Here is a 230686-nt window from a genome sequence, read left to right on the forward strand (position 1 = left end):
TTTTGGCGCATGCCCGGATGAGTTGAGTTTTTCCTCAACGTTGGCAAGAGCGCCGTTCATCATGTATTCGCTGACAGCCTCGGCCATCATGGCACCACTGGCTGCTCCCATGATGCGTTTTCTGCGGTCGGCGCCTTTGACATGATCTAGGCGAGCCGTGGCGGCAGAGGTTGCGGCTGCCAAAGCACCATGCATGATCTTGTGGCTGACATAATCAAAGACGTTGCCGTCAAGAATCGTCCCTTTGCGCCACCCTCCGATTTGTTTTGCACCAAAGCGAGCGGCGGTGCTGGTCACAAGCTCAAGGCCGATACGGCGGGCATTGACGCGCCAGTCCCCGTCGATGATACCGCGGCCTAGATAGTCACTTAAGGTGGTATTGAGCGATTCCATAAAGGCACTTTGTAAGGTCGCAACCCAGGTTGCCCCCTCAGCAACACCCCAATCGCCATCCAATAAGAGTTTTCCGACATAGGAACGGCCGATTGATTTTAGACCTTCCTTACTGAAGGTTTTTTTCATACCTTGGACAGGATCACCGCGGGCTTCGATTGTATTGATGGTAAGATTCGTTAGGATGGTCGTCAAAATACTGAGTGTGCCACCCGAGATACAGCTCATGATAATACTAACGACAATCTTAGCAACGGCGGACATGCCTTCTTGGTGCATGTACATGGTGTCGTGGCGTTCGTCCACATAAATGCGGATGATATCGTCACGCTTGTCCATTTCGTGCAGCCATTCGTAACCCGATGCCGTCGGCAAATCCTTGAGGCGACTGCGTTCCGTTGTTTTAGGTTTTTTACCGCCGGTTGCTTCGGTATGGGAATATTTCTCGACTACGAACTCAACGCAGATTCCATCGGCCGCTTTGATGATCAGGCCTTCTTCTTCATCGGTCTGAAAGCGACAGAACTGACGGTTTTCATGGTAAGCAACAGACTGAGATGTGGATTGCCAGGCTGCATCTTCCGATTGCTTTTTCATGGACTCGTAATCATAGCCCAAGGCTGTCAGGAGATTAATGCGACCTTGTTTGGATGTAAGGTTAATCGTTTTCCCTTCCATCTCACTGGCATAAAGGCTGAGACCTTCGTCGCCTTCTTTGACAATGGCATCACCAGCTGTGGTTTTAGAGACGTTAGGGGTGCCCGTTGATCGTTTGGTTTCTTTCTTTTTCTTTCCGCCACACCGTCTTGATTTCTTAGTATCGGTAACTGTATGGGTAGACGTTGCTGCAGCTTCGACAGCTTGCCCGTGAGTTCGGCACGTTGATTTATTTTTTGCTTTTTTAATCAACGCATAATCAACAGAGTTACCATCGGTTTCGAGGTCGATATCACCAACTTCAGGTGAATCGGCGAAGATATCCTCCGGATTGAATGTTGGCTCTGGTTCTGCAAAACTAACCGTTTTTTTCTGGCGTTGTTGAAGCTTTGCCCGACGCGGGTTTTTCAACGCACTTTTGAGTTCAGGGACGGCCTTATAGGCAGCCTCGTCCCATGTGTAACCAGATGGTTCCGTTGTGCGAATGAATTCCGGGTGTGGGTGATAGGGCTTGCGCGCTGGCGGCGCATCCTCTGCGGGGTCAACATCTTCGACAGTGACACCGCCTTCGTATTCCTTGCGGTTTGGATTAAAGGGGGTTGGTCCTTGTGGTTTAGTCTTGGTTTGAGCTGTGGGCTTTGCCTGAGTTTGCTCATTGCCGGATGGGGTATCAGCAGCGGGACGGGTATTGCCATGGGCATGCAAATGGGTTGCATGCTGATCGGTGCGTTCCTCATGGATTGTGTGTTTTTTCCGATAGGTTGTGTTTTCTGAATGCAATTCAGTTGTGCCAAACTCGCGGTAGCCACCGACCTTTACACCAATGCTGGCGGCAGAAACAAAGGTTCCGTTCAAAACTAGATTGGCAAAGCTAACGAGTAATGCCGGGCCATATTTACTGGTAAAGCGCATGTCATCTTTAACGATATCCGTATAACCATTCGCATGGTAAATACGATGGGCAAGGGTTTCTGCTTTAATGTTTTTGCCTTTGGCGGCAACACCATCATCGCCCGAAATATCCGTGTTGGATGCTTTAATATCGCTTTCTGACTCAAGAATAGTCGTTGTCTCGGCATGGACAGATCCACCTGAATAGGTTTGGTCCCCCTTTGTTTTGATGTGTATTTTTTCCCCAGTGACATCACCGGATCCTTGTTTTTTGTTTATGGCATCCGGGGAGATATAGAGCTTAAGGCGGGGTTGCAATCGCTTGTTAATTTCAATGTGTTCCCAAACAAGAGCGGTGATTTGCTCTCTGAGGCCTTCGGCAATTTTACGGCCATTTTTCTGAAGAAATTTGATCAGATCTGTTCCGGATACAGTGCGACCGTCTTCCAGTCTAAGATAAGACTGGCCAATGGCGTGACTAAGAAGTCTGTAGACGAAATAGTCGGGGTTTAATCCACCAAGCGCCTCTTTGACTTCATCGCCTTCAAGACAGGTCTCACCCATAAATGCAGCCGCGGCTGGATCACTCTTGGCATCTTCGATCATTTGACTGATGTCAAATTGCAAGGTGCCGAACTTATGGCCTGTGCTGCGTCCGCCCAAACAACGAGAGGCAAAGGAATCCAGATCAAGGTTGATTGTCCGGGCATTGATGGCACCAGAGTTATCAACACTGCCACCGACAACGACCAAGTCTTCGCCGACTTTCATCGTTGCAAGGGTGACGGGGGTGCGGTTGGGAGTCTGTAGCTTATTGAATAATTTACACAATTGATTGCGAGAAAAATTTTGTAAACCAGGAACTCCTTTTAGAGGGATCTCTGTGTTGTTCCATAAAAGACTTTTAGCTACCAAAACATTGCTATATTGGTTTTCAAAACCATCAAGGAAAAGAAAAAGAGAACCCATTGTACTTAAATCAGCAGCATCTGCTTGTTCTAAATAATAAGACATATCGGCTGTCGCCTTAAATTTAATAAGGTCAGGTCTCGTTTGTAGATAACGTTTACCGCGTAAAGTTATATCACCATAGGACATAATGACGCCGGATAGGTTTTTAATTAGGTCTTTGACAACAAATTCAATGCCGCCAACTGATAAGATTTGACCATAATGAATCAAAACATCGGATTCGGGAGTTTCTAGTTTTAATTTGCCGTGGGATTTGACATACGATCCGTTTAGGTGTTTTTTTAAATAATTTGGATAACGAAGTCTATGTCCATATACCTGAGCCTTCACATCCGCCTTGGCGCCTTCTTCCCCAACCAGGATCGTTCCTGTTTTAGATTTGATACGCCCGTCTTGACGCATTTCGATTTTACCGAATCGAATGTCGACATCTTGATCAATCTCGAGGTCCATCCCCCCTTCGGCAATTTTAAGGTCTCCGAGGTAATCATTACTCTTCCCCATCGAATATGTGCGGATATTGCGACCAGACATGGATCCTTTGGCAATATTGAAAAGGGCTTGGATATGCAAGGACTGGATGTTAATAAATTGAGGATTATTGATTGTCAGACTGGATCTAAAGAACCAGAGACGCTCAAAATTCTGAAAAATAATATGATCCGCAAAGGTCCAATCTTGGGTTCGAGCGATGTCAGAAAATTGCCCGCCTTGCCCATCAATGATCAGGTTATTGACAGCAAAATTCGTAAACAACTTTGGATCCATGGCTTGCGTTGTTCCGGGCAGAATCATCGTATCTTCGACGATAACTTTACCGTTCCATGTGCCGATTTTATATAAGTCTTGCTCTGGTACGCGATATGTTCCTTGGAGTCGTAATGTCCCTTTTGTATTTTTCAGGCGTAAACCTAACCATCGGTGAATTTCAGAACCAACTTCCGGCGCATCAACACTGGTGATTAATTCTCCTTGATTGTTCAATGCATAAATCGGAGATTCGTAGTCCAGAGATTTTAGGATTAAACGCATTGTCCCCCTGTTCAGGATTTCGCTTGATTGTATCGTGACTGGCCCCAGATCAACCTTGCCTTTGGATATCAATTCAGCATGGTCTAGATGTGTCTGGTCTGATTTCAAGATGCCATTATCCTGAACTGTAATTTTACAATTTACCGGTGCTAAATGTTCTGTTTCAACGATCCCGGTCACATCCAAATGACGGTGACTCTGCAAGGATTGCATCGACCATTCCCCAGACTGAAGGATCGTTCCTTCTGCAGCTTCAAAAGCTAAGGTTTTGACCTCAATTTTTGTTTTTGGACATGTTTTAAAGCTTTTGACTGCTCGGCCAATAACTAAATTATCACCTGATAATGTTCCTCCCATTTCCGAGAAATAATGAACCGTGATCAGGTCAGCAATACACACACCACTTGACGAAAGATGGCCGCCCCCCATGATATGTCGCGCGGCCATCATTCCTTTGTTTTTGTAATCTTCAAGGATAAGAATGAAATCTCGTTCATCGCGAATGGAACCATGATTTTCGCCATTCTCGAGAATCATGCCGTCAGCAGAGGTGATTGCCCCATAGTTCTTAACACCTGATAATAAGACTGTTTTTGCATTGATATCACCATCGTTCACAAATTTATCTGTGCCGGCATCAATATTAATGTCGCCTTTACTGTTAAGTTTGCCGGAGTTAACCCCCTCACCCTTGACATCAAGATCTAACGATTGATCTGTTTCAATGGTTCTGATGTTGGCAAAGTTACCTGAGACCTTGGCACCCATTTCTTGTGTTCGGATAGCACCATCGTTAATTAGATCTTTTGTTTCAATATGCAGGTTACCCCCGGAAATATTAGCTTTATTTTCAACAAGATTTGCCCGCAAAATATCATGGCGACCCTGTAAATTTAGGGTTCCGAGGTTATTTAGATCACCGCCGCCTAAGTCCCAAACCGCGCCATCCATAATTGTTGGTTGTGCTGCGTTAACTAGGCAGCCTTGGTTTAGCGTCATATGTCCAACAGTATCTTTTTCGCCCCCGTCATGGATCAAAACACCGCTTTTGGGGTTTGTTAAGGTTGCGACTAAATTGTTGACGGTATTGCCGCCCATTAACATAACACCCTCAGATTTTGTAATCAGGTGGTAATAAGAGCAGTTATGTAATAACACGGCATTAGCACCGCTGATCTTAACAGCTCGTGTTGGATCTATCTGTTTTGCCGAATCTAAAATGACGTTGCCGTGAAAATCAACCCGAACGATTCCAAGGTCTTTGAGATCCCATTTAAAGCCAACAACGGTGTTATTTTCACAAACCCAACCCATATATAAATCCGGCAGTTGTCTGGGTTCGGGCAAAAGGCTTGGATTATAAACGGTTTTTTCCTCAATAATTTTGCGTGTGCCAGCAGAGCGATCTTTTTCAATAAGATTGAGCGTAACTCTGTCAAGTGTTCCGTCATGGCGAAATACCGGTGCCACTTTCAGCTTTGTTGTGAGTGTCGGAAGAACAACGGAATCCATCGCAAAGGATGAGACGATTGTCATTTTGACATAGGAGATCAGCACCAAGATATTGATAATTTTACGAAAACTAAACATAGTTACCTCAAAATAAGATCCCCTTGAGCCATAACCCAAGGGGATGCGGAAGAACAACAAAACTGCCTACAGGATTGACGGTCAAAATTTAGCGGTTGCTAAAATTTTATTTATCAGTCAATTCAAAAACTTAGTGATTTTTTTAACAACTTGTTAACTATTTTTCAAGAGCTAAAATCGTGTTTTTTTGTGTTTTTGACACTTTTTTGTACTTTTTTTAAAAAAGCCCAAAAATTCCATAATAAATTTTATAAGGAATAATTTTTGCCCCTAAAAGTCATTACGTCCGTTGTGATAAATATTTGTAAAACTTTAGTTTTTTAAGGCAAATAGCACACGATTTTAAAGAAGATATTTTTGAGAATTTTCTTTATTAGGGTTATAGAAAAAAATCCGTGCTCCCTACTTAAGAAGTTCGGAGCATAGTTTGTTAAAAACTCTTCCTTCTAAACCAAGGATACGGACTTTTTTAGGCTTTAGATTATCTGACCTCAGACATCCAGAGTAACTTCAGGAACTGAAGATCGTTTCTTAGGTTTTGTTTCAGATATAACTGGCTCAGGTTTTTTACCTTCTTCAAGCAGCACTTTAATGTCATCACCACTCAAGGTTTCATGATCCAAGAGTGTTTTGGCTAAAAGCTCAAGTTTTGCCTTTTTCTGAGTCAACAACTTGGTCGCCGCTTTATAACATGTATCCAAAACAGCCTGAACTTCCTCATCAATAATTTGTGCTGTCCGTTCTGAAATTTGCTTACGCTGCGTTAATGCCTGCCCCAAGAATACTTCTTGCTGCTGCTCGCCATATGCTTGGAAGCCAAGCTTTTCACTCATCCCCCATTCGGTAATCATGCGACGGGCAAACTCAGATGCCATCTTAATATCACTGGATGCCCCAGTCGTTACTTTGTCTTCACCAAAAATCATTTCTTCAGCAATTCGACCACCCATAGCCACCTTAATATCCGCTAAGATTTTTGCACGCGACATAGAAATGCGATCCCCTTCGGGCAGACGCATCACCATACCCAAGGCTCGACCACGCGGGATAATTGTTGCTTTGTGAATCGGATCTGAATCTTTTTCGTAAAAAGCAATGACCGCATGCCCCGCCTCATGATAAGCTGTCAACCGCTTTTCATCATCGGTCATGGCCAAAGTACGACGTTCAGCACCCATCATAATTTTGTCTTTGGCTTGTTCAAAATCACTCATATCCACAGCCAATTTTCCACGACGTGCTGCCATCAATGCGGCTTCGTTGACAAGATTCATCAAATCAGCCCCGGAAAACCCTGGGGTGCCGCGCGCAATAACGCGAACATCAACATCATTGGAAATTGGTGTTTTGCGCATATGGACTTTTAGAATTTTTTCACGACCGTTAATATCCGGGTTGGGCACCACAACCTGACGGTCAAAACGACCAGGACGCAACAAGGCCGGATCCAAAACATCCGGACGGTTTGTTGCAGCGACGATAATAACACCTTCGTTTTCCTCAAATCCATCCATTTCAACTAATAACTGATTTAAGGTTTGCTCACGTTCATCGTTACCCCCACCAAGGCCAGCACCACGATGGCGACCAACGGCATCAATTTCGTCAATAAAGACGATACATGGTGCATTTTTCTTGGCTTGTTCAAACATATCGCGAACACGGCTAGCACCAACACCAACAAACATCTCAACGAAATCGGAACCCGAAATACTAAAGAACGGGACGTTGGCTTCGCCCGCAATAGATCGAGCCAACAGCGTTTTACCTGTACCGGGAGGCCCCACCAATAAGACACCACGTGGGATGCGCCCGCCAAGGCGTTGGAATTTTTGAGGGTCCTTGAGAAAATCAACAATTTCTTCCAGATCAGCTTTGGCTTCGTCAATCCCAGCCACATCATCAAAGGTAACCCGAACAGCTTTCTCGCCCATCAGACGTGCCCGTGACTTACCAAACCCCATAGCCTTATTCCCACCCGACTGAATTTGACGGAATGAAAAAAAGGAAAACGCAATCAATAATAGAATCGGCAACCAAGACAAGAAATAATGAATAAAAGAGATATCTTCTTCAGGTTTGTCATATTTAACTTTAACCCCCTTGTCGATCATCTTATTGGTCACAGCAGAATCATAAGGGGCATATGTCATGAATTGATGATTATCAGTCATTGTTCCAATAATTGTATTCCCACGAATGACAACATCTTTAACTTTGCCATCATCAACATTCTTAACCATCTCGGAATAAGCGATTGGCATAGCCTGTGAATGAGTCCCCGCCCCCGGGATCATTTGAAAGATAGAAAACACCAGCATTGCAACCAGTGCCCAGACAATCATATTTCTGGAATTATTGTTCATTGGTAACCTCCAGCACAGTCAAAACGACCCAAAAATCTTACTTACCCCCAGTTTACACCAATTCCAATAAAAAAGGGCGGTTTTTTTCATCCGCCCTTCTTCGTTTAAAATGAGTTAATCAAAATCTAATTTAGCGTATCATTAACAGACGCAGATCGTTCACGCCTATGTTTTTTCTTTTTCTTCTTAGGCTCAGTACCAATTTCCACAATCTCATCGGATGATGATGAGGATGCTACAGTTGAGCTGCTCGCAATGTCACTTCCTAATTTCTGAGGAACATCATTCGTTCCTAATCGAATATGGTTCAACGTTCTTTGTTTACGTAATAAAGACCGCCTTTCTTGCTGTTGTGGTGTTAACTCTGTCACTAACTTCTTTTGAATATACTCAATTGTGAAATTATAAGGGAATGGGGCTTGCTGAGTTCCATTAACATCAACTGTACTAATTAACTGATATTTCAAAATAGCTGATGATTCAGTTTTCTGATACCCCATATAAAGAATAGCAACAGAACCTGAACTAACAACGTCGGCTAATTTCGCATTTAAACGACGAGCTGCATACAGGTAAAAACACTTATCATTATTTGACGTTATTGGAGAGGTATAATAACTGTAACCTTTACCATTATTTTTTTCAGCATCATAGGTTGGTTTATAGCGAGCATCAAACTTACTTTTCTCGACAAAAACCCTAAGTGTTGCTAGGCTTAATGATTCAGGATTATCCAATAATAATGGAGGAATCTCTTCTTGAGAAACATCTAGCTTGAGTTTTTTAACAACACCATGATAAGGGCTTATCATATCATCTGCAGAAAAAACTGAACCACAGAAGATAATAGCAACAAATAAAGACAAAATATTTTTATTCATAATAATCAAAATTCTCAAATTAATACTTAACGATAATTGGGTATGAATGAGAAAAAAATCAAGATTATTATTGGGAAGTCACTCAACAGTCACTGACTTAGCCAAATTTCTTGGCTGATCAACATCTGTTCCCCGCAATAATGCCGTATAGTACGACAGTAGTTGCATTGGCACTGCATACAAAATCGGTGCGGTGATCAAATGTGTCACTGGCATTTCAACAATCTGAGTTGGAATTTGATCTTTTTGAATATGCTCCCGGCCAATTCGATCTGTAAAACAAATAGCAATCCCGCCCCGAGCGATAACTTCTTGCAAATTCGATAAGGTTTTTACCATCCACTTATCAAATGGCGCCAGAACAATCACCGGCATCAACGCATCAATCAATGCAATCGGGCCATGCTTCATCTCACCGGCAGCATATCCTTCAGCGTGAATATAGGAGATCTCCTTAAGTTTTAAGGCGCCTTCCATGGCAATGGGGAAACTCGTTCCACGCCCCAAATATAAAGCATCCCGAGCAGGTTTCAGCATTTCAGCAACTTGTTGATAGTCAGATTCTTTTTGTAGAATCCCGTATAGTTCATTCGGCAAATTCAAAAGTTGCTGAGTATGCTCTTTTGCTTCAACTTCACTCAAGACACCGCGTTTAATTGCAGCATCTAGACAAAGGGTTGCAAGGACAGCCAACTGACAGGTAAATGCTTTGGTTGACGCGACACCAATTTCAGGACCTGCTTTGGTATGGAACGAATAATCAGCCAAACGATCCATACTACTTTCAGGAACATTAACGACAACTATTGTTGTTTGTTCCATTTCTTTAGCTTGTTTCATCGCTTCCAAAGTATCGATTGTCTCGCCTGACTGAGAAATAAACAAGGCTGCCCCACCCTTTGGCAACGGCGACTCTCGGTAACGGAATTCAGATGCGATATCAACTTCAACAGGCAGTTTCGCGATCATTTCAAACCAATACTTAGCAACCGCTGTGGAAAAATAGGATGTACCGCAAGCAATCATCGTAATTTTTGTGATCGCATTCCAATCCACATCAACCGGAAGTTTTAACTTTTCACTTGTCGGATCAATCAATGATTCTAAAGTTTCTTTAACAGCTGTTGGTTGCTCAAAAATTTCCTTTAACATAAAATGGTCATAGCCACCTTTAGTAACTGCATCCGCATTTATGGATATTGTTTTAGCAAGACGTTCAACAGCTCGATCCTTTTCATCAAAAATTTGAGTTTCCGCAGATGTGATCACAGCATAATCACCTTCTTCAAGGTAACACAATTGTTTCGTCCAAGGCGCTAAAACTAAAGCATCAGAACCAATGAATGTCTCGCCATCACCAAAACCAATGACCAGGGGACTGCCACGACGGGCAACATAAAGTGTATTCGGTGTGTCTTTAACCAAAACAGCAAGAGCATAGGCCCCATGAAAATCTTTAAGAGATGCTCTAAATGCTTCTAAAGGCGACATTCCTTGAGATAAATAGTCTGTAATCGTGTGGGTAATAACTTCTGTATCGGTTTGGCTCGCAAACTTATGCCCTTTTTTAATCAAAGCATCCTTTAAATGGGCATAATTTTCAATGATCCCATTATGAACAACAGCAACCTTATCAGAAACATGAGGATGAGCGTTAACTTCACTTGGCACACCGTGAGTTGCCCAACGCGTATGCCCAATCCCTAAATTTCCGGAAATTGGAGACGCATCAAAGATAGACTGCAAAGCAACCAGTTTCCCCTGAGCTCGACGCACACATAGCTCACCAGATTCCAAGGTTGCAATCCCAGCTGAATCATAACCACGATATTCTAGACGCTTTAGACCATCGATCAAGCGTTGCGCTACAGGTTCTTTACCTAATATTCCTACAATCCCACACATTTATTTTTCCTGTTTCCGGTCCGTATCTATAACGACATATCGGCCATTTTTTAAGGCACCTTCATATCGAATATAGTTACGTTCCTGTAAATCTTTTATATCACGACGCGCTGTTTTTTCTGTTACATTCCAGTATGTCGCAATATCACGCGCACTTATCTTTTTTACCTTCCAAAATACAGTTTACAAACCATCTTTGTCTATCATTTAATTCTTCATTTATAGGGACATTTGGCACTAAGAATGTCTCATGTCGTCTAAATATAACTCTAATAACCGACCCTAATTCCCGCCACTCTGGTGTCGGATACCCCTTATCAAAACAGTATGAGACAACCCGATTGTAGCAGCTTCCCCACTTGTAAGTCCCCCATCCCCAACATAGCTATCCTTTTGTTTTTTTCAACTCAGCTGCTGTGGTTCTAAAATTCTTTGCCCAAACAGGTTTATTGGTTTGTTGTTGACGGGCAATTCCCAAAGAATGTTCCGGCACATTATCCGTGATCACACTACCAGCCGCGACAATTGCCCCTTCTCCGATGTGAACAGGCGCCACCAAGGATGTGTTGCTTCCAACAAAAGCATCATCACCAACAAATGTGGCAGATTTATTAAACCCATCATAGTTACACGTAATCGTACCAGCACCAATATTAGCACGCGCCCCGATTTGCGCATTCCCCAAGTAACTCAAATGCTTAACTTTAGCCTTTGCGCCTAAAGTCGTATCTTTAATTTCAACGAAGTTACCAACCGCCGCTTGCTCCCCAATGACTGCCCCAACACGCAAGTGAGCAAAAGGCCCAACACTCGCCCCTGCATTTACCGCGCAACGTTCCATGTGGCAAAATGGCAAAACCGTCACTTCATTGCCAACAATAACCCCAGGTCCAAATGTTACATGCGGATGAATAATCGTATCCTTACCCACAATCGTATCGTGGGAAAAATAGACCGTATCCGGATCTAATAAAGTAACACCACTCAACATCATCCGTTGACGCCAACGTTTTTGCATGATTTGTTCTGCTTGTGCTAATTCTACTCGGTTATTAACACCATTAAGGGTTTCGGGTGCCGGTGTTTCAACATAACGCGCCGTAAACCCATTTTTCTGACTCAAGCTGATACAATCCGTCAAATACAACTCACCAGCCGCATTATCCGCAGATAATTGCGGGATCAACTGACTTAAAATTTTAACCGGTGCTAAATAAACACCCGCATTACATAGATTGATCTCGCGTTGTTCCTGTGTCGCATCTTTGTACTCCACTATCTGACTAACCACATCATCTTGAGTGATGAGTCGACCATATTGACGCGGGTCGTCCACGCGCATGGCCAAAACAAGCAAGTCATCCGGACAATTCTGACGTTTCTCAAAAAGAGGTTGTAATGTCTCAAACTCAATTAAGGGAACGTCGCCACTCAAGATCAATACATCTTGAGAATCATCCGTAATAGCCCTTAGAGCAACGCGCACAGCATCACCCGTTCCTTGCGGATTTTCTTGGACAACAACATCAATTGCGCGACCTGATTTTAGTTTTTCTTGATCCAAATAAGGAGAGGCAACCACGACAACTTTATCCATCTGCATGGTTTGCGCCAAATCAATCACATGATGAACCATGGCCTTGCCCCCCAGTGGGTGCAAAACTTTCGGCAAACTAGAGTTCATCCGGGTTCCCATACCCGCTGCAAGAATAATCGCTGTTGTCATATTAATCCCAATGTTTTGTGACTTAATTTATATATAGCATATAGGTATACCTATCGCATCTGTCAAAATGTTACGATTCTTTTCAAAAAAAATATCCATGCAAATCGTGATATCAAGTCATGATTAACATGGATAAAATCAATCAAACCAAGAAGAACAAAGCACGGACCCGTTTTACGTCAGCACCAGTTCCCCATCCTTTTCAGTGAAAGCAACCGTTTGTCCGTCCTTAATGTCACCGTTTAAAATCTTAAGAGCAAGCGGGTCTTGAAGGTTACGTTGGATCACACGCTTAAGAGGGCGCGCCCCATAAACAGGATCATATCCGGCCTCAGCCAACCATGCTAAGGCTTTGGCATCGAGGACTAACTCAATCTTACGATCCGCCAAGCGTTTAGCCAGCTGAGCAATCTGAATTGTGACAATGTGTGTCATATTCGCTCGGCTCAGGCGATGAAAAATAAGGATCTCATCAAGGCGATTAAGGAACTCTGGCCTAAAGGCATTGCGGACAACCCCCATGACTTGATCGCGCATCAGCGGTGTCACGTCAGACCCCGAATCCGCCGCCAAAAATTCAGCTCCCAAATTTGATGTCAGGATAATAACCGTATTGCGAAAATCGACGGTACGTCCTTGGCTGTCAGTTAATCGTCCTTCATCCAAGACTTGAAGCAGCACATTAAACACATCCGGGTGCGCTTTTTCAACTTCATCAAACAAGACCACCTGATACGGGCGACGACGAACTGCCTCAGTCAGTGCACCACCTTGCTCATACCCAACATATCCGGGAGGTGCGCCAATCAATCGTGCAACCGAATGTTTTTCCATATATTCAGACATATCGATACGCACCATATGGGTTTCATCATCGAATAAGAACTCAGCCAAAGCCTTTGTCAGCTCAGTCTTACCGACACCCGTCGGACCTAGGAACAAGAACGATCCAAGCGGACGATTCGGATCTTGCAAACCAGCCCGCGAACGTCGAACAGACTGGGCAACCGCTTTCACAGCTTCATCTTGCCCAATGACACGCTTGCCCAAATTTTCTTCCATATGAACCAACTTGTCATTTTCGCCCGTCAGCATTTTCTCAACAGGAATCCCCGTCCACCGTTCAACGACTGCTGCAATATCTTGATCACTCACTTCTTCGCGCAAGGATTTTTTACCCCCTTCTTTAGCCAAATCAGCCAATTCCTTTTCAAGATTTGGGATTAAGCCATAGGTAATTTCACCAGCCCGAGTCAAATCTCCTCGGCGTTGTGCCACCTCTAGTTCCGAGCGCAAAGTATCTAATTGTTCCTTCAGTTTATGCGCATCATTAATCTTGCTCTTTTCAGCGCGCCATTTCCGAGTCAGTTCATCAGATCGCTCTTCTAAATCTGCGAGCTCTTTCTCAAGCTTTAAAAGACGATCTTTAGAGCCCTCATCATCTTCTTTTTTCAGGGCTTCACGTTCAATCTTAAGTTGAATAATTCGGCGATCAAGCTCATCAATATCTTCAGGTTTTGAATCCACAGCCATACGAACACGGCTAGCAGCTTCGTCCATCAAGTCGATTGCTTTATCCGGCAAGAATCGATCACTAATATAGCGATTCGATAAGGTACAAGCCGCAACAATCGCATTATCACTAATCCGGACGCCGTGGTGGATCTCATATTTTTCTTTCAAGCCCCGTAAAATCGAAATTGTGTCTTCAACTGTCGGTTCTTCAACAAACACAGGTTGAAAACGCCGCGCCAGAGCTGCATCTTTTTCAATATATTGGCGATATTCATCGAGCGTTGTCGCCCCAACACAATGCAGTTCCCCGCGTGCCAAAGCAGGCTTAAGCATATTGGACGCATCCATGGCGCCATCGGCCTTTCCCGCCCCAACAAGGGTATGCAATTCATCGATAAACAGAACAATATCGCCGGAAGCATGAGCAATTTCATTTAAAACAGCCTTCAAGCGTTCTTCAAATTCACCGCGATATTTAGCCCCTGCAATCAACGCTCCCAAATCCAACGACATCAGACGCGTATCTTTCAAGGCCTCGGGCACATCGCCATTAACAATACGAAGAGCCAACCCTTCGGCAATAGCAGTTTTTCCAACACCAGGCTCACCAATCAAAACAGGATTGTTTTTAGTACGACGCGATAGGACTTGAATCGTACGGCGAATTTCTTCATCCCGACCAATGACCGGATCTAATTTACCTTCACGTGCCACGGCTGTTAAGTCTTTGGCATAGCGATTTAGAGCATCAAATGTATCTTCGGCATTCTGCGAATCCGCCGTTCGGCCTTTGCGGACAAAAGCAATTGCTTCACTCAATTTTGCTGCCGTTAGTCCTGCTGATTCTGCAAGTTTTTTAGTCGGATCAACCGAACAAAGCCCAAGAAACAGCATTTCTGCCGTCACAAATTGGTCCTTCATTTTAGTCGCCGCTTGCTCAGCTACATCCATAACTTTGGCAAACTCTTGACTCAGGTAAACACCACCCGCACCTGAACCGGAAACTTTTGCAATTTTGGCAAGTTCAGCTTCAGTTACAGCATGAAGTTTCTTTGCATCTCCACCAGCTTGGGCGGTTAGTTTTGCAGCCACCCCTTCTGGATCATCCAATAAAATTTTCAGTAAATGAAACGGGGTGAGTTGTTGGTGCCCTTCGCGAACTGCCAGCATTTGTGCCGACTGAATCATCCCTTGGGCTCGTTGAGTTAAGCGATCTTGATTCATCATATAACCTCCGGGTTTTATTGGTTACATTATAACAGATTTTTAAACCAGACAGAGAAAGATATTTTACTCAAAAATTCTCGCGGATCCAACCAACAACACGTTGAACCATATTGTCTGCTGGCGCAGGCTTAGCCAAGACGGCATGGTCTTCACTGAGAAAATCGCGCATGGCAAATTTAAGTAACCCACCACATACAGCAAAAGACGGCGTTGAGACAAAATCACCACCACCATTAAATCCGATAGGCGATCCAACACGAATTTGCTTTTGCCACTTTTGCGCAGCAAGCTCGCGGATACCGGGCAATTGACTGGCCCCACCCGTCAGGACAATGCGTTGCCCCACGATACGATCCATCCCTGAATGTTGTAATCGTTTCCAAACAAGATCAAGGGTTTCCTCGGCACGAGCTTTAATAATATACACCAACAAAGACTTAGGGACCTGATGAGTTGCTGTTATATTACCCTCACCCAATTGTGGGACAATAATACTCTCGCGCTCATCGGATGAAGATGTAATCGTCGTGCCATATAATGTCTTTAGACGTTCAGCCTGTGATAACGGCGTTGATAATCCACGGGCAATATCGCTCGTGATATGCCCCCCACCAACAGGAATACTATCCACATGAACCAATGCACCGTCTAAAAACGAAGCAATTGTACTGCTAGCACCGCCAAGATCAATCACAGTTACGCCTAAGGCTTGCTCATCGTCGTCAAGAGTAGACAATCCAGCAGCATAAGGAGCGACGACAAATCCAGCAACACCTAAATGACATCGTTCAATACAATTTGTAATATTCTGCATAACTCCATTAGCAATGGATACGATATGCAGACTTGCTATAAGTTTCTTACCCAATAGGCCCCGCGGATCCCGAATTCCGAACTCATTATCCAACGCATAGGTTACAGGTAAAACATGGATAATCTGGGCGTTTTCTTTAACAAAGGCTTGGCGCCCCATGGCCAGCAATTGACGAATATGGTTATCATCAACTGGCGAATTCCCAAGAGCCAACTCGACATCCAAAGTATGAGAACGCGCACTCGCTGCAGAAATACTGACATAAACTTCATCGATGGTCTCACGGGCCATTTGCTCAGCCGTGTGAACCGCATTCAGGATCGAATCCTCCAAAGACTCAAGATCCGTCACAACACCATTTCGTATACCTTGTGATAACTGATGCCCAACACCAACGACACGCAAACCATCACCGCTAGCACGCTCATCAACGCGCGCAATAGCACAGCATATTTTATTACTCCCTAAATCCAGAGAAGCAAAAACATCCCGTCGTCGTTTATGTGTTTTTTTAAAAAAAAGTGTCATAGTTATATTCTACACAAAATGACAAACTTTACACAGAAGAAAGTGATTAAGGAATTCATCAAAATCCACATAATTATTTGACACCCTAGTGACCTCATGCTTGAATTTTTATAGAGCTCAATCCAAGATAACATATTTGTTATGTCCATGCCTTACCTGCCGTCAGAGGATAATGACAGAATTGTCATAGAAGCCATGATCCACCACGATTGCGCCCATCTTATCTTTCAAAGCTTGATTGATGGCACACCGCTCACTAAAATTAAATCACCGGAAACATACCATATAACCCTAGGGTTTATCCACTCTATTCACAAGTCCGAAACGTCAGAGCTAAAAAGTTTCCTACAGATGTTTATCGATCAATATATTAACCCTGTCGACTTACAACAAACGATTTGTCGTGCCGGTCAATTTCAGGATAACAATGCCGTTGTTTTGTTTTTTCAAAACCCGATAAGCCTAAGACTCCTATCGAAAACAATTCACAAACATCTTTTAAAATTCAATGGTATTAATCCCTATGACTTTAGTCGTCATAGTCAACCTCAGAACTACAGGCCGCACATGACAATTGGGGACGGGAACCGGCGCAGCGTCATCATAATCAATGATCGGATCCGAACATCAAATACCCCACACATCATCATGTCAAGCGAAATTCAAGCCCGCATTATTCCGCGCTAGAGTCCCCTTGCACAGGAGCAGCATCCACTTTATTAACACGAGGTTTACGATTTTGTCGACGTGGCGGTGTTTTAACAACTTCTGGCTCAGATGCACTTTCAATAATAACTTCAGATACCTGTTGATCAGAGACTCGGTCAACACCTGTTGATTCACTGATAGCAGTTTCTTTTTCAGCCTGAGATTCCTGTTGCTGAATCTGCTGCGCTCGTTGTTGTTCTTTATACTCATTGAGAATGCGCAAATAATGGTCAGCATGCTGATAAAAAAATTCCGCCTGAACACGATCCCCGGACGACAAAGCATCCTTAGCTTGATTCATATAACGTTCATAATTCTGCGAAGCAACGCCATACCTTGGCCTAGATTCGGGGCGTTCATAAACACCAGAGCCGTGAGATCGACTATTATTAGAATGACCATTGTTATTATTACGACGTGGTGCCGATCCACGAGATCGATTTCTTCTTAACATTAAAAATACCTAATTAATTTGAAAACATTACGCCGAGAGACGAGCATCATAACCCGAGAACTGATCTCAATCGGCCATAGCTTTACATAAGCTTATGATTATCGTAGCAAGACTTATCCATAATTGCCAAGTATTATTTATACCTCTCAAAAAAATAACAAAACACAAAAAAAGATCTCTAAACCAAAAATTAACCTTTAATCAATTAGTTCACAGAGCAGCAAAAAAAATTCAATAATTAAGAATGGTTCATTTAAAATTATAGTGATTAGTTTATGCAGAACAATACATCAAAAACACATCCACCCAGCAACAAGCTATTATATAAACTCACGGTTATTGCTATGCTTGCGTTATCAAATCAGGCCTATTCATCACAAAGCTGGCCCCCGAGTCCGAACCCTTATAATCTCGAAGCAGTTTTTAATGAGGGTGACATTGCAACAATTACACCAGGTGTTGATCTTCAGCTACAAGGCGGTAACCTTATGTTTAATGCCGGATCAAAATTGATCTTCCAAGCAAATGGCACAAACTTTGGAACAATAGATGCTACCACTCCGCCAGCAATGGTCACCCTCTCTGATGGAGCAGAAGTCATTTTTGATGTTATCGGTACCCTTCCTGCTAATGGTGAATACACTTTGGTCAGAGGTTATTTTGGTTCAGAATCTACTCCTCAAGTTATCTTAAGGAATGGCACTGGTCTGTCAATATCAACGTTATCTAGTTTGAGTGAAACTGGATTTTTGAAAATTATCATCACAGGCGGGAAAAGCATACCCTTACCCGACATTCTTCTCAGTAATGCCAATGGCATTAGCTCTACCGTGTTTACAACGACTATTCAAAATAATATCGTCCAATCCTCATGCGAGTCAGGCAGATCAGGGGCAAACTTTAACTCAAGTACACCTCAAGAATTTCTAAAAGATATGCAACGCTTCATTGCACATACGAAAAGATTTCAGTCAAAGTTTATGCCTTTTAAATCAATGCCCGGCGCCAAGTCTTACTCTATTGACATGATGCGGGTCCTTGGTGAAGGCCAACTCCCGCAAAGTCAATTTGAACTCAAGGATATTGGCACAAGAATATGGATGACAGGCCTGTATAATTACGCTAGCAATAACCTTGACAACCGCAAATTCACAACAGATTCCCGCGGTTTTCAATTTGGTATCGACTCAATCAATACGTCTATTCCTATCGGAGTTTCTTTTGCTTACCTTGCTACAAAACCACGTTTAAACCGTATGCGCGCTGGACTAAGCCGTTCAACACAATTTGGATTATATGGTGGCAACCTATTTAAGAATATAATGCTTTTTGGATCTGTTTCTTATGAACGTTCTCACAACAAACTCCAGCACCTAACCAACAAACAACACTATTCAACAAACAGTTTTGGTTTGTATGGTATGGCATCATATTTATATTATGTGGCAAAACGCAACTTACTCGAAACATTGGTGAACTTTAACTTTGGTCACACCTGGACCCCAAGAATCAATACATTTACCAATGATGTGCAAGTCAATACGATCAAAGCACGCGAAACAAATAACTTTATAACTCAACTGGGATGGCGTTTTAGTCATTTTCTTTTATCGAAAGATCCAAACGTAAACCCAGTAAAACTATTCGCCCAAATTCTATGGTCTCATAATTACAAAAACAAACTTAAACAGAGTCGAGTACAGCTCAGTCAGGGACAGATTGTATCAGCCGGACAAGGGCAACGACAGCCAAAAAATACGGCGGATATCGGAGCAGGAATCATTGTTCGCAAATGTGATCTGGACTTTTCATTCACAATTGGCAGCAGCTTTGCTCGCAAGGCACGAAATCATTCAGGAATAATTGGCATTCGCATGCCCCTATAAGAATTTTATATTAAGGAGAATACTTATGAATCAATCAAAAATAACTGTTCTAATCATAATGACCTTAGGGATCACTATCTTTTCCGCATGCACGGAAATACAGAAAGACCTAGAACAAATTGGACAACCTGAACAGTGTGCAAGCATGTAACACAAGGGGATGCAGAATCCCCTATCTTTTATTCTTAAAAACTAAACAGCGATCATGACCTGCCAAATCCTGATGCAGAGAGACAAGATCAAACTCAAAAAATTGAGCTATCTCTATAACAGCTGTTGCTTGGCGATAGCCAATTTCAAAAACAATAAACCCACTCGGCGTTAAAAACCTTGATGCAGACTCTAGCATTCTTCGATAATCCGCAAGGCCCCCGTCATCAGCAAACAAAGCATTCTCCGGATCATGCAGTGTTTCATTTGATAAAACTTCATCTCGCGCAATGTAAGGGGGATTTGATATAATAACGTCAAAAACTCCCTCAACATTCTGAAACCAATCCGACTGAACAAACATAACTCTTTTTGAAAGGTTCAAATTTTCTGCATTTTCCTGAGCAACAGCCAAAGCCGCTTGACTAAAATCAACTCCAACGCCCGTCCAGTTTGGTCGCTCTGCCAATAAAGTTAGGATCAAACAGCCAGACCCGGTTCCCAAATCAAGAACCCGTAATGGCTTATTATTAGATGCAAGATTCAGGATAACATCAATAACAGTCTCAGTATCCGGTCGCGGATCAAGCGTATCCTTTGTCACAAAAAAATCTCGACCCCAAAATTCTTTTTTCCCGATTATTTTTGCTAAAGGCTCTCGCTTGCATCGACGACACACCCAATCCTCAAGCTGATTCATCTGTTCTGACGTTAGAATCTGTGGCGGATTAAAAAGAATCTGCTCATGCGTTGTATTTAAAATGGCAGCCAGCATTAAGCGGACTTCACGCACAGGATTGTCAACCCCAGAATTTTTTAGCTGAGTAACACTCTCTTTAAGCAGCTGGTCTATCATACTGAGAATTGTTCACTTAATATGCGATCTTCTAAATCATGATCACGTGTAAACAGAACTCGGAACGGATTGTCCCGATTTTGCTCAACAACAACCTGCTTGACATGATCAACCATTTGATAATCGGCAGAAGCACTAACTGGGCGATCCTGAGCATCGCAAATAGTAAAACAAATCTTGGCAGAACTGGGTAACAATGCCCCCCGCCAACGCCTTGGACGAAATGGGCTGATCGGTGTCAATGCCAGTAAATTTGCACTCAAGGGAACAATAGGCCCATGAGCCGATAGATTATAGGCCGTACTTCCAGCTGGTGTTGATACCAAAACACCATCACTAACAAGTTCTGGCATTCGCTCAATTCCATCCACAGATATTTTAATCTTCCCAGCTTGGGGAGACTGACGCATCAAAGAGACCTCGTTAATCGCATTATGCGCATGTTCATGTCCATGAATATCGATTGCGGTCATACGTAACGGATAAAGTTCATTCACTTCTGCTTCTTGGATTTTATCAATCAAGTGAGCAGATTCAACGTCATTCATTAAAAAACCAACCGTTCCGGCATGAATACCAAAAAATGGAATATCCAGATGTTTTAGATTATGCAAAGCATGTAACATGAACCCATCGCCACCGATCACAACAATACAATCCGCCTCCTCCAATGAGGCAACACTCAATTGTTTTTTAACCTCATCAGCAAAAGCTTGCGCCTTAGGATTACGCGATGGGAATAATGCAATTTTATTATAGTTCATAAGTCAGAATCTCGACGTCTTCACTTCATTTTGGTATACTATCTGGTTACAACAGGTGAGTCAATTCAGCAAAAAACAACTCTTACTTAAATAAGTATCGATTTAAAAAGCTTCACTAACCTTTTTCCGAAAACAACCCTTTTAATCGCTCAGTAAATGTAGAAACTTGTTGAATTGATTGCAACTGCGTTAAGCTAACCTTGGCATCTGATACAGTTAACAATTCAAAAGCTTGACTTCCTGGTTTTCCTTTCATGAATTCTGAAAATTCGGTATTCGCTGCTTTAAGTTTCGCCAGATGCTTATCCATATATAGACATAAGACGTAATTAACAATGGCATGGGCTTTATCAGAATCAGAAAGTTTATAGTGACCAGAGAGTAAATGGTGGTAAACATCCTGAGCTTGCTTCCATTTCCGATCCCCTAGAAAAATTTCAGCTTTATGAATCAGCTGTGCAACCGTATTTCCTAATCCCCCCAAAGCCTTATCTTCTTTTCCTGATTGCAGGTAGATCTCTGACCTCAAAATGGCAGTATCATCAATCAAATCCTTAGGCGTTTCTTTGATTTCATCAAGCGTTTTAAGGGCTTCTTGGAACTTTCTATCAAGATGATAAGCGACAGCCATCCGATACAAAATATGATCACGACGATCCTGAGCATCAGCCCCCTCTTTAACTTTTTGGTTTAAGTATTCACGCAAAAGGTTAACGACAACATCATATAATTCCAGATTTGCCAATATGTTTGTTGCCCGAATCATAATCATATCCCCCTGGTCATTATCCGGTGCAATACTTGTATATTCTTGGAAAATAGAGAGCATCTCAAGAACAGGCAAATGATCTTGCTGAAAATACTTGACCAAGGCTTCTTGCATGAGTTGGGGCAAACCATCTTCATGAGACCGTTTTAAAAAGTATTTAATCGTCTTACGCGCAACAGAAAGTAATTTTGCATATTGCTTTTCTTCCATATATCGGTCAATCAAATATTTGGCAATAACATACTCCAGTTGATCCCCTCGCCATTGAAATCTAAGTTTTTCTAATTCCTTTAATTCTTGATCGGGCGTGATTTTTTTGACTTTATGTAAAAATTTAAGTCTCTCAAACGCAGCAAACACCCCCACCTTTGTATTTGGTGCCTCTTGCCATATGTCAAACAAAGCATTAACAGTGCTCGGATTTTTAGGATCCAATTGCAGATAAGCCGAAACCAATCGGTACATAGGAAGAGCAATCCGTGTGGTTGGGCTATCGCCCTTTAACGTATATTCCTCAAGAAGCTTTTGTTGGTTGCGGAGCAAACCAAATTCCAAAACCCGAACCCATAATTTATCTCGGACAACAGGGGGCAATTTTAATAGGTATTTTTTACCGGCTAAAACACGAGATACCTCAAAAGGATCAATCTTATGATTGCCACAACATAGCGCTATACTTCTCCATAAAGTCACATCTGGCTCATCTTGAATTTCCATAAGATTTTTTTCAGCAGCATCATATTGACCACGCATAAGAGCAGCCAACCCAGCCATCGTTTTCCATAGATTATTCAACTCTAGGTCCGCGTTCTTAGCAAGAATCCCGCGCATAACCCCTTGTGATTCAAGGGCGAGCCCTTGGTAGACATAGTTCCATACCAAATCAACAGCATCTTCAAGCGTTGGGCTTCCTGAATAAACCTTAGCGATCAATTGTCGAACATTTGCTTGTGGGTCGTCTGGGGCAAAATCATCAAAAATCGTTCTTGATGTCACCGTTGAAACATCCATCGTTGCGATAGAATTACCGATACCACCAAGTTTATTAATATAAATTGTTTTGCGCAAATACGTACACTCTAAATCTTCTGACTTCAAATCAAAAGCAACACCTTGATAAGATTCAAGCCTCGTAAAATCCGGATAATCATAAGCGGGGATGATCTTATTCGTTTGATCGGCACAAACAATAAACAAAACATCGCCATCAACCCCAAGGTCAACCGTGATATCGGTCTGGGCGTTTTTTAGCTTTGCCGTAAAAGGTTCTCCTTGATGTCGGGGTTGGAATGTTTCCAGAGCAAACCCATCTGTATCCGGCTTTTCTGACAAAAACTCAATGATGAACTGATTCTGTTTACTATCAATCCTAAGTTGCGGATAGACATGGTCAATTTTCCATCGAACAAGAGTCGCATCATCCGCAGGCAAGATTTCTAAAGCGCTAATTTCTGGCGCCACTGTATCCGACCATTTTTTTTGACTGATATCTGTTGGAAACGATATCGCCAAATAAATGTAGTCCCCCCGTTTGAACAACGCCGGATAAGGTAACCCATTCTCAAATTGTACAATAATTGATGTTTTATTCTCTTTTTGTTCAGACCAAATTTCAGCAGATAGTTTCTTAACCTCTTGTTGATCGGATTGCTTCTTTTGATGATTCGCAACCTGATTTAATTTACGCTCTGCCTTAAGATCTTTTTCAGGCATTTGCTCAAGAAGTTTTAATTGATTTTGGATTGATTCCGTTATCTTTGCTTTATCAAGAGCGTCAGCATACCCCACACCCCAGCTAAGTCCAAGGTAAACAAGACCTTGAAGGATCATCCGGCAAATTGTGTTTTTATTACCCACGGTCAACAATTCATGATATAAAAAAGGGGTTAACTATTTAAATTATCAACGATATTAAACAACACTGCAATGGCTTTGGATTTAGTTACTTTTCAAGAAACCTTTTCTTCTTTGATGACAATACCGTCCTCAAGCCGTATTGCCGTTGCGGTTTCTGGTGGCCCTGACAGCATGGTTTTGTGCCATCTCTTAGGCCAGATGTTCCCCGACATTACAGCTCTTATTGTTGATCATAGGTTAAGGCCAGAATCAACAATCGAAGCTCACCTAACTCAAAATCGTCTGAACGAATTTAATATTCCATCACAAATATTAACATGGTCAGGCAATAAACCATCATCGCGCATTCAAGAGTCAGCGAGGCAAGCTCGGCATTCCCTACTCCAAGACTGGTGCCATCAACACGGCGTCCTGTATTTATTCACTGCCCATCATTTAGATGATCAATGGGAAACCTTATACATGCGCCATCGCCAATCATCAGGTCATCGCGGCATGCAAGGCATTCTTCCTCTTTCATTTAGGGTTTTTGGCGCTCTGATTCGCCCGCTCCTGTCTTATCGCAAAAGTGAAATATTAGATTATGCTCGGGTTCATGATATTTCATATGTCAATGATCCCAGCAACCTAAAGCCAACCTATGAACGGGGATACATCAGACTCAATCGCATAGAAATTGACCAGCATTTTCCCCAAAACAATATTGAAAAAATTATAGCGTCGGCTATAAACAACCGGCGTCTGGTTAACCGGGAAGTATCCCGCTTTATTCGACTTCACGTCAACATCCACCCTTATGGGTTTATGATTATGAGTCATGATGCCTTTTGTCAATTACCCCATCCCGCAAAGGTTGATTTGATCCAACGCATCTGTCAAAGCACCACGGATTATCCTTACCCCATGCCAAAAACCAAAATTGATCACTTAACAGCAGAGCTCAACCTGAAAAAACGAAGCACCTTGGGAGGCTGGCTTTTCTCACCCCGACAAAAAACTATCCTGATCAGCCGAGAGCAACGATCCCAAAAAGATTTAATCTATGTTGACCATAAACCGGTTGATCCCATTAACCTGCCAAGTTATGTTGATTGCCCGAAACTTAATCATTGGGTAAAATTTAAACACGCCCTAACATAAAGGACTTGAGATGCCCTCTTACACTGCTGTTACAGAATCAGAATTAAACAAAATTGCGATATCCCTAAGCCAGAACATCTCTGCCCCGTGCGTCATTTGCCTGTGGGGTGATCTTGGTGCCGGCAAAACAACCTTTAGCCGCGCCTTCATCCAAGCTCTTGCCCCATGCGTTACAGAGGTACCAAGCCCAACATTTACCATCATTCAGGAATACGATACTCCGCTTGGCAACCTATGGCATTGCGATCTCTATCGCCTAAAATCAGAATATGACGCCGAGGAATTGGGGTTATTAGAAGCTTTTCACGATAAAATCTGCTTGATTGAATGGCCAGAACGCCTTAGTCATTACTTACCCCAAAAACGCATCGATATCCGCATCAGCATCAATCCTGACCAAACGCGTCATATTGAGATTGCCCCTCAAGCTGCAAAATGACATTTGCAGTTAGCACACGCGCAACACAGTGACAAAGTCGGGAAGTCAAATGGAATGAGCTAAGCGGCTTGACTAAGTTGATAGTCGCGGTACACGCGCACAAGAGCATTGATCAATTGATCAATATGATCATTGGTATGGGCGGGTGTGATTGTGATTCGCAAGCGTTCTTGCCCGACAGGAACCGTCGGATAATTAATCGGTTGAATATAGATTTTATCTTCGTATAAAAGGCGATCACAAATTTCTTTGCACAAGGCCGCATTGCCAACAACTACAGGCACAATATGTCCCTGCGTTTCGCGATACGGTAAATTTGTCTTGGCAATTTGTTGCTTAAAATAATAGACACGTTGCCAAAATTGATTACGTAATTCCGTCCCTTCACGGATCAATTCCATAGATTTCATGATTGCGGCTGCCGTGGCAGGCGGCATTGATGTGGTAAAGATAAAACCAGAGGCAGCACTACGCACATAATCAATTAGATTACGTTTCCCTGTAATATACCCCCCCACAACACCAAATCCCTTGGCAAAATTACCTTGGATAATATCAATGTCATGCTGAAGCCCTAGTAACTCGGAAACCCCAGCCCCCGACTTTCCGTACATACCAACAGCATGAACTTCATCAATAAAAGTCAATGCATTATACTTTTTGGCAAGAGCTACAATCTCAGCGGCCGGCGCCATATCACCATCCATAGAATAAACGGCCGTGAAAACAATCAGTTTTGGTGTATCTAAAGGAACTTGCTTAAGCTTAGACTCAAGATCAGTCATATCATTATGCTTAAACACATATTTTTCACAACGACTATTGCGAATTCCCTGAATCATCGACGCGTGGTTTTTTTCATCACTAAAGACAACACAGCCCGGTAAATTACCCGCCAACGTACAAATCGTTGCCTCATTAGCGACATACCCGGATGAAAAGACAAGCCCTGCTCCCTTGCCATGAAAATCAGCAATTGCTTGCTCTAACATAACGTGGGGATGCGCTGTTCCTGAAATATTGCGCGTTCCGCCCGAACCTGCACCATAGTTCTTTGCCGCTGAAACCAGCGCATCAACAACATCAGGGTTTTGACTCAAAGCCAAATAATCATTACTGCACCAAACCACAACTTCATCAACTATATCATCATGGTGCCATAAAGCATAAGGAGCACGTCCAACAACACGCTCTAGGTTAATAAACACACGGTAACGCCCTTCTTTTTTAAGGGTCGTCAGGTAATTATCAAAAAAGTTATCGTAATTCATTTTTTCTTGGCCAAAAACTGGTATGATACCACTATAAAACATAATTTTAATTTTATACAATGACAAGGTGACGCGGGTGTCAGAATTACCAATCCTTTCCGAATCAACCTCTCTTATCCCTATTTTATCTGTTAGCGATTTATCAAACACCCTAAAACGGGCCGTTGAAGACCAGTTTGGCTTTGTGCGCATTAAAGGGGAAGTTTCTGGGTTAAAGCGCCACACATCTGGTCATATTTATTACGCCCTTAAAGATGAAAATGCCGTAATGGATGCCGTATCTTGGCGCGGTTCTTATTCAAAAAATCCTGTCCAACTCGAAGACGGCCTTGAAATTATTGCAACGGGACGCATCACGACTTACCCAGCACGATCCAAGTATCAAATGGTTGTGGAAAGTTACGAAGCATCGGGTCAAGGCGCCCTATTAAAACTCTTAGAAGAACGCAAGCGTATGCTAGCAGCCGAAGGACTCTTTGCAGCTGATCGCAAAAAGCAAATTCCTAAACTCCCCAAAACCATTGGTGTTGTCACGTCGCCAACCGGTGCTGTGATTCGGGACATTCTCCATCGCATCAAAGATCGCTTTCCTTGTCATGTGATTGTTTGGCCCGTTGCCGTCCAAGGAACGGGTGCTGCCGAACAAGTTGCAGCAGCCATCAACGGATTTAATGCCTTACAGAACAGACCCGACGTCCTGATTGTTGCTCGCGGTGGCGGGAGCCTCGAAGATTTATGGGCTTTTAACGAAGAAATTGTCGTCCGTGCAGCAGCCAACAGCAGAATCCCTTTGATCTCTGCTATCGGCCATGAAACAGACACAACACTGATTGATTATGCCGCAGATTTACGAGCCCCAACCCCAACGGGAGCGGCTGAATTTGCGGTTCCTGTCTTAGCTGAACTGATTACTTATATTGATGATCGAGCCCGTCGCCATAATGACGTGATGCGTCAAATACTCGAACACAGAACCTTACAACTCACCAGCCTTGAGCGCGGACTCGTTAACCCTCAACGGTTGATTGAAGAAGGTATGCAACGCCTTGATGATTGGTCTGACCGGTTAATACGGGCCCTACCTCAACTCTGTCAAACCCATCAAGACCGACTGATTCATACTTTTGCTCGCCTACGCCACCCAAAAGATCAATTGGACTTATGCTTTGAACGATTTAACCAACTATCCACACGCCTCGACCAAGCTAGTTTTCAAAAAGTTTTAGATCGTGGATTTGCTATGGTGACAACGGGGTCAGGAGAATCCATTACTTGTGCTAAGAAATTCCCGAATACACCGGTTAATTTAACATTTGGCGATGGAAAAGTTGAGGTTATTAAAACGGGCAGTACGGCACCTCGTAAAAAGAGCCCCCCTAAAGAAAACAATCAGCAACCTAGCCTATTCTAGCACCAAACAACGCTGTGCCGAGACGAATGCGGGTACTGCCACAGGCAATGGCTTGTTCATAATCCGATGACATCCCCATGCTCACAACAGGAATATTAACAGCCTGTGCTATAGCCTTTAGCTGATTAAAAAAGGGGACAGGATCCTGACCTGCCGGGGGAATACACATTACCCCTGAAATTGGAAGGTCTTGGGCTATACAATATGAATAAAGATCGTTGAAAGCTTCGGGCATCACACCGGATTTTTGTGGCTCTTTTCCAATATTAACTTGAATCAAAAACTCAGTCGTTTTAGTTTTCTCATGCGCCCGACATTTGATAATTTCATCAACCAGTCGATGCCGATCAATGGATTCGATCCCATCAAACAGCTGTAAAGCTTGTCGCACCTTGTTGGTCTGCAGTGATCCAATCAAATTCAAACGACACTGGGGATTCTCTTCTAATAGCTTAGGCCATTTTAAAACCGCTTCTTGCACACGATTTTCACCAAAGAGCGCATATCCCTGACTAATCAGGGGCAAAATATTCTCAATGGGCTGGAATTTACTCACAGCCATAACATCAACAGGAAGAGAAAGATAATCAATCATTAAAATTATTTTACTGAACTTCAACGCTTTTTTAAAGGGATGTGTTTTATTTTTGACACAACAGTCTTAACAGGTCTAACCTGAATCTATACATAATTTTAGTAAAATTATAGGTGATTCATGCAAATTCTTTTGATTTTGATATCCATCGTTTGTGGTCAGGAATTATCTCCCACTTCACCAACGCCCCCCAGCATGTATCAACTTCTTGCACAATTCCACACACAACAAAAATCTCCTCTATCAGAGCAATATCCAGTATTAACATTTGACGATGGGCTACAAGAACCATCAGCCCCTTATTTCTCGGATGATGAAGATAGTCCGGGAAGGACAAGCTATCCTCAACAAATACAAGCCTTAACGCCAGTCCAACCCGAAAGCCCGAGCACTCCCGAAGATTTATTAACGGCAACATGGCGTCTAAAACAGGAAAACAAAACACTTTCAGAGCGTGTCGCTAGTATGGAATTTCTATTGGCTGAAAATAATAGGATGCTAAGAGCACTTCTTGAAGCAACCCAACAAACAGGGGTTGAATTAGAGACTGTTGAAAAGCATCAAGAGCAAATCACAAATGATATTATGGGGCTTGCAGGCAAAATGCGCCAATGGAAGGATGAGGTTATGCGATCTCAGGAACATCCGCTTTATAAAGTTTTGCGTTATTTACGACTTGGGTTTAATGTATCCGCTAGCACAGGAACTGCCCTATCCACCTACTATACATTCGCTTGGGTTGCCAGCGTCCTTCCGGCTGTTATGACACCGCCCGGATGGATTTTAATCACGACATCAGCAACAGCAGGTGCTTTATATTATGTTTTGTATTCAGTATAAAACTAGACAATTATTTCATTAATTACTTTTTATTAACTTAGAGTTGATAGTAAAATTGATATATAAAACTAGTTTTATGAGGAATAAGCATGAGATTATTCTTATCTTTTGTTGTTGTTTTATCTCTGGCCTCTGCCCACGATGACTCAAGGAACTATATTGACGCAGGTCGCTTCGAGGACCTGCAAGAAGTAACCTACGACAATGATGGCAATATGCTACTCCTTGTCCAGACAGATCCCAGCTCTGCCACATCCAGCGTTGATTTACAAATCATCGAGGAAACAAATAATGAAGTCAAAAAAATTGAACAAGAATTGGCTGACCTCTTAGAAATTCAAAAAATGCTTCACGAGCAGATCAATCTTGATGGCGAAAAATTAAGCTTAGCAGAACAACACGTTGAAACAACACAAGTCCAAGCTATTGATGCTGCAGAGCAACTTAAACAAGCAGACGAATTAAATGAAAAAAACATGTTCTTATCGCTTTTTCTAAAAGGGGGTGTTCCTTTAAGCGTGGGAGCTGGAGTCGGTGCTGCCGGATTTTTTTCCACCAAAGCCATTGTCCTTGCTGCAGCCCCTGCCTTAGCAACAACCGCAGCCCCCATTATTATTCCGACGGCACTCGCTCTGGCTGCTGGTGGTGCAACGTTGACCGCAAGCAATTTCCTTATGAAAAAATTGTGTGACAAAGCCCGATAGCTAAAATATGATTGATTAAATGATTCTTCAATACTAAATATTTTATGTCTTGCAAAAAACTAACTCTGATCGTCCTGACATTTATTTTAAACGCGTGTTCTGAAATGCAATTTGATACAACCAGTTACAAACCCTATAACCTCGCCCTACCAGCCCAAGAAAATATTGACATTGCTTTCGTATTAGGCGGTGGTGGTGCCAAGGGTATTGCCCATGTCGGCGTCATGGAAGAACTAATTAAACAAGGCATCGAGCCCGACTTGATTGTTGGCTGTAGCGCAGGATCGATTGTCGGATCATTATATGCTGACTCCCTAGATATCCAACGCGTCAAAGAAATTTTATTGCCTCAAGAACGTGAACACCTCCTTAATATTTCGCTGAATTTCCTCCCCTTTGGCATTACTGATGGGAGCAGCCTGAACCTTTTTTTGGAAAATAATCTAAAATCTCGCTGCTTTGAAGAGTTAAAAATCCCCTTTATCTCGGTTGCAACAAATTTGCAATATGGGGACATGACCCCCATAGGACGCGGCCTTCTGATCCCTGCTGTCAGAGCATCCGCAGCATTCCCTGGCGTTTTTACGCCTATTGAAATTGGCGGGCAATACTTTGTGGATGGCGGCGTTGCCAACAACGTTCCTGTTGAAACAGCTCACCAAATGAAAGCAAAATTTATTATAGCCATTGAATTAGACGCCGGGTTACCTGATAGCGCCCCAACAAATGCCTTAGGAATTTTACGGCGCTGCCTACAAATCAGCCTCCACCATCAATCTCGTCTTGCCTTGAGCGAAGCAGACTACGTCATCCGCGTTGCCCTTCCTGAAATTGGAACTTTTGACAGCGGCCTTAACCAATTGGTTTATGAACGTGGGCTCGATGTAGGGCGCCGCGAGGCTGCAAAAATAAAACTCTTAATCCAAGAAAAGTTAAACCTCAAAAAAAGTGCTTAGTCACGATGATACGGGTGGCCCGATAAAATCTGTTGAGCCCTATAAAGTTGCTCAGCCAAAAGGACACGAACCAACATATGGGGCCACGTTAGACGTCCAAAACTGATAACTGACTGCGCTTTTTCTCGCACGGACTCATGCAGTCCATCGGCACCACCAATACAAATCGCCACCTGAGAGCATCCGGTATTCTGCATATCTTGAAAAATCTGAGCAAATTGGCGGCTTGATGGCACATCCCCCCGCTCATCCAAGGCCATCAATGGAAGATTTTGAACCTGATCAAGAATAGCGCGTGCCTCAGCCTCTTTCAAAGAATCACCAGATAAGTCAGAGCGACTGGGCAATTCTTTAAACTCAATCTTCCACTTTGATCGTTTTAGATATTCCTGTATGAGATCCAACTCAGGTGACTTTTTTAACGATCCAATACAAATAATTTTGATTTTCATTCAGGAAGCTGGGTCGTCTGGGGAATTTCAACGCCCCACATTTTTTCAAGATTATAGAATGATCGCACTTCCGGGCGGAATAGATGAATCACTACATCTCCGGCATCGACAATTACCCAATCACATTGAGGAACACCTTCAATCCTGGATTTAATTCCATGATCTTTTAAATCACGATACAAGATATCCGCTAAAGCCCCCACTTGACGGGAAGAATTACCGCTCGCAATAAGCAAATAATCAGCAATTGACGTTTTCCCTTTTAAATCGATCGTGACGATTTGCTCAGCTTTTTTATCATCCAAAATTCTTAAAAGATGATCTTTTAATTCAGTTATAGTTTCAAATTTATCAGACATTTAGTTGCTTGCACATTCAAAGTTATTTTATGACATGATATCAGATATTTAAGGATAAGTATAGATTTGATACAACGAGATTCGTTTTTTGGGCTATACGATTCCTATTGAATCTTACAAATCTTAGTTTCCCTGACAGGAACTGTCTCTGGTTGTTGCTGTTTACGCTTGACTTTGATCTTTGCCCAAGCCCCAAAAACACGTGCTTTATAGGGCTCATTCGCATAAGCATCCGGTGAGTGGTATAGCTTAACAGCACCCTCATTAGACCCTGTCTTTTTCTTCAAGCGTTTAAACAATTTTGCACTATAGGCGACATTATGCTCAATTTCACACATCTGCTCAAGGGATTTAAAGTTCCGACGATGAGAGGGCACATGAAGCTGCATTGGACCAACACTAATATTGCGATAGCCTTCCTCTTGCTTTTTCTTCACAAATTGGGCAACTTCTTTGGCTGACGAGAAATGAAATGCTCGACCACAAGCATTAACCACATAAGGGTTCATTTTGGATTCAACATGAGCAATCGCTTCAAGCAAGCCCGGTTCAATCCCCTTATCTTTTTCAACCTTGCGGATTTCATTGATACACTTTTGGCGCAATGTAATCGCATGGCTTTTAACAAGTGTAATCCCCGACAAAATTGCCAAGGATGTGACAACTGTTCTAATCATAGACATTCCCCCTAGACAGCTCTTCAGAACGGGAAAATGTTCTGGTGCAGTTTTCTAGTTGAGTTTAATACAAGGAACTAGTCGCGACGCCTACAATAGTAGGTGAGCGACGCAGTGACAATGTAGTATGCTCAACTAGAAAACTGCATAAACCCGGGTCAGGCCGCTGTCTATTCCACCGCTCTTACTTCCTCTACTTCCGGAACGTAATAGCGGAGCATGTTTTCAATTCCCGACTTCAGCGTTGCCGTTGAACTCGGGCACCCAGCGCAGGCTCCCTGCATCTTTAAATAAACTATACCATCTTCGAAGGAATGGAACAAGATGTCCCCCCCGTCTTGCGCTACAGCTGGACGCACACGGGTATCGATTAATTCCTTGATTTGTGCGACAAGCGGGTCATCTTCTGATGATACTGGCGTCTCTGCCGCATTAACATCAATTAACACCGGCAGATTAGCGACAAACTGCTCCATAATAATACCGATGATAGACGGCTTAAGCACATACCAATCCAAGTCAGCAGCTTTACTGATGGTAATAAAATCATTTCCAAAGAAAACCCCTGTCACACCGTCAATTGCCAACAACCGTCTGGCAAAAGGTGACCGACCGCATTCTTCCAACGCATTGAAAGAGGCTGTTCCCATTTCCATAACAACACGGCCTGGCAAAAATTTCAGGCTATCTGGATTTGGTGTTTCTTCGGTCTGTATAAACATAGCTTTTCCTTTTCTTATATTCATTCATACGTTAATAAATATACAACGACAAGGACTTTTGTCAAAATCTTAGTAATTTAGTAAGAATTAAATTTTAGGTTTTTCACAGATAAAAAAGAAACTTGATACCATCAACTCGTCAGAGGGGACATCCTGAAAGCACGAAGCAAATTTATGTCGAACCTGTTCGATGGCATGGATTCCAGACAGACGAATATCAGAGGGAATCCGATCAAGTGGAACAGCTTCACTCAATGGCTCATCCCGACCATGAATTGCAGCAACAAGCAGCTTAGTCGAATCAGGACAAATATCTTGTAGTACTCGTTTATAGTCGTGAAACAAAAAGCGATTCGGATAACCAGACCGCCATGTCATTAATCGATAGACCCACCGCGGTATTCTTAAAAAAGCTGTTGATTCGCGATACGGTGTAAACATACCATGATCCCGTAAATCAACTTTGTGAATTAAAACGCCACCCGGCTTCAAAGCATCATAGATAGATCTCAGCACAAGTTCTGGATTATCCACATGTTCTAAGACAGAGCGTGAAACGACAACACTATAGTCTTTATGCTCCTTAAAAAACAGCTCTCCTGATGCTTTTTCACCATAGAAACGTTTTATCTTTGGCAAAGCCGAGTCATCTGATAAATCAACCGACGTCAGCATTTGTCTTAACACAGGATATTTTTCTGATAGCATTTGATATACATCAGCATTATGGCTATTTGAGCGGCGAGAATAAAAACGATCGGCTAAATCAACCTGATCTGCACCATGGGCAACAAACAATAAGGCAACACCCGCACTATCCCCCGGACCAATTTCAGCGATTCTACCAGAAAATTGCTCTATTCCAGATACACGCTGATAGTCTTTGAAAACACCTTCAATATAGTCAACAGATTCAGAGACACTCAATTGAGCATGGGTAGAACCAGAATCCGTGGATATATCAAATAAATATATTATACGTAACTTTATGTTCCTAATGATATATACAAGTGATGTCAAAAATACATTTTGCTTAATGACCCGCTTCAAGAATTGCATCTGTTTCACCCTAAAAAATCATAGAAACCCCTCACACTAAACAGAATTAATGCAAGAGGTTTCTTAGATGGTTTCATTAAGTGTGAGTGTAGACAACTTACTCACTATAATAAATAGTTTTTTTATTTATGCTTTCTTTTGAGAATCGTCCTTAACTTCCTCAAATTCAGCATCAACCACGTTGTCTTGGTTTTGGGCTTCCCCTTCCGGAGATCCTCCGGCAGCGGCAGCTTCTTGTTGAGCTTTGTACAAAGCCTCACCCAATTTCATAGAGGACTGCATCAACGCATCGGTTTTTGCCTTGATATCCTCGGCATTATCACCCTGCACAGCTTGCTTTAAGGCTTCCAAATCAGACTCAATCGCAGACTTTTCTTCTGCCGTGATCTTGTCGCCATTTTCCGACAAGGTCTTTTCAGTTGCATGAATTAGGCCTTCAGCATGATTTTTCGCTTCTACAGATTCGCGACGCGTTTTGTCAGCTTCAGCATTCGCTTCGGCATCCTTAACCATTTTGTCAATTTCCGCATCACTCAAACCACCAGAGGCTTGGATACGGATTTGTTGTTCTTTGTTTGTCGCTTTATCTTTTGCAGATACGTTAACAATGCCGTTCGCATCAATATCAAATGTTACTTCGATTTGCGGAACACCACGCGGTGCTGATGGCAAACCAACCAGATCAAATTGACCCAACATTTTATTGTCTGCAGCCATTTCACGCTCCCCTTGGAAAACACGAATAGTTACAGCTGTTTGATTATCCTCAGCGGTTGAAAACACCTGACTTTTACGGGTTGGAATGGTTGTGTTACGATCGATCAAACGTGTAAACACACCGCCCAACGTTTCGATACCTAAAGATAGCGGAGTTACATCAAGCAAAAGAACGTCTTTAACATCACCCTTTAGGACTGCACCTTGGATAGCCGCACCAGCAGCTACAACTTCATCCGGGTTAACCCCACGATGAGGCTCTTTACCAAAGAAATTCTTTACGGTTTCAATGATTTTCGGCATACGGGTCATACCACCGACCAAGATCACTTCATCAATGTCACCAGCCTTAAGCCCTGCATCTTTCAACGCTGCTTGACATGGTGCAATTGTCCGCTTAACCAAATCGTCAACCAAAGATTCCAACTTAGCGCGCGTCAACTTAACATTCAAATGCTTTGGCCCTGACGCATCGGCTGTGATGAATGGTAAATTAACATCGGTTTGCATCGACGATGACAATTCGATTTTTGCCTTTTCAGCCGCCTCTTTCAAGCGTTGTAATGCCATTGTGTCATTACGAAGGTCGATACCGGATTCCTTTTTGAACTCATCCGCTAGATATTCAATAATACGGCTATCAAAGTCTTCACCACCCAAGAATGTATCACCATTGGTCGATTTAACTTCAAAAACACCATCACCGATCTCAAGAATGGATACGTCAAAAGTACCACCACCCAAGTCATACACAGCGATCACACCGGATTCTTTTTTCTCAAGACCATAGGCCAAAGCCGCTGCAGTTGGCTCGTTGATAATACGCAAAACTTCCAGCCCTGCAATCTGCCCCGCATCCTTAGTTGCTTGACGTTGCGAGTCATTAAAATATGCCGGAACTGTAATAACAGCCTGCGTAACCGGCTCACCCAAATAAGCCTCGGCTGTTTCTTTCATTTTCTTGAGAATCATGGCACTGATTTGGCTCGGGCTCATCTTTTCGCCTTCAGCCTCCACCCACGCATCACCATTATCGGCCTTTACAATGCTATAGGGCACAAGATCAATGTCTTTTTGCGTCATCGGATCCTCAAAGCGGCGACCAATCAAACGTTTGATCGCAAACATGGTGTCCTTTGGATTAGTTACAGCCTGACGTTTTGCTGATTGCCCAACCAAACGTTCACCATTCCCGGCAAATGCAACCATAGATGGTGTTGTGCGCGCCCCTTCGGTATTCTCAATAATCCGTGGCTTGTCGCCGTCCATAACAGCAACACAAGAGTTTGTTGTACCAAGATCGATACCAATTACCTTCGCCATGATATTTCTCCCTAAATTTGTTTTTCCCAGTGTTTTTGCTAGTATTAGCAGCCACACCTCTACTCTGCTAACAATATAGAATTAATTCGCTATTTTGTCAAGGCCTGCACGGCGTTGCTTGAAAAATCTCTCCCATCTGAGAGAGGAGATTATTTGTAGCACTAACTTTTCTTCGATACGCCAACCAATGCCGGACGCAACAACCGATCATGGAGCGTAAAACCAACCTGCATCACTTGAACAACTTGTCCTGGCTCAACATCTGATGTTGGCACTTCAAACATGGCTTGATGGAAATTCGGATCAAACGCTTGGTTTTCCGGGTTTATAATCTGAATACCATAACGACCAAAAACATTATTAAGTTCAGAAAGCGTCAAATTAACGCCATCAAGAAATCCTTTCATTTCATCAGAAATACCTGTCACAGTAGCCGCCATTTCCGACGCCTTGGATAAACTATCGTATACGCTTAAAATATCGCGGGAAAAGTTAGAAACAGCATATTTTAACGCATCTTCACGATCCTTTTGGGCGCGACGACGGGTATTATCCAATTCCGCAACGGCACGCAACCACTGATCTTTCATCTTATCCAATTCAGCTTGAAGATCAGGTTCAACAGACTCAGTAGTTTCTTCTGTTTCTAGAATTTCATCTTGTTCTTTTTCTGACATTGTCATGCTCCTTGATTATCTTTCCTCAATAACTTACCATAATTCTGATATAAAATACAAAAATATAGCCACAATGCAAAAACCAAAAACGATAGCTGCCGTCATTCATGTCGCCTCAAAAACTGTCACCTACGATTTAGAGGCTGCTCTAGACGAAGCTATTGGCCTCGCTCTCGCTATTGACCTTAATGTTTTATATTCACAAATTATCCAACTGAAAAAAGCAACCCCTGCCACCATGATTGGTCAGGGAAACGTTGAGCTTTTGGCTGATATTATCCGACAGGATGAAATTGAGTTGGTCATTTTTGACGGATCCCTAACGCCAGTTCAGCAACGCAACCTTGAGAAAGCTTGGTCCTGCAAAGTGATCGACAGAACCAGCCTCATCTTGGAAATATTTGGGGAACGCGCCCGCACCGCTGAGGGCCGCCTTCAGGTTGAACTTGCAGCCCTGACCTATCAACGCAGCCGTCTTGTCCGGAGCTGGACTCACCTTGAACGTCAACGCGGTGGATTTGGTTTTACAGGCGGACCCGGTGAAACTCAGCTTGAACTTGACCGCCGTATGATTGATGACCGTATTATTCGGATCAAAGCTGACCTTGAAAAAACCAAAACCACACGCGGCCTCCATCGGTCAGCCCGTGCTGATGTGCCCTATCCGACTGTTGCTCTCGTAGGGTATACGAACGCCGGAAAATCAACCCTCTTTAACAAGCTGACTCAGGCCGATGTGCTTGCTAAAGACATGTTGTTTGCAACCCTTGACCCAACCATGCGGCAGGTTAAACTCCCCAGCGGTCGCACCGTAATTCTGTCAGATACAGTTGGTTTTATCTCGCACCTTCCCACCCAACTTGTTGCAGCGTTCCGCGCCACCCTAGAAGAAGTCTGTGCTGCAGATCTAATTTTACACGTCCAAGATATCGCTCATCCCAACGCTGCCATGCAAGAAGAAGAAGTCAACAAGGTTTTAACCGAATTAGGGCTTGAAAAAGAACTTCAGGATGGAACAACCATTCGCGTCCTGAATAAAATTGATTTAATGGAAGAAACCACGTTAAAACCTCTTAAAAAACGCCTCAAGAAATGTGATGTGTTAATTTCCGCTGTGACAAGAGAGGGGTTTAACAAACTATTAAGCCTAATCGATAAGCAACTCAACCGTCATAACAAACTCGTAGAACTCGATATCTCTTATGAAGATGGCGAATCACTGGCTTGGCTCTATCGTCAAGGTGTCATCATAGACAGAGTGGACGGCGAGACTGCCATCCACTTAAAACTTCAGATTAGCCCGACTGTGTTAGAAAAATTTAAGGCCAGATAGGGTCTTGATTTTTCATCGAGTGCAAATTATTATCACAGTCACGTTGATTTTGTTCCAATAGGTCAAATTGATCTTTTTCTTCTTGTGTCATTGGTTGTCCTGCAACTCTGTAGCGCATAAAGTCACGTAACTTTGCCCGTGCTGCATCACAACGCAGCTGCGCTGCTTGGATATGAGGTGCCACGGGTTCAGGTTCTTTAAAACTATCCAAGGCAGGGTTGCGCGGGACTACCTTCACAGGCTTTGCCAAAGATTGAGCTTGCGCCCATAAATCAATTAATTGCGGGCGCCCATTTATTTCTGACTCTATTTCTTTTTTCATTTCATTAGCAGATCTTTTAACCAGCATAATCGCATCAGGTGATACCTTATTTTCACGCATATTCTGGACATCTTGTTCATATTTAAGCCAAAGATACATTTTTTCCCTTACATCACTAATCTTTTTGGCGTGATCCCAATAGGCTTGCATCCCAACCTGTGTTTTTAATCTTTCTAATATTTTTGACTCTAAATCCTTCAGTTGCGATTCATCGATGTATCGACCTGAACCGTCAAACGCAGATCGCTGTGCTGATAGTTGTTTCCATGAATCTATAAGGTCTTTTATGTTTCCTTGAGCTGGTGACTCGACAGACGGTACTGTTACTAGTTCTTCTGGTGTTTTTTTTGCCCAGGGGAACCATCCTTTAGAAGCAGTCGTCAGGTTAGGATCCGCCATAACGCTGCCCATCATTAACGCCGTCATCAATATTGCTCTGTTCACCATAAATCTCCGTGGGTTTAATGTGCTGAGATAACAATAAAGCAATAAAGTTAAGATTTAGTTAATCTAAGTTATTCTGATTTTGTGGTAAGCAAAACCTCAACCCGTGAAACAAAATATTCGGGATCGGTCAATGCAATTAATGTCCGAACAGGAACGATATGCCCCGAGGTAATGAGGTCATCCCGCGTTCCCTGATCGGGAGCAATAATATGTTTGACCTTAGCATTATCATCAAAGACGATTGCAACTCCGTTTTCAGGCTGCATAAATGGTTTGGCATAAGCTTCAGTTTCACCATTTTCATGCCAACGTTTATGGTTATCATGAACCGCATTAAATAGATCTTGCCACATTTGGGAAGGGGCAACTTCAGTTTCGCCTGACATCAAGCATCCCTCAAGGTCATAGGCAAGGATATTGGTCATGACATATCCCTTAAGGTTCAGGATCTCACGAATATCAGAAATATCATGGCCAAAGGTTCGAAAGACAAAACGCACATTGGGTTTGTCCTTTGCCCACTCAACCAATCGCCAAAAGCTTGGGAATAAAGAGTTGTCCATAGATTCGGCAATCCGGACATATTCTTTATACTTAGTTGTTAACTCAGCATATTCTGGGTGGTTTTGAAGGTATGATGATGTCACAAAATTTTTGTAGTTGTTGTTGCGAGCATCTTTTATATCTCGAATCGCACCATTTCCAGGAATTACATGATTTTCAACAAACTCACGATAAGTCATTTCAGGTAGATCAGGCCGCCAAACCCCTCGAACGTGTTTGGCAAACTCAATTTTCACATAATCCTGAGTGGTTTTGTTTTGTGCCTTATCTGCTGCCATAATCGTACCGTTCACATCCAAGTGAACAACAATTAAATCTTGCGCCTTTGGTCTCATGATCAGTCCGCCATCAAAATTAATTTGGCGATCAAGACTCCTGCCCCTCAAACGGTTTCAACTCAGGCTCACCATTTGGTTTTAGCATAATTTGATCAACTTTCAGTTTGGCTGCCTGTAATTTAGCCTGACAATGAGCTTTTAAAGCCACCCCTTTTTCATAAGATGATATTGCTTCCTCAAGTGGCAAACGCCCCTCTTCCAAACGACGCACTAAGATCTCAAGCTCTTGAATAGCTTGCTCAAATGTCATACTTTCGATTTTTTCTTGCATTTGTTTTTCCTTAAGAAAAAGTTATTTCTATATGGAATCATCCCCATCATCAGAAATAGTTCTTATTTATCATAACAATAGAATCCGCGGCCAGATTTGCGTCCCACCCATCCTGCTGCGACATAATTTTTCAACAACGAGCACGGGCGGTATTTACTATCATTAAAACCATCATAAAGCACCTGCATAATTGAAAGACAGGTATCCAACCCAATTAAATCAGCCAACGCCAACGGCCCCATTGGTTGGTTCGTCCCTAATTTCATAGCCGTATCAATATCCTCAGCTGTGGCAATCCCTTCGTGCAGTACGAAAACCGCCTCATTGATCATAGGCATCAAAATTCGATTCACAATAAAACCTGGTGCATCCTGTGAAACCACCATAGTTTTACCGATTGTCTCAATAACCCCAGCAATTGCAGAAAAAGTCTCATCACTGGTTGTTAAAGATCGAATGACTTCAACAAGTTTCATTAAGGGGACCGGATTCATAAAGTGCATCCCAATCACTTTATCCGGACGGTTCGTATGAACCGCCAACTGAGTCAGTGAAATCGATGAGGTGTTGCTGGCGATAATAGCTTCGGGTTTAAGTGTAGCTGAGGCCTCTGTCAACAACTTACTCTTAAGCTCAACATTTTCCGTTACAGCCTCAATCAGCAAATCAAAGTCGCCACTCGGAAGAGTTTCAGCAAAGGATAATCGAGCAAGCGTTGCCCTTTGATCCTCTGCACTCACTAAACTTTTTGAGACAAGTTTATCCAAGCTTTTGGTAATGTTATTTAATGACTTATCCCTTTGATTTGAAGAGATATCAATGACAGTAACAGTGTATCCAGCCTGAGCACAGACCTGAGCAATTCCACTGCCCATTTGTCCTGCACCCAAAACAGCTATTGATTTAATCATGTAAAGGCACCTCGCTCCTCAAGAAAACCTTAGTTCTTTAAGGCTGATGTCAACTGTGGAACTACGTCAAACAAATCACCGACGAGACCATAATCCGCAATCTGGAAAATCGGCGCATCTTCATCCTTGTTGATGGCAATGATCGTTTTACTATCTTTCATTCCTGCCAAATGCTGAATTGCCCCGGAAATACCAATCGCAATATAAAGCTCCGGCGCCACAACTTTACCTGTTTGACCGACCTGATAGTCATTCGGAACATAGCCAGCATCTACAGCTGCCCGAGACGCCCCAATAGCCGCATTCAACGTGTCTGCTAAATCTTCAATGATCTTAAAATTTTCTTTTGAAGCCAAAGCCCGGCCACCCGAGACGACAATCCGCGCTGAAGTTAACTCCGGACGATCTGATTTAGATGCCTCAAGAGAAACAAATTTACTTGGATTTGCCTCATTAAAAGCGACCGTTTCAACAGCAGCCGATCCACCCGTTGCACATTTATCAAAAGTCGTTGGGCGAATTGTAATCACTTTAATCGCATCCTGACTTTTGACAGTCGTAATTGCATTCCCTGCATAAATAGGGCGATCAAATGTATCTGCTGAGTGAACTTTAATGACGTCAGACAATTGCATCACATCCAATAAAGCCGCCACCCGTGGCAAGATATTTTTACCATAGGTCGAAGCTGGTGCTAAAATATGGGAATAGTTTTTGGCAATTGTCATCAAGGCTTTAGAAGATGCCTCAGCCAAACCATGCTCTAGAGAAGCGCCATCCATCAAAGTCACTTTGGAAACACCCGCCAGAGTTGCTGCTTCTTTTGCAGCACCCTCTGCTTTATGGCCTAAAACAGCGACATGAATATCGCCACCAATCTGGGTTGCTGCTGTCACTGCATTATACGTTGATGCTTTTAATGAGGCACCATCATGCTCTGCAAGAATAAGGACTGTCATGTTAAATCACCTTTTTAATTTGATCGATAAGTTCCTGAACATTGGCAACTTTTTTCCCACCTTGGCGAACAGGCGGTTCCATCGTCTTGAGTGTTTCAAGACGACGTGCTGTCTCAATTCCCATAGAGCTTAAGTCGATGGTTGCAAGCGGTTTTGTTTTTGCCTTCATAATATTAGGCAATGCAGCAAATCGCGGTGTATTTAAACGTAAATCAGTTGTGACAACGGCCGGCAACGAAATCTGAATTTTTTCTAACCCGCCATCAACTTCACGGGTGATATTTGCCGTACTACCCTCAAGTCCAAGTTCAGAAATGAAGGTTCCTTGTGGCCAATCAAGTAACGCTGAAAGCATTTGGCCGACCTGATTGCAATCATCATCAATCGCTTGTTTACCAAGAATAACAAGGTTCGGTGATTCGTCTTGACAGATTTTAGCTAGAACTTTAGCAACAACCAAAGATTCAAGGGAGTCTTCACCCTCCACGTGAATGGCTCGGTCAGCCCCAAGGGCGAGGGCAAAACGGAGTGTTTCTTGGCAAGCTTTTGAGCCAATAGAACAGACAACAACTTCTGTTGCGATACCCTTTTCTTTCAGACGCACAGCTTCTTCCACCGCAATTTCATCAAACGGATTAATCGACATCTTGACGTTGTTGAGATCCACACCTGATCCATCTGGTTTCACACGAATTTTAACGTTATAATCAACGACACGCTTTATAGCGACAAGTATTTTCATTATTCCTCCTCCGGTATCAGATCAGCGGTTGGCGCCCGGCACCCACAAGACATCGTTTTGACCGTTAGCATTAGCAACCCGAGACAAAACAAACAATAAATCTGATAGTCGGTTCATATACTTTACTACTTCTAAATTTAACTGAGTTTCTTGGCTTAAGGCAACAATTACTCGCTCAGCACGACGAACAATTGTTCGCGCTAAATGCAAGGATGCAGCGAGAACCGTCCCTCCCGGCAAGATAAACGATGTTAAAGGATTTAAGGATTCGTTAAAAGCATCAATCTGATTCTCCAACCAAACAACCTGAGTTTCAACTATTCTCAACGCAGATTGTGCCAAATCCGGCATACACAGATCGGCACCCACATCAAATAGGTCATTTTGCACCCGATACAGGATCTGTGCTAACATGTCATTTGCATGAACACATGCGACACCAATAGCAGCATTAGCTTCGTCAACCGAACCAATAGCCTCAAATCTTAAGTCTGATTTTAATAATCGAGTACCACAACCCAAGGATGATTTGCCTTTATCCCCGCCTTTTGTGTAAATCCGAGTAAGCTGAACCACGTTGATTATCCTTTTGCACATTTATTCTGCATATAACAAGTCTAATATACTCATAACTTATAGCGCAACCTAAGGCTTTAACGATCTAACCAAAGAATGACAGCAAAAATTAATAAAGCAACCCCTTGAAGCAAAACACGCCAACGCATAGCCTCGTTAGAATATTTACGACTGAACTCTCCCCCACGCAGCAAGGTCACCAGGCCAAAACCCAAAACACTAACCACGCTCACGAGAGCAATCCCAAGTAAAATAGTCAAGAATGTATTCATGAATTCACTCTAGCAAATTCCATTCCTCCTGACGCTTGTCATTTTGTCGCGGGGACAGGTATTCAAACCCGAACCAATTGTCCAGTTGTGGTCCACAGGACAAAACACTCAATAGGGCGATTAGGGTAAAGAGATTTTAAACACTGTTTATAGGTTTCAAGTTGGTCTCGAATGTCCTGTGGGATTTTATCAGGGGGCATAGGACTTGATTTATAGTCCAAGATTTTAATGGTATCACCTAAAACAATCCGATCCAGACGGTAAAGCTGTCCGTCTGACGTCATCACTTCGAATTCAGCAATTGAATCCCCACCAAAAAATACCTGTAAATCTGAACGATTGAGAGTTTTCAGAGCGGTTTGACAACAATCTTCAATCAAAGATTGATTTTGGATTAGTGTCTGACACAGACGTTGTGCCGCGGTTGGCCATTGGATTAATGGTAAATCAGGTAGAACCTCGAGAAGCTTGTGGATAATGATCCCGCGATGAGCAAACGCTGTTTTCAGCTCTTTTTCGACGGATGATTTGAGGGTAGCACTTAAATCAACTGGCTGTAAGAGATAGTCAGGCAAGTCAATCACCTTAGATTGTTCTGACTTTAAAACTGTCGCCGTTTGCCAAGGCAGAAACTCAACACCATTACCCGCAAGAAGATTATACCAGGATGACTCCTTCTCTTTTGCACCATACCCACACACATATAAATGGTCTTGAGGACGCGTTAAGGCTACATAAAGTAGGCGCTTGTCTTCAGCATTATCTGCATGGACTTGGTTTTGCTTAAGGGCGCGTGTTAGATCAGTGTCGTCCTCTTTTGGCGGGCAAGCAAGAAGCAATGGTACATCACGATCGAGAGACCATAAAACAGGGTCACAAGGACTGGTAGCTGAAAACTTTTCCACCAGAATTACAACAGGCGCTTGTAATCCTTTGGATCCGTGAATTGTCATCATCCGGACCTCATTGTGCAGGCTGTCTGCGCTATCGCGTTTAAGCTCGTAATCTTGCGCCATCAATTCGCCAATGACTAACTCAAGGCTTGGGGGAAGGGTGCGATCAAAATTAGCCAAGACCTCCATAAAAGATGAGAGAACATCTTCAGCTTCATGCCCAAGGCGGCCAAGAATATTTTTCTTTCCATTCTGTTGATATAGAACAAAAGAATAAAGATCAAACGGGGTTAAATAATCCGTTTGATCCATAATAGTTTTGAGCCAGTGATAGGCTGGTCCATAAATGGGGGTATGTCCTTGATGAATGAGAGCTGACCACAGATTTTCTTGGCGTCCCACACTGAGAGTCATCAACTGCTCCTGAGTTAACCCAATAAGGGGGCTGGTTAAGACAGAAGCTAAAGACAAATCATCTTGAGGCTGAAGTAGAAATTGCCCGAGACTTAATAGGTCTTGAATAGCAAGATGATCTGTTAAAATCAATCGATCTGCCCCTGCAACGGGGACATTAAGTTTTTTCAGATGACGAATCAAGTGTTTCAAAAATACGGAGCGTTGTCGCACAAGGACTAAAATATCGCGAGGTTGGATTGGTTTTTTCGTTGAGGGTAAAATTTCTTGAGCAGCGAGCATTGCTGCAATCTGGTGGGCCAGTTTTTCAGCACAGTCTTGATCAACACTGTTAGGTTGGCGGCGTTCCGTTGGCAGAGTCCAAGGCTCTAGATTCGGATTCTCATGGGATTCATCCTTTAGAATAGATGGCAGGAGATGGATTTTTCCTTGATGGTTATGTCGAAATGGTGTGTGAACGAGATTATCTTCGGCCAATACCTGATGTTTTAGGGCATCGCTAGTAAAAATACGATCAACAATAGCAAGAACTTCGGGGGTGGATCGGAATGAAACGTTCAAGTCAACGTTGCGCCACGTTTGTCCAATGGCTTGGCTCTGCTCAGCAAAATAATGACGCAGCTCAATAAAATCTTTGGGGTTGGCGCCTTGAAAGCTATAGATCGATTGCTTAGAATCCCCCACCACAAAGAGGGTACGATCAGGGCGATCTGGTCGGAAAAAATCTTGTGTTAAGGTTTGGACCACACGCCACTGTGCTGGGTTCGTATCCTGTGCTTCATCAATCAGGATATGATCAATTCCGCCATCCAGTTTATAGAGCACCCAAGCTGCCAAGTCAGGATCCGTCAAAAGGTTGATGGTTGTATCAATTAAATCATCATAATCAAGAGCGCCTGCCGCTAATTTATGGTATTGATAGGCTGAATAAATACTGGTTGCAAGAATATAAAGAATTAAGGATTTTTGAGCAATCTCAAGGCGTTTTCGGGTATCAACTAATCGCCATAATCTCTCAGCTTCTAGGTCATTTTTGACTTTTGGTCGTTTGGAAATAGCACCCTCTTTTGTCAGAAAAAGAGATGTGTAATCCTTTAGTTGTGCAACGCGATTTTCTGGGGTTGAGGCTAACCATTGTTCCAAAATCTCATTGGGTTTTTCCTGAAGACAAGATAAGAGAGCTCTACGGTCAAAGGCTGATTCTTGACAAGCTCGTAGAGTCAAGTCAAAGTCAGCATTTTTTTTCGAGAGATCAACTGAGGTAAGCTCAAAAACTTGCTGTAATTGGTTGACGTAATCAGCCATGGAGACACAACTGATTTGTCTGAGACCATCGCGATTCGACAAAATACTGCTCAAAGCAGAGGTAAATGATTGGTCTTTGTAGTGCGTAGCCATAAGCTCAAACAACTCACCATGTTCGGATGCTTTTTCGTTCAAAGTTTTTGCTGTTGTTCGACGCAAAATTTGGCTCGCCTGAGTATCGTCAATAATTGAGAATTGGGCCGGAATCTTGGCTTCGAGTGGGAATCGTCCTAAGACAGATTGGCAGAATCCGTGAATCGTTTGAATTTTAATGCCACCGGGCAGATCCAGTAATTCCGTGAACAAAGATTGCGCTCGATTCATGAGGACAGGTGTGATATCTCCTTCCCACAGGTCAGAAAGACTAGTCCGTAGCTCATCCTCTGTCATCTGAATCCATGCCCCTAACCGCTGAAAGAGGCGTGTTTGCATTTCAGCAGCAGCAGCTTTCGTAAAGGTGAGACACAGAATCTTGCCAGGATCATAACCGGATAACATCAAGTTCAATAATCGATCTGTTAAAACTTTGGTTTTTCCTGTCCCGGCTGAGGCACTCACCCATGCGCTAACGGTTGGTGAGGCTGCAAGTTTTTGAGGATAACTAGGATTGGCACAAGCTGCTGTCATGAATTCCATTCCTCATACCGAGATAGCTGTAGATAATCGCGATTTTTTATTTTTTTCTCGCCCCAAGGGCCACACAAATAGGGTGAGGTTTTTGTTATAAAATGAGTCAAAAGGGCATGAAGACCTTCTTGAGCTTCCTCAATTTTGGTGCGCAGATCTTTGATCTGCTCGATATTGCCGCCAGCCTCATTCCCCGTTAAATGCCAATATTCAAGCTCTTGGGTTTCTTTTGCTCCAATGGATTGAAAAGCACCGCCTTCAAGGAGAATAGATTCCACTGTTAATTGAGGCGACAACCCAGCTGATATATCTGCTTTTGATGGTAAAGCACTTCCTGTTTTGTAATCCAATATAATCGCTGCCGATCCTGTGTAATCGATACGATCAGCAATGGATTTTATGGTCGCAAGTTGTCCGATCTCAAGGATACCCTCGATTTCTGTAACGCTCTGCCACATTGAGCGGGATTGCCATTGGTCAATCAACCAACCTGCAATTCGGACAAACCTTGGCCACCAAAAATGTTGGACATGGGCATCCTGAAGATAAGGGGAAAATACTTCGTGACCACAGACAATTAACTGATCGTAGTTAATCGTGTCAGGATGACGTCTATGATATAGATCTAAACTTTCGTGAATCAAATTTCCCAGATCTCGTGGGCTTAGCTCTTCATCAGGACGATCAAGCTTACGCAAGTTCAAAATACGTCGAGCATAATACCCATACGGATCGCGCATTAATTGCTCGATGTCTGTTGTTGACAGATGTGTTGGTCTGACATCCAGAGGCGGTGTTGGGGTAGGCTCTGGTGCAGCCGTATAAGTAGTTGGTTGATCAATAGTGCGCGCCCAATCTAAAAGATGTTGATCTTTGGTCAGGTCCAGCTTATGACTATCAAGCATAGTCTGTAGACGCAACCACCAACGACTAGGGATAGTTGCTGATCCGGATTGTTTTTGGGCGCGTGTTATCATGACGTCAGGGGCTGAAAACCCAAGACAAAAGTCATGGGCGGCAAGACCCAGTCGACGCAAGGGATCAGGAAGCCCCCAATCCAAACGCATTTGGCGATTCAACCACGGGTCATTGGATGGTGGCTGAGGCCAGGTGCCTTCATTCAATCCCCCTAAAATCATCAAGGGAGCATACGCTTGACGTGCTTCAAGAGCGCCCAAGATTCTGACAGGGCTTCCAATTCCTTGTTGATTGTGAACTTGGGATTGAGCCATAAGTTTTGTAATAAGATCTGCAAAATCTCGCTTAGACAGATTTGGGTAAAAATCTGTATAAGGTTCAAGCTTTGTCAAAAAATCTTCGGCGGCTTGACCATCGGCTTTTGACCATAACTGTTCTGGAGAGCACAAATTTTCTGCGGTTTGGACCAGATGGATCAGGTGAGCTTTAAATGTCGCAGGCATTGCCTTCAGATTCACGTGCTGCAAAAACTCATCATACCAAAGTTGCTGATCTTCTTTTAAAAAGGAACTACTATACAGATTTGGTTGTCGTAGTCGTCGCAATCTTAAGTCAAGAGCGCGAACGTGAGTAAGGTGGTCTGAGCGGAATTCTCCGCGATAGCATAAAGGATGCTTTAATAAGGCCAAGAGTGTTCGTGGCTCAGGCGATGCTACAAAGCGTGCTAATAAAGATAGAAATCGTCCAACAACAGTTTGATTTAAGGGGGTACCTTGCGATGTGTTGGCGATAATATTCCAGCGTTTCAAATGGACTTGAAGTCGACGCGTTAAACCCATGTCAGGAGTGATAACAACAATAGACTCAAGGCCGTCAGCCAAAGATTGTCTAATTTTAAGAGCAATAACTAACGCTTCTTGATCTGTGTCTCTGCACTCAATCATCGCAGTCAATGATAAAATTTGTTGCCGCTCCTCTTGTGATAGGGGAGGTGGTGGTGAGAAAGAGGGTTCCATTGCTTGCATCAGGAGTTTGCCACGTCCTGTGACCGCTGACATTTTAACCCATGGTTGAATTTGGGGGCTACCTAAATACCTGACAAAACTTTGTAAGGTATAAAGTGGGTGCGTTGAGGGGACATCATCTTCGCGTGGATCATAGCCCGGCAAGACAATTAATCCCATCTCAAAATTATAGATTGCTTTGGCAAGATCCCGTGTTGCCGGACGGGTTGCAGTGGTTCCGGCTAAAATGACAGGATAAGTGGGGCGCCACTGGTTTGCTAAGAGCCGAAGGTTATCGCGTTTGCGTCGGGCGCTATCAATCATACCATGATCAGTCAAGATTCTCGGCCAAAATTCCGTAATGATTTTCAGAAAATCAAGAGTCTGTTGCCAGTGTTGGGCATAGCGATCTGACACAAGGTTCTGGAGTTGATCTAAGGGAACGTCTGAGGTATGGATTTCATCAATTAAACTCAACAATTCTTGCGATAAATTAAGAGCAGAATTGAGCGACGGTTTATGTTGATGGGTTGACAAATAATTAAGAACTAACTGCGTCAATAACCCCAGTTGTTGCGTTGATGGCATGCTGGGGGGAAGTGGTTCTGCAACAAATCCGGGGAGTATCGGATCTTGTTCAAGATCAGCCAAGGCTATAATTCGAGGTAAAGCTTGTGAGATTTTTCTGGATTGGAATGCCTCTTTGAGCCCTAAGCAACCCCGTCGTGTCGGAAGGATGATTACTGATTTAGCAAGCAATAAGGGATCGTGGCCAAATCGTTCAACAATACCGTCAGCAAGCTTTTCAAGAAAAGATTCGCCAAATGGAATGGTAAAGACGGCATGCTTCATTTTTCCTCCTCGAGAAAATAATGAGACAAATCCATTTCTTGTAATTTTTCCAATGCTTGAGGTGTTCCAATGTCAGACCACTTACCATTTAGGATAATTGCTTTTAATCGATTTTGTTTAGCTGCTTTTTTGTAAATTTCCACCAAAGAAAAAGCTCTAAATTTTTCATCTAAAAAGGCGCGTGGATGGAGTATTTGAATACCCGTATAAACATAGGGGGCTGTATCATTTTCTCTGAATGCCGGCGTTAATGTTTTGCCATCCCACGTAAAATCACCGAGCCCCGCAAAATTTAGGGTATTTTCCTTTTGAACTAAAACCAACAGGACATCCATGAAGGCATCATCCCAAGTCGACATTAATTCTTCTAGAATATTACCTTGATTTTCTTGCCACCATATGTCGGAATTTAGGCATAGAATTGGATCTTGCCTGAAATGGTGTAGAGCATTTAAAACGCCCCCTCCTGTTTCTAGGAGAGAGTTTTCGTGGGAGATAATAACGTTTTTATTCGCTAGATATGTATGAATTTGATCAGCCAAATAGTGCGTATTGACAACGATCTTAGTCATTGATTTAAGGCGATCTAAGGCATATTGGATTAAGGGTTTTCCTTTTAGCTTAATTAATGGTTTTGGAGTCGTTAATGTAAGGGGCTGCAGTCGCTTTCCCATCCCGGCTGCAAGAATCATTGCTTGATTTACACACCTTTCCCCTTGAGAGGAAGTGATGTTTGACGCAAACCATCCTTTAATATCTACCAAATCAGGATTTTGGAAGTTACGTTCCATAATTTTCCATATTCGAGGAATATGATTTAGATAATGAGGTTTTCCGTCTCGTTTAGCAAGACGAACAAATACACCAAGGATTCGTGTCAAACGACTCACACTTAATTTTTGGGCTAAGGATTTATTAAGTGTTGGAAACGCCCTTAGATAGTGTGCCCAACATTGATCAATCAATAGATCAGGTAAATCGAGACGAACGTCGTCAACCAGAGAGAGAAAGTCATAGACAGCAGGACCCCAACAGGCATCTTGAAAATCTAAGAGACCACAGGCTTGGGTATCAGGGCGGTTTTCTAAATAAATCAGATTATCGACATGAAAATCCCGTAACATGATACCTTGTGGGAGTGCCTGAAACTCGTGGTATAGATGGGTCCATAATTCTAAGAATGATTGTCTGGCAGACTGGGAGGCTTGGTGCCCTTGAGTTTCCGGATAATACCAATCGAGAAAAGTTGTCACGCCCTCCAAGAATTTTTCAAGCGTATAAAAAGGAACAGATTGCGGTTGATCTGTAAGTTTTGTACTTAGTTCAAGGGTTGTTTGTGTTGCCAAACGATAAAGGTCATCCCGTTGTTCAGGGTGATGCTTAAGCATGAACGTAAACGTACAATCCCCCAGATCCTCAAGGAGCAACAACTCACTGGTTCGGAAGAGAACTTTAGGGGCGGAAAATCCTGCTGTATTCAACGTCTCAGAGATTGCTGTAAAATGGTCATTGCTCTCAAGAAGAGGACTATCCATCAGGACATAGGTATTATTGGAAGTTGCAATCCGATAGTATTTTCGAGGTGAGGCATCGCCAGCCAAAAAAGTAACAGTATAATTGCGCAAACCCGCTTGGTCTAAGAATGAAGTAAAATTGTTGAGCACGATGATCTCCGGATTGATGTTCCCAGTATCGCGCAGGTTCATCATACAGATCAAGCGGATTCCCAACAATTTTTTGGCCGTTTGAACCTAGCAGGAACAAAGTCAAATCAAATGACTACTCCAATCCCTGATCTTTGACATAATCACCCGGTGCCTCGGCAATAATGTCCTTTTTTGCAATTTTAGGAGCAGGTACTTTTTTGCCAGCATATTGTTCCATCCATGATTTCCATGTTGGCCACCAAGATCCTGTGTGTTTTTCAGCATGTTCCAGCCATTCTTCGGCTGTTTTATAAAATTTGTCAGCTTCCATAAAATAATATTTGTTTTTTGCCGGGTGGTTAAAGACCCCAGCCACATGGCCAGATCCCGATAAAACAAATTTCTCAGCATGTTTGACTGCTTGGGTCAAGGGGTAGACGGCTTTCCATGGAGCAATATGATCATCGAGAGCTGCCATGACAAACATAGGTAAATCGATGGTTGTCAGATCAACAGGAACATCTTTAACTTTGATGCCACCCGGTTGAATCAGTTTGTTGTCCAAATACATGTCCCGTAAAAATTGGGTGTGCATAGTAGCCGGCATACGGACAGCATCGCCATTCCAATGCAACATGTCAAAGGGCATAGGCTCTTTACCCATCAGGTAATTGTTCACATAAAAAGACCAAATGAGGTCATTGGATCGTAGCAAATTAAAGGATTGTACCATGGCGTTGCCTTCTAGGTATCCCTTTTTCTTTACGTGAGCTTCGAGTTTTTTAAGTTGCTGTTCACAAACGTAAACCAGCAGATCGCCCGCTTCTTTGAAATCGATGGGGGCTGCAATAATGGTTGCCGCATCAAAGGGCTTTTTACCTTTAGCCTTTAAGTAGGTCAAAAGACTGTTTAGTAAAACACCACCTGTACAATATCCGATGGCATTGATTGTATCGCGTTTTGTGTACTTTAGAAGAAAGTTCAAAGCTTCATTAACACCATCTAAGACATAATTCGATAAGGTCTTATCAGCATGCCATTTGTCTGGATTCGCCCAAGAAACCATGAACAAGGTGAATCCTTGATCAACTGCCCATTTGATAAACGAATTTTCAGGTTTTAAATCAAAAACGTAAAACTTATTGATCCATGGGGGAATAATGAAAATAGGTTTTTCATAAACAGTTTTTGTGGTTGGTGCGTATTGAATCAGCTCTAAATAACGATTGCGATAGATAACTTTTCCGGGAGACGTTGCGATATCACGGCCAAGCTGTAAGGCTTCCATATCCGTCATTTTAATATTAAATGAACCTGTCGCTGTATCTTTGAGAAAATTTTTGAATCCTTGGATCAGGTTTTCACCTTTGGATTCATAGGTTTCTTGGATCACATCCGGATTGGTCAGCGGAAAGTTAGTCGGTGACATCGCATCAATGATTTGACGTGTGTAAAACTCAAGCTTTCCATAAGTTTGCGGGTCAAGTCCATCGATTTGCTCGATGACATTACGCAGAAGTTTCGCGTTAATTAGATAGAGTTGCTGCATGAAAAAGAAAGCTGGATTTTTCTGCCAAATTTCATTTTTAAACCGTTTGTCGCGTGGGTCTACTTCGATAATCGGATGGGCTTCTTGTCCGCGGAGTTGTTGGGATACTTCATTTACAATTGCCATAACGTCACGCAAATGTTCTTTTTGAAGTTCGATGATCTGATCCGGTCGTTCCGATAGCTTCTTGGCAGCCTTTGCCATGGTGTCTTGAACAACTTCAGGATCGAAAATCGTAACAATTCCTTTAGATGTTTTTTTTTGATCTTGTTGCCAAAAATCCATCCAACTTTGTTGATTCTTTTCAAGAATTTTGGACCAGATTTCTTGCCACTCACGATTCATTTCTTGATAAAGTTCTAAAGGTGATTCATTCTTTTGCGCTGACATGGTACACTTACTTCTAAAGGGTCATATTTCTACTGTAACGACAGATGCTTAATAATATATTAACACATTTTACTAAAATTTTACCAATAACATTGCTCGGTTTTGTTTTACAAAGTTGCAGTGATCCGTTGGACGATGAAAAATACACTACAATTGAAGGCGGATTTCCAAAGCTTATTGATGTACCTGACCGACCAAAAACGATGAGTTCTAGGGACATTGATCAAAAAAAGCATCAACTCGATGCAGACCGTTTAGAAGCAGAAAAATTAGCTGAACAAAACTATAAAATGGCAACGAAATGACAGCTATACGCAAACAAGAGCCGAAAGCAGAAACTCTGTTTGAGGAGCAAAAATCAATTTCGGGCCGTCGTTGGGTTCACGATGAGGTTGATCCAAGGTTAGCTTTGCAATTAGCGCAAAACCATGGGATTGGAACTTTATCTGCCTCAATTTTGCTGCGCCGTGGCCTAACATTTGAGACGGCCGGACAGTTTTTGCAGCCGACTCTACGGGATTTAATGCCGGACCCCTCCCATTTAAAGGATTTAGATGCTGGGGTGAACCGTGTTATTACAGCCTTAAAATCCAAAGAAACAATTGCTGTGTTTGGTGACTATGATGTAGACGGTGCCACTGCAACGGCAATATTACGTCGCTATTTCGATGATATTGGGGCATCACTACGGGTTTACATTCCTCAGCGAATCGAAGAAGGATACGGCCCAACCATTCCGGCTATGGAACAATTAGCCAAAGAAGGCACCACAACGTTGCTGATGGTAGATTGCGGAACGACTGCCTTTGAGCCATTGCAAGAAGCGAAGAACTTAGGAATGGATGTGATTGTCATTGACCATCATATGTCTCAGGCATCGTTGCCTGTAGCAACGGCTGTGATTAATCCTAATCGATTAGACGAAAATAGTCCTTTGACGCATTTATGTGCTGCGGGCTTAAGTTTTGTCTTTATGGTGGCGTTGCATCGCCGTCTTCGCCAAGAAGGATGGTTTGAAGGACAAACTGAGCCTGATTTGCGTCAATACTTGGATCTTGTAGCCTTAGGAACTGTTTGTGATGTAATGCAGCTGACAGGCCTCAATCGCGCCTTTGTTTCCCAAGGCCTTAAGGTTATGGCGCGACGCGGAAATCCCGGGTTGCGCGCTTTGAGTGATGTGGCCGGTCTCGATGATACGCCGTCTGCCTATCATTTAGGGTTTTTAATTGGACCGCGTATTAATGCGGGCGGTCGTGTTGGCTGTGCTGAGTATGGATCACGCTTGTTATCAACAAATGATGTATTAGAAGCTCAGCAATTAGCACGGGATTTGGATCTTTATAATAAAGAACGTCAAGCGATCGAAAGTTTAGTGTTAGAAGAAGCGATGACTCAAGTTGAATCGCGTGGACTCGATCGACATCCTGTAATTCTGGTTGGACAAGATGGTTGGCATCCGGGAGTAATTGGCATTGTGGCAGGACGCCTTAAAGAACGGTACAACAAACCAACCTGTGTCGTCGGATTTGATGGTGATATTGGCAAAGGTTCCGGACGCTCCATTACAGGTGTTAATTTAGGCACTGCGATGCACGTTGCAACCCATCAAGGTATATTGGCAGCCGGTGGTGGTCATGCTATGGCAGCCGGATTTACTGTCATGAGGAATCAGTTCGATGCCTTTTACACGTTCCTGTGTGACCAGTTGCGTCTACAAGTCGCAAATGTGGATCCTGTTCTTGAGGTTGATGGTATTTTAACGCCATCCGGGGCAACACTTGAGTTAATTCGTGAACTTAAAATGTTAGAACCGTTTGGCAATGGTAACCCAACACCCAAATTCTGTATCCATAAAGCACGCGTAACATATGCCGAACCTGTAGGGATTAATCATATTCGCTGCTCCTTAGAAGGGGAAGATGGAACGCGCCTTAAGGCGATGGCATTTCGGGCTTTAGGAACACCACTCGGCGATGCAATCTTATCGCGCAATAATAAATCGATTCAAGTGGCCGGAACACTTAAGGCTGATACATGGAATGGGCGTACAACTGTGACCTGTTTTATTGATGATGTCATGCACTAGCCAGTTCCTTTTGACCCTGTTACAGCTAAACTCGTCGCTGCCTAGAATTTCAGACTTTTCTTCTGAGAAATTAGGGCATTGCCCTAAGATGAAAAAAATTATTTTCATGGATAAGCCATGAGCAGCCCTCCCTAACATTTTTTTTGACAAGCCCCCTGTTTATCGTTATATTGTCTTTACAACCAGATTGTAAGAATCAGCGTTAAGTGGCGAAGTAGCTCAGTTGGTTAGAGCAGCGGAATCATAATCCGCGTGTCGGGGGTTCAAGTCCCTCCTTCGCTACCAAATCTCCCTTGTTTTATTGAAAAATTTTATGCTTTAATGGGTCTAGGATTAATATTGCCATTAGGTCTCATCATGCGCTGGATCGTTTCTCTCGTTTTCTTTGTAGCCACGATTGTCCAATCCCTTTCAGCATCTCAGGCAACATTGGAACATACTCAAGTTGAATTGATGAGTGAAGTTGAAACCATCAAGCCTGAAGTTCCGTTCTGGGTTGTCTTTAAAATTACCATGAAACCAGGCTGGCACACTTATTGGAAAAATCCCGGCGATTCAGGTATGGAAACCATATTAACGTGGGATCTTCCCGAAGGGTTTTCCGCATCCCCTATCCAATGGTTACCGCCGGAAACATTGACGCTTGGTCCTGTTGTGTCCTTTGGTTATTCCAATGAATCCTTTCATTTAGTCCAAATTACCCCACCCAAAGATTTAACCGGGGAAACCTATGCTATAAAGGTGAAAGCTGATTGGCTTGTTTGTGAAGAAACATGTATCCCGGAAAATGCGTCGCTTGCTATCACCGTTGCCAAATCAACAGAAAATGACCTCCTCTACACAAGCCACAAAGCCCTTGTTGATGAACTTGTGGCAGAACTTCCCAACAAACCCAATCAATTTGGTGAATACCGACTCAATGGTGAAAATATTGAATTTTACTTACCAGACGGATTGTTAGTAGACAAAAAAATCAGCGATGTATCGTTTTATCCTGAAGGAAAAGGTACAATCAAAAATGGGTCAAAACAACATTGGGTCATAAAAGATAATCGCCTGATCATTTCCATGCTCAAAGATTTTTCAGCCCCGGACCGAATTACAGGCCTTGTCAAAATTACCGATGCGGATAGCAAAGAAATCAAAGCCTACCAATTATACTTTGGGAAAGTTCACGTCGCACCGATTGATGAAGGGCTAGCAGGAACGTTGTGGGGAATCCTTTTATTTGCCTTTTTAGGAGGGCTGGTCCTCAATGCGATGCCGTGCGTCTTTCCTGTCTTGTCCTTGAAGGCTGTATCCATTGCCAGCAAAGCTAAGAGTCACCGTGGCTTTATCCGCAAACAAGGGTTGCTGTATACTCTTGGTGTCCTTGGATCTTTTGTGTCCATGGCCAGCATTTTGATTACATTGAAAGCATCCGGCGAAAGTGTTGGCTGGGGATTTCAAATGCAAAATCCGTATTTCATAGCATTCATGGCTTACCTTCTATTTTTTGTTGGTCTCATTCTATCAGGTCTTACTTATTTACCCGCTTTATTTGGATCATCCCAAGCCACAATTGATGACGGTAAAAACCCATGGTCCAGTTTCTGGATCGGTGTATTAGCAGTTTTAGTCGCCACACCTTGTACAGCCCCCTTTATGGGTGTCGCAATCGGCTATGCTTTGGGACAATCCACCTTAATTATCATTCTTGTCTTTTTAGCTCTAGGGTTAGGATTTGCCACCCCCTATTTATTGATCAGCCTGATCCCGGTAACGCTACGCCTCCTGCCGAAACCAGGGCGTTGGATGGAAACGTTTAAGGAGTTCATGGCTTTTCCGATGTACTTAACTGTCGCATGGTTGCTATGGGTTCTAGTACAACAATCAGGATCTCGAGGTCTAATTGCATGTCTTATTGGACTTGTCTTCATGGCCTTTAGCCTCTGGTTCTGGGGACGATTTAGACAACGACTCCTGCCTGTCAAAATCCTATTAGGTCTGTTTCTAACCACCCTAACCCTCAGCCCAATGGCCTATGTCAAACCACCCGTTGAATTAATTCAAATAGAAAAATTCTCACGCCAACGCTTGCAAGAATTGCGCGCACAAGGCCGTCCCGTCTTTGTCTATGCAACTGCAGCGTGGTGTATTACCTGTAAAGCCAATGAGTTTGCCTTGAAATCACCAGCCATGCAGTTGACTTTCCAAAATCAAGACATAACCTTGTTAGAAGCAGATTGGACAAACCAAGACCCGGAGATTACGGATTACCTAAAGAGCTTTAGTCGTAGTGGTGTTCCGCTCTATGTTTATTACCCACCTCAAGGGGACGCCGTTATCTTACCACAACTACTGACAGAAAGTATTATTGTTCATGCACTTACAAAGGGAGGGAAATGATGAAAACATACATTTTAGCAGCCTTAATTGCCTTTGGTTTTAGCTCAGCCGATGCGGCAAAAAGCACAAAAACACCCGACATCAATAGTACCATCAAAATTGGCGAGACTGCTCCCGGTTTTGATGCAAAAGATACCAATGGTAAAGACGTCAAACTCCAAGACCTAAAGGGTAAGCTTGTTGTTCTGGAATGGACAAATTTTGATTGCCCATTTGTCAAAAAGCACTATACATCAAAAAATATGCAAGACCTTCAAAAGAAGTACACAGACAAAGGTGTTGTCTGGATCTCAGTCAACTCGTCTGCCCCAGGACAACAAGGACATCTAACGAATGAGACAGCGAATACAACCATGAAAGAAAAGGGATCTGCTGCAACGCATATGCTTTTAGATCCTGATGGCGCCATGGGACGTGCTTACGGCGCCAAAACAACTCCACATATGTTTGTCATTAATAAAGAGGGAAAACTTGCTTATATGGGGGCAATTGATAATCAGCCAACAGTCCTCGTTGATGATATCCAAGCAGCCAAGAACTATGTATCCGAAGCTTTAGATGAGCTTTTAGCCGACAAACCTGTGACAGAGAGTCAAACACAATCCTATGGATGTTCCGTTAAATATTCGAGTTAAGAAAATACTCCTTGACGATTAAAGTCACGCTCGATACCTTCAAGTCAAGGAGTGCCCCATGTCCAATAATCCCAACCCCAACGAAACATACCCGATTAATGGCATCAAGCGGACTTGTTTTTTAAAAAACATTATTAATCACCCACAAATTCAAATTGGGGACTTCACCTATTACGATGACCCGGATGGCGTGGAAAACTTTGAAAAAAATATTCTTTATTTCTTTGATTTCATCAACGACAACTTAATTATTGGCAAGTTTTGTCAAATTGCCACAGGTGTGCGCTTTATTATGAATGGATCTAATCATGCCATGAACGGCATTTCATGCTATCCGTTCAAAGTCTTTGGTCATGACTGGACCCAAGCATCTATGGATCCCCCTTTCAAAGGGGATACGGTGATCGGCAATGATGTTTGGATTGGCAATTCAGCAACATTTATGCAGGGTATTAAAGTGGGAGATGGGGCAATCATTGCAACCAATGCTGTTGTCACAAAGGACGTTTCCCCTTATGCCATTGTCGGTGGGAATCCGGCTCAGATTATACGCTATCGCTTTGCCCCAGAAACGATTGAAAAATTACTGGAAATCAAATGGTGGGATTGGCCTATCGATAAAATTACAGCAAATATAAAAGCCCTCAGTTCCGGCACTATACACGATCTATAACGGCAGCAAAGACGATTATAAATTAACTAATCATTACGCCATTTGTGCTTGATAAGAAATAAGCATAGACAGCCATAAACAGCTGATAGCATAGATCCAATAATCACACCAACTCGCATGGCATAATTAGGTTCAAAAGCCTCAAATGTTAAGTCGCCAATAAATAAACTTAAGGTAAAACCGATTCCCCCTAAAACAGAAATCGCATAAAGCAAAGACCAGTTAATTTGATTTGGTAAACGTCCCAACTTCAGTTTAACCGCAATCCATGAAAACCCAAATAATCCCAAAGGCTTGCCGATTACCAATCCCCCAATAATTCCCAATGAAATAGGTGTTGCAAGCACCCTCATTGAGATTGCGTCAAGGTCTATCCCCGAGTTAATAAAAACAAAGCAGGGCAGAACAACAAAACAAACCAGTGGGCGCAAAATTTTTTCAAGCCGATGAAATGAGGGACTAACTTTATCCCCTGTCATAACAGGCAAGATTAAGGCTAAAATAGCACCACTTAACGTTCCATGGCATCCGGACTCTACCATGAATAACCACAAGAATCCCCCCAAAATAAGATAAACCGAGTTACGTTGAACGCCCTGGAAATTCAAAAACAATAAAACAAGAACGATTCCCATAGACAGAAATAAAGCTGCAAAATTAATATTTGTCGTATAGAATACAGCCAAAATAAGAAGAGCCAGCGCATCATCAATCAGAGAAAAACTAAGGATAAAGGCTCTCACTCTGCTTGATATCGCCGTTCCAAATAAGGAAACAAGCCCCAACATAAAGGCTGTATCCGTTGCAATCGGAATCGCCCATCCTTTAGCAGAATCTTGCCCGCCATTGAAAAATAAATAGACTAAGGCCGGCATAACAATCCCGCCAATAGCCGCAAAAGCAGGGATGATCAGTGCTTTTCTGTCACGATAGTCACCGCAGACTAACTGATACTTTAATTCCATTCCAATAAACAGAAAGAAAAGCGTCATTAACCCATCATTGACAATCTGAAGAATCGTTGCCTCAAAACTAAAACGCCCAAACTGTACCGTCACAGGCAAGAAGATAATATCTTGATAAAAGTCAGATGTAACGCGGATATTCGCCATAATAAGAGCGACCATAAAAGTCAAAATAATTGCTAAGCCCGAGGCAACTTCAGACTCAATCAACGTTGAGAGTTTAATCCTTTTTTGTTTCATACGAATTCTTTAAGCTCTTTTTTTCTGTCCTTGTTCAGGGCGTTCCTTCAACAAAACTTCAATATCTTGAAAGCATTGATCAAAGTCTGTTTCAATAATGGGACAGTCTGCAACAATTGCAGCCCCCTCTTGGCTCGTCGGAAAAAGATTTTCTGAATCCTGAATCTTGGGTTTAATCTTCTTAATCGATGCGCTTATTTTTGATGCAATCTCCTCTAGGCTATCTGATGCTTGAATCTCACGCTGAAGTGTGACTTTTTTAAATTCGCATACATGCGTCAAAGCCCAAACAGCACCAAAATGCGAAGGATTTTCTTGGAACTGAGACATCATTGTCAAAATCGTTTTTGATACATCTAATGTTGGCGACAATAAAAGATTAGATTTATCATACCCCCAAAAATGGGACATCAAATTAGGGATGATTTCTAAACCATCAGCCGGAGCGCGATGACGCAAAACTAGGACACGCGTTTTTTCTGAGTCTAATCGCTGAGCATAACATTCAAGAACAGATTGCGCTGTTTCTAAGGCTTCATCATCGTACAAAGGAACCGCTGATAACGATACAATGAATTTAGCTTTACTCGCCACACCTTGGTCAATCAATAGTCTAGGAAAGGTCAAATTTCTTAAGAGAAAACTTTTCTGTCCACCCTGTAAATGAGAAAACGTATAGCACCGATCCACATCAAAAACATACTTTATAGCATATGTTTTAAAGAAACTTTTTAAGTCTTCAGCAGCTAAACTTGAGCTTAAGGCGAAAACAACCTGACTTTTAGGCATAAACCGTTTAACCCAAGCCTGCATCATTGCAATATTAGATTCAGATGAGTCAATCAAAACCAATTTCTTGGGGGGATTACTAACCATTACCCCTAATAACCGCTGTCCAACGGGAGTCCCCGCCCCCGAAATCAACACGGCATCAAATTTATCAGGCAAGGGAATGATGTCCTGAGCATTGGGCTTAACCTCTGGCCATTTCGGACGAATCTGCTGCCACAACTGATAATAATTAACAGCCGTTGGACGTTGGATTCTAAGGTTACGTAGTTTGTTGCGCTTTGCCCATATTAGCATAGCTATAGTTGAATAAACGGGCGTCAACCAATGCACCATTTCCCGTTGTCCACCTAATAACATGAGCGGGAAAAAAACAATAAAAGTCCCCATAATTTTCCAAAACTCGATGTCAGCATAAGCCTCAAGAATAAGAACAACATGGTTTTTAGTGTGAAGGAATAAACTAACCCCAACGGCCACTAAACCCAAAATTAGAAATGTTTTTGATAAGTAGCTCGAAGAAAAGCCGGTCAAATCAAAATCATAAAAAACCAAACACGATAAAATAAAAACAAAAACCGTTTTAATTGAAAAACTAAGTGGTGAAAGAACTGCCGCAAATTGATCGGCTATATCACGCCATTTAACTAGAAGTGACTGAATTTGGTTTTTCATCCGAAACCCTAAGTGAAAACATTACTGTTATCATTATTATGACGGATAACCACCAAATTTGCCAGATCCCAAAACTAACAGACACAATAAAAAGCAACGAAGTGACGTATCCGTGCATCAGTGCCAAAGAACGATTATCGGGAATACGCTGAAACCCTTGTCGTACAGTAAAGAAAAAAAACAAGCCCAACAATAAAGATCCGACAACGCCAAGTTCCAACAAGATTTGTAATAACCCGTTATGAAGATGCTGAACACCGCTCTTAAAAATGGTTATTGATTGAAACTCACCGTCCCTAGTCACATAATTATGGATTGGAGAGATAATACTTAATTCGGGTGTTTGGCCAATACCAAAACCAAAGACAGGCGTTTTTATAAATTTCTTAGAAGCCCAATCTATCATTTCTAAACGTTGTTGCGAAGAGCTTGATTCAGGGTGCACAGCAATTTTTTGCCAGTGGTCCGATGTCATCAAGAATCCGATCAGAAACGCCAGACAAGTAGGAGCAAGACCAACAACCATTGACAAAAAGCGATTTGTCAGTTTTGGCAGCATCATTGTCAAAATAACAACAAGACACCCCAAGACAAGCGCAACGGGCCCCGCATCAAAATCATAAGACCACATAACCCAGGCTGACGTTACAATCGACAACAGAATGAAAACAACAGGATATTTAGGATAACGTTGCGTTAATTCAAACAACCAAATCCCAAGACACACGGTTGTCATAAATCTGGAATAGGTTGCGGATCGATTCGTATGGATTATATCAATAAGGGGATAATCCATAAAATAGTCGAGGACTAGTATTCCGACACAAACCCACATTCCCCTAAAAAAACAACTGAGGTGACGATCCAACTCAAGATGACTTAAAGACTTTAAATATAGGAAAAACAAAGGTGCACAAGCCAGAATCGGAATAACTTTCTTCAAAGTTAACAAGGAAATACGTGGATTTATTGACCACATGCAAGACAACCCCATCCACAGAACAAGACCAAAAAAACTCAACCAAAGTGGCGTTACAAGGTGGCGAATTTCCTTAAATTTATGGTCAAAAACCCCTAAACCCGAAACAATCACTAACGGGATATACATCCCTTTTGGCATAAACAAAGCAATAGGCCCAACCCCTGCTAAAACCCATCTTGCAATAGTCTGAATCATTGTTTATAGCTACCCATGTCACATAACAAGTTCCAAGCCCCCTCATCAATGGGCATAACCGACAACCGCGACTGGCGAATCAAAGCTAAATCTGATAACTCAGGAACAAGTTTAATTTGTTCAAGAGAAATTGGAATCGGCATATCCGCATAGTATTCCACATCCACCATCCCAAAACGACCTGTCTCATCTGTATGATCTGGATAATATTCCCGACATACCCGAACAATCCCAACAATTCGACGTTCACTCACGGAATGATAGAAAAAACACAGGTCTCCAACCTTCATAGCTTTCATGTTATTAGACGCCTGATAATTACGAACACCATCCCAATGCGTCACTTTTTTTTCTTTTTGATCTTGCCATGACCATGTTGACGGCTCTGTTTTAACCAACCAATATGCCATTAAAATTCCCTTTCAGACTGACGCGACAGAACATCAACAATGACAGATTCAATTGTCTCATGTTCATGCAAAACTCTATAGACTGCTTGCGTTAACGGTGCATAAACGTTTAATTTTTTCGCAATATCATAAATAGCAGCTGTTGTCACAACCCCTTCGGTAACCGAGTGCCTACGGGATAAAATCTCATCCATAGATTGTCCCCGTCCCAATTGCAAACCAAATGAGTAATTACGCGACTTCTCACTGGTTGCCGTCAAAAATAAGTCACCTACCCCAGCCAAACCTAGGAACGTTTCTTTATCTCCCCCCAAAGCAATCCCTAATCGCGTCATTTCCGCAAGCCCGCGTGACAACAAGGCCGCCCGAGCATTACACCCCATACCGAGCCCGTCTACAATGCCGCTAGAAATGGCAATCACGTTTTTACAAGCGCCAGCTGCTTGAACCCCAATAATATCAGAGCTTGCGTAACAGCGCAGCGTTCCATGGCGCAACGTTTTTGCGATAGATTCAGCCTCCTCAATATCTTGACTCGCAATCATCACTGCTGTCGGCATGCCTCTAGCTAACTCATCGGCAAAAGAAGGGCCCGACAACACAGCGACAGGATTAGCCACACGCCGCCGCACAATCCCGGATAATAAAGATTTTTCCCCGCGATGAATTCCCTTCGCGCAAATAACAATTGGTGTTGACGATTTTAAAAATGGCTTTAAATCCTCAATAATTTGATCTGTTTGCTGGGCTGGCGTGACCAGCAATAGGATATCAGCCGTTTTTAGAACAGATAAATCTGCGGTTATATTTAATGTTTCCGGCAATGGTATATCTGGTAAGTAACGATCATTAAACCGCTTAAGTTTGAGGGTATCAACTTGTTCTTGGCGACGGGCATAGAGGGTAACTTTTTGTCCTGCCTTCAGCGCACTCAATGCCAAAGCACTCCCAAAAGCACCTGCTCCGACGACAACAACGTGTTTTTTTTCAAGCATCGAACTAACCCTTTAAATCCGCCAATGGCCATCGTGGTCGAGGTTGGAAATTTAAGTCAGACTTTTGCCCCAAATTAAGACGTTCTATCCCTGCCCACGCAATCATAACAGCATTATCTGTACACAATTTCAAGGGGGGCGCAATAAATTCCTTGCCATTCTCATGGCAAAGAGCTGTCAAGGCTGCCCTTAAATACTCATTCGCAGCAACCCCACCAGCAAGAACAACAGCCTTAAAATCAATATCAACCATATCAAGCGCATGCTTAAGACGATCAACTAGGCAATCTTTAACAGCCTCTTGGAATCCAGCACACAAGTCAGATTTATCCTGATCATTTTCTATCTCGCCTGCCAATATAATATTTCGCGCAGCCGTTTTTAACCCTGCAAAAGAAAAATCACATCCCTCTCGCCCTTTCAAAGGGCGAGGCAAGACAAACCGCTTTGCATTTCCTGTCTTTGCGAACAACTCAACCTGTGGTCCACCAGGATAATCAAGATCCAAGGATTTTGCGACCTTATCAAAAGCTTCACCAGCTGCATCATCAATAGTTTTACCTAAAACAGTATAATCCCCGAGTCCCTTGACCACCAAAATTTGACAATGCCCACCAGACATCAACATAAGCAAAAACGGGAATGCCACATCATTCGTTAATCGCGCTGTCAGAGCATGCCCCTCTAGATGATTCACAGCGACAAATGGTTTGCCCAGAGATGCAGCCATAGCTTTAGCAGCCATAACACCGACCATGACCCCCCCAATTAATCCCGGGCCTGCCGTGACAGCAATCGCATCGACATCAAGCAGTGTTAAGTTAGCATCATCCAAAGCTTTTGTTACAACCAAGTTAAGATGAGCTAAATGATTCCTTGCTGCAATTTCAGGAACAACCCCCCCATACGGTTGATGGGCATCTATTTGAGCATGAATAACATTGGATAAAATTCGTTTATCGTCACTCACAAGGGCGGCGGCGGTTTCATCACAACTGGTCTCAATTCCTAAAACGATCATGGTTAACTAATTAAAATAATGATATAAGTGGTATTATAAGTGTGATGAGTCAAAAATACCATGAAAAACCTTAGGCATATCCTTGCAAAAATAACAACCCCCTTAGCTCAAAAACAGGGGTTTATTCGCGCGTCTATTCTGTTGGACTGGAACCTTATTGTCGGTGAAAAATTCGCCGAGTTCTGTCAGCCTGAGAAAATAATCTTTCCCCATGAACGCCGGACCGGGGGGCGCCTAACCCTTAAAACATCCAGCGCTTTTGCCCTAGAATTATCGCACTTAGAACCTTTGATCGTTGAAAAAATTAATCAGTATTTCGGCTACAAAGCCGTCGACAAACTCCTGATCAAAAATGGCAAAGTTACCCCTCGACAAAAGAAAAAACAACCCATACCAATAGTTGACGCAGCAACCCTAGCTCAACTTGAATCCATGACCAGCGATATTCATGATCCAAAGCTACGCCAAACGCTGATTGAACTGGGTAAGGGAGTATTATCGGAAAGTAACCCTCCCGAAAAAAGAGGTGATTTCGAGTAGACTTTTATTGATACCCTTAACCCTATGTTGACCAATTATCCCTATACTAACTGATATGGATTCTTCTCTGCGGGATTTCTTATGAACAAGATCACATCGACATTACTTATCTTACTTGCCATGGGGGGATCATCAATGGCAATGCAAGGCGCTGGTTCTGCGGCTGACCCTGCTGCTATGGATATTGAACGACCAACCTATGTTGAGCTAAGTTCTGAAGAAAAAAACAAGCTTATAGATGAGCTGCAGCAGTTATTGGGGAATGGAGTTCCATTGGATAGACAGAAGATATTAGACCGGGATGATCTAAATTTACAAGATAAGTTTAAACAAAAATCTGCAGATGAAAAAAATAGGATTCTCCTAAAAATAAGTGAAATGAGATGGTTAAAAACACTCTATCTATCCAATAACCATCTTAGACAAGTACCCGATTCGATCGGCAACCTCACACGGCTCCAATGGCTCACTCTCTCCGACAATCATCTAAGACAAGTGCCGGAGTGGATCAGCAACCTCACACAATTGCGAACGCTCGCCCTCTCCCGCAACCAACTGACGAGTATGCCTCCTGAGATTGCCAACCTCACACGGTTACACACACTAACTCTCATCAGCAATCCATTGACAAGCGTACCTGCAACCCTGAGTGATATACACACCTTAACTGAACTATACATGGAAAATCTCCCCAACCTCCTCCTCACTGGCCCAAGTCCGGATCAATGGGGGCGTCAGGAAATTTTGCGGCATTTTGGTGATCGAGTGCGGGGATTATCTACCCCAAAGGCTCTTCAGGTCATGCCATCGACCACAACCGAGACTGAAGTTTATACAGCCTTGGACCAACAGCCTATCCGTATCAATCGTGATACATTCACCCAAAATCGTCTGCCCGATATTACAGTAGATCATGTCTTTGACATCCATGAGATTCTGCAAAAACTTACTCTAATCCTGACCAGCCTTAACTTTACCGATCCGACTAAGCCCGCCTACATGGAATATGAAACCTTGGCCAATGACTATGCCAGTGATACCAGAAATGCTCAATCTATGAAATAAAGTCTGGAAATTCATCGTTCCCCGGCTCACCGGATATTTGCGCACCCTATACGGCGTTCCCTTAGAGCAAGACGATGTGTCCGGTTGGCCGATGTATGAGGATAAGATTGGCCAGACTAAGGTTGCCTTAACCTATATCTTTGATCATATCGAAAAATCGACTGATCCGGATACGAAAATGGCTCTGTTCTATCAATTGGTCAACGGATTATTCCATTGTCCAACAGGGCAAAGTGAGGGGATCAACGCGGTGGCCTTTGCTTTGGCTCAAGGACATCTGGTTGCCTCTGATTTTGCAAGTGCCGTCAAAAACATCCTGGCGACCAATAAAAATCATTGGTTTTCAATTGCGATCCTGGCTAGGGCCGCAGAAAACACACAGAATGTTCACTTGATCAGTTCCTATCGAGACCAACTCAAAGACAAACTCGGGTTATTATCTGTCATTGATTATACAGAACGTATAGGAACTTTTGGAAGAGATCCGTTTGACAGGAATCCCACCAATGTATTGAAGGTTTATTATGATTTAGTGACACCGGATATGCTGGTGAATTGGGTTATGGACAAGATCCAGATAGCCGATGATTTAAGGTATGTGCAAGCACAAAGACAGCTTGAGGCCAGAAAACAAATCATAAAATTATCAGAACAACAACTCCAACGTATTCAAGAATCAGGGCAAAGGTTTACTCAACTTCGTGCAGACAGGCCTATTAATGGGAAATTCTGGGGACATTTTGTGATCAACGAGGGTCTTGTCAAGCCAGAGGCGATCATGGGAGAGGAAACCGTAGGGCGTCGTCAAGTGCCGGTTCATTTGGCCGACAAACAATTGCTAGACGGATGGTGGCAACCTTGGTTCACGGCCAATCCATTGCGATCAGATAAGATAAACTTTACACAAGAAGGCTGGGGCAAATTGTTGCAGTTTGTCAAAGCCAAAATCAGGTCAAATCAACAGTTCAGACCGTTTAATGCAGGACTATTGGTACAGTATCTTCATGGTAATGGGATGATTGATCAAAATAATGAAAACTGGTGGAAAGATTACTTTACGGCTAATCCAACGCGGGATGAAAATGCCCGGATCATACGTGATGGGGTTAAAAAGGTATTGATCCATATGGGGTTTATTATTGAGGATAAGCCGGCAGATAGTGCAGTTATGAATGTGGAGTGATGCGTGTATGATATTATAGTGAGGGCGGCCTCATTATACTCATCTTAGTTGACACTAAAAAATTCTCTGAACATCTTTAGTGCAATCAAGCATAACCGTCGACAACACACCCGTAAGTGCGTATAGTGAAACAAAGCTCACTTTGACGTACAAATCATTATGATTCAGAACTTTTTTGGATTTCAAGCAACCACACCAGAGGATCGCACGCGACGCGTTCAAGATGTATTTACAAGCGTTGCCCAAAAATATGATATCATGAATGACCTCATGAGTTTGGGGATTCATCGCTATTGGAAGAATAATTTTGTCTCAAACTTACCGATTAAACCTTGCGATAAAATCCTGGATGTTGCAGGCGGAACAGGGGATATCGCATTTAAAATTCTAGAAGCATACCCGCATCTAGCTCCACACGTCACTATTTGTGACTTAACCCCGAATATGCTGCATGTGGGCCAAGAACGTGCCCTAAATCGGGGCATTATCAATAACCTTGACTGGGTGTGTGGAAACGCTGAAGATTTGCCGTTCCCCGATGAAAGTTTTGATATTTACACCATATCCTTTGGCATGCGGAATGTAACAAATTTAGAAAAAGCTTTACATGAAGCTTTTCGAGTTTTAAGACCTAACGGGCGTTTTATTTGTCTTGAGTTCAGTAAAGTGGACAATCCAATGCTTGAAAAAATATATGATCGCTATTCATTTGATATCTTACCCCAACTTGGTCAATGGGTTGCCAATGACCGCGCTTCATACCAATACCTTGTCGAGAGTATTCGTAAATTCCCGGATCAGCTGACATTTTCAGATCTATTAAACAATACAGGTTTTATTAACGTCGGTTGGAAAAATTTCATAAATGGGGTATCCTGTATTCATAGTGCCCACAAACCATAAAATTATAATGTCTGCCACAGCTTTAACTTTAACAACAAATGATATAACTGTTGACCTGCAACAGCTTCCCCATGGTCGCGACCTACCGTTGCCATCATACGGCACGGAACAAAGCGCAGGCCTCGATCTTTATGCTGCCACTGACGAAGACATCACCTTAAATCCGGGTGAGATCAAATTGATCCCATCCGGCATTGCAATTGCTCTTCCCACAGGATATGAGGCTCAAGTTCGCTCTCGCTCAGGTCTTGCCCTTAAGAATGGCGTCATTGTCTTGAACGCACCCGGCACCATCGACGCCGATTATCGAGGGGAAATCATGGGCATTATGATTAATCTATCCCAAACTCCCTTTACCATCAGTCGTGGTACGCGATTTGCTCAAATGGTCATTGCTCAACACGAACGCGTCATATGGAACAAAGTTGACGGACTTGAGGCAACAGTCCGCGGATCAGGTGGTTTTGGCTCTACAGGAATTACGGAATAAGCATGATCAAAGCTTTTTTGTTTGGAATTACTCTCCTAAACTGTGCTCAGGCGGCGACAGAAAAGCTCCCGTTACCAAGATTTGCCTCAATTCGATCCAACAAAGTCAACGTTCATGTGGGACCCGGCAAAACTTATCCCATTGAGTGGACCTATACACGTCAAGGACTCCCTGTTGAAATTATTGCTGAATTTGATACATGGCGACAAATCAAAGACAAAGATGGCGCCACAAGTTGGGTTCACAAGAGCCTCCTCTCCGGCAAACGAACAGCGATGATTAAAGAACGTCGCCATCGGATTCGCTCAAAGCCGAAACAAGATGCACGGGTTGTTGCCTTTCTAGAACCTGACGTTATCGTCAAAGTAAAAAAATGTGATGCGGAATGGTGCCAAGTTGACGTTAATGGTCATACAGGGTGGCTCAGGAAAATTAAATTGTGGGGCGTTTATCCTCACGAAGAAAAAATGTAATTTTAGTCATGGACAGCCCATCTGTTACCTTAATCAACTTAGGATACCAAGATATTCTGACGGATATCAGCCTCAGGATTACAAAAGGAAAAATCACGACCATTATTGGGCCAAATGGGGCAGGGAAAACAACTTTGCTCAAATTAATTCTAGGGCTCATCAAGCCTTCATCTGGACAAATCCAATATGACAAAGATATTATCTTTGGTTACTTGCCCCAAAAACTAAAACTCAATCCGCTCATGCCATTGACCGTTGAGAGATTCCTACAACTAGCAACCCCTCAGCAGAATACTGAGTTAAAAGAAAAAATTGCAAAAATACTCCACCGGGTTGGTGCTTGCCACCTTAAATCAAGATCACTACACGTCCTCTCTGGCGGTGAAATGCAACGAATCCTCTTAGCACATGCTCTGATGCAAACTCCGGATGTCTTGGTACTGGACGAACCTGCCCAAGGCATCGATGTAATGGGACAGGCTGAGTTATACTCTGTGATTGCCTCCATCCGCGATGAATTAGGATGCGCTGTTATCTTGGTTTCCCATGACCTCCATCTTGTCATGGCAGCCTCAGACGAAGTGATTTGTCTGAATCAACACGTTTGTTGTTCTGGCACCCCGTCAGATGTGGCTCAACATCCAAGCTATGCTCAACTGTTTGGATCAAAGTCTGAAGCCTCTAGCTTAGCCGTTTACACCCATCATCACACTCATCGTCACGACGAGCCTTGTTCAGGGGGTAAAAATCATGATTGATCTCCTTGGGCAAAACTTCGTTCAACTTGCTCTGATAGCCGGATGTCTCCTTGCCATTCCACTTGGTATATTAGGATGCTTTACCCTTTGGCAACGCATGACTTTTTTCGGAGATGCTATGGGACATGCTGCAATTTCAGGCGTCGCCTTAGGCTTGTTGTTGAATCTTAGCCCAGAGATCGGTGTGCTTGCATCTTCATTAGTTGCTGTTTTGATTTTATCTCAACATCAAGAATCATCAAAACTTCCTCTGGATACATGGCTAGGCATGGTATCTTATGGGGGGCTCGCCTTAGGTTTAATTGTCTTATCGAAAAACCCAACCCTACAGATTAACCCCGAGACAATTTTATTCGGAGAGATTTTTGCAACCACATCGCGGGATATCACCCTTATTTTAGGGTGTACTCTCATGACAACTGTAATTTGCGTGGTATTCTGGAGATCCTTACTAACCCTCAGCATCAACGAAGATCTCGCCAAGACACAAACTATTAACGTTCGATTGATGAAAGCAGTCCTCTTTACCTTAATGGCTATTACTACTGCCGTTGCCATCAAAATCATAGGGGGACTGATGTTGCCTGCACTCCTTATATTTCCAGCATCCAGTTCAACCTCTGCCACCACACCTGAACGCATGGTCGTTCGATCTATCGTTATGGCAATCATTATCTTCCTTTTAGGTTTTCTTGCCTCCTTATTCTTTGACCTGCCCTGTGGACCAAGTATCGTCTTAGTTGGGGTCGCTGTCCTGATCACATCAAAATTAACCTCTTTCAAATAGTTAAAATTGTATTTACACTATAGGTAAAGCGATACGAATTTCGAAAGGGACATTATGATCAGAACATCATTTCTTGCACTTTTATTAACAACGGCGTCTTTTGCTGAGACAAAAGCAGAACCAAAGAAAATGGAATTGCTCCCGCTATCAACGACAGATAATAAAGCAGCAGCAGCCCCTCAAGCAAAACCTGAAGAGATAAAAGCTGATGACACAAAAAAAGAAACGACAGCAGAAACAAAAGAGCCAGCCAAAGTTGAATCTATCGCGGCTGATGGCACAGTAAAACTAGCCGAAGCCCAGCCAATTGAAACAAAGACGGACGACACAAAAAAAGATCATGATGATGACAAAGCTTTTGAAGCTAAAGCAATTGACCCCAATGAAAGTCATACAACTGATGGTAAAGTGATCGAAGCAGCTACACCATCGTCTTTCTCACCAACGCAACAAGCTGACATTCAAAAGCTTGTTTTGGAGTTTATTGAGAAAAACCCGGACATTTTAGTCAAAGCAATCCAAAATTACGGTGAGACACAGCAAAAAGAAGCACTGAAAAAAGAAGCTGAAAAAATGACGAAGTTTAAGGATGATCTCCTCAATGATAAAACTGCTGTTGTTGGCGGCAATCCAAACGGCAATGTGAAACTGGTTGTTTTCGCTGATCCGAATTGTCCCCATTGCCGTCACTTCGAAGCAAACTTAAACGAGGTTAAAGGATTATATAGCAACCTAAAAGTCTATATGCGTCCATGGCCAATTATGGGCAATGAATCAGCTGACACTGTCACAGGATTGATGGCCGCAGCAAAGCAAGGATATGATAAATACGAATCCCTAATCATGCGCATTGCAACCAGCAATGAAAAGGTCGACAAAGTTAAATTCCTAAAAATGGCAAAAGAATTAGGTCTTGATATGAAAAAACTACAAAAAACCATGGATAGTGATGAAGTCCGCAAGGAAATCAAATCCAACCATGAACTGGCTGTCAAAATTGGCCTTGATGCAACCCCAACCATCATTATGTTTGATGGCGAAGACACACAAATCCTTATGCCTGGGGATAAAGAATCCCTCAAAAAATCGTTGAACGATGCCAAGGCCTAAGGATGCAGATTGGGCTTTATCCGGGAAGCTTTGACCCCATAACTTGGGGACATCTCGAGATTATTCAACGAGCCTCAAGGCTCGTTGATTTTCTTTATATTTGCATTGCCCATAATGAGACAAAATCACCCTTATTTGCAGTAGAGCAACGCTTTGACTGGGTTAACCAATCCCTAAATCAGGCTCAGCTTAATTGTCAATATGATGTTATATTATTTAATGGGTTACTGCTTAACCTAGTTAATCGCGTTGGCGCACACACCATAATTCGCGGAGTGCGAAATACCAACGATTATGATTTTGAGGCTCAACTATCTCATGCTCATAAAAAAATGGCTCCCGAAGTGGAAACCATTCTTTTGTCTGCTCAAGATTATCCGTTTATATCCTCAACCATTGTAAAATCTATTTACACTCATGACGGTGATATATCAGAATTTGTACCACCGTGTGTGAGTGATTCTCTTAGAAAATAGTCAACACCCCAATAAGAAACTCAGCCACCAAATCAGCAAAAAAATAAATCCACGCCCAAAGACGTTGTGTCGGATTGTTTTTAACGGCAACAGTTCTTGCGGATTGCGATGAATCCTTCCAGTATACCCAAAACATCACAAGCACAAACAAAGCAAGAAAACAAAACGTAAAAATCATTTAGATTCCTTTAGTTTTTGAATTTCATAGAGGATATAGTGATCTTTCCCTCGTTTATCAACTGGTGATAGCGTTAGAATTTGCCCTGTTTGTGCATGAACAAAAAGAGATTTGACACCAAAATAACCATCTTTCTGTAATCGCTGTAACTTATCAACCGTTTTATTTCTCAGTTTTGATAAATCATCACCAAAGGCTGAAACAGGGCAAATTTTCTCTGAAGAGCACAATTCAGAATCTCTTGAATCAAACAACATAACAGCGTCTTCAATATCGAGGCTAATATCTCGATAGTTCCGTTCCTGCAACGCCTTAAGAGTTTCAGATAACACACGTGTTTTATAAGCCGAGACTAGGGTTACCTTTGCTTCTTGCCGTTGAGAACAATCAACTCGATCTAATAACCGCCCCAGTTTACCATTGACAATACTTACAATATCCATATGAGAGAAATAAGTTGCTGTTGGTGTCCAAATACTAATACCAACACAGTCAATAAGACTATGAGTTGCAAAATAATGCGTCGCTTGTGGCTTACTTCTGATCTTAGCTTCCCCCTGTTTCACAAAGGTAATATCGGCAGATTGGAAAATCACCGCCGCTTCCATCGGACTCAATTGTTGATAATCAACTTTTTTTTCAGGAAGACTATCACATCCAGTTTCTTTGAGAAAGTCTACATAACGTTCTTGTGAACAAATAATGAGATCCTGACGACATTGTGTATCGATGGCGCCAACATCAGAAGAACTAGAAGGTAATGTCCAGCGAATATGATCTTGGGCTGCTACTGCTCCAACAAACAATAAACTTAGAAAAAACTTTTTAATCATTAAGATTGTCCCCACTAATAATGGTTTTATTAAGAAAATACTGCAACGTATTTTTGAGGTCACTGTGATCTTGAACAACACTACAGACAAAAAAATCAAGTCTAAATACTGTATACATAAGGAACCTTCTAAAATACAATTAACTTACCTTATATAAGAATCGTTAAGAAAATTATCCAGTTATTTTACTTATTTGTTTATACAGTTCATCCTATCTTTACCTCTGAGATTACCCTAGTACGCACCGATCAAATTATGGCTGGCCAGGAAACTGTCAGTTTTGCTGTTTGTAAAAATGTTAAGAATAACACCTTTGAACGACCTGTCGGTTGTTCTATCAGCCCAAATAGCATGGAATTTATTGGTTACAATCATCAATCTCCCTTCCTAAAACCGTTCTCCGTTATTCAAACCTCAGCCAATAGGGAAAAAAGAAATCATCACCCTGTCAAGACATTATGATAGTAGCGAATAATGAGCTTCGGGCTTTTTTTAGATGCTACTGTTATCTCCTTTAGCCCTAACAAATCTATTATTTATGCACGTTCTGATCACCATTAGTGGATTAGAATTAGGAGAAACCATACTGAATCATCGATTCTTTTCATCGAATATGATATGGCAGAAAATCTTGAAGATGCTTTTTTTACTTACGATTCGTCAATACCTCTCACAACTGAATTAGTAAAGCAAGCAAGAGCGGTTTTGGAGAAATCTAAGAACGGAAACCTAATGAAGTTATTTGACCCCAATAACCGTGTCCTGAATTCAGGATTAACAATCGAAGACGAGTATCAAGCATTTACAGATTGATTTTAATAGCCTGAAGCAGTGAATCATAAAAGAATCCTGTCTAAAGCTATAGATCTCCTTAGATTATTTCTAATAAGAGGTTGCTAATTATTTTACTAGCCTTTTCCCCCTAAAATCAGCTAAAAATAAAGTAATGAGTAAAATTATCAAGAAAATCATGTCGGATGGCCCAACACGTCGTTTGGCTGCCCGTCTTTTTAATGAACACGTGATGCCCTATCGCGTGCGATTTTTATTTGCTATTGTTTTTATGATTTTAGCAGCCACCGCTAATGGCGCAATTCCTTTTATTTTACAACCTGTTTTTGACGATGTTTTTTACAAAGGAAATCCTGACCTTTTATTTGTAATCAGTGGTTCGGTATTTGTGGCGTTTGCTGTACGCGGCTTTGCCTCATATGGCGAGGCTATTACCATGTCTGTCATAGGACAGCGGATTATTTGTGATCTGCAAAACAGGCTATTCTCTCACCTGATGAAATTGGACCTAAATTTTTATCACCGCAACTCAAGTGGTGAGTTAATTTCCAGGTTTACCAATGACATTATGTTGATGCGTTATTCTGTTAGTAACGTCATTGTCGGATTAGGTAAAGATTTGACGTCGCTTATTGTCTTAATCGGGATTATGTTCTACCGGGATTGGATGCTAGCATCGATTGCTTTTTTCTTATTACCATCAATTGTCTTGCCCATATCAAAAATATCACGACGGATGCGCAAAGTAACGTATAATACCCAAGATGAATTTGGGAAAATCACGTCCCAACTGTCACAAATTTTCCAAGGCATGCGCGTTGTGAAAACCTATGGCATGGAGCCCTATGAAATTGGCAGGGTAGAATCGGCCACAGAACGCGTATATCAGCTTATTACAAAAGCAACGCGCATTCGCGCAACAACTTCCCCCATTATTGAGGTTTTAGGTGGCCTGACCACAACTTTGATCATTGCTTATGGCGGCTGGCAAGTCCTAAAAGGCACAAGAACAGCAGGTGAATTCATTTCATTTACCGGGGCTTTGTTGTTATGTTATGACCCGTTAAAGCGATTAGGCAACCTCAACACAAGTTTACAAGAAGGGCTTAGTGCCGCACAGCGTGTTTTTGAAACCATTGACACTCAACCGCTTATTGTTAATAAAAACACAGCCAAACCGATTACGGATATTCAAGGGCGCTTGACCTTTAAAAATGTCAGTTTCACCTATCCTAACGGAACATCCGCGCTATCTGATATTAACTTAAGTGTTAGTCAGGGAAAAAGCATCGCTCTTGTCGGATCCAGCGGATCCGGGAAATCAACGTTCATCAACCTCATCCCTCGGTTTTATGACATTACTGACGGCGAGATTTTAATTGATGATGTCTCAATCCAGGATATTACCGTGGCTTCATTGCGCAGTCATATTGCCCTTGTCAGCCAAGAAATCACCCTATTTGATGATACAATTCGCAACAACATCGCCTATGGTCGTTTTGGCGCCAGTGATCAGGATATCACTGATGCAGCAACGTCAGCCGCAGCTCATGATTTTATCATGAAACTACCTAAAGGGTACGACACAATTGTCGGTGAAAATGGTGTTATGCTATCAGGCGGACAACGCCAACGGATTGCAATTGCAAGAGCGATGCTAAAAAATGCGCCTATCTTATTACTTGATGAAGCAACAAGTGCCCTCGACACCCATTCGGAACGTCACGTTCAAGGAGCATTAGAAGCGCTCATGCAAGGCAAAACGACAATTATTGTTGCCCACCGTTTATCGACAATTATTAACGTTGATACCATTTACGTGATGGATCAAGGACGCATCGTTGAAGTCGGCAACCATGAAACACTAATCAAAAAGAATGGTCATTATGCAGAACTCTGGCAAGCACAGTCTCGATCGCAAGATGAGGACGGTCAATGAAACGCTGGCTAAAGCAGTTCACGAAAAGCCCCGGCTTTCAGAACTTTTTGTCTTGGATCATCAGTCTGTACTTAAAACTCGTGTTTTATACGACAAAATGGACATGGATTGGCAAAGATAAAGCAGACTCTTACTTTAATGCGGGGTCTTTGATTGTTTGTTTCTGGCACGGTAATCTGGCTATGATACCTTTTATGAATTTCTGGCCTCATAAACGGATCCTCTCAATGGTATCCGGTCACGGAGATGGTATGATGGTTGCACGTACGTTTAAGCGGCTTGGAATTGACTATACAACAGGATCAACCAACCGTGGCGGTGCACGCGCTTTCTTGGCGTTACTCGAAGCTCTGCGATCTAAAGAAATTGCAGCAATTATTCCCGACGGCCCTCGAGGGCCAGCCCGAGAACTCAACGTTGGCATTATTCAACTTTCTCGGCATGGACAAGCCCCTATCATGCCCATGGCATATGCAACGTCTCGATTCATTCAATTTAAGAGTTGGGATAAATTTAAACTCCCTCTCCCGTTTTCAAAAGGGATATTTATCTATGGTGATCCCGTACCGTTTCAACCCACAACAAATGATAATGAAATTGAAAGCTGGCGAAAATTAGTACAAACTACTATTTCACAAGTACAAGACCAAGCTGATAGTTTTTTTAATAAGGAAAAAAAATGACAAATGAACCCCAAGCTGTTCTCAAAGGCCGTTCAGCTGCACGACTTGGCGCAGTGCAAGCTCTGTATCAATTGGAAATGGAACCATCAGATCCGCGTGTTGCCATCAGTCAGTTCATCAATACTCGTTTTAAAAATCCAGATCAGTATCATATGAAAAATCCCGATCTAAACTTGTTTGAAGCCCTAGTCACAGGCTGGCACTCAAAATCAGACCACATCGATGGATTGATTACCCAGATCTTATCAAAAGATTGGCCTTTTGAGCGAATTGAGAATGTTTTACGAGCAATTTTAAGATGTGGCACATGTGAACTTCATTCATTTCCAGAAACGCCAAAAGCAGTCATTATCAATGAATACGTTAATCTAACAAAAACATTCTATGACGGACAAGAACCGGGATTTATTAACGCTTCGTTGGACAGACTAGCGCAACTGCTAGGGCGATGATATTCTGATCATAGGTTTACCCTTCGATTCAGATTTGTATGCTCAAAACATTATACCTAACTTTATCATTACTGCTTGCCCATGACAAAGGCGACAATAGCGCTCTAAAAAACACAACGGAAACCTATATAGAACTACAGCCTTTAATCATCCCTGTGGTCAAGGGGGATCAAGTCTTTGCTTTTGTGCGTTTGTTGATTCATGTTATGACGAAAGATGCAACCTCAATCTATCCTTACAAACCCTACGAAATAATCTTCAAAGATCGTTTCTTTGCTGATGTCTATGGCGCTTTATGTGATCAATGGTTACCAGGCCAACAACCTAACCAAGATACCATTGAAAAACGCCTTCAACGAGTTGCAGACCATATTGTTGGCCCCGATAAACTTCGCATTTTTGTCGCACACTTTTATTTCTATAAACCGGATAAAAAATAACACTAAAGTGTGAGTTCAGCCGTAGGTCTAACGACTAAATCAACATATAGTGATTGTCCGGGAATAAGACCATTAGGAATATGCCCTTGGAATTGAATCAATCCACCAGGCTTAAAAGTTGGTTCAAGGTGACAACCTGACCGAGACAATGCCTGCCCCAATGATGTTTGTATCCCACTTAGTCTTTTCAATTTATTAAAATCATTCCAAGATTCAGCAAGGACATCACGATTGGACCACCATGTGTACCCCAACCCACCGGCAATACCAAGTGTCCAGATAGGGGTAGAAATCATTGTTGGTAAAATAAATGTTGCGGCATATCCTCCGATAAAAGCAAAGGGATATTTTTTTACCAAAGATATTCCTGTGAAAGAATGCTCCATCCGGAAGGATACAATAGTGGCTTTAATATAGTGATTTCTACTTGTCTGCAAGACCGTATCTGATGGTGTGCTGGCAGCATCATGCTCATAGACTAGACTAGTCGGTGGGATCGTAGCGCCGCGGAGTGATCCTTGTGAGTCATGATCAACCTGATTTAAAATAGGATATTCATTACCGATCAAACATCGTTGGGAATAATCTTGCGGACTTGTAATAGGAGTTTCACCTGACCACCAGTGCCACAATCGATCCATTGATTGACTCTCACTTAACAGTACAGTAAGTAACAGTATCGTCTTTCTCATCAATCCCTCCTGTCATTCATTTCTTGAAATTAGCACTATTTTTATAAAAAATTAATATAAATTTTTACTAAAAATTAATCCTGGAGGTATTATTGTTAACTTAAGATCGTAAAGTATTTGGAGAATAATATGACGAATATAATCCCTGGCCAAGGTGGTATGACCCACAGCAATATGCAAGATTCTGTCGGACAGATGACAGGGGCTGGTTTTGGTATTGGTATTCCACAACATTCACCGCAAATTGTTCACACATCTCATGTCTCAACACCGGAATGGATGGTAATGATTGATGATTTGCTGTCATCCACAATTGATGGGGCACCGGATGGAACCGATGCGGATTTAACTCAGTGTGTTGAATTATTAGGCTGGTATTCAGAACAAGCTCGCTTAACCAAGGGAAATACAGCAAACCAATTGTTTTCAACCTCGGCTGTTCAACACTCCAGTGTTTTGATTGCAATTCCAATCGGTGATTACGTCGCATCCCTTGAAACGAAAATGTATTCAGGCTCAAACATCGCAGCTATCAAGCTAATCCGCTTAGCCAACATTACAGATCTTAAAGTTGCGATCCAATACATCACCTATACAAACTGCCGTATTGAATCAACACAACAACAACTCGATAAATTCATCCTTTCATTCCGACCTGAAACACGTCAAAATACTATTGTACAGTATAACCAGGATGGGACTGCTAAAGGTAACAACGTTAGCTACTTCGATTATACAACAGGTAAAATCGAAGCCTAAAAGGGCTAAGATATGCGTGATATTATTAAGGAGTCTTTGGCCGAACCGAAACGGTCACAGGGGGCTCCTATTCCTTTATTTGAAAAACTCATCGATGATGATCGTGGTATAACAGAAGAAATTCCGGCAAAACGTTATTACAATCGTTTTGAGCTCATGCAATCCATCCAAGATGAACTTTCCCGAATCTTAAACACCCGAGCCGGCATCAGAAAATCAGATTACGATCAGTTAGCCAGTAACCCCAAGAACTTTGCCCTTCCCCAAATGTATGGGTTGTCAGACTTTTCACACTATGATGCCACAGCAAAAGGATCCTACCCACGCATTGCAAGATTATGTGAAAATGCTATTCGTATGTTTGAACCTAGACTCAAAAATCCTGTCATTACAATAACCGGATTTGATTCTAATAAAGCTAAACTCATGGCTGTCATTGACGCTGAGTTGAACGTCGCAGATTTTCAAGAAGAAGTTACATTTCCCCTTGAAATTGAAACATAGGTTCATGAAATTCCGAAGTTCAACTTCGAGTTTTCATAATCTTTTTTAGTGGGACAACAGAAATTGATTCCTCTATCTTATACATCTTATCTCCCGGATAGATAACTTCTAGAGAATCAAGTTTCAAAATATCTTTAACCATTATCATAGATTTTGTTAATGCCGGTGCATCTAAATATTTAAATTCAAATCCATGACGCTGCCCGTCTTTAATAATAAGCAAATCAAGCTCACCTTGCTGATGGATTGACCAAAAAAAGCATTCCTCAGGTCTGGCGCGGTACAACTGAATCGTTTGCTCTAAAGCAAACCCTTCCCATGATGCCCCGATTTTAGGGTGCCTAAAAAGTGTCGAATAGTCAGAAACACCTAATAATCTGTGAAATATCCCGGAATCACGAATATAGATTTTAGGTCGCTTGACCTGCCTTTTTTCAATATTTTCAAACCACGGGGATAATTGGCGAACCATAAAGGTTCCCACTAAAATATCAAGATAATGTCTGGCTGTATGATCACTAACGCCTAAAGAACGACCAATCTCAGAGGAGTTATAGATATTACCATGATAGTGAGCAAGCATACTCCAAAACCGCCACAATGTCTGTGCAGAAATATTAATGCCAAGTTGCGGAATATCCTGCTGAAGAAAGGTCTGAATATAATTATCTAACCACAATTGTGAGGCTGCATCCGATTTTGCTAAATAAGATCGTGGAAAACCCCCTCGTTGGTGCAACCCAACAAGATCATCAATCTCAACAATTGAAAATGGTGACACTGTTATGTAACCGATACGCCCGGCTAATGATTCAGATGATTATTGAATTAAATCCCGAGAAGCACTCCCTAAGATCAAAAATTGCTGTGCTTATCCCTGCTGATCAACTTGATACCTTAAAAATTGAAATAAGTTAGGTGACCATTGAATCTCGTCAATAATGATAAGACCAGACAAATCAGATAGTAAAAGCTGAGGGCTGTCCATTAAGATTCTATCCTGAGGATTTTCTAAATCAAAAAAATGAACATCGCCCTTGTATGAATTTGCAAACTCCCTAGCCAATGTTGTTTTCCCACATTGACGCGGGCCTAACAAGGCAACAACAGAGTGAACATCAAAGTTTTGCTCGATTTGCTCAAGATAATGATAACGATTAATCATGGTTCACCTCTTCATTAGAAGAACTCATGAAATTTCGAAGTTCAACTTCGAGTTTTCATGATTTAAGAAAGATTAAAAAAGAGAGATCCCCAATCAAATTGAAAGTGAAGCTCTATAACTCTATATCAACTGGAATTCGACAGGGATTTTCAGAGTCATTCGTTGCTTTGTTTTAGGAAAAGCCCATTGAGCAATTTGTTGTTTTGCTGCATTGGATAATAAATCATGCGGGGATTCAATGATCCTACAAGAAATAAGGTCGCCATCCTGAAAAATTACTTCAACTAAAACCTCTCCCTCGATTCCAATAATACGCGCTTCTTCCGGGTACATCGGCTTGGGGTTCCCCTTGATAAATTCAGCAACAGAAAATTCGGCACAACCATCCACCTCGGTTTTGTGATGCTCTGTTACCTGTGACACTACAGGTTGGGAGTGAACAGCCAACGTTCGATCCTTTTCAGATTTTTTATGGGCAGGGTTGCACGGTGTGACACAAGGCATGACTTCAAGACGAACATCAAACGATATAGAAGCCGATGGTGCTAAAATTTTACCATTCTGCCCCCACACCAATAATACAAAGGGAGCAACATGAATAATACTCGCAAACATAAAGCTAAGTTTATACCCTTTAAACAAACCGCATCTCCATCCCACAATAAACAGCTAGACCACTTTGTTTATACCCCATTGGTTCTTGAATTTTCCGATTTAAAACATTTTCAATACGCCCAAAGTACCTAGTCCCTGAGGTCAACTTCTTTTGAATTTTAAGATGGAGCACCGTATATGGTTTTGCCGTTATTTTTCTAAAGTTTGTTGGATGGATATCCGGTCGATGCCCTTGACGGATAATCTCAAGACTTGACAACCAGTCGTCCAACTCATACGAAACTATGCCGGCAAGTTTGGTTCGCGGGCGCCTGAGTAATCGTGTTCGATCTTGCAAATTTTCTGCCCTCATCAACGTATGATTAAACGAGACAATCCACCCCCCAAAAAACCATGAAACACCCGATTCAAGTCCTTTGATTCTTGCTCGGCCTAAGTTTGTATTAGACTGAAAGTCCACCGTCGGATAAATAAGGCGTGTTAATCGGTTCATAAAATAAGTTTCTTGCCATCGAAAACATCGCCCTAGTACCTGATCAAATCCTACATCCCATTGCTGTGAATGCTCGGTCTTTAAATCAGGGTTACCGGAATAATAAGGGGTTTTCGCATATAATTGGTAAAGAGTAGGTGCCTTGAAACCGGTGCCATAACTTGCTATTAGCTTGCCGCCAGACCATGGTTTCAAAACAAAACCTTCACGATGGGTTACAGTTGCCCCGAACGAAGCGGTTTTGTCATGCCTAAGACTTATATCCCAATCAACCCAAGACCCTTTTTTCTGCCACAAACAACCCATACCGAATGAATTTTGTAGAAAGGCAAAGGATGATCTTGCATCGTTCTGCTTGACTCGATCTTGACTACCTTCAAGCATCAACGAAAAATCACCAAACGCCCTGCTCTGATATGTCTGCGTCCAATCAAATTGGGTACGCTGTCCCATGGTTTGGGATTGGAATCGATCCCGAATTGCATTGTTCTGTCGTGACTGAAAAAAACCAACCCCAAACAGATGCGTCCAGTTCAAGGTCGGTTGAACAGATAGCTGACCACGATGCAGAAAATTTTCTCGCTCTTGAGGTGATGCCCGATCAAAAAGTTGAATCAGTGCATCTGCCTGATTATAACGACTAACGAGCATTAAATGGCTTCGATCGTTTAACTGATGATCAAGGCGCCCAACAAAACCGTTCTGCCTAAAATAAAGACGAGGGTAATGTCCAGATGGTTGGCGATACGTCACAGGTGTTTGATGATTCCCTGAACTTCGCACCCCATCCGCCCCGAGATACACCCCCAAAGTATCATAGCGATGCTGGGCACTGCCTGAAATTTTTGCGACCCGATTACTTGAGAACTCTACCTGTAAATCCTCTTGCGAAGATTCAGCTTTTGGCGTCGTGAGCAATAACACACCACCAACAGCATCCGGTCCATAGAGACTTCCCTGCCCGCCACGCAGAATAGATATTGTTGCGAGATTCTCTGTCCCTATTAAGCTTGTATCGAGTGATCCGTTGGCGGCGTCAGGTGAGTTGATACGCATGCCATCCAAACGCACCTGCAAGTGGTTTGAGTTGGTTCCTCGAACAAAAACAGAAGATGGTTGTCCTATATTTCCGGAGCGAACAATAACCGTACCGGGAAAACTATTCAACACACTATCCAAGGTCGAATATTGGCGACGTTTGATTGTCTGAGATGTCAAAACATCTTGATGAATGGATGATGGCATTTGACGGATAGCTTTAGCCTTAACATGAACAGTTGGTGCGACTTGTTCAGCCTGCACGGATGCCAGTAGGGGTAAAAGAAATTTCATACATCACTTTCAGTTGCAGTTTGTCATGACCACAACCGATGCCGGCCCAAAAAGTCACTCGCTTTTGGAAACGTGGTATTTATCAGCAGGTCTCCTGACTCGTGATTCTCACCTTATGCCGCCTTCCCGGAATCTCTCCAGTGGCTTAATGAGCATAAGACTCCCACTTACAGTTGCGAGGACAGTCACGGGATTGCACCGTATTCCCTATACGCTAATGGGGTCATTATGCGTGACTTTGGATTAAGATACAACGGTGTTTTATTGACTCAAAATAAAAACTCACCACCCTGACCTATCATCCTATAAAAACCGCTAGACAGCTGAAAATAAATCCTGTTACCCTGAAGCATAAGAGTGTGTATAAAAAGGAAATTTAGATGTCTGTCACAGCAATTCAAGAACAACTACAAAATGCACAAATCAATGGCGGAATCCTTCCGGATTCGTGGATCCGGGAGCAATCTCTTAAGCACGGAATGATTGAACCGTTTGTTGAAAAACAAGTTCGACAAGATGTCATTTCTTATGGTGTTTCATCTTATGGTTATGATGCACGGTGTGCCCCGGAATTCAAAATTTTTACCAACGTCCATAATGCAATCGTTGACCCTAAAAACTTCACAGACACAAGTTTTGTTGAAAAAGAAACAGATGTTTGCATTATCCCACCCAATAGTTTTGTTCTAGCACGAACAGTTGAATACTTCCGCATTCCCCGTGATGTATTAGTTATTTGTCTTGGCAAATCAACTTATGCTCGCTGTGGCATCATTGTGAATGTCACCCCACTAGAACCTGAATGGGAAGGTCACGTTACCTTAGAATTCTCAAATACAACCCCTTTACCTGCAAAAATTTATGCGAACGAAGGCGTCTGCCAATTCTTATTCCTAAAAGGAACGAGCGATTGCGAAGTCTCCTATGCTGACCGAAGCGGTAAATATATGGGGCAACGCGGGGTAACCTTGCCTCGCCTATAAGAGGGCACCATCAATGATTAAGTCCGTGATAATGACAATATTACTCAGCATACCTACCTATGCACAAGTAGACAGCATTGAAATTATCAAACACCGTCACGAACTTAATCTTGTCAAGGACGACAAAATTGTCAAAACATTTTCAATTGCCTTAGGACGACAGGCTCAAGGTCGAAAAGTTGATCGCAATGACAAACGAACCCCTGAAGGGATTTATAAAGTCAAACGAAAACTAGATGGAACCGAGTATCACAAAAGCCTTGTCATCAATTACCCAACCCCCGAGGAAAAGGCTGACGCCAGAGCAAGAGGCGTTGATATCGGTGACCATTTGTGTATTCATGGGATGCGGTCATATCTCTCTTACATGCCCAACTTTATGCAAAAGCTTCATCGATGGGTTGATTGGACGGCAGGATGCGTTGCTTTAACTGACTCAGAAATAGATGAAATATTTGAAGAAGTTGAAGTTGGGACACCTGTTGTGATATATGAATAAGAAATACGTTAACTTACAGTTGGATACATCATGGATCAGATTCGCATCATTGGCGGGACACCGTTACAAGGAACTATTGAAATAAGCGGCGCCAAAAATGCAGCTCTTCCGTTACTCGCAGCCTCCTTATTAAGCTCAGAGACACTGGAATTATCAAACGTTCCTGACCTTGCTGATATCCATTCTTTAGTTGAATTATTAACTCAACATGGCGTTGTTTGTCAGTGGGATTTAAAAACAAAAACCCTTAGTCTCACGGCGCAAACCATTGCCAATACCACAGCTCCCTATGACATCGTTCGCAAAATGCGCGCCTCGATTCTGGTTTTGGGTCCTCTTTTAGCGCGGTGTGGCGAAGCAAAAGTATCGCTGCCCGGCGGATGTTCCATTGGAACTCGACCTGTTGATATTCATTTAAGCGGTCTTGAAGAATTAGGCGCCCTAATCGAACTCAAAGATGGGTATATCTTCGCCTCCGCTCCCACAGGATTAAAAGGGGCAATCATTACCATGCCGTTAGTATCTGTAACAGCGACAGAAAACTTGATGATGGCAGCAACCCTTGCCTCAGGCTCAACCAAACTTATTAATGCAGCGCGTGAACCAGAAATTATTGACCTTGCCAACTGCTTACGAGCCATGGGAGCAACCATTCACGGGGATGGGACGGATACAATCACGATCGATGGGGTTAAAGCGCTTCATTCAGCACAACACAGTGTTATCGCCGATCGGATTGAAACAGGAACATTTGCCATTGCAGCACTCATCACAAAAGGTGAACTCTACCTTAAAAATACAAGCATAGACCTTTTGCCTTCGTTTATTTCCAGTCTACAAAAAGCAGGTGCACTTATTGAAAACGGACCGGATGGTTTTTGGGTTAAATCGTCAGGCCAACCGATTACGGGTGTTGATGTCATGACAGAACCATACCCCGGTTTTGCAACAGACTTGCAAGCACAAATGATGGCCCTGATGACAATATGCAGCGGGTCATCCATGATTACGGAAACTATATTTGAAAATCGTTTTATGCACGTCCCTGAACTTTGCCGCATGGGCGCAAACATCACCGTTCATGGATCAACATCCTTAGTACGGGGTGTTGACAGACTTAAAGGAGCGCCGGTCATGGCAACAGACCTACGAGCGTCAGTATCACTTGTTCTGGCAGGTCTCGCTGCGGAAGGTGAAACCGTGATTAGCCGTGTCTATCACTTGGATCGAGGATATGAACATATCGAAGAAAAACTCAGCAGATGCGGGGCTAAGATCGAGCGAGTTAAAGAAGTGTTGGCTGCATAAATAAAAAATAACACAGATGTTTTTACGAACAAGGTTGCACATGTCAGTTAGATATACAGCTTTGTTTATATTTCAAATAATTCAGCACTGGGTGTATGTTTGAGATTGGACAACAACACCAAAACATAAAAAAGCTCTATTGTATAGAGCTTTCTAACGCGGGAGTAATTACTTAAATCGCATAGTTTTTGATTATTGATTAGATTGTCTTTTGCTAACAAAAACAAATTCATTACAACCAAGCCCACCAGCACAGGTTTTAAGATAAGACAAACAAAAGCCTTTGTCTTGAAAATAGTGAAATACTTCTTCAGGCTTAGCGACTTCAAATGGATATCCTCCAACCCAATCAATCAGATTATAATAAGCAGAAATACCACGATTATTATCCTGATAATTAAACCAACTCTTTAACCGATTAACCGAAGAAAAAGTATCCTTAATAAAAGTAATAGTCCATTGCCTGAATAGAGTATAAATCTACAGAATTTTACGCATGACACAACCAGATGAATTATAGTTCTTTTTAACTCAAGCCCAACACTTTGAAGCACTCCCATTCATTATAAATTGAAATAATTCGACCTTAAGATATTTTTTTAAACTCTCCACAGCTTCTTGGATACGTGAGTTCGTCTAATTTCTTTAAGAAATTACTCTAATTCTTACCAAATTCAAGTCTTAACTCGTCAGCCATGTATTACATCTTTATATTACGCCAATTGCACCATATAACGTCATGACTTTAAACATAATATATACCAAATCATGGGCGTGATTCACATTGCCTTAAACCCCTTCTGTGTGCTAGGTTTAACCTATGCACCATGATATAAAACTCATTGAAATTACACTTGTACTCGTTGCGGCACTCGTCGGCGGCTTGGGTTTTGTACGTCTAAAACAACCACCAATCCTCGGATATATCCTTGCGGGAATTATCCTTGGTCCTTCCGGATTTGCTTATGTTGAAAGCCGGGAACTTGTTGAAACCATGGCTGAATTAGGTGTTTTACTCTTGCTTTTTGTTGTCGGGATGGAACTGAATTTACGCACATTCAAAAACGCATGGGTTCAAACGACAGTATGTACAGTTATGCAAATAATTATTAGTCTGGTTATTTCTTTTGGCCTAGCTCCTTTGTTTGGCTGGTCACTGGGCATGTCCTTACTTCTGGGATTTGTATTAGCTCTGTCATCAACAGCTGTTGTTGTCAACTTGCTAGAGCGAATCGGCGAAATGAAATCAGATTCAGGACAATTGGCCGTCGGTATTTTGATTGCACAGGACCTTGCCATTGTCCCGATGATTTTGGTTTTACGTAACCTCAATACAGGATCAATATTTGATCCGGGGTTACTAATTAAGCTGGGATCTTCTATTGCAATTATTGCAGGACTCATCGCGTATTTATCCCGAAAACAACGTGTTAGTATTCCCTTGACTCAAATTATCTCGGGTGAAAAAGATCTCACCCCATTGGCGAGCCTTGGGTTCTGCTTTGCAGCAGCAGCTATTTCGGGGCTGATGGGACTTTCAGCCGCATATGGTGCCTTTTTGGCAGGTCTTGTTCTAGGAAACACCCATGAACGTATTATTTTGCTTGAGACAACGAAACCCATTCAAAGCACTTTGTTAATGGTATTCTTCCTGTCTATTGGACTTTTGCTTGACCTCAATTTCATTAGTGAACACTGGGTTATGGTCACGGTCTTGCTGTTTGTCATCACCATTGGCAAAACAGCGATGAATATTGGCATCTTACGGTTACTGCGCCTACCGCGAACACAGTCTTTTTTAGTCGGGGTTGTTCTATCGCAATTGGGTGAATTTGCCTTTTTGCTAGCAACAGTCGGTTATCAATCAGGAATTATCGATGATCACGGTCAAAAACTTATTGTAGCGATGACAGTTCTGTCCTTAGGCTTTAGCCCGATTTGGCTTGCTTCCGCCCGACGCATCAAGGAACACGTTGATTCAAAAGCTTTAAGCTTTACAAAGCTATTAATCATGGCATTTGGTCCTGAGTTTAGTTGGGTGCAACATCGCCTTAGACGCAAACAAGCAAAACTGAATGAGATTATCGTCGATGACGAAGACGGTTAGACCAACTTTTGATCTAGAAAACACCTGTCAAGCTCGAGTTATTGCCGGACTCGATGAGGCAGGATGTGGGCCCCTTGCCGGCCCCGTCGTAGCAGGATCTCTTGTATTTTTCACACAAGAAATCCCAGATGAACTTAGCTCAATCGTTAATGACTCCAAAAAGCTGACTGAAAAAAAACGTCTGAAAGCTTATGATCTAATTCTTTCTTTAAAGGGGACTCTCTTAGATTTTGGCGTCGGGATTGCAACCATTGAAGAAATAGACTCATTAAACATTGGGCGGGCAACGCGTCTTGCTATGGAACGGGCTTTTTCTGGCTTACAAACGCAGCCGGAGTTTGCCCTTATCGACGGTATCCGCAAACCTAATCTGCCATGTCCGTCAATGACTGTCATCAAAGGGGATGCAACATCAACATCTATTGCCGCTGCATCGATTATAGCCAAGGTCACCCGAGATAAAATCATGCAAGATCTCGACAAACTTCACCCGAGTTACGGTTGGGCAAAGAATGCAGGCTATGGTACAGCTGCTCATATCAAAGCCATCCACGAATGCGGCATTACACCTCATCACCGAAAATCCTTTGAGCCAATCAAAAGCATGGTGGGTTCGCCTGTCCAAATGGATTTATTTAAAGCGTAACCCACCCACCATACTTCCATATTATTTTCGATTCCAGTACACTCATCGTATAATTGTTGTTAAAGACTATTTTTGTATGTTTACGTCTTGGGCCAAACTCATAATATTATACCTGATTGTTGGGGTTATTTGTACATTCCCCCTTAGCCAATCCCTCACCAAAATACACATCCCATTTGTTCTGATGATTTTGGGTATCATTGTTTTTATGAGCTATTTTCAAGGAACGTTCTTTGAAGATTTTCAGGATGATCATCTTGCTTGGTGCCTGGCACATAAAATGCCCCCTCTATCTTTAATCAGTCAAAAATTATGGGCAAGCTTCCTTTATTTAATCGTACCATTATGTATTGCTTATGTCTTTAATCTGCTCTTTTGGATTCCCTCAGCCCAATTACCAATCTATCTAACAGCGTTTAGCCTAACCCTATTAAGCCTAAGCGGGTGGTGTTTGTTGTTAACCCTGATTCAAGGAAAAAACCAGTCAATCTTAGCGATTTTCATCCTCCCTCTTGCAATTCCTTCACTGTTGATTGCTCAATCCTTATTCTCAGCCATTGCCCTAGGACAAGAAGCAAGTTATTATCTAGCTATGCAAGGGGGGATTGCATTGTTTTCCACGGCTATCTCTGCTCTGCTCAGTCCGTTTATTATTCGATCAATGTCGTGGTGACCATGCTTAAGTTTCTTCAGACCCCAACAAACCTCTTGGCCTGGAGCCAAAAATGGCAAAAACTCACTTTAGCCCTTGGCCTCTCATTAATCAGCATTGGTCTTTGGCTAGCCTTGTTTTGGTCTCCCATTGATTCTGTCCAAGGCGAAACTGTTCGCATTATGTACATTCATGTACCTGCCTCGTGGGGAGCCATGATGACTTATTTTGCCATGGCGATAACTTCTGGCTATGCTTTTATTAAACAAAACCCTATGGCTCATTGGGTAACTCGAGCTATGGCTCCTGTTGGTCTTGTCTTGTGTTTAATGAGTTTAATAACCGGTGCAATCTGGGGCAAACCAACTTGGGGAGATTGGTGGGTTTGGGATGCACGCCTCACATCCATGCTCATTTTATGCTTACTTTACGCATCCTATATGGTTACAGTTCACGTCATAAAGCCAGAGCAACAAGCGCTCAAAATTTCTGCAATTCTAGCAATTATAGGATCGATTAATCTTCCTATTATCAAATGGTCTGTAACTTGGTGGCACACACTTCATCAACCGGCAAGCATTCTAAGACTCTCAAAACCAGCCATACATTGGATGATGATGCTCCCACTTTTTGTCATGGCCTTCGGCCTAGCTTTTATCTGCTTTTATCTGTTTTTACAAATTTTGCAAAATGAATTACATCATCGTAAACTTGTAGCACAGCTCTTAAGGAAAAGTGAATGACTCAACTTTTTTATGTCTATCTCGCCTACACAGCTGCTTTGGTTGGTTTTATTAGCTTGACACTTTGGATAAGAATCAAAAAACACAAAATAAACAAGCAATTACAGGCATTATCAAAATGACCAAACAACAAAAGAATCGCCTTGTTTGGCTGAGTCTTGTTGCTCTTGCTATTCTAGGCGGATCCATCTTTATTTTCTCTGCCTTAAATCAATCGATGATGTATTTCGTTAACCCAACCGAACTTTTAGAGAAACCATACGGGATCTCTTTGAGATTAGGGGGGATGGTCGAAAAAGGATCAATTCTGCGTAAAAATCAGGATATGAAAATTAACTTTAATGTTACCGACTTCACAACAACAATTCCTGTGGTTTATCATGGAATTACGCCGGACTTATTTCAAGAGGGTCAGGGGGTTGTTGCTGATGGAACATGGGATGGTACTGTGTTTGTCGCCACAAAAATTTTGGCCAAGCATGATGAAAATTATATGCCGCCAACGATAACCAAATAGGACTATCATGGCATCTCCTCTTTTTTCAGCCCCTTTAAGCGACACAGAACGCCGAGAAATAGGGGTCACAGTCATCGGCCGTTCTAAATTGAGTGCTTCTTATCTTGGGATGAATGGCCTTGCCACCATCGTCGCATCCTATGGGTTGATGCAAAATAGCCCAGCAGTCATTATCGGCGCCATGTTAATTGCATCTCTGTTGGGCCCAATTATGGGTCTTGGCCTTGCAATGACCTATTCAAGTCCCTCTTTGTTAAAAACATCACTATTAAGTGAATCCATTGGTATTGTCTGGGTTTTCTTTATTGCCTATACCATCGGGAATTTACAACCAGAATTTAATATAACACCCGAAATGTATGCCCGCACAGCCCCCAATGTCATGGACCTAATTATTGCAGTCTCAGGCGGTCTTGCAGGCAGTTACGCTATCATGGACAAAAAGATTGACGCAGCCGTTGTCGGCGTTGCCATTGCCACTGCCCTTGTCCCGCCTTTGGCAACATGTGGTCTGTTGTTTGCAAAGGGTGAGTATCCCCTAGCTACAGGAAGTTTCATCCTCTTCTTCACCAACGTCATATCAATTATTGTAGGCGCTATCGTAATTTTTTGGTTTAAGGGATTTCGATATGAAAATTACGAAACAAAAACATGGATTTGGCCTGTAAGACTCTCCTTCTTTGTCATTTTCACAGGTATGACGATTTACCTGAGTCAAGTCTTCGTCAATATTGCCGACACTCAACGTTTTGAAACAAGAATCAAAAAGATTGTTCGACAAGAAATCCAATACCTTCCCCACACCTATATCTTAGATGTGAAATTCTTTCATCAGAAAAAGGGCAGAGAAAGCCAAATGTTGATTTACTCCCCCTCTTCGCCCACTCAAAAAACAATTAACCGTATAGAAGCACGGATCTTTGATGAGTTAGGCATAAAAATGAGGTTGAATTGGACCTATATTCACGCCTACGATGTCAAGTTGTCATAAAAGAGACTCTGTGTTAATCTCAAAATATCAATATGGGATCTAATTAGGACTTTATGTGAATCTCTATAAATACGCATTTTTCCAAAAACTCACCAGGATTAATACTATACAAGAGATTTGGCTTTATGGATCTTTTGCTCGTGGTGATTCAAATAGGAACTCTGATATTGACCTCGCTATAGTTGGCCAAAACTTATCTCAAGAAGACTGGCAGATCGCTTAAAGGTATGTCAATAATACAGATACACTTACAAAAATTGATTTGGTCTGGTACGATCAACTCGATACAACATCCCCACTTAAAAAAATATAGACCGCGATAAAAAACTACTTTTTAAACAAGGATCCTTTGAGATGGAAAAAGAATTCTGGATTGATTCACTGAATAAACTTGGTAAAGCAGTAGGTCGCCTCGATGAATTGGTAAATATGCCCGGCATTGATACCCTTGATTATCTCCGAGATGCGACAATACAACGTTTCGAATTCACAAGTGAACTTTACTGGAAAGTTCTTAGGAAAATTCTGGCCTATGAAGGTTTGTCGGCAGTGACACCCCGTGATGTCCTTAAAAGTTCCTATCAAGCAGGATTAATAACAGGCGATGCGATATGGCTTAAAATGCTCGATGATCGCAACAAGACATCACATGTTTACGCAGAAGAAATCATTATCGAAATTTTTAATCGGATTCGTCACGACTATATTCCGGTATTCATCTCTAACTACAAGAATCTGGCAGAAAAATACACCAATTCTAAAAGCACAGGAGTAACTGCATAACCAGATATTCACAGAATCTGTGGATAACCCTGTTAATTCATATTTCATATCTTAGTTTTATAATATAGAATCAACACGATATATAAGATGCTTAAGAATTAATCATATGTCTGATTTTATGAAACTAGCCTTAGATCAAGCTCGCCAAGCTCAGGCTCAAGATGAAGTCCCTATTGGTGCCATCATTGTTAAAGATGGACAAGTTATTGCCATGGCTCACAACCTATGTGAATGCTTAAAAGACCCAACAGCGCATGCTGAACTTCTGGCAATCCAAAAAGCTTGCTCTATTTTAGGCGAACCCCGCCTGACTGACTGTGAGCTTTACGTGACACTGGAGCCCTGCGCCATGTGTGCAGGAGCTATTAGCCATGCTCGACTCGCTAAGGTGGTCTATGCAGCCTATGACCCCAAAGGAGGGGCAGTAGACCATGGATCAACAGTCTTTCAATCCCCAACATGCCTTCATCGCCCTGAAGTGATTTCCGGCGTTATGGAAAATGAGTCTAAACAATTACTTCAAAGCTTTTTCATTGCAAAGCGATAAGTTCCATCTTATATGTAAAGAGAGTGTAAAACTCTTAACTTAAGCGAGTATTTAAATGAAAAAGATCCTTATGCTTTCAGCCGCAGTTCTTTCAGCTGCCAATTTAACAGGTTGTGCTCCTAAAATTGGTGGGAATGATTATTCAGTTGCAGGTTCAGGCGAAATCAGCGATACCAAACGCGGCATTATTATCGGAAAACGCATTGTTAATATTAATGCAAAAGATCCAGAACATCAAAATGATCCAAGTGTTGGTGCCCTTGCCGGTGGTGTGGGTGGTGCTGTTGCAGGATCTAATGTCGGCAAAGGACATGGCGCCGTTGCCGCAACCGCTATTGGTGCAATTGCTGGTGCAGTTGCTGGCCACTTTGCTGAACAAAAACTAACGGAACAACAAGGTTTCGAATACCAAGTTGAACTCGATAACGGTCAAATCTTGACTTTGGCACAGGGCGCAGACCTTGACATGCCAGTCGGACAACGTGTTCTTGTGATTACGCCAATGAAATCCGGCAACACAACGACCATTTATATGGGCGGACGCACCAACACAAGTCGTGCTCGTATTGTTCCCGATAATACCCGCCGCTAAAAGAAAGACGTGATGATTAGAACAACATTCCTAACCATCATCGGGGCCATTCTGTTGATTACACAGACAGAATCGGCCTCTTCTTCTATTAACATCCCCGATAATTCTATCAATAGAATTATCGTGTATAAATCTGATCGTAAATTAGAACTTCGATCTGACGACAATGTCATTAAAACCTATCGTATTGCCTTAGGTAAAAACCCAACTGGGCATAAACAACGCCAAGGGGATAATAAAACTCCCGAGGGGACCTATAAAATATCAGGTAAAAACCCAAATAGTAAATTTCACAAATCCCTTAGAATATCTTATCCCAATGAACAAGATATCCTTTGTGCTAAAAATAACTGTGTCAATCCGGGGAGAGACATCATGATCCATGGACTGGACAAAAAATCATCATGGATTGGTAAAGCGCATGTTGCTCGGGACTGGACCCACGGATGTATAGCTGTATCCAATGATGAAATAGATGAAATTTATCGCACAACTAAAGTAGGCGCAACTATCCAAATCCATGCCTAGCATTAATACTTTGTTAAGATTATCTCAGACTTAATTGCCAAAAAGCCAAGCATTTCGCCATTCCAGACATTCAAATTCCTAAAAAATAAATAAAATTTTAGCATTAATACTTTTTTAAGATAATACTCGCTAACGTGGAGTTATAAGGAGAAGTCTTATACGTTACTAAACTGTTGGGATATTTATCAAGAATGGCGTCCCCAACGGGATTCGAACCCGTGTTGCCGCCTTGAAAGGGCGATGTCCTAGGCCTCTAGACGATGGGGACTTGATGTATTGATTTTATAACGTGTTTGACTGGTGTTTGCAAGTGTTTTTTTTGAGGTTTCGTAAAAAAAATGATTTTTGGTGGAAAATTGGGAATTTGGAGGCCGGGACCGGAATCGAACCGACGTACAAGGATTTGCAGTCCTCTGCATAACCACTCTGCCACCCGGCCTCATAGATATTGTGATAGTAGACGGATATTGACAAAAGGTCAAGATATTCGTTGAGGAGGAATCATGAGCAAAGAAATTACAGCCCAGCAGCTTAAGCAAATGTTAGAAAAACGCGAAGAACTCACGCTGGTCGATCTTCGACCATCTTGGGAACAGCAACTTTGTGCCATCGACGGAAGTATGAATGTTCCGATGGACGACCTTCCCATGTATATGCACGAACTGCCCCAAGACAAAACGATTGTCATGGTCTGTCACCATGGTTCACGCAGCCGTCAAGCAGCCGCCTTTTTAAAAGGTTGCGGTTATAATAAAGTTGTTTGTCTTTCTGGTGGTATTGACACTTGGGCCAAAGACATAGACAAAGAAATGAAGCGTTATTAGAAAGATCCTATTATGCTGAAGAGATACGCGCTTTTAATATTCGGATTGCTCATATCTACACCGATTAGCGCAAAAGTGACGATCACTCACAAAGACCGCACATTTGTTGATGATATTCAGCGCCAAACAAAAAATGTACAAACTCTAGTCAAAAACCAAGCTCAAGGGATGTTAACTCTTGTAAGAAATTCATCAGAAAACAAAAATCGAGGACTTGACGATTCTATTTCACAAGCCATGATTGATGCTTATAAAACAAACCCCCAAATCAAAGCTCAACGTGCTGCTGTTCGGGCTTTGGATGAAGGCATGGTCCAAGCAAAAGCAGGTTGGCGCCCGACAATCAACGGAACGTTATCCGCAGGTATCGGTCGCAATAATTATTCAGGTGACACCATTGACGAAACAATCAACCGTCAACAAACAGCAACAACAGCCGCAAGAAATCAATTTCTCTCAGCAGGTGTTGAATTACGGCAAAATCTCTTTACAGGTGGCGGAACCGTTTACCAAACGCGTGAAGCGAAATCACGCGTCATGGCAGCAAGAGCAGCCCTTGCAGACGAAGAGCAAACCGTTCTTCTCCAAGCCTGTCAAGCCTACCTTGATCTAATGACCAACATTGCTGAACTGGAACTTCTTAAGCAGAACGAAGAAACACTTCGCAAAACCCTAGAAGCCACCATTCAAAAATATGATATCGGGGAAGAAACTCTAACAAGCAAAGCTCAAGCTGAAGGCCGTTATGCCGATGCAAAGGCCCGTCGCCAATCAGCTGAAGCAACTCTCGATGGAAGCCGGGCTACGTTTGAACGCATTACTTTTCGCAAACCCGGGTCATTAAGCAAACCAACCCTACCCTCCGGTATTCCCACATCACTTGATGAAGTCTTAGAACGGACACGTTTAAACTTCCCAAAGATTATTCAAGCCATGAATGACGAAATTGCTGCCCGTCACGCCGTTGACGTTCGCGAAAGTGAGTTATTACCAAAGTTAGATTTAATCGGCAACTCAAACGCCCGTCGCGATCGTAATAAAAACCGCCTGCAAGGAACGCAGTTTGAATTCAACAAGAACCCTCTAAACGATCGAACTTGGGGACATTCCCTGCAAGTTCAATTAACAGTCCCACTCTATGAAGCCGGCCTTACTCGATCCCAACGACGCCAAGCCGCGGAAACAGCAGAACAAGCCCGCATCGGCATAGAACGAATCCGGCGTGAATCAATGGAACAGGCAATCCAAGCTTGGAATCTGTACAAATCTGCCCATGCCAATCTAGAATTTTACCGCACTCAAGTCAGGGCAAACCAAGTCAGCCTTGATGGGACTCGAGAAGAATTAAATGTTGGTTCCAAGATTTTGCTGGATGTTCTCAATGCTATTAATCAGCTTGTTGAATCCCAACGAGCTCTTGTTCAAGCAGAACGTGATTATTATTTAGCAGCCTATCAACTTCTTTATTTCATGGGCGAATTAACAGCACGCGGACAAAAACTCAAAGTTGATTACTACGACCCTAAAACACACTACAACGCAACAAAAAATAGAATCTGATACTTCTTATCACCAAAAGTGTCAAAATCTGGTTATAAGCCTCTTTCTTGTCACCAGATTTGGTGATAAGGATCCCCCCTATTACCAAATTTCGCTATTTTTGGTGATAAGCAAGTTCTTGGCAGTTATTCCAAGCTATGCTAATCTTTGTGCAAGTGAAGCCCCAATCCAAATAAACAAGCAATGAATTCTTTCGATACTGTCGTTCCGTTTCAACTTGAAAACTCAGCCGTCCGTGGCCGACTTGTTCGCCTCGATGAACAAGCGTGGAAAATAATTGATCAACATGATTATCCTGAAATTGTCAACACCTACCTAGCACAAGGAACAGCCCTCGGGATTGCTCTTGCAAATTGCTTTAAATTTGACGGGCTGTTCACCCTGCAAATAACAGGCGATGGTCCTCTTCGTATCCTTGTTATCGACATTGAAGACCAAAAATTCGTTCGAGGCTGTGCCCGCTTTGATCGCGACCAAATAAACATGATCTCTGACCAAGACAGTAAGAACATTCAAAAAGTTTTTGGCCAAGGCACACTTGTCTTTACGATTGACCCAAAAACAGGTGATGACCGCTATCAAGGTGTCGTTGAATTAACAGGAACCACTCTATCCGAAACAACTCATCATTTCTTCCGGCAGTCTGAACAACTTGAAACAGGGATAGTCTTAGTACACGCTACTGAACGAGACTCTTTGGCCTGTGCAGCACTAATGATTCAAAGACTCCCACTTGCCCAAAATGTATCTCCTGAAGAAAAAGACGACGCTGATGATCAGTGGATTCATGCGTTAAGCATTGTCGGTAGCACAACACGTAAAGAATTACTGGACCCTACTCTCTCAAATAGTGATTTACTTTATCGTCTTTTCTGGGAAGGGGGCGTTCGCACTTATGACGTGCAAACAATCGAAGCGCGATGCCGCTGTTCTCAGGTTAAGATCAAAGAGATGTTAGATGGGTTCTCAGCCCTTGACCGCCAAGAAATGTTGTTCGAAGATAAAATAACGGTAACATGTGAATTCTGTGGTGTTGGTTATAGTTTTTCCGAGGATGATTTTTGAGATGAGGGATTGAGTGAAGGGATTTTTTTTAATAACATTGTGTCTGAGTTCTGCCCAAGCAGCCTTAAGCGTGTCACAAATCAAAGTCGGCGTTTTACGCAATGATGTTCGAGGCCTTGATCTACATCATCATTATGAAAAAGGTAATAACATTAATATCGAAACGCTATTCCCGGAATTATCCGGCGGTTTCTGGGATTGGATCTTCAATCCGGAACCAGCTTTTGGCCTCAATATCAATACCTATGGTGCAACAAGCCACATCTATGGGGGCATCAACTGGACAATTCATATGGGGCAATTTGTTTTGGAACCACAAATTGGTGGCGAAGTTCACAACGGAAAAACGAACCATAGTTCGACGAAAAAACATGCCCTCGGATCACGAATTTTATTCCACGAATCCCTATCTTTCGGTTATAAAATCACGAATAAATGGACAGGTTACCTAACAATTGACCATGCGTCAAACGCCCGCATAACACAACCCAATCCAGGTATCACCAGTGTTGGCCTCAGGATTGGCTATCGCTTTTAATTAAAGGAGTATAAGAATGCAAGTATTTAACAATTCATCAGCAAATCAACTAAAGCTTTTCATTGAAAAAGTGGAACGTCTTGAAGAAGAGAAATCTGAATTGATGGAAAACATCCGTGAAGTATTTTCAGAAGCAAAAGCGGTTGGGTTCGATGTTAAGGTCATGAAACAAATTGTCAAACTTCGCAAAATGAAGCACGAAGATGCGGCCGAACAAGAAGAATTGCTTGATATTTATAAGGCTGCTCTTGGCATGATTCCATCAGGTCGCATTATGGAAGATGATGCTTTGCCAGCACATACGGGCGAAGAAGAAACAGAAGAAGCCGCATAGTGCGGCTTTTTAACTTATTGCCTCTGAGCAGGGATTATGGCAGCTTAAAGAAAAAACAAACAAGATCATTATGTTAGCCCTTTATCTTCACTGGCCATTTTGCGCCTCTAAATGTCCCTATTGCGATTTTAATAGTCATGTCCGCAATACCATTGATCTTGACCAATGGCGGACAGCATTTATCAAAGAATTAAGACGTCATCACGAATTAATCGGTCCCAAAACAATCTCCAGCATATTCTTTGGGGGCGGAACTCCATCCTTGATGCCCCCTGCCCTAGTCAATGATATTCTATCAGAAATAAACAGTTTATGGGATGTCCCCGCCCATATAGAAATCACGCTCGAAGCGAATCCTAACAGTGTCGAAGTTGATAATTTTAAAGCCCTCGCCCAAGCTGGCATTAATCGTGTTTCACTGGGCATCCAATCCTTTAATCCTGATGATTTGAAATTTCTTGGCCGCCTGCATAGTGTTGATGAAGGGCGACGTGCTATAGAAACAGCTCAATCCTGTTTTAAACGTGTTTCATTCGATCTTATTTACGCTCGCCCGAATCAAACACTCGAGCAATGGGAATCAGAACTTAAGGATGCTTTGAGTTATGGCACCGAGCATCTATCCCTCTATCAATTGACAATTGAACCGGGTACCGCCTTTGCAACACGCCATGCACGCGGTGACTTTATTCTTCCGAACGAAGATCTGGCAGCTGATCTTTATGAAATGACGACAAATTTATGTGTTGAACAAGGCTTAATCAGTTATGAAGTATCAAATTACGCTAAACTTGGCTGCGAATCACAGCATAACCTTGCCTATTGGCGCTATCAAGACTACGCAGGTATCGGCCCCGGAGCCCATGGACGCCTCACATTAAATGGTCAAGGCCATGCCACAAAACAATTCCGCGCTCCTGAAACATGGCTCACCAATTGTATTGACCATAGCAATGGTTTTGACGAAGACCACCTTTTAACAGCAAGAGAACAAGCCAGCGAAATGCTCTTAATGGGACTCAGACTCAATCAGCCCTTTAATTTAAAACGCCTTCCTTGCTCAGCAAAAGAGGTCTTAGATTTTAATGCTATTGATCGTCTGGTCAAATCAGAAATGATGGTTTATGATGGAAATAACTTGATGGCAACCCCGCAAGGTCGGCTTTGCCTGAATGAGATATTAAGACTTATCCGGAGGCCTGAATGACCATTGAAGCAAAACTCCAAGAACTCAATATTACGCTACCTGATGTACCAAAAGCTGTTGCGAATTATGTTGGATACAAAATCGTCGGTAATCTTCTCATTATTTCAGGGCAATTACCATTTAAAGATGGGGCTATTCTTTACCCCGGTCACCTTGGTGATTATGTCTCCCTAGACCAAGGGATCGAAGCAGCCCGGCAATGCGCCATTAACGTCCTTGCACAACTAAAAACTGCTGTCAATGGTGATTGGTCACGGGTTCAACAATGCGTTCGTCTAGGTGGTTTTGTTGCCAGCACACCAGATTTTACAAAACACCCCCTTGTTATCAATGGCGCGTCCGATCTCATCGCGGATGTTCTGGGACAATCCGGGCGCCATGCACGTGCGGCCGTTGGTGTCGCAGCTTTACCGCTAGGTGCAAGTGTTGAAGTTGAAGCTATGTTTGAAATTGTATAAGGATACACATCCATGATTCATCGTTTAGCCCTGACAGTGATTGTCTTTATTTCATTCGCCCTTGCAAAGCCCTTTGATTATAAAAAATTTACAGACTATGCAACAAAAACAGTTTCTGAGTGGGGATTAGCAGGCCTTGCTTTCGCCATCGTTGAAGACGGAAAAATCACAGTCATCCGCCCCATCGGGCAAAAATCTGTTGAGACACAAAAACCATTAACAGAACACAGTGTTTTTCCCATTGCATCCCTCAGCAAGGCCTTTGCTAGTTTACTGATGCTAAAACTTGAGGAAGAAGGCAAAATTAATATTAATACCCCTGTTGTAGAAATTCTCCCTGACTTTAAATTGGCGAGCGATGAGGCTACAAAAGAATTTACAATTGCAAAACTCTTCCAACACCGCAGCGGCCTTCCTTCTTTTGCTTATGACACGTTAGTAGAAACAGGATGGTCTGAACCTGAGATTTATGGCGTATTAGACAAAATTAATCCTATCAACCCCTTTGATGAAAAATTTGATTACCAAAATGTTTTTCCCGGCTTATTCGGTTGGATTGCAGAAAAAGTCACAGGGAAAACCCTTAATGAGTTATTTATCAAAGAGATTTTTACGCCCATAGGGATGACCTCTGCCAGTATTGGTGAAGATGGAACAACCCCATCTGACAGTAAAGTAAGAACTTTGTGGCAAAAAGTAAAAACAAGATTCAGCGACCGTGTTGACCAACACTACTTGTTACCGTCATTTCAATCTCATCCGATCAAAGGTGGCAACCCAGCCATCTATCGTTTCCCAACATCCCGCGGAGTGAATGCTTCCATCACTGATATGGCAAAGTGGCTACAGTTTTGGCTGAATGGCGGAACAACAGTTTCCGGTTCTCATCTTGTTTCTGAAGCAGGACTGGCTAAACTTCAACAGAAACTCACCCATGTTGGTGCCCCTCAAGGTGGCCGTCTATTTCCCAAAGGGCGGGTAACAGATATTTACTATGGTATGGGATGGTATATCCATGATTATGGCACCATCAACCGTGTTCTTGCCCATATGGGGGGCATGACAGGAACGCGTTCATTAATTGCCTATGTTCCAGAAAAGAAAATTGGCCTTGTTATTCTCAGCAACGTTGGGGGTATGCGGGTTAATCTGGCACCGGAAGCTCTACGCTCAAAGTTTCTGGATATCGTCGCAGACATTGACGATGATCAAGACTGGAGCCTTGAACTAAAAAAAGAATTGATTGAGTCTCGCAATCGTCAAGCAGAGCAACGCAAAGAATACCGCCTCAAGAATCCCCAACCTGCACGTGCCCTAGAGACCTATGTCGGCACCTATGAGAACCCCCTTTATGGACAAATTGAGATTCGCCTTGAATCAGGACGCCTTGTCTTGAACTATCGTAAATTATCCGTTTCATTAACGCATTGGAATAGCGATAATTTTGATTTTATCCCCAGTGATTTTACAAAATCTTATAGTGTTACGGATACCGCCATGGGCAATATTGCTTTTGGTGCCATCAGCAATGGGAAAATGGATTTATGCGTTCTAAATGCACTCTATGAAGGAAAAGATACGCGCTTTAAGCGAGTCAAATAAAAAATCCCCCAATCGGGGGATTTTCTTTTAGGCTTTTAGCTCAATACGATCGGTGATTGAAAGAACTTCTTTCAGAGAAAAATCACCTAACTCATATGAGGTAACCACGCATTTTGGATCAATAACACCTTTGTCATTAAGATATTTAACCACCAAAAAGAGTTGTAAAATTGCAGGCATATAATGACCGCTCATAGGATCTATCTTCATAACTTTTCCGCGCTGAATGGAAATATGTCCCCCACAGGCGATTGGTTGCCCAACACCGTTAACCGTGAAAAATCGATCGTGATTTGGTGTTGTTGAACTTCCTGAGACCTGAACACACAAATTCCCCAAACGATCCACCGCGTAAATCAAATTATGAGTCATATCATCGGCAATCACAGAATTGCCTCGATACAATTGCCCCTCTCTCATTTGGATTAAGGTTTGCGGATCACCTAAATCTGCGATATTTGAGCTGTTTGATTCAGGGCTAGAGTTTTGCGCCTTAAGGATAAACTTTCCATCAGTCGAATATTGATCACCCACTACCCCAGATAGCAAAGATAATGTTTTTTTCTCATGCAATTCAACATACAAATTTGGCAACATTTCTTTTAATTCTGATTTAAAAAACGTACCAGCCCCGAGCAAGAATGCAATAGATTGATATTGCTGAGGAGCAACAGAATCTTGCATAGACATTAATTGCATATTTGTTGAATCAAGTGTCTTTAAAACGCGATGGGCTGCTGTCAGATAACGTTGTTCTGTTTTGAACTTCTTCAAGGCAGATTTCAACTCACCAACTTTTCCGGCATAATCAACACCAAAGCGTCTTGAAAAAAGGTTATAAACATCAGACAGATCAACTTTAATGGGCTGCTCACTGGATGGCGTCAGTGATGAATTATAAACATCAACAATTGGTTGGGAGGACATGTATGCTTGGGAGTTCATCATCCCATTTTCACGTTTTGCCTCGAACCACATTTCTTTAAGTGATGCAAAATTTAAAGAATGGTCTTGAGGTAGATCAGATTGCAAAACATGACCTATCAAAACTAATTCCTGACGTTTTTTACGATCCATTTTTGCTTGCTTATACAGCGACATTATATCCTGAAGAATAGAATCACCGGTATGCTGCCCACCTAACTTGACAGCAATCAATGGCGCAACATCAGCAAAATCAACAGCTAAATATTTTGTACCCCAAAGGTTCTGACGATCAACCGGCCGACTAATCCAAGGCACCAACGTCTCAATGGCATTGGGTTCAATATTATACTTAAAGACCATAACATTTCTTAAAAACTCAAGATCTTTGACTCCACGACGCAATTGCTTATCTTGCTGTACTTCACGATCAACCTGTCCAAAAAACTCTTGAGTATCGTCATGTTTTATTGAAATCCAGCTCGGTTGGCTTGGCGTTGTGTCCATACCTTGAACACCTGCAATCGTTAATAATAAAGTTGCCACTATTTTTTTCATATAAAAAATCTCGATGTTTGTTTTATCTACACAATTTATTGGTATGAATTCAAAAAAAACAATAGGATTATTTAAGACTAATCCGAGGAGCCCCTTTTGTGTACCTATGTATATTCGCTAGCATAGACTCAGCCACATGCTTATAGATTTGTAGGGATAACTCATCTTGAATGAGTTGTCCAGAATCCGCACATTGACGGATTTCTAAAGTGAGAGGGATTTCCCCCAAAAAAGCAACGCCGAGTTGATTTGCTGTTTCATGGGCACCGCCATGACTAAAAATATGGCTTTCATGGCCACAGTTCGGGCACTTAAAGAGACTCATGTTTTCAACAATCCCCAAGATCGGTACAGCTACTTTTTCAAACATAGCAAGCCCCTTACGTGCATCAATTAGGGCAATATCTTGCGGCGTCGATACAATAATAGCTCCTGATAGACTGGCTTGTTGTGCCAGTGATAATTGCACATCCCCTGTCCCCGGTGGCATATCAATCAGCAAAACATCTAATTCACCCCAAGCGACATCCTTCAAAAGTTGCATTAAGGCACCCTGAACCATAGGCCCCCGCCAAACCATGGGGGTGTCTGCCGGAATTAACAGCCCAATCGACATACAAGCAATACCATGCGCCATAGACGGGCGTAGTTTTTTGTCGGCAGTTACATCCGGTTTATCAGATAATCCCATCATTGTTGGCAAAGATGGCCCATAAATATCAGCATCTAAAATACCAACTTTGTATCCTAATTGCGTTAACGCAAAAGCTAAGTTGACAGTCGTCGTTGATTTACCAACGCCACCTTTACCCGATGCCACCGCAATAATATGCTTAATATCATGAAGGGATTCAAAAGTTTGTGTTTTATTTTTCTTCTCAGCAATCAAGGCACAAAGAATTTTATGGTTTGGACATTGTTTTTTCAACACCGTCTCACAAAATGCTCGCATCCCCTCAAGTTCTTTTAATTGGTCAGGTTTTCCTTCGAAAATAACTTGGATTGTCGTATCATTGACGTCAATTGAAGTGACATGATCCATAATAATACCGTGATCAGGCATATTAAGTGTTGTTAAAAAGTCACGGACGAATTTTGTATTAATTGTCATAGTTAGTGCGATTGTTTAGAGCCCTTGTTTGTTATATAGTCAATACAAAGGGTTATAATCAAGAGAATAGTGTATGTTAAGCTTATTTAGCGATCGTCCGCGCAATCCGTGGGGAGATCAGGAGCCTGCTCCGAAAAAAGAAAATGCGCCACACAGTGGGGATAATGTTTTTGATATTGATGAGACCATCGATCAAATCCGAAAAAAATTCAAAGACTCCCTCGGCAGTGGAAATGGAGGGGGATCCAATAATGATGGTACACCAAAAAAATTATTCTCTCTGATTGGAATTGCTGTCGTTGGTTTTTGGTTATCAACTGGGTTTTATTTTGTTCAAGAAGGCGATGAAGCCGTTGTTTTAAGATTTGGACAAATGGTTCGCATGGGACAACCCGGTCTTAACTTTCATCTACCAACACCAATTGAACAACATATCGTTAAAAGTGTAAGTGCTCAAAACACCATTGACGGATCCATTAACACAAAAACATCCAACGATGATGAGTCTCTGATTTTAACGGGTGATGAAAATGTTGTTCATACGAATTTCACTGTGTTTTGGAACATTAAAGACCTTCCTGATTATTTATTCACAGCACGAGCCCCTGATACCACGATTCGCATTGCTACAGAAAGTGTGCTCCGTGAAATTATAGGGCAAATGAATGCAAGAGATGCGTTGACCAAAAAACGTGAAGAAATTGGTGCACAAACCAAAGATTCTGTTCAAAAATTAATGGACCAATATAAACTGGGAGTCAATATTATCAACGTTCAACTTCAACGCGTTGCACCACCCAGTGAAGTTGTCGCCTCTTTTAGTGACCTGCAAGCGTCATTAACTGATGCTGAGCGTGCCCAAGCCGAAGCTCAAGGCTATCGTAATGATATTTTGCCGCGTGCTCGAGGCCAAGCAGTCCAGATTCGCCAAGATGCTGAAGCTTACCGCAACGCAAAAATTGCCGAGGCCGAAGGTGAAGCCAATCGATTTAAGCAGGTTCTTGCATCCTATGACAAAAACAAAGCCGTTGCCCAAAAACGGATGTACTTAGATACAATGCAACGCACACTCAGTAAAACCAATGTTATGGTTTTTGATGGTAAAGCGGCACAAAGTGTCCTTCCCTATCTGCCGGTTGGTGACTTATCAAAAACGAAAAAGCAAGGGGGAGAATAACCATGTCAAATCGTAGTGTTGGTTTTTTTGCGCTTCTCGCTGTTATCTTTTTAGGACTGAGCAGTTCAGTATTTATGATTAACCAAATGCAACAAGCTATTGTCTTGCAATTTGGTGAATTACGCCGTGTTATCCAAGATCCCGGACTAAAATTTAAGGTTCCGTTTATTCAAGAAGTTATTATCTATGACAAACGGGTTCTCGATTTTGACTTACCCGCCACAGATATTACACTCGGAGACCAAAAAAGGGTTCGTGTTGATACCTATACACGCTATCGGATCAGCGACCCGATTCAGTTTTTTAAATCGGTTAAACCTGCTAATGAATTAGGGACAGCTCGACGATTAGAAGCGCTTGTCGGATCTACTGTCAGAAACGTACTAGGTAAAGTTGAACTGCGTGAGTTATTATCAGAAAATCGCTCAAAAATTATGCACCAAATTAATGAGGAAGTAAAAAGCCTCACAAAATCCCTTGGTCTTGATATTATTGATCTGCGTATTGTTCGTACAGAACTACCCCCTGAAAACAGACCAGCCGTTTTTAACAGGATGAATGCAGATTTACAACGATACGCCAAAGAAAATCGTGCAACAGGGGATGAAAAGGCACAGGAAATTAAATCAACCGCTGAAAAAGAAAGAACAACATTGCTGGCCGAAGCTTCGAAAGATGCTTTGATTCTGCGTGGTGAGGGGGACTCAAAAGCAATCGCAATTATTGCAGATTCCATGGGCAAAGATCCAGAGTTCTATGGATTTTATAAATCAATGGAAACCTATGAGACCATACTAAAACCAGAGACAACACTGATCTTATCATCAGATAATGAGCTCTTTAAATATTTTAGTCATCCAGATCGCATCAGTCGTTAAAGGAAGGGAAACGAACTATGTCAAAATTAAAATTGCTGTTTTCAACATCAGTTATTGCCTCAAGCATGATTCTTGCCTCATCAACGTTTGCCCTCTCAGCTAAGGTTGATGATAAAAAAACCGAAACGATGACAGAAAAGAAAGTTGATCCTAAAAAAGAATCAACCTCGACAACGAAATATGACATCAGCAAAGGTTTTTCAGCTGTGGCTGAAAAAGCTATACCATCTGTTGTTAATGTCTCAACCACACAAGTCATCGAAGGTCGGGATAAAAATATTCCACAACTACCGCCGGGATCCCCGTTTGAAGATCTTTTTAAAGATTTTCTTGACCAAATGGACAAACCAAAACGGGTTCAGTCTCTGGGTTCAGGGTTTATCGTTAAGGTTGAACCAAAAGGGGATGATGCCTATCTTTATGTAGTGACCAATTTCCATGTAGTCAACGAGGCAAAGAAAATTAGCATTGTCCTACACGACGGAACAGAATTGGATGCAACCATTCAGGCTGTTGATGAACGAACGGACCTTGCTATGCTCAAGATAAAATTGAATAGCATTAAAGAGGAAAAACGCAAGTTTATTCCTGTTCAATGGGCCGACTCTAATAAAGTTAACGTTGGTGACTGGTGTGTTGCCATCGGTAATCCTTTCGGGCTTGGCAGTACAGTAACATCAGGAATCATCTCTAATCGTTCTCGAAATATTGGCGTCCGCGGCGCAAAAAGCCGCGTTAGTGAATATGTGGATGACTTCATGCAACATGATGCCTCCATTAACATGGGAAACTCTGGCGGACCGTTATTTGACCTTGATGGTAAAGTTATTGGTGTTAATACGGCCATTTTTTCACCGAGTGGTGGTAACGTTGGTATTGGTTTTGCAATTCCATCCAATCTTGTCAAAGAAACCGTTGACCAATTGATTGAATTTGGCCGAACAAAACGCGGTTGGCTCGGTGTTCGCATCCAAAACGTCACAGATGAAATGGCTGAAAGCCTTGGTTTTGGCAAAGCTCGTGGCGCCATTGTTGGGTCTGTCACACCAAAAGGGCCTGCGGCTGTGGCTGGTATTGAGCCCGGTGACATCATTCTCGAATTTGATGGCAAAGAAATTAATGAGAAATCCCGTTTATCCCGTGTTGTCGGTGAAACCGAAGTGGGTAAAAAAGTCAAAGTCAAACTATGGCGCAAAGGCAAAGAAGTTCCTGTTGAAGTTGCATTAGGGGAGTTTGAAACATCGACAGACGGTATTCCAACAGAATCAAAAGATAAAAAAGATACGACCTCGCCTCAAGAAACAAGTGAAGTTCTAGGACTTAAAGTTTCAAAGATAACAGGTCCTCTATCTCAACAGTTTAAGATTAAGGAAGACATGACAGGTGCTGTTGTCGTCGGCATCACAGGAGACAGTCCTGCAGCAAGCATTCTTCGCCCTGGCGACGTAATCACAGAAGTCAACCAAACAGATATTAAATCACCAGAAGAACTAATTAAAGCTGTTGAGGACGCAAAAAAACTAAAACGCAAGAATATAACATTCTTGATTAGCCGCGCAGGCGAAATGGTTTACATTACAACCAAAATCGAAGATGATTTGAAAAGTTAATGTTATAAGGCCTCTTTTCGGAGAGGCCCCCTTCACTACAAGGAGAAATACTTATCGTTGTTCAAGTTAACCTTGAACAACGCAATCAGAGGCAAAGCCTAATAACCTAAGTGAGCAACGAATTTAACGATATCAGAGTCCGATGGGATAACTTTATAAAATAACCTGAGGGGAACACCATGCTATTTATCAAGAAACTGACTTTACTGCTTTTTGTTTTGTTTTCATTCGGACATGCTTCTGATTCAGTTAATGGTTCGGATCAAGATCTATCGCAACAAAAAAATGAGCTAATCGGAACATTAACAACATTGGTTGGCAAAAAAGAAAAAGTCGTTGATAAAACAGGTGACGTCAAAGTTAAGATTAATGATCTCAAGGATGCGGTTCAGCTTTTGGAAAATAAAAATGAACGTGCTAAAATTATCAAAGCCCTCTCTGCCTTAGCCCTGTTAAAACAAGAAGCTGAGAAAAAACAAGAGACTGTTGAATATATATCCTCAAAAATAACAGGAGCCATTGAAATAACGACCGAAGCGGTTATCAATTCGATAAAACTATTGGCTCGTACTCCAGACACCATTGCAACACAAATTACATATCTGCAAGAAGATGCGGGATACAGGTCAAATAGTTATATTCTAATGATGATCATGATAACAGCGATCCTTGCCGGGTTAATGGCTGAATACCTGATTCGACGTTTTTTTGTTTGGTCAGGATCAACCCAAGAACACGAATATCATATCAAAAAACTCCACCTTCATATTGTTCGTAATGTAACGCCTGTAATTGTTTTTGGTCTCGTCGGGTACCTCACCATTCATTTCTCACAACCGGAAAGTAATATCATTACATTTCGCGGCTATAAAGCTATGAATTTCATTATGATGTTACGAACAATGTGGCTCTTGGCTAAAGTTTTATTCGAGACACGTCAAACCACGCCCAATCAATCCTCAACACCTGGTTTTCAATTTATGTTGGCCGGCATCCAAACTGTTGTCATTGGCGTGTTGTTTGCCGAAGTTGGTTATTACATGGGAATGCGGGAACTTGCTATTGATACTTGGCTTAAGATTATTGGTTTTGGCGTCATGAGCTTAACCATTATTGCAATCCACCGGAACCGCAGCATAATTCAGTCCCACTTTAAACCAGATGACGAATACTTGTCCGGTTTTTCATTGGGTGTTGCAAAACTAATCGAGATTATCTTTAGAAAAAGCCCACAGATAATTAGTCTTCTGTTTATAATCAGCTTTGTCCTGTGGCTTGTCGATATGGATTTAGTGGCAAAATTTCTGGCTGTCGCTTTAATCAAAACAATAATAGCAATGGCAATTTTTATCTTTGGTCGCGACCAACTATATTTATGGATTTTTCATCGAAAACAAGCAAAGCTAACATCAGAAATTCAGCAAAATCGCTTGGGAATAACCTATCTCAAAGATTCAAGCACTAACATCCTTCAACTCATTTGGCATGGAATGTTCATTTTAACCTTCAGCGAAATCTGGGGAGCCGATCCCATTGAAATTGCCACAGCCCCTGATGTACAACCGTACATCTCCAAAGCAATATCGATTGGCATTATTTTAGTCATTATTAGAACGCTTTGGGGCTGGTCTGACCACATTGCCCAAGCCCATATACGGGGTCGACTTGTCGGCAAGAAAATTGTTGAGTCTTCTCAGTTTGTCAAAACAGTGACCCCCATTTTAAATAGTGTTGCCCATTGGGTCTTAACCATCATGGCAATTATCCTGATTTTGATTGAGTTGGGGCAAGATGTACGCCCAATGCTCTACAGTTTGGGTGTCATTGGTATTGCGATCTCATTGGGTGCCCAAAGTTTAGTCAAAGACATCATTAATGGAATATTGACTTTGATGGAAGGAAACATTGCTGTTGGCGAAGTTGTAACCATCGGCGCGAATACAGGAACCGTTGAGTCATTATCACTGCGCAGCATTGTTCTTCGCCATTTTAGTGGTGCCTTGCAAACAATTCCTTTCTCTGAAGTCACCAACATTATTAATAAATCACGTGATTATAGCAGTTATGGCATTAACTTTTCTATTCCTCATCGTACAGACCAAACTCGCGCTATTGAAGTCTTAAATTTAGCCTTTAATGATATCAAAGCTGATACCACGTTTGGAACAATGATCCTAGCAGATATGGTTATCACCGGAGTGGATATGATTTCAGATACAGGCATTACAATCACAGGTTTTGTTCGCATTAAACCAGATCCAGGGAATAGATTTGGCCGTGCTTTTAACAGATATTTACAGCAACGAATGGATCAAGCAAACTTATATCCACCGGCATCGCAACGCGTTATTAATGAAAGTAATGTTATAACTGATTAGAGCTATGCAAAGCAAAGTAATTCTCTAATTCTAGCCTGTTTAGGATCAGGCATGGGCATCCGAAAACCAAAAATGGGCTATAATATTAAGGGAATTCGAATGAACTTAAGGATTAGATTGCATAAGCATATAATTGTTCAAGTTGAGTTTAGAAGCAGGAACAAGAAGCGACTTTACAATAAGTACACGAGCAACGATGTGACGTACATCCAAGACCAAATGGAATGATTATAGTTCACTACTCAGTAATAAAACTGATGCTTTGTAAAATTCAGTATGAGACTTCTCTGAGTCCTAACTTTAGAATTTCACACCAATTTTTAAGAACCCTTCATATGAATGTTGATGACGCCCTGTATCAGAGTTAATACTCAGCGTGATATAAACATTATTACTATAGAGTTTGGTCACACCCGCGCCAAGGCTGATCATGTTATTTGGCGTGTTGCCTGATGTAATGGTGAAATTTGAATTGCCACCGATAAAGGAACTGGTAACTTTATCAGATTGGGAATAGGTACGTCTGTATAAATAACCCATTTTCAAGAAACCATATAATTGAGACCCATCAACATTATCATAAACAAGTTTTGCTATTTGTGTACTAACTTTAGTCTGAAATGCTCGACGTGTTTGACCTTTGACTCGAAGTCCAAGAGTGCCAGCACCAGATTCTGTATATCCATTATCGCTTAGGGAAATCAGACCAAAGCTTGCCATTGGTGTAACGATATAATCAGATCCGATTCCGATATCATAACCGGATTCAAGTGTTGCGCCATATTGTTGAGCAGTATGCTTATGCTTAGCTGAAGCAGAAAATCCTGTAAAATTGATAAGTCTCTTTTCCTTGATTCGATTGAACCCATATCCAACAATTCCACTAACATACCAAGATGGTGTGATTTTATAATTCCCATAAACTCCAAGTTGATAACTGCGAATCCAACCCTTTCCGTAGTCATTGCTTAAGCTATAATTATTGCGACCAAAGCTTCCCATGACCCCGAGTAATAATTGACTTGTTACTTGATGATCGATACCAGCTTGATTGGTATATAAAGTTGAGGTGAGTTCAGGGACAAACGCTCCGGGAGCGCGATAGGATTTTTGGGTAAATTTCTTAGCACTTCCATTCATCCAAATCGTTGTCTGACCGATTTTTGTCTTCAAGGAATCTAAGATAGGCATGTTTGACTTGCCTTTGATATAGCTTATCGGTGACGATATCGGAACACGTGTTGATTTTTGAGACAGTGAAGATACTGTTTTAGCCGTAGGTTTTGTTAGATCCTCAACAAGATTAGCAAAGGGTTTGCTGTTATCAGAATGCTCTAGGGGATTATGCAGCCTATCAAGGACAGATTGTTGATTGTCAAGGGCTTCAAAAGATGTTGTTGCCATGATAACACCATGACTTGCAGGACTTAAGCGATTCAAGGCATCATTCAAATCGGGTTGCTTTAGTTTGCTGATAGCTTGAACTGCTTCATTTAAAGTCCCCTCTGGATTCGTTGTATTATCCAAATTTTCTGCAACTTCGCCAGCATTACCATCAGGGGCAAGGTTCGATAGCGATGCAACTTTTTTCAGCGTTAAAAAGACTTTGTTTGGCGTGGTATAATCTGGAGAGACATCGAAGAGTGAGCTATATTCATTAACAAAATTTGTAAATTGACCGTTGAGGATTGCTGCACTCAGGATTTCATAGGTATAGGTTTGTCCTTGGATGTAGTTTCCAGCCAAAGGAATAACTTTCAGAATACTGGTGCCCCCCAAAGTTGCTGTTCCTGTGGCTGTTATATGGTCAGCATTTCCATCAAGATCACTCACTTCGCATTCATAGGTTCCACCACTTGAGTAGTCAATATTTATATACGTTTGGCTTCCGATAGAATTTCCGGGAGCAACCACACCTCTGACATCTGCCGAAGCAAGAGTTGCATTTCCTGAAAGGCGGGCACCTGAGTTAACTGTTACAGAAGCATTAGGCAAACTACCGTTAATTTTGAGCTCGTCTTTTGAAACAGTAATATTCCCTGTATAATTATTGTTTGTCCCATTTAGCCTCAAAACTGTTGGTGTTGCCGAAGAGTTTTTTACTTCTAATGGCGCATTACCGGCAGCCCAGTTTGTTACGTCAAAATTGGCTCCTGCATGACCATTGGTATCAATTGCACCACCGGCAGCTCCTGCCATGATTAAAGCACGTGAGGTTGTGAAATTATTACTTCCAAGTCTTAGGGTTCCTTGAGTATTATTGACACCATCACCCAGAGTTAAGCCACCCGAAACATCCCCAAGGTTGGCATCACTGCTGACTTGTATAAGACCATTATTGATAACCGTTCCACCTGTATAGGTATTAATAGCAGACAGAATGAGTAAGCCTTGACCTTTTTTAGTCAAAGTTTGACCGTTCCAGCCGCTCGTCACGCCAGCTTGATCCGCAAGAACAATATCAGCCTCAAACGTGTCGGTTGCATTTGTTAGAGTAAATTCACCAATCTTTGCAGCAGCATCAGAGGCTATCCACGCCAAGGCAAGGTTGACACCAAACTCCGTTGCATTCGAATAAGCTGTGATCAACACATAGTCTGTTGCCGTTGTCGCACTGAAGGCAGGAACAGACCCATTGATATTAGCTGCTCTTATAATTGGATAGGCTGTGGAATTTAGATTACTTGCTTTAAAGGCAGTTTGTCCCCCTGTTGTGAACCCTGTAATCTCTAATGTTCCACCAACATTGGCTGTTCCTGTCGCATTAATCAATGGGTTTTGAGTCGCACCAAGGGCAACAGATAGTGTTCCTACTGTTTGGTTTAAATCACCAGATAGATTGATAGTTGCCCCATCATTGATATGGGTTTTAGCCCCGACTCCAATCGTAAAATTATCTGCAGCAAAGTTTCCAGATTGACCAAACGTTAATGTTCCACCATTGACGTTAACATCCCCTGTAATATTCGAACTTGTACTGGTGAATGTTAGATTTCCTGGCCCTGCGAGTGTGATATTCCCGGCACCGGTCACGGACCCCGGATACGTAATGGCATCAGAGCGATTAATAATTAAGTTACTGTTATTTTCAAGGGCAATATTTCCTGCGACTTGACCTGTTGTTCCACCATTTCCAATTCGTAAGGTACCGCCTTTAACCGTTGTTGTTCCTGTGTATAGGTTAACACCAGTCAGGGTTAGGGTTGAGCCCCCAGCTGTGTTGTCCACTGTCAACCCACCTGTTCCGGTTAAGGCTGAAGCAAAAATTACATCATTTCCATTAATATCAACTGTGGCACCACTTGCACCCAAAGCTGAAAATTTATTTGAAACGTCTGCTGTGTTAGCAGCTGCCCATTGTAATGCACCACCATTAAAGGTGATCGCCCCTGTTCCAAAGTTATTCGAGTTTGCAAAGTTCACAGTCCCACTCGTTAGGGTTGTTCCTCCAGAATAGGTGCTAGCCCCTGTTAAAACGGTTGTTCCAGCCCCTTGTTTATTGACAGATCCAGTTCCACTAATGATACCACCGAATGTTCCGCCCGCAGCACCACCTAAAATTAAACTCTTAGCACCCAAAGCAATTGTTCCATTAGCACTATTAAAATCAGTTAGGGTAAAGCTTGCTGGTGTAATAGCCTGAAGATCAAGTGTCGAAGTATTGTCTGTAAATGTTGGTGTAATTGCCCCGTAAGTTCCGCTACCACTCAAAGCTAGGGTTACATTGCTGCCCAGAGATGTTGCACCTGTATAGGTATTTGCTCGAGTCAGAGTTAAAGTTGCAGGTGCCGCACTGATCAAAGCAAGAGTCGATGCCGCATTCCCGCCACTAATGATACCGGAAAGAGTACCGTTGTTACCGCCAAGGTTAATTGTATTGGCAACAGCATTTTGTAAAGTGATTGCATTTGCAATGGTTAATCCAGCCCCACCGAGTTGTAAAGCACCACCAGTGTAATTAATGGTTCCCGTACCTGCAGATGTACTATTGGCAAGAACCAATGATCCTGCAGTTAAATTTGTCCCGCCGGTATAGGTGCTTGCACTTGTCAAAGTTTGGGTATTTGTTCCAATTTTTACTAACCCAATTGCCCCACTAATAATCCCGCCATAACTATAATTCGTTGCATTGTTCCCAACAGTCAATGTTGTTGCGGACGAACTGGTAACCGTACCATTAGTTGAATTACCTCCGGTTAAGCCAGATAAGTTTGAGGCAAATCCATTTAAATTAAAGCTATTACTAGATCCGGTTCCAGATGTCAGCAATCCAGAGATTGCGTTAGCAATTCCCTGTTGCACTGTTCCTGCACTAATGGTTGTTCCACCTGTATGACCGTTAACCCCTGTTAGAATAACTGTCCCTGTTCCTTGTTTTGTGATGGATCCTGCTGTTGCCGCTGTTGTCCCACTAAAGGTTGTTGATGCTGTTGCCGTTCCAAAAGTCAAATTCTTGGCACCCAAATTAACGGAACCAGACCCACTTAAATCACCAACGGTTGTTGATGCAGGCGTAATCGCATTAATATCCAATGTGCCGTTGTTTATAACAGAACCTGTCGACGCTAGAGCACCACTTCCACTTAAAGCAAGTGTTCCTGCACTGATGGTTGTCCCACCTGTATGAATGTTGGCGCCGGTTAGTGTCAGAATACCTGCACCTTGTTTTGTGACAGTTCCTGCCCCCGAGATCACATCCGCATAAGCTAAATCATCACTTCGGTTGAAAATCAAAGCAGCTGCATTGGCAATATTACCAGCAATGCTTCCCGTACCCCCATTATTGCCAATCTGAAGTGTTCCTGCACTGATGGTAGTTGTGCCAGACCCTGATTTTGCCCCTGTCAAGGTAAGCGTCCCAGTGCTTGACTTAGTTAGATCACCGTTTCCTGAAATTGCCCCAGAGAACGTTGAATTAAAACTGTTCGTATCAATAATTCCTGCCGATGTTAAGGTAATATTATTGGCAAAAGCAGGAAGTGCAGTTGTTGTTCGCAAAAGCGTACTTGCCCCATTAAAAATAAGATCGCCAGTACCAATAGAATCAGCATTTCCAATTGCAATTCCGCCCGCAGTTAACAGTGTTGTTCCACTTCGTCCTGCATTCGCATTAGGTAATATCAACAACCCAGCACCTGATTTCGTTAAGTTTCCTGCACCACTCATTGCCCCTGACAAAGTTGTTGCAGCTGTCGCATTGATCAATCCATTCGTCGTCAATGTCATATCATTGGCAAGCGTTGCAGCACTTGTCACAGCCAACGTCGGATTATTGGCAGGAGTTCCCTGATCATTGAAAACAACAGATCCTGTTGAAATATTTGAGGCAGAACTAATACTGATAGAACCTTGTTGAATAGTTGTCGGACCACTATACGTGTTTGCTTGGGTTAGTGTTAAGGTCGCAGAACCTGCTTTCGTTAAACTATGACCATCCCATCCTGTACCTGAAGCTGCTTGATCTGCAAGAACTGAACCGACCGTAAAATCTGATCCTGTTGTGAACAACCCATCAGATATGGTTGTATCTGCATTCCATGCTAGTTTTAAGCTTGCAAGATAATTTCTGTTATCAGAGCTTTTATAAATAGATCCGACCAAATAATCTGCACTGGACCCAATGTCAGAAGGAACAGTAAAATTACCCACAATAGGATTAGTGCTCGAGAACAAGGTTTTTGTAACAAATGTTGTATTGGGCGGTAGCGTTCCTAAAGTAAAGCTATTGACATTTAAAGCCCCATCAATTGTTGCATTCGTGACAGTAACCGGCGTCACTGAACTGCCAAAATCAACATTCAAAGCACCACCATTTCCTTGGTTAAAGGTTGTCGCCACCAAACGAGCTGTTGGATCAACAGTTGTTGTGGCCGTGTTGTTGTAAGTTGTGGCAGTAAAGGCATTCCCCCCTGCCTGAGATAGTTTAATCTCACCAGCGTTAACATTGACCGTTCCAACAGAAGATCCTGTCCCTGATAAAGTTTGTGTACCTGCACCTTGCTTTGTTAAACTACCGGTTCCGCTAATATTACCGCTCAATGATTGATCTGATCCTGTCCCAAACACTAACTCTTTAGCACCAAGTGTTGTAGCACCCGATCCACTTAAATCACCAATTGTCGTTGATGCTAGTGTAATAGCACTGATGTTAAATGTACCATTGTTTGTCACAGCACCGGTGGATGCCAAAGCACCATTTCCACTTAAGCTCAAGGTTCCAGCACTAATGGTTGTTCCGCCTGTATGACCATTAGCCCCCGTCAAAACAACTGTACCTGTCCCTTGTTTTGTGATTGATCCAGCTGTTGCCGCAGTTGTTCCTGCAAATGTAGTAGACCCGGTTGCTGTCCCAAAAATCAAATTCTTAGTGCCTAAATTAACGGAACCTGATCCACTTAAATCACCAATCGTGGTTGATGCTGGTGTAATGGCATTGATATCAAATATGCCGTTGTTCAGGACTGCCCCATTAGAAATCAAGGTTCCAGCACCACTCAACGCAAGTGTACCCGCACTAATCGTTGTTCCGCCAGTATGGGCGTTTGAACCTGTCAAAACAGCAATACCTGTACCTTGTTTTGTGATGGATCCTGCTGTCGATGTTGTTGCCCCGCCAAAGGTGGTTGATGGTGTTGCCGTTCCGAAAACCAAATTCTTAGCACCTAAATTAACGGAACCAGACCCACTTAAATCCCCAATCGTGGTTGATGCAGGGGTAATCGCACTAATATTAAATGTTCCGTTGTTTGCCAACGCTCCGGTTGATGACAAAGCGCCGCTCCCACTCAAAGCAAGCGTACCAGCACTAATGGTTGTTCCACCTGTATACGTATTCGCACTTGTCAAAGTTTGTGCGTTGCTTCCGGTTTTTATCAAAGCCGTAAGACCACCGATAATACCACCATAACTATAATCTGTCGTGTTATTCCCAACACTCAGTGTTGCTGCCGTTGCACTGGTAATCGTACCATAAGTTGCATTACCACCAGTTAGACCAGATAGAGTTGATCCAAATCCATTTAGATTAAAACTATTGGCTGATCCTGTCCCAGATGTCAGCAATCCGGATATAGAATTCGCTATGCCTTGTTGCACTGTTCCTGCGCTAATGGTTGTCCCACCCGTATGCGCATTAACTCCAGTTAGAACAGCAATACCTGTTCCTTGCTTAGTTAATGATCCCGCAGTAGCAACTGTGCTTCCAGCAAATGTTGTTGATGCTGTTGCTGTCCCAAAGGTCAAATTCTTAGTACCCAAATTAACGGAACCCGATCCACTTAAATCACCAATCGTGGTTGATGCAGGTGTGATTGCACTTATATTGAATGTTCCATTGGCTGCAACTGCTCCTGTTGAAACCAAGGCACCGCTCCCACTCAAAGAAAGCGTACCGGCACTGATGGTTGTGCCACCTGTGTACGTATTCGCATTTGTAACCGAAAGAACGCCTGCACCTTGTTTTGTTAATGTGCCGATACCAGAAATGATACCTGTATAAGAAGAATCATCACTTCGATTGAAGATCAAAGCCGCCGCATTAACAATATTCCCAGTAATGCTTCCTGTTAGTCCGTTATTGCCAATCTGAAGTGTTCCGGCACTAATCGTCGTACCACCTGTGTATGTTTGATCACCTGTTATCGTCAGAATACCGGCACCTTGTTTTGCGACAGTTCCTGACCCTGAGATAACATCTGCATAAGATGAATCATCACTGCGGTTAAAGATTAATGCAGCCGCATTTGCAATATTACCTGCAATGCTTCCCGTTGTCCCGTTATTCCCAATCTGAAGCGTGCCTGCACTCAGTGTTGTTGTACCAGATCCTGATTTCGCCCCTGTTAAGGTAAGCGTTCCAGTGCTTGACTTGGTTAGATCACCGTTTCCTGAAATTGCCCCAGAGAACGTTGAATTAAAACTGTTCGTATCAATAATTCCTGCCGATGTTAAGGTAATATTATTGGCAAAAGCAGGAAATGCAGCTGTTGTTCGCAAAAGTGTATTCGCACCATTAAAAATAAGATCACCAGAACCAATGGAATCAACATTTCCAATGGCAATACCACCCGCTGTTAGCGTTGTTGTTCCACTTCGTCCTGCATTTGCATTTGGCAAAGTCCATAACCCAGTACCGGATTTCGTTACATTCCCTGTACCACTCATCGCTCCTGTAAATGTTGATGCAAATGTGCTGTTATCTATAATCGCATTCGATGTTAAAGCGATATCCGTTGCCAAAGCAGAAAGAGCAGCTGTTGTTCTTAATGTTGTATTGGCACCATTAAATGTCAGTGTTTTTCCTGATCCACCAAGGCTACCGTTATTACCAATTTCAACAGCACCCGCTTGGATTTCCATTGCTCTCATCCCATTACTATTGGGCAGAGTAAATGTGTTTGTTCCTTGTTTAACAAAAGCAATGTATCCCGATATGCTACCACTATAACTGTGATTGTTGGTATTATCCAGTAACGTAATAACCTTGTTTGTGCCATCAACGACAGTTAGATTTCCGTATGATCCCGTACTTTCTAATCCCGCCCATGTACTGTTAGCGTTATATACGAATGCCATAGACGATGCGACAAACCTTAACAGTCCCGTGACATTGCTCCCGGCTTTTATTTCAAAGATATCTTGAGCTGGTTCAATAATCACCGTCGAATCAGTCTCTCCATAAAAATTGAATCGGTTCGTCCCTGCTTTTCTAAAGACTAAATTCCCCCTTAAATCTCCTCTATACGTGGCATCACTGCCCGTTGGGGAAATTGTTAGTCGGGCAGAAGTCCCGGAAGTATTCGTAATCTCGCCATATGTTGCATTTGCTCCTGCAACTCGTTCAATGCTTTGATCGTATCCATTCAAATCAACTGTATTGGCAGCCCCAGTTCCCGACGTTAATGTCCCTTGTATTGCATTCGCAATACCCATTTTCAATGTTCCGGCATTTATCGTTGTTCCACCTGTATAAGTGTTTACCTGTGATAAAATAAGTTCCCCATCACCTGCTTTGGTTAGACTCGTCCCATTCCATCCACTGGTAACACCTGTTCGATTTGCCAGTACTGTATTGGCATTAAACGATGGATTAGCATCCCCTGTATTAACAGTAAATGTCCCATTAGCAACAGTTGTTGTTGCATTCCAAGACAAAACTAACCCCGCAGTATAGGTTGTTGCATTTTTCGTAGTGGATGCCAGAATATAATCAACAGCAGTTGCGCCTGATGGAACTGTCGCAAAATCGCCTGTAAATCCACCTGTGCTAGAAATTATCGTTTTCTGCACTAATCCGCTTGCTGTAGCAGGCAAGGCACCTGTTGTAAAGTTTGATAAGGCTAACGTCCCATCCAAAGAAGCGCTCGTTGCTGTCAGCGGTGTCCCTGTATTTCTAAAATCTATGGTTAGTGTACCGCCACTCCCTTGGGAAAATGCCCCTGTGGACAGTAAAGCGTTTTCACCAATTGTTGCGCTTGCATTGTTATTAAACGCAGTTGCAGCTGTAAATGTCCCTGTTTGATCCAGATATAATGTTCCCGCACTCACTGTTACGGTTGGAACAACAGATGTTGATCCTGTTAACGTCTGAGTTCCAGCCCCTTGTTTATTCAAGCTGCTACCGGCTGTCCCTGTAATGTTTCCGGACAAGGATGTGTTGGCCGTTGTACCAAAAGTTAAGCCTTTGCCACCTAGTGTCACAACACCACTGCCGTTTAATGCGCCAACGGTTGTTGATGCAGCCGATATGGCGCTGATGCTAAACGTTGTACTGGCAGCAAGATCAACCAAACTTGTATTCGCAATCGACCCGCTGCCACTCAACGCAAGTGTTCCTGCATTAACGGTTGTCGCACCTGTATACGTGTTAATACCCGTAAATGTTGCTGTTCCCGTCCCTTGTTTTGTAATTTTACCGTTTGCCCCGGGAACACTGGTATTAATGTTACTGGTGTTGTTAATAGTCCCACCGTATGTCATATTACTACTTGTTCCAAATACGAGTGTATTATTACCAATACCAAATTGGGCTGAACCGCTATTTGTTAAATTGCCTATATACTGGATCGGATTCGTTGCATTAACAATATCAACCGTTCCGTTATTAACAATTGAAACATTCGAGTAAGAACCCCCATTCCCTTGGAATCCAGGCCCCGTAATTACGAGAGATGAGACGTCAGCTGTTGTTGTCCCCGTATGCGTTAGATTCCCTGCCAAATAAATATTATTAACACCTTGATAAAGGTTTCCTGTCCCTGAAATATTACCAGCATAAGTTGCATTTGCTTGTGAATTATTATAAGCAAATCTAAGTGTTCCATTAGTTACAGTATTCCCCGTCCAATTATTGAGAGCAGATCCCATTCTGATTTCAGCGCCGCTATTAATTGTCATTAGCCCAGTATAACTATTCGTTCCTATATGAGATAAATATGGCGTTCCCCCACCAGAGTTGGCTATTGTTAAGGCTCCACTGCCACTTAGGGCACCTGATACCGTAGCAGAAATTCCATTAAGATCAAAAGTACCGTTGGTTGTGACGGTCAATGCGTTGGGAATCGTGGATGCCATTATCGCACCTAATCGGAAAGTAGCTCCCGCTGTCCCAAATGTCAAAGCTCCGCTTCCAAGGGATCTATAATCTGTAATAGCCAAAATACCAGCATTAAGAGTCGTTCCACCTGTATAAGTATTTATTCCACTTAACGTAAGCGACCCTGTCCCAGATTTTATCAAAGCTCCAGCCGCACTTGTGCTACTAATAATTCCGCCATATGTGGATGACGTTGTTCCATTTACGGTCAATGGTTTTGTTCCCAACATAACATTGCCACCGCTAGTTCCACCCCCTGTCAATGAAGCTATGGTTGCACTAGTTGTTACGCCTGAAATATCAAAATTAGTAGAAGCCGCGTCAGCCAAAGAAACGCCAGAGGAATCCGCAATAGAACCACTTCCACCTAATGCTAAAGTTCCAAAACTTATGTTAGTTACACCAGTATAAGTATTCATCCCTGTAAGCGTTAGCGTTCCAGAACCTTGTTTTATAACTGTTCCTGCCCCAGAAATTACATTATCGAAAGATAAAGAATTGCTACGATAAAAAATTAACGCGGCATCGTTTGTAATGTCACCAATAACACTACCTGTAGTCCCATTATTACCAATTTGCAATGTCCCCGTGTTAATAGTCGTACCCCCAACATAGGTATTGGTTCCTTGAAGAATTAATGTACCAGCGCCAGACTTTAATAAACCTACACCAGTTCCTGTACCTGCAACATAGCTTCCACCTGGAAGCGAGTTCGGACTATCATCTGCGATAGAAGACGCAATTGTAATAGTTTGGCCAGAAGCTGGTGTAAAACCAAGAGAACCCGTTGACATGATAAAGATAGCATCACCTGCCTTAGCTCCAGCATTAGAACCAGTTCCAGCTGTGGTGCTACTACCAGTTTCTCCGCTGGAACTGGTTGTAGATCCATAACTTAAAGATCCGCCACTAGATACGAAAACAGCACCACCAAAAGCAGCACCGCCACCCCCAGCCCCACCATTACCTCCAGCACCTGATTGAGGCGGGCCCGAAACACTACCAGAAGTACCATTTTGACCATTCCCTCCACCAATACCACCAGCGCTTCCTGTACCTCCGCTGCCCCCATTACCACTTACACCATAAGTCCCGGCTTGACCAGCACCGCCACCACCACCACTACCGCCAGCGCCTCCGCCGCCGCCGCCAGCTCCAAAACCACCGACGCCACCATTTCCGCCAGCTCCTCCAATACCACCAGCACCCCCACTTCCTCCAGGGTTACCATTACCTTGGCCGCCGCCGCCGCCACCGCCGCCACCGCCACCGCCAGTCCCAAAAACACCAGGACCTCCTATACCACCAATTCCACCAGGCCCTCCTGGAAACCCACTCGTTCCAGTACCCCCCGTACTACCTGCAGCACCGCCTGCACCACCGTTACTAGAAATTCCCCCTACTCCGCCACTACCTCCTGCATTACCAGGGCCAGTACCTCGCGCTTTAGGAGCTCCTCCCGTTGCAGCACTGCCGCCATTACCACCTGTAGCCGCATTATTAGTAAAATTAACTTCATCAAGAATAAGGTTAGAGCCATTATTCACAAATATTGCTGCCCCAGCTCCCAATCCTCCACCTGCTCCAGTACCACCTGAAGTCCCAGACGCCCGAGCATTGATAATACTGAGTTTGTTGATGTTTACGTTAATTCCTGTTGAACCATCTCCTAATTTAAATGCAGAGTATGTACTGGCACCATCCAGGGTCTTGCCATTGCCATTAATTGTAACTGCTCGACCAGCCAGAATGGGGAGATTGGCTCCAAGGGTAATATTATTACTAAAATTTATAGTTGTAATAGTTGGGTCTGCAATGGCTGCAATTAAGGTTGGAGAATCCGTAACATCAGCAATGGAAGATGCATAAGAAAGCTCCATCCAGAGAGGAATACTTAAAAATAGCCTTTTTATAATTTTTATACAAAATACAAGGAACTTATCCATATCTCTAAAACTCAGCATAATTCTAATTCACACTTATTTTATTTAATATTATTGATAGGTTTATTTAAAATTCGTTAATTTAAAAATTTTTTGGAGGGCAATTAAGCCTTATGATAGGGATCTTAATAATTTAGGAAGGGCCTAGATTGTGTACACTTAATGTAGTTATCTAAGTCAAAGGATGTTAGAAGCATAACTTAAAAAAAGCTATCAAAGATGATGCTTTTTTTAAAATCTGAAAAGTTCCTTCTAAATTGTTTGGTTTTTTTAAAGAAAAACTAAATTAAATGGCCCTCTTTATAAAAGAGTTTAACATAATCCCAGAGACATTTTCTATTAGATCGTGGTGGAATGGTAATCATCCCTTGAAATAAATTGCATACTTTCTATATAACGGATGTAATTATTATACAGAATAAGTACCATGGATTTTAGGTATATTATTTCTAATATATTTTTTATTACTCGGATTAACCCCCGAATTATCTGTTTTACAAATAGATCATATTACCGAGGCGGTTTTCAGATCTATTTTTTAAATATCAACAAACTATATAAAGGATTTACGAATGAATACAAAGTTTTTACTTATATGTGCCTTGGTTTTTCAAACAGAAGCGGCTGATCTTCCACTCCTTACCTCAAAAGATAGAGAATTTTTCTCCTTAGAATTAAAAAAACATCATAAAAAAAAGCAAGATTCTTTTGCTACTTCGTCAGATAATAAAGACGGAATACAATCACAATTCAGGAGTACGAAAAAAAATACACATCATATACGAGCATTAGATATACCTAACGAAATCTGGCTTAAAATTATGGAAGAATTAGACTTGAATTCTTTTATAGCGATTTTAGATGTAAATACTAAATTAAGAAGACTCGGCGCTTCAAACCAATTTTTGACATTTTACAAGATAACAAGACAAGAAGTCCCTAAAACATTAGAACCTTCTTCATATTTGTCTACTTTAAATTATATGGCTGTATTAGGAGATAAAAATGCAGCTGGCATCATAATGACAATCGTCCAAACAAAATATTTACAATATAGGTTAAGTATACCTTATTTCGAAGGAGCTGTATTAACTATGATTGCTAAGGGATGGACTATTAAATCTTGGAAAGAAGAAGCCGCCAGCATCGATCTTAGCTTAGAAGAAAGCCTACTTAAAACCGATTACCCCCAACCAGATGAATCTTGTATGACTGACAATCTTTTGACAGAAAATGGATTGTATCTTGCCTATAAATTATGTATAGACCATTTTTACAGCATGTATGTAAGCAACAGAAATCATACAAAATTTTCTAGAAAGAAAACCCCATTATACCAATTTTGGACAGATCTTAGAACAGGGATAAGAATTCAACATGACATTTTATCATTAAATAATTATGATGTTTCTTTAGGTATTTCTAAACCAACAAAATTACTAGAAACAATAAAAAAATCTCAACCATTAATTCGATTCATTAGGGCTGTAAAATTATTGAAAAAGTAAGGTTGAGGACATCAAAGTACAGTTGAATCGAAATAAAGCAGTTATTAGGTTAATAATTAAAAAAGATCATCCAAGATAGATTATTGATTTTTGCGTTTTGTTTTTGTTGCTCAGGTTTACTCCATTTCTTCTAGTAGTTCATGCCCAGCCTATCTGATAGTTGGTTTAAGCAGTGAACTTTATGGAATATTGTATTACCGATAATAACGATACTGTTCGGTGACAACTTTGAAATTATATCTAGATTATTTTAATTCAAATACGAAAACGAGGAACAAAGCGTATACCTAGTTATATGCACAGCCGATTTGTAAAGAATCGGCTCTATATGTCTCTATCAAAACGGGAGTTTCATCCCCGGGATATTCATTCCCCCGGTTACTTTACCCATTTCATCAGCCATTAAGGTTTCTTGCTTAGCTTTGGCATCATTAAAAGCAGCAATAATAAGATCTTCTAAGACCTCAACTTCTTGCGGGTCAACCAATGACGGATCAATCTTGAGCGCCCTCATTTCGCTTTTACCTGTAATGGTGATTTGCACCAAACCGGCCCCGGCTGAACCCGTAATTTCCATGGCATCCATTTTGGCTTGCATTTCTGCCATTTTTTGTTGCATTTGTTGGGCTTGTTTCATTAATTGGCCAAGATTTTTCATGGGATAAACTCCTTAGTGGATTGTTTCTTGTCGTTCGACTTTGGCAACCAGTCCGGAAAACTGAGCCATCATTTCTTTGATAAAGGGATGATCAAGCGCCGCTTGTTCTAGTTGCTGAATATGTTTTTTATTCTGCTCAACAACAGTTTCTGCGCCACCATCCGTGGTTGTTGTAACCGTCCAACGTTGCCCTGTTTGACGTGCCAACAGGGTTTCCAATTGCGTCGGCAATGTTGATGGTGCCTTGCTTCCTAAACGAATAACCAACGATCCGACATCAAAAGACACAAGATGCACATCTTGCATTAAATGGCTGTACAAAATGGGCTCACGGGCCTGAGCCACAAATTTAAGTAAGTCTTGGAAACTTGTAATCGATGAGGTCATCGTCTGCACAGTTTCGATCCGCTTTGCCGATCCCGCCACAGACGCTGCTGCTCGCGGTGTAGGCATGGATCCGCCAGAATTTCCGCCAGAGGTTAGCTTTAATAAGTCTTCGGCCGAAGGTAAATCGCTTAAGTAGGCCAGACGAATAAGTACCATTTCAACGGCTTGGTTAGGCAATGGTGAGCGCGTCACTTCTTCATACCCCTTGGACAAAACTTGCCAGGCTCGCATCAAAATAGGCATGGATAATTTATCTGCCAGAGCAGCCCCATCCCGTCGATCCGATTCCGGCCATGTCACATCAGTCATCAGAGATCGATTAATCTTAAGACTGGTGACCCAATAGACTAGATCTAAAAGATCATATAATAGAACTGTTGCTTCACTCCCGCGAGCATAAAGGTCACGAACTTCGGTCACAGCCTCAACGATTTTGCCTTCCATCAGATGAGTCAATAAGACAAACAATCGACCACGGTCAACAACACCCAACATATTCTTTACGATGTCGGTGGTCACATTGCTCTGAGACAGTGATATGGCTTGGTCCAATAAAGACAAGCCATCGCGAGCTGATCCGTCAGCTGCTCGTACTAATAAAGATAGTGCCTCGTCTTCAATTGTTGCGGATTCTTTGGCACAAATGCCTTTGAAATAATCAAACAACGTTTTTGGCGTAATCCGAGCCAAGTCAAATTTCATACAACGTGACAGAACAGTCTCTGGGATTTTCTTTAATTCGGTCGTTGCAAAAATAAATTTCACATGGGGTGGCGGTTCTTCTAATGTTTTAAGCAACGCATTAAAGGCGCTTTTTGACAACATATGAACTTCGTCAATGATAAAGATTTTATACCGACCATTCACAGCCTTATACCGAGCAGATTCCGTAATCTCACGAATATCATCAACACCCGTTCGACTCGCGGCGTCCATTTCGATAACGTCAAGATGGCGATCTTCTGTGATCGCAACACAGGACGAACAAACACCACATGGGTTAGCCGTTGGGCCACTCTGCCCGTCAGCGCCTTGACAATTTAAAGCTTTGGCTAAAATACGCGCTGTCGTTGTTTTGCCAACCCCACGAATACCATGCAACACAAAGGCATGGGGCAATCGATTTGCCTCAATTGCTTGGGTTAATGTTTTGACAAGCAGGTCTTGCCCCACCAGCTCTGACATGGTCTGAGGGCGATATTTTCTGGCTAAAACGCGGTAATTTGCGGCGGATTCGGTCATGGGGATGAGTCGCTCCTGTTGAAAAAATCGTGGAAGGTTGATACGACCCGACCGAGCCTTCACTTTGGCTGCTGTCTTCCGACCCTGACCAGATGAGCAAAGGAGTCGCCCGCACAACCTTCCACTTTGGACTATAGCAAACCTTTAAAGATTTGTCTTGTGCTAAAAAACCTAACTATTCCATACCACCGATTCTCTGAGATAAGGCCGCTTCCAGATAGTCATCCAAGTCACCATCCAGAACCCCTTGGGCATTTCCCTTTTCAACGCCTGTTCGCAAGTCTTTGACCATCTGATAGGGTTGCAATACATAAGAACGGATTTGATGACCCCAACCAATGTCGGTTTTGCTGGCTGATGTTGCCATGGCTGCTTCTTCACGTTTACGGAGTTCCAATTCATACAGTCTCGCTTTTAGCATGGACATGGCTTGGGCGCGGTTGCGATGCTGAGAGCGATCGTTTTGACATTGAACCACGATGTTGGTTGGTAAGTGGGTAATACGGATCGCACTTTCAGTTTTATTAACGTGCTGACCACCCGCCCCTGAGGCACGATAAGTATCAATGCGTAAATCTTTTTCTTCAACCACAATATCAATCGAATCATCGATTTCAGGATAGACCCACACAGAAGCAAAGCTGGTATGGCGGCGAGCATTCGAATCGAATGGTGAAATACGAACCAAACGATGGACACCACTTTCTGTTTTCATCCAGCCATAAGCCTGAAAGCCTGAAACCTTAACGGTTATGGACTTCAACCCTGCTTCATCACCCGGGTTTTCGTCAATAAGCTCAAGTTTATATTTCTTAGACTCAGCCCAACGACTGTACATACGGGCCAACATTTGCGTCCAGTCCTGGGCTTCTGTCCCGCCTGCACCCGCATTGATTTCGATAAAGCAGTTATTCGCATCCGCTTCACCGGACAGTAATGTCTCAAGTTGCAGACGACCACATTCTTTTTGGAGATCGAAAATACCTTGTTCGGCTTCTTGAACAATACTCTCATCCCCTTCAATCTCACCCAATTCAATAAGACCGATGTTGTCGTCAAGGCGTTGTTGAAGCGCCTTGATTTTGCCAATTGCATTGGACAAGGCTTCGCGTTCTTTCAAAAGTTTTTGAGCAGAGGACGCATCATCCCACAAAGTTGGCGATTCAGCTTGTTGATTCAGCTCTTCCAACCGAGCAAGCGCTTTATCCCAATCCAAGTGACGCTTAATCAGATTTAAATTTTGTTCAATGAGTTTTGCTGCACTGTCAACTTCGGCGCGCATTATTTATTCCCTAGAGTGTCGGCTATTTTGTCTTAAAATACCTGATTTTTCAATGAATTTGCAAGGACGGAGTTCATTTCATCTGATCTAAGAAAAATTCTTTTACACCACTCATTGGTATCAATTCATGGCTGGTTTGCAATATTGCGCCCCCTTTTTTGATATGGTTCTGCATGATACTGAGGAAAAAATCACGTGACTGAGTATCCAGATTATCAAGCGGTTCATCCATAATCCACAAAGGGCGATGGCACAGAATAAACTGACTCAAGGCAAGCTGGCGTTTAAGACCCGCAGAGAGTTGGTGAATATACAAGTCTTTTAAGTGATCAACGGGCGTTGATTGCAAAGGTTCTTTGAACCAGTTCGCCATAAATTTCAAATGTTGCCCGACTGTCATAGAATCGCGCAACCCATTGCTATGCCCTAAATAAGCATAGTCACTAATTGATATACCCCCTGTTGTTGGTTGCACAAGCCCAACGATAGTTTTAAGCAAGGTGGATTTACCACAACCGTTACGCCCGCGAATAACAACCCAATCACCCGATTTTATAGTCAGACTTAAATCTATTAAAATGGGGGTGTCATCTCGGAAAACTGATAGGTTGTTGATGTGTAATAGTGGATTAGAAATCAACGCATCGCCCATTTTTTTCCCAATCTCCAAATCGTGTCGGATCGGGCTTATCGGCTGAATCATTTTCTTTGGGATCATCTTCTTGTCCATCAGATAAATCGGTATCGTTAACTTGTAGGTCTGGCATGGGGAAAACTTAACTTTTGAAGATGGTTTTGCTATACTGAAACTAGTATAGATATTCTTGATCGGATGGCCAACCCCAAAATGCACAATCACTCTCGTACATTTTTTTTGATTGCCGTTATTGTCGCGATATTTTTGGTCATTGGACATCTGATTGCAGGGCCTCGTGGTGCTGTGGTTGCTCTGATGATCGCAGGAGCAATGAATTTTTATGCGTATTGGAACTCCGATAAACTTGTCTTACGCATGTATGGCGCTCAAGAAGTGTCATCTCAGACTGAGCCCGATCTGTATCGCATTGTTCAAACATTGGCACAAAGAGCCAATCTTCCCATGCCACGGGTTTATATCATTCATTCAGATCAACCCAATGCTTTTGCCACCGGACGTGATCCTGAACATGCAGCTGTTGCCGCCTCGACAGGATTGCTTAAGCTCTTAGACTCTCGCGAAGTTGCCGGTGTCATGGCTCATGAACTTGCCCATATTGCCAACCGCGATACCTTGACCATGACAGTGACAGCAACTCTTGCCGGCGCTATCGGCTATTTAGCCCAATTACCCTTTTTGTTTACAAGCCATCGTTCTGATGAAAACAGATCCCATGGAGCGCTTGTTCATCTAATCGTCATGATTCTGGCTCCTCTGGCAGCCCTACTGGTTCAAATGGCCATCTCACGGACGCGTGAGTATTCAGCCGATGCAATAGGGGCACAAATTAGCGGAGATCCGAAAGCGCTGGCTTCGGCTTTACAAAAAATAGAACAGGCAGCGCTGCGTATTGATAATCCGATAGCCGAAGAAAATCCGGCAACAGCCCATTTATTCATTATCAATCCGTTGATTCACGGTGGCATGGATAATCTGTTTTCAACGCACCCGACAACAGCCAATCGCATCAAACGGTTAAAAGAATTTAACCCTCAACAACAATCAATAATAAGAAATAAAGGACCATGGGGATAGATATGATCAAAATTGCACCCTCTATTTTATCAGCAGATATTTTGAATTTAGGACGTGATATTGCCGCAATTGAGCAGGCAGGTGCAGATTGGATACACATTGATGTTATGGATGGCCGCTATGTCCCCAACATTACCTATGGCGCCGCTTTGGTCAAGGCGGTCAAGTCTATAACAAAACTCCCCCTCGATGTTCATTTGATGATTAAGCCGGCTCAACCCCACATCAAAGCATTTGCTGAGGCGGGCGCTGATATTATTACAGTTCACCCCGATGCCGATATTCACACACACCGCGTGCTATCTGAAATCAAAAGTTATGGTGCCAAAACCGGCGTTGCCTTGAATCCGGGAACACCAATAACAATCCTTGAACCATTAATCCCGTTTATTGATTTAGTACTTGTGATGTCAGTTAACCCAGGTTTTGGCGGACAGACTTATATCCCTGAAATAACGACTAAGATTTCCGAAATACGCCAAATGATCGATAGCTCTGGTCGCAATATTGAGCTTGAAGTCGACGGTGGCATCAATCTGTCAACTGCAAAAAATGCAATTACCGCAGGGGCCACAGCATTGGTAGCAGGAGCTGCAATTTTTGGGCAACCTTCAGACCAGTATCAGGCTTTAATTTCTAGCTTACGGAGGAGCAATTAAAGTATGAGTGCCTATCTTCACTTGCAACAATGGCCAACAGATCCGGATAAATCAGGGTTGATTCAGTCGGTCAATCAAAAAATTCGGCTTGTTTGGCAGAAGAACCCGCTTTACTCTCTTAGTTTGCGTGGGCGAGGAACAACAAATCTTGCTGTTATCCCAACCGATTCTTGGCCCGGGTCTTTGACTGAGGGGCGTCAAATTATTGATGGAAAATTCATTCTGGGAAGCGAGACTGCCTTACTTCAGCACCTGTGGTATCCTAAACACTTGTCACAATCGGCACTGGCGGAACTTCATAGTTTTGAATGGTTAAGGAACCTAAGAGCCCACGGGGAAAACAGTGCAAGACGGACGGCACGTCAATTGATTTTGAATTGGATTGACCGCAATCAAAACTGGCAAACATTAGCATGGCGCCCTGATATTGTTGGCAATCGCCTAAGCAATTGGGTTGGTCTCTATGATTTCTTTTGTGCTAGCGCAGATGATAGCTTTAGAACCCAATTTTTTAAAAGCCTTTATCGCCAAGCCCGTCATTTATCCCGCAGTTGGATGGATGTGCCAACATCGGCCCAAAAATTGTATGCTCTGCATGGTCTTATTCATGTGATTATCTGCCTGAATCATGAAACCCACAGACTACCGGGGTTAATGCGCCATTTAGACAAACTGGTCAAACAGCAAATTTTTGCCGACGGGGGACACTGTAGTCGTTCTCCGATTTTACAACTAATGATTATGCGCCTGTTGATTGACCTCAAAGCGTTATGTCGACAAGCCAATGTGATATTACCAGAATCGATTCACAAAGCCATTCAACGCATGGCCCCTCTCGTTCGCCTGTTCCGCCATACGGACGGGGGAATCGCGTGTTTTGGTCCCTATCAAAAAATCAACCCGAATCTAGTGGATATGGCATTGACTTTGTCAGATGTACGGGGACGCCCGCCCCAAAATGCCAATGAAATGGGATACGAGCGAGCCACAGCTAAGTCAGGATTGGTCTTGTTCAACAAAGTACCGACCTTACTGCGGGCACCATGCAATAATATCGAAGAAGGGACCGGCATATTTAATTTTGAGTGGAGCTCATCCAAACGTCGCATTATTACCTATGCAGACGTTGTTTTGCAGTCGGATCGAGGATTGTATGCTCAGGCATTAAAGTCATCGCATGGTCATTTACAAGTTAAGAATAAAACCCATATCGAAGGCGCCTTGATCGAAGGCGAATACCAAAGCCATCACCCGACTTGGAGCTTTGCCCAAGCACGAAGTTTGTATTTGAATAATAAAGATTATGATTTCCGTGGCGAAGATATCATTTCAACCCATGTGTCCGGGATGTTTGCCTTGCGTTTTGTCTTTCATCCGGACATGAAAGTAACGCATCACGGGAAAAAGATTTATATTGAAACACCCGACGATCAACGCTGGGTTTTCATGAGCAATTGCACAGATATGCATATTGAGGTTTTAGATACCAGCTATCCCGCACAAATGTTGCTTGTTATGGGGCAACTCACCCCCAATAAAACCAAGCGAATTCGCTGGGCCTTTCGGGGGGAGTAGCTTCTACTTTACCTCTCCTCTTGAGGGAGAGGTGAAAATATAATTACCTATTCAACTTTGTCACCAATTTCTTTACCTAAATCTTTAGCATGTTCTCCAATAACGTCAGTTGCATCTACAATCTTTGGTTTTAAGTCTTTACCAAGTTCTTCCGCCTGCTTTACAATTTTTTTCCAAGCGTCACTAGATTGATCGCCAATACGCTTTGCTTCGCCCCAAACCTTTTCTGAGCGAGAACTGCTTTTGTATTGCATAGCTGTTGGTTGGAGGTGTGTTGCCAAAGTATCAATAGCAATATGCGCCAAAGTTTTTAGTTGGTTTTTTGCAGAATCAGAATAACCAAGGTCTGCCCCTAGGTTCTCCGCTTGAAGTTTCCATTCAGCAGCCTTTGCAGCCACATCAACGATTGTTGAGCTAATAACAGTTTGTTCATTAAGCTGAGGAAGACTATTATCAGGCGTCCAAAATTGACTCATGCCAGTGATATAGGTCAGTGTAAGCTGCGCGCTCTTTGATTCAGCAGAACCTTGTTCATTCCATGATAGAGTTAATGTGTGAGTAACCTTTGGTCCTTGCCAAACTTCAACTTTCGTGATTTTTTTCAGTCCACGACGACCTGTTTCAGTATGACCTGTACGCCATTCAACTTGTTGTTGACTGGATGTTGTGTCGTATTGAAGATTTTCTATATCAGTTGCACATACAGATGCTGTTGTTGCAATCAGGGCTAAAGTTAATTTTTTAAACATTCATTATCTCCTATGTTAAATACATCTGTATTATAGGAACTAATCGATGGATTTGCCATTTTTTACTGACGTAAATGAGACGTATTTTTTCCTCTAACACGATAAAACCCGAGATTCTCCATTAGAAATGTTCAGGCAACGTCTTTGTCTTGATTGGTCTCAATCAATTCCATGGACTGGATAGATCGGGGGGTTGCATCAACATGATCCAATTCCTCCATCACTGTTGAGGATGAATCAATGTCTTTAAATTTACGGGCAGTGACAAGAACACGGCGTTCTAATGTTCCCAATGTTTGGTTATAACAATCAACCGATTGACTGAGGTGTTTTCCCAAACGACTAAAATGATCCCCCATATCACTGATTCGTTTATACAATTCTTTACCAAGTTCACTGATAACGCGGGTACTTTCTGTCAGGGCTTCTTGACGCCAACCATAAGAGACTGCCCGTAACAAGGCAATCAAGGTTGTTGGGGTTGCTAAAATCACTTTTTCTTTGACCCCAACCTCAATCAACGATGGATCACATTCTAACGCTGCACTAAAAAAAGTCTCGCCTGGCAAAAACAAGACAACAAATTCAGGGGTATCATTAAATTGATCCCAGTAAGCGCGTTGGCTTAAGGCACGAATGTGATTGCGCACTTGGCGTGCATGATCTTGCATCTTCTGTTGACGATCACGATCATCTTGAGCCTCTAGTGCCTCAAGGTAAGCGGACAAAGGCGCTTTTGCATCAACAATAATTTTCTTGCCCCCGGGTAGATTGATAATCATATCGGGACGCATACGGCCTGTTTCCGTAGTGGTTGAAACTTGCTCTAAGAAATCACAGTGGGAGACCATCCCCGCCATTTCAACAACACGTTTTAACTGCATTTCCCCCCATTGACCGCGCACGGACGGTGCGCGCAATGCCTTGACAAGATTGGATGTTTCAAGACGCAAATCTTTCTGAGCGCCGACTAGCTCTTTGACTTGTTCACGCAAAACCTCATAGGCACCGACGCGTTGCTTTTCAAGGTCTTGAATTTTCGTGTCAACTTTCAGAAGAGCTTGCTGCACAGGCGTCATCATTTCGGCAATCGCCTTTTGACGATGCCCTAAATCGGAACGCGCTGATTCTTGGAACTTTTCCAGCGCTGTTTGAGCCAAGTGTAAAAAGGATTTGTTATTTGTCGAAAGCGCTTCGGCGGACAAGCTTTTAAATGTTTCACCCAGACGGATTTGGGCATTTTCTAGTAACTGTATCTTTTCGGCAGCTTGCTGACGTTCATAGGTCAAGGCTGATTGAAGTTCCGCCACTTGACTGCGCAAGCTTGAGCCTTGTTTTGTAGCTTCGGATAATTGCTGTTCAAGGGACGCTGCCCGCTGTGCTTTTTCTTCTGCAACAGCCCGTGCAGCCATTTCAGTTGTGAACGTTGCTTGCATTTCAAAGATTCGGTGTTCTCGGTCTTGAACATCACGACGCACATCAGACAAAATCATATCAAGGCGTTGGAGCTCGCTATCAGATCTCTCAAGAGCATGGCGATATTGCCAACGAACTGTTGCCCATACAAAAAGTCCCGTGGCTATGGCTGATGCGCCTGCTAGAAAATATGATTTTTGTTGAAGTAGATCAATCATTGTCACAAACCCTTCCTTTTTTTTCCATCATAGGTCAATTATTAGGCTTGTCACAAGCTGAATATAAAACTCACTGACATTATACTTTTAGATTGATGAAGTCTGCTTACACCGTGATCGCAAGAATTGAATAACACCATGTAAAACCAGCCCAAGGACAACACCACTCAACAAATCTTTACACAAGGTTGTAATAACAGTTCCCATAAACGGGATAAAAATTGCCCACCCTTGCTGATAATGGTCCATGAACTCACGGGGGGATCCAAGACGAAGGCCCACAACAATTAAAATAGCTGCAAGGGCTGTTAACGCCGTATAGTCCATAACATCAGGGAACAAGACAACAACTAACAGCAACAAAACCCCATGAATGAAATTCGATAAACTGGACGTAGCGCCATAATCAATATTAGCGCGCGTTCGAACAATTTCCGAAATCATCGGCATACCACCAATGAGGCTACTGACAAGGTTTGCAACCCCCAGAGATTTTAGATCTTTGTTTAAGTCCGAGGCTGGTTCATCTGATTTGATGGAATTCACGGCACAAACGGTCAATAACGATTCTGTTGCGCCAACTAAGGTAAAAACGATAATATGCTTTAGGCTTGCCAACGATAAAACATCCGTGAAATCAGGAAAAGTGATCGCGGATACCACATGAGTTGGCAGATCAATATAATCAGCTTGTGTTATCATATAAATTTTCCCGGCAAACGCGTAGACAAAATCTTTGTTGAGGTTAAAAACATACGTTATGGTAATGATACTAACTAAGATTAATAGTGTTGCCGGCACATAGCGAGATATGGCCAAGTTCTTCCATGTTAAGTTCAGAAAAAGGGCCATGCAACCAATGGCAAAAATCAGGGGGTTAAGCTGTGTAAAAGCGTTCGGGAGATTCACAATCAGCTCGGGCAAATTTCCTTTGATATGATGCACACCCATCAAAACATAAGCCTGTTTAATGACGATAATCAAACCAACCGCTGTCAAAAGGCCGTGAATAACTGAACTTGGAATTTTTTCGGCAATGCTGGCTTGACGAAATAGCGCAATCGCAATTTGAAGAAAAGCAGCAATAACGCCCACAGCCAACGTTTTTTCATACCCTAATTCTGTAACCGCCGCTAAAACAACAACAATCATACCAGCTGCAGGCCCCTTAATCGTATAAGGAGAGCTGCCTAAGAACGAGGCGATTAAACCACCAACAATGGCAGTTATAATTCCGGCAATTGGTGGAAAATGGCTTGCAACAGCTATTCCTAAACACAAAGGCAAAGCCAATAAAGAAACACTGAATCCAGAAATCAGATTTTTACGTAAGTCCATTGTTCTTCTTAGTCTTAAAGGGTTGTGAATTTATACCAGTACCATAAAAAGAAAGCTGATAGCTATATTTTTTTCAGCCCGTCAGCTTGAATCTAGACATGCTCTTGATTACTGAGGAATGGGATTAAGCCCACAAAGCTTTTCTAGCTTTAGAATTATCCGGAACGTTTAATGAATCCGTAAATTGGAGCATAGCCAATTTTCTGTATAATCCGTCATTCGCAATTAATTCAGCATGCGTACCAATCGCTTCTATTTTCCCGGCATTGAGGACAATAATTTTATCAGATTTTAAGACCGTTGATAAGCGATGAGCAACAACCAGAGTGGTTTTTTTCATCATTAGATTCTTTAGGCTTTCTTGAATAAATGATTCACTCTGAGCATCAAGGGAACTTGTCGCCTCATCTAGTAACAGAATCGGCGCATCCCTCAAGAAAACACGGGCTAAGGCCAATCTTTGTTTTTGCCCTCCTGATAAGCGCATACCTTTAGCACCCAGTTGCGTGTGAATTCCTTGTGGCAACCCTTGGATGACGTCCATTAAATAAGCGGCCTCTATCGCATTCCAAACTTCTGTTTCCGAGGCGTCTGGTTTTGCATACATAATATTTTCATATAACGTTCCGGAAAAAATCATTGGATCTTGGGGCACAATACCAAAACGAGAACGAAGCTCAGATATATCTACATCTTTGGTATCCACACCATCAACATAAATAGATCCGGCGGTAGCATCGTAAAATCTTAGTAATAATGATAAAACTGTACTTTTCCCAGCTCCCGACGGGCCAACTAAAGCAACTTTTTCACCCGGCGCTATGGACAATGTCACATTCTTTAGGACGTCTTTACCCGGATTGGTGGGATATGAAAAACACACATTATGAAGAGCAATCGTCCCTCTTGATTGACTTGGAAGCACTCTCTTTCTTTGAGATTGTATTCTTGGTGATGTCTCAAGAATTTCAACAAGACGCTCAGCTGCCCCTGACGCCCGCTGAATATCAGCATAAATTTCACTAAACGAAGCAATTGATCCCGCAGCCGTCAAGGCATAGAATAGAAATGATGTTAGCTGCCCTGCGGACAGAGTCCCGTTTAAAACGTCTTGCCCTCCAATCCACAGCAACCCACTAATGCCAATAAAAACAAAAGTCATCACGAGAAAAACCAACCAAGATCGATTGAGCAAATACTGATTCGATTTCAAAAAAGCCTGATTTGACGCAGTTTTAAACAAAGAAACGTCATAGTCTTCACGCTGAAAAGCATGGCATGTTCGAATACTGCTCAACGATTCTTCTAGATATCCTGACAAATTAGCAACAGCATCTTGCGTTGTTTTGGCATTGGCCTTTACCCGTTTACCAAAGGCAAGTAACGGGGTAATGACCATAGGAATAATCAAAAGTGACAATGCTGATAACTTAAGCGACATCGTCAGCATCATCGCAACACCACCAACAAATAAAAGCAAGTTCCGGATGGCCAGTGCTGCAGAATTCCCGATTAAGATTTGAATGAGCGTTGTATCAGTACTCAGTCTTGAAATAATTTCACCCGGACGTATCGCCTCAAAATAGCCAACATCAAGAGTCAGAAGATGGTTATAAACTCGCTCCCGAACATCAGACATGACTTTTTCGCCAAGCCAAGACACATAATAAGTTCGACCAAAACTTGACAGAGCCATAATAATCACGCTCATGAGCATAAAAAGAATTGCTTGGTCTAAAGCGTAGGAGTTTTCTTGGGAAAAAGCTTGGTCAACAAGACCTTTCAATCCTAAACCAAGCCCCAGAACAGAAATAGACGCTAGAACCAACGAAATTGTGCCTAAAAATAGCTGACGTTTATACCGAAGTAAGAATGGCAAAAAATGGCTTAAAATTGCCATATTATTACTACTGGGACGTTGGGATTTCGTCGTATACTCAACTGAACTTTTCTCACGCATGGGGAATGTGGATTTCCTGACTCGTAATCATACCTAACTCTGTTGACAGTACATCAAATAAACGGCGCTGGCTACGGGTACATTGCCACACCCCATTATCTTGTAGAGAGAAATGATGAGCGCCCGATACCGCTGATGAATACCAGATTTGGTGGGTTACCCCATGATAATTCAACAAAAAATGGCGATTCTGATTATCAATGATGAGCAAATCTTCATCATTGGGCTCAATTTCCAGACTTATAATGTTCTGTTCAATATAATCAGATAAATATCGCAGTGTTTGGCGGGCGAATTGGCGATGATTTTGCATGGAATATCTTTGATTAAGTGGTGGAGCCAAGGAGGATCGAACTCCTGACCTCTACAATGCCATTGTAGCGCTCTCCCAGCTGAGCTATGACCCCACAATCAGGTTACTTCCTCAAGCTAACGAATCTCGATTCAGATTGCAAGGGAAAAAATAATTTGTTTGATCTTGGAAATTACGATAATTTTTATATGAATAAGGTATTGTTTTTTATATTTTAGAACGAGAAATTATCAAGACAAAAACAAAAGTTGGTATGTCGATGTTAAGACTATTTTTAATATATTGTATAAGCTTAAGTTCTGTAAGTTATGGCGGAATATTTACTGAGTTGCATGATTTAAGTGAGGCAACAAAGAATGGCCAAAAATATGCCGACATATTGTATCCCGGAACCCTTTATGCAGATTCAGCCGACGGCAAACAGTGTTTAGATTACGCATCCGCTTTTCCCTACTCCTTTGATAGGACAACACAAACACATATCATATTGGGGTGCGGGCATTTCTTGATGACTGTCATGAAACGTGACCCTCATTGCAAAATTTATTTCAGATCGAATACAGGAACAATACATCTTGTAAACAAGACATTCAATCAATGGACCGACAGCGAATTACAATCAGACAGGACCATTTCAACTGATTTGGCACTCTACCAATTAGAGTCATCTACCCCATGTTGCCCTTCTGTTTGTTTTCCGGAATCACCTCCTGGTGAATCCATTACCTTAACAACCTTATCTTGCGGATGGGCTCTTGATTTAGCAGGGAAACAATTAATCGATACAGATCAAAACCCTGTTGCATGGTCCGGAGATTTTAGCCTTACCAAGGGTGGTGTACTATCGGCTTATTTCAAGCCTGACACACTCTTAAAACTCTCCACAACCAATTATGAACAATGGTTTTACGGTTCAATTTCACATCCTGTCCCACAAACATTTTTACATGATAGCGGAGGAATATGGTTTAGGGAAAATGAAGGAATGTATGAACTATGGGGACTAACATCCCACGCGAGTATTGTCCCCTATTCTATGAGAAAACAAATCGTCGGACGTGCAACCAGAGTATTGTCATGTTGGTTCTTAAACACACCGTATTCATTGACCGTTTATCCTATACAAAATGAGGGAAGAAAATGCGACTATGGAAATTTCCTGACGTATCTTCATCCCCACAAGACTTGGATCCAACGATGCTTTGAATATATTGCGGCACCCCCAGGTATTACTGCGTGGAGTTCTTCTTAGCCTCTTGCTGTTTTCGCCGTTCTTCGGCTCTTCGTCTCATTTCATCCATCTGGGCTTTTAGATCTTCATCAGAAAACTTTGGCCGTTCATAGGTTTTTTGACCACCAGTTTTACCTTGAGATGATGAGGGAGGGGGAGGTGGTGGCGGCATACCAGCATCATCCGATGGGGGTGGTGGTGGCGGTGGGGAATCTGACCTTGGCGATGATCCCATTTTTGACTTAGCTAATCCGACCTCTAACGAAGATTGCGGAGTAACAGTTCCAGAGACAAGCCTCAAATTGATTTGGTTAAGCAGAACTTCCCGTTTCATCTTCGTTGGCATTTTATCAAGGGCATAAACCAAAGCCTGAAGTTCATCCTGATTCATCTCACGAAGACCGATTTGTCCTGTGATTTGTCGTTCATAATACTGACCGGATAACGGACTATCTTGAGAAAAATCATTCTCATCTACAGACAGATAGAGTATTTTCCATAGCGTCGATTCTCTATAATAATTTTTCAAAGCTTCTTGTTGTTCTAAAGAAAGCGACGTGAAATTAGCTCGCACTTGTTGATATGTAACTTTATATTGAGCAAGCAATTCTGCCCGTTTCTTTTTCTCAGCTTCGGATTTTACTTTGTCTCGTGCATCTCTTGCTTCTGCACCGAGTTTTGCTTTTAATGCATCAGCTTGGATCTTTGCTTTATGTTCCTCATAACTAATACGGTCCGGAAGAGATAAATCCAATTGTTTACGCAGGAATTCAAGCTCTGCTTCTTCGTCCGGGGTGACATTTTCACCGTTGTAATACTTTGTTTCAATTGCCACAATACGCGCATTAATGGTGTTATCGCTCTCTTCTAACAATTGAGCCATCTTCTCGCGCGTCATATTTTCATAACTTGGCGGAGGAGCATAGGATCCCCCTGGTGAGCCCGATTGGGTCTGATATCGTTGAGCCATAAGTGATTGATTATAAGCTTCAACAGCTGTTTGCGTCTCGCCCAAAGCTAAAGCTTTCTTGGCATTTTCATCGCCCTCGCTGGCTCGTTGCTTCAAAACCTTAAGAGCCAGCACCACACTTCTTTTCAATTGCATCCCTGTACCCGACAGTTGCAGAGGAGCACGATCATCCATAGCCTGTGATTCAAGCATCGCTATAGATAGCAAAAGGGTCGTTGTTAAAATTTTCATCGGTAATACCTCCCAGTTAAACCTTTTCCTGAATAAAGGTAGTATTTTAAAACAAATAGGAAAGTCTTAACGACGTTGTAAAAACTTTTGGACGTGCCGTTATATTGATCGTACCCGGGATCAAACCTGGGCCTGCATCAAATACGTGCTGCGTCGATAATTTACTATATTTTGTATATTTGAAATCTAATCCCACCATGAAATTTTGAATTTGCTTTTCTGCGCTTGCTCCCAATACAAGTCCTGATAGACCTTTTGATTTGTTATTACGTATAGTTAATATGTTGGTTGGATCATAAGTTAAAACAGTACGATCTCTAAAATGACCCCGGTCAAAACCAATAGCAAACAAGAATGCCAAGCTATTACATTTTACACCAGCACGTGCTGTAAACCCGTAATTGTACCGACGTTCCAATTCTTTACTATAGAAACGGTTCTGAGGCACTAAATCTTGCCTTACGTCAGTTAACCGTGACTTTACTGTTGAGCGGCCAAAATAAAGCTCAGGGCCAAAAACAAAAGAAGTTGACGTTGGTTGCCACAAAGCCCCACCAAATACAGAAAGCGCAATATTGCTATTTGACATACTTTTACCGCTACTTATGCGGGTCGTTACAACTGTTCCTCCTGCATCATCTTCAGTTATAAACTCACCGCGTTTACCTGAGAGATGATCAATCCCTCCAGATATCCCGATATAGGGGATAACCTTTTTACCAGATTCAGCCTGAGCAATCCCCCCAAAAACTGATAATAAACTTACTAAGAGGGTTTTTTTTGAATAGATCATAAAATTTTCACCTGTAAAATACCTTATAATTTATTCTATAGAATTATATTAAATTGAACAAGAAGCTCTCACTAATATTAATTCAGGTTGTCACTCAACAATATCTTCTTTGAGCCGAACATACGATACAACTTTGTTGACACCATCGATATGACGGGCATGATGAATAACCATATCAAGCTCTGCCTTGTCCTGAGCAATACCCATTAAATAGACGTTACCGCTTAAGGTTTTGATGCTATAATTGATAGATTGAATATTTTGATCAAAGAGGAGTTTGGATTTTACCTGTGTTGTGATCCAACTATCTTTGGCATAGGCTCCAAAAGAGGCTCCCTTTGATACCGAAATATTATCAATCACACGCTTAACACCTTCGACACTCCACGCAATACGAACTGCCTCTAAGTGCATTTCATTAGTCTCAACAGCCCCCGTCAGCATCACTTCACCATTTTGTACCATCACATTGACGGCCGCATGAAGATTCGGATCGTGTTGGTACAAAGCAACAGTGATTTTGGTTGAAATCTTCGTGTCGGTCAGTGACCCAGAAACGCCTTTTTCTTTCACCATAGCACCACCAACTACCGCAGCACCACCACCGATAATAGCCGGGGCACAGGCAGACAGGATGAGAGTTGTTACAGATAAAACGATGATATTTTTTTTCATTATAGTCCTCCGTTTAAGTGACGCGCCAAGCATCCCTGACGTGGTGAATTCTCCAAGAAGTAACCACGACAACATCGAGCCTCAGGCTTTTGGTGTTTAGTCTACTCGAAGCAAGGTATGCTTGACCAGCATTTTCGATACGACGTTGCTGATGAGGGGTAATAGCTTCCAGACCATTAAAAAGAGATTTTCGTCGTTTAACTTCGATTAAAACAAGAGTTTTTCCACGTTTGGCAATCAAATCAATTTCACCCCAAGGGGTTTTATAGCGATGCTCAAGCAAACGATATCCTTTAAGAAGCAAAAACAAAGCCGCTGCATATTCGGCCAGAACTCCTTTTGTGTAGCTTGTCCATTTCATTTTAGTATCAAAGCTCGTTTGTACACATCTTTACGAGGTAAGCCCAACGCCCCCGCAACAAGGGTGCACGCATCCTTTAATGTATGGCTTTTAAGGGCATCTAAGATAGCTTGATCTAAATCTGCTTCGGATAAGTGCTCAGTTTGAGTTGGCGGTGATAGAACGAGAACAAATTCACCACGGATTTTATCGCGCGCCGTAAAATTAGCAATAACATCTGCCCAGGCTCCTCGGACAACTTCTTCATGAAGTTTTGTAAGTTCACGCGTAACAGCAACCTGACGATTTGAAAAGATTATTGCTAATTGTTCTAAAGACTTCAAAAGACGATGCGGTGATTCATATAAAATCAGGGTTGCATCCACATCTTTATACACAACTATATCTTTTGGATTCATAAAACCTAGAAACATAAATTTATCCGTTGGAATCCCAGACAAAGCGGCTGCTGTTATAACGGCGGATGCACCGGGGATGACCGTAACAGGAAGGTTATTGTCTTGCAAAGCACGCACAATAACAAAACCAGGATCACTGATGAGAGGCATCCCAGCATCACTAATCAATGCGACAGCTTGCCCTGCTTGGATGCGCGTCATAACATCCGGAATCATTTTATCTTCATTATGGTCGTGCAAGGCCTTGAACGGAGTTTTTATCCCAAAGGTATCCAGCAGAGGTTTACTCGTCCGCGTGTCTTCGCAATAAATTAAATCAACCCGCTGCAACACGTCCAAGGCACGCAGCGTAATATCTCCCCGGTTGCCAATGGGCGTTGCAACAAGATAAAGGCCCGGCTTAACTGCTGGTAAAAAATCAGGAAGAGAAAGCATAAATTAACACGCATATTCTTTGTAAAGTTTTTTAGCACTAATAGCTGTTCCTTTATCCTTTGGAAAATCTGCTTGATGTTTTTTCAAAACGATACAAGCCTTCTTTTTATCACCCTGGAGTTTCATGGATTTTGCCATACCCAACAAAGCCTGCGCCCCAAGAGCACCTTTTGGATTTGCTTTGTAGGCAATAGCAAAATCAGCAGCAGCATCTTTCGCAGCCTTTTTATCCTTGGATTCTATTGCCTGAGCAAGTTGGCATTCAGCAATATGTAACTTAGCTTGGCTTGCTTGTTTACCCTTAGGGTATTGTTTTGTGTAGAATCTAAAAGCTTCTTCAGCCTCGGCATATTCTTTTTTCTTATACAATCCCATGGCTTGATCATACTGAGCCGTTTCATTTCCCTTATCGAGAGTACCTGTCGGCGCCTCTTTTTCAGCTTTTTTGGTTGCAATATCTTTTGGATTTGAGTCTTGCAAATCTTTCAAGATTGCATCAACATCACCGTCATCATCGCCAGACTCGTCTGCATCCGCATCATCCTTAGGCATATCAGTTTTTTGGCTAGGCTCAGTTGCCGATGAAATTGGTTTATTAAGACCACCATGCTCAACAACTTCAAGACGACCTCGCAACTCTTTAATTTGGTTTAAAAGATTCTCAAGATCTTCTTTTGTGGCAAATTCATGACCACTCGGGCTTTGGCCGGCAACTTTCTTTTCAATATCATCCAAACGCGCACTGAGATCGCCATAGGATTCATCAGCAAAAACTGACAGGGTCGTTGCTATCAGCAAAGAAAGAAGTGTCTTTTTAAACATATTTATACCTAATCGACTTGATGTTTTTATACAATCTATCATATTTCAGTTCGTCTATAAATCGAATTTAATCCCTTGGGCAAGGGGTAATTCAGATGAATAATTAACCGTATTTGTTGCACGTCGCATGTAGTTACGCCATGAATCGGAGCCCGATTCTCGGCCGCCACCTGTTTCTTTTTCACCACCAAAAGCACCGCCAATTTCAGCACCACTGGGGCCAATATTGACATTGGCGATACCACAGTCACTACCCAAAGCGCTCAAGAAATATTCAGCTTCACGAACATCTGTTGTAAAAATGCAAGACGACAGGCCTTGGGGAACCTGATTATTCATCACAATTGCATCATCTAAGGTATCATACCCCAAAACATATAAAATTGGTGCGAATGTTTCAGTAAACATAACATCCGTATGGCTTGGCATATCAATCAAAGCAGGTGAGACATAATAACCCTTAGGATAAGTGTCTGTTAGCACACGCTGCCCGCCAGCCACGAGTTTCCCACCCTCAGACTGCGCCTTTTTAATTATTTTCATAAAAGCTGTAAAGCTATGTTCATCAATCAGCGGGCCACATAAAATTCCGTCCTCGAGAGGATTTCCAATACGAATACTGTCATAGATAGAGGTTAGTTTTGCAATAACATCTGCTTTCATAGAGTTATGCACAAACAAGCGACGCAAAGTCGTACAGCGTTGACCGCTTGTCCCAACAGCACTGAACGTAATAGCCCGATAAGCTAAATTCAAATCAGCAGATGGGGTTAAGATCATGGCATTATTGCCGCCTAATTCTAAAAGTGACTTCCCAAAACGTTTTGCAACTCTCTGTCCGACAGATCGTCCCATTTCTGTACTGCCTGTGGCACTAACAAGCGCCACTTTCGGGTGATCAACCAAAACATCGCTAACCTCACGTCCCCCTTGAACAAGGCAAGATAAACCTTCAGGGGCTTCCTTGAATTTTGCAGCCGCATTTTCAAATAAATGCTGGCAAGCTGAGGCTGTGAGAGGCGTTTTCTCTGACGGCTTCCAAACCGTTGCATTGCCACAAATAAGGGCCAAGGCAAAGTTCCAAGCCCAAACCGCAACAGGAAAATTAAATGGTGTTATAAGCCCAACAACACCCAAGGGATGCCATGTCTCCATCATGCGATGACCTGGCCGTTCAGATGTGATGGTTAAGCCATATAATTGACGTGAAAGACCAACAGCAAAATCACAGATATCGATCATCTCTTGGACTTCACCCAGTCCTTCCTGCAAGATTTTTCCGGTCTCAAGCGTCACAAGCTGACCTAAGACTTCTTTGTGCTGGCGTAACTCTTCACCAAACAATCGAATCAACTCACCGCGTTTAGGCGCAGGAATTGATCGCCATTGTTTAAAGGCAACTTCGGCTTTGTCAATAGCCATTGTCATATCGGCTGGTATATTCAGCATAACCCCACCAATAACCTCACCATTAATCGGAGAATAAGATGTCAGATCTGTACTATGGATTTTCTGTGCAGAAATACCGATCTGAGATAAAAGCGTTGTAACTGATTCTTTAAGATCTGCGTGCAATAATTGAATTTTTAGGCTTGATGATGACATAAAAAACTCCCCTTGTTTATTAAAGTCTAGGAAAGTTTTAATCGAATGTAAATATCAGCTACATCAATGAACTAAACCACTTATCAGGAATAAGTATTACCGATGAATTTAAAGACAAGACGGCATAAGCGTAGATTATTTTTCCACATTGGTTAATCACCCCTTGATCCGAACATAGAAAGCACCACCGCCACCATGTGCGTCTTTGGCAGGGCCATAGCCGGTTACCAGTGACATAGATTCAAACCATTGTGGGGCAAGTTTTTTCAGAGTTTCCGGATTATCAGGGTGACCTTTGCCGGTAATCACAAGAATCCAGCGCAACCGATCATGATAAGCCATCGCGACGAATCGTTGAAGTTTATCCTGAGCCTCTTGGCGGGTATAACCGTGAAGATCAAGGCGCGCTTCGATCATAACTTTACCAAGCTTATGGAGGCGTTTTCTCTCATCAATCCATTGAGAATTCACATTGAGAGTCGTGCTATGTTTGTCAAAAAACTCTTGAATACGGTTATTGTCAATTCGAACCGTATTGACAGTTGGTGTTGATGGCAAAAGAGCCGGAGATCGATGTTTTAACGGTCGAATCCCCTGAGTGATTTCATGCCATAAGTGAGAATCTTTGGGTGGTTTCATCGCGGCAAAAGAACATACAGGTTCCCCTTCGCATTCATTGCACCCGCATAATAGCCAGCTCGGTCCCCGCTGCCCCAGAAATAGTCTCCGCGAACAGCACCCTTAATAGCACCACCTGTATCTTGAGCCATCATCATTTGCTGAAGACGTTTATGATGATGATCAGGGTGGGTACAATCTAACCATAACGGTGTCCCTAAGGTTACAAAACTCCGATCGACAGCCATACTTCTACGCGGAGTTAACGGCACGTTATGGCTTCCGATAGGTCCCCCTACATGAGTCGGCGAAATTTTAAAGAACACATAGGACTGATTCTTTGACATAATGGATTCAGCCCGTTTTGGATGGGCGCGAAGCCATTTTTTAATGCTGTGCATGGTCACGTGGCCGTGCTGGAGTTCGCCCATATCAAGCAAGGCTTTACCGATCGCAAAATAGGGGTAACCATTTTGCCCGGCATACCCTAAGCGAATTTCCTGACCATTATCCAGCCGAACACGCCCAGAACCTTGGACTTGAATAAAAAAGGCATCAACAGGATCATCAACCCAAACAAGTTCTAAGCCCTTTCCTTTTAAAGCACCTTTAACTATCCGTGACCGGGGAATTTTATAGTTAATTCTTTTGCCCGGAACCTTATAAAGGGGCGTTTGATATTTTCCATGGCGACGCAATGATCCGTTAAGAATCGGCTCATAGTACCCAGTGAAGACACCGTTTGCATCTCCGCCTGCTGATAACCGATAAGGATGAAGCTCAGACTCAATAAACTGTCGGAATTGTGCATTTGATTTAAACTTCTTAACTTTCAGCTTTTTACAAAAACCAAACCAGTCGCGGGCCTCACCGGTACCATTCCTTCCTGTAACCATTTCAGTACAGGGGGATTTTTTCAAAATGATATCACAAGATTTAAGCATCGCTGGTAACGCTTGAAGTTGATGATCACGATGCCACCCTGGCAGCTGATCAAATGAGACAGGCTCTAATTCTCGTTCAATTTTTGTCGAGCATCCTGCTAATATGAGCCCTAGGGTGAGAATTATTAATTTATTTCGTACAATAAAAAATGGTCGTGTCATTTATCCGGGTCTCAAAAGGCCTCTCTGATGAAAGAAAGGCTTAAGTCAGCATTTATATTCATCTAAATTCAATTTAAAAACCACCTCTCCCATTGAGGACGAAGTGGTTCTTATATCGAATTCATTCTATTACTTTTCATGATTCACTTGAAATTTGCTGAGCCATGGTCTGCGCCCGCAGCTTAACACCTTCGGGTGCTTCTGGTGTCTGAAGGGCCGCAACAAAAGCTTCAGCTGCGTCTTTTTTCTTACCGGACAAATACAGGATAACACCTTTTTGTTCCAAAGCAAGAGCACGCAAAGGGCGGCCTTCTTCGGCTAGAATATCAAGTTCAGCAAGCAATTTATCCGCTGCCTTTGGATCATGTTCATAGGACAAGCTAATGGCTTGAAGCTGTGCTGTATCACGCCAGATTGTATCTAATTTGGAATCCTTGGCAATCTCAGAGTACAATTCAATTGCCTTAGCCATGTCTTGTTTTTCACCGGGCGTGGAGTAGATGGATGCCTCAGAAAAACGAGCGAATGTAGCGTAAGTTTTATGGCCAGACGTCATGTCTTTTAGAATAGCCAACGCTTTAGAGGTCTCGCCTTGCTCAAGATAGCTTTGCGCCTTGATATAATAATCGGATTGACGCTCTAGCTCACGGTTTTGGTAATTACTCCACAGAGAATATCCTGCCAAGACAACAAGAATGGCTGTTAGTGCTGAACTTGCCTGTTTACCATACTTTTCCCAAAGTTGTCTAAATCGTTCTTGTCGGATATCCTGTTCAACTTCTTCTAAAAATTCATCAAACTTATCTTTTTCGGCCATAATTTCAATTCCGTTTAAACATTTGTTATGACATTCTATCGTATTCTAGGATATGATAGAAGTATAAAAAATATTGTCTGTGGAGAGTTTTACTCTAACTTGTTGAGCAGGAGGAGTGTTCAAATGACAAGTGATCTACCCTTAGCACCATCTTACACAACCGAAAGTCAGAATATTCGCGTAACTGTTTTTCCAATTTATCTTGATAATCAATCAGCACCGGATGAAAACCATTACTTATGGGCCTATCATGTCCGCATCGAGAACCTTGGAACACTGCCCGTCCAACTCAAAAATCGCCACTGGGAAATTACCGATGGGTTGGGACGCACTCAAGTTGTGAAGGGATCAGGCGTCGTGGGTGAACAACCGCTTATCCAGCCTGGTGAAATTTATGAATATACAAGCGGCACTCCGCTGACAACCCCCTCCGGCATTATGGTAGGACACTATAGCATGAGTCGTAATGACGGCGAGCTCTTTGAGGTGGATGTCCCTGCTTTTTCTCTCGACAGCCCTTATCAACCCATTATATTGAACTAACATGACAAAACCGACACGAGAGCAAGCAGAGCAAGCGATTAGAACCCTTATTCAGTGGGCCGGAGATAATCCGAACCGTGAAGGATTACTAGGAACACCAGAACGCGTTGTCCGAGCCTATGAAGAATATTTTGCAGGATATGCTGAAAAACCGGAAGAATATCTAATACGGGTTTTTGAGGAAACTCAAGGCTATGATGAGATTGTTCTTTTGAAAGATATCCGCTTTGAATCCCACTGTGAACATCATATGGCACCCATTATTGGTGTGGCTCATGTGGCTTATTTACCAAACAAACGAGTCGTTGGGATCAGTAAACTTGCCAGAGTTGTTGATATTTTTTCCAAAAGATTACAAATCCAAGAAAAAATGACTGTTGAAATCGCAAAAGCCATTGATGAAACCCTTAATCCTTTTGGTGTCGCTGTCGTTATAGAGGGCGAACATCAGTGCATGTCCTGTCGCGGCGTCCATAAAACAGGGGTCACTATGGTGACAACGCACATGACGGGACTCTTTAAAACCAATCACGATTTACGGCGTGACGTCTTAGAACTCATTCGAAAATAAACCAATGAAAATTATCGTTTTATTCCTGACACTTATGACGTCAGCTTGGGCAAATCAGTCTTGCTATCTTGTTGTTGAAAACGGATATGATTTAATTCGCGAAGGGGATTGTACAATCCAACACTCACCCTGCAGCACATTTAAACCTGTTTTGGCCGTGATGGGATTTGATCAAGGAATTCTTATTGATTCCGAAACACCAAAGCTGAATTTTGATCCGAATAAACACGATGGTTGGTTAGAAAATTGGCGTCAACCCCAAACACCAAAGACATGGCTCCAATTCAGCTGTGTCTGGTATTCCCTGTATGTTATTGAGGGATTAAAGCGCAAAACAGTACAAGATTACTTAAAGCAATTTGACTATGGCAATCAATCCCTAATTTGGTCGAAAAAGACACCTTGGATTATGGGAAGCTTAAAACTATCAGCCGAAGAACAAATAAAATTCTTTCAACATCTGAATGCAGGAGAGTTCAATTTAAGCTCTGGCGTTATTGAAAAAGTTCGTGACATTATGTATGTCCAAGATTTGACTGATGGCTGGAAATTATATGGTAAGACCGGGTATGGCAATCAACGCGATGATCAAGGACTTGAATTAGACAAAGGACAAGGCTGGTTTGTTGGCTGGATCGCAAAAGATGATCGCATCATTTATTTTGCCAAATTTATTCAAGATGACGTAAAAACTGAACCCTTTACAAGTTTGCGTGCTAAAGATTACGTCATAAGGACAATCGTTGACACAATTAAATTATCAATCTAACTACGCCATTGGCACAGCATGCAAATCAAAAACTTGCTCTAATAGTTTTAGATTTACCGGCTCACCACGATAACTCTGGTTACCCTGACTGATAATTTCTTCCTTGATTGCCCAAGATTCCCCTAAACGGATAGCGGTCTGGCGAATATTTGAACCACATTTCGGATCCGCATCCCAAACAAATCCGCGATAGACTGAATGATGGATATCGTATTTTTCGTACAAAGCTAGCGGATCCAGTTCTTGACAGCCTTGGTCGATCAGTTGCCGGAGTTCTTCTTTACTGACGTTAATACCGTAAGAGCCATATTTTAATCCCTCAATATAGGACTGAACAGCCCATCTCTCTCCACGTTTTACACCATCCATTAAGTAATCTTTTGCTCTTTCGCCAGGGTAATAACCCTTTGCCAAGGCCTTAAGCTTAGCGCGTTTCAACCAAGGATATCCATGTTCTTGGAGTTGAGCGATCAATTGTTTTGTTCTATTAATAAACTCGGGCGTGTCTTTATGTTGATAATCACTCATTAAATCCAAAAATGTTTGCACCGCCCAGATATTTAACGAATCGACGTGATACAAAAGAAATTCATGGGCTAATTCAGGATTTTCTGGGTCACAAATCCTCCAACCTTTTTTGACTCGGTTATACTGGCGCTCCAATGCCCAAACTTGCCCCTCGCTAACTTTATCATTTAATAGTTGTTGCGCTTTTTGGGGATTGGCCCTGAAAAAATAAGAGCCGTTCAGTAGTCCATTGTGAAGCATATCTGAGGCTACCGGACTTCCTCGAAGAACATGTTCATATAAAAACGCATGGGCTTGTGGATGATTTTTTTCATATCCATAATCACCACGGATAAGTCCAAGAAATTTTAACTTAATTGCTGCTTCATTGTGCAGAGAAACCATAAAGTCCAAAACTGATACCTGGAGAACAGATGAGAATTTACCAAATCTACAGGAATGCGAATCAACAACAGCGCCTTGAGTAATCTCAGCAATTTGATCAAAATGTGTAATGAGGTTATATCGACTTTGGTAATCATCAAAAGCAAATGGCAAAGTATCACATAGATTTTGTCGCTCTTTATATAATTCAGGCGAGGTACCTTTTTGATAAAGGGACCGTTCTACTTCTGCTTTTGTGAAAACATAAAGTTGTCTCAGAACTTGTTGATTTCCAGTTAACTTTAACGCTCTGAGATCCAGTGGTGATAAATAGCTAAAAACCTCTTGATTCACATCAATCGGAAGAATAAACGCCTCATGTTCATCAATATCCATCGCTTGGATTGTCACTATTAATTGTAATAGTGTGACGATAATCGTCAGAAAGTAAACCATTGTCAACCCCATAGTTACTAGGTATCTATTATAGGTTACTTTATTTTATATAAAATTTTAATATTAAATATTACTGTGCCGTGTATACGCGTCTAAATCTGTCACCCATGCGTAATAAGATTTCATAGGGAACGGTACCGGCAGTTTTGGCAATCTCTTCGACAGAAATATCTCGACCGATGAGTTGAGCCCACCCACCAATCTCTAGCTGAGACTCAGGGATGTCGGTGACATCAACAGTCATAACATCCATAGACACACGCCCCAGAATCGGACATTTTTGACCCGCAATAAAAACATGACCCTTATTAGCCATTGCCCAAGGATAACCGTCGGCATAACCAACACCAATAGTTGCGACTTTACGGGCACTAGCTGCCACAAATGTTTGATTATACCCAATACTTTGACCAACAGCGACATCTTGTATTTGGTAGATTCGTCCCCATAATTCCATAGATTGGATTAATGGGTTGGTTTTCGCATTCGTCGGATTAATCCCGTGCAAAGCAATACCCGGACGAACCATGTCATAATGGTATTCCTGGCCTAAAAAGATGACGCCTGATTTTGCAAGGCTTGCCTTCATTTTTGGCATATGACGAATGGCTTGTTCAAAACGTTGCCGTTGCTGTTGGGTAAAAGTCAAGTTCTCATCATGACTATAAACCATTTGGCTTAAAACAAGTTTCAGATCCATACCATCCAAAAGTTGCGGGTTACTGGCTAATGTCATGTATTCTTTACTAGGAAGTCCAGTCCGCGTCATTCCTGTATCAACATGCAAAGCCGCCGGCAAACGACGCCCAGACATATGACAAAAAGCTTGCCAACGGGCAACCTGATCAAGATCTGTTAAAGCCGGAATCAAATGGAAATCCGCATAAACGCCTTCGGATCCCGGGAAAAAACCATTTAAAATATAGATATCAGCATCTAGTCCACGATCAATAAAGGCTTCACGCAGAGCCACCCCTTCATCAGCAAAAGCCACAAAGAAAGATTTACACCCTTCTTTCATCAAGCGTAATGCCATGGGAATTGCACCCATACCATAACCGTCTGCTTTCAGAACAGCTGCACATTCAGCCGTTTGTGTCATTGATTTTAAGTAATTATAATTGTGAGCAACCAGATCCAAATTAACCGTCAAACACGAATATGTTGACGTCGGTAATCCGGCCAGTTGTTCCGGAAGCTTCATTGTTTCAACGATTTGGGCATGCTGTGGCTGCAACATTTTGAGGCTATACCTATCTTTTCTTTTCAACAGTGTAGCGCATTTTTTTGGGAAAAGTCACGCCCTATGTGAGTGGCAATAAAAATAGAGATGGGAACACTATACCTAACACATACAAAACACGGTGTCATAACGTGCCAAAAAATGGTATACTGACCCCAATAGACAATTTTTGATATGTAAGAACAATGGCAGGACATTCACAGTTTAAAAATATTATGCACCGCAAAGGGGCACAAGACGCAAAACGCGCACGTATGTTTGCAAAGATCGCGCGTGAAATTATCGTATCGGCTCGTATGGGGGCTGATCCATCAGCAAACCCCCGCCTGAGGGCCGCCATCGCAGCTGCACGAGCCGCCAACATGCCAAAGGATAACGTAGATCGTGCCATTAAAAAAGCGTTAGGTGGCGAAGATACAGCCAACTACGAAGAAGTCCGTTACGAAGGTTATGGCCCGGCAGGAACTGCTTTGATTGTGGAAACGTTGACCGACAACCGCAATCGCACAGCCCCTGAAATTCGTTCAGCTTTTACAAAAGCCGGTGGAAATATGGGGGAATCAGGCAGCGTTGCCTTTATGTTTGACCGTCTTGGCCTGATCCGCTTACCTAAATCTGTTGGATCTTTTGATGATGTTTTCGAAAAAGCTGTTGAAGCTGGCGCGGAAAACCTAGAGGAAGATGACGACGGCTATGACGTTCTGACCAGCGTTGATGACTTTGCAGCCGTGCGCGATGCTTTGGCTCAAAGTTATACGGACATTGGTGAGTCCAAATTAATCTGGCGCCCCCAAAATACTATTGCTGTTGATGAAGAGGCAGCGCAAAAGATCTTCAAACTGATCGACACGCTTGAAGATAACGATGACGTCCAAAACGTTTATTGTAATTTTGAAGTTTCAGATGAAATTATGGCAAAGTTGGCTGGATAATGGCTCAGGGCAGTGTTCACATATTGGGTCTTGACCCGGGGCTAAGGAACACAGGATGGGGGCTTATTAGCTCCCAAGGCAACCGACTCTCTCATATTGCTCACGGCGTTGTTAAATCTACGGCTGACTTTGCTTTAAGCGATCGACTTACGGAAATTTATCGCGGACTGATAGCCGTTATTGACCAATATAGCCCCCACGAAGCTGCGGTTGAAGAAACGTTTATGAACACCAATGCAGCCTCTGCCTTAAAATTAGGCATGGCGCGCGGTGTTGTTTTATTGGCGCCGGCAACCCAAGGATTGATCGTCGGCGAATATTCCGCCAATAAAGTAAAAAAATCGGTGGTTGGTGTTGGTCACGCAGACAAAACTCAAGTTGCAGCCATGGTCCAACGCCTTTTACCAACTGTGGGAACCGTTAAGGCTGACGCAGCTGATGCCTTAGCTGTTGCCATATGTCATGCCCATCACCGATTAATTAACCAAAAGTTTTGATGCCTTATCTATACTTTCTGGGTTATTTTTGATATATGTCAAAGCAGCAGTTTCAATGGCCTCGACATTAGCCGTGCTATAACCGTCAAGTGGCAAATTAGTTGACAGTTCTCCATCAACACGCACATATTGATCCCTCAACAAAGAATGGGACCAATGATGCGCTGTATTCACCCCTATCTTAATCATCATATCACTGATCGGAGCAGCCCACGCTAAAGCCCCCATATTTTTTGCATGGGCATAATCGATGCCTGTTGGATAAATCCCCGTGCCAATTGAAACAAGGTTCGTTGTTGCAAGGGATTGCAAACCAAAGCGATCAATCACACTTTTCAGAGCTGATGCACTTGGGTTATTGACACCAACTCCGCCATCACACAAAGCATGACCGTTTGAATCAACCGGTGAAAAATAAGTTGGCGCTGCGGTTGAGGCTCTAACGGCATACCAAATCGGAACGTCCTCAACAGGCGTCTCTTTGGCTTTTGCGACATCAAAAATTTTAATGGTTTGAGACGTAATATCAGTACTGTACGCTTGAACCCAATGTTTAACCACACTCGATAACGGTGCCTCCCCAAAATTATCCTTAAGGACTCTTTCAAGTGAATCAGCCTCATATTTTGGCCCAAAAAGTCCATCCCCCTCTTTTATTTCTTCCCATATTGTTTCACGGAAAATTTCCGAACCACGTTGTTTATAAAGGTTCTCTAGTTCTGCAAGCGATTTGCCAATAGCTAATCCAAAAGAAAGGATACTTCCCGTTGATGATCCTGCTAGCATAGTTACATGATCAATCAAAGAGCCGTTTAATTTGTCTTCAATGGCTTGGGCGAGTTTAATACTATATAATCCTCGCATCCCACCGCCATCAAAGGTCATGATATGGGCAGGAGGCTGTGTATATTCTGAAACCATAACGGGTTCTTGATGTTCGACTGAAACAGCCAGAGACCCAGAAAAAATTGAGCGAATCCAATCCATAACATTCTCCGCATAAACGTTATAAAATTATTATATAAGCAAAATTATTAAAATAAAATTACTTAATAAGTCATAAAATATTGACATTATTATAAAACGCCCTAAATTTTATTATGAGTAAAGGGAATAAGATAAAGGAGGATAAAATGAAAAAGATTGTATTTTCATTGGTTTTTGCCAATCTCGTTCTGGTGTTATCCGCTTGCGCGACAACATCGTCTGGCGATCAGAATTCCCATGCCCCCCTCAGTCGCCATGACAGGTTGTGGAATCCACACCTAGAACGGTGGTAAATATATACAATTAAGGGAAAGAACCCAGCTTGAGGCTGGGTTTTTTATAATCGGATTAACGTGTACCCGCGCGCCTGAATCATAGTACGATCAAAACAACTCTTAACATCATAGATAATTGAATTGGGTTTACAGTAAGCCATTGGCAAATCGCCCAATACCGATATGATTGAGGCATGAGCAACCGCAATAATTGCTAAATCAGATGGTTTTAACTGAGCCATTGGTGTTAAGGTAAGGCCATATTCATGCAGTGCTTCGGTTGGATCTGCCTCAGGATCACAAATCTGAATAGTAATACCATAGCTTTGTAACTCAGAGATCACGTCAATCACTTTAGTATTACGAATATCCGGGCAGTTTTCTTTAAAAGTTAAGCCAAAGACTGTCACAACCGACTCTTTTGGGTTTTTACCTGATTTAATCAGTGCTTTGATTGACTCATGGGCGATATGAGCCCCCATCCCATTATTGAGATGGCGACCCGATAAAATCATTTCAGGGTTAAAACCAACTTCTTGAGCTTTATGAGCCAAGTAGTAAGGATCAACACCAATACAGTGCCCGCCCACTAACCCCGGTCGAAATGGTAAGAAGTTCCATTTGGTACCGGCAGCCTCAAGCACATCAACAGTATCGATGCCCAAACGGCCAAAAATCAAAGCAAGTTCATTCATCAAGGCAATATTAATGTCACGTTGTGTATTTTCAATAACCTTGGCCGCCTCAGCAACTTTGATCGTCGCAGCCTTAAAAACTCCCGCTGTGACAACGGAACTATAAACATCAGCAACAATATCTAAAGTTTTCTGATCTGACCCTGAGACAACTTTCATAATTTTAGTAAATGTCCGATCTTTATCGCCCGGATTGATGCGTTCCGGACTATATCCAACCGTAAAGTCTGCTCCAAAAGTTAACCCTGATATCTTTTCTAAAATAGGAATACAAATTTCTTCGGTCGCCCCGGGATAAACAGTCGATTCATAAACAACGATATCGCCCTTCTTCAAAGCGCGCGCAACGGTCTCAGATGCCTTTTCGAGAGGGGTAAAATCCGGTTGATTCACATGATTAACAGGAGTTGGCACAGTGACAATATGAAAATCTGCAGATTTTAAATCTTCAATAGATTTTGTAAAAGTGATATCACTTGCCCTCAAGGCATCTGCATCAACTTCACGCGTACGATCGATACCTTGAGATAATTCCTGAAGACGCAAATCGTTGATATCAAATCCAATGACTCGAGCCTGTTTACCAAAAGCAACAGCCACTGGCAAACCAACATATCCCAGACCTATTACGGATATTTTTCTTGTTGTCATTTATGTACTCGAATAAAGGTTGACGGCGTTAAAATAAAATCCATTGTGTAATCCATATCACACGCAGGAATATTGTCAAGTTTTTGACAATCATATCCAACCCCTATGGCTATGACTTTTTTGGATTTCGCCAGATTAAACAGCGCTTGATCATAGTACCCTATCCCCTGCCCTAAGCGACGCCCTTGCTCATCAAAAGCCAACAAAGGAACCAGAATAATATCGGGCTCGAGATCAAACCCAATCGCATCACTTAACGGATAAACAATATAATGCCCCTGAACAGATAAGTATTCGAGCACAGCTGTTATATTCAACTCTGATCCCTGCGCTTGATAGCCTGCGACAACTTTTGCGGATAAATCGATTTCCTTTGACAATTGAATCCATTGCGTTAACAACCCCGCATCCACATCAAATTGATCAATTATTTTATGATAGTCAATGCGCAAGGACCGGGCTTGTTGGCGAAGATCATCCTTATTCATTATAAACGCCCCTCAGTCTGTCGTTGTGAGTTTGAATAGCCTTTACCAATATTAATATCCGGCATACAGGGTGTCTTAGCATAGATTGCCATAAAATTATTCCGTGTTATCCAGAACACATGATGCGCGTTCTCGTGACTCTGCCCTTCATAAAAATCAGATGAATTTTGTGAATTAATGGCTTCATACCCAGAAGCAGGCAGTCTCTCTCCTGAATCCAACAAGGCTCCTCCGCCATCGTCACCATGACTAATTAAAACAATAGCAACGGGATCGGTTGTAGAGGCAGACAAATCATCCTGATTATGAGTTGATCGGACACGAATCGCCCGTTTTGTTATACGGCACAGTTTTTCTGTGGTCGGATCTGTGACTCCCCCTGTGCGCGTTAAAGCTGAATGAACAGCATAACTAAACCAACGACCAAATCCGTCTTTTGCAACAGATTCAGGTAGCCCTAATTCCTTGTATGGGACATAACCAAAACAAACATCACCTTGATGACACGGGCTTATTTTACCATCAGCCTGACTAGCTGCCCCAGGGAATTTTGAATATTGAAGGACATAGGCTGCCAATGATTGAATAATTTGTTCTTGATGGGTTTGGGTGATCTTTTGCTGAGATACTTTTTGGCTGGATACAGCCATCGGTATTGTAAGACCTAGAATAAGCCCTAAAATGATTAAGACGATTGCAATCTCAATTAAACTAAAAGCAGAAAGGTGTCTTTTTTTTACTATCATCGATCATCTCAAAATTACAAAACGCTTAATAAATAAACATTAAAAGTCAATAGTACACCCCTTGAAATGTTCTGTAAATAAGCTTACTTTACTTGATAGAGGTATCCGATGATTTTAACCGTATTAAAAGAGCCAGATCCACGGCTTCATATCAAAGCAAAACCCATTCAAGCTGTCGATGATTCAATCCGACAACTGATGGATGATATGCTAGAGACAATGTACCAAGAAGATGGGATTGGACTTGCTGCGACCCAGGTCGGAGTTGATAAACGCGTGATTGTTATCGATCTGAATGCCGGATCCGAAGAGGATGAACCTGACGTTCACTTTATGGCCAACCCCGAAGTTTTATGGCAGTCTGAGGAAACATCAACCTGCAAAGAGGGGTGCCTTTCTGTCCCAGAAACTCGCGCTGATGTTACAAGACCGGCACGTGTTAAAGTCCGCTATTTAGATAGGAACAACCAAGTCCACGAATTTGATGCCGATGGGTTGATGGCGACCTGTATTCAGCATGAAATTGACCATTTGGACGGGATTTTGTTCATTGACCATCTATCCAAACTAAAACAAGAACTCATCCGCAACAAACTAAAAAAACTCAAGAAATTTCAGAATCTATGACCAAAGTAATTTTTATGGGCACACCTGAATTCTCAGTAAACGCCCTTCGCTCCCTTGTTGAATCGGGTTATGATGTCGTTGCCGTTTACTCTCAGCCACCACGACCAGCAGGACGCGGGCATAGCATTGTTGCCTCAGCGGTCCACCAATACGCTGACAGTGTTGGCATCCCTGTGTATACACCCAAAAGCCTTCGGTCCGAAGAAGCCCAAACAGCATTTAAAGCACATAATGCAGACATTGCTGTGGTGGCGGCCTATGGTCTGATTTTACCAAAAGCCATTTTGGATACTCCCCGATTAGGATGTATTAATATTCATGCGTCCATTTTACCACGATGGCGTGGTGCTGCCCCTATTCAACGAGCGATTTTAACAGGCGATCAAGAAACAGGCGTGACCATTATGCAAATGGATGAAGGGCTCGATACAGGGGATATGATTTTGTGGGATACAGTGGCAATAACCCCAGAAACAACAGCCAATATTTTACATGATCAACTCTCAACATTAGGAGCTAACTTACTCCTTCAAGCCTTACCTGCTATTCTTGAAGGACAACATACACCTATCCAACAGCCAGAAATAGGGGTAACTTATGCTCACAAACTTAGTAAGTCTGAAAGCCAATTAGACTGGACAAAACCGGCTGATGTCTTAGAAAAACAAATCCGCGCCTTCCATCCTTGGCCAGGAACATTTTTCATTCACAATGGCGTACAGATTAAAGTATCAAGCGCAGAAGTTACCCCTCAATCAGGCTACCCCGGAGAAGTTTTTGATAATCTTATGATCGCTTGCGGTCAAGGGTCGTTAAAAATGACATCGATCCAAAAACCGGGTGGAAAATGGATGTCAGCCGAAGTTTTTTTAAGGGGCTATTCCTTACCTAGCGGGACCAAACTACCATGCCCCGCTACAAATTAACGCTTGAGTATGACGGTCGTCAGTTTCATGGATGGCAATTTCAACCCGACTTGAAAACTGTCCAAGGGTGTTTACAAGATGCTGTTAAAAAATTTTCTGGTCTTGATCGTGTGGTCGAAGGATCGGGACGGACTGATGCTGGGGTTCACGCCATCGGGCAAGTTGCCCACGTTGATTTAGAACGCCCAGACACGCCTTATCGCATTCTCAGGGGCCTGAATTCATTTTTAAATGAATTGGGCGTCGTTGTTGTCAGTGTCGAACAGGTTGACAACACATTTCATGCCCGATTTTCAGCCAAACGCCGTCAATACATTTACAAAATCATTCACCGCAAGGCACCCTTATCATTCCAAGCAGGCCTTGCTTGGCACGTCTATGTCAATCTTGACCGCGAATTGATGCGAGAGGCAGCTCAGCTTTTACTGGGCACCCATGACTTTACATCATTCCGATCGATTCACTGTCAAGCTAACAATCCGTTGCGAACTCTTGATCGTTTCGATATTGACTGGTCTGGAGATGAAATTCACGCGACGATTGAATCTCGTGCATTTCTTCATAATCAGGTACGCATCATGATGGGCACGATGAAGATGATTGGCGAAGGCCGCTGGACAGTTCATGACCTACAGAGCGCGCTTACAGCAAAAGATAGAACCAAGGGCGGCGTTACAGCCCCCGCTGATGGTCTTTATTTCTCAAGAGTTTTCTATTAACACTTTGTCATCCATAGACATTTCTCTCTAAGGCATCTTAAAATAGAATAAAGTAACGCCGGTAAAGGGATTTGTTATGGATTTTCAAACATTCTTAAAAGAATTGCACGTTCTACAGGATCGCTTGGTGAACATGCCTGAATCCGAAGCTTTATCAGAAACATTTGCCAGAGAACAAGAAAACTTGGCAAACCTCCTCGATCATTTACCGAAATTTCCAAAAATAGAGCAAGATAAAGCGCGTGAAGAAATGCGTTTGTTTGCTGACAAATTAAATGAAAAATTGCAAAACCTTAAACAGAAAATGCGTGATCTATCTCAAGATATGTCCATGGTTGAAAACCGAACACGTGGCATGAAAGCCTATAACCAAGGAAAGATTTTCTAAGGATGACGTCTATTGTAATGACCATATTAACGCTAGCCGCCGTTCTTGTTTTGATGATTGGCATTTTATATGCCTTAAAATGGATTATGTCAAAATCACCTGGCCACCTATTTAGACCATCGGATAATCTTAAAATTTTAGACCGTCAGGTTTTGGACAACAAACGAAGTCTGGTTCGATGCCAATTTTCTGGCGTTGAGTATACACTTTTGCTAGGTGAGTCCGATTTGCTTTTGGATAAAAAACCCGCGTCAGGAGAATCCCATGACTAAGATCTTGTTTTGGGGGATGATCCTAACAACGGGTGCTTTTGCTGAAAGCATCACTCTAGACATGGGAAATTCAGGGGGATCCTTTAGTGGTCGCTTGATTCAAATGTTTCTTGTCTTTACTGTTTTAAGCGTTGCCCCCTCAATTATTATTATGGTGACTTCTTTCACACGAATGGTCGTTGTTTTGTCGTTTTTAAGAAATTCCATCGGATTACAACAATCACCCCCCAACATGGTCATCGTCAGCCTTGCTATGTTTTTGACGATGTTTGTTATGGGGCCAACCTTTGAAAAGGCTTATGATAGTGGCGTTGCCCCTCTGATTGCAGAAAAAATAAAAGAAGAGGAAGCCTTAACACGAGTCGTTGAACCTTTTCGTGAATTCATGCTCAAAAATGTCCGTGAACAAGATTTGGGGTTGTTTATGGATCTGGCAAAAATTGATAGGCTTGAAAAGCCCAGTGATACGCCGTTAAAAATCTTAGTCCCAGCCTTTATGATTAGTGAATTAAAACGCGCTTTTGAAATAGGTTTTCTAATCTTCATTCCGTTTCTGATTATTGACTTAGTTGTAGCTGCCGTCCTGATGGCCATGGGGATGATGATGCTCCCCCCTGTTACCATATCCCTGCCCTTTAAGATTATTTTCTTTGTCTTAATCGATGGCTGGCACCTTTTATCCGGAAGCCTTGTGAATAGCTTTAGTTGATTTTTGGCTAGGATTATGGGGACGATTAGGTTACCATGGATTAACTGAAACTCGTATCATTCGACTTACCATGGTAGCAAAAGCAATGACTTCACAAAACGATACAGAAAACCTAGATTTGGCTCCTGAGCAAGAGGCCGAATACTCTGCTGATTCCATTAAGATCCTAAAAGGACTTGATGCGGTTCGCAAGCGTCCTGGGATGTATATTGGGGACACAGATGATGGCACTGGTCTGCATCATATGGTCTATGAAGTCGTTGATAACGCTATTGACGAAGCATTAGCAGGACATTGTGATCGTATTGACGTGATCATCAATCAAGATAATTCTGTAACAGTCCGCGATAACGGTCGCGGCATCCCCGTTGGCATCCACCCGGAAATGGGAATTTCGGCTGCTGAAGTTATTATGACTCAGCTTCACGCCGGGGGTAAATTTGACCAGAATTCATATAAGGTTTCTGGTGGGTTGCACGGTGTGGGTGTATCTGTTGTCAATGCATTGTCCGAAGTTCTTGATCTGACCATTTGCCGTGAAGGTAAGCGCCATACCATGCGGTTTATCCACGGTGTTGCCGAAGCCCCTTTGGCCGTGGTGGGCGACACAGAAACAACAGGAACCGAAGTTCGTTTCCTCCCCTCAAAAGAAACTTTTGCCATTACCGAATTTGATCGCGCCACTATTGAACATCGTCTACGCGAATTGGCTTTTTTGAATTCTGGGGTCAATATAATTTTGCGTGATGAGCGTGAGGCAGATCCATATGAAATACAGCTTCATTACGAAGGGGGTATTCAAGAATTCGTTAAGTATCTAAAGCGCGGTAAGAACTCTTTGCAGAATAAAACAGTTGTTGCAACCGGAACCAAAGATCGGGTTACCGTTGAGCTCGCTTTGGAATGGTCAGACAGCTATCATGAAACCATGTTGTGCTTTACCAACAATATTCCTCAACGTGATGGCGGAACCCACTTAGCCGGATTTCGTGCTGCGTTGACTCGAACAATTTCTAACTACATGGCCAATACCCCCTTGGGTAAAAAAGATAAGACCGCTGTCAGTGGTGAAGACGCTCGTGAAGGCCTTATTTGCGTGCTGTCCATTAAGGTGCCGGATCCAAAATTCTCTTCCCAAACAAAAGATAAACTTGTTTCGTCGGAAGTTCGCCCTGCTGTTGAAAGTATTGTATCCGAAGCTTTGGATCAATGGTTTGAAGAAAACCCGGCTGATGCTAAAAACATTGTTAGTAAAGTTATTGAAGCTGCAGCTGCCCGTGAAGCAGCGCGTCGCGCCCGTGAATTGACCCGCCGAAAAGGAGCACTTGATTTGGCGTCTTTGCCAGGCAAATTGGCTGACTGTCAAGAACGCGATCCATCCAAAAGTGAAATTTTCATCGTGGAGGGTGACTCAGCAGGTGGTTCAGCCAAGCAAGGTCGCAACCGTCATTTCCAAGCAATTCTCCCCTTAAAAGGTAAGATTTTGAACGTTGAACGGGCGCGCTTTGATAAAATGTTAGGTTCAGCCGAAATTGGAACACTGATTACAGCTTTGGGTACAGGGATTGGTAACGAAGAGTTTAATCCAGACAAACTTCGTTATCACAAAATTATTATCATGACCGACGCGGACGTTGACGGAAGTCACATTCGGACATTGTTATTAACATTCTTTTACCGTCAAATGAAAGTTTTGATTGATCGTGGCTATCTGTACATCGCCCAACCACCGCTTTATAAAGTTAAGCGTGGCCAATCAGAAGTCTATTTAAAAGACGAACGTGCCATGGAAAACTACCTGTTAGATGCGTCCTGTGGTGAAGTAAGTTTTATCCCAGCGGACGATACCCCCATTGCAGGCACCGCATTACGCACCTTGTCATCCACAATTATGAAAGCGTATCATAGTGTCATGGGACTCACCCGTCGCGTGAATAAACCCATTCTGATTGAACAAGCTTTGTTTGCCGGATTCTTTGAAAATCCATCCATGGACCTAGAGGCCATCATCACACGCCTTGATAAAGCTTCTGCAGCACTTCAAATTGCAGGGAAACCAGCCTATCGTCAAAAATGGTCTGCTGTTCGTGATGGCAATGACGTAGTCTTTACCCATACAGTTGCCGGTGTTGCAGAAAGCTGGCGTATTGATGAAAGCACCCATCGTGCTCCTGAGATTAAGGCTCTCTTGACGCTTAAAACTGAACTATCTGATTTCTTTGCAACGCCCGGATATGTTGCAATCAAAGATAATAAAGTTCCAGTCACAGGACCGACTGATTTGGGCGAAGCTCTTCTTGAACAAGGCCGCAAGGGGATTTCCATCAGCCGATTTAAGGGGCTTGGTGAGATGAACGCCGAGCAACTCTGGGAAACAACATTGGATCCGGAGGCACGGACATTACTCCAAGTTAAACTAGATCATATGGAAGAAGCAGAAGAAATCTTTTCAACCTTAATGGGGGATGTCGTTGAACCTCGTCGAGACTTCATCCAAACCAATGCGTTGAAAGTTGTAAATTTGGATGCATAAGCTCTTTTTATAGTCGCTTTCTTACAGAGCTATTCCATTTGAACTTGGAAATTCATCACATTATCGCTCGAGTATTCATTGTACACGTTGCTTCTTGTTCCTGATCCAAACTCAACTTGACACCTATAAATTGATGAGACAAACATAAACGAGGTAGATTAACTCTTGCCTCGTTTTTCTTTTAATTCAACTGCAATTGCTTATTCTGCGTAAAGCAAAACTTAAAGTAAAGCCCCGCCGTTATAACAAAACATAAGCAACCTTGGGCAAATAAAGTCAAAAATGATGGTTCCCAATTGATGGTTAGAGAGGCCATTAAGAAACATCCTAAGATCGGAATTAATAAGGGCATCAATGTATCTTTGAGTGATATTATATGAATCTTATAATAATGTAGTATTCTAATTTGCACCCCGACTAGAATCATTGACCATAATGTTGCCATTAAAGGTATTGCCTGTGCATTTAGCACGGGCAAAAGATAAATGGTTGAAAGAATTTGCAAGATAGAACACCCAAAAACAGCATATAAGAGAAATTTAGAGCCTTTGAGAAGATGAATAATTCTTGCTAAATAAATATTAAATCCGGCAACCGTAATAAAAACTGAAAACTGAGAGAGCAACTTGCTTATTTCAGACATCGATTCTGATGAAATGAATTTACTCTTAAACAGAACATGGGGTATCTGCTGTGAAAACACCCCAATAAAACAAGAACTTAAAACTAATAATAATAACGTTAAATTTGCTGATGCTGATAAATAGTAAAAACCTAACTTTCTGTTTTGAAGTTCACTGGTAATTTTTGGAAGGACGGCAGTTGATATACTGAATCCTATTAAATAAATAGGAAAAAATATTAATTTGGAGGCATACCCAAATTCAGAAAGCGCGCCATCCCATAATTGGGCGTAACAAGTTCTGTACCAAAGTTGAACAATTTGCTCAATAACAGCTATGGCTATGATATATCTGCCAAATAAAACTAATGTACCAGAACGATTTCCATCCGAACTTCCTTGACTCTTAAGATTGGGGATAATCGGGATAAGTGTAAAAATCCAACAGCTGATCATACCGATCAAATACGTATAAGCGAGCCATTCAACCGTCAGATTAGTCACAAAAAGTAATATAAAAATAAGGAGGCTATTTAACAATTGCCCCAAAGCAGGATAGAGATATCGGTCTTTGCTGTGGTAATAAGATTGGAAGACGCCAAGAGTTGAGTTTAAAACCATAACAGGTAACATAATGTGAAATAACTGCACAGTTAGTAAAAGTTCTGATCGGCCAAGTTGGGGGTATAAAAGACTAAATAATTGGTTACTAAACAAATACAACAAAGCTGCAAAAATAGAAACGATCACAATTAAATAGCGTGCAAAAATAATTTTCAACTGATTCGCCTTATTTTCACTACTCAACCGAGATTTATGGTAATCAGCCATATACCAAGATTGAATATTCTGCTGATTAAATAAAACAATAAAAAATGAAATAACTGAAAAAGCGGCAATAAAACAATCATAATCAGCGGTAACACCAATATACCGCGCAGCAATAATGTCACGACCAAGCCCGAGAATGCTAACAAGAAGTGAAATAATTGTTATAATAGAAATGTTTTTAAGCACACAGAAACCTTTAAATCTTGACTGATTTTTAGAAAGCAGCCTAGGATTGTAAACAATAAATTCTAGTGAGTTCTCTTGAAATGATACACTATTTATACTTGGCTCTGCCACTTTTTTTCCATACTTTTTTTACGGGCTATCAATCACTTAATAAAATACACGTGACTTTATTTGATATCGTTATCCCTATTTTTGTAGGTTATACGACTATGACACGGTGGAAAATAATAACAGATTATATTAAATCACATAAAAATGAGGCGTTATTCCTGATTTTAGTGTGTATCAGTGCACTAGTAACACTCACAAAATCAGACATTGAGATAAAGAATTTTCTAAAAGATTTTTTTAAACCATGCTTATTTAGTATGGCTCTTTTCTTTTATAAAGATCAGTTTACAAATGTCGAAATTAAAAATTCCCATCTCTGCTCTTTGATTATTGCCTCAATTCTATTACTTTATGTACGTTATGATTCTGGCACCCCTTGGGGGCATCTCTATATAACACCTCTTACAAGTTATGCTTTTTATCTATGGCTCATCGTTTCGTATGATCGAGAAAAAAATATACTGCTTTATGCCCTGACAACAAGCCTTTTTCTGTTGGAACTCATTATACTAAAACGGTCAGAACTCTTATTTTTTTCACTTCTGACCAGCTTAATAATGGCCTTAGATCACTATAAAGTTACCCTAAAGAAAACTATATTATCTTGTCTGATCGTATTGTTAACTACGTTGCCATTTTTTGGTTATCTATATTCAACTCTTTATAAATCCATACATGTTAGGTTAAATCTTTGGTATCTGGCTCTTAAAACAGGGATAAATGGTTTTCCTTTGGGTATAGGCTTAGGTCAATACCAAGCACAAAGCATCACACCAAAATGGACTGAAGATTTGTATATTCCTAACTATGATACATTTCAATATCCACATAATCAGTTTTTATATTGGTTTGCAGAAAGTGGCGTAATTGGCTTGCTATTAGGAATAGCTTTTATTTATATAATATCAAGCCATTTAAAGTATTTAGCACCCTATTGGAAGTTTGGGGTTTTTACCATTTTAGTTCTAGCATCATCAACTCATGATATTATTAGTTTTAGAATCTTACCGATATTTTTAGCGTTAATTTTTATTTTGTCCAAAGATCAAAAACCTACCAAAGAACTTCCTTAACATCATGGATATTTTTGGCTAAATGATGTTTCATCTTCCGCAAAGCACGAGCTTCCAACTGACGGACACGTTCTTTACTGATATTCATCATGTCGCCAATTTGCTCGAGAGTCAAAGGGTTATCACTCAAATGGCGACACTGGATAATTTGACGCTCACGAATAGGTAACTGACGCAACGATGATTCAAGCCAATGACGTCGGACAGAACGATCGTATTCCTCTAAAGCCTCGGTTTCCGGGCTTGGATTTTGATCAACTAATGTATCAACCCAATCCTCATTACTTTCATCTCCCAACGGCGAACTTAAGGATAAATCATGTCCTGACAAACGATTTTCCATATTCTCCACATCACGAATCGAAACATGAAGGATATCCGCGATCTTAGCCTTGTCTTCAGGCTCTAAGATATCCGTTGTTACCGAAGCGAGTTGCGAGCGCAATCGACGTAAGTTAAAGAATAACTGTTTTTGAGCTGAGGTCGATCCTGTGCGCACAATAGACCAGTTTCGTAGAATATAATCTTGAATAAATGAGCGAATCCACCACTTGGCATAGGTTGAAAATCGAATATCCCGTTCCGGCTCAAACCGTTCAGCCGCCTGCATGAGGCCAACATTCCCCTCTTGAATAAGGTCGGAAATAGGTAATCCATAGTGGCGAAACTTAACAGCAGATGATATGACTAAACGCGAATAAGCGCGGGTTAATTCATGCAGGGCACGCTCATTGCCATCATCACGCCAAGCATGAGCCAATTCTTGCTCTTTTTCTCGTGTCAGAACAGGCTGATTCATAACTTCACGAACATAAGCGAGATCAGCACGCTGGGTGTCATCATCGCCATAAACTTGCATTTTACCTGACATATCATCATCCTGATTACTTTGCCACGACTTAATGATATAGTTATTCGAGTAAAGATTTAATTAACGAGACCATAAATAATGATTCGCGATACCCTGTACCCTGAGATATTACCGCATCAATTCGGATATTTGGCGGTTGATAATCTCCATCAAATTTACTGGGAAGAATGTGGCAACCCACAAGGAGTACCCATTGTCTTTATCCATGGAGGGCCCGGAGCTGGTTCGAGCCCAGCATCTCGCCGCTTTTTTGATCCAGACTATTATCGGATCATTGTCCTTGATCAACGCGGATCTGGACGCTCTCTCCCTTTAGGTGAGATTCGTAACAACACAACACCCCTGTTAATCCAAGATATGGAAAGCCTGAGAGAGCACTTAGGCATTACTCAATGGCATGTATTTGGCGGTTCTTGGGGATCAACATTGGCCATTGCTTATGCAGAACATCACGCTGATCGTTGTCTTAGTATGATTTTGCGCGGAATATTTTTATGCCGTCGTTCTGAAATTGATTGGTTCTTATATGGCATGCGAACAATTTTCCCAGAGCAATGGTATGAATTTAACACATTCCTTCCCCCAGATGAACGTCATGATCTGCTTACCTCCTATCATGCCCGTTTGATGAATCCGGATCCTGATATTCACATGCCTGCTGCTTTTGCTTGGAGTAAGTACGAAGGAGCTTGCGCAACGTTACTGCCTAGTCAGGCGACTGTTAATTCTTTCTTAGATCCTGTTGTTGCCTTAGGTCTTGCCCGCATGGAAGCTCATTATTTCTCAAACGACATCTTTCTGCCTGATAATTATTTGATGGATAATATTGGTAAAATCCAACATATCCCAACAACTATTGTCCAAGGACGCTATGATGTTGTCTGCCCGATCGTCACAGCCCATGAAGTCATCCAGAAATGGCCAGAGGCAAAATACGTTGTTGTTCCTGATGCAGGTCACTCAGCTTATGATCCAACACTTTGTCGTGAGTTAGTCAAAGCGTGCGAACATCATAAAGGTGTTTAAGAGACTTGAGAGAGTGGCAGAACTTGCGGAACTGCCTCAATCAAACGTGCGCCTAAACGAACAGGTTCGATGTGGATAGCCCGTCCTGTTGCATCATCTGTTTGAACAAAAACACCGCATAGCGTCCCATCACCAAGAGCTGGACTCATCTTTTCTGTTGGTGTTTTACGTGTAAATTTATGCAAGGGAGATGCTTTATCCATTCCAATCACAGAATTATAATCACCGCACATACCGGCATCTGTCTGATATGCTGTTCCTTTTGGTAAAATTTGAGCATCGGCTGTTGGAATATGAGAGTGCGTTCCAACAACCAAAGAGGCACGGCCATCACAAAAATGCCCCATTGCCATTTTTTCAGATGTGGCTTCTGCGTGCATATCAACGATAACAGCTTGGACGGCACTGCCCAAAGGATGATTATGCAAAACTTTATCAACAGCAGCAAATGGATCATCAAGTGTTTCCATGAATAAACGCCCCATGGCGTTCATGACCAGAATTTTACGCCCTTTGCGATCTTGATAAACGTGAAAACCACGACCAGGTGCCCCTTCGGGATAATTGATCGGGCGGAGCAACCGAGGCTCACCCCCAATATAAGACATAATATCGCGCTGATCCCAAATGTGATTACCGGTGGTAATAACATCAACCCCAGCTGCAAAAAACTCCTGACAAATCCCCTTGTTAATCCCAAAGCCATGAGCTGCGTTTTCCCCATTAACAATAACAAAATCAAGGCTTAGCTCAGCCTTTAAATAAGGGAGTTTTTTCAACAAAATTTCGCGTCCGGAACGGCCGACGACATCACCACAAAATAATATATTCATCACCATAGAATGGGGTGAAATGATATTAGATTCAAGTAGAAAGTATAAAAGCCCCCATGTTTTGGGGGCTCTATATTTAAAATAGGGTTATGGTCTAAGCCGCCTGTGCTAAATAACGCAACACATAGGGCAAAATTCCACCATTGTCAAAATAATCAACTTCATCTTGTGTATCGACGCGACAAAGGACGTCGGTACTGATCGTCGTACCATCCGTTTTTGTAAATGTACAGGTTAAGGTCATTCCAGGTGTAATACCATTGTTTAAACCAGAAATAGAGACAGTCTCAAACCCTGTTAGACCAAGAGTTTTCCGCGTTGTGCCTTCTTTAAATTGTAGAGGCAGCACACCCATTCCAACAAGATTGGACCGATGAATACGCTCAAAGCTTTCGGCCACAACGGCTTTGACGCCTAATAAACGCGTTCCTTTGGCTGCCCAATCGCGAGACGACCCTGTACCATATTCTTTACCAGCAACAACAACCAATGGTGTTCCGTGTTTTTGGAACTGCATAGATGCCTCATAAATAGAGGTAACTTCAGCACCTTCCGCCATACGTGTATATCCACCGGTTTTTTCTGGAACCATTTCATTAGCCAAACGAATATTAGCAAAAGTCCCCCGCATCATGACTTCATGATTTCCACGACGAGACCCATAGGAATTGAAATCTTCTGTTTGTACAGCATGACTTACAAGATAAGCACCAGCAGGTCCGTCTTTTTTAATACTACCTGCCGGAGAAATATGGTCCGTTGTCACACTATCCCCAAGCAAGGCTAAGAATTTAGCACCAGAAATATCAGTGATTTTACGTTTGACGTCTTTGATGCTATCAAAATAAGGGGGGTTTTTAACATACGTACTTGAATCATCCCAATTAAAGGTTTGAGAAGCTTTTGTCTCAATCTTCTGCCAATGTTCATCCCCTTTAAAGACGTTTGAGTAACGTTGACGGAACATTTCCGGTGTCATAGATTGCTCAAGAATATCATTGATTTCAGCCTGAGTTGGCCAAATATCAGACAGGTAAACCGGTTTACCATCTTTTGACGTCCCAAGAGGTTCAGTGGTAATATCAATTTTCATTGACCCCGCAAAAGCATACGCTACGACCAAGGGTGGCGACGCCAAATAATTGAGTTTAACATGAGGGTTAATACGACCTTCAAAATTACGATTACCTGACAAAACACCAGCCACACTTAAATCACCTGACTCAACAGCCTTTGCCAACTCTGGATTAAGCGGACCAGAGTTACCAATACATGTTGTACATCCATAACCAACGAGATGGAATCCAACAGCTTCGAGATCACGCATCAACCCGGCTTTTTCAAGATAATCTGTTACAACCTGTGATCCCGGCGCTAATGATGTCTTAACCCATGGTTTTGGTGTCAGCCCCAACGCATGGGCTTTACGAGCAACAAGACCTGCAGCAAGCATCACAGATGGATTAGATGTATTTGTACAACTGGTAATGGCTGCAATAACCACGTCACCGTTATTCAAATCATAATTTTTTCCCTCAACTTTAACACCTGCGCTATTTTCTTTATTTTCAGCTTTTAATGTACTGAGGCAAGAAGCTTTAGCATCGCTGAGTAAAACTTTATCTTGTGGACGTTTTGGCCCGGCAAGCGTCGGCAACACTAATGCTAAATCTAATTCAACATATTCATCATAAACAGGGTCTGCGGATGATTGATCGCGCCATAAACCTTGGGCCTTAGCATAAGTCTCAACCAACGCAATGCGATCAGCATCACGACCTGTGAATTCAAGATAACGCAGCGTTTCTTGGTCAATTGGGAAAAATCCACATGTTGCTCCATACTCTGGAGCCATATTTGCAATGGTTGCGCGGTCAGCCAAACTCAGATTATCTAAGCCATTTCCATAAAATTCGACAAATTTACCAACAACACCCTTAGCACGCAAAATATTAGTTACCGTCAAAACCAAGTCTGTAGCCGTTACTCCTTCAAGCAATTTACCTGTTAATTTAAAACCAACAACCTTTGGCAATAACATACTCAGAGGCTGGCCTAACATCGCTGCTTCGGCTTCAATACCACCAACACCCCAGCCTAAGACAGCAAGACCGTTCACCATCGTTGTGTGGCTGTCAGTGCCAACAAGTGTATCAGGGTAAGCACATAATTCACCTTTTGAGTTTTCAGAAACCCACACAGCTTGGGCTAGATATTCTAAATTGACCTGATGGCAAATCCCTGTTCCAGGAGGAACAACTCTGAAATTTTTAAAGGCAGTTTGTCCCCATTTCAAGAATTTATAGCGTTCAGCATTACGTTCATACTCTAGATCAACGTTTTTCTCGAAAGCCCCCGATTCAGCATAGTAATCAACCATAACAGAGTGATCAATGACTAAATCAACAGGCACCAAAGGGTTGATTTTTTCCGGATCACCGCCTAATGCCTTCATCGCATCCCGCATGGCAGCCAAATCAACAACTGCTGGAACCCCAGTAAAATCTTGCATTAAGACACGCGCAGGAGAGAATGCTAACTCATTTAACTGCTTACCTTTTCCAGGAAGTTTCGCAGCAGCATAAACATCATTGATCGTGACACTTTTTCCATTTTCATGCCGCAGCAAATTTTCAATTAAAACTTTGATAGTATAGGGTAGCTTTGAAATCTCACCAACCCCAGCATCCTCTGCCTTTGGCAAGCTATAATAGTTATAGGTTTTGCCCGCAATTTCTAAGGTTGATTTTGTATTAAGCGTGTCTAAGCACTTGGTCATAATGATCCCTCCGAAAAAACATATAAAGCACAGTTATTTATAAGATAGAGTTTTTATAAAATTAACTCAAGTGAGACGAACTTTGATTGGTTTACTTTTTTGAAAATTCGCTTTTTTTACGGCTATATGTTAGGATGTTCTCATGACTGAATTAAATAATATAAGACGTTTGTGCGCCTCTTATTGCTTGGCGGACAGCTATCACATAGATGAACTTGCTCGCATTTTTCGGGCTCAAGGCTTAAATCCTCGATTTTACGATGATGTCATTCACATTGAACATACCTTACCAGATTATATCGGACATGCTTTCTTTTTCGCCTATGGTTGTGCTGTTTTCTGGGGATTAAACCACTCTCAAATTCAAGGCCTTCTTGATTTAGCTAAAACAGCGACCAACAAACTTGTTCAAAACATGGTACAAGATGAATGTTTTTACGAATACGCTCAAGAATCAACGATTGTGGAAGAAGAAGATCTCATTCTTCTTGACGGCGATGATCCTGTCTTGAAACTTTCTCTCTCTTATGGACTATCTCAATCTGTTAAGCTTGCCGTTTTTGAGGATAGAATCGCCTTAGCCATTCAAAAAAGTAAACACCTGCCGGAAGAACTTGCCATCAAAGGAAAAACGAGTTTGTCACGCCAACAACTTTCCCGCAAAGTCGGCGCCCTTTTTGCTGAGCGACACTCTATTAACTTACACAGCGACTTGTTGGATACCCCTGAATTTTTCTGGCGTCGCCCGAGCTATGAGACCTATTATCACATGGCATCGAGTTATCTGGACATCACAACCCGAACAAACATCTTAAATCAACGCCTGTCAATCCTGCATGAACTTTATGAAATTCTGTCAGATGAACTAAAGCACCTGCACTCATCACGTCTAGAATGGATTATTATTTTATTGATCGTTTCTGAGGTTGTCTTAACCTTATTAAAGGATGTTCTGAAATGGCTTTAATTTCTGGGGTATCCGTTGTTATTCCTTTTTATAATGAACAAGGAAATATCACCCCCCTTATCGAAGAAGTTGTCTACGCTCTAAAAACTATCGAGCACTGGCAAGTTATTTTAGTCAATGATGGCAGCACCGACCAAACAGCCCAAGAAATAGAAAATTCATGCCGGTTATACCCAAACTGTAGTCCTGTCCACCATGTAAAAAACGAAGGACAAAGTTCTGCCTTATATACAGGCATTCAGCAGGCAGATTTTGACTGGATAATCACGCTTGACGGCGATGGTCAAAATAACCCCGGCGATATCCCTGATTTGATTACAGCATTGGGCAACCATAATCACCACGTTGTCTTTGGTAATCGAATAAAAAGAAAAGATTCTTTGATAAAAAAAATATCATCCCGATTAGCCAATTATATTCGTATTCTTGTTCTGGATGATCGTTGTCTTGATACTGGATGTTCCTTAAAACTATTTCCTAAATCAATATTTCTATCCTTACCACGCTTTAACCACCTACACAGATTTTTACCGGCCTTATTTCAATTTGCAGGCTATACTATTATCAATGTACCTGTAAGCCACCGCCCGAGAATCCGGGGCCGGTCAAAATACGGTTTCTGGGGACGACTATGGGTTGGTATTTTTGATTTGATTGGCGTTTATTGGCTTAAGTCACGCTATTTAAAGCCCGCGTTGATTCAGGAACCACAACCAGTAAGTAATGACCAGCTTTCCGCTCGAAAACAGCAATTGCGTTAGGGTATAAATCAAGCTGTTCTGTGAAAATAATAAATTGCCCCGCCGTCTGTGGGACACGATTATAGTCCTCTTCTGACATGACATTAATTGTTGGTTGACGTAGTAGAAATCCCAGTTCTCCTCGATATCGATGGGTAACGACGGTCACCGGCTTTGTTGAATCTACAAAATGAGCCACATGGTGAAAAGGATAACGCTGTTGAATTAAATACTCACTGAGAATTAAGATCCCACAATAGATTGCCATACTAATCAGAAAGACTCGTTGTCGATATTGCAATTGCAAACGGTCAGAAATGATGATCATCGCCATCGGGAGCATGGGCAACAGATAGTGAATCTGCTTACAACTAATGAATTGAAAAATCAAAAAAGTTGTCGTTATTGCCTTTAAAATCGTTTTATGACTCTCAGAAAAAGGATGCTTCTGCCACAATTTTGGGATCGCAACCCAAGGAAGTAGGATGACAGGAAACATTACAAGATAAAACCACCATCCCCGCTGATGATGGAACGAATTCACCATGCGCCCCGCCGTTTGCTTCCACAATATAGCCTCACGGTATCCTTCATCGCCATAAACTAAGGCTAAACCTAGCCATAAAAGCGGGACAACCACTCCCCCTAAAAACCCAAAAATCATTGGTCGTTTAAGAAAAAACGCTAGGGGAATCAGGTAAATAAAAAGAACAGGCCCCTTTGTTAATAAACCACAAGTCACAGCAAAACTCAGGAAAAGAATTCGATTCTTAACAAGCGCATACCAACCGAGAGAAACCCATAGCATCATCAAAGTATCAAACATATAAAATTGCGACCAAGCAAAGACAAATCCCGTTGCAAGGAACATAAGCTGAGCCTGACGATCAGCTATAGATCGAATAATAATCGATGCCAGTACAGTGGAGAAAATCGGTATAAGTCGAGCAACAAATTCACTAACGCCGAATACGGCCCACAACAGATTCGTAATCCATAATAACATCGGTGGCTTATGATGATACGGTACGCCATTAAGATGGGGGATGAGGTAATTCCCTGAACTATACATTTCAAAGGCCGATGAAAGATATCGACCTTCGTCCACATGAATGGACTGACGGAAAATCTGAATCCCCAAAGAAATAAGGATAAATAGAAAGACCTCAACATTACCCATAATAAATTGACGTAGATGAATAACCCGAGGTGACACCATGAATTCAGCTCTAAACGAAGACATATATAGTCCTCAGCTTAGCAACCTATGCTGCTTTTAACAACTCTTCTACCCGAGTAACAGCGTCTTCTTGATCGATGGACTCAATGGCAGCTAGCTCGCGAGAGAAACGATCGATAGCCGCTTTATAGATCTGGCGTTCACTAAATGATTGATCTGCTTTAACATTCGGTTTATAGAGTTCGCGAATGACTTCAGCAAGTGACAATGGATCTCCGGAATTGATTTTTCCTTCATACTCAACGGCTCGACGACTCCAATTTCCTTTTCTCACAGCAACCCGTGAGCTTAGGATATCAAAAGCTTTCCCCATTTCATTCGATGAACTTAAAGAGCGCAACCCAGCCGCTTTTGCTTTGGCCAACGGAATACGCATTAACATTTTATCTTTTTCAAAGGAAATCACAACTAAATCAACTTTAATTCCGGCGACTTCTTGTGATTCGTACGTCACAACTTGACCAAGGCCGTGAGTGGGATAGATAACATATTGGCCGACTTTAAAGTTCTTTATATCCATCTTTGGTCTCCTTTTTATTGCTAACGTCCTTATAAAAAAGAGGAGCGTCTTGAACGCCCCCCCTTAAAACTAGTTCCCTTTACCGGGGTTCTTCGAAAAATATTCCTCGAACTTATTGTCAACACCAACCCATTCTTGGGCATCAGCAGGGGCGTCCCCTTTGCGATTTATATTTGGCCATTGACCAGCATACTGTCGATTAATCTCAACCCATTTTTCCGTACCCTCTGCTGTATCAGGTTGGATAGCTTCAGCCGGACATTCAGGCTCACAAACACCACAATCAATACACTCATCCGGATTAATGACTAACATGTTCTCACCCTCGTAAAAACAATCTACCGGGCAAACTTCTACACAGTCCATAAACTTACAACGAACGCATGAATCTGTGACAACGTATGTCATAATATAGAGTCTCTCTTAATCTACACAAAAATTACAGCTTTATGGAGGTTACCACAAAAGATCAAAAAAAGCAAGTTTTATAAAATAGAAAAATTCTCATCCTTAAAAGATGAGAATTTTTGAGTCATAACCGTTAACAGCAAGGCGACTGCATTGGATTCGCAGGCATACCTGTAAACGGTTGACTTTGCCCCGGTAAAGCCACATCCGACGTGGCAGGTTCTACGCGTCGGCCATTCCCGTCACATGTTGTTCCCTTATGTTGTCTGAACAAAATTTAGAAATTTAGAAAAAAGTGGTAGTTTTTGTTTTGAAGAATAAAGGAACTACCGCAATAAAATATCACATAAAATTGAAGACCTGGGAAGTAATTTGCCGACATCTTATCCAAGAAAAATCAATTCATACCAAAAACCCAACAAGGCTAAGCTTCTTCTTTAAATCGATATGACATGCTTCTAGATCAGGCTGTCATCAGGGGCGATTAATTCCGTCATGCTACAGAGATTGGCGAGCTATATAGTCAATCCGATTGAGAATCGAGCGAAACGAGAACTGCGTCTATGGCATTAGATAATAAGGTAAGCGTTTTTAGGAAAGCTCTGATTTTATTTTCTCTGATTTATGAAGAACCGCGTTATCCCTTATTACAATTTGACCTGATTCTAACTCAGGACATAAAGCCTGCTCTTTACTCATGCTTCAAATAATTGCATATTACATGCGCCTCTGAGATCAAGTGTTTCTTTAACGTCACTTCGACATAAGAAAGATCAGACACGCTCGTCATCTCCGACGAGCAAAGCTAGGGTAGCGCTAGAAAACCTTAGCTTTGTTTGATTGGAAATCCATGTTTATTTTATGATTGCCTGGTTTCCCGATCAAGAAATTCTTAACGGTTTTGTAGCCGGGAATGACGGATTCTATTGCTTGATAGACCTTCTTATATCGAACTCACGTTAATATTAACAAAAAGTTAATTATTTTTTAGGATGACTTGCCTCTGTTAAACCCATCAATTCATTAAAATTTCATTTAAATTAAGTGTTAATATTCAATACGATATAGGTGTTAACTATTTCAAAATAGTATCAATGAACGAAAATCAATTTTTTATTAAATTTTTTTGCGTTAGGATTAACTATTAATAATATTTCGTGAAGTCCCCATAATGCGCAATATCATTATGATTTTTATAACCACTCAAAGCTTTGGCGCAGAAATAATTGCTGGATCAACAGAATTAAGGCCCCTATTTGATTGGTCAGTTGCATCTGAAGAATCTATTTCTGATGAAGATACCTCATCATCTTCCTCTGAACACGATGAACAAGAACCAATTGAAACAAATCAGGAACAAGACATAACACCCAACGAACAAGAAATAATGGCGTTATCGATAAAAGATCTCCATGTTTTAGAAAATGAACTCGGGATGTCAGAAGTTGCTGAACTGATTGAAGAAATTGTTCGCTACAGGCGATTCTTGTCCACACATTATAATGATTTCAACAAAGCCATTGACGAGAGAAACTACACAACCATTTTTTTATCAACCCTGACAGAAATAAAAGCGCTATCGGGATTAAAAGAATTGCAAGATTATTTTGCACAAGTTTATTACGATATGCAAATCAAAGCTTTGTATAATCGCTTAGATCGAGGACGATCTGCTGTTTACAAAACACTCGGCGCCAACAATTGGCGCACCAGCGCAACTCAAGAATCAATCAATTCACTGAATGTTTATGCAACTTTACTTAATCTCAACGTTCACAGTGATTCAGGCTATCTGGGCATGATCATCCAATTCTTTTCACAACCGGAACCGGCAAGTATTTATTTTCCAAAATTATTCAGCGCCCTATCTGAAAAAGACCACCAAAGTGACCTCTTAGATATTGCTCTGACCTATCTCATCGAGCGATATAGGATCGATCGTTCCTGGTTTAACAAAATCCTCCATTATTGTGGCTTAAAACATAGCTATACCCGGGAAGCAATTACCACACTCCAGAACATTGCAAAACTCCTCAATATTCGAGTTCGTGAAGATTATCAACGATTACTGAATGCAGCAGATCAAAAAATGATAGAAGACGCTTTGGAATACCTTTTGACCTGGGGAAAATAAATAAAAGACCTTGAAATTATTAGATATCACTGATATAAAGAATAACCATGACACAAGAATATTTGTTACAAAATCCGTACTTACAAAAAACGACAAGAGAAGTCGTTCGTATCGTCGTGTCTATTGTCCCGATGGGGACCTAATCATATATAACATTTTCAGCCCTAATCAGTACAAATTTTCAAAACACGGATGTGTTCTATGACTTATAAACGCGTTATCCTGACAGCAGGTTTTGCCATGTTTTCCATGTTCTTTGGCTCTGGCAACCTTGTATTTCCCCTTCTTATTGGCACACAAACACTTGATGTTTCCACCTACAGCACGATTGGGTTGATCCTAACTGCAGTCATCGTTCCTTTTTTAGGACTATTTGGCATGATTCTTTACAATGGAAATACACGGGATTATTTTGACAAACTTGGTCGCATCCCGTCATTCCTATTAATTTTAACAATGCTATCGTTGATGGGGCCTTTTGGTGTAGTGCCGCGTTGCATAACTGTTGCTTATGGTGGCCTAAACGTTCTTTATCCTGATCTTCCTTTTAATTGGTTTTCTGCTGGCTTTTGCGCATTGATCACCCTGTTAATTTGGAAATCCAACCGTGTTGTTGATGTCATTGGGCTTCTTTTAACCCCGTTTAAACTCGGCGGATTAATGCTATTGATGATTGTTGGGCTTTATTATGCACCCGACATTCAAAAGACGACAATCAGTACGACTGAAAGCTTTTTAACTGGTCTACATTTGGGCTACCAGACGATGGATCTCATGGCAGCTTTTTTCTTTTCTGCAACAACAGTCGCCTATTTAAGACAAAATTTAAAACCACGCCATGATGGACATGTTTTATTTAAAATTAGCCTTCAATCTCTGATTATTGGCGCCTTATTATTAACGCTTGCCTATATTGGATTTGTCAAACTCGGCGCCCACTATGCAACACAATTAATTGGTGTTAAGCCAGAATCATTATTAGTGGTAATTGCTGAAAAAACCATGGGAATCTACGCCCTTCCAATTGTTGGATACACGATGGCTGTTGCCTGTTTAGCAACCGCTGTCATTCTGACGATCCTTTTCGTTGATTTTCTTTTCAGTGAAATCTTAAGAGGCAAACTCAATGAAAAAATTTGTATCTTCATCACAATTGGTACAACATATGCAATGTCACTCCTTGGGTTCTCGGCGATTTGTTCAATTCTTGGTCAAATATTAGAAATTGCTTATCCTGCCTTGATTGGTCTAGCTGTCGGCAATATCCTGTCAAAAATATCACGATTTGATATGGCAAAAATTTTCTTCTGGGGTATACTTCTTCTAAATGTTACTTACAAAATAACCAACCTACAATGATTCGTCTTTTTCTTGCTTTCTTACTATCCATCAATATGGGATTTTGTACACCGACAAAACTCAAAGTTGTTGCAACTTTTTCTATCCTTGGAGATATGATCAAAAGTGTGGGACAGGATCTTGTTGACGTCCAAGTCATCGTCCCAGAGAATGCTGATCCGCATATTTATCAACCAACGCCAAAAGATGTGGCTCTCTTAGCCAAGGCAGACCTTGTTATTGTTAACGGCCTTGATTTTGAGGGGTGGTTTAAAAAGCTCATTGATAACTCAGGCTATAAAGGAAAAATCATTATTGCTGGCAAAAACATATCGCCACGGATTCTTCCCGGGCCAGATGCTTCGGTTAATGACCCACACGCATGGCATTGTGTCAAGAATGGGATATCCTATGTCCGTGTTATCAGCGAAGCATTAAGACAAGCTCTCACCCAACAAAGCTCAAAACTAATAGAGAATGAATCGCTTTATATTAAAAAACTGCAAGACCTTGATACTTGGGTTCGCAAGCAATTTGATGCGATCAAGAAAGAGGAAAGGCTCGTGGTCACAACCCACGATGCCTTTTGGTATTATGGCGAAAGCTATGGCATTACCTTTCTTTCACCCGTGGGGATTTCAACAGATGCCGAACCATCTGCTTTGGCGGTTGCCAATCTTATTAATGAAATTCGAACCAAAAATATCCGCGCTGTTTTTATTGAAAGCTTATCAAGCAGAAAACTAATCGAGGAAATAGCGAAAGAAGCTCAATGCAATGTAGACGGTGTCCTTTATGCTGACTCTTTGTCATCACCTGACGATAAAACATCACCAGCCCAAACCTATATTGACATGATTCGACACAATACACTGGAAATAATTAAAGGATTGAAATCCTAACGAGAAAGACCAAGGTTTTGAATCAGGTGCAAATAACGCGACCAATTTTCATCTTTTTTCTCGCCTAAATGGTATAAATAAGACCAACTATAAATACCGGTTGAGTGACGATCATCAAAGTGAATGCGAACCGCATAATTTCCAACAGGCTCAAGAGAGTTAATCGCAACGTTACGACAGCCACCAATTGTTTTTTTCTGGCTCGCTCCATGACCTTGGATTTCCGCTGACGGACTTTCGACTCTCAAGTATTCAGCACTATAATGAAACAGAGTTCCGTCATCAAAGCTAACCTCTAATGACCGTGTTTTTTTACAGTAATCAATCGTCACTGGCCACGGCTTTTGTCCACGCTCTTGGCTCATGATACATCCTGCGCATGAAAAGATGACCGATAAACGTTCGCCTTCCCCTCATCGATGACCTCAGCTTCATCAACCAACATAATCGGCACACCTTTGATAATAGGAAAAGCAAGTCCTGCTGCTTCGCTAATCAGCCGATGATGGTCTTTATCATAAACCAATGTTGATTTTGTCAGTGGACAGACCAATATCTCTAATAACTTCGGATCAATAGTTGCCATTTTTCTCTACTCCTTAATGATAAGTCACATGATCAGGTTGACGATCAAAAGAGGCCATTTCAATAAGTGTGGTCATTACATGTGATTGTTCTTGAATTGATTCTACTTCTAGTAAAGCTTGTTTTTCAGATGGAGGCAAGGGGCACGCCATAGATAATGCCGTAAGCAAGCGGTGATTGGAAGTTTGGTTAATTTCTTCCCAATTCGGGGAAATATCTAGGCGATCAAAATAAGGTTTTAATGCCTTATAAAGACGAGGGCGGTCCATCGTGAAATCAATTTCATCAATCAAATCACTTGCAAAAGGAGTATAATCAACACGGGCAACGGGATATCCATCGCTACCTTCTGTTTGGTCCATCAAGCGGAACCGTGTAACACCCTCGAGTTCAGCGATCAATTTTCCTTCTTCAGGCTCAGTAACATCAATGACCTTAGCAAGACACCCAATTTGGAAAACTGATAAATCATCCAAATCAGTACCCATACGAATGCCTGCATTCGGTTGAACCAAGCCTAACAAGCGATTCCCCGTCAGGCAATCACTAATCATCGATACATGAGAAGAATCAAATATAGGAAGAGGCAACTTTGCCTTTGGCAGTAAAATGGCTCCCCGCACCATACATAACGGGATTTGTTCAGGTAAATTAGAAATCGAGATGTTTTGAGTTGAATCTGTCATTGATTATATAAAATTCTTTATATTCTGATATCCATAACATGGACATTAATGAATGAAATATCAAGAAGAAAATAGCAAAAAAAGAATTAGGAATCCCATTGATTTTTTAATTCTACAGGCGAAGTCGAGTTGTTCAAGTTGGGTTTGGACGCAGGAACAAGAAATAACATATACGATGTGCAAACAAGCGACGATGTGACGAACTTCCAAGCTCAAATGAATGACTCTAAAGTTTACAACGAAGATAAAAAATTATAGGAAAATTATTTAAGGACGGCTATAACAAAACAACATCGGGATCTTGATCAAACCCAAGCCCCTTTCCCCGCGTGACCCAACTTGTTTGCCCCAATCTTAATTCAATGCCTAATTTAGACGGGGGGATTTGGTTGCGGTCAACCGTTGCATGAAGCTTTAAAATTTTATTTAACCCCGTGTAAAATAGAACTAAGCTTTTAAAGTCATCATTGCCATGTCCACCGGGTAAATGCTGTAGATAATGTTTCCAGCTCATCTGTTTTAAGTGGATACGAACGCCCGCCGCTTCATCCCAGGTTCGCTGACCTAATAAAGTTGTTTGCCCTAATTGCTGATGCTGTCCAGTAACTCCCAATCTGGTCCAATCTTCTGGCGGCGGCTTGCGCCAAACGCCAAAATATTCATGGATAACCACTGGAAGTTTAAAATATCCCTCTAAAAGTTTCTTCAGTCCACCCGCTGTCCTTTGGCGTTGCCACAACAAAGAGGTAAAATGTAAAATCGACCGCGAATGCAAGGAAGTCACTTGCGCCACATCAATTTTGTTTAACCCTGCTAAATCCAAAATTGCTTTACCAACTGACGTTTCTTCAGCAGGCACCATTTCTAGACCAACAATATGCTTTTTTTGCAGACGATACCAAAATGAGGCATGGCGATGATTAAAGATATCAAGGAAATCACGAAAAGCAGTATCACGGTGTCTTAACCGTTCAGAGATCATATCTGTATACGGTTGGGGAAGTGGGCCTTGAACACCGGCAATACCAAAGAAATTAACAGTCATAATCGGCGGACGATCGTAATATCGACTCGTAAAAATACTTTGAATATCACTGGCTGGTGTTGCGTAACTAATACGAGCCTGAATTTGAACAGGATCATCTTTGGGATTTTCCGACTCACCAAAGGGCTTGGATTCCGGACGCAAAGCCGATAAAATTCGAATCGCTTGATAGTATTCAAACTCATAGGGTGCAGAATAGAGTTGCTCAGCTACAGAATAATCTGATCGCCGTGTAAGGGCTCCCATGACATCCATTCTCCTTGACGTTGGACACTATTCAGTTGTAGTTGCACAAAAGAATTGATTGATGTTTGCAAAGCAAAAAACGTTCGTAGAACACTAGAAAGCAAAAAGACACTTTCCCCTGTATAAGCCCGCTCATTGACCGTTAACGTAACTTTAAGGCCGCTAACAAACCCTTTCCAAGCTTCAGCGCTTAACCGACGAGCAATTGGTTGTGTATCAATACCGACTAAGGCATCAATTTCGTTATGATGGAAATTTCCAGCTGTCCGCGCGTACAAGGTTAAGGTTTCTTTCAAAGCCTTCAAAGACGTGGCTCCCGCACTAATACTGAGATGATTAACAGAAAGCATCGATATCAAACGCCACATCGTTTCGCCATCATCCGGACTATATATTTGTGTTGTTGGCTTAGTCAGGCAATGAATTTTGCTAACAGGAGCCTTGTCCTCCAACTGCAAAAGGCCACCAGCAGGGATTTGTTCAGCCAGAAATCGGTTCGTACAGAGTGTTTGCGCGTAAATCGTCTCTGTCGGCGGGACATTTGGGTTAAAGTTTAAATCGACGAATCGCAAATAAATATCACTTCCTGGAATATCTCGCCGCTCTGATGGCAGACGCCGATGGATCCAGAACTGGTCTGGGTTATCAGCTCTTGCTTCGTGCGTAAAAGAATAATAAGGGTAAATCGTATTTGTATCAGCAGATCCAACAACGCCTGCCAAGACCTTTTCAATCGAATAAATTTCCGTTGTTCTTTCTCGTCGCTGATCCGGAACAAGTCGATATTCAAATTTGTGATGATCGAGTTTCAAAGGATCGGTAATTTTAGGAAATAAATTAACAATTGGCGTGCAACCCAATTTAAAATTATCAGGGCCAATAGTCATTTTATCCAAAGCTTGTTTATCATCAACCCCAATTAGTAATTCAATCTCATTTTCTGCTGATGATAAATCTAAATTCATCACATCAAAAAACAAATATTTTTTTGGGAAATGAAAGTATTCATGCAACACTTGATAGGCTGGCTGTGAATGATCAGGAGCTGGTAAAATAGATTCGCTCTCTTGAAAACCGACAGGTCTTATCGACCTTGCTTTTAGGGGGCGAGCAACTTTATCAGGCGTTGAGACATAAGCCTGTATTTGACTTTGTGCAAAGATAATTTCATAGAGAAGGAAACTTAACGCCTCATCCCCGTTAATATAAAATCGTAATGTCTGCAAATCCAAATCTGCAAAATCTAACCCTTGGCACGACAATTTGAGTCTTAAATACCATTGATGCTTTTTTGCTTCATGAAAAGTGTAGTCCAACGGCTGCACAAATTCTGCCGCATTAATACCAATAGGCCACAATGTAACCGGATAAGCGGTCCTAAATCGACAAGCCAGCCCTTCTTCAGCAAAAGACTGAACAGGCGTGTGCTTTGCTATATCAAACCCGCTTGTCAATTTGCCTTTGCCCGGATCGACAACAAATTGGGCAATAGCCATACTTGGTATGGGTGCAATTAAATGGGGGTATAGCACAGATAATAATGCCGAAGCGATTTGCGGAACACGATCATCAATTTCTTGACTCAAACGTGCTGATAAAAACGCAAAGGATTCAAGCAGTCGTTCCGTATGTGGATCGGGCGATTCTGATTCTGATAGTTGTAATCGCCGAGCAATTTTGGGGTGCTGAGCCGCAAAGACCTGACCTGCATTGCGTAAATAGCTCAGTTCCCTGTGATAATAACTTAAGAATTTGTCTTGCGAAATTGACGTCACGGTATCAGCTTTATTCCATGTCCCTTACTAAAATTTACCATTAATTCTAGCAAAGTAAAAGGATAGCTGTACTCTCTTAATAAAAAACCCCCTCTCAAGAAGGGGTTTTTACAAGATCAACAAAAAATTTAAGCAGCAGCTTGCATGCCTTCTTGATGCGGAGACTCCAAGTGCTCTTGATTTTTAATACTTCTCAAAACAATCAGAGCAACAAAAGCACCAATTGTCAGATAATAAGCCGGAATCATGTTGCTTCCTGTTTTTTCGATTAAGTAGGTGACAACCATCGGTGCTGTTCCACCAAAAAGCGGACCACTGATATTGGTTGTGATTGTGACAGCAGAAAAACGAACAGCTGTCGGATAGGACTCAACCATCAATGCTGGCAGTGGGCCAAAATAACCACCCACAGCAATAGCAAGAAGCATTTGCGCCGCCAAAATAATCATTGGATCATTTGATGTGTTCACAATACCAAGCAACGGAATCGTTCCAATAACAAACAAAAACGCAGCACCCCCGAGAACAGCCTTACGACCAATTCTATCAGACAACCAAGCTGAGATAACCGTGAAAACACTAACGACCAATAAGCTAATGGTATTGATTGTTAGTGCCATCCCCTGAGATAACCCAAGTTGTGTGCTGAGGTGTGTTGCCATATAAACCAGCAAAATATAGAAACTTAAATCATGAAGCATAACAGCCATAACAACCTTAGCAAGGGTTCGGCCATGCTGTGTAAAGACCTCTTTCACAGGGTTCTGTTTCAACTCTCCAGATTCCTGAGCAATGATATATTCAGGTGATTCAGGAACATTACGACGAATGTAAAACCCAACAAGACAAATTAAAATACCAAATAAGAATGGAATTCTCCATCCCCAAGCCATCAAATCAGCTTCGGAGAAAATATTGCTTGATAGAGCAGCGGCCCCTGATCCCGCCATAATCCCAACCAAACAACTGGTAATGGCGAAACTACCGATCAAACCTCGGCGAGACGCATCTGTATGTTCTGTTGTAAATGTAATCGAACCACCATAATTCCCGCCCATGGAAATTCCTTGGAGCATACGGATTGACATAAGCAATATCGGAGCCCAAATCCCAATTTCAGCATAGGTGGGCAAAACACCAATCAAGGCCGTAGGAACGGCCATTAACAAGATAGACAAGACCATGGCCTTTTTACGCCCCATACGATCCCCGATGTGCCCAAAAATCATCCCGCCCAACGGGCGAATAAGATATCCGGCGGCAAAGGCACCAAAAGCTGCGATCAACTCAACGGATTTGTTATCAGATGGGAAAAATAATTTTCCGATAATGGGCGCGAAATAACCAAACAAGGCAAAATCATACCACTCAAACAGGTTACCAACAAGGCTCGCTGTTACGGTTTTCACTAGGGATCTACTCATCTATCAATCCTTTATAATTACACATGTTAAATTTAGTTTAGACCATATCTAGACCAAGTGACAATATTATTGCAATAAAAAAAGGATTGCTTAACGCAATCCTTTCAAAAATCAGATCTTTTGAGTAATTTTATTACTGAGCGGATGTTTTCGCTTCTGCTTCACGTTGTTCTGTCAACGCTTTAAAACGCTTAGACAAGGACAACACAGAAACCAACCAAAGCGCAACAACGACAATGGTAATAACCGCTAAGATATGAGACAAGCTTGCCAATGTTTGACCTGCAAAGATACTGAGCAAGGAAGCTTGGATAAATGCACCACCGGACTTACCAGCACGACCACCGATAACGTCAACAGCGGCTTTACCTTTAACTTTTAGCTCTTGATCTAATGGAATGTATGCCATTTCTTTTGTTGGGTCGAACAATGAGTATTTTGTTGCTTTAGATAGAACGTTTTGAACGAACCCAGTCATAACAGCAACCATAACCATTGTTGTACCAGCAACAGCATATTCTGGGTTTCCAACGCTTTCAGAATACATAATCACGCCAAAGAAAATTAAGCTTGTGATTAAGATCATGATTGGTGTAATCATCGCAGCAGATAGCCAGCTGAAACGACGAAGAATGTTGTTACCAGCAACCATCAACAAGACAGTGATTGCCCCTGTTGTAGCAGAGAATTGACCCATGAATGCGTTATAAGCATTGTTGTCGCCATGGAATGCGATCTTAATTTGACCTTTCCAAACACCTTCAACAACGTTAATGGATACACCATAAGCCAAAACAATCATGGCAATCATACCCAAATACGGAGACTTTACGAGGTACATAAAGCTTTCGCTCAAAGATAGTTTTGGTTTGTCTTTCTTTTTTCCGCCTTTTGCAGACTCGGAACCATCATAGTAACGTGGGTCTGTCAAAACAGACTTGTTCATCCAAGAGTAGATCGCAACAACAATCAAACCAGCAATAACAACGAATGCCATCAAATAGTTCAATGTCCAACCCCAAGCATCAACGCCTTCAGGAAGGTTACCACGATTCTTTGAGAAGAAATAAACTGTATAACCGGACAAGATCAAACCAAAGTTACCAATCAAGCCGAACATACCGTAGAAACGCTTTGCTTCAGCAACACGTGTGATTTCGTTCGCAAACTGCCAGAACAACAAGGAAATAACAGCACTCCCCCAAAGTTCGGATAGAATATAGAATAAGCTGTAACTCCAGTTACCAATAACAGGAACAAACCATGCCAGCGCCGGATACAAATCCTTTGCGTCTTTAATTGCTTGTTCTGTCATGTGCAGTGCTTCACGATTCGGGTAGATGAACAGAGCAAATGCACCAAAGAACACCAAGAATGGTAACAATGCAGCATAAAACAAGCCTTGACGGCTAAGAACGTTAGACAATTTCGCATAAGCAATCATGAACAAAATTGCCGCAGGTGTTGTACCCGCCAATTTAATAAAGGCCAAAGCCTCGGCACCGGAACCTGGTGCATTAACAACAAGAGCGTCCTTTGTATCGCGTAAAACTGTATAGTTAAACAAAATACAGAACATCATAAGCCCCATAGGAAGGAACTTTTTGATTTCGTAGTTGTGAATCGGCCAGAAAATGGCGCGCAGGCCAGTAAACTCTGGTTGTTTCACAGCTTCTTTAGCTTGTGACATGGTTAAATCCTTTTGTTGATTAACAATAAATAAGCCAACTTCTTTAAGGGAAGTTCCACGATACACAGATATTATTCGTTCAAATCTTTATTCTGTATAGTCGTTAACTTATAGACCGTTAATTTATTACACAAATAGAAATGCGGACAGGGCCGTGGTCCAACACCGCAGCACTATCATACACTTCGTTATACAGCGTAAATATATTTTTTTGTTTGACTTAAGTCAATATAAAATCGTTGTATTTAATGGATTATTTTAAAAATAATCATTTAATTTCAACCTAGCTTTAAACGGAAAGTTGATTTATGATACCATTCGCACTTTTTTTCTGGACACACCCCACTTAAATTTGATAGAAAGAACTATCTCATATACATGAGGGCGCTTAGCTCAGTTGGTAGAGCAGCTGACTCTTAATCAGCGGGTCAAAGGTTCGAGTCCTTTAGCGCCCACCATTTATAAATTATCCCCCCCTTGTTATTCCTTGTAAATCAATTACAATTAAACCAAAGTTTGGTTGTTATTGAAGGATAAATAATGCGTATTGAAACTGATTCCATGGGAGAAATCCAAATTCCAGACGGAATGTATTGGGGTGCACAAACCGAACGGTCTAGGAATAATTTCAAAATTGGCGGACAAAAAATGCCGATTGCTATTGTTCGTGCCCTTGGCATTCAAAAACAGTGTGCCGCAGCAACCAATCAAAAACTGGGGAAACTGGATGGATCTCTTGCCCAAGCAATTATCCAAGCTGCTCAAGAAGTCATTGACGGAAAATGGGATGATCATTTCCCCTTGGTTGTCTGGCAAACCGGGTCAGGCACCCAATCCAATATGAACGCGAATGAAGTCATTGCAAACCGAGCATGCGAGATATTAGGACAGCCTATTGGTCAAAAAAAACCCGTTCATCCTAATGACCATGTAAATTACGGTCAATCTTCAAACGATACATTCCCAACAGTCATGCACATTGCTGTTGCCATGGAAACCACCCAGAACTTGTTGCCAACCCTCAAAATTTTTCACCAGGCTCTTGAAAAAAAATCACACGAGTTTACCAAACTTATTAAAGTTGGGCGCACTCACTTACAAGACGCCACTCCCGTTACACTGGGGCAAGAATTTTCAGGCTATGCAGCTCAAATCAAATACGCACTCATGCGCATAGAGCAAGCACTAGACGGCGTGTATGCCCTCGCCCAAGGCGGTACAGCCGTTGGCACAGGCATCAACTGCCCCAAAGGATTTCCGGAAACATTTGCACAAGAAGTAGCCACAACAACGAAATTACCCTTTAGAAGTGCCGACAACAAATTTGAAGCATTAGCTTGTCACGATGCTCTTGTTCATTTTTCAGGGACATTGAACGTCCTAGCTACAGCTTGCATGAAAATTGCCAATGACATCCGCTGGCTGGGGTCAGGCCCTCGCTGCGGACTTGGTGAGATAGAGCTTCCTGAAAATGAGCCTGGATCATCCATCATGCCGGGTAAAGTTAATCCAACCCAAGCCGAGGCCATGACCATGGTATGCTGCCAAGTTATGGGGAACCATGTCGCTGTAACCGTCGCTGGGAGCCAAGGACATTTTGAACTCAACGTATTCAAACCCGTCATTGCCGCCAATGTTTTACACTCGATTCAACTTTTAGCTGATAGCTGCCATAGTTTTGTTGAACATTGCCTTGTTGGCATCAAAGCTAATACGGTGAAACTCCAGCAAAATCTTGACAAATCCCTTATGCTGGTTACCGCATTAAACCCTGTTATTGGCTATGATAATGCCGCAAAAGTTGCCAAAAAAGCACTCCATGATGATATCACCCTCGCAGATGCAGCAGAATCATTAGGACTCTTAGACCGCAAAGAATTCGCTAAATATGTGATCCCCGAAAACATGCTCTAAGCATAAGGGTCATCACTATCTTCAGTTAAATTAAAGGATTGAGGAACTTCATCCTTATTGACCGACATGGGTCGCCGGCGATCGTCATCATCCTCTGTGATTTTATTCAAATAAAAGGGGTCTTCGTTACCCCGATACAAACTTGTTTTCAGGTTATTAAGAAACAGCGAAACTCTTGGGAAATCAGCATACAAAGCAACAGCAACCAACCCCAAGACAGACCAGAGCAAAATCCAATCAGCCGTTGTTTTAGGTTCTTTTTCTTGATGAATTTCTAATTTATGGTCATTCACCCATACAGCTTTGCAAGAACTGCATCTGAATTTAGATGCTGAAAAACTTGCCTCAGGCAAATCAAACAAATGTTTACAACTTGGGCATTGAACCAACATAATGATCCTCCATACTCTAAAATACATGAAGTCAATCCACATGAAAAGGAGGTTAAATGTATTAAAAAATAATTCCTTGATGCGAAAATTGTAGTTCTCAGAGAAAAAGTAGTGTAGAGTGAAACTGTAATAATTCAGGTATTTTGCATGGAGAAGTCGCATATCTCGTTTTAATAATAACGCGCCAGCACCAAAAGATGGCCCACGTGTTAATCAAGAAATTACAGCTAAAGAAGTTCGTCTCGTCGGTGCAGATGGCGAAATGATCGGTGTTGTCAACCGACAAGAAGCCCTAAAAATTGCAGCAGAATCCGGGTTAGACCTTGTTGAAGTATCGCCTAATGCAGAACCTCCGGTTTGTAAAGTTCTTGATTATGGCAAATACAAGTATGAACTGCAAAAAAAGAAAGCTGAAGCTAAGAAAAATCAAAAGGTCGTTGAAGTCAAAGAAATTCAGATGCGACCAGTTATTGATGAAAATGACTTCCAAGTTAAATTGAAAGCCGTTCTTCGATTCTTAAATGAAGGTAACAAAGTTAAGGTGGCTATCCGTTTTCGGGGCCGCGAAATTACCCATCAAGAATTGGGCATGGAAATTATTAACCGCGTCAAAGAAAGCGTCTCTGACATTGCTAAAGTGGATCAAGCGCCTAAGCTTGAAGGGCGTCAGATCTTAATGATTTTATCACCCGGTAGCGCTAAATAACGATTTTGAAACGGAGGTATTTTTACCTCCTTTCTAATATTCATTCCACATAATCGTTCCATTTGACGCCCCAACAGTGTCACATTATTACTTATGGACTAACAGCATATTTCAGCCCTTGTTCCTTGTCTCAAAAACGAAGGGAACAACGATAGCTTCACGATACAAACAAATATTCTAGAAAAACTGCGTTATTTCTGCTATCCGTAGAAAGTAATATTTTGTATTAAGGAATTCACTATGTCTCAGGCACTTAGTTTTCTAATTCCATTCTTAGTTGGGGCTGGCATTTATTTTTCTCCCGTCCCAGCAGGTATGGATCCACAAGGCTGGCATCTGTTTGCAATTTTTGTTGCAACAATTACAGGCCTTATTTTTAAACCCTTACCGATGGGAGCCGTTGCCTTAATTGGTTTAGCCGTTACGGTTCTAACCGGTACAATGAAATTACAACCTGAAGCTCTAAGTGGTTACAGCGATAGTGTCATCTGGCTTGTTATTTATGTATTTTTTATTGCTCGTGGTTTTATCAAGACAAAACTCGGCATTCGAATCGCTTATAAATTCGTCGAATGGTTTGGCAAGAGTGCCCTCGGTATGGGATACAGTATTGTTGCAACAGAACTCTTTATTGCTCCTTTCATTCCGAGCAGTGCTGCCCGTGCTGGCGGCATCATGTACCCTGTTGTTTCAGCCATATCTGAATCCATGGGCAGCCACCCTAATGAATCGACCCGCAGAAAAATCGGTGCCTATCTTCATAAAGTTGCCTATAACGGGAATCTAATCACCAGCGCCATGTTCTTAACTGCTATGGCAGCCAACCCAATGTGCCAATCCTTTGCAGCAACACAAGGGATCGAAATCACTTGGGGTAATTGGGCGATTGCAGCATCTGTTCCGGGATTATGTGCATTGCTATTCCTTCCCTTATTCTTTTACTGGGTATTTCCACCATCCCAAAAACGCTTTGGTCATGCCCCGGACTTAGCACGACAAAAGCTCGCTGAAATGGGCTCTATGAGTCAAGCTGAATGGATCATGACAGGTGTTTTTGCCTTAATGTTAGGCCTGTGGATCTTTGGGGAAGCCTATGGCATTGGTGCGACAACAACAGCCCTTCTTGGCCTGTGCTTACTTCTAGCAACAAAAATCCTGACATGGGATGATGTCTTGCATGAAAAGGAAGCATGGCACACCATGATTTGGTTTGCTATCCTTGTAACGATGGCCAAATACCTACAAATTTATGGTGTTGTTGCTTGGTTTTCTAGCATGGTCAGCACCCTTGTGTCAGGGATGGATTGGATGCAGGCTTTTGCTGTCCTTATCCTCATATACTTCTACAGCCACTACTTCTTTGCCAGTAATACATCCCACGTCAGTGCTATGTATGCAGCATTCTTGGCTGTTGCCGTTTCAGTTGGCACACCACCCTTAGTTGCGGCCCTATCTCTTGGGTTCTGCTCAAGCCTATTTTCAAGTATGACCCACTACGGCGCCAGTGCATCCGCCATCTTTTTTGGATCTGGCTATATTGATATTGGCACTTGGTGGCGTCTTGGTTTTATGATCAGTGTCGTCAACATTGCCATATGGTTTGGTATTGGTGGCGTCTGGTGGAAAACCGTTGGTCTTTGGTAAAGCCAAATCTGATAAATTAAAGAAGAGAGCCATTAGGCCTCTTTTTTTATAAATCTGTGAGAGAGGGGTGCCGTTGTTCGGGGAGAACTAATCTCGAGAAAACCTAACTTTGAAAACCCGTGAATTGTATAGGTTGACGGCAGAATAGACTTTATCAGTTTTATCAACTCTGGCCGCTGGTCTTTGGCATGATTGATAAACTCGACCATAATCGCACCACTTAAATGACGCCAATAAATTTGCTGAGCACATGCTTGGGCGGCTTTTTCGTTAATAGATCGAATATACCCTACTCCGTTAACATCGATCACAGTACAAGCAGATGTTTCTTCAATTGTAAAATTAAAATTATCACGAATAACCTTAGGAGCAAGCAAATCATCCCAGTTTTCTTCTAAACCATACTCTTTAAATAAATTTTTATGGCTAAGGCTGAGTTTGATCTGAGAATAAGTTGATATCACCTCAGGTTTTATCGCTGCCATAATTTCTGCATCATCGATAGTTAGTTCATCCACAATATTCAGATCCGGAATAAGCGCTAATATTGATGGTTCCGGTTGCTGCCTGTCTCTTGAAAGCAAGGGAGATTTAAAAATCTTTTGTCCGATATCATAAAATGCTTCTCGACTAATTCGAACAGGAATAGTCTGACCAACCGTCACAGGCGGATATTTTTTATCGAATGATAACAGCCCTATACCCGGATTCAAATCAATCCAGCACTGCCCCCGCTCAATATGATTAACTTTGCCTTGGTAAACCGTTCCTAACTTATAGGGGCGCCTAAGGTCGTCCCCATCGAGATAGACAAGAGATCCGTTATGCAAAATAGCCGCTCGGATTATATCTCCACAGCGGCTTAGAAGTGCAATTCGCCTCATCTTATTTTTGACGGAAAATAATGCGACCTTTGGTTAAGTCATAGGGTGTCATTTCCACAACAACTTTGTCCCCGACTAAAACACGAATCCTATTCTTGCGCATACGACCTGAGGTATGAGCCAGAATAACATGGTCATTTTCTAATTTGACACGAAACATTGCATTTGGCAAAAGTTCAGTTACCGTGCCATTAAATTCAATTAAATCTTCCTTAGACATAAAAAATCCTAAATAAACCTTTATACTATTTATTTGAAGTGTTTCCACAAAAAGGTCAAGCTTATTTTCGCCAAACCGTTAAAATTCATCAATTTAAACTCATAAAGAAAAAGTCAACAATAAAAAAACACATTTTTTATTATTTACAGCTTGATTTATTATGAGACTGCCCCCATTTTAAGGTTGTGGAATATAAGAATGGAGGCAGTAATGGCTAAGCATGTCGCTTATCCATGTCTTATTGCATCCTTTTTCTTTAAATTTGGCGGAATTGGCGCAAAATGCGCCGAAAATTTTCCGCCAAATCCTGAAAAAGGTATGGCAATTTTTAGACAATATACAACAAAATACACCCAAGATCAAGAGTTTTCTCCTGGCGATGAATCTCCTATAGCATCACAAGATGATGAATGGCTAAGCTCAGGTTTTTCAAGCGAATCATCAGAAACCTTATCAATGGGGTCATACGGCTCAGACGAATCGGATAGTGGGGAAAGTGGATCAGGCATATTGGAAAATATAACACTCGATCCATCAATTACAACCATTCCAGTAAATAGTCGCTCTGTCTTATACATAAGGCATCTTCAAATGTGGATTGATAATATCAAAAAATACAAACCCAAAACACCAGAAGAGCATCGTAATATCTTCTTAGAATCTTTTCCTATGGGGTATAATCCAGAAGATATATATAGACAAATCACATTTGACAGTTCAGAGAATACGCATCTCTATGCACCGGGACTAACTCCCGTCAAAGGAACACCCCGTCGCAAAAATAATATACACCGTCTATCCAAAGGGGAATCCGCTATTTGGATTGATCCACGCACAGGCACAGAGTATAGATGTCACATGCATCATCTCGGTCAAATCAATCACAAAACATATATCGTCATGCTTCCTGCTGATATTCATAGGTTACCAGGTGTTCATACCTATCACGGCCCATCAAAAATCGATAGAAGCGAATTTGCACAAGAGAGAAGAAACGGGCGTCAAAGACTAGCGAAACAATTATTTCCAGCATCGCCCTTCAAATCAAAATCTCTGCATTTTAGCCTAGATTCCGATACAGATGACAATGAGTCAGAATGCGCAAAACACAAAAACAAAAAAGCACGCTCAATCTTTCGAGAAGAATTATCACAAGAGCTTTATTAGGGAAAGAAATTATTTTATGGTGGGCCCGGCAGGACTCGAACCTGCGACAACTCCGTTATGAGCGGAGGGTTCTAACCAACTGAACTACAGGCCCACATTATAATAGTTATGCCTGATCACCATGAGGGTGTCAAGAAAATAGACTATATAAAACCCGGGATAACCCCGATAAAACCCGGGATAACCCCGGGTTTTGTTTTATGCAAACAATGGGGAAAAATAAATAGTTACAATGTTTGCCTTCTTGTTACGATGTTTCATGTTAATCTCTTCCTAAGTTTTTCTTTGTAATTTCACCTAACCGATTCAAAACACCTGCTTTAGAAGAAATTCTCCGTGTAATAAAGAATGTTCTAATTTCCGATGAATCTGAATTTTCGTTGACTACAATTAAATTTCTAGATAAATTTTCATCAGATTGCAAGCGTGTTTTTGGTATAGCAATAACTCCCCTGTGCAGCAATGCCATTTTGCAAACCGATTTCAACATGTTAGACTGATAGCATGGCTCAATCGAATCAAAAAACCTTCTCGGCTCAATCTTATACCCTAAGGGCACAAGTAAGTTATGCGACTTCAGATCTTCTAATGTTTTAGGAACACCATGGCGGTTGATATATTCACGAGTAGCCGCGAATACAATACGCGTTGAATTTAGTTGTGTCTGTGTCAAATCAGCACGATTAACCAAGAAATCACCAATAACCGCATCAATAATCGGATTTGTAAAATCCAAATATTCAGCTCCTGCAAACACAGTCACTTTAATATCGGGATACTCCTCATAAAATTCACTCAAAATTATCGGAAGTTCATTTTCAGCAATACCGTGAGTTGTTGCAATTTTTAACTCTTGAGGAGTTTGGGTTGACTGACTTACAAGAGGCAAAGATTCTACGACAATTCTACAAAATTCAGCAAAACTCTGCCCTGCTTCGGTTAACGTAATTCTATTTTGATTACGCAAGATCAAGGGTTCACCAAGAAATTTTTCAATCGAATTAATATCGTTGTGAATTTTAAAAGCAGGTAACTTTAACTTGCGAGCAACAACAGCAGGAGCCCCCTCATTAACAAGACAATGAAAAATCATACATTTATGAATCGATATCTTATCAAAGTTAATTGTCACACCAGAACCATCTCTTATACTGTTTGATCAACCATATCATATTTTTAGTAAATAATCTTCTAAGACATCAAGATTTTCTTGCTTAAGAAAAAATAATTTACTATTGTGTATTTATGCCTGCTTGGTGAAATCGGTAGACACAACAGACTTAAAATCTGTCGCTCTTTGGGCGTGCCAGTTCGAGTCTGGCAGCAGGCACCACCACCTCCTTCTGGATAAATTTCATGTCTAAAAACACGCCTTACGAACAAGTAGATATGTTTCAAACATCCTTAATACAGAAAACATCAACAGAAAACAAAACACCCGCAAAACAAAAACCCCCTTTTATCCCCGTCCAAACAATGGCTCTGGATGAACACGATATCAAAAATAACTTTATGTACATGATACGCATCCTCTTAAACAATAGCCAAAAAACAATATCAACACCTAAAGGACAAGAAGATTATCTCGAAACACTGATCCATGAAATGAAAATTAAAAAAGGCTTAATAGCCCCCACTATCGCAGTACGCAACGGCGCTCTCAAATCAAATAAACGAAATTAATTTTCTTAATTATTTTTTAAGACTTCTAATGTGTGTGATTTTTAAACAACAATCCACATAAACTATCAAAAAAATTTCTCTAATCTGTTGAAAAAGTCATTTACTTTATAAGAAACTGTTCTTAGTTGGGCTCCGTGTGGGCTCCCTAAAATGTAAATTCGGAGGGTTCTTATGAAAAAGCTAGTACTTAGCGCTATGGCGATTGCCGCGCTTAGCACATCCGCAATGGCTGAAGCTGTTGCTCCTACATTAAAGATTAGTGGCAACACAATTATGAATGCTTATGCTGTTAACCAAAAGGTTAAAAACAATGGCAAGTCACGTGCTCACCACTTCTCAAACGATATTTCTGACTTGTTCTTCTTGGTTGCTGGTCGTACAGCTTCTGGTATTGAATACAAGTATAAAATCAACATGCAAGCTAACTCAAACGTTAGTCCGACAATTGCTCAAAACTACATTGAATTCAATACAAAAGCTGGTACATTCCAATTCGGTAACGTTGTTGGCCCAGAAGACGCCATGATCGAAGATGCTGGTGCAATCGTTGGTGGCGCCGGTGCATTCGATGGTGGTTATAAAAATGTTTATAACTTCTCATCATTCGCTCTACGCGGTAACGACAACATCGGTGATACCGGTTATGCAACAAAATTAGTCTATTATACACCTGAACTTTGGAACTTCCGTTTTGGTGTTGCTTACACACCACAAACATCTCACTTAGGTGATGCTAAGTTGGATAACAATTCTATCCAAGGAAATGGCAACGTTCCGGGTAACCGCAATTTCTTCCCTGCCCTTCCAGGCAATGTCGATGCCTATGGCGTTCGTAGCTGGGCATTTGGTTTATCCTTCAAAAAAGAAGTTGGCAACTGGGGCTTCAACTTGAATGGTACGTATTTGACAGATATCTCTTACCTATCTAACACTCTTTCCCCTAATGGCGGACCATACGCACGGGTAGATGATCGCGTATCTCAATTTGGCGGCAAAATCCGTCTGCGCAATACATCAGCTTATCAGTTGGGTACAATTGTTGCTTACCGCCTATCCAATGGTCACCTTGTTCAAGTTGGTGGTGGTTGGTTAGACAACGGTCACTCACGTAATTTCCGCAGAACAACATATTTTGGAACCAACCTCGTCGCTGGTGCTGCTGGTGATGCGAACTCTGGCAATCTACACCAAGGTGATTCCGGTCAAGCATGGAATGCTGGCGTTGGTTACACAATGGGCGCTTATAAGTTTGCAGCTTCTTACCAACATATGGAACGTGAAACAGACGCTGTCCGTAAAGCTAAGACTGATGTCTGGAGCTTGACAGGTGACGTTGTTCCTGTTGCTGGTTTGAAATTCTTTGGTGAAGTTGACTTTATTCGCACAAAGTCAAATGCAGTTGCACAAACTATGGAACAAAGCTTTAACAACGCCTTTGGTCGCGTTAATGCAAACTCAGGTTCAAATGCAAAGAACCAAGCAGCCGTGTTCATCATCGGTTCAAAAATCAGCTTCTAATCTTAGAAGACGATTCAGAAAAACCTGGGAAATATCCCGGGTTTTTTTATATCCATAAAAATAGAACATCTTATCAACTGATCAAATCATAAAAATTAACGTATAGCCTATTATTTCTATTGATGATAATCTAAATAAGACTAGTATTATAAAGGTGGAGTACGGCCATGGACACCCATACAATGAAACCATTGAAATTAATCGCAAAAGACCTTGAAGATCTTCAAGTTTTGGCAAGTCACCTTCAGGATGCTCTCATCCCGTTCATGTCTATGGAATATGATCCCGAAACAAAAATATTTCGTGCTCTTGCCAATCGATTTTGCTGGGAACACGAAGCCCAAGATCAAGATGGTACCCCTCTTTATCATCGTGTCCATTCAGGCCTTGAAATTCATAATATTGATAAAGTTCTCCACAAAGGATTTGATCCTAATAGTCCCCACGAAGATCATAACCTGCTCACAATCCATGGTGAAAATGAAGGGGCTCTCCATTTAGTTTTTTCAGGTGGCCCTGAAGTTCGATTAGAGACTCAAGACGTTCATCTCCACTTGGGCGACGTATCGCATCCTTGGCCAACCCACAAAAAACCAAAGCATATTCATGAACACTTAGATGACTTGGCGTCTTAAATGCTTCCTTGCCTCATATTTATCAACAAAATCAGAACAGCTCATCAAAGCCACAGATCCATATAATGTATGATACGAGGAGTACGGTATTTTTCTTTGCTCCTCATTAAGTCGCAAATGCGTCACAACCATAGCCATAGGCGTTATTTTTTCAATTTCTTTTGCAAAAAAATCATTGGGATGCACTATTGATAGAAAGTCACTCTTAACCATAAATGGATCATATCTAAAATGACTAACCACATAAACATCGCCTGTTGACGTAATTGCCAACTGGGCGCCAACCCCAATATACTGGCCATAGGATTGAATTTTTTTAAATGGATTAAACTTTCGCGCTCTTACTTTTGTCCGCTTAAGCTTAAAATGATTACACAAACCATCTTTTAGAAATTTCAGATGCTCTAGTTGAGATCGCTCGCCATGCAAAGTTTTCCAAGTGTGGCATTCGTAATCAGGTATCTTTGTTTCATAGCTTTCACACGTTGTCGTCAATAAATCAATTGTTAAAGCTGACGCCTCAAAGTCTACCCCTCCAGCCAACTGACGGATAGGATCGTACAAGGAGCTAAGATCAGCCAAGAAATCTAAATGGGCTACAAGAGCCTTAACCTCTTGATCTACAGCCTGATATTTAGCAATAAGAGCCACACATGGTGATAATGTTCCTGTCAAAATAACCTTATCTGGCCTCGTATAAGACCATAACCCCTGACTCAAAAATAATTTAGATGACTGAAGTTTCTGCTCGTATTCAAGTGGTAAATAGGGATAGGGCAAAGTAACTCTTGTTAATTGCCCTGTCCCGTACAAATCCAGATCCTCGCTTACTATTAGTTCTTGTGAAATCGCATTAACAATTAAACAAATACAAATAATTAAAATCTTGTTCATGTTACATTAACCAAGGTTGTTGGCTCTCATTTATTAGGTTATGATAGGTTATAGTTTTCAAAAAATTAACAAAATTCGTCATTTTATTCTAGAAAAACATCAACCTTGCGAATAATCAAGTGATTCGGTTAAACTTGGGTTAATTAATGACTTCTGTTTAAGGACAAATAAAAATGACTATTATCCAACGCAAACTTACATGTTTGGCCCTCCTTTCCAGCTTTTTGGTCTCATGTTCAGATAATGATGAAATACTCTTGGCACAAATGCCTGTTGAAAAACTTTATAACAACGCCAAAGACCAAATGGATAACGGTAGTTACGGCCAAGCTGCAAAAACCTTTGCCGAAGTTGAACGCCAACATCCTTATTCAGAATGGTCCCTCAAAGCTCAACTCATGTCAGCTTATTGCTATTATGAAGCTAAAAAATATACCGAAGCCATTGAGAATTTCAACGTTTTCATTCAACTCCATCCGGGACATGACAGCGTTCCGTATGCTTATTATATGGTTGGTTTGTGCAACTATGAACAAATTCCAACCGTCCATCGGGATCAAACCGTCACTCAAAAAGCAGAAGACGCCTTCCGTGAAGTCCTAAACCGATTTCCGGATAGCCCTTATGCTCGTGATGCTAAATTTAAACTCGATTTACTCCGTGATCACTTGGCAGGTAAAGAAATGGATGTTGGCCGTTATTATTTGCGCCAACGATCCTATTTAGCAGCCGTTAATCGTTTTAAAGTTGTGGTGGATCAATTCCAAACTACCTCTCATGTCCCTGAAGCGCTCCATCGCATGGTTGAATGTTACCTTGCCTTGGGTCTGCCCGATCAAGCCCAGCAAACAGCCGCTGTCCTTGGCCATAACTTCCCCGGTAGCCCTTGGTACGCAGACACTTATGCCTTAATAACAGACAAGAACCCCAAAATTGTTCTCCCGAGAAAACAAGCTCAAAAAGTACAAACGGTTACAGCAGAACCGGCCACACCCATCAAACCAAAAATATAAACAAAGAGGTATGTATTGCCATGCTAACAACTCTTAAGATTCAAAATTTTGTGATCATTGACTCGCTAGAGTTGTCTTTTAAGTCTGGTATGGCAGCCCTCACGGGTGAAACGGGGGCGGGTAAATCCATTTTGTTAGATGCCTTAGGCATTATTATGGGACACCGAAGCGATATATCATTGATTCGCAAAGGATTTGATCAAGCCTTATTATCCGCTGAGTTTTCAGTCCCTCATGATCATCCGGCACAAACCTTGTTAATAGATCAAGGTATCCCTAGCCAAGACACCATTCTGGTGCGGCGAACGCTCACAACATCAGGCAAAGGAAAGTGTCTGGTTAATGATCAACCCGTAACTGTTACATTTTTGAAAACACTTGGGGAGAATCTCGTTGAAATCCATGGTCAATTCGATCGCTTGATGGATGTCTCGTCTCATCGCCGTATTTTGGATAATTATGTCGATCGACCTGAAGTCAAAGACCAAGTAAAACAAAATTATCGCCACTGGCAAGTAGCACTTACACACCAAGTTCAAGCCGAAGAACGCCTCGATCATTTGCGTCGGCATGAGGATTTTCTGCGCTATCAATTGAAAGAAATCGAAGCTTTATCCCCAGAAGAGGGAGAAGAAGAAACCTTAATTACTCAACGCCAAGATCTTGTCGGGATTGCCAAGGTATTTGAATCTGTTGGCATTGCCCATGGCGCCTTGAGTCAAGCAGACGCCCTATCAGCTTTGCAGACAGCACACAGGACTTTACAACGCTTTACGGCGGGTGAAAATGATCACATCGATCAGGCCGTTCAAGCCTTAGAAAAAGCTGTTAGCGAGACCACTGAAGCTCTGGCTCAATTGGATGAAATCATTGATCAGATTGATGATCAACCACAACAATTACAACGCATTGATGACCGTCTTCATGCCTTGCGAGCCATCGCCAAAAAACACAATGTGACGACCACAGATCTCCCTCAGTTTTATCAGCAACTCAAACAAGATTTAGATGATCTCGATCAAGCAGAAGCTCGCGCTGTTGAACTGGCTCGCGCAACGGATGCGGCTAAAAAATCATTTACGACAGCGTCAGCAGAGTTAACCCATCTCAGAGCCCAAAAAGCCAATGACCTAACCCAAGCTGTCATGGCTGAACTGCCAGACCTCAAACTGCCGAATGCTCGCTTTATGATTGAGGTATCGCCTTTAGATGAATCTAATTGGTCAGACCAAGGTGTTGACAAAATTTCATTCTTAGTCGCTATGAATAAAGGGCAAGACTGGCAAGCGCTCGAAAAAGCAGCCTCAGGCGGTGAACTTGCCCGTCTTATGCTTGCACTGAAAGCTATTTTAGCAACAGGTTCCACCATTCAAACAATCATCTTTGATGAAATTGATATTGGTGTTGGTGGTGCGGTTGCGGCTGCCATTGGTCAACGTTTAGCAAAACTTGCAGAACATATTCAAGTTTTGACTATTACTCACTCCCCTCAGGTAGCAGCCACAGCCGATGAGCATTTTCAAGTCAGCAAAGAAGATCAAGGTAGCCAAGTTTTGACAAATGTGGTTCAATTACCCTTGACACGTCGTCACGAAGAAATAGCCCGTATGTTATCAGGAGAGGTCATCACCGATGAAGCCAGAGCAGCAGCCCGAAGCCTTCTTGCCCGGTTTGGGTAATTCCCCTTCCTTTGAATCTGTTCCCCTTGATCAGCTAACGCGGGACCAAGCAACCCATGAATTAGCGCGCCTTGCCAAAGCAATTGCTTATCATGACCAACGCTATTTCCAAGATGACAACCCTGAAATCAGTGATGCTGACTACGATGCGCTCGTTATTCGAAACCGCCAAATCGAAGCACTTTTCCCTGATTTACGACGTGAAGACAGTCCCTCTAAACGTGTCGGAGCACCGGTTGCAAAAGGATTTAAAAAGGTCAAGCATCGTGTTCCCATGTTATCCTTAGAGAACGCTTTTACATCTGTGGATGTAATCAACTTCTTTGATCGTGTTCGTCGTTTTCTTTCCCTTGATAACAAAGAACCTATTGATTGCATTGCAGAACCAAAGATTGACGGTCTCTCAGCTGCCCTTCATTATCAAAATGGACGCCTAAAGTTAGCTGCAACCCGCGGAGATGGCAGCGAAGGCGAAGACATTACTGAAAATGTCAAAACTATAAGCGATGTTCCTATAATGTTATCAGGGAATAATATTCCTGAAAGCATTGAAATTCGTGGTGAAATATATATGTCGCGCACAGATTTCTTTGAACTCAACCAGCAGCGGCGAAAAGAGGGCGAGCCAGAATTTGCCAATCCTCGGAATGCAGCAGCAGGCTCTGTCCGTCAACTCGACCCTTCCGTTACAGCTGCACGCCCTCTTAGTTTTTTTGCTTATTACTATGATACCTTATCGGGCGATCAAGTGGCTACCCATTCAGATAGCCTTGAAAAGCTAAAACAATGGGGGTTTTCAGTTGCTCCCGAAATCAAACATTGCCAGTCAGCAACCGATCTCCTTGATTTTTATACCGACATCAATGCCAGACGTGCGGAATTACCTTATGACATTGACGGGGTTGTTTATAAAATTAATAATCTTGCTTGGCAAAAACGACTAGGCAGTGTCGGCAGAACCCCTCGTTATGCCCTTGCTCATAAATTTGAAGCTGAAAAAGCAGAAACCATCTTGGAAGACATCGGCATACAAGTCGGTCGTACAGGGGTTCTAACCCCAGTTGCTCATTTAAAACCCGTCACCGTGGGTGGCGTTGTTGTGTCACGCGCAACGCTTCATAATGCTGATGAGATTGCTCGTAAAGATGCCCGAATTGGCGACCATGTCATCATTCAAAGAGCCGGTGATGTGATCCCGCAAGTCGTCCGTGTCATTACCGACAAACGACAAACTACATCACAGCCCTTTATCTTCCCAACAACCTGTCCGGCTTGTGGCGGTGATGTTGCACAAATTCCGGGCGAAGTTGCCAGACGTTGCGTCAATGGTCTGCAATGCCCAGCCCAAGCCGTTGAACGTCTCAAACATTTTGTATCCCGCGATGCCTTTGATATCGAAGGTTTGGGGGCGCGAAATATTGAATCTTTCCACGATGACGGCCTTATCTGCACACCTGTCGATATCTTTACATTAGAAAAACGGGACCAGCAAAACTTAATCCCCCTTCGTCGCAAAGAAGGTTGGGGCGTTCAATCGGCTGTGAACTTGTTTGATGCCATTGACAAACGTCGGACGATCTCCTTAGATCGCTTTATATATGCCCTTGGCATTCCCCAAATTGGTAGCGTCAGTGCAAAGCTTTTGGCAAAACACTATGGCACCTTTGACCGCTTAATACAGGCGATGCAAGAGGCGCAAGTGATTGGTAGCGAGGCCTTACAAGACCTATTAAGCCTTGATGGTATCGGCCAAAGTATGGCACAAGATTTACTCGCCTTTTTCCATGATCCTCATAATATTCAATTGCTCAATGACTTAAAGTCCTATCTAACAATTCCTGAATTCACCTTAGAATCCCGTCAGGATACAGCTTTATCTGGTAAAACCATTGTCTTTACAGGTACCCTTGAGAAAATGAGTCGAGCCGAGGCTAAAGCAACAGCAGAACGCTTAGGTGCAAAAGTCGCAGGATCCGTCTCTAAAAAGACAGACTTTGTCATTGTCGGCGCAGACGCGGGTAGTAAAGCAAAATCAGCCCAAGAGCTAGGGGTCACTATCCTAAGTGAAGATGATTGGATTGAGATGGTAAAGTAATATTATTACGAAAATCAATATTTATTGTAATAATATTACAACATCACCTGAATTAATTAGTTTATTCTTGCATAACACCTATATTTTGCGTCATAAATCAAGAATAATTAACTTAATATGTAGAGATAGAGAACGATCATGTCTAAAACTACCCTCTTTTCCCCTGTGACCTCAAGCGTAAAGCCTGTCGTCGGGGCGGGCTATGGCTGGGTTGTTTGGGGCTGTGCTGCGCTGTTCTATTTATACGAATATGTTCTTCGCGTTTCTCCTAGCGTGATGACCCAAGAAATGGCTCTTGATTTTGGAGCGACCTCAACCATGATTGGGGTGATTGCCTCTTATTATTACTATGCTTATGTACCGTTACAAATTCCGTGTGGAGTGATTGTTGACTGGCTAGGACCACGTCGCGTTATTACATTTTCTGCCATCCTGTGTACCATTGGCAGTTTTATGTTTTCGTATGCGACCTCTGTTGAAGCGGCCAAAACTGCTCGTTTTTTAATGGGGGCAGGTTCTGCCTGTGCCTATTTGAGCACAATGAAAGTTGCCTCGGTCTGGCTACGTCCTGAACGATTTGCCATGATTGCCGGTGTCACCATGATGATGGGAACCTTAGGCGGGTTATTTGGTGGAGCCCCGTTTGCCTATTTGATTGAGCTTTATGGATGGCGCGAAGCCATGTTTATTTTAGCATCTGGCGGGATTGCCGTTATTGCAACCTGTTGGTTCCTTATAAAGGATTCAGCCTCAGGCGAGCCACAAAATACAGGATCCCACGGACTTTTGGTAGGACTTAAATCCGTGGTCCGTAATCCACAAAGCTGGTTAATCGGTATTTATGGCGGCCTGATGTACGTTCCAATTTCAGCTTTTGCTGAATTATGGGGAACCCCTTATTTGATGAACCTTTATAATATTTCTAGTGAAAAAGCATCCTTTTCCAGTGCCATGGTTTTTGTGGGAATGGCTTTAGGATGTCCTCTGTTCGCAGCAATATCTGATAAGCTAAAAAGTCGCGTTAAAGTTATGTCTTGGGCATCCCTCTTAACGATTCCACCGTTCATGGCAGTTATTTATATCCCAAACATTCCCCTCGAGGTGACATTTTCCTTGTTATTTGTTGCAGGTCTTGTTTGTGGGGGACAAATTCTTTATTTTGCTGCAGCTAAGGAAATAAACGATCCTAATTACAGTGGAACAACCATTGGTTTTACCAATGCATTCGTCATGGTCAGTGGTGTCATCTTTCAGCCCCTGCTTGGGTTAATTATTGATTTAGCTTGGGATGGTCTTGTAAATGCCGATGGAACACCTATGTATAGTATAGGCGACTATCAACAAGCCATGGCGACAATCCCGATTTGTATGGTAGCAGCCTGGATCGTTATGTTATTTGTAAAAGAAACATTTCCAGCTACCAAAACGGAGCAATAACTAAATGAATTATAAAGCCTGGTTAATTTGGGCCTGCGCCGGATTATTTTATCTCTATGAAATGGTGTTAAGAGCATCCCCCAGTGTTATCGCCAAAGATCTAATGCTCGATTTCGGCGTCGCATCAACATCCTTGGGCGTCTTAGCATCCTTTTATTACTATTCCTATGTCATTTTGCAAATTCCGTGTGGCGTCATCGTTGATAAACTAGGTCCCCGTCGCGTCGTTACCTATTCAACATTACTATGCGTCCTTGGTAGCATTCTTTTTGCCAAAAGTGATTCTTTATTCATTGCTCAGATCGGTCGGTTTTTAATTGGCGCAGGCTCTGCCTGTGCTTTCATCAGCTGCTTAAAAGTTGGGTCAGAATGGTTTTTACCGGCTCAATTTGCGATGATTGCCGGGCTCAGCAATATGATGGGCACGCTAGGGGGCATGGTTAGCGGTCCGCCTTTTGCTGTCCTCAGCAATACCTTTGGTTGGCGTCAAGCTACACTCATTGCAGCCACGATTGGTGTGTTCTTAGCCTTTATTTTTTGGTTCGTTATGAAAGATAGACAACAAGAAGAAAGAACACCCGCTCCTCTGTTGACAGGACTTAAGAAAATAGCCCAAGATCCTTATAACTGGATCATTGCTGGTGTTGGCGGCTTAATGTATGTGCCTGTATCGGCATTCTGTGAACTGTGGGCTGTTCCGTATTTGATGGAAAAATATCAGGTCACCAATGAAATTGCCTCACGAGCCAGCATCATGATTTACTTAGGAATTGCTTTTGGTAGTCCTCTTGCTGCTCGGCTAGCAGATAGATTTAAAAGTCCTGTTCGCGTAATGATGGGGGCCTCTCTATTGACCGCTGCCCTATTCATGGCAGCTGTTCGCTTTGACAACATGACTTATCAAGCGATGTTGATGATTTTATTTTTTGCAGGCATGGCCAACGCCGGTCAGGTTATGTGCTTTGCAGCCGTCAAAGAAAATGTCGACAATCATCTAAGTGGGACTGCAGCCGGTTTTACCAATGCCCTTGTTATGCTCAGTGGCATCATCTTTCAACCTTTGCTGGGGATTATTCTTGATCTTTCTTGGCAAGGACAACTTAATGTTGATGGAACACGATTCTATGGTGAAGAAGCCTATCAAACAGCCATGATGACAATCCCCCTCTGTTTTATTGCCGGTTGGATTTTGTTACATATGGCAGAGCGGTTCTTTAAGCCGCAGGGGCAAGTAGCTTAACGATACTCATCCTTAGGGACAGAAAAATCCGGATCATCCCAACGGAGGCTGAAATTCCCTCGATAATCCCAAATGGTATAGGGAACTTTGTTTTGATCTAATAAATTGGTGACATCGGTAACCCATCGTCCCACAGAATCTTTTGGAGCATACGGACGGTGAATGCCAATCTCCGAGACCATCACTGGACGCTGATAACGATCTCGCCACGCTATGACCACTTGAAGACGATCACCCAACACGGATTTATTCCAAGCCTCTTTCAAGGTGTCCGGCAACCATTCTGGTACCCCAGACGGTAAATTGCGAATAACCTCGTCGGCATTTTCTGACTCAACCGGATAAGCGTACCCTTTAACTTGTTTTGCTTCATTGCCTGCCCAAGTTGCCCCTTGATGCGTAAAGAAAAATGGCTCATAGAAATAAAGCGTATAAATCACTTTTTGATCATTAGAGGGTATCATGCGGCTAAAGGCTTTGAGTTGGTCCCATCCATCCTCTTCACGCCATCTCAACGGTGTCGATGTTAAGAGCCATCGATCAGGCAGAACATCGCGAGCCGTGCGAATCATATCAGTTTGAATACGACTCCATTGTTTAGGACTTGGCACATCTGGTTCATTGGCGATTTGAAAAAACACCTGATCCACAGGAAATTCAGCAACAATGGACGCTAGCTGTTTCAGTTTACCTTGATAATTTTCTTGCGGTACCAGTTGATTGTTATACATATCACCAAAACAGCTAATAATTACCATTAACTGATTATCTATGCCCCATTGAATAGCCTGGCGAAGTTTAGGCAAAATCCAAGATTCGTCTAAATCAGCCATATCAACAGGGATACGAACGTGATCATAGCCTTGACGTTTTAGCCAAACATAATCTTGTTCTGTAATCCACGTATCCGCATCAAACTGGTCATTTTGATTCCAAAACCAATTGGACAGACTCACCCCTTTGTGGAGAGGGGGCATACTCATAGCCAGTGTCATCGTCATTAACAGGGTGACAAGATAGTTCATTCAAGGCATACTCATAAGCAAGGGTTACTCTACTAGTCTAGGTCTATAATGCGTTTTGTCAAATTCCTTAGTACATCTCTTCTTCTTATTTTATGTGGATGCTCATCCGAACAGACAACACGCTCAACATCCGGAACCGTCCAAGAAATATTTAAAACCGTAAAACCTGAACTTGAGAAATCCGGTTTTCAGTACCACGATCAGCTAAATCCAGACGAACGAAATAAGGTTGCCCAAGCCGTTTTCTTGCGCCCAGCCGGACAAGAACGACAAAATCTGTCGGGACAGCAAAAATTTGCCCCCTATAGTGACCAACTCTATCCCTTATTTAAACAACTTGGGGATATTGATTCTATTTCTCCCGTAAAGACTGACTATGATTATATTTTGATCAATGGATCGACGGTCAAAAATATGAGAGAGCGTATCCAAACGCTTGTGAATTTAATAACATCTAAAAAAATTAGACTGACCTCTAAGACAACAATTGTTTTTCTGGCAGGGGAACGTGATTTATTCGCGCCAGATAAAGAAGGTGATTTAACTGATACGTCTGTATTAGGTTTAAACCCTAAGTTTAAAGCACCAAAAATACCCAGAACTGAATATGAAGCAGCCCGATGGATTTGGCAGCAGGCAGATTTTCCCGCCCCCTTAAGAACAGCCTCGATAGAGTTTATTAATGCACCTAAAATCCAGACCACGGACAAATCCGGACAGATCGTATGGAGCCGTCCCAATACAGCCTCAACCATAAAAACGTGGTTAGAGTCCAAACCAAAACCAGGAACATGCTTGTGCATATCGTCTCAGCCGTTTGTTTATTATCAAACATTAACGACAGATAGTTTACTCAATGCAGATCACCATAAATTCCAAGTTGAAGGAACCGGCGAGTCCTCTTGCAAAAATCTAGTGGATTTTTCAAATCATGTTGATGTCTTTATGGATAACTTGGCCCGCATAATTTATACGGAAACCAAACAAACATGTCGATAGCATAGTCAACCAAAATGAAATCGCGGTATTCTAACTGCTCATATTCAATTCGATTGACTATAGAAAGGAAAAATTTTAGGATAATAGCCATGGAATACCTATTTTCACGAGAAACGCCATGACAAAACCCCTTATGAATGAACAAATCCACGTCCGTTTGATCACCCCTGATCTGGTCGCGTTTGATGATAAAGTAACCATGGTTGTTATTCCGGGTGAGGAAGGCGATTTTTCTTTTTTGCCCAAGCACGCCCCTTTTTCATCGAGTCTACGAGCAGGAACAGTTCGAATTTATAAAAATGATAAAGTTAGTGACGTTTTCGAAATTACCGGTGGTTTTGCCGAAATCGTTAATGATAACTGCCACATTATTGCAGATGGGCTAGCAGCTCATTAAATTCATCCTCACCTTGATCGTCTTCAACCGGCGTTCTCTTTGGAAGAGGGTCATACGCCTCCTCAGGGTATAAGACTGCTGCTTCTTCGGAATCTTGCTCAACTTCTTCAAGAGGATACATTTCCTCTGTTGCAGAATGATGAAGGTGCTCTCTAAGACTGGAACTTGCTTGACGACTACAAGGGGTTCTTGACGTCAAATCAACGGGGCAGCCATCTTCTCCGGCTATACTCAACGTTGACAAAACCAATCCAACACTAAAAAAACGGCTTATCATCACATTCATCCTGAATATCATTATTAAATTTAGGTTATTTTATAAATATTTTTTAAAGCTTAGATATGAATAGTATACCATAATTGTTAATATTTTATTAAGGTACAGCGATACTTTTACAAATTAAAAGTTGTATCAACTAGTAATTTTAAATTAAGAGCAATAATCACCAATGTGACTAACCATCCAATCCATCGAATCCAACTTGGATTGACAAAATCCCCCATTTTCTGACGATCACACGTAAAACGCATGAGCGGCCAAATCGCAAACCCGAGTTGCAGACTTAAAACTACTTGGCTTGCAATTAATAAATCAGTGACTTTACTCTCACCATAAAGGGCTATAACCACAAGAGCAGGAATAATAGCTAAACCGCGCGTTATTACGCGACGCAACCACGGTGCTAGCCGAAAATTTAAGAACCCCTCCATAACAATTTGCCCGGCCAGAGTCCCTGTTAGCGTTGAATTTTGTCCCGATGCCAACAAAGCAACCGCAAATAATGTACTCGCAATTGATACACCCAAAACAGGACTCAATAACCTGTAGGCATCTTGGATTTCTGCGACATTCTGATAACCACTCCAATGAAATGTTGCCGCCGATAATATCAGAATACTTGCATTAATAAAAAGTGCAATCGTCAGAGCAAAACTCGAGTCAAAAGTAGCATACTTGATCGCTTCTTGCTTCTCTTCGAATTTGGATCCAAAATTTCGAGTTTGAACAATGGATGAATGCAAATATAAATTATGAGGCATAACAGTTGCCCCCAATATGCCAATGCTGATATAAAGCATTTCATGGTTTCTGACAATATCAATCGTCGGGATGAATCCTGAAAAAACAGCACCGAACTGGGGTTTTGCAAAAAACAATTCCGCCACGAAACAGCATCCAATAGTGACAATAAGTGTAATAACAATCGCCTCTATCCAGCGAAACCCTTTGTTTTGAAGATAAAGAATGGTCAGAACATCCACACACGTTATAACACAGCCCCAAACAAGTGGAATACCGAACAATAACTGCAAACCAATAGCTGATCCAATCACCTCAGCCATATCACAAGCTGCAATAGCAAGTTCGCAAATAATCCATAAAAACCAAACTGTTGGTTTGGAATAATGATCGCGGCAAGCCTGAGCCAGATCACGTCCCGTCACGATTCCTAATTTCACGCACAAATGCTGTAAAAGCATAGCAATAAAGTTAGACAGCAAAATAACAGATAGTAACGTATAGCCAAACTTAGCCCCCCCAGCCATATCTGTTGCCCAGTTACCAGGATCCATATAACCCACAGCAACTAAGAACCCTGGGCCCATAAAAGCCATCATTTTCCGCCAAACAGACGCACTGCTAGGAATAGATATGCTTCGGTAAACCTCGGGGAGGCTAACCTCTGAGATTTCTTTTTTCCACACCAAACCGGATGATTTAGACATAATAGTTCTCCCCAGAACTATGGTACTTTTCTTAAGGGAGATCGTCAATTGAGATATTTGAAGTGGTGGGTCCAGAAGGATTCGAACCTTCGACACCCTGATTAAAAGTCAGGTGCTCTACCAACTGAGCTATAGACCCACAAAGGATATCTCTATTTATTACAGAAAATTCACAGCCATTGCAACACTTTTCTTGTATTTTTTTATGCAACTTTAGTTGCCCCCTCACCAAACACTGAAATTTTGCGGTATCCAACGGCTTCGGATAGATGTTGAACCTCTATTGTTTGGGCTTGATCTAAATCAGCAATTGTTCGTGCAACGCGTAAAATTCGATGATACCCACGCCCACTGAGCTTAAATTTTTCCATCACTTTGGCCAACAAATTAACAGAGGCTTGGCTAAGATCAATAATTTTCTCAAGCGTCTCACTGTCCACATGCGCATTCGCACGGTTTTCAGCACCACCAATAGATCGAATCCGGGCATATTGAAAGTCACGAGCCAATTCAACACGTCTTGCAATGATCGCTGAATCCTCACCATCTGGATCTTTCATCAGATCTACCGCCTTTACTTCGGGAACATCCATAATAATATCAAAACGATCCATAAGGGGGCCTGAGATTTTAGCTTGATAATCAGCAGCACATCGCGGTGCACGCGTACATTCTCGTTCTTTGTCACCAAAATAGCCACAGCGACAGGGATTCATAGCAGCCACCAACTGTACTTGTGACGGATAAGTTACATGCGAATTAGCCCGTGCCACAACCACTTTACCCGTTTCTAACGGTTGGCGTAAGGACTCTAGAGCACTCTGATTAAATTCTGGTAACTCATCCAGAAATAAAACCCCTTTATGGGCAAGGGAAATTTCACCGGGCTTACACCGAATACCCCCGCCAACTAAGGCTGCTAATGAGGCTGAATGATGAGGATCACGGTACGGACGTTCACGAATAAGGCCTTCTTCAGGCATGTTTCCGCTAATACTGTGAATCATCGTGACCTCTAGGGCCTCAAGTGGGGTCAGCGGTGGCAGAATTCCGGACAATCGGCTTGCCAACATTGATTTTCCTGATCCGGGAGGCCCCAACATTAATAGGTTATGTCCGCCAGCAGCAGCAATCTCAAGCGCACGCTTAGCTAATTGCTGCCCCTTGACATCCCTTAGGTTTAAATGGGGTACAGGAACTGTCGACAAATCAGCAACTTGAGGTTGCGAGATAACCTGGGTCCCCTTAAAATGGTTAACCAAAGATAAAACAGTAGATGCAGCGATAATCTTTACATCACCAGCCCAAGCAGCTTCGGCACCACAGGCCTCAGGGCAAATTACCCCCATATGTTCGCCAGCAGCATAAATCGCTGTTGGTAAAGCGCCCGCGACTCGAGCAATCGAACCATCCAAACCTAATTCCCCTAAAATGGTATACTCTTCCATTTCGACACCATCAAGAATACCCATTTGCACCATAATGCCTAAGGCAATTGGCAAATCATAATGCGACCCTTCTTTTTGGATATCGGCAGGAGCAAGGTTTACAACAACTCGCTTAGCAGGAAGATCTAACCCCATAGACTGGAAACTTGAGCGGATTCTTTCTTTTGATTCGGCAACAGTTTTATCTGGCAAACCAACGATTGTAATACCGGGAAGACCATGGGTAAATTGGACTTGTACGTCAACGGGAAGAACTTGAATTCCTTCAAATGAAACTGTTTTGATCTTTGCAACCATAATGCCCCCTTGTGCGTGAGTATAGTCGTTCCAATTAAGTTTCCGACAAGGAAAAAGAGCAAAGCGTATATATGAGCGACGAGGTGGCACAGTCGGAACGTCAAATGGGATGACTACATACTTTTTTGCAAGATTTTTACTAAACTTACAAGTATTTTATATTTTTCGCTTTCTCTGCAAAAAATATGTTGCAAATATCGCAAAAATAAGCAATAAAGGTATCACATTGTTCATAAGAACTCTCCCATATAAGCGGGCGTAGCTCAGGGGTAGAGTACAACCTTGCCAAGGTTGGTGTCGAGGGTTCGAATCCCTTCGCCCGCTCCATCTAAAAAACATATTTCCTTATTCATTTGTTAAATTTTTCCTGCTAGACTGTTGGTAAATTAGTCAGGGAAAAAAATCCATGCTTGCAACCTTAAGGACCAATACAATGTTTAACGAATTCCGCCTTGAGAAAACCCAACTATTAGTCCAACACTTTAATCAATCTAAAAACCCAGTCCCGGCTTTGTTTATTGAAAAATTCATGGAACGTTTTCCCTCATCCTATTTGGAAAAGCTTTCTCAACAGGATCTAGAACGATATATTGAACTTGCCTGGAAAACAAGTGCGCAGTTTGATAGAAAAGCACCTAAAATCAATATCCATATCGAGAAAATATCACTCCATCGCACAGACCGTATTTTTATCACCCTCCTGAATATAGATCGTCCCTATTTGATCGAAAGTTTGCTCGCTTTTTTCCGTACATGGAATCTTAAGCCTCAACTTCTTGTTCACCCTGTTATAAAGGTAAACCGAGACAACAAGGGAACATTACAGAATATTATCGACCCGCAGAAAACTCCAGACGATTCGGGTGTGTTTGAATCTCTTATCTTTGTTCAAGCTCGAAATCGCTATTCAAAGGATCAGATCACACAGTTGAAAAATGGCCTTAATGACCTTTTGGCTATCATCTGCCAAACAGTCGACGATATCAATCCAATACTTGACTGTCTCAATCTTATCCGAGACCGATTGCCCTATGCTGCAATATCTCACTCAACTGTCGAAGAAGCAATTGAAGCCAAAGAATTTCTGTCATGGTTATCTGAACGTTATTTTATCCCCCTTGGCAGCCGATATTTTCGCCTCAAAGAGGACCAGTCAACAAAGATGTTCTGTTTGGATGAAGATGAATTCGAACGCCTAGGATTATTTAAAATAGATAATTATGCTGAATCCGATGATATGACCCCATCGTTAAGTCGTGCCATTAATCACAAAGAATTAATTAAGCAAAAAAATGACACCGGATTAATTACGGTCACAAAGTCAAATAAACGCTCACCAATTCACCGTCCATCACGCATGGACACAATGGAAATTCTTGATTGTGATGAAACAGGAAAAGTCTGTGGGATGTATCAGATCATCGGCGTCTTTACGAAAGAAATTTTTTCTGTTCATGCTTTTGAAATTCCATACCTTCGAAAAAAAGTTCAAACAGTTTTCGATCTCTTTAAACTAAATCCCAAGTGGTATGATGGAAAATCACTCTTATCCATTATTGACAGCATTCCCCGTGACGAAATGTTTTATCATACAGCAGAACAACTGTTTCAGATCTGTGATAATGTTATGGAACTTCGCGATCATGCTGGTTTGTCCGTCTTTACCCGTCCCGATATTTACGGGCGATATATGACAGTTATGGTTTTCATGACCAGAGAACGCTATAGTTACACTCTCAAAGAAAAACTGGGGACCCTTATTGCCTCATATTTTAATGGTAAAGTCGGATCAAGTGTTGCTCAGATTGGTGACTTACCATTTGCACGCGTCATTTATGTTGTTGAATTTGACAAGATCGTCTCAAAATTTCCATCAGCCAAAAAATTACAACAAATACTTGCTGACGAATCTTTAGGATGGTTTGAACAACTTGAGCGGTACCTCGACACCCACACAACAATTGAAAATACGTCTGAGTTCCTTGCTCTCTATCGCCATAGTTTTCCGCTCAGCTATCAACAAAATTTTATTGCCCGTGAAACCTTTGAGGATATTAATTACCTCAATGCACTCAACGCCGATAATGCGATTGATATTAACATCTACACAAATCGTGAAAACAAACTAAGGCTTAAAATATACCATAACGGGGAGGCTCTCTCTTTATCAACGCTACTGCCACTCTTGAATAATTTTGGCCTTCGTGTTCAATCTGAAACAACATATACCATCCATAAAAATGATCAACTGTACCATATCCATGATTTTGCCGTCGACATTGATGAGGAAACGGATTGGCACACGAATGAAGTCTATTTACGAACAGCCTTTCAGACGGTGTGGGCTGGGCTTATTGATAATGATGGATTTAACCAACTTATTCTAAAAGCCGGGTTAACTATCCGACAAATCAATATGATTCGAGCCTACACAAAATATCTACTCCAAGCGCGACTCCCCTATTCTCAAAATTATATTGAACAAACTTTATCAGCCTACCCGTCATTTTGCCGCGATCTTGTTGAAATTTTTGAAAAGAAATTTAATCCTGACAGTGATTCAAAAGTTGCACTCCATGATTTGGAAACAAGATTTTTGGACAACTTACAAAATATATCCCGACTTGACCATGATAAAATCCTGAGACGGATTCTGAATACAATTCAATCTACCGTCAGAACAAACTATTATCAACTAACCCCTGATCAACAAAACAAAGATTATATTTCTTTTAAATTTGATTCAAGCCAACTCATGGATTTGCCCCAACCCCGTCCCATGTTTGAAATATTCGTTTATTCATCAACCATGGAAGCGATTCATCTCCGGGGTGGTAAAGTTGCCCGGGGTGGGTTGCGATGGTCTGATCGTTTTGAAGACTATCGGACCGAAGTTTTAGGTCTAATGAAAGCACAGATGGTTAAGAACTCTGTCATTGTTCCCTTAGGATCAAAAGGCGGATTTATTGTGAAACGGCAAAATGAGTTCACCGATCGGAGTGAATTAATGAACGAGGTCATCCGCTGTTACCAAACAATGATTCGCGGCATGCTCGATATAACAGATAATCTAGTCCAAGGGCAGATTATTCCCCCGAAACAAGTTGTACGATATGATGAGAATGATCCCTATCTTGTTGTTGCAGCTGATAAAGGGACGGCCTCATTCTCAGATATTGCGAATGCCATTTCATTAGAATATGGTTTTTGGTTGGATGATGCTTTTGCCTCAGGTGGATCAGCAGGCTATGACCATAAAAAAATGGCGATAACGTCTCGTGGAGCTTGGGAATCCGTTAAGCGTCACTTCCGCGAAATGGGCATCAATGTTCAAACGCAACCGTTCACCGTCGCTGGTGTTGGCGATATGTCCGGTGATGTTTTCGGGAATGGAATGCTTCGCTCTCAACAAATCAGGTTGATTGCGGCATTTGATCACCGACATATATTTTTAGACCCAAATCCTGATCCGGCGATCGCGTATGCTGAACGCAAACGGCTTTTTGATTTACCTCGCTCATCTTGGGATGATTATAATAAAAATTTGATTTCTGCCGGAGGCGGTGTTTTTTCTCGCTCGGAAAAAAGCATTAAACTTTCTGATGAAATTCAAAAATCATTAGGATTAAACCAAAAAACAATTACACCTGATGATTTGATGCGTGCAATCTTACAAGCCGAGGTTGATCTTTTATGGTTTGGCGGGATTGGAACTTATGTCAAAAGCAAGTATGAATCAAACTCAGATGTTGGGGATATAACGAATGTAAACATCCGAATTGACGGCGGTCAAATCAAAGCCAAAGTTGTCGGAGAAGGGGCGAACCTTGGCATGACGCAACTTGGGCGTGTTGATTATGCCATTAAAGGTGGGCGAATCAATACGGATGCTATTGATAATTCAGCTGGGGTTGATTGTTCTGACCACGAAGTTAACATCAAAATCTTGTTTTCTTCTATGAAAAAACCACTAACACGCGAATCCCGCAATAAGATTCTTGTGGAAATGACAGATACGGTCGCCGATCTTGTGTTACAAGATAACTATCAGCAAACACAAATTTTATCTGTCATGTATGCGAGTGGAAAAGACGGACTAAACCAATATCAAAATTTGATCAAAACCCTTGAAAATGAAATTCATCTTAATCGAGCTCTTGAATATTTACCTGACGATGAAATTTTCGATCGACGTCGCAGCAAAGGTCAGGGAATGACACGACCAGAACTCGCTGTTCTCTTAGCCTATTCCAAGATTTCATTGTACAATAAAATTATAGAATCAAATTTATCCGATCAAGATTTTTATTTAAGTAATTTGATTGGGTATTTTCCTGAATTAATGCAAAAAAAATTCAAGGATGATATTTTAACCCACCCCCTTCGTCGTGAAATTATTGCAACAGTGCTTGCTAATACACTCATTAATCGAGTCGGCCCTAATTTTGTGTATGAAATGATTCAGGCAACGAATTCATCTGCATCGGAAGTTGTCCACGCCTTCTTCTTAGCGGTTCGATCCTTAGGACTGGAACATTGGTGGCGTGAGATTGATTCTTTAGATGATGCACTACTTCCGAATCTTCAAATCAAAGCCTATGCAGATATTGCCTTTACCCTTAAGATTGCAGTTATGCGCATTCTAAGTTCAGAATTTGATAACACTGCATGCGTTAATGGTTTAATTGGAAAATTACCAACATTGATCGCCGGTGAAGATCAGCAAAATCTCGCTCAAGATATCATTCAGCTTTTGGACAAAAATATACCTGCACCTGTTGCCGAGAAAATAAGTCTCATCAAATTCCTCAGCTCGATTCTCGATGTTGTTAGCCTCTATCCACAACAATATAGTCTCGATGATGTTGCAAAAGTTTATTTCGAAGCGCGATCATTATTTGGTTTAGACTGGCTTCAAGATACAGCGATGGCTTTTGATGCTGAATCCGACTGGCAAGAAAGTGCACAGCTCGGTCTTTTAGATGACATTGGACAAACCATCATGGCGATCACCCAGCAAATCATTAATGCCGGATATATCGACAACTATGATGAATGGGCTCAAAACCAAGGATCTCAAGTTCGACTCAGCAAACAAGCCCTAACACAAGTACGATCTGCAAGTCGTCCGGATCTAGCGATGATGGGATTTGCTGTACGGCAAATTCAGCGCATGCCGAATCTTAAATCAGTTTTATGTCGCCTTTAAAATATGGCCTAATAGGCCATATTTTTATTCTTCTGCTGCCTCAGCAAGCTTACTTGCTTGGTCTTCCGCGGTTAAGACATCGATGATTTCATCCAAGCATTCACCTTCCATGATTAAGTCAATCTTGTATAAGGTCAAATTAACTCGATGATCTGTCACACGGCCTTGTGGGAAATTATAGGTTCGAATCCGTTCAGATCGATCACCTGAACCAACTTGACTGCGCCGATGAGCTGAACGCTCCATTTCCTTACGACGACGCTCTTCTTCATATAGACGTGAACGCAAAACTTTCATAGCCTTAGCACGGTTCTTATGTTGGGATCGTTCATCCTGCTGCGTAACAACGATTCCTGATGGGACGTGGGTGATACGAACCGCACTGTCTGTTGTGTTAACGTGCTGACCACCAGCACCTGACGCGCGATAAACATCAATCTGAAGGTCTTTTTCATCAATCTGAATGTCCACATCTTCTGCTTCGGGTAAGACAGCCACTGTTGCAGCAGATGTATGGATTCGCCCACTGGCTTCTGTTTCAGGGACACGCTGAACACGGTGAACACCTGATTCAAACTTAAGACGCGAGAACACTCCCTTGCCTGCAATCGACGCACTGGCTTCTTTAATAGCCCCGAGACCAGTTTCACTTAAACTTAAAACTTCAAATTTCCAGCCTTGATTAGCAGCAAAACGTTGGTACATCCGGAATAAATTAGCCGCAAACAAGCCAGCTTCTTCACCCCCTGTACCCGCACGGACTTCAAGAATTGCGTTTCTTTCGTCATCTTCATCTTTAGGAAGTAACAACACTTTGATTTGATGTTCCATATCTGGAAGTTTGGACTTTAAGTCGTCCAGTTCCATTTTTGCCATCTCACGCATTTCAGCGTCCATGTCTTTATCCGCCACCATAATCTCAAGGTCTTTGAGTTCTGTTTCGACACGTTTCACGGCTTCGATCGCTTCGACAACAGGGGTCATATCCGAGAATTCTTTGGACAAACGACCAAATTCTTTAGCATCAGAAACATCAGATGAAGCAAGAGTATCCCTAAGTTCATGATAGCGTATTAATACTTTATCTAATTTAGCAGCAAGAGACATTTATAATATTCCTTTGAAATTAGCTTTTAAAGTAACTGATTAGTTCCGATATTGCGACATTTTTTTGCTCACCAGAATCGAGAGTCTTAATGACTGCTGTTTGTTGGCTAAGCTCATCCTCACCAATCATAACCGCAAATTCAGCGTTAATTTTATTGGCACGTTTCATCCGTTTCCCCACATTACCACTATAAGCAATATCAGAAGGTATGCCCTGTTGACGCAACGCCATCGTTACATCAAAGCAGGTTGCAAAAGCATTATCACCCACAGGAATAACAGCAACAGGCCGGCTTGTTTGTTCAGGCATCGCAATCATCAAAGCAAGACGTTCAATCCCTAAAGCCCAGCCAACACCGGCGGTCTCCGGTCCACCCATTTGACTCATGAGACCATCATATCGACCACCAGCGAGAACAGTTCCTTGAGCACCCAAATCTGTGGTGACAAACTCAAAAGCTGTGTGGTTATAGTAATCTAATCCACGAACCAAACGACGATTAATGCTGTAAGGGATGTTAAGGGAATCAAGACCTGCGCATACGGATGCAAAAAATGTCTTTGATTCTTCATTCAAATAATCCTCAAACTGCGGTGCCTCTTGTATAAGATCACGATCCCCTTCATCTTTAGAATCGAGTATTCTAAGAGGATTTCGAAATAGACGATCTTGGCTATCTTGTGAAAGTTGGTCTTTCAGTGGTGAGAAATAATCAATCAACGCTTGGCGGTAAGCCTGACGCGACTGCGTATCACCAATAGTATTAATTTCCAAGGTAACGCGATCACCAAGCCCTAAGGCATTTAAAATTTGATGCCCCATGGCGATCGTTTCCACATCCACATACGGATGAGATACTCCAAGACATTCAACACCAATTTGGTGAAATTGACGACGACGTCCTAATTGCGGACGTTCATAGCGAAACATCGGGCCAGCATAGATCAATTTCAAAGGCATATTCTGCGTTAAACCATTTGAAATGACAGCCCGAATGGTACCCGCTGTTCCTTCTGGACGCAACGTGAACTCATCACCGCCGCGGTCTTGGAAAGTATACATTTCCTTACCAACAATGTCGGAAGTTTCCCCAATTGTTCGCTTAAAAACAGCTGTTGATTCAAAAATCGGTGTGGCAATCGGCTCATAACCATAAGTTTCTGCTATTTGATTCACCACTGCTGTGATATAGGCATGCGCTCGATATTCATCCCCAATTAAATCCTGAGTCCCCCGCGGAGCCTGTAATTTTTCTGACATGGTTGTTGACCCTATGTTGTGTATACTTAACACCTAATATACTAATTGAAATTAAATAAGTCGAGATTTTGGAATTTAAAAAAATTCACGCCACGTCATAAATGACGCAAGAATTAGAACGAGCCACGCAAAAGCCTTCCTTAAGTAATCCGGATGGAATTTGCGATTGAGTTCAATGCCAATAGTCATCCCAATAAGCGCAGAAACTACAAATTTTGCTGCCGAGGCCCAATGATCTTGGGTAAAATCCTGATGGTCTATAAGGAATCCGGTCGTCGAATTTAAAGCGGTGATAAACAAAGACGTCGGTACCGCTTCTTTCATGGGAAATCCAAGAAGGACAACAAGAACAGGAATAATCAAAAAACCGCCACCTGCACCCAAAATCCCAAGAAAAACGCCCAAAATAAAAGCAAGAACAGCAACTTTCAGGTGAAGTTTATCATCTTCAGAATCTGGGATATATTTAACTTCCGAAAGCATGATAATGCTGGCTGTAAACATCAAAGCAACTAATAACAAAATGATAGCATGCTCTAAAGTCATACCACCAATCGTCGATGGGAGATTGGGTAAAATTATACCTCGAGATAAGGAAACACCAACCAACGAGGGAATAATAAAAGCAAGAGCCCTTTTAAAGTCAATACGATGTCGTTGACGAAAAGCAGCCGTTGCAGCTGTTGTGCTGACAACAACCAAGGAATAGCTGGTTGACAAAACGACAGGAACTTTAAACAAATACATCATGATGGGGATGACAAGAATAGCACCGCCCACCCCTAATAATCCAAGGCTTACCCCAACACCAACAAGGGATAAATAACCGATGATTTCCATATTATTTGGGCTCTTTATATTTGAAGAGATTCGAATCTAAATCCATACCAATTCTAACATCACTTAGGTGCACCCGTGTCATGAGCCCTTGACCATCAATCACCGCCCAGCCATTGAGTTTGAATATGGGGTTTGTAGAAAATTTCAGGATTAACGCCGCGCCAGATTCATCGCCTGCTCGAATGATTTTCAAACCAAGTTCATTACCATCTTCGACTTTATCAACAATTTTGAGATCACCGTTTAAGTTAATCTTACGACGCAACAGAAATGCTGCAGGCGTTGAATCAACGTCATAGGAGTTGGTTTCTTTGGCTTGGCCGTCATAGAAATAAAAATCACGCCCATCGACAACCATTAAATCTTTGACAGGTTTATCGTATTCAATCCGCATTTTACCGAACGTTTTTTTACCATCTCGATGCATGTAAAAACGACCTTTTTGAACGGTGTTATTAGTATTTGTTTGATCGATCGTCGCCTGATAGGTTTTGAGTCCATTCAAATAGTCCTGAACTTTTTTGACCAATGCAGGGTCAACTTTAGCAAAGCTAAAAGAAACTAAAATAAAAGAAGTAAATATTAATTTCAACATTGATAGTATTCTCCCTACCCAATAACCTCTCGTTTGCCAACATGATTAGCTGAACTAATAATGCCTTCTTTTTCCATCTGATCAACAATGCGGGCAGCTCGGTTATAGCCAATCTGCAAATGCCGTTGCAGAAAGCTGGTTGAAGCCTTACCTTCACGGCGCACAACCTCAATCGCTTGCTGATACATAGCATCACCACCTTCACCGCCTTCGCTTGGTGCGGTAAAGTCTTCATCATCTTCGGTAACGCTGTCAATATAGGATGGTTCACCTTGTGCCTTAAGGAATTGAACAATCCGCTCCACTTCCGTGTCTTTGACAAAAGGGCCATGCACACGCAACAAACGACCACCACCAGCCATGTACAGCATATCACCTTGCCCCAACAATTGTTCAGCCCCCTGCTCGCCCAAAATTGTGCGGCTGTCAATTTTGCTGGTCACCATAAAGCTGATTCGCGTTGGAAAGTTTGCTTTGATCGTCCCTGTAATGACGTCCACTGACGGGCGTTGTGTTGCCATGATCAAGTGAATCCCCGCAGCACGCGCCATCTGAGCTAATCGCTGAACGGCAGCTTCGATTTCCTTACCGGCAACCAACATTAAGTCGGCCATTTCATCGACAACAACAACGATATAAGGGAGTGGATTAACGTCCAATGATTGATTTTCAAAAATTGGTTTCCCCGTATCAGGGTCAAATCCTGTCTGAACACGACGCATCAGAATTTCACCACTTTGACGGGCTTCTTTGATGCGAGCATTATACCCATCAATGTTTCTCACACCCAACTTAGACATAGCCCGATAACGGCTTTCCATTTCACGCACCGCCCATTTTAGGGCAACAACAGCTTTTTTAGGATCCGTCACGACAGGCGTCAATAAATGAGGAATCCCATCATAAATCGAAAATTCCAACATTTTCGGGTCAATCATAATAAACTTACATTGCTCTGGCGTTAAACGATAAAGCAGAGACAGAATCATCGTATTGACCGATACAGACTTACCCGACCCCGTTGTCCCGGCGACAAGTAAATGGGGCATCCGCGCCAAATCCGCAATAATTGGGTTACCCCCAATATCTTTACCTAGAATCATAGCTAAACTGGCCGAGTGTTTTTGATAATCGTCAGCCAACAAAAGATCACGCATATAAACGGTTTCACGTACAGGATTTGGCATTTCAATACCAATAACGTTTCGACCAGGAATAACAGCAATACGGGCAGAGTGAGCACTCATCGAACGTGCAATGTCATCAGCTAAGCTAATAACACGCGATGTCTTAATTCCTGCAGCCGGTTTAAGTTCGTACAATGTCACCACGGGGCCCGGACATACACCAACGATTTCACCTTTGACCCCGAATTCAGCTAAGACCTGTTCCAACTGAGCTGCATAGGCTTGTAACTGATCATCAGATATGGTTTTTCCGGATTTCTTAACTTGAACGTCCAGCAAATCAATCGTTGGAAGTTGATAGTCATCCAAATGGGAAGATGGCATAATTGGCTTGGCTTTCGGTTTGAGAACCGGTTTTTCCTGAACCAACGATTCTTCATAGGTCTCGATGGCTTCATCCGAATAATCAGTCTCATTATAGATTGATGTTTTGATTGGGATTGTTGCCGTTGAATCTGCCGACGTTTGAACTCTATCATCAATATTAGCCCGCAAAACAGGATGCTCTAAAGCTGGTTCCTCAGGGGCAACATCATCTTTAGATGATCTTGAGAAAAACCGGTGAACCATACCTGCTAAACCTACCCTTGAAACATGATGAACACCAGCTCCCTTTTGACGAACATAACCGACAATAATACTCCATTGATATAAACTCAATCCCAAAGCAGCAGCATAAAAAACCCCACAAAGAGCGGCACTCATAATTTGAATGATGCTAATACTTTTTGTCGTCATCAATTTTGTGATCAAGTTGATGGCAAAAACACCTAAAACACCACCCAAATGAGGTAAATCAAAAAACCACGTAACTTTTGGTGCCGCAGTTAAAGCCGTGGAACATAAAACCATTGAAATCATCAACAACAATAACTTTAAATAAGGGCGACGAAGTTCACCTTCAGCGATAATGATTCCACCCCAGACAATAAACGCAAGGACAAACAGAAAACTCCCCAGACCAAAACTTTGCAATAATAAATCAGAAATGATAGCACCAAAAGGTCCCGCCATATTATGAAGGACATTATTTGATGCAGCCGTATTCCAAGAAGCATCAAGAGCATAATACGTTAAGATACTCACAAACACACTGAAACCAAACGCAATAATTAAAATACCTGCAAATTGGATCAGTCGATGCTTAAGCATCTGAGCAATTTCAGGAGGAAGGATTCGAGTAGGTCTGGATGAAGGTCGACGCGCCATTAGATCTTTATTTGTTTTAAGGTATCTGTACCCTGATTATCCCAGATATTGATCCAAGACTCAAGGATTGGAGTGTAAATGTAAAAAACCCCGCCGAAGCGGGGAAGAAATGTTAAGTTTCTGAGAATTTTATTTTTTTGTTGATAAAATTGCTTGTGGGTTGTTTGACCAACAGATATTCTTAAATTCTTTAACTAATGGGATTGCATCTTTAGGTATTTCCCCCATCAGAGGTTTTCCTTCTGTTTGTACCAAAACCTTAACACCTTCTGAAGTCATAATCTTGTTGAGATCTTCCTCAGATATTGCGAACGAAACTGCTTTAAGTCCGCCAATATAAAGGAAAGAGGCTTCATGCTTAAGTGCAGGCCAAATATCTTCTGTCGGAAATGGTGGATTGTAATTATTTGTAAAATCAACTTTTGAGTCCTTCTTGTGGATTTTAAAGAAGGCAATCAATGCGGAATGATCAAATGTTTTTGTAAACGTTAATTCGCCCTGTTCCATATTATTCTTAAATAACTTAAATATAACTTGCGGATTTACTTTTATATATTTTTTAACCCGCTCTTTTTCAAAAAACCGTATCCACATCCAAATAGTGCCATTGTTATATTTCATAATCCCAATGCTATTGTGGCTATGTAAATTCTCAACACCTTCCATTGGAATATGATTTATTCGACACAAGTTTTGATTAAGTCGATCACTATGCTCGTACTCAATATTTTTTATTTCCGTACATGCAGGAAGCAACAAAGCTAGAGATAGCATACCAGAAATCAATCTTAAATTCATTTTTTCACCCTATTTAGTAACATTTTTCTAGAAAAGTTTTTAGTGCTCGTTTGTCTTTATCATCAAAATTTATATTGAGAGGACTATCATCGATTTTAACATTCAATTCAGTTTGTTTTGATGAACTAATTTTACCTAAGTGATTCTTTTTTATTTTGAACCTAAAAGACGATACCCAATGGCTGCTTGCTCCCAGATTTTTATAATGCTTTTCAGTTTCAAACCCCTCTGTCTTCAAAGATTCTAATTTACCTTCATAATCCAATATCATGAGATTAATTTCTGGATTTTCCGGATAAAATGGGTAGCGCGGATGGATTATACTTGATATTTTTGCCAGCACCCAATCATTGTCAACTTTTACTAAGTCCAAAAATGTTGTTCTAAATTTTGTAATATTAGCTTCGTGCTGTATTTTATATAAATCGAGTTGACACACGTCTTTTTTAGTAAATTCATCGTAATATTTGACAACTTCTATTGTAGAACATCCTGCTAAAAATGACCCTACGCAAAAAATAGGTAACAGTTTAATGTTTTTTATGGAATTCATAACTATCTTTCATGCACATTCTTTTAGATTCATGTAATGTTTGTTTGAGTGGTTGTATACACCAATTACGATATCAAAAACTTAGGGTTTAGACTAGAATGAACTAATATCCAGTTCAAATTTTCAAGACAATCAACGCTTATCCCTTCAAAGCAAAACCAGATCAAAACACAACAGATCGTTGTAAGAACTTAGGAACAATAAGTAAAAACCCCGCCGAAGCGGGGAGAAATTTTAGTTTATTTTCGAGACATCGTCTGCGAGTTTCTTCTCAAGTTTCTTAGATTTATCCCAAAATGTTTGCCATAAGGATTTTGTTTTTCCAAGAGGAGTATACATCAAAAGATCTGATGCACTTTCCTTAAAGAATGAACGGCAGATATTCATTCCATCAGAAACTTTTTGCAAATAAGCAAGAGCAGCATCGCGCCCATTTTCTGCAGACAATGTTTCTTCAGTTGGCGGAGTGATTTTAATACCAGCAATATTTAGCAAAGCAACATCATCCAAAGCATCTGCAAGTTCATACTTTAAAGTCTCGATCTGCCAAGTATATTCTACTCCACCAGCAACTTTAACCTTTACAGTTGTCATCATTGGACTTTCAGTAATATCAATGCGATAAGTTTTTCCAGTTAAATCAGCTCTTTTAAAGCGAAGTTCAGGGGTATAATAATATCTTTGTTCTTTTGCAGGTAAGCCAGCTGCTAAGATTGCATCCAAAACTTGTTCCGCAGATAAAGACGTTTTTCCGGTAATTGGATCAGTCTTTAATATATCATTTTGCTCATTGACAGCCTCACCTAAAATGAGTTTTAAAATATCATCAAAATTGGCCAGATCAAAGATCTGAGGAGAGATATTAAGGTCTTCGTGCATTGTCACAAAGAAACCAACCATAGCCTTTTTAAGGTGTGCCATAGTATAGGTTGGTAAATATGCTGTAAAATACAGATCAACGAGTTGCGACAGGCTATCCTCAATTAAATTTGACTTTGCTGTCATATAAGTAACAACAGGTAAAACCAAGTCATCGACATCAATTTTACCGTCGGCTAGTTTTTCTAATCGAGTATAAGCTGCTGAATCAAAAGCCGCATCTTTGCTAGCCTGATCACCATAAGCATGAAGGTAATCATGTAAACCAAACAAAAATGGCGTCATTCCAATCCCATGCGCTGTTAAATTCTTGCTTGTCACCGGCATTGGATAGACACGATTGATAAAGGCTTCGATCAACGTCACAAGGCCCATCTTCCCACGCCCAAAAACAGGATAAGATGGTACAGAAACCCTTCCGACTTTAGCTGTTGTGTCATCAACTAAGTTTCTTAATCTTTGTGATAGATTTGTTGGGACTGAGACGCTTGCTAACTCATCTTGTTCAGTAATGGCCAAAAGAGAAAAAGGAGATTGCCAATTTGTACGCGCGTTACGATCAATCTCATCGCCACCAAAGCTTGAAAAAACAGCAAGTGCATCCTGCGTTGGTTCACCGGAAATTGCAGCTAATACTCTAAAACCGTATGTATAAAGTGTCACCACATCAAAACGACCGGATTTTATGTTATCAGCAAGCTCTGCTACAAGGTATTGAAGCTGTGGAAATTCAGGCGCCATGGTTTGGATTTGTCGTTGCATCCAGCTAAAAAGCGGAGCAGCATCCGGTTGGATAATACAAACGGGGTCAGAGGTCTGAACTTTCGAGAAAGTTCTCATCAGTGCGAGCGGCATCACGGCACTATCTCTATAACCGCCAAGCAAGCTTGGAAAACGTGATTCTATTGCAAATTTCAAGTCTGATGGAGGAATAGCTAAACTAAGCTCATATTGCCCCGGATAACCTGTAATATTTTTTTCATCATCAGCAGCTTTAATAAAACTAATACTCGCCAATGTTGAGAAAAGGATTTTTTTCAGTAATGATTTACGTTTCATTTTGATTCCTTGTCCTGTAAATAATCAATTATTGTGCTATCCTAATATAAGAACTGATTTATAATTTGCCAATAACTATTACTTAAGGAATGGTGCCGCTGGAGAGAATCGAACTCTCGACCCCACCCTTACCAAGGGTGTGCTCTACCTCTGAGCCACAGCGGCATACTAAGATGACAACAGAATGTCATAAGACATGGCCTTGACGCAAGTTTTTTATTGAGCAATACCAACCATAGATTGGTATTACGCAACGGATCGTACAGCCAACCTTTGTTTGACATATCCTTCAACAGATCGACAAAGTTCCGGTAATTTGCCCGTGAAAAAATGATCAGCATCAGAGATTTGCGTATAATCGATGCGAATACCGCGTTGCTGTTGTAACTTATCCGCCATTTTAGCCACATACCCAAAAGGAACGATATCGTCTTTAGCTCCCTGAAGGATAAGTCCTGGTACAGGGCACGGAGCCAAAAAGCTAAAGTCATAACGATCAGCAGGCGGAGCCACAGAAATAAATCCATCCAATTCTGGGCGACGCATCAGCAATTGCATAGCAATCCATGCACCAAAAGAAAAGCCTCCGATAAAACACTTGGAGGCTGTTGGATTAATGGTTTGCAACCAATCAAGAGCAGTTGCCGCATCATTCAATTCACCTTCACCACTATCAAAAGAACCTTCAGATCGGCCAACGCCACGGAAGTTCATGCGTAATGTGGAAAAACCCAGATCAACAAAAGTACGATAAAGCGCATAAACAACTTTATTGTTCATGGTGCCGCCGAATTGTGGATTAGGATGAAGAATCAAAGCAATAGGAGCATCCTCGCGGGTGCTTTGATGATAGCGGCCTTCTAGGCGGCCGGCTGGGCCATTAAAAATGACTTCTGCCATGGGTTTCCCCTTTCAATTAAGAAAATAGGCTCAAAAAAACAAAATCTATACTTGACCATTTTAGTCAGAATAGTTATTTCTATCCATATAAACCTTAGTTTTTTCAAGCAGAAACACTCTGTCTGTGATTAAGTGTAGCATGGCTTTTTTAGAAGAGCTATGAAGATTTTGGAGAATTTGTGTGAAATTAAGCTCAAAAGCAAGATATGCAGTGATGGCCATGGTCGATATCGCACATTACGGTGAGGCAGAACCCGTGTCTTTGAGCGCTATTTCCGTGCGTCAGGACTTGCCTTTGGCCTATTTGGAACAACTTTTCAACAAACTCAAAAAAGCAGGCCTTGTCATAAGTTGTCGCGGAGCAACGGGTGGGTACAAACTCAGTCAACCTCGAGCCGATATCCATATTTATAATATAATTGCAGCAGTTGACACCCCATTAAAAGCCACTCGATGCAGTAGCGACCATAGTGGCTGTCAGGTTTCTGGCACAAAGTGTATGACTCATGATTTGTGGGGAGAATTGACCACTGTTGTCGCCGAATTTCTGAAAAAAATAACGCTGGATGATATTTGTGCGCGGCGCGTCAAAGGATTAACATCCCAATTATTTGAGAGGGCTGCCTAATGACACGTATCTATTTAGACCACAATGCAACAACCCCCCTAATCACCAAAGCGAAAACCGCTGTCATTGATGTTATGGGTGTTTTGGGCAATGCCTCGTCCATTCATGCCCACGGCAGGACCGTTCGTACCTATATAGAAAAGGCACGGCAATCTCTTGCAGATTTCTTTGGCACCAAAGCGTCTCAGGTTGTCTTCACGAGTGGTGCAACAGAATCGAACAACATGGTCTTGAAAGGCTTTCAAGGTGCAATCATTACAAGTGCTATTGAACATGATTCAGTCCTTGAAGCCAATAAATCCGCTTTAATCTGTTCAGTTGATGATCAAGGGACTATTAATCTAAACCATTTAGAGAATCTATTACAACAAGTAACAGCACCTGTTTTAGTTAGCATTATGGCCGCCA

The 230686-nt window shown here is 42.0% G+C and carries 207 protein-coding genes, 10 tRNA genes, 1 other RNA gene and 1 riboswitch (1 of these 219 cut by a window edge); of the genes, 104 read left to right on the forward strand and 114 right to left on the reverse strand.

Annotation, left to right across the window (positions count from 1 at the left end):
- From KF820_03490 to ftsA, 8 genes are all read right to left on the reverse strand, one after another.
- Positions 1-5535, reverse strand: a 5535-nt coding sequence (locus KF820_03490; GenBank protein ID MBX3457408.1) for a hypothetical protein, incomplete at its 3' end; no start/stop codon positions are given.
- Positions 5536-6026: 491 nt separating this feature from the next.
- Complete coding sequence (gene ftsH / locus KF820_03495) at positions 6027-7901, reverse strand: ATP-dependent zinc metalloprotease FtsH (protein ID MBX3457409.1); 1875 nt, start codon at positions 7899-7901, stop codon at positions 6027-6029.
- Between the two features lie 125 nt (positions 7902-8026).
- On the reverse strand, positions 8027-8782 hold the full coding sequence (locus KF820_03500; protein MBX3457410.1) for a hypothetical protein: 756 nt from the start codon (positions 8780-8782) through the stop codon (positions 8027-8029).
- 78 nt (positions 8783-8860) lie between these two features.
- Positions 8861-10687 carry a glutamine--fructose-6-phosphate transaminase (isomerizing) gene (glmS, locus tag KF820_03505; protein MBX3457411.1) on the reverse strand — a complete coding sequence of 609 codons (1827 nt, stop codon included), beginning with the start codon at positions 10685-10687 and terminating at the stop codon, positions 8861-8863.
- Positions 10688-10846 (reverse strand): HTH domain-containing protein, encoded by a 159-nt coding sequence (locus KF820_03510; GenBank protein MBX3457412.1) that lies wholly within the window; start codon positions 10844-10846, stop codon positions 10688-10690.
- A 226-nt stretch (positions 10847-11072) separates the two neighbouring features.
- Positions 11073-12413 (reverse strand): bifunctional UDP-N-acetylglucosamine diphosphorylase/glucosamine-1-phosphate N-acetyltransferase GlmU, encoded by a 1341-nt coding sequence (gene glmU / locus KF820_03515; GenBank protein MBX3457413.1) that lies wholly within the window; start codon positions 12411-12413, stop codon positions 11073-11075.
- Between the two features lie 174 nt (positions 12414-12587).
- The gene (gene clpB, locus KF820_03520; GenBank protein ID MBX3457414.1) at positions 12588-15152 is read right to left on the reverse strand and encodes an ATP-dependent chaperone ClpB; all 2565 of its coding nucleotides are present in this window, start codon (positions 15150-15152) and stop codon (positions 12588-12590) included.
- A 70-nt stretch (positions 15153-15222) separates the two neighbouring features.
- Positions 15223-16497, reverse strand: a complete 1275-nt coding sequence (gene ftsA, locus KF820_03525) for a cell division protein FtsA (GenBank protein MBX3457415.1) — start codon at positions 16495-16497, stop codon at positions 15223-15225.
- A 141-nt stretch (positions 16498-16638) separates the two neighbouring features.
- Here ftsA and KF820_03530 point away from each other — a divergent pair, with 141 nt between their 5' ends.
- Positions 16639-17184, forward strand: coding sequence for a hypothetical protein (locus KF820_03530; GenBank protein ID MBX3457416.1), 546 nt, complete (start codon positions 16639-16641; stop codon positions 17182-17184).
- Here the strand turns inward: KF820_03530 and KF820_03535 are convergent.
- Complete coding sequence (locus tag KF820_03535; GenBank protein ID MBX3457417.1) at positions 17171-17659, reverse strand: DUF4167 domain-containing protein; 489 nt, start codon at positions 17657-17659, stop codon at positions 17171-17173. The two genes, KF820_03530 and KF820_03535, sit on opposite strands and share 14 nt — an antisense overlap.
- A 275-nt stretch (positions 17660-17934) precedes the next feature.
- On the opposite strand from KF820_03535, the gene KF820_03540 reads away from it, so the two are divergent.
- Positions 17935-19545, forward strand: a complete 1611-nt coding sequence (locus tag KF820_03540) for an autotransporter domain-containing protein (protein MBX3457418.1) — start codon at positions 17935-17937, stop codon at positions 19543-19545.
- A 172-nt stretch (positions 19546-19717) separates the two neighbouring features.
- Here the strand turns inward: KF820_03540 and prmC are convergent, their stop codons facing one another.
- The 3 genes from prmC to KF820_03555 all read right to left on the reverse strand — a co-directional run bounded on the left by prmC (position 19718) and on the right by KF820_03555 (position 23914).
- Positions 19718-20551, reverse strand: a complete 834-nt coding sequence (gene prmC / locus KF820_03545) for a peptide chain release factor N(5)-glutamine methyltransferase (GenBank protein ID MBX3457419.1) — start codon at positions 20549-20551, stop codon at positions 19718-19720.
- Positions 20548-21315 (reverse strand): NAD kinase, encoded by a 768-nt coding sequence (locus KF820_03550; protein MBX3457420.1) that lies wholly within the window; start codon positions 21313-21315, stop codon positions 20548-20550. Before KF820_03550 ends, prmC begins: the two co-directional genes overlap by 4 nt.
- 115 nt (positions 21316-21430) lie before the next feature.
- Entirely contained in the window at positions 21431-23914 is a 2484-nt protein-coding gene (locus KF820_03555) for a hypothetical protein (protein MBX3457421.1), read from the reverse strand.
- A gap of 96 nt (positions 23915-24010) precedes the next feature.
- On the opposite strand from KF820_03555, the gene tilS reads away from it, so the two are divergent.
- Together tilS and tsaE are read left to right on the forward strand one after the other, a co-directional pair.
- Entirely contained in the window at positions 24011-25081 is a 1071-nt protein-coding gene (gene tilS / locus KF820_03560; GenBank protein MBX3457422.1) for a tRNA lysidine(34) synthetase TilS, read from the forward strand.
- A 10-nt stretch (positions 25082-25091) separates the two neighbouring features.
- Entirely contained in the window at positions 25092-25520 is a 429-nt protein-coding gene (tsaE, locus tag KF820_03565; GenBank protein ID MBX3457423.1) for a tRNA (adenosine(37)-N6)-threonylcarbamoyltransferase complex ATPase subunit type 1 TsaE, read from the forward strand.
- Between the two features lie 59 nt (positions 25521-25579).
- Here the strand turns inward: tsaE and hemA are convergent, their stop codons facing one another.
- Positions 25580-26791 carry a 5-aminolevulinate synthase gene (gene hemA / locus KF820_03570; GenBank protein ID MBX3457424.1) on the reverse strand — a complete coding sequence of 404 codons (1212 nt, stop codon included), beginning with the start codon at positions 26789-26791 and terminating at the stop codon, positions 25580-25582.
- 76 nt (positions 26792-26867) lie between these two features.
- Here hemA and KF820_03575 point away from each other — a divergent pair, with 76 nt between their 5' ends.
- Complete coding sequence (locus KF820_03575) at positions 26868-28202, forward strand: exodeoxyribonuclease VII large subunit (GenBank protein MBX3457425.1); 1335 nt, start codon at positions 26868-26870, stop codon at positions 28200-28202.
- Here the strand turns inward: KF820_03575 and KF820_03580 are convergent.
- A complete protein-coding gene (locus KF820_03580; protein ID MBX3457426.1) occupies positions 28189-28797 on the reverse strand; it encodes a YggS family pyridoxal phosphate-dependent enzyme in 609 nt (202 codons plus the stop codon). The two genes, KF820_03575 and KF820_03580, sit on opposite strands and share 14 nt — an antisense overlap.
- A gap of 120 nt (positions 28798-28917) precedes the next feature.
- On the opposite strand from KF820_03580, the gene KF820_03585 reads away from it, so the two are divergent.
- The 3 genes from KF820_03585 (at position 28918) to KF820_03595 (ending at position 31297) form a co-directional block, all read left to right on the forward strand.
- Positions 28918-29637: a hypothetical protein gene (locus KF820_03585; protein MBX3457427.1), complete on the forward strand. Its 720-nt coding sequence runs from the start codon at positions 28918-28920 to the stop codon at positions 29635-29637.
- An 89-nt stretch (positions 29638-29726) separates the two neighbouring features.
- Positions 29727-30341: a hypothetical protein gene (locus KF820_03590; protein MBX3457428.1), complete on the forward strand. Its 615-nt coding sequence runs from the start codon at positions 29727-29729 to the stop codon at positions 30339-30341.
- 44 nt (positions 30342-30385) lie between these two features.
- A complete protein-coding gene (locus tag KF820_03595) occupies positions 30386-31297 on the forward strand; it encodes a patatin-like phospholipase family protein (GenBank protein ID MBX3457429.1) in 912 nt (303 codons plus the stop codon).
- Here KF820_03595 and KF820_03600 read toward each other — a convergent pair.
- From KF820_03600 to KF820_03630, 7 genes are all read right to left on the reverse strand, one after another.
- On the reverse strand, positions 31294-31749 hold the full coding sequence (locus tag KF820_03600; GenBank protein MBX3457430.1) for a 23S rRNA (pseudouridine(1915)-N(3))-methyltransferase RlmH: 456 nt from the start codon (positions 31747-31749) through the stop codon (positions 31294-31296). The genes KF820_03595 and KF820_03600 overlap by 4 nt on opposite strands.
- Positions 31746-32108 (reverse strand): ribosome silencing factor, encoded by a 363-nt coding sequence (rsfS, locus tag KF820_03605; GenBank protein MBX3457431.1) that lies wholly within the window; start codon positions 32106-32108, stop codon positions 31746-31748. Before rsfS ends, KF820_03600 begins: the two co-directional genes overlap by 4 nt.
- A 104-nt stretch (positions 32109-32212) precedes the next feature.
- Positions 32213-32785: a transglycosylase SLT domain-containing protein gene (locus KF820_03610; GenBank protein ID MBX3457432.1), complete on the reverse strand. Its 573-nt coding sequence runs from the start codon at positions 32783-32785 to the stop codon at positions 32213-32215.
- Between the two features lie 170 nt (positions 32786-32955).
- The gene (locus tag KF820_03615) at positions 32956-33507 is read right to left on the reverse strand and encodes a NifU family protein (protein MBX3457433.1); all 552 of its coding nucleotides are present in this window, start codon (positions 33505-33507) and stop codon (positions 32956-32958) included.
- Between the two features lie 87 nt (positions 33508-33594).
- Entirely contained in the window at positions 33595-34566 is a 972-nt protein-coding gene (locus KF820_03620; protein ID MBX3457434.1) for a methyltransferase domain-containing protein, read from the reverse strand.
- Between the two features lie 126 nt (positions 34567-34692).
- Positions 34693-36606 (reverse strand): molecular chaperone DnaK, encoded by a 1914-nt coding sequence (dnaK, locus tag KF820_03625; GenBank protein ID MBX3457435.1) that lies wholly within the window; start codon positions 36604-36606, stop codon positions 34693-34695.
- A gap of 161 nt (positions 36607-36767) precedes the next feature.
- Entirely contained in the window at positions 36768-37283 is a 516-nt protein-coding gene (locus KF820_03630) for a nucleotide exchange factor GrpE (GenBank protein ID MBX3457436.1), read from the reverse strand.
- 73 nt (positions 37284-37356) lie between these two features.
- Here KF820_03630 and hflX point away from each other — a divergent pair, with 73 nt between their 5' ends.
- A complete protein-coding gene (gene hflX, locus KF820_03635; GenBank protein MBX3457437.1) occupies positions 37357-38616 on the forward strand; it encodes a GTPase HflX in 1260 nt (419 codons plus the stop codon).
- Here hflX and KF820_03640 read toward each other — a convergent pair.
- The 12 genes from KF820_03640 to phaC all read right to left on the reverse strand — a co-directional run bounded on the left by KF820_03640 (position 38603) and on the right by phaC (position 53616).
- A complete protein-coding gene (locus KF820_03640; protein MBX3457438.1) occupies positions 38603-39382 on the reverse strand; it encodes a hypothetical protein in 780 nt (259 codons plus the stop codon). The two genes, hflX and KF820_03640, sit on opposite strands and share 14 nt — an antisense overlap.
- Positions 39383-39453: 71 nt before the next feature.
- A complete protein-coding gene (locus tag KF820_03645; GenBank protein ID MBX3457439.1) occupies positions 39454-40284 on the reverse strand; it encodes a hypothetical protein in 831 nt (276 codons plus the stop codon).
- 31 nt (positions 40285-40315) lie between these two features.
- Positions 40316-40558: an exodeoxyribonuclease VII small subunit gene (locus KF820_03650; protein MBX3457440.1), complete on the reverse strand. Its 243-nt coding sequence runs from the start codon at positions 40556-40558 to the stop codon at positions 40316-40318.
- A 62-nt stretch (positions 40559-40620) separates the two neighbouring features.
- The gene (locus tag KF820_03655; GenBank protein ID MBX3457441.1) at positions 40621-41469 is read right to left on the reverse strand and encodes a 3-hydroxybutyryl-CoA dehydrogenase; all 849 of its coding nucleotides are present in this window, start codon (positions 41467-41469) and stop codon (positions 40621-40623) included.
- A gap of 29 nt (positions 41470-41498) precedes the next feature.
- Entirely contained in the window at positions 41499-42428 is a 930-nt protein-coding gene (locus KF820_03660) for an FAD-binding protein (GenBank protein MBX3457442.1), read from the reverse strand.
- 1 nt (position 42429) lies between these two features.
- On the reverse strand, positions 42430-43170 hold the full coding sequence (locus KF820_03665; protein ID MBX3457443.1) for an electron transfer flavoprotein subunit beta/FixA family protein: 741 nt from the start codon (positions 43168-43170) through the stop codon (positions 42430-42432).
- Between the two features lie 21 nt (positions 43171-43191).
- Positions 43192-43746 carry a cob(I)yrinic acid a,c-diamide adenosyltransferase gene (locus tag KF820_03670; GenBank protein ID MBX3457444.1) on the reverse strand — a complete coding sequence of 185 codons (555 nt, stop codon included), beginning with the start codon at positions 43744-43746 and terminating at the stop codon, positions 43192-43194.
- A gap of 77 nt (positions 43747-43823) precedes the next feature.
- Positions 43824-44018, reverse strand: a complete 195-nt coding sequence (locus KF820_03675; GenBank protein ID MBX3457445.1) for a twin transmembrane helix small protein — start codon at positions 44016-44018, stop codon at positions 43824-43826.
- Between the two features lie 62 nt (positions 44019-44080).
- Positions 44081-47257 (reverse strand): UvrD-helicase domain-containing protein, encoded by a 3177-nt coding sequence (locus KF820_03680; GenBank protein ID MBX3457446.1) that lies wholly within the window; start codon positions 47255-47257, stop codon positions 44081-44083.
- Positions 47254-50031, reverse strand: a complete 2778-nt coding sequence (locus KF820_03685) for a PD-(D/E)XK nuclease family protein (protein MBX3457447.1) — start codon at positions 50029-50031, stop codon at positions 47254-47256. The genes KF820_03680 and KF820_03685 overlap by 4 nt, the downstream gene beginning before the upstream one ends.
- Complete coding sequence (locus KF820_03690) at positions 50028-51695, reverse strand: phosphotransferase (GenBank protein ID MBX3457448.1); 1668 nt, start codon at positions 51693-51695, stop codon at positions 50028-50030. The genes KF820_03685 and KF820_03690 overlap by 4 nt, the downstream gene beginning before the upstream one ends.
- Positions 51696-51810: 115 nt before the next feature.
- Positions 51811-53616, reverse strand: coding sequence for a class I poly(R)-hydroxyalkanoic acid synthase (gene phaC / locus KF820_03695; protein ID MBX3457449.1), 1806 nt, complete (start codon positions 53614-53616; stop codon positions 51811-51813).
- Between the two features lie 44 nt (positions 53617-53660).
- On the opposite strand from phaC, the gene KF820_03700 reads away from it, so the two are divergent.
- The 6 genes from KF820_03700 (at position 53661) to KF820_03725 (ending at position 59398) form a co-directional block, all read left to right on the forward strand.
- Positions 53661-53921 carry a hypothetical protein gene (locus KF820_03700; GenBank protein ID MBX3457450.1) on the forward strand — a complete coding sequence of 87 codons (261 nt, stop codon included), beginning with the start codon at positions 53661-53663 and terminating at the stop codon, positions 53919-53921.
- Entirely contained in the window at positions 53918-55702 is a 1785-nt protein-coding gene (recJ, locus tag KF820_03705; GenBank protein MBX3457451.1) for a single-stranded-DNA-specific exonuclease RecJ, read from the forward strand. Before KF820_03700 ends, recJ begins: the two co-directional genes overlap by 4 nt.
- Positions 55703-55910: 208 nt before the next feature.
- Positions 55911-55987: transfer RNA gene (locus tag KF820_03710), tRNA-Met, on the forward strand.
- A gap of 72 nt (positions 55988-56059) precedes the next feature.
- A complete protein-coding gene (locus KF820_03715; GenBank protein ID MBX3457452.1) occupies positions 56060-58090 on the forward strand; it encodes a thioredoxin family protein in 2031 nt (676 codons plus the stop codon).
- A complete protein-coding gene (locus KF820_03720; GenBank protein ID MBX3457453.1) occupies positions 58090-58725 on the forward strand; it encodes a thioredoxin family protein in 636 nt (211 codons plus the stop codon). Before KF820_03715 ends, KF820_03720 begins: the two co-directional genes overlap by 1 nt.
- A gap of 58 nt (positions 58726-58783) precedes the next feature.
- A complete protein-coding gene (locus tag KF820_03725; GenBank protein MBX3457454.1) occupies positions 58784-59398 on the forward strand; it encodes a CatB-related O-acetyltransferase in 615 nt (204 codons plus the stop codon).
- 26 nt (positions 59399-59424) lie between these two features.
- On the opposite strand, the gene nhaA is transcribed toward KF820_03725, so the two are convergent.
- From nhaA to tsaD, 6 genes are read right to left on the reverse strand one after another with little or no spacing between them, the layout of a single operon-like run.
- A complete protein-coding gene (gene nhaA, locus KF820_03730; protein ID MBX3457455.1) occupies positions 59425-60603 on the reverse strand; it encodes a Na+/H+ antiporter NhaA in 1179 nt (392 codons plus the stop codon).
- A gap of 9 nt (positions 60604-60612) precedes the next feature.
- Positions 60613-62067 (reverse strand): polysaccharide biosynthesis protein, encoded by a 1455-nt coding sequence (locus KF820_03735; GenBank protein ID MBX3457456.1) that lies wholly within the window; start codon positions 62065-62067, stop codon positions 60613-60615.
- Positions 62036-63244 (reverse strand): O-antigen ligase family protein, encoded by a 1209-nt coding sequence (locus KF820_03740; GenBank protein MBX3457457.1) that lies wholly within the window; start codon positions 63242-63244, stop codon positions 62036-62038. The genes KF820_03735 and KF820_03740 overlap by 32 nt, the downstream gene beginning before the upstream one ends.
- Positions 63241-63654 carry an EVE domain-containing protein gene (locus KF820_03745; GenBank protein ID MBX3457458.1) on the reverse strand — a complete coding sequence of 138 codons (414 nt, stop codon included), beginning with the start codon at positions 63652-63654 and terminating at the stop codon, positions 63241-63243. The genes KF820_03740 and KF820_03745 overlap by 4 nt, the downstream gene beginning before the upstream one ends.
- Positions 63654-64649: an NAD(P)-dependent glycerol-3-phosphate dehydrogenase gene (locus KF820_03750; GenBank protein ID MBX3457459.1), complete on the reverse strand. Its 996-nt coding sequence runs from the start codon at positions 64647-64649 to the stop codon at positions 63654-63656. The genes KF820_03745 and KF820_03750 overlap by 1 nt, the downstream gene beginning before the upstream one ends.
- 4 nt (positions 64650-64653) lie before the next feature.
- Positions 64654-65670 (reverse strand): tRNA (adenosine(37)-N6)-threonylcarbamoyltransferase complex transferase subunit TsaD, encoded by a 1017-nt coding sequence (gene tsaD, locus KF820_03755; GenBank protein MBX3457460.1) that lies wholly within the window; start codon positions 65668-65670, stop codon positions 64654-64656.
- A gap of 60 nt (positions 65671-65730) precedes the next feature.
- Here tsaD and KF820_03760 point away from each other — a divergent pair, with 60 nt between their 5' ends.
- The 10 genes from KF820_03760 (at position 65731) to coaD (ending at position 73455) form a co-directional block, all read left to right on the forward strand.
- Positions 65731-66210, forward strand: coding sequence for a DUF721 domain-containing protein (locus KF820_03760; protein ID MBX3457461.1), 480 nt, complete (start codon positions 65731-65733; stop codon positions 66208-66210).
- An 81-nt stretch (positions 66211-66291) separates the two neighbouring features.
- Positions 66292-67275 (forward strand): leucine-rich repeat domain-containing protein, encoded by a 984-nt coding sequence (locus KF820_03765; GenBank protein MBX3457462.1) that lies wholly within the window; start codon positions 66292-66294, stop codon positions 67273-67275.
- A 37-nt stretch (positions 67276-67312) separates the two neighbouring features.
- Positions 67313-68458 (forward strand): hypothetical protein, encoded by a 1146-nt coding sequence (locus KF820_03770; GenBank protein ID MBX3457463.1) that lies wholly within the window; start codon positions 67313-67315, stop codon positions 68456-68458.
- A 159-nt stretch (positions 68459-68617) separates the two neighbouring features.
- On the forward strand, positions 68618-69361 hold the full coding sequence (ubiE, locus tag KF820_03775; protein ID MBX3457464.1) for a bifunctional demethylmenaquinone methyltransferase/2-methoxy-6-polyprenyl-1,4-benzoquinol methylase UbiE: 744 nt from the start codon (positions 68618-68620) through the stop codon (positions 69359-69361).
- Positions 69362-69368: 7 nt separating this feature from the next.
- Positions 69369-69851: a dUTP diphosphatase gene (gene dut, locus KF820_03780; protein ID MBX3457465.1), complete on the forward strand. Its 483-nt coding sequence runs from the start codon at positions 69369-69371 to the stop codon at positions 69849-69851.
- Positions 69852-69853: 2 nt separating this feature from the next.
- Positions 69854-70324, forward strand: coding sequence for an SH3 domain-containing protein (locus tag KF820_03785; protein ID MBX3457466.1), 471 nt, complete (start codon positions 69854-69856; stop codon positions 70322-70324).
- 8 nt (positions 70325-70332) lie between these two features.
- On the forward strand, positions 70333-71082 hold the full coding sequence (locus KF820_03790; protein ID MBX3457467.1) for an ATP-binding cassette domain-containing protein: 750 nt from the start codon (positions 70333-70335) through the stop codon (positions 71080-71082).
- Entirely contained in the window at positions 71075-71869 is a 795-nt protein-coding gene (locus KF820_03795; protein ID MBX3457468.1) for a metal ABC transporter permease, read from the forward strand. The genes KF820_03790 and KF820_03795 overlap by 8 nt, the downstream gene beginning before the upstream one ends.
- Positions 71870-71923: 54 nt before the next feature.
- Entirely contained in the window at positions 71924-72979 is a 1056-nt protein-coding gene (locus KF820_03800) for a thioredoxin domain-containing protein (GenBank protein MBX3457469.1), read from the forward strand.
- A gap of 2 nt (positions 72980-72981) precedes the next feature.
- Entirely contained in the window at positions 72982-73455 is a 474-nt protein-coding gene (gene coaD, locus KF820_03805) for a pantetheine-phosphate adenylyltransferase (GenBank protein MBX3457470.1), read from the forward strand.
- Here the strand turns inward: coaD and KF820_03810 are convergent.
- Complete coding sequence (locus KF820_03810) at positions 73445-73633, reverse strand: hypothetical protein (protein ID MBX3457471.1); 189 nt, start codon at positions 73631-73633, stop codon at positions 73445-73447. The two genes, coaD and KF820_03810, sit on opposite strands and share 11 nt — an antisense overlap.
- Complete coding sequence (locus tag KF820_03815) at positions 73630-74466, reverse strand: hypothetical protein (GenBank protein MBX3457472.1); 837 nt, start codon at positions 74464-74466, stop codon at positions 73630-73632. Before KF820_03815 ends, KF820_03810 begins: the two co-directional genes overlap by 4 nt.
- Positions 74467-75084: 618 nt before the next feature.
- Between KF820_03815 and KF820_03820 the strand changes: the two genes are divergently transcribed.
- The 5 genes from KF820_03820 to KF820_03840 all read left to right on the forward strand — a co-directional run bounded on the left by KF820_03820 (position 75085) and on the right by KF820_03840 (position 78772).
- A complete protein-coding gene (locus tag KF820_03820) occupies positions 75085-75279 on the forward strand; it encodes a hypothetical protein (protein MBX3457473.1) in 195 nt (64 codons plus the stop codon).
- 133 nt (positions 75280-75412) lie between these two features.
- The gene (locus KF820_03825) at positions 75413-77197 is read left to right on the forward strand and encodes an ATP-binding cassette domain-containing protein (GenBank protein ID MBX3457474.1); all 1785 of its coding nucleotides are present in this window, start codon (positions 75413-75415) and stop codon (positions 77195-77197) included.
- Complete coding sequence (locus KF820_03830) at positions 77194-77880, forward strand: lysophospholipid acyltransferase family protein (GenBank protein MBX3457475.1); 687 nt, start codon at positions 77194-77196, stop codon at positions 77878-77880. Before KF820_03825 ends, KF820_03830 begins: the two co-directional genes overlap by 4 nt.
- A complete protein-coding gene (nusB, locus tag KF820_03835; protein MBX3457476.1) occupies positions 77877-78332 on the forward strand; it encodes a transcription antitermination factor NusB in 456 nt (151 codons plus the stop codon). Before KF820_03830 ends, nusB begins: the two co-directional genes overlap by 4 nt.
- Before the next feature lie 38 nt (positions 78333-78370).
- Positions 78371-78772 carry a hypothetical protein gene (locus tag KF820_03840; protein ID MBX3457477.1) on the forward strand — a complete coding sequence of 134 codons (402 nt, stop codon included), beginning with the start codon at positions 78371-78373 and terminating at the stop codon, positions 78770-78772.
- Between the two features lie 2 nt (positions 78773-78774).
- On the opposite strand, the gene KF820_03845 is transcribed toward KF820_03840, so the two are convergent.
- On the reverse strand, positions 78775-79464 hold the full coding sequence (locus tag KF820_03845; protein ID MBX3457478.1) for a hypothetical protein: 690 nt from the start codon (positions 79462-79464) through the stop codon (positions 78775-78777).
- Between the two features lie 174 nt (positions 79465-79638).
- Here KF820_03845 and KF820_03850 point away from each other — a divergent pair, with 174 nt between their 5' ends.
- Positions 79639-80223, forward strand: a complete 585-nt coding sequence (locus KF820_03850; GenBank protein MBX3457479.1) for a hypothetical protein — start codon at positions 79639-79641, stop codon at positions 80221-80223.
- Between the two features lie 12 nt (positions 80224-80235).
- Positions 80236-80727, forward strand: coding sequence for a type VI secretion system baseplate subunit TssE (gene tssE, locus KF820_03855; protein ID MBX3457480.1), 492 nt, complete (start codon positions 80236-80238; stop codon positions 80725-80727).
- Positions 80728-80746: 19 nt separating this feature from the next.
- Here the strand turns inward: tssE and KF820_03860 are convergent, their stop codons facing one another.
- The 4 genes from KF820_03860 to KF820_03875 form a co-directional block, all read right to left on the reverse strand.
- Positions 80747-81508, reverse strand: a complete 762-nt coding sequence (locus tag KF820_03860; protein ID MBX3457481.1) for a DUF4143 domain-containing protein — start codon at positions 81506-81508, stop codon at positions 80747-80749.
- Positions 81509-81598: 90 nt separating this feature from the next.
- Positions 81599-81892 carry an AAA family ATPase gene (locus KF820_03865; GenBank protein MBX3457482.1) on the reverse strand — a complete coding sequence of 98 codons (294 nt, stop codon included), beginning with the start codon at positions 81890-81892 and terminating at the stop codon, positions 81599-81601.
- A 120-nt stretch (positions 81893-82012) separates the two neighbouring features.
- Complete coding sequence (locus KF820_03870) at positions 82013-82534, reverse strand: TonB family protein (protein MBX3457483.1); 522 nt, start codon at positions 82532-82534, stop codon at positions 82013-82015.
- A complete protein-coding gene (locus tag KF820_03875; GenBank protein ID MBX3457484.1) occupies positions 82527-84332 on the reverse strand; it encodes a TonB-dependent receptor in 1806 nt (601 codons plus the stop codon). The genes KF820_03870 and KF820_03875 overlap by 8 nt, the downstream gene beginning before the upstream one ends.
- A gap of 66 nt (positions 84333-84398) precedes the next feature.
- Positions 84399-84566: riboswitch (cobalamin riboswitch) on the reverse strand.
- A gap of 146 nt (positions 84567-84712) precedes the next feature.
- Between KF820_03875 and KF820_03880 the strand changes: the two genes are divergently transcribed.
- The 15 genes from KF820_03880 to KF820_03950 all read left to right on the forward strand — a co-directional run bounded on the left by KF820_03880 (position 84713) and on the right by KF820_03950 (position 95228).
- Entirely contained in the window at positions 84713-85315 is a 603-nt protein-coding gene (locus KF820_03880; protein ID MBX3457485.1) for a dCTP deaminase, read from the forward strand.
- 13 nt (positions 85316-85328) lie between these two features.
- Positions 85329-85814, forward strand: coding sequence for a L,D-transpeptidase (locus tag KF820_03885; GenBank protein MBX3457486.1), 486 nt, complete (start codon positions 85329-85331; stop codon positions 85812-85814).
- 30 nt (positions 85815-85844) lie between these two features.
- Entirely contained in the window at positions 85845-87122 is a 1278-nt protein-coding gene (gene murA, locus KF820_03890) for a UDP-N-acetylglucosamine 1-carboxyvinyltransferase (GenBank protein ID MBX3457487.1), read from the forward strand.
- 820 nt (positions 87123-87942) lie between these two features.
- Entirely contained in the window at positions 87943-89229 is a 1287-nt protein-coding gene (locus KF820_03895) for a cation:proton antiporter (protein MBX3457488.1), read from the forward strand.
- The gene (locus KF820_03900; protein ID MBX3457489.1) at positions 89213-89875 is read left to right on the forward strand and encodes a ribonuclease HII; all 663 of its coding nucleotides are present in this window, start codon (positions 89213-89215) and stop codon (positions 89873-89875) included. The genes KF820_03895 and KF820_03900 overlap by 17 nt, the downstream gene beginning before the upstream one ends.
- Positions 89876-89951: 76 nt before the next feature.
- A complete protein-coding gene (locus KF820_03905) occupies positions 89952-90548 on the forward strand; it encodes a heme exporter protein CcmB (protein MBX3457490.1) in 597 nt (198 codons plus the stop codon).
- A gap of 2 nt (positions 90549-90550) precedes the next feature.
- Positions 90551-91270: a heme ABC transporter permease CcmC gene (ccmC, locus tag KF820_03910; GenBank protein ID MBX3457491.1), complete on the forward strand. Its 720-nt coding sequence runs from the start codon at positions 90551-90553 to the stop codon at positions 91268-91270.
- Positions 91267-91392, forward strand: coding sequence for a heme exporter protein CcmD (locus KF820_03915; protein ID MBX3457492.1), 126 nt, complete (start codon positions 91267-91269; stop codon positions 91390-91392). The genes ccmC and KF820_03915 overlap by 4 nt, the downstream gene beginning before the upstream one ends.
- Entirely contained in the window at positions 91389-91787 is a 399-nt protein-coding gene (gene ccmE / locus KF820_03920; GenBank protein ID MBX3457493.1) for a cytochrome c maturation protein CcmE, read from the forward strand. Before KF820_03915 ends, ccmE begins: the two co-directional genes overlap by 4 nt.
- A 7-nt stretch (positions 91788-91794) precedes the next feature.
- Positions 91795-92778, forward strand: a complete 984-nt coding sequence (locus KF820_03925) for a TIGR00341 family protein (GenBank protein MBX3457494.1) — start codon at positions 91795-91797, stop codon at positions 92776-92778.
- A 55-nt stretch (positions 92779-92833) separates the two neighbouring features.
- Entirely contained in the window at positions 92834-93001 is a 168-nt protein-coding gene (locus tag KF820_03930) for a nucleotidyltransferase domain-containing protein (GenBank protein ID MBX3457495.1), read from the forward strand.
- Positions 93002-93132: 131 nt separating this feature from the next.
- Positions 93133-93561, forward strand: coding sequence for a nucleotidyltransferase substrate binding protein (locus KF820_03935; GenBank protein ID MBX3457496.1), 429 nt, complete (start codon positions 93133-93135; stop codon positions 93559-93561).
- 97 nt (positions 93562-93658) lie between these two features.
- Positions 93659-94108, forward strand: a complete 450-nt coding sequence (locus KF820_03940; protein ID MBX3457497.1) for a nucleoside deaminase — start codon at positions 93659-93661, stop codon at positions 94106-94108.
- A 55-nt stretch (positions 94109-94163) separates the two neighbouring features.
- Positions 94164-94700 (forward strand): glycine zipper 2TM domain-containing protein, encoded by a 537-nt coding sequence (locus tag KF820_03945; GenBank protein MBX3457498.1) that lies wholly within the window; start codon positions 94164-94166, stop codon positions 94698-94700.
- A gap of 12 nt (positions 94701-94712) precedes the next feature.
- Positions 94713-95228 (forward strand): L,D-transpeptidase family protein, encoded by a 516-nt coding sequence (locus tag KF820_03950; GenBank protein MBX3457499.1) that lies wholly within the window; start codon positions 94713-94715, stop codon positions 95226-95228.
- 192 nt (positions 95229-95420) lie between these two features.
- Here the strand turns inward: KF820_03950 and KF820_03955 are convergent.
- Positions 95421-95496, reverse strand: a tRNA-Glu gene (locus KF820_03955).
- 97 nt (positions 95497-95593) lie between these two features.
- Positions 95594-95667: transfer RNA gene (locus tag KF820_03960), tRNA-Cys, on the reverse strand.
- Between the two features lie 64 nt (positions 95668-95731).
- On the opposite strand from KF820_03960, the gene KF820_03965 reads away from it, so the two are divergent.
- From KF820_03965 to KF820_04000, 8 genes are all read left to right on the forward strand, one after another.
- Entirely contained in the window at positions 95732-96052 is a 321-nt protein-coding gene (locus KF820_03965; GenBank protein ID MBX3457500.1) for a rhodanese-like domain-containing protein, read from the forward strand.
- Positions 96053-96064: 12 nt separating this feature from the next.
- On the forward strand, positions 96065-97612 hold the full coding sequence (locus KF820_03970; GenBank protein MBX3457501.1) for a TolC family outer membrane protein: 1548 nt from the start codon (positions 96065-96067) through the stop codon (positions 97610-97612).
- Positions 97613-97795: 183 nt separating this feature from the next.
- Positions 97796-98677: an Hsp33 family molecular chaperone HslO gene (locus KF820_03975; protein ID MBX3457502.1), complete on the forward strand. Its 882-nt coding sequence runs from the start codon at positions 97796-97798 to the stop codon at positions 98675-98677.
- Positions 98678-98690: 13 nt separating this feature from the next.
- Complete coding sequence (locus tag KF820_03980) at positions 98691-99215, forward strand: acyloxyacyl hydrolase (protein ID MBX3457503.1); 525 nt, start codon at positions 98691-98693, stop codon at positions 99213-99215.
- A 16-nt stretch (positions 99216-99231) separates the two neighbouring features.
- The gene (locus KF820_03985) at positions 99232-99549 is read left to right on the forward strand and encodes a DUF2312 domain-containing protein (protein ID MBX3457504.1); all 318 of its coding nucleotides are present in this window, start codon (positions 99232-99234) and stop codon (positions 99547-99549) included.
- 64 nt (positions 99550-99613) lie between these two features.
- A complete protein-coding gene (locus KF820_03990) occupies positions 99614-100756 on the forward strand; it encodes a coproporphyrinogen III oxidase (GenBank protein MBX3457505.1) in 1143 nt (380 codons plus the stop codon).
- Positions 100753-101214, forward strand: coding sequence for a RidA family protein (locus KF820_03995; GenBank protein ID MBX3457506.1), 462 nt, complete (start codon positions 100753-100755; stop codon positions 101212-101214). The genes KF820_03990 and KF820_03995 overlap by 4 nt, the downstream gene beginning before the upstream one ends.
- A 12-nt stretch (positions 101215-101226) precedes the next feature.
- Positions 101227-102816, forward strand: a complete 1590-nt coding sequence (locus KF820_04000) for a serine hydrolase (GenBank protein ID MBX3457507.1) — start codon at positions 101227-101229, stop codon at positions 102814-102816.
- A 27-nt stretch (positions 102817-102843) separates the two neighbouring features.
- Here KF820_04000 and KF820_04005 read toward each other — a convergent pair whose 3' ends face one another.
- The gene (locus tag KF820_04005) at positions 102844-104298 is read right to left on the reverse strand and encodes a hypothetical protein (protein ID MBX3457508.1); all 1455 of its coding nucleotides are present in this window, start codon (positions 104296-104298) and stop codon (positions 102844-102846) included.
- 67 nt (positions 104299-104365) lie between these two features.
- Positions 104366-105409, reverse strand: coding sequence for a P-loop NTPase (locus KF820_04010; GenBank protein MBX3457509.1), 1044 nt, complete (start codon positions 105407-105409; stop codon positions 104366-104368).
- Positions 105410-105482: 73 nt separating this feature from the next.
- Here KF820_04010 and hflK point away from each other — a divergent pair, with 73 nt between their 5' ends.
- The 4 genes from hflK (at position 105483) to KF820_04030 (ending at position 111452) form a co-directional block, all read left to right on the forward strand.
- A complete protein-coding gene (gene hflK / locus KF820_04015; protein ID MBX3457510.1) occupies positions 105483-106586 on the forward strand; it encodes an FtsH protease activity modulator HflK in 1104 nt (367 codons plus the stop codon).
- Between the two features lie 2 nt (positions 106587-106588).
- On the forward strand, positions 106589-107464 hold the full coding sequence (locus KF820_04020) for a protease modulator HflC (protein MBX3457511.1): 876 nt from the start codon (positions 106589-106591) through the stop codon (positions 107462-107464).
- 17 nt (positions 107465-107481) lie between these two features.
- A complete protein-coding gene (locus KF820_04025) occupies positions 107482-109074 on the forward strand; it encodes a Do family serine endopeptidase (protein MBX3457512.1) in 1593 nt (530 codons plus the stop codon).
- Positions 109075-109253: 179 nt separating this feature from the next.
- Positions 109254-111452: a mechanosensitive ion channel gene (locus KF820_04030; GenBank protein MBX3457513.1), complete on the forward strand. Its 2199-nt coding sequence runs from the start codon at positions 109254-109256 to the stop codon at positions 111450-111452.
- Positions 111453-111752: 300 nt separating this feature from the next.
- Here KF820_04030 and KF820_04035 read toward each other — a convergent pair whose 3' ends face one another.
- Positions 111753-123926: an autotransporter-associated beta strand repeat-containing protein gene (locus KF820_04035; GenBank protein ID MBX3457514.1), complete on the reverse strand. Its 12174-nt coding sequence runs from the start codon at positions 123924-123926 to the stop codon at positions 111753-111755.
- 635 nt (positions 123927-124561) lie between these two features.
- On the opposite strand from KF820_04035, the gene KF820_04040 reads away from it, so the two are divergent.
- Entirely contained in the window at positions 124562-125497 is a 936-nt protein-coding gene (locus KF820_04040; protein MBX3457515.1) for a hypothetical protein, read from the forward strand.
- Positions 125498-125834: 337 nt separating this feature from the next.
- Here KF820_04040 and KF820_04045 read toward each other — a convergent pair whose 3' ends face one another.
- The 6 genes from KF820_04045 to KF820_04070 form a co-directional block, all read right to left on the reverse strand.
- Complete coding sequence (locus tag KF820_04045) at positions 125835-126155, reverse strand: YbaB/EbfC family nucleoid-associated protein (protein MBX3457516.1); 321 nt, start codon at positions 126153-126155, stop codon at positions 125835-125837.
- Positions 126156-126167: 12 nt separating this feature from the next.
- Positions 126168-127784 (reverse strand): DNA polymerase III subunit gamma/tau, encoded by a 1617-nt coding sequence (locus KF820_04050; GenBank protein MBX3457517.1) that lies wholly within the window; start codon positions 127782-127784, stop codon positions 126168-126170.
- A 27-nt stretch (positions 127785-127811) separates the two neighbouring features.
- An RNA gene (gene ffs, locus KF820_04055) (signal recognition particle sRNA small type) lies at positions 127812-127908 on the reverse strand.
- 51 nt (positions 127909-127959) lie between these two features.
- Positions 127960-129066, reverse strand: coding sequence for a peptide chain release factor 2 (prfB, locus tag KF820_04060; protein MBX3457518.1), 1107 nt, complete (start codon positions 129064-129066; stop codon positions 127960-127962).
- A gap of 73 nt (positions 129067-129139) precedes the next feature.
- Positions 129140-129718 (reverse strand): heme ABC exporter ATP-binding protein CcmA, encoded by a 579-nt coding sequence (gene ccmA / locus KF820_04065; protein MBX3457519.1) that lies wholly within the window; start codon positions 129716-129718, stop codon positions 129140-129142.
- Complete coding sequence (locus KF820_04070) at positions 129696-129833, reverse strand: DUF1674 domain-containing protein (GenBank protein ID MBX3457520.1); 138 nt, start codon at positions 129831-129833, stop codon at positions 129696-129698. The genes ccmA and KF820_04070 overlap by 23 nt, the downstream gene beginning before the upstream one ends.
- An 80-nt stretch (positions 129834-129913) precedes the next feature.
- Between KF820_04070 and htpX the strand changes: the two genes are divergently transcribed.
- The 3 genes from htpX to KF820_04085 are packed head-to-tail and all read left to right on the forward strand — an operon-like array spanning position 129914 to position 133032.
- Entirely contained in the window at positions 129914-130798 is an 885-nt protein-coding gene (gene htpX / locus KF820_04075; protein MBX3457521.1) for a zinc metalloprotease HtpX, read from the forward strand.
- 2 nt (positions 130799-130800) lie between these two features.
- Positions 130801-131457 carry a ribulose-phosphate 3-epimerase gene (locus KF820_04080; protein MBX3457522.1) on the forward strand — a complete coding sequence of 219 codons (657 nt, stop codon included), beginning with the start codon at positions 130801-130803 and terminating at the stop codon, positions 131455-131457.
- A gap of 3 nt (positions 131458-131460) precedes the next feature.
- Complete coding sequence (locus KF820_04085) at positions 131461-133032, forward strand: heparinase II/III family protein (protein ID MBX3457523.1); 1572 nt, start codon at positions 131461-131463, stop codon at positions 133030-133032.
- A gap of 47 nt (positions 133033-133079) precedes the next feature.
- Here the strand turns inward: KF820_04085 and KF820_04090 are convergent, their stop codons facing one another.
- The 6 genes from KF820_04090 to KF820_04115 all read right to left on the reverse strand — a co-directional run bounded on the left by KF820_04090 (position 133080) and on the right by KF820_04115 (position 139120).
- Complete coding sequence (locus KF820_04090) at positions 133080-133781, reverse strand: hypothetical protein (GenBank protein MBX3457524.1); 702 nt, start codon at positions 133779-133781, stop codon at positions 133080-133082.
- 131 nt (positions 133782-133912) lie between these two features.
- Complete coding sequence (gene rmuC, locus KF820_04095) at positions 133913-135415, reverse strand: DNA recombination protein RmuC (protein ID MBX3457525.1); 1503 nt, start codon at positions 135413-135415, stop codon at positions 133913-133915.
- A gap of 87 nt (positions 135416-135502) precedes the next feature.
- A complete protein-coding gene (locus tag KF820_04100) occupies positions 135503-136753 on the reverse strand; it encodes a SulP family inorganic anion transporter (protein MBX3457526.1) in 1251 nt (416 codons plus the stop codon).
- Between the two features lie 124 nt (positions 136754-136877).
- Positions 136878-138713, reverse strand: a complete 1836-nt coding sequence (locus KF820_04105; protein MBX3457527.1) for an ATP-binding cassette domain-containing protein — start codon at positions 138711-138713, stop codon at positions 136878-136880.
- The gene (locus KF820_04110; GenBank protein MBX3457528.1) at positions 138706-139026 is read right to left on the reverse strand and encodes a hypothetical protein; all 321 of its coding nucleotides are present in this window, start codon (positions 139024-139026) and stop codon (positions 138706-138708) included. Before KF820_04110 ends, KF820_04105 begins: the two co-directional genes overlap by 8 nt.
- Before the next feature lie 18 nt (positions 139027-139044).
- Positions 139045-139120, reverse strand: a tRNA-Ala gene (locus KF820_04115).
- A gap of 165 nt (positions 139121-139285) precedes the next feature.
- Between KF820_04115 and KF820_04120 the strand changes: the two genes are divergently transcribed.
- A complete protein-coding gene (locus KF820_04120; GenBank protein ID MBX3457529.1) occupies positions 139286-140278 on the forward strand; it encodes a hypothetical protein in 993 nt (330 codons plus the stop codon).
- On the opposite strand, the gene KF820_04125 is transcribed toward KF820_04120, so the two are convergent.
- The 10 genes from KF820_04125 to KF820_04170 form a co-directional block, all read right to left on the reverse strand.
- Positions 140256-141458 (reverse strand): hypothetical protein, encoded by a 1203-nt coding sequence (locus tag KF820_04125; protein MBX3457530.1) that lies wholly within the window; start codon positions 141456-141458, stop codon positions 140256-140258. The two genes, KF820_04120 and KF820_04125, sit on opposite strands and share 23 nt — an antisense overlap.
- Before the next feature lie 46 nt (positions 141459-141504).
- Positions 141505-142251 carry a hypothetical protein gene (locus tag KF820_04130; GenBank protein MBX3457531.1) on the reverse strand — a complete coding sequence of 249 codons (747 nt, stop codon included), beginning with the start codon at positions 142249-142251 and terminating at the stop codon, positions 141505-141507.
- 90 nt (positions 142252-142341) lie between these two features.
- The gene (locus KF820_04135; GenBank protein MBX3457532.1) at positions 142342-142926 is read right to left on the reverse strand and encodes a BON domain-containing protein; all 585 of its coding nucleotides are present in this window, start codon (positions 142924-142926) and stop codon (positions 142342-142344) included.
- A 13-nt stretch (positions 142927-142939) separates the two neighbouring features.
- Positions 142940-143287 (reverse strand): YraN family protein, encoded by a 348-nt coding sequence (locus KF820_04140; GenBank protein ID MBX3457533.1) that lies wholly within the window; start codon positions 143285-143287, stop codon positions 142940-142942.
- Complete coding sequence (gene rsmI / locus KF820_04145; protein MBX3457534.1) at positions 143284-144120, reverse strand: 16S rRNA (cytidine(1402)-2'-O)-methyltransferase; 837 nt, start codon at positions 144118-144120, stop codon at positions 143284-143286. Before rsmI ends, KF820_04140 begins: the two co-directional genes overlap by 4 nt.
- A gap of 3 nt (positions 144121-144123) precedes the next feature.
- The gene (locus KF820_04150) at positions 144124-144942 is read right to left on the reverse strand and encodes a tetratricopeptide repeat protein (protein ID MBX3457535.1); all 819 of its coding nucleotides are present in this window, start codon (positions 144940-144942) and stop codon (positions 144124-144126) included.
- Between the two features lie 54 nt (positions 144943-144996).
- Positions 144997-146547, reverse strand: coding sequence for an aldehyde dehydrogenase family protein (locus tag KF820_04155; protein MBX3457536.1), 1551 nt, complete (start codon positions 146545-146547; stop codon positions 144997-144999).
- Between the two features lie 156 nt (positions 146548-146703).
- Complete coding sequence (locus KF820_04160) at positions 146704-147186, reverse strand: Smr/MutS family protein (GenBank protein MBX3457537.1); 483 nt, start codon at positions 147184-147186, stop codon at positions 146704-146706.
- A complete protein-coding gene (locus tag KF820_04165; protein ID MBX3457538.1) occupies positions 147183-148271 on the reverse strand; it encodes an MltA domain-containing protein in 1089 nt (362 codons plus the stop codon). The genes KF820_04160 and KF820_04165 overlap by 4 nt, the downstream gene beginning before the upstream one ends.
- A 136-nt stretch (positions 148272-148407) precedes the next feature.
- Entirely contained in the window at positions 148408-149088 is a 681-nt protein-coding gene (locus tag KF820_04170; protein ID MBX3457539.1) for a tetratricopeptide repeat protein, read from the reverse strand.
- A gap of 123 nt (positions 149089-149211) precedes the next feature.
- On the opposite strand from KF820_04170, the gene apaG reads away from it, so the two are divergent.
- Genes apaG through KF820_04185 form a run of 3 tightly spaced genes read left to right on the forward strand, consistent with a single transcriptional unit; the run spans position 149212 to position 150971 of the window.
- Complete coding sequence (gene apaG, locus KF820_04175) at positions 149212-149631, forward strand: Co2+/Mg2+ efflux protein ApaG (protein ID MBX3457540.1); 420 nt, start codon at positions 149212-149214, stop codon at positions 149629-149631.
- 1 nt (position 149632) lies between these two features.
- Positions 149633-150202 (forward strand): GTP cyclohydrolase I FolE, encoded by a 570-nt coding sequence (gene folE, locus KF820_04180; protein MBX3457541.1) that lies wholly within the window; start codon positions 149633-149635, stop codon positions 150200-150202.
- A 4-nt stretch (positions 150203-150206) separates the two neighbouring features.
- Positions 150207-150971 (forward strand): class D beta-lactamase, encoded by a 765-nt coding sequence (locus KF820_04185; GenBank protein ID MBX3457542.1) that lies wholly within the window; start codon positions 150207-150209, stop codon positions 150969-150971.
- Here KF820_04185 and KF820_04190 read toward each other — a convergent pair whose 3' ends face one another.
- Both KF820_04190 and alr read right to left on the reverse strand, forming a co-directional pair.
- The gene (locus tag KF820_04190; protein MBX3457543.1) at positions 150972-152318 is read right to left on the reverse strand and encodes a hypothetical protein; all 1347 of its coding nucleotides are present in this window, start codon (positions 152316-152318) and stop codon (positions 150972-150974) included.
- Positions 152319-152388: 70 nt separating this feature from the next.
- Positions 152389-153558, reverse strand: a complete 1170-nt coding sequence (gene alr, locus KF820_04195; GenBank protein MBX3457544.1) for an alanine racemase — start codon at positions 153556-153558, stop codon at positions 152389-152391.
- A 188-nt stretch (positions 153559-153746) separates the two neighbouring features.
- On the opposite strand from alr, the gene KF820_04200 reads away from it, so the two are divergent.
- Both KF820_04200 and ruvC read left to right on the forward strand, forming a co-directional pair.
- Positions 153747-154493 carry a YebC/PmpR family DNA-binding transcriptional regulator gene (locus KF820_04200; protein ID MBX3457545.1) on the forward strand — a complete coding sequence of 249 codons (747 nt, stop codon included), beginning with the start codon at positions 153747-153749 and terminating at the stop codon, positions 154491-154493.
- Positions 154493-154990: a crossover junction endodeoxyribonuclease RuvC gene (gene ruvC, locus KF820_04205; GenBank protein MBX3457546.1), complete on the forward strand. Its 498-nt coding sequence runs from the start codon at positions 154493-154495 to the stop codon at positions 154988-154990. Before KF820_04200 ends, ruvC begins: the two co-directional genes overlap by 1 nt.
- Here ruvC and KF820_04210 read toward each other — a convergent pair.
- Positions 154970-155977, reverse strand: coding sequence for a patatin-like phospholipase family protein (locus KF820_04210; GenBank protein ID MBX3457547.1), 1008 nt, complete (start codon positions 155975-155977; stop codon positions 154970-154972). The two genes, ruvC and KF820_04210, sit on opposite strands and share 21 nt — an antisense overlap.
- A gap of 146 nt (positions 155978-156123) precedes the next feature.
- On the opposite strand from KF820_04210, the gene KF820_04215 reads away from it, so the two are divergent.
- A complete protein-coding gene (locus tag KF820_04215) occupies positions 156124-156270 on the forward strand; it encodes a hypothetical protein (GenBank protein MBX3457548.1) in 147 nt (48 codons plus the stop codon).
- A 44-nt stretch (positions 156271-156314) separates the two neighbouring features.
- Here the strand turns inward: KF820_04215 and KF820_04220 are convergent, their stop codons facing one another.
- From KF820_04220 to KF820_04230, 3 genes are read right to left on the reverse strand one after another with little or no spacing between them, the layout of a single operon-like run.
- Positions 156315-157598: a nucleotide sugar dehydrogenase gene (locus tag KF820_04220; GenBank protein MBX3457549.1), complete on the reverse strand. Its 1284-nt coding sequence runs from the start codon at positions 157596-157598 to the stop codon at positions 156315-156317.
- Complete coding sequence (locus KF820_04225; GenBank protein MBX3457550.1) at positions 157595-158086, reverse strand: hypothetical protein; 492 nt, start codon at positions 158084-158086, stop codon at positions 157595-157597. Before KF820_04225 ends, KF820_04220 begins: the two co-directional genes overlap by 4 nt.
- A complete protein-coding gene (locus tag KF820_04230; protein MBX3457551.1) occupies positions 158086-158832 on the reverse strand; it encodes a hypothetical protein in 747 nt (248 codons plus the stop codon). Before KF820_04230 ends, KF820_04225 begins: the two co-directional genes overlap by 1 nt.
- 108 nt (positions 158833-158940) lie before the next feature.
- Here KF820_04230 and def point away from each other — a divergent pair, with 108 nt between their 5' ends.
- From def to gyrB, 7 genes are all read left to right on the forward strand, one after another.
- Complete coding sequence (gene def / locus KF820_04235; protein ID MBX3457552.1) at positions 158941-159459, forward strand: peptide deformylase; 519 nt, start codon at positions 158941-158943, stop codon at positions 159457-159459.
- Positions 159456-160385: a methionyl-tRNA formyltransferase gene (gene fmt, locus KF820_04240; protein MBX3457553.1), complete on the forward strand. Its 930-nt coding sequence runs from the start codon at positions 159456-159458 to the stop codon at positions 160383-160385. The genes def and fmt overlap by 4 nt, the downstream gene beginning before the upstream one ends.
- Entirely contained in the window at positions 160367-161104 is a 738-nt protein-coding gene (gene truA, locus KF820_04245) for a tRNA pseudouridine(38-40) synthase TruA (GenBank protein ID MBX3457554.1), read from the forward strand. Before fmt ends, truA begins: the two co-directional genes overlap by 19 nt.
- A gap of 76 nt (positions 161105-161180) precedes the next feature.
- Entirely contained in the window at positions 161181-161492 is a 312-nt protein-coding gene (locus tag KF820_04250) for a hypothetical protein (protein MBX3457555.1), read from the forward strand.
- Between the two features lie 2 nt (positions 161493-161494).
- Positions 161495-161764 carry a hypothetical protein gene (locus KF820_04255; GenBank protein MBX3457556.1) on the forward strand — a complete coding sequence of 90 codons (270 nt, stop codon included), beginning with the start codon at positions 161495-161497 and terminating at the stop codon, positions 161762-161764.
- Positions 161757-162473, forward strand: coding sequence for a flagellar type III secretion system pore protein FliP (gene fliP / locus KF820_04260; GenBank protein ID MBX3457557.1), 717 nt, complete (start codon positions 161757-161759; stop codon positions 162471-162473). The genes KF820_04255 and fliP overlap by 8 nt, the downstream gene beginning before the upstream one ends.
- A gap of 58 nt (positions 162474-162531) precedes the next feature.
- A complete protein-coding gene (gene gyrB / locus KF820_04265) occupies positions 162532-165006 on the forward strand; it encodes a DNA topoisomerase (ATP-hydrolyzing) subunit B (protein ID MBX3457558.1) in 2475 nt (824 codons plus the stop codon).
- A gap of 181 nt (positions 165007-165187) precedes the next feature.
- Here the strand turns inward: gyrB and KF820_04270 are convergent, their stop codons facing one another.
- A complete protein-coding gene (locus KF820_04270) occupies positions 165188-166645 on the reverse strand; it encodes a hypothetical protein (protein MBX3457559.1) in 1458 nt (485 codons plus the stop codon).
- Between the two features lie 80 nt (positions 166646-166725).
- Here KF820_04270 and KF820_04275 point away from each other — a divergent pair, with 80 nt between their 5' ends.
- Complete coding sequence (locus tag KF820_04275) at positions 166726-167829, forward strand: hypothetical protein (GenBank protein ID MBX3457560.1); 1104 nt, start codon at positions 166726-166728, stop codon at positions 167827-167829.
- On the opposite strand, the gene KF820_04280 is transcribed toward KF820_04275, so the two are convergent.
- The gene (locus KF820_04280; protein MBX3457561.1) at positions 167810-168700 is read right to left on the reverse strand and encodes an RNA polymerase factor sigma-32; all 891 of its coding nucleotides are present in this window, start codon (positions 168698-168700) and stop codon (positions 167810-167812) included. The two genes, KF820_04275 and KF820_04280, sit on opposite strands and share 20 nt — an antisense overlap.
- An 81-nt stretch (positions 168701-168781) precedes the next feature.
- On the opposite strand from KF820_04280, the gene pip reads away from it, so the two are divergent.
- Entirely contained in the window at positions 168782-169726 is a 945-nt protein-coding gene (gene pip / locus KF820_04285) for a prolyl aminopeptidase (protein ID MBX3457562.1), read from the forward strand.
- Here the strand turns inward: pip and KF820_04290 are convergent.
- Both KF820_04290 and acnA read right to left on the reverse strand, forming a co-directional pair.
- Entirely contained in the window at positions 169723-170559 is an 837-nt protein-coding gene (locus KF820_04290) for a TIGR00282 family metallophosphoesterase (protein MBX3457563.1), read from the reverse strand. The two genes, pip and KF820_04290, sit on opposite strands and share 4 nt — an antisense overlap.
- A gap of 94 nt (positions 170560-170653) precedes the next feature.
- On the reverse strand, positions 170654-173338 hold the full coding sequence (acnA, locus tag KF820_04295; protein MBX3457564.1) for an aconitate hydratase AcnA: 2685 nt from the start codon (positions 173336-173338) through the stop codon (positions 170654-170656).
- Between the two features lie 142 nt (positions 173339-173480).
- On the opposite strand from acnA, the gene KF820_04300 reads away from it, so the two are divergent.
- Both KF820_04300 and KF820_04305 read left to right on the forward strand, forming a co-directional pair.
- Positions 173481-174305 (forward strand): RMD1 family protein, encoded by an 825-nt coding sequence (locus KF820_04300; GenBank protein MBX3457565.1) that lies wholly within the window; start codon positions 173481-173483, stop codon positions 174303-174305.
- On the forward strand, positions 174296-175066 hold the full coding sequence (locus KF820_04305) for a glycosyltransferase family 2 protein (protein MBX3457566.1): 771 nt from the start codon (positions 174296-174298) through the stop codon (positions 175064-175066). Before KF820_04300 ends, KF820_04305 begins: the two co-directional genes overlap by 10 nt.
- Here the strand turns inward: KF820_04305 and KF820_04310 are convergent.
- From KF820_04310 to KF820_04320, 3 genes are all read right to left on the reverse strand, one after another.
- Positions 174975-176288: a hypothetical protein gene (locus KF820_04310; GenBank protein MBX3457567.1), complete on the reverse strand. Its 1314-nt coding sequence runs from the start codon at positions 176286-176288 to the stop codon at positions 174975-174977. The two genes, KF820_04305 and KF820_04310, sit on opposite strands and share 92 nt — an antisense overlap.
- Positions 176289-176310: 22 nt before the next feature.
- Positions 176311-176805, reverse strand: a complete 495-nt coding sequence (locus KF820_04315; GenBank protein ID MBX3457568.1) for a CarD family transcriptional regulator — start codon at positions 176803-176805, stop codon at positions 176311-176313.
- Positions 176806-176874: 69 nt separating this feature from the next.
- Positions 176875-177213, reverse strand: a complete 339-nt coding sequence (locus tag KF820_04320; protein MBX3457569.1) for a ferredoxin family protein — start codon at positions 177211-177213, stop codon at positions 176875-176877.
- A gap of 1171 nt (positions 177214-178384) precedes the next feature.
- On the opposite strand from KF820_04320, the gene KF820_04325 reads away from it, so the two are divergent.
- The 3 genes from KF820_04325 (at position 178385) to KF820_04335 (ending at position 181587) form a co-directional block, all read left to right on the forward strand.
- Positions 178385-179347, forward strand: coding sequence for a hypothetical protein (locus tag KF820_04325; GenBank protein ID MBX3457570.1), 963 nt, complete (start codon positions 178385-178387; stop codon positions 179345-179347).
- Between the two features lie 201 nt (positions 179348-179548).
- The gene (locus KF820_04330) at positions 179549-180706 is read left to right on the forward strand and encodes a branched-chain amino acid transport system II carrier protein (protein MBX3457571.1); all 1158 of its coding nucleotides are present in this window, start codon (positions 179549-179551) and stop codon (positions 180704-180706) included.
- Positions 180703-181587 carry a zinc ABC transporter substrate-binding protein gene (locus KF820_04335; GenBank protein ID MBX3457572.1) on the forward strand — a complete coding sequence of 295 codons (885 nt, stop codon included), beginning with the start codon at positions 180703-180705 and terminating at the stop codon, positions 181585-181587. Before KF820_04330 ends, KF820_04335 begins: the two co-directional genes overlap by 4 nt.
- On the opposite strand, the gene KF820_04340 is transcribed toward KF820_04335, so the two are convergent.
- From KF820_04340 to KF820_04370, 7 genes are all read right to left on the reverse strand, one after another.
- Positions 181584-181952, reverse strand: coding sequence for a DUF971 domain-containing protein (locus tag KF820_04340; protein ID MBX3457573.1), 369 nt, complete (start codon positions 181950-181952; stop codon positions 181584-181586). The genes KF820_04335 and KF820_04340 overlap by 4 nt on opposite strands.
- A complete protein-coding gene (locus tag KF820_04345) occupies positions 181949-182173 on the reverse strand; it encodes a Trm112 family protein (protein ID MBX3457574.1) in 225 nt (74 codons plus the stop codon). Before KF820_04345 ends, KF820_04340 begins: the two co-directional genes overlap by 4 nt.
- 13 nt (positions 182174-182186) lie before the next feature.
- On the reverse strand, positions 182187-182858 hold the full coding sequence (locus KF820_04350) for an LON peptidase substrate-binding domain-containing protein (protein ID MBX3457575.1): 672 nt from the start codon (positions 182856-182858) through the stop codon (positions 182187-182189).
- 277 nt (positions 182859-183135) lie between these two features.
- Positions 183136-184149, reverse strand: a complete 1014-nt coding sequence (gene tssG / locus KF820_04355) for a type VI secretion system baseplate subunit TssG (protein MBX3457576.1) — start codon at positions 184147-184149, stop codon at positions 183136-183138.
- Positions 184113-185924, reverse strand: a complete 1812-nt coding sequence (gene tssF / locus KF820_04360; GenBank protein MBX3457577.1) for a type VI secretion system baseplate subunit TssF — start codon at positions 185922-185924, stop codon at positions 184113-184115. Before tssF ends, tssG begins: the two co-directional genes overlap by 37 nt.
- Positions 185925-186052: 128 nt before the next feature.
- Entirely contained in the window at positions 186053-187348 is a 1296-nt protein-coding gene (locus tag KF820_04365; GenBank protein ID MBX3457578.1) for an MFS transporter, read from the reverse strand.
- Positions 187349-187481: 133 nt separating this feature from the next.
- On the reverse strand, positions 187482-189038 hold the full coding sequence (locus KF820_04370; protein MBX3457579.1) for an NTP/NDP exchange transporter: 1557 nt from the start codon (positions 189036-189038) through the stop codon (positions 187482-187484).
- Between the two features lie 382 nt (positions 189039-189420).
- Between KF820_04370 and KF820_04375 the strand changes: the two genes are divergently transcribed.
- Positions 189421-189496 (forward strand) — tRNA-Lys (locus KF820_04375).
- Positions 189497-189578: 82 nt separating this feature from the next.
- On the forward strand, positions 189579-190952 hold the full coding sequence (fumC, locus tag KF820_04380) for a class II fumarate hydratase (GenBank protein ID MBX3457580.1): 1374 nt from the start codon (positions 189579-189581) through the stop codon (positions 190950-190952).
- Here fumC and KF820_04385 read toward each other — a convergent pair.
- On the reverse strand, positions 190949-191344 hold the full coding sequence (locus KF820_04385) for a zinc-ribbon domain-containing protein (protein MBX3457581.1): 396 nt from the start codon (positions 191342-191344) through the stop codon (positions 190949-190951). The two genes, fumC and KF820_04385, sit on opposite strands and share 4 nt — an antisense overlap.
- 160 nt (positions 191345-191504) lie before the next feature.
- Between KF820_04385 and infC the strand changes: the two genes are divergently transcribed.
- Positions 191505-192050, forward strand: coding sequence for a translation initiation factor IF-3 (infC, locus tag KF820_04390; protein ID MBX3457582.1), 546 nt, complete (start codon positions 191505-191507; stop codon positions 192048-192050).
- Between the two features lie 240 nt (positions 192051-192290).
- Positions 192291-193694: an anion permease gene (locus KF820_04395; GenBank protein MBX3457583.1), complete on the forward strand. Its 1404-nt coding sequence runs from the start codon at positions 192291-192293 to the stop codon at positions 193692-193694.
- A 32-nt stretch (positions 193695-193726) separates the two neighbouring features.
- Here the strand turns inward: KF820_04395 and KF820_04400 are convergent, their stop codons facing one another.
- Together KF820_04400 and infA are read right to left on the reverse strand one after the other, a co-directional pair.
- A complete protein-coding gene (locus KF820_04400) occupies positions 193727-194578 on the reverse strand; it encodes a ribonuclease E/G (protein MBX3457584.1) in 852 nt (283 codons plus the stop codon).
- Position 194579: 1 nt separating this feature from the next.
- Complete coding sequence (infA, locus tag KF820_04405; protein ID MBX3457585.1) at positions 194580-194798, reverse strand: translation initiation factor IF-1; 219 nt, start codon at positions 194796-194798, stop codon at positions 194580-194582.
- Between the two features lie 210 nt (positions 194799-195008).
- Here infA and KF820_04410 point away from each other — a divergent pair, with 210 nt between their 5' ends.
- Entirely contained in the window at positions 195009-195965 is a 957-nt protein-coding gene (locus KF820_04410) for a hypothetical protein (GenBank protein ID MBX3457586.1), read from the forward strand.
- Between the two features lie 17 nt (positions 195966-195982).
- On the opposite strand, the gene KF820_04415 is transcribed toward KF820_04410, so the two are convergent.
- Together KF820_04415 and KF820_04420 are read right to left on the reverse strand one after the other, a co-directional pair.
- A tRNA-Ile gene (locus tag KF820_04415) sits at positions 195983-196059 on the reverse strand.
- A 168-nt stretch (positions 196060-196227) separates the two neighbouring features.
- Entirely contained in the window at positions 196228-197097 is an 870-nt protein-coding gene (locus KF820_04420) for a LysR family transcriptional regulator (GenBank protein ID MBX3457587.1), read from the reverse strand.
- 115 nt (positions 197098-197212) lie between these two features.
- Between KF820_04420 and KF820_04425 the strand changes: the two genes are divergently transcribed.
- The 4 genes from KF820_04425 to KF820_04440 all read left to right on the forward strand — a co-directional run bounded on the left by KF820_04425 (position 197213) and on the right by KF820_04440 (position 199801).
- Positions 197213-197298, forward strand: a tRNA-Leu gene (locus KF820_04425).
- 23 nt (positions 197299-197321) lie between these two features.
- The gene (locus tag KF820_04430; protein MBX3457588.1) at positions 197322-197648 is read left to right on the forward strand and encodes a hypothetical protein; all 327 of its coding nucleotides are present in this window, start codon (positions 197322-197324) and stop codon (positions 197646-197648) included.
- A 171-nt stretch (positions 197649-197819) separates the two neighbouring features.
- The gene (locus KF820_04435) at positions 197820-199166 is read left to right on the forward strand and encodes a porin (GenBank protein ID MBX3457589.1); all 1347 of its coding nucleotides are present in this window, start codon (positions 197820-197822) and stop codon (positions 199164-199166) included.
- A gap of 167 nt (positions 199167-199333) precedes the next feature.
- Positions 199334-199801 (forward strand): DUF2948 family protein, encoded by a 468-nt coding sequence (locus tag KF820_04440; GenBank protein ID MBX3457590.1) that lies wholly within the window; start codon positions 199334-199336, stop codon positions 199799-199801.
- Here KF820_04440 and KF820_04445 read toward each other — a convergent pair.
- Positions 199781-200695, reverse strand: a complete 915-nt coding sequence (locus tag KF820_04445) for a hypothetical protein (GenBank protein MBX3457591.1) — start codon at positions 200693-200695, stop codon at positions 199781-199783. The two genes, KF820_04440 and KF820_04445, sit on opposite strands and share 21 nt — an antisense overlap.
- Before the next feature lie 173 nt (positions 200696-200868).
- On the opposite strand from KF820_04445, the gene KF820_04450 reads away from it, so the two are divergent.
- The 5 genes from KF820_04450 (at position 200869) to KF820_04470 (ending at position 208159) form a co-directional block, all read left to right on the forward strand.
- Entirely contained in the window at positions 200869-201708 is an 840-nt protein-coding gene (locus KF820_04450) for an outer membrane protein assembly factor BamD (GenBank protein ID MBX3457592.1), read from the forward strand.
- Between the two features lie 20 nt (positions 201709-201728).
- Complete coding sequence (gene recN, locus KF820_04455) at positions 201729-203387, forward strand: DNA repair protein RecN (protein ID MBX3457593.1); 1659 nt, start codon at positions 201729-201731, stop codon at positions 203385-203387.
- Entirely contained in the window at positions 203341-205482 is a 2142-nt protein-coding gene (gene ligA, locus KF820_04460) for an NAD-dependent DNA ligase LigA (GenBank protein ID MBX3457594.1), read from the forward strand. Before recN ends, ligA begins: the two co-directional genes overlap by 47 nt.
- Positions 205483-205620: 138 nt before the next feature.
- Entirely contained in the window at positions 205621-206919 is a 1299-nt protein-coding gene (locus KF820_04465; GenBank protein MBX3457595.1) for an MFS transporter, read from the forward strand.
- Between the two features lie 4 nt (positions 206920-206923).
- Positions 206924-208159 carry an MFS transporter gene (locus KF820_04470; GenBank protein ID MBX3457596.1) on the forward strand — a complete coding sequence of 412 codons (1236 nt, stop codon included), beginning with the start codon at positions 206924-206926 and terminating at the stop codon, positions 208157-208159.
- On the opposite strand, the gene KF820_04475 is transcribed toward KF820_04470, so the two are convergent.
- Complete coding sequence (locus KF820_04475) at positions 208156-209184, reverse strand: hypothetical protein (protein ID MBX3457597.1); 1029 nt, start codon at positions 209182-209184, stop codon at positions 208156-208158. The genes KF820_04470 and KF820_04475 overlap by 4 nt on opposite strands.
- A 48-nt stretch (positions 209185-209232) precedes the next feature.
- On the opposite strand from KF820_04475, the gene KF820_04480 reads away from it, so the two are divergent.
- Both KF820_04480 and atpC read left to right on the forward strand, forming a co-directional pair.
- Positions 209233-210183: a hypothetical protein gene (locus tag KF820_04480; protein ID MBX3457598.1), complete on the forward strand. Its 951-nt coding sequence runs from the start codon at positions 209233-209235 to the stop codon at positions 210181-210183.
- A gap of 118 nt (positions 210184-210301) precedes the next feature.
- Complete coding sequence (atpC, locus tag KF820_04485; GenBank protein ID MBX3457599.1) at positions 210302-210580, forward strand: ATP synthase F1 subunit epsilon; 279 nt, start codon at positions 210302-210304, stop codon at positions 210578-210580.
- On the opposite strand, the gene KF820_04490 is transcribed toward atpC, so the two are convergent.
- From KF820_04490 to KF820_04505, 4 genes are all read right to left on the reverse strand, one after another.
- Positions 210552-210857: a hypothetical protein gene (locus KF820_04490; protein ID MBX3457600.1), complete on the reverse strand. Its 306-nt coding sequence runs from the start codon at positions 210855-210857 to the stop codon at positions 210552-210554. The genes atpC and KF820_04490 overlap by 29 nt on opposite strands.
- A gap of 116 nt (positions 210858-210973) precedes the next feature.
- Positions 210974-212308 (reverse strand): Nramp family divalent metal transporter, encoded by a 1335-nt coding sequence (locus KF820_04495; protein ID MBX3457601.1) that lies wholly within the window; start codon positions 212306-212308, stop codon positions 210974-210976.
- Positions 212309-212371: 63 nt separating this feature from the next.
- Positions 212372-212447 (reverse strand) — tRNA-Lys (locus KF820_04500).
- Positions 212448-212511: 64 nt separating this feature from the next.
- A complete protein-coding gene (locus tag KF820_04505; GenBank protein MBX3457602.1) occupies positions 212512-214053 on the reverse strand; it encodes a YifB family Mg chelatase-like AAA ATPase in 1542 nt (513 codons plus the stop codon).
- 252 nt (positions 214054-214305) lie between these two features.
- Between KF820_04505 and KF820_04510 the strand changes: the two genes are divergently transcribed.
- Both KF820_04510 and KF820_04515 read left to right on the forward strand, forming a co-directional pair.
- A tRNA-Gly gene (locus KF820_04510) sits at positions 214306-214380 on the forward strand.
- A 106-nt stretch (positions 214381-214486) separates the two neighbouring features.
- On the forward strand, positions 214487-219262 hold the full coding sequence (locus KF820_04515; protein MBX3457603.1) for an NAD-glutamate dehydrogenase: 4776 nt from the start codon (positions 214487-214489) through the stop codon (positions 219260-219262).
- Positions 219263-219286: 24 nt separating this feature from the next.
- Here KF820_04515 and prfA read toward each other — a convergent pair whose 3' ends face one another.
- From prfA to KF820_04565, 10 genes are all read right to left on the reverse strand, one after another.
- Positions 219287-220369 (reverse strand): peptide chain release factor 1, encoded by a 1083-nt coding sequence (gene prfA / locus KF820_04520; protein MBX3457604.1) that lies wholly within the window; start codon positions 220367-220369, stop codon positions 219287-219289.
- Between the two features lie 19 nt (positions 220370-220388).
- On the reverse strand, positions 220389-221630 hold the full coding sequence (gene hisS / locus KF820_04525) for a histidine--tRNA ligase (GenBank protein ID MBX3457605.1): 1242 nt from the start codon (positions 221628-221630) through the stop codon (positions 220389-220391).
- Positions 221631-221705: 75 nt separating this feature from the next.
- Positions 221706-222470, reverse strand: coding sequence for a sulfite exporter TauE/SafE family protein (locus KF820_04530; GenBank protein ID MBX3457606.1), 765 nt, complete (start codon positions 222468-222470; stop codon positions 221706-221708).
- Position 222471: 1 nt separating this feature from the next.
- Positions 222472-223065, reverse strand: a complete 594-nt coding sequence (locus tag KF820_04535) for an outer membrane lipoprotein carrier protein LolA (protein ID MBX3457607.1) — start codon at positions 223063-223065, stop codon at positions 222472-222474.
- A gap of 14 nt (positions 223066-223079) precedes the next feature.
- Positions 223080-225461 carry a DNA translocase FtsK 4TM domain-containing protein gene (locus KF820_04540; protein MBX3457608.1) on the reverse strand — a complete coding sequence of 794 codons (2382 nt, stop codon included), beginning with the start codon at positions 225459-225461 and terminating at the stop codon, positions 223080-223082.
- A 129-nt stretch (positions 225462-225590) separates the two neighbouring features.
- Complete coding sequence (locus KF820_04545) at positions 225591-226259, reverse strand: hypothetical protein (protein MBX3457609.1); 669 nt, start codon at positions 226257-226259, stop codon at positions 225591-225593.
- A gap of 13 nt (positions 226260-226272) precedes the next feature.
- Complete coding sequence (locus KF820_04550; GenBank protein ID MBX3457610.1) at positions 226273-226812, reverse strand: hypothetical protein; 540 nt, start codon at positions 226810-226812, stop codon at positions 226273-226275.
- 234 nt (positions 226813-227046) lie between these two features.
- Positions 227047-228750 carry a hypothetical protein gene (locus KF820_04555; GenBank protein ID MBX3457611.1) on the reverse strand — a complete coding sequence of 568 codons (1704 nt, stop codon included), beginning with the start codon at positions 228748-228750 and terminating at the stop codon, positions 227047-227049.
- Between the two features lie 90 nt (positions 228751-228840).
- Positions 228841-228915: transfer RNA gene (locus tag KF820_04560), tRNA-Thr, on the reverse strand.
- 81 nt (positions 228916-228996) lie between these two features.
- Entirely contained in the window at positions 228997-229650 is a 654-nt protein-coding gene (locus KF820_04565) for an alpha/beta hydrolase (protein MBX3457612.1), read from the reverse strand.
- A 181-nt stretch (positions 229651-229831) separates the two neighbouring features.
- On the opposite strand from KF820_04565, the gene KF820_04570 reads away from it, so the two are divergent.
- Positions 229832-230278, forward strand: a complete 447-nt coding sequence (locus tag KF820_04570) for an Rrf2 family transcriptional regulator (protein ID MBX3457613.1) — start codon at positions 229832-229834, stop codon at positions 230276-230278.
- A protein-coding gene (locus tag KF820_04575) for a cysteine desulfurase (protein MBX3457614.1) crosses the window boundary here: on the forward strand, positions 230278-230686 show its 5' end (the start). It continues 689 nt past the right edge of the window; only the first 409 of its 1098 coding nucleotides appear in the window; its start codon is at positions 230278-230280; its stop codon lies off the right edge, out of view. The genes KF820_04570 and KF820_04575 overlap by 1 nt, the downstream gene beginning before the upstream one ends.

This window comes from Candidatus Paracaedibacteraceae bacterium (assembly GCA_019636055.1).
GTDB lineage: Bacteria > Pseudomonadota > Alphaproteobacteria > Paracaedibacterales > Paracaedibacteraceae > Paracaedibacter.

Coding starts and splice junctions, on each gene's coding strand:
- KF820_03500 (MBX3457410.1), bottom strand. CDS start 8,782: ATGAATAAAAATATTTTGTCTTTATTTGTTGCTATTATCTTCTGTGGT.
- KF820_04050 (MBX3457517.1), bottom strand. CDS start 127,784: ATGACCGAATCCGCCGCAAATTACCGCGTTTTAGCCAGAAAATATCGC.
- KF820_04225 (MBX3457550.1), bottom strand. CDS start 158,086: ATGAATAAGGATGATCTTCGCCAACAAGCCCGGTCCTTGCGCATTGAC.
- fumC (MBX3457580.1), top strand. CDS start 189,579: ATGCGTATTGAAACTGATTCCATGGGAGAAATCCAAATTCCAGACGGA.
- hisS (MBX3457605.1), bottom strand. CDS start 221,630: ATGTCAGAAAAATTACAGGCTCCGCGGGGGACTCAGGATTTAATTGGG.
- KF820_03590 (MBX3457428.1), top strand. CDS start 29,727: ATGAGATTATTCTTATCTTTTGTTGTTGTTTTATCTCTGGCCTCTGCC.
- ccmC (MBX3457491.1), top strand. CDS start 90,551: ATGCTTAAGTTTCTTCAGACCCCAACAAACCTCTTGGCCTGGAGCCAA.
- apaG (MBX3457540.1), top strand. CDS start 149,212: ATGACAAGTGATCTACCCTTAGCACCATCTTACACAACCGAAAGTCAG.
- KF820_03675 (MBX3457445.1), bottom strand. CDS start 44,018: ATGAATACATTCTTGACTATTTTACTTGGGATTGCTCTCGTGAGCGTG.
- KF820_03555 (MBX3457421.1), bottom strand. CDS start 23,914: ATGATCCTTCAAGGTCTTGTTTACCTTGGACTTAGCTGGGGTGTGGGG.
- KF820_04020 (MBX3457511.1), top strand. CDS start 106,589: ATGTCAAATCGTAGTGTTGGTTTTTTTGCGCTTCTCGCTGTTATCTTT.
- KF820_04450 (MBX3457592.1), top strand. CDS start 200,869: ATGACTATTATCCAACGCAAACTTACATGTTTGGCCCTCCTTTCCAGC.
- KF820_03810 (MBX3457471.1), bottom strand. CDS start 73,633: ATGATTTTTACGTTTTGTTTTCTTGCTTTGTTTGTGCTTGTGATGTTT.
- KF820_04255 (MBX3457556.1), top strand. CDS start 161,495: ATGACGTCTATTGTAATGACCATATTAACGCTAGCCGCCGTTCTTGTT.
- KF820_03665 (MBX3457443.1), bottom strand. CDS start 43,170: ATGAAAATACTTGTCGCTATAAAGCGTGTCGTTGATTATAACGTTAAA.
- KF820_03760 (MBX3457461.1), top strand. CDS start 65,731: ATGAAAAACCTTAGGCATATCCTTGCAAAAATAACAACCCCCTTAGCT.
- rmuC (MBX3457525.1), bottom strand. CDS start 135,415: ATGATTGATCTACTTCAACAAAAATCATATTTTCTAGCAGGCGCATCA.
- KF820_04410 (MBX3457586.1), top strand. CDS start 195,009: ATGGCTAAGCATGTCGCTTATCCATGTCTTATTGCATCCTTTTTCTTT.
- folE (MBX3457541.1), top strand. CDS start 149,633: ATGACAAAACCGACACGAGAGCAAGCAGAGCAAGCGATTAGAACCCTT.
- KF820_04565 (MBX3457612.1), bottom strand. CDS start 229,650: ATGGCAGAAGTCATTTTTAATGGCCCAGCCGGCCGCCTAGAAGGCCGC.
- KF820_04000 (MBX3457507.1), top strand. CDS start 101,227: ATGATTCATCGTTTAGCCCTGACAGTGATTGTCTTTATTTCATTCGCC.
- hflX (MBX3457437.1), top strand. CDS start 37,357: ATGCAAAAACCAAAAACGATAGCTGCCGTCATTCATGTCGCCTCAAAA.
- clpB (MBX3457414.1), bottom strand. CDS start 15,152: ATGAATCAAGATCGCTTAACTCAACGAGCCCAAGGGATGATTCAGTCG.
- KF820_03985 (MBX3457504.1), top strand. CDS start 99,232: ATGCAAGTATTTAACAATTCATCAGCAAATCAACTAAAGCTTTTCATT.
- KF820_04430 (MBX3457588.1), top strand. CDS start 197,322: ATGTCTAAAAACACGCCTTACGAACAAGTAGATATGTTTCAAACATCC.
- KF820_04125 (MBX3457530.1), bottom strand. CDS start 141,458: ATGAAAATTTTAACAACGACCCTTTTGCTATCTATAGCGATGCTTGAA.
- KF820_03885 (MBX3457486.1), top strand. CDS start 85,329: ATGATTAAGTCCGTGATAATGACAATATTACTCAGCATACCTACCTAT.
- alr (MBX3457544.1), bottom strand. CDS start 153,558: ATGTTGCAGCCACAGCATGCCCAAATCGTTGAAACAATGAAGCTTCCG.
- KF820_03595 (MBX3457429.1), top strand. CDS start 30,386: ATGTCTTGCAAAAAACTAACTCTGATCGTCCTGACATTTATTTTAAAC.
- KF820_04035 (MBX3457514.1), bottom strand. CDS start 123,926: ATGGAGCTTTCTTATGCATCTTCCATTGCTGATGTTACGGATTCTCCA.
- KF820_04030 (MBX3457513.1), top strand. CDS start 109,254: ATGCTATTTATCAAGAAACTGACTTTACTGCTTTTTGTTTTGTTTTCA.
- nhaA (MBX3457455.1), bottom strand. CDS start 60,603: ATGAAACAAAAAAGGATTAAACTCTCAACGTTGATTGAGTCTGAAGTT.
- acnA (MBX3457564.1), bottom strand. CDS start 173,338: ATGACCAAGTGCTTAGACACGCTTAATACAAAATCAACCTTAGAAATT.
- rsfS (MBX3457431.1), bottom strand. CDS start 32,108: ATGTCTGATAAATTTGAAACTATAACTGAATTAAAAGATCATCTTTTA.
- KF820_03535 (MBX3457417.1), bottom strand. CDS start 17,659: ATGTTAAGAAGAAATCGATCTCGTGGATCGGCACCACGTCGTAATAAT.
- KF820_03650 (MBX3457440.1), bottom strand. CDS start 40,558: ATGCAAGAAAAAATCGAAAGTATGACATTTGAGCAAGCTATTCAAGAG.
- KF820_04140 (MBX3457533.1), bottom strand. CDS start 143,287: ATGAAATGGACAAGCTACACAAAAGGAGTTCTGGCCGAATATGCAGCG.
- KF820_04160 (MBX3457537.1), bottom strand. CDS start 147,186: ATGAAACCACCCAAAGATTCTCACTTATGGCATGAAATCACTCAGGGG.
- ruvC (MBX3457546.1), top strand. CDS start 154,493: ATGGCTCAGGGCAGTGTTCACATATTGGGTCTTGACCCGGGGCTAAGG.
- KF820_03935 (MBX3457496.1), top strand. CDS start 93,133: ATGGAAAAAGAATTCTGGATTGATTCACTGAATAAACTTGGTAAAGCA.
- KF820_04045 (MBX3457516.1), bottom strand. CDS start 126,155: ATGAAAAATCTTGGCCAATTAATGAAACAAGCCCAACAAATGCAACAA.
- KF820_03600 (MBX3457430.1), bottom strand. CDS start 31,749: ATGAAAATCAAAATTATTTGTATTGGATCGTTAAAAAAGTCACCTGAG.
- glmU (MBX3457413.1), bottom strand. CDS start 12,413: ATGACAACAGCGATTATTCTTGCAGCGGGTATGGGAACCCGGATGAAC.
- KF820_04440 (MBX3457590.1), top strand. CDS start 199,334: ATGGACACCCATACAATGAAACCATTGAAATTAATCGCAAAAGACCTT.
- KF820_04070 (MBX3457520.1), bottom strand. CDS start 129,833: ATGCCAGACCTACAAGTTAACGATACCGATTTATCTGATGGACAAGAA.
- KF820_04085 (MBX3457523.1), top strand. CDS start 131,461: ATGAGTGCCTATCTTCACTTGCAACAATGGCCAACAGATCCGGATAAA.
- KF820_03735 (MBX3457456.1), bottom strand. CDS start 62,067: ATGAAAAACCAAATTCAGTCACTTCTAGTTAAATGGCGTGATATAGCC.
- fliP (MBX3457557.1), top strand. CDS start 161,757: ATGACTAAGATCTTGTTTTGGGGGATGATCCTAACAACGGGTGCTTTT.
- KF820_03745 (MBX3457458.1), bottom strand. CDS start 63,654: ATGGCATATTGGTTGGTTAAAACAGAGCCGTCAACATGGTCATGGCAA.
- KF820_04540 (MBX3457608.1), bottom strand. CDS start 225,461: ATGGCGCGTCGACCTTCATCCAGACCTACTCGAATCCTTCCTCCTGAA.
- recJ (MBX3457451.1), top strand. CDS start 53,918: ATGACAGCTATACGCAAACAAGAGCCGAAAGCAGAAACTCTGTTTGAG.
- KF820_03915 (MBX3457492.1), top strand. CDS start 91,267: ATGACTCAACTTTTTTATGTCTATCTCGCCTACACAGCTGCTTTGGTT.
- KF820_04005 (MBX3457508.1), bottom strand. CDS start 104,298: ATGAAAAAAATAGTGGCAACTTTATTATTAACGATTGCAGGTGTTCAA.
- rsmI (MBX3457534.1), bottom strand. CDS start 144,120: ATGCTTTCTCTTCCTGATTTTTTACCAGCAGTTAAGCCGGGCCTTTAT.
- KF820_03795 (MBX3457468.1), top strand. CDS start 71,075: ATGATTGATCTCCTTGGGCAAAACTTCGTTCAACTTGCTCTGATAGCC.
- KF820_03880 (MBX3457485.1), top strand. CDS start 84,713: ATGTCTGTCACAGCAATTCAAGAACAACTACAAAATGCACAAATCAAT.
- KF820_04515 (MBX3457603.1), top strand. CDS start 214,487: ATGTTTAACGAATTCCGCCTTGAGAAAACCCAACTATTAGTCCAACAC.
- ligA (MBX3457594.1), top strand. CDS start 203,341: ATGAAGCCAGAGCAGCAGCCCGAAGCCTTCTTGCCCGGTTTGGGTAAT.
- KF820_03850 (MBX3457479.1), top strand. CDS start 79,639: ATGCAAGATTCTGTCGGACAGATGACAGGGGCTGGTTTTGGTATTGGT.
- KF820_04305 (MBX3457566.1), top strand. CDS start 174,296: ATGGCTTTAATTTCTGGGGTATCCGTTGTTATTCCTTTTTATAATGAA.
- KF820_03715 (MBX3457452.1), top strand. CDS start 56,060: ATGCGCTGGATCGTTTCTCTCGTTTTCTTTGTAGCCACGATTGTCCAA.
- dut (MBX3457465.1), top strand. CDS start 69,369: ATGTCTGCCACAGCTTTAACTTTAACAACAAATGATATAACTGTTGAC.
- KF820_03615 (MBX3457433.1), bottom strand. CDS start 33,507: ATGTTTATACAGACCGAAGAAACACCAAATCCAGATAGCCTGAAATTT.
- ccmE (MBX3457493.1), top strand. CDS start 91,389: ATGACCAAACAACAAAAGAATCGCCTTGTTTGGCTGAGTCTTGTTGCT.
- tsaD (MBX3457460.1), bottom strand. CDS start 65,670: ATGATCGTTTTAGGAATTGAGACCAGTTGTGATGAAACCGCCGCCGCC.
- KF820_03925 (MBX3457494.1), top strand. CDS start 91,795: ATGGCATCTCCTCTTTTTTCAGCCCCTTTAAGCGACACAGAACGCCGA.
- KF820_04480 (MBX3457598.1), top strand. CDS start 209,233: ATGCGTTTTGTCAAATTCCTTAGTACATCTCTTCTTCTTATTTTATGT.
- KF820_03655 (MBX3457441.1), bottom strand. CDS start 41,469: ATGATTAAATCAATAGCTGTTTTGGGTGCAGGACAAATGGGCAGTGGA.
- KF820_03740 (MBX3457457.1), bottom strand. CDS start 63,244: ATGATTCAGACTATTGCAAGATGGGTTTTAGCAGGGGTTGGGCCTATT.
- KF820_04335 (MBX3457572.1), top strand. CDS start 180,703: ATGATTCGTCTTTTTCTTGCTTTCTTACTATCCATCAATATGGGATTT.
- KF820_04555 (MBX3457611.1), bottom strand. CDS start 228,750: ATGAAACGTAAATCATTACTGAAAAAAATCCTTTTCTCAACATTGGCG.
- KF820_03840 (MBX3457477.1), top strand. CDS start 78,371: ATGCTCAAAACATTATACCTAACTTTATCATTACTGCTTGCCCATGAC.
- KF820_04220 (MBX3457549.1), bottom strand. CDS start 157,598: ATGACAACAAGAAAAATATCCGTAATAGGTCTGGGATATGTTGGTTTG.
- murA (MBX3457487.1), top strand. CDS start 85,845: ATGGATCAGATTCGCATCATTGGCGGGACACCGTTACAAGGAACTATT.
- KF820_03785 (MBX3457466.1), top strand. CDS start 69,854: ATGATCAAAGCTTTTTTGTTTGGAATTACTCTCCTAAACTGTGCTCAG.
- KF820_04465 (MBX3457595.1), top strand. CDS start 205,621: ATGTCTAAAACTACCCTCTTTTCCCCTGTGACCTCAAGCGTAAAGCCT.
- KF820_03685 (MBX3457447.1), bottom strand. CDS start 50,031: ATGAAGCATGCCGTCTTTACCATTCCATTTGGCGAATCTTTTCTTGAA.
- prfB (MBX3457518.1), bottom strand. CDS start 129,066: ATGCGCGCCGAAGTTGACAGTGCAGCAAAACTCATTGAACAAAATTTA.
- KF820_04365 (MBX3457578.1), bottom strand. CDS start 187,348: ATGAGTAGATCCCTAGTGAAAACCGTAACAGCGAGCCTTGTTGGTAAC.
- KF820_03995 (MBX3457506.1), top strand. CDS start 100,753: ATGACCATTGAAGCAAAACTCCAAGAACTCAATATTACGCTACCTGAT.
- KF820_03585 (MBX3457427.1), top strand. CDS start 28,918: ATGCAAATTCTTTTGATTTTGATATCCATCGTTTGTGGTCAGGAATTA.
- KF820_03975 (MBX3457502.1), top strand. CDS start 97,796: ATGAATTCTTTCGATACTGTCGTTCCGTTTCAACTTGAAAACTCAGCC.
- KF820_03875 (MBX3457484.1), bottom strand. CDS start 84,332: ATGAAATTTCTTTTACCCCTACTGGCATCCGTGCAGGCTGAACAAGTC.
- prfA (MBX3457604.1), bottom strand. CDS start 220,369: ATGTCTCTTGCTGCTAAATTAGATAAAGTATTAATACGCTATCATGAA.
- KF820_04490 (MBX3457600.1), bottom strand. CDS start 210,857: ATGATAAGCCGTTTTTTTAGTGTTGGATTGGTTTTGTCAACGTTGAGT.
- KF820_03765 (MBX3457462.1), top strand. CDS start 66,292: ATGAACAAGATCACATCGACATTACTTATCTTACTTGCCATGGGGGGA.
- KF820_04370 (MBX3457579.1), bottom strand. CDS start 189,038: ATGTCACAAGCTAAAGAAGCTGTGAAACAACCAGAGTTTACTGGCCTG.
- def (MBX3457552.1), top strand. CDS start 158,941: ATGATTTTAACCGTATTAAAAGAGCCAGATCCACGGCTTCATATCAAA.
- nusB (MBX3457476.1), top strand. CDS start 77,877: ATGACAAATGAACCCCAAGCTGTTCTCAAAGGCCGTTCAGCTGCACGA.
- KF820_04025 (MBX3457512.1), top strand. CDS start 107,482: ATGTCAAAATTAAAATTGCTGTTTTCAACATCAGTTATTGCCTCAAGC.
- KF820_04080 (MBX3457522.1), top strand. CDS start 130,801: ATGATCAAAATTGCACCCTCTATTTTATCAGCAGATATTTTGAATTTA.
- KF820_04470 (MBX3457596.1), top strand. CDS start 206,924: ATGAATTATAAAGCCTGGTTAATTTGGGCCTGCGCCGGATTATTTTAT.
- KF820_04280 (MBX3457561.1), bottom strand. CDS start 168,700: ATGTCAGGTAAAATGCAAGTTTATGGCGATGATGACACCCAGCGTGCT.
- KF820_03790 (MBX3457467.1), top strand. CDS start 70,333: ATGGACAGCCCATCTGTTACCTTAATCAACTTAGGATACCAAGATATT.
- KF820_04010 (MBX3457509.1), bottom strand. CDS start 105,409: ATGACAATTAATACAAAATTCGTCCGTGACTTTTTAACAACACTTAAT.
- KF820_03900 (MBX3457489.1), top strand. CDS start 89,213: ATGACGAAGACGGTTAGACCAACTTTTGATCTAGAAAACACCTGTCAA.
- hemA (MBX3457424.1), bottom strand. CDS start 26,791: ATGAATTACGATAACTTTTTTGATAATTACCTGACGACCCTTAAAAAA.
- KF820_03865 (MBX3457482.1), bottom strand. CDS start 81,892: ATGATTAATCGTTATCATTATCTTGAGCAAATCGAGCAAAACTTTGAT.
- KF820_04120 (MBX3457529.1), top strand. CDS start 139,286: ATGTTAAGACTATTTTTAATATATTGTATAAGCTTAAGTTCTGTAAGT.
- KF820_04400 (MBX3457584.1), bottom strand. CDS start 194,578: ATGAGGCGAATTGCACTTCTAAGCCGCTGTGGAGATATAATCCGAGCG.
- ftsA (MBX3457415.1), bottom strand. CDS start 16,497: ATGACACTTTTTTTTAAAAAAACACATAAACGACGACGGGATGTTTTT.
- KF820_04130 (MBX3457531.1), bottom strand. CDS start 142,251: ATGATCTATTCAAAAAAAACCCTCTTAGTAAGTTTATTATCAGTTTTT.
- KF820_04275 (MBX3457560.1), top strand. CDS start 166,726: ATGATACACTATTTATACTTGGCTCTGCCACTTTTTTTCCATACTTTT.
- KF820_04315 (MBX3457568.1), bottom strand. CDS start 176,805: ATGGATATAAAGAACTTTAAAGTCGGCCAATATGTTATCTATCCCACT.
- infA (MBX3457585.1), bottom strand. CDS start 194,798: ATGTCTAAGGAAGATTTAATTGAATTTAATGGCACGGTAACTGAACTT.
- KF820_03825 (MBX3457474.1), top strand. CDS start 75,413: ATGAGTAAAATTATCAAGAAAATCATGTCGGATGGCCCAACACGTCGT.
- KF820_04330 (MBX3457571.1), top strand. CDS start 179,549: ATGACTTATAAACGCGTTATCCTGACAGCAGGTTTTGCCATGTTTTCC.
- tssG (MBX3457576.1), bottom strand. CDS start 184,149: ATGGGAGCCCTTACACGGCGATCAGATTATTCTGTAGCTGAGCAACTC.
- ccmA (MBX3457519.1), bottom strand. CDS start 129,718: ATGGGCGATGCGTTGATTTCTAATCCACTATTACACATCAACAACCTA.
- KF820_04320 (MBX3457569.1), bottom strand. CDS start 177,213: ATGACATACGTTGTCACAGATTCATGCGTTCGTTGTAAGTTTATGGAC.
- KF820_03645 (MBX3457439.1), bottom strand. CDS start 40,284: ATGAGACCAAAGGCGCAAGATTTAATTGTTGTTCACTTGGATGTGAAC.
- KF820_04170 (MBX3457539.1), bottom strand. CDS start 149,088: ATGGCCGAAAAAGATAAGTTTGATGAATTTTTAGAAGAAGTTGAACAG.
- KF820_04290 (MBX3457563.1), bottom strand. CDS start 170,559: ATGAATATATTATTTTGTGGTGATGTCGTCGGCCGTTCCGGACGCGAA.
- KF820_03680 (MBX3457446.1), bottom strand. CDS start 47,257: ATGACAGCAGCTTGTGCCAATCCTAGTTATCCTCAAAAACTTGCAGCC.
- KF820_04200 (MBX3457545.1), top strand. CDS start 153,747: ATGGCAGGACATTCACAGTTTAAAAATATTATGCACCGCAAAGGGGCA.
- KF820_03905 (MBX3457490.1), top strand. CDS start 89,952: ATGTTTACGTCTTGGGCCAAACTCATAATATTATACCTGATTGTTGGG.
- KF820_04530 (MBX3457606.1), bottom strand. CDS start 222,470: ATGGAAATCATCGGTTATTTATCCCTTGTTGGTGTTGGGGTAAGCCTT.
- KF820_04210 (MBX3457547.1), bottom strand. CDS start 155,977: ATGGATTGGATTCGCTCAATTTTTTCTGGGTCTCTGGCTGTTTCAGTC.
- KF820_03945 (MBX3457498.1), top strand. CDS start 94,164: ATGAAAAAGATCCTTATGCTTTCAGCCGCAGTTCTTTCAGCTGCCAAT.
- KF820_03720 (MBX3457453.1), top strand. CDS start 58,090: ATGAAAACATACATTTTAGCAGCCTTAATTGCCTTTGGTTTTAGCTCA.
- KF820_04385 (MBX3457581.1), bottom strand. CDS start 191,344: ATGTTGGTTCAATGCCCAAGTTGTAAACATTTGTTTGATTTGCCTGAG.
- dnaK (MBX3457435.1), bottom strand. CDS start 36,606: ATGGCGAAGGTAATTGGTATCGATCTTGGTACAACAAACTCTTGTGTT.
- KF820_03950 (MBX3457499.1), top strand. CDS start 94,713: ATGATTAGAACAACATTCCTAACCATCATCGGGGCCATTCTGTTGATT.
- KF820_04545 (MBX3457609.1), bottom strand. CDS start 226,259: ATGAATTTAAGATTGATTTCTGGTATGCTATCTCTAGCTTTGTTGCTT.
- KF820_03750 (MBX3457459.1), bottom strand. CDS start 64,649: ATGCTTGAAAAAAAACACGTTGTTGTCGTCGGAGCAGGTGCTTTTGGG.
- htpX (MBX3457521.1), top strand. CDS start 129,914: ATGCACAATCACTCTCGTACATTTTTTTTGATTGCCGTTATTGTCGCG.
- KF820_04215 (MBX3457548.1), top strand. CDS start 156,124: ATGAAAAAGATTGTATTTTCATTGGTTTTTGCCAATCTCGTTCTGGTG.
- KF820_04395 (MBX3457583.1), top strand. CDS start 192,291: ATGTCTCAGGCACTTAGTTTTCTAATTCCATTCTTAGTTGGGGCTGGC.
- KF820_04445 (MBX3457591.1), bottom strand. CDS start 200,695: ATGAACAAGATTTTAATTATTTGTATTTGTTTAATTGTTAATGCGATT.
- KF820_03895 (MBX3457488.1), top strand. CDS start 87,943: ATGCACCATGATATAAAACTCATTGAAATTACACTTGTACTCGTTGCG.
- KF820_04340 (MBX3457573.1), bottom strand. CDS start 181,952: ATGAGCCAAGAGCGTGGACAAAAGCCGTGGCCAGTGACGATTGATTAC.
- KF820_04185 (MBX3457542.1), top strand. CDS start 150,207: ATGAAAATTATCGTTTTATTCCTGACACTTATGACGTCAGCTTGGGCA.
- KF820_03540 (MBX3457418.1), top strand. CDS start 17,935: ATGCAGAACAATACATCAAAAACACATCCACCCAGCAACAAGCTATTA.
- KF820_03815 (MBX3457472.1), bottom strand. CDS start 74,466: ATGATTAAAAAGTTTTTTCTAAGTTTATTGTTTGTTGGAGCAGTAGCA.
- KF820_03845 (MBX3457478.1), bottom strand. CDS start 79,464: ATGAGAAAGACGATACTGTTACTTACTGTACTGTTAAGTGAGAGTCAA.
- KF820_04155 (MBX3457536.1), bottom strand. CDS start 146,547: ATGTCATCATCAAGCCTAAAAATTCAATTATTGCACGCAGATCTTAAA.
- KF820_04250 (MBX3457555.1), top strand. CDS start 161,181: ATGGATTTTCAAACATTCTTAAAAGAATTGCACGTTCTACAGGATCGC.
- ubiE (MBX3457464.1), top strand. CDS start 68,618: ATGATTCAGAACTTTTTTGGATTTCAAGCAACCACACCAGAGGATCGC.
- KF820_04040 (MBX3457515.1), top strand. CDS start 124,562: ATGAATACAAAGTTTTTACTTATATGTGCCTTGGTTTTTCAAACAGAA.
- KF820_04300 (MBX3457565.1), top strand. CDS start 173,481: ATGACTGAATTAAATAATATAAGACGTTTGTGCGCCTCTTATTGCTTG.
- KF820_04090 (MBX3457524.1), bottom strand. CDS start 133,781: ATGTTTAAAAAATTAACTTTAGCCCTGATTGCAACAACAGCATCTGTA.
- ftsH (MBX3457409.1), bottom strand. CDS start 7,901: ATGAACAATAATTCCAGAAATATGATTGTCTGGGCACTGGTTGCAATG.
- KF820_04150 (MBX3457535.1), bottom strand. CDS start 144,942: ATGTTTAAAAAGACACTTCTTTCTTTGCTGATAGCAACGACCCTGTCA.
- glmS (MBX3457411.1), bottom strand. CDS start 10,687: ATGTGTGGGATTGTAGGAATATTAGGTAAAGAACCTGTAGCGCAACGC.
- prmC (MBX3457419.1), bottom strand. CDS start 20,551: ATGATAGACCAGCTGCTTAAAGAGAGTGTTACTCAGCTAAAAAATTCT.
- KF820_04435 (MBX3457589.1), top strand. CDS start 197,820: ATGAAAAAGCTAGTACTTAGCGCTATGGCGATTGCCGCGCTTAGCACA.
- KF820_03580 (MBX3457426.1), bottom strand. CDS start 28,797: ATGATTGATTATCTTTCTCTTCCTGTTGATGTTATGGCTGTGAGTAAA.
- KF820_04535 (MBX3457607.1), bottom strand. CDS start 223,065: ATGTTGAAATTAATATTTACTTCTTTTATTTTAGTTTCTTTTAGCTTT.
- KF820_04110 (MBX3457528.1), bottom strand. CDS start 139,026: ATGCAAAATCATCGCCAATTCGCCCGCCAAACACTGCGATATTTATCT.
- tsaE (MBX3457423.1), top strand. CDS start 25,092: ATGCCCTCTTACACTGCTGTTACAGAATCAGAATTAAACAAAATTGCG.
- hflK (MBX3457510.1), top strand. CDS start 105,483: ATGTTAAGCTTATTTAGCGATCGTCCGCGCAATCCGTGGGGAGATCAG.
- KF820_04345 (MBX3457574.1), bottom strand. CDS start 182,173: ATGGCAACTATTGATCCGAAGTTATTAGAGATATTGGTCTGTCCACTG.
- KF820_04190 (MBX3457543.1), bottom strand. CDS start 152,318: ATGGTTTACTTTCTGACGATTATCGTCACACTATTACAATTAATAGTG.
- coaD (MBX3457470.1), top strand. CDS start 72,982: ATGCAGATTGGGCTTTATCCGGGAAGCTTTGACCCCATAACTTGGGGA.
- KF820_04230 (MBX3457551.1), bottom strand. CDS start 158,832: ATGATAGTAAAAAAAAGACACCTTTCTGCTTTTAGTTTAATTGAGATT.
- tssE (MBX3457480.1), top strand. CDS start 80,236: ATGCGTGATATTATTAAGGAGTCTTTGGCCGAACCGAAACGGTCACAG.
- KF820_04505 (MBX3457602.1), bottom strand. CDS start 214,053: ATGGTTGCAAAGATCAAAACAGTTTCATTTGAAGGAATTCAAGTTCTT.
- phaC (MBX3457449.1), bottom strand. CDS start 53,616: ATGTCAGCGCAAAAGAATGAATCACCTTTAGAACTTTATCAAGAAATG.
- KF820_04475 (MBX3457597.1), bottom strand. CDS start 209,184: ATGAACTATCTTGTCACCCTGTTAATGACGATGACACTGGCTATGAGT.
- KF820_03830 (MBX3457475.1), top strand. CDS start 77,194: ATGAAACGCTGGCTAAAGCAGTTCACGAAAAGCCCCGGCTTTCAGAAC.
- KF820_03620 (MBX3457434.1), bottom strand. CDS start 34,566: ATGCAATTCTTGAAGCGGGTCATTAAGCAAAATGTATTTTTGACATCA.
- fmt (MBX3457553.1), top strand. CDS start 159,456: ATGACCAAAGTAATTTTTATGGGCACACCTGAATTCTCAGTAAACGCC.
- KF820_04310 (MBX3457567.1), bottom strand. CDS start 176,288: ATGTCTTCGTTTAGAGCTGAATTCATGGTGTCACCTCGGGTTATTCAT.
- KF820_04165 (MBX3457538.1), bottom strand. CDS start 148,271: ATGACACGACCATTTTTTATTGTACGAAATAAATTAATAATTCTCACC.
- tilS (MBX3457422.1), top strand. CDS start 24,011: ATGGCTTTGGATTTAGTTACTTTTCAAGAAACCTTTTCTTCTTTGATG.
- recN (MBX3457593.1), top strand. CDS start 201,729: ATGCTAACAACTCTTAAGATTCAAAATTTTGTGATCATTGACTCGCTA.
- KF820_03630 (MBX3457436.1), bottom strand. CDS start 37,283: ATGTCAGAAAAAGAACAAGATGAAATTCTAGAAACAGAAGAAACTACT.
- KF820_03800 (MBX3457469.1), top strand. CDS start 71,924: ATGATCAGAACATCATTTCTTGCACTTTTATTAACAACGGCGTCTTTT.
- KF820_04100 (MBX3457526.1), bottom strand. CDS start 136,753: ATGGACTTACGTAAAAATCTGATTTCTGGATTCAGTGTTTCTTTATTG.
- KF820_03550 (MBX3457420.1), bottom strand. CDS start 21,315: ATGAACTATAATAAAATTGCATTATTCCCATCGCGTAATCCTAAGGCG.
- truA (MBX3457554.1), top strand. CDS start 160,367: ATGCCCCGCTACAAATTAACGCTTGAGTATGACGGTCGTCAGTTTCAT.
- KF820_03970 (MBX3457501.1), top strand. CDS start 96,065: ATGCTGAAGAGATACGCGCTTTTAATATTCGGATTGCTCATATCTACA.
- KF820_03965 (MBX3457500.1), top strand. CDS start 95,732: ATGAGCAAAGAAATTACAGCCCAGCAGCTTAAGCAAATGTTAGAAAAA.
- atpC (MBX3457599.1), top strand. CDS start 210,302: ATGACAAAACCCCTTATGAATGAACAAATCCACGTCCGTTTGATCACC.
- KF820_03530 (MBX3457416.1), top strand. CDS start 16,639: ATGTCCATGCCTTACCTGCCGTCAGAGGATAATGACAGAATTGTCATA.
- KF820_04350 (MBX3457575.1), bottom strand. CDS start 182,858: ATGACAGATTCAACTCAAAACATCTCGATTTCTAATTTACCTGAACAA.
- KF820_04550 (MBX3457610.1), bottom strand. CDS start 226,812: ATGAATTCCATAAAAAACATTAAACTGTTACCTATTTTTTGCGTAGGG.
- KF820_04495 (MBX3457601.1), bottom strand. CDS start 212,308: ATGTCTAAATCATCCGGTTTGGTGTGGAAAAAAGAAATCTCAGAGGTT.
- KF820_03660 (MBX3457442.1), bottom strand. CDS start 42,428: ATGACAGTCCTTATTCTTGCAGAGCATGATGGTGCCTCATTAAAAGCA.
- KF820_03820 (MBX3457473.1), top strand. CDS start 75,085: ATGGCAGAAAATCTTGAAGATGCTTTTTTTACTTACGATTCGTCAATA.
- KF820_04105 (MBX3457527.1), bottom strand. CDS start 138,713: ATGCGTGAGAAAAGTTCAGTTGAGTATACGACGAAATCCCAACGTCCC.
- KF820_04325 (MBX3457570.1), top strand. CDS start 178,385: ATGCGCAATATCATTATGATTTTTATAACCACTCAAAGCTTTGGCGCA.
- KF820_03610 (MBX3457432.1), bottom strand. CDS start 32,785: ATGATTAGAACAGTTGTCACATCCTTGGCAATTTTGTCGGGGATTACA.
- KF820_04135 (MBX3457532.1), bottom strand. CDS start 142,926: ATGAAAAAAAATATCATCGTTTTATCTGTAACAACTCTCATCCTGTCT.
- KF820_03725 (MBX3457454.1), top strand. CDS start 58,784: ATGTCCAATAATCCCAACCCCAACGAAACATACCCGATTAATGGCATC.
- KF820_03700 (MBX3457450.1), top strand. CDS start 53,661: ATGCTTAATAATATATTAACACATTTTACTAAAATTTTACCAATAACA.